Origin of the sequence: Streptococcus sp. OMI870 (assembly GCF_047460295.1) — a bacterium.
Taxonomy (GTDB): domain Bacteria; phylum Bacillota; class Bacilli; order Lactobacillales; family Streptococcaceae; genus Streptococcus.
Genome location: NZ_JASHGM010000004.1, coordinates 1 through 199,901 on the forward strand (window position 1 = coordinate 1; position 199,901 = coordinate 199,901).

The following is a 199,901-nucleotide window of genomic DNA, read 5'->3' on the forward strand; positions in this document are numbered from 1 at the left end:
ATAAGGTAGTCGCTTAGCAAGAGATTGAGTCTAGAGAGATCTAGGCTCATTTGGGAGTTTAGCTCAGCTGGGAGAGCATCTGCCTTACAAGCAGAGGGTCAGCGGTTCGATCCCGTTAACTCCCATATAAGCGGGTGTAGTTTAGTGGTAAAACTACAGCCTTCCAAGCTGTTGTCGCGAGTTCGATTCTCGTCACCCGCTTTGAACATATGTTCAAATATACCAAGTTTTTAACTTGGGCGCGTAGCTCAGGTGGTTAGAGCGCACGCCTGATAAGCGTGAGGTCGGTGGTTCGAGTCCACTCGTGCCCATTATAAGATTATGGTCCGTTGGTCAAGGGGTTAAGACACCGCCTTTTCACGGCGGTAACACGGGTTCGAATCCCGTACGGACTATATTTTTGGAGGATTACCCAAGTCCGGCTGAAGGGAACGGTCTTGAAAACCGTCAGGCGTGTAAAAGCGTGCGTGGGTTCGAATCCCACATCCTCCTTAATATTATCGCGGGATGGAGCAGCTCGGTAGCTCGTCGGGCTCATAACCCGAAGGTCGTAGGTTCAAATCCTGCTCCCGCAATTTGGCTCGGTAGCTCAGTTGGTAGAGCAATGGATTGAAGCTCCATGTGTCGGCGGTTCGATTCCGTCTCGCGCCATTACATTTATAATTAGGAAGGGTAGCGAAGAGGCTAAACGCGGCGGACTGTAAATCCGCTCCTTCGGGTTCGGGGGTTCGAATCCCTCCCCTTCCATCCTTTACGGGCATAGTTTAAAGGTAGAACTAAGGTCTCCAAAACCTTCAGTGTGGGTTCAATTCCTACTGCCCGTGTTAATAATTATGGCGGGTGTGGTGAAGTGGTTAACACACCAGATTGTGGCTCTGGCATGCGTGGGTTCGATCCCCATCACTCGCCTATTTATTATTTGTATTATTGGGGTATAGCCAAGCGGTAAGGCAAGGGACTTTGACTCCCTCATGCGTTGGTTCGAATCCAGCTACCCCAGTTAAATTTATGCCGGCGTGGCGGAATTGGCAGACGCGCTGGACTCAAAATCCAGTGTCCGCAAGGACGTGCCGGTTCGACCCCGGCCGCCGGTATAGATTATAAAAGGAGTTTTTACTCCTTTTTTTGTTTGTTTTTTTTCTTTTTTATGATATAATTAACCGGTAAAGTTTCTGCTTGTGAACCGGTAAAGTTTCTGCTTGTGAATTAGAAGGAGTTTATTTTGTCTGAAGTTGCAAACAAAATTGATCGTTTTTTAAATTCTATTTTATTGTTATCTGAGAATCAGCATGAGATTTTAGTTGGTTCTTGTACTAGTGGTGTTTCTTTAACGAACACTCAGGAACATATCTTGATGTTGGTTGCTGATGAAGCTCTAACCAATTCTGTCTTAGCAAAGAAATTGAATGTTAGTCAGGCAGCGATCACGAAGGCTGTGAAGCCCTTATTAAGTCAGGGGATGCTGGAGACTTATCGCGATGAAAATGATGCACGGGTTCTCTATTACCGCTTAACTGAGATTGGTAAGCCGATTGCTGTAGAGCATCAGCACCACCATCAGCATACCCTTCACACTTATGAGAATGTTTTGTCGAAGTTTACTAAGAATGAGCAAGGGGTTATTTCGCGCTTTTTAGATTTATTGGAAGAGGAGTTATAGTTTGAGGTATATTACGGTTTCAAATTTATCGTTCTATTATGATCGAGAACCGGTTCTGGAAGGGATCAATTACTACTTAGATAGTGGGGAGTTTGTCACCTTGACCGGGGAGAATGGGGCTGCTAAGTCAACCTTGATTAAGGCTAGTCTTGGCATTTTACAGCCCAAGGTTGGGACTGTTGAGATTTCTAAGACCAATTTGAAGGGAAAGAAATTAAGAATTGCTTATTTGCCACAACAGATTGCCAGTTTTAATGCAGGGTTTCCAAGTACGGTCTATGAATTTGTGAAGTCAGGTCGGTACCCTCGTAAAGGATGGTTTCGAAAGTTGAATGAGCACGATGAAAAACATATTCTGAAGAGTTTAGAATCTGTTGGTATGCTGGAGTTCAAGGATCGGGCGATTGGTTCTTTGTCTGGTGGTCAGAAACAGCGGGCTGTCATTGCTCGGATGTTTGCTTCAGATCCGGATATCTTTGTTTTAGATGAACCCACGACAGGAATGGATGCGACGACAAAGAGTGATTTTTATGAGTTGATGCATCACAGTGCGCATCACCATCAAAAATCTGTTTTGATGATTACGCATGATCCTGAAGAGGTTAACCAATTTGCGGATCGGAATATTCATTTGGTTCGAGACCAAAGCTCTCCTTGGAGATGTTTTAACGTCCATGATACTGAAGGGGAGGGTGACCATGCTTGATTTATTCCAGTATGATTTTATGCAGCGGGCCTTGTTGGCTATGGTTGCGATGAGTCTTTTTTCTCCTGTATTAGGGATTTTCTTGATTTTAAGACGGCAGAGTCTGATGAGTGATACGTTAAGTCACGTCTCTCTTGCGGGTGTCGCTTTTGGACTTTTCCTTGGGATCTCTCCAACGCTCTCAACCATGATCATTGTCATTATTGCTGCGGTTTTTCTTGAGTATTTGCGGACCTTATTCAAGGACTTTATGGAGATCGGGACGGCAATTTTAATGTCCACAGGTCTTGCCCTAGCTTTGGTCCTGATGCGGGGTGGTGGGAAGAGCTCCATGAGTTTGGATCAGTATTTGTTTGGTTCTACCCTAACCATTACGGATGAACAGGTGATCGCCTTGTTTGTGATTGCTTTCGTTGTATTAGTGCTGACGGCCTTATTCTTGCGGCCTATGTATATTTTGACCTTTGATGAAGATACGGCCTTTGTAGATGGCCTGCCTGTTCGGACCATGTCTATCTTATTTAATGTGGTGACAGGGATTGCTATCGCCTTGATGATTCCTGCAGCAGGGTCTTTATTGGTTTCGACCATCATGGTCTTGCCGGCTAGTATTGCGCTGAAATTAGGGAAGAACTTCCGTGGGGTTATGCTGATTGCAGTCATCATTGGCTTTATCGGGATGTTTAGTGGGTTGATTTTGTCTTATATTGCAGATACACCAGCGAGTGCCAGCATCACGCTCTTATTTGTGGCCTTGTTCTTGCTTGTGAATCTTGGATCACGTTGGAGGAAGTAAATATGAAATTTAAAAAAATAGGTTTAATGTTGTTGGTGGCTTTTGCCCTTATCTTGTCAGCTTGTGGCAAAAGTCAGAGTCAAAATGGGAAATTAAAAGTGATGACCACTTTTTATCCTGTTTATGATTTTACAAAAAATATTGTTGGAGATGAAGGAACGGTAGACCTGCTCATTGGAGCGGGATCAGAGCCCCATGAATATGAATTGTCTGCTAAGGGGCGGGCTATGATTCAAGATTCGGATGTTTTCGTCTATGAGAATGAAAACATGGAAACGTGGGTTCCAAACCTTTTAAAATCAATGAAGGATAAGAAAACCAAAGTGATCGATGCTACCAAGGGCATGGTCTTGCTTCCTGGATTAGAAGAGGAACATGAACACGAAGGGGGCGAAGAACACCATCATGAATATGATCCTCACCTTTGGCTCTCTCCACATCGTGCCATGAAGATGGTAGAGTCGATTCGCGATCAGTTGGTCGCAGCTTATCCAGATAAGAAAAAGACGTTTGAGAAAAATGCGCAAGCTTATTTGAAGAAGTTACAGGCTTTGGATCAAGCGTATCAGGATGGCTTGAAAGATGCGAAGCAAAAGAATTTTGTGACCCAACACGCGGCTTTCCGTTACTTGGCCTTGGATTATGGCTTAAACCAGGTGGCCATTTCAGGGATTTCACCTGATAGTGAGCCTTCTGCTGCACGATTGCGTGAATTGACAGAGTACATCAAGAAAAATGAGATCAAGGTGATTTACTTTGAGGAAAATGCTTCGAAGTCCCTGGCGAAAACCTTGTCTTCTGAAGCTGGTGTTGAGTTGGCTGTCTTAAATCCTTTGGAAAGCCTGACGGATCAAGAAATGAAAGATGGCGAAGACTACGTTTCTGTCATGAAGGAGAATCTGAAGGCACTGGAGAAAACCACATCCCAAGCTGGTAAGGATATTCAACCGGAACATGAGGAAGAAACTAAGACGGTTCAAAAGGGCTATTTCGAGGATAATCAAGTGAAGGATCGTAGCTTAGAAAATTATGCAGGTGATTGGCAATCGGTTTATCCATTCTTGCAAGATGGAACCTTGGATCAGGTCTTTGATTATAAGGCAAAACTAAACCCAACCATGACTGCTGCTGAGTATAAGGAATATTATACCAAGGGTTACCAAACAGATATTGATCGGATTAAGATTGATAAGGATTCAATGGAGTTTTATCAAAAAGGATCTTCTAAGAAATATACCTATAAATACGTAGGTAAGCACATTTTGACTTATAAGAAGGGGAATCGTGGAGTTCGTTATCTCTTTGAAGCCAAGGAGAGTGATGCGGGAGACTTCAAGTATGTTCAATTTAGTGACCATGAAATCACCCCTGTTAAGGCAGCTCACTTCCATATTTTCCATGGAGGAGAGAGTCAAGAAGCGCTTTACGATGAGTTGGAAAATTGGCCAACTTATTATCCTTCCAACTTATCTGGTTTAGAAGTGGCACAGGAAATGCTGGCTCACTAAGAGCAAGCGCCAAAAGAGAGGCTGGGATTTTGTATCCCGGTCTTTTTTTGATCAGAAATAGGAAGTAGAGCTTGTCAAATGTTTGAAAATACGTTACAATGAGAGGGCTTTAAACTAAAAAAATGTATGGGGAATGTTAAATGAAAAAAGTTGGTGCTATTCTTGTGAGTCTTTTCAGTGTGGTCTTATTGGTGGCTTGTTCACAGCAAGGTGCGAGCAAGAAATCAACCACTTCTTCTAGTCAAACGAATGCCTCTTCTGAAGTGAAAAAGACGGATGCTTCTCGTTCAGAAGCGAAAGACAAAGAAGAAAAAGAAGAGAAAAAAGAAGTGAAGAAAATGGATCTAGAGGCTATTGCCAATGGAGATTACAGTAGTATTGCTGGTGTCTGGCAAGATGATAAAGGAAACAAGTTAGTCTTTAATGACAAAGGGTTGGTCTCACAAGAGTTAGAGGGCTATGGAGCTTCTTTGACAGATTATGGAACAGCATCTGAAGGCATTTATGGTGGTCGTGATGGTGGCTTCTTGTTGGAGTATATTCCTGCGGGAGTAACCATTGGTGATCAGGTCGATGATCAAGGGCAAGTTGTTTTTAAGGATACATCCGATGCCTCTAAGAACCGCTTGTGGTCTGGTGTTGGAATCGCTAGTTTTGGGGAACAAGGATCGATCTACTATCATGTAGGAGATGAATAATAGAAAAAAGTCGTCTGCTTTCAGACGACTTTTTTTATGGATGTGGGGGGAGCCAAGAAAGATCGAACTGAAGCAGCTGGGCTTCAAGGAGATCTTGGTGGGAAATCTCTTGCTGCGCTTTGCCATCTAATCGGGCTTTTTGGATAAAATAGGCACCTGTAGTATGGGAGTTAGCGCAAATTTTGAGCTCATGGTTTGGAAGATGGAGAAGAACTTCTTTAAAGAGAGGGAGCCCTAGATCATAGATTGGTTTTCCTGGGCAGGTTGGGTAGAGTCCAAGGACCGACCAGATGTACCAAGCAGATAGGCTACCGTTGTCCTCATCACCTGGATAGGCTTGGAAATCTTGATGGAAAGCTTGGGATCGGATCTGGTGGATAAGGAGATTGGTATATTCGGGGTGAAGGCTGTGGCGGAAGAGGTAGGGAATGTGAAAACTGGGTTGATTGGAGATGGCGATCTGCCCAAATGGGGCTTGGGCCATCTCACTCATTTCGTGGATTTCATAGCCATATCCTCTTACGTCAAATTGAGGTTTTTGATTGGCTAAATCCAGTAGTCGTTGGGTGAAGGCTTTTTTACCGCCCATTAGCTCTATCAGGCCAGAGAGGTCGTGTAAGGCTCCAAAAGTAGCCTGGGTTGCAGAGCATTCTGCATAATCTCCTCCCCAGCTGGTAGGAGAGAAGGGCTCTTTAAAGTTTCCATTGGTGGATCGCGCTCTCATGAAACCCGTTTGGGCATCGTACAATGTTCGGTAGGAGAGGCTGGAAGCAGCATACTGAGCGGCTGTTTCTGCATGCCCCAATTGCTTGGCGACGGTGGCAATGCAAAAATCACTATAAGCATAATCGAGGCTGTGGCTAACACTTTCGTGAAAATCTTCAGGTAGGTAGCCAAGTCCTTTGTAGGTTTTATTGCCATGGCGACCAAAATGTTGCGTGGGATCCGTTTTTTGGGCTGTCTGGAGCATGGCTGTGAGCATGTTTTCATGTAGGTCTGGTGCGATCCCTTTTGTGACAGCATCTGCAAAGACTCCATCAATGAGAGTGCCTGGCATCATCCCTCGTTCATCTGGAGCCAACCATTTTGGTAGAAAACCGGTATCCTTGTACGTGTTTAAAAATCCTTCGAGAAAGTGACGGTAGTAATCGGGATAGACAAGACTAAAGAGCGGAAAAGACGTTCGAAAGAGGTCCCAAAAACCGACATTCGTATAAGCTTTTCCTGATTTGATTTCATTATGGGCGATATCTAGGTGCCAGTCATTCCCCTTGGTATCTGTTTCATAAAAGGTTTGAGGAAAAAGGAGGAGTCGGTACAGGCAATGGTCGAAAAAGGCTTGATCACACCCTCCGTTATCTTTCACTTCAATTCGTTTTAGTAGCTGATTCCATTGATCGGCTGCTTCTTTTTTAGCTTCCTCTAGGGAAAGGTTGGGAAGATGGCTGTGAGCCATGTCTTGGGACAGATAAGAACTTCCTAATTGGACGGTCACTTCCTTGCTAGCAAAGGTGAGAAAAAGATCTTGATCGATGTGAGTGACGTTCTCGATCGGCTGGCTAAATTGCCACTGGAGATAGAAAGAGTAGGAAGTATCTGCTGTATGGGCCTGATCCAGAATGCGGAAGTGACAGGTGTGGTCTGTAAGGGTCAAATCCTCTAGTTCATTTGCTGCATGAAAGCAGAGAGTCAACTTTTCTGGTGCTCGAAAGCGCAGGACAGCCCCGTAGCGGCTTGGAACCAGCTCGCTTTGAATCTGATAACGTTCCGAAAAAATACGGAGGTAGTGGGGCTGGAAAACGGCTTCTTTCATCGAATAACTGCTTTGACGCCGGAAGAGGTCGGAACTTGTAACTTCTCCTGTGATGGGAGTGATAAGGCACCAAGCGTAGTCTCCTATCCAAGGACTAGGCTGGTGGGTGAGACGAAAACCCTGAAAAATAGGGAGATTGGGGTTGAAAAACCAAGCTCCTTGTTCGTGTGTCGTCTGGGGAAGGAAGTAATTCATTCCAAAAGGGACTCCGGTATAAGGGAGGGTGTTTCCGTGCGAATAGTGGGGATGATTATCACTTCCCCAGCGGGTATCGATGGTCTGGCAAGTTGTGTGCATCTTGTCTCCTTTTTCTTCATCAACCTTAAATGGTCTGTGTTTTTCTTTGAACACGCAGTGGTATTTTCTTCATTGTATCAAAGCGTTGTCAAATATGATAGCGTTTTTATCAAATGGAAAATTTTGTAGAAAAAGGGCTATAGTTTGCGTATGTATTTCCCATCTGAAATCTTTTATACTGAATAGGAAAGAATCGATACGTGTGAGGAAAATAAATGACCTATTCAAAAGAAATCGTTAGAGAATGGTTGGATCAAGTAGCAGAACGTGCTAAGGATTATCCTGAATGGGTGGATGTCTTTGAGCGTTGCTATACAGACACTTTAGACAATACAGTTGAAATCTTAGAAGATGGCTCAACTTTTGTGTTGACAGGGGACATCCCAGCTATGTGGTTGCGTGACTCGACTGCTCAGCTTAGACCATACCTTCATGTGGCTAAAAGAGACCCTCTCTTGCGTCAGACCATTGCAGGTCTGGTCAAACGTCAGATGACATTGATCCTCAAGGATCCCTATGCTAACTCTTTTAATATTGAGGAAAACTGGAAGGGTCACCACGAAACAGACCATACAGATCTCAATGGCTGGATTTGGGAACGCAAGTATGAAGTGGATTCGCTTTGCTATCCCTTGCAGTTAGCTTATCTTCTGTGGAAAGAAACTGGTGAGACTAGCCAGTTTGATGAAACGTTTGTTACGGCGACCAAGGAGATCCTTCATCTCTGGACGGTGGAGCAAGACCACAAGAACTCTCCTTATCGCTTTGTTCGGGATACTGATCGTAAGGAAGACACTTTGGTAAATGATGGTTTTGGTCCCGACTTTGCCGTGACAGGAATGACCTGGTCAGCCTTTCGTCCGAGTGATGATTGTTGTCAATATAGCTACTTGATTCCGTCAAATATGTTTGCAGTCGTTGTCTTAGGTTATGTCCAAGAAATCTTTGCTACATTGAATCTAGCTGATAGTGAAAGCATGATTGCTGATGCCAAACGCCTCCAAGCTGAGATTCAAGAAGGGATCGAAAACTACGCCTACACGACTAATAGCAAGGATGAAAAGATTTATGCCTTTGAAGTGGATGGTCTAGGAAATGCTAGCATCATGGATGACCCTAACGTACCAAGTTTGTTAGCTGCTCCCTATCTGGGTTACTGTGATGTCAACGATGAAGTCTACCAAGCTACTCGTCGCACCATTTTGAGCCCTGAAAATCCTTACTTCTATGAAGGGAAGTACGCAAGTGGGCTGGGAAGTTCCCATACCTTTTATCGCTATATTTGGCCGATTGCTTTATCCATCCAAGGATTGACAACGACGGATAAGGCAGAGAAGAAATTCTTGCTCGATCAGTTGGTTGCCTGCGATGGAGGAACGGGTGTCATGCACGAAAGTTTCCACGTGGACGATCCAACTAAATACTCGCGTGAATGGTTCTCATGGGCCAACATGATGTTCTGCGAGTTGGTCTTGGATTACTTGGATATTCGCTAATGAGCTGTCGCTCGACAGATTCTAGGAAAGAATCACAAATATATTTTTAAGTTAGAATGAGGTTTTACTCATGGAAAATGTTGTTGTACATATCATCTCTCATAGCCACTGGGATCGTGAGTGGTATCTACCTTTTGAAAGCCACCGCATGCAATTGGTGGAACTGTTTGACAATCTGTTTGATCTTTTTGAAAATGATCCTGAGTTCAAGAGCTTCCACCTAGATGGACAAACCATTGTCCTCGATGACTATTTAGAAATTCGCCCTGAAAACCGTGACAAGGTGCAGCGTTATATCGACGAAGGCAAACTCAAGATTGGACCCTTCTATATCTTGCAGGATGATTACTTGATTTCCAGTGAAGCCAATGTTCGCAATACCTTGATTGGACAAGCGGAATGTGCCAAATGGGGCAAATCCACTCAGATCGGTTACTTCCCAGACACCTTTGGAAATATGGGGCAAGCTCCTCAAATCCTTCAAAAATCAGGGATTCACGTAGCGGCCTTTGGGCGTGGTGTCAAGCCAATTGGATTTGACAACCAAGTTCTTGGAGATGAGCAATTTACTTCTCAATTTTCTGAAATGTACTGGCAAGGGGCAGATGGTAGCCGTGTACTGGGCATTCTCTTTGCCAACTGGTACAGTAATGGGAATGAAATTCCAGTAGATAAAGATGAAGCTTTGGCTTTCTGGAAACAAAAATTGGCAGATGTTCGTGACTATGCATCGACCAACCAATGGTTGATGATGAATGGTTGTGACCACCAACCGGTTCAACGAAACTTGAGTGAAGCCATTCGTGTGGCCAACGAACTCTTCCCTGACGTGACCTTTATTCACAGTTCCTTTGATGACTACGTGCAAGCAGTGGAAAGTGCGCTTCCTGAACAGTTATCAACGGTTACGGGAGAATTGACCAGCCAGGAAACCGATGGTTGGTACACACTGGCAAATACGTCTTCTTCTCGGATTTATCTCAAGCAAGCCTTCCAAGAAAACAGCAACTTACTCGAGCAAGTGGTGGAACCTTTGACCATCATCACTGGTGGACATAACCACAAGGATCAATTGACCTATGCCTGGAAGACGCTCTTACAAAATGCGCCACACGATAGTATTTGTGGATGTAGCGTGGATGATGTTCACCGTGAAATGGAAGTTCGTTTCGCTAAGGTCAATCAAGTCGGAAACTTTGTCAAGACCAACCTCCTCAATGAATGGAAAGAGAAACTCGCGACTCAAAAAGCCCAGAGCGAGCATCTCTTTACGGTTATGAACACTGGCTTGCATGATAAGGTGGATACCGTCAGTACGATTGTCGATGTAGCGGTTTGTCCATTTAAGGAATTGCACCCGACAGAAGGCTTCAAGAAAATGGCCGCTTTGACCTTGCCAGACTATCATGTAGAGGATTTAGATGGGCATCTTGTAGAAGCTGAGATTGAAGACTTGGGGGCAAGCTTTGGCTATACCTTACCTAAGGATAAATTTCGCCAACCCTATATTGCGCGTCAAGTGCGCGTGACGGTTCCAGTTCACCTATCACCTCTTTCTTGGACCACCTTCCAGCTTCTGGAAGGAAAAGCTTCCCATCATGATGGGATTTACCAAAATGGGGTTCTCGATACACCATTCGTAACTCTCAGTATTGATGATGGCTTGACCCTTTACGATAAGACGACTAACGAAGCTTACGAAGACTTCATCCAATTCGAGGATCGTGGGGATATTGGAAATGAGTATATTTACTTCCAACCAAAAGGAACCGAGCCAATCTATGCGGAGCTGAAAAGCCATGAAATCTTGGAAAACAATGCTCGTTATGCCAAAATCTTGCTCAAGCATGACTTAACCATTCCAGTCAGTGCAGATGAAAAATTGGATGCGGAGCAAAGAGGCATTATTGAGTTTATGAACCGAGATGCAGGTCGTTCAGAAGAGGTGACAACCATCCCTCTTGAAACAGTGATGACCGTCTTTGTGGATGACCCGCAAATTCGCTTCAAGACGAGCTTTACCAATACTGCTAAGGATCACCGTATTCGTCTCTTGGTGAAGACTCATAACACTCGTCCAAGCAATGACTCGGAAAGCATCTATGAAGTTGTGACACGGCCAAATAAACCAGCAGCTTCTTGGGAAAATCCTGAAAATCCACAACACCAACAAGCCTTTGTCAGCTTGTATGATGATGTCAAAGGAGTGACAGTAGCTAACAAAGGATTGCACGAATACGAAATCCTTGGAGACGACACAATCGCAGTAACCCTTCTGCGTGCTTCAGGTGAGCTAGGTGACTGGGGCTACTTCCCAACACCGGAAGCTCAGTGCTTGCGAGCTATCGAAGTTGAGTTTGCAGTAGAGTGCCACCAAGCTCAGGATCGTTTTTCAGCTTTCCGTCGTGCCAAAGCCTTCCAGGTGTCATTTACAGCTCTTCAAGTTGCAAAACAAGAGGGTAGCGTTGCAGCAACGGGAAGTCTCTTTAACCATCCGGCACTGAACTTGCCGCAAGTATGCCCAACAGCCTTTAAAGTTGCTGAAAATGAAGAAGGCTACGTCCTTCGTTATTACAACATGAGTCAAGAAAATGTCCGTGTGTCTGAAAAACAACAAACCATTCTTGACTTGTTGGAACGCCCATATCCAGTCCATTCAGGACTATTAGCACCACAAGAAATTCGTACAGAATTGATCAAAAAAGAAGAAATTTAATTTCAAAAAGAAAACATAAACAGAAAGGAGGAGCGAAAAAGTAAGAACCAACTGCTGATTCGCTCCTTTTTGCAGGTGAAAGCAATGACCATTGCAACGATTGATATCGGAGGGACTGGCATTAAGTTTGCTAGTCTAACTCCTGATGGAAAGATTTTAGATAAGACCAGCACCCCAACTCCAGAAACTCTAGAAGATTTATTGGCTTGGTTGGACCAACGCTTGTCAGAACAGGACTATCGTGGGATTGCTATGAGTGTTCCAGGAGCGGTCAATCAAGAAACAGGTGTGATTGAGGGGATTAGTGCCATTCCTTATATCCATGGTTTTTCTTGGTATGAGGCCCTTGCTCATCACCAGCTACCTGTCCATCTAGAAAATGATGCCAACTGTGTTGGACTGAGTGAACTGCTAGCTCATCCTGAGATTGAAAATGCAGCCTGTGTTGTCATTGGCACAGGGATTGGTGGGGCCATGATTATCAATGGCAAAATTCACCGTGGTCGCCATGGCTTGGTTGGAGAGTTTGGTTACATGACAACTATCGAACCAGCAGAAAAACTCAATAACTGGTCACAACTAGCTTCTACAGGAAACATGGTTCGTTATGTGATTGAAAAATCAGGTCAGTCAGACTGGGATGGCCGTAAGGTTTATCAAGAGGCTGCAGCAGGTAATGCCCTTTGCCAAGAAGCCATTGAGCGGATGAATCGTAATCTAGCTCAAGGCTTGCTCAATATCCAGTATCTAATCGACCCAGATGTCATTAGCCTAGGTGGCTCTATCAGTCAGAACCCAGATTTTATCAAAGGGGTGCAAAAAGCGGTAGACGTCTTTGTGGAAAGATATGAAGAGTATACAATTGCGCCAGTGATCCAAGCCTGCACCTATCAGGCAGATGCCAATCTCTACGGTGCCCTTGTCAACTGGTTACAGGAGGAAAAGCAATGGTAAGTTTTATTGGAATTAGCAGTAAACAACAGAAAGCTATAGACTTACTTCAAAAGCACATTTCTCTACCAGATGTAGAAGTGGCGGTTGCTCAGTCTGACCAAGCTTCTATCTCTATCAAGGGTGAGGGTGGAGAATATCAATTGACTTATCGCAAACCTCACCAACTCTATCGCGCCTTGTCTGTTCTCGCAACAGCTTTAGAAGAAGGTGATAAGGTGGAGATTGAGGAGCAAGCAGCCTATGAAGATTTAGCCTATATGGCGGACTGTTCCCGTAATGCGGTTCTAAATGTCGCATCTGCCAAGCAGATGATTGAAGTCTTGGTTCTCATGGGTTATTCAACCTTTGAGCTCTACATGGAAGACACCTATCAAATCGAGGGGCAACCTTACTTTGGTTATTTCCGTGGAGCTTATGCTGCTGAAGAGTTACAGGAAATTGAAGCCTATGCCCAGCAGTTTGACATGACTTTTGTTCCTTGTATCCAGACATTAGCCCACTTGTCGGCCTTTGTCAAATGGGGGGTCAAAGAAGTCCAGCAACTTCGTGATGTAGAGGACATTCTCCTCATCGGCGAAGAAAAAGTTTACGACCTAATCGACGGCATGTTTGCTACTTTGTCTAAACTACAAACACGCAAGGTCAATATCGGCATGGACGAAGCTCACTTGGTTGGTTTGGGACGCTACCTCATCTTAAACGGTGTTGTGGACCGTAGCCTCCTCATGTGCCAACATTTGGAGCGCGTGCTGGATATTGCAGACAAGTATGGTTTCCACTGCCAGATGTGGAGCGATATGTTCTTCAAACTCATGTCAGCAGATGGCCAGTACGACCGTGATGTCGAAATTCCAGAAGAAACTCGTGTTTACTTAGACCGTCTCAAAGACCGTGTGACCTTGGTTTACTGGGATTATTATCAGGATAGCGAAGAAAAATACAATCGTAACTTCCGTAATCACCACAAGATTAGCCAGGATATCGCTTTTGCAGGTGGAGCTTGGAAGTGGATTGGTTTTACACCACACAACCATTTCAGCCGTCTCATTGCAGTCGAAGCCAATAAAGCTTGCCGTGCCAATAACATCAAAGAAGTGATTGCAACTGGTTGGGGGGACAATGGTGGGGAAACAGCCCAGTTTTCTATCCTGCCAAGCTTACAAATCTGGGCGGAGCTTAGCTACCGCAATGATTTAGAGCGTCTATCTGCCCACTTCAAGACCAATACAGGCCTATCCGTTGAGGACTTCATGCAGCTGGATCTGGCCAATCTCTTGCCAGACCTACCAGATAATCTCAGTGGGATCAATCCTAACCGTTATGTCTTTTATCAGGATGTCCTCTGTCCAATCCTTGACAAGCACATGACTCCTGAACAGGATAAACCCCACTTTGCCCAAGCAGCTGAGACTCTTGCTGCTATTAAAGAAAAAGCAGGCGTCTATGCTTATCTCTTTGAGACTCAGGCTCAGTTGAATGCTATTTTAAGTAGCAAGGTGGATGTGGGACGACGCATTCGTCAAGCCTATCATGCAGGCGATAAAGAGAGCTTGCAACAAATTACTCGAGAAGAACTGCCAAAACTCAGAAGCCAGATCGAAACCTTCCACAATCTCTTTAGCGACCAATGGCTGAAAGAGAATAAGGTCTTTGGCTTGGATACAGTAGACATTCGTATGGGAGGCCTCTTGCAACGGATCAAGCGCGCAGAAAGCCGCATTGAAACCTACCTTGCAGGTGAAATTTCTCGTATCGACGAACTAGAAGTAGACATCTTGTCATTTAATGATTTCTACGGAGATAAGGACTTCGCCGCAACGACAGCTAACCAGTGGCATACTATTGCGACAGCTTCGACTATTTATACGACCTAAAAAATGCCAAGTTGGATGACAGAAGTCTCATCCACGGTCGATAGGAGTAAAAGAGGAGCTGTGTTTACGATCGCCCTTTTCTACTCCTTTTTTAAATCTATGTCATAAATTTGTAGAATTTTTTCTATAATTAGGAGTTTGAAAATCGAAAGGGGCTATCTTATAATAAGTGATGTAAACGCTATCAATGCATAAACACGCTCAAGACTCAAAGGGGGGAGTTAGATGAAAAAGTTTGTGAGAACTCTGAGAGAAAATTTCATTTTTCTTTTAATGGTCTTACCTGGTGCAGCGTGGTTAATCTTATTCTTCTATATCCCGGTTTTTGGGAATATCGTAGCATTTAAGGACTATCATATCACAGGAGAAGGCTTCGTCGACAGTGTTATGAAGAGTAAGTGGGTTGGTTTTGACAACTTCAAGTTCCTCTTTAGTTCCAAAGATGCCTACATTATTACAAGAAACACGGTATTGTACAACTTAGGCTTTATCTTCCTAGGATTGATTGTTTCCGTTGGGATCGCCATCATCTTTAGTGAGTTGAGATCAAAAAGAGTGGTCAAGGTGCTTCAAACCTCCATGCTCTTCCCATATTTCCTATCATGGGTTATCATCAGCTTCTTCACCGATGCCTTCCTAAATGTAGACAAAGGATTGGTCAACCACATCTTAACTTCATTTGGCATGAAAGCCATCAATTTCTACTCGGAATTGTGGATCTGGCCAGCGCTTCTGCTCTTCCTAGGGATATGGAAAGGCTTTGGTTATAGCAGTGTCATGTACTATGCGACCATCATGGGAATCGATCCAACCTTCTATGAAGCAGCGACCGTGGATGGTGCCTCTAAGTGGCAACGCATTCGCAACATCACCATTCCTCAGTTGTCTTCCTTGATTACAGTCTTGACCATTCTTGCAGTCGGAAATATCTTCCGCGCAGACTTCGGTCTTTTCTACCAAATCCCACACAATGCTGGAGCACTCTATAGTGTGACCAACGTTATAGATGTCTATGTCTACAACGGTTTGACCAAGTCAGGGGATATCGGGATGACTGCAGCAGCAGGGCTTTACCAATCAGTTGTCGGTCTGGTTCTTGTGTTAATCTCAAATATCATTGCCCGTCGCATTGATAAGAATGCTGCTCTCTTCTAGAAAGGAGGATCGTATGAAAAAATCAACCATTCAAAAAGAAAAAATTGATAATGTCGGGATCCATTCTTTCAGTAAGAAGAGCAACTTTTTCTTCACTTTATTGTTGACCCTAGTCGGCTTGACCTGTGTGCTTCCCTTCATCTTTGTTGTCATGATCTCTTTGACAGACGAACAAAGTTTGGCAGTCCATGGTTTCCAATTCTGGCCAGCAAAATTTGGATTTGACGGCTACCTTTTCTTGGTACAGTTTAAAGAAAAAATCTTGCAAGCCCTCTTCATTACCTTGTTTGTGACCATTGTGGGTACAGCATGTAATGTCTTTATCACAACAACCTATGCTTATGCGATCTCACGGACGACCTTTAAATACCGCAAGTTTTTTACCGTATTTTCACTCCTTAGCATGCTCTTTAGTGCAGGGTTGGTACCAAGCTACATTGTTACCACTCAACTCTTGCAGTTAGGTGATACCATCGGGGCTTTGATTATCCCAATGTTGCTCAGCCCATTTAACATCATCTTGATGCGGACCTTCTTTAAACGGACCATTCCGGAAGCCATTCTGGAATCTGCTCGGATCGATGGGGCAAGTGAAACACGGATCTTCTTCCAAATCTGCTTACCATTGTCTCTCCCAGGTATTGCGACTATTAGTCTCTTCACCGCTTTAGGATTCTGGAACGACTGGTTCAACGCCCTTCTCTATATTAAGAGTGACAACCTTTACCCATTGCAATACCTCTTGATGCAAATCCAAAACAATATGGATTACATCGCTAAAAATGTCGGGGTATCCGGCCAATTGGCAGGAGCTGTACAATCCATCCCACGGGAAACAGGACGTATGGCCATGGTGGTTGTGGCAACAGTGCCAATTGCCATTCTCTATCCATTCTTCCAACGCTACTTTGTAAAAGGCTTGACCATCGGTGGTGTGAAAGAATAGGAAAACAATCGAAAATCAACATGATTTTCAACTCATAACTTAGTCTATAAAGAAAATAACATAAAGGAGATTTTTCTTATGAAAAATTGGAAAAAATACGCGTTAGCATCTGCTAGTGTCATTGCTCTTGGAGCTACTCTTGCTGCTTGTGGGAACCTTACAGGGAACAACAAGAAATCAGCAACAACAGAAGATGGTAAACCAATCATCAAGATGTACCAAATCGGTGACAAACCAGATAACTTGGATACCTTGTTAGAAAATGCCAACAAGATCATTGAAAAGAAAGTTGGCGCAAAATTGGATATCCAATATCTTGGTTGGGGTGACTACGCACAAAAAATGAACGTCATCATCTCATCTGGTGAAAACTATGATATTGCCTTTGCCAATAACTACGTGATCAATGCTCAAAAAGGTGCTTACGCTGACTTGACAGAGTTGTACAAGAAAGAAGGAAAAGACCTTTATAAAGCGCTTGACCCAGCTTATATCAAAGGAAACACTGTAAACGGCAAGATCTATGCTGTTCCAGTAGCAGCCAACGTTGCATCTTCTCAAAACTTTGCCTTCAACGGACCACTTGTTGAAAAATATGGTATCGACATCTCAAACGTGAAAGACTATGCTTCTCTTGAACCAGTCTTGAAAGCCATTAAAGAAAAAGATCCAAACGTTGTTCCATTTGCAATGAACAAGAGTTACGGTGGACCTTCAGATGACTTCGACTATGTGGCTGTTGATGGACTTCCATTCGTTGTTGACTTGAAAGGTGACACTACGAAGATCGTGGACCGTTACACAATCCCTCGTTATGTAGAAAACTTGAAGACTCTTCACAAATACTACGAAGCAGGATACATTCCAAAAGACGTAGCAACAAGCGATACTGGTTATGACCTTTCTCAAGATACTTGGTTGGTTCGTGAAGAAACAGTAGGGCCAGCTGACTACGGTAACAGCTTGCTTACTCGTGTAGCAAACCGTAAGATTGATATCAAACCATTTACTGAACTTTACAAGAAGAACAACACCACTCAAGTAGCTAACTTTGTTATCTCAAACAACTCTAAGAACAAAGAAAAAGCGATGGAAGTGTTGAACCTCTTGAATACAAACCCAGAACTCTTGAATGGTCTTGTGTACGGACCAGAAGGCAAGAACTGGGAAAAAGTTGACGGTAAAGAAAACCGTGTGAAAGTCTTGGATGGCTACAACGGAAACACTCACATGTCTGGATGGAACACAGGTAACAACTGGATTCTTTACATCAACGAAAATGTAACGGATGAACAAATTGCACAATCTAAGAAAGACTTGGAAACTGCAAAAGAATCTCCAGCATTAGGTTTCATCTTTAACACAGATAATGTGAAATCAGAAATCACTGCTCTTACAAATACTTTGAACCAATTCGCAGGTGCGATCAATACTGGTACTGTGGATCCTGAAGTAGAAGTTCCTAAGATGCTTGAAAAATTGAAATCAGAAGGTGCTTACCAAAAAGTGCTTGACGAAATGCAAAAACAATACGACGAATACCTTGCTTCTAAAAAATAAGAAACAGGTCGTGTAAAAAGGCTTTGGAGGGATCTCCAGAGTCTTTTTGTTTCCTTATGAAAATGAATCATGTAAATGAAAATTAAAATGTTAGAGTACCATTGTAAGTGTGTGAAAACGTTTTATAGTTATGATATAATAGAATGACGAATAGGAAAAGAGGTTGAACGATGGGGAAAATGATCGAGCTCATATTTACGAGAGTCTACGTTGCCATGCTGGTAACAGGGATTTTTTGGATCTTGACGATTTGTGGAGGAGTCCTTTTTGGAGTGGGAGCAGCCGGTGCTACTGTCATGAGCCTCTATGCGGAAAATGGTATGACCTACAAAGACTACCATTGGTCACGCACTTGGGAATTGTTCAAAGAAAATTTTGTACCAGCCAATCAAGTCTTTTACTCCTTTTTCGCTGTTGAAGGAGTGCTAATCTATGGCATGTATCTCATGATCCAGATTCCTCACTTGAATTTCTTCCAAATTTTGGTTCTCTTGTTTAATCTGGTTTTCCTTTTGGTTGCGCCTCTAGCTTACGCCGTTTATTTGAAATTGCAAGTTCATTTCGATCTCTCTTATGTCAATAGTATTAAGCTCAGTTTGATCGGAATGTTGTTAGACATTCGTCCGATTCTCAAGCTGATTCTTGGAACAGCCTTACTGGGGGTTATCAGTTACTATATGCCCGCCCTTCTCTTTTTTGTCTTGATCGGCGTCTGGCATTTCTTTGTCAATGATATCTTTGATCCTGTTTATCAAAGTATTCACGAAAAATTGGTACCCTAACGATGAAAAAAATCTGGTTAAGTACGCTTTTAAAATTCTATGCCTATGTTATGGTAGTCATTTTGACCATTATGGGTCTGGTCGTAGCAGGGATCTCTTGGAAAAACCAACAAGCGGAAGCTGATCGGATCGCCCAACGGGTCTTGACAGAAGTCGTGACGGATCTTGAGACCTCTTACCAACGGGTTACCCAAGAAGGGCGTAGTCTTGTTGAAAATCCTGCAAAATTAGAAGGGCTTTATCGCTATTTTACCTTGTCACCATCGGAGTATGAGACCTGGCGGCTGAATGCCCAATTCCCTTCTTATATCCAATTGTCCCTACATAAGAATATTGATAGCCTCTATTTGAGCAATAAAAATATCGAGGGGATCGATATCACCTTGTCTGACTACAAGACAGTTTTTGTCTCTACGCGGCAATCCAAAGGTGGCAAACAGGTCTCGGCAGATCATTACCAGGCTCCTGCGACCGCCATCCCTGTTCCTTTGACAGATCCGACCACGGGTGCGGGAATTGGGATTGCTTATTTGACTTTGGACCAAGAAATATTGACAGCAGCGATTGACAATGCCAGAGGCGATCTTCCGATCGCTGTACGGATCTTCACTCCCTTTGGGAAAGAGATGTACCATGAAGGGGATAAGGAGCAATCAAAAGATGTTAAATGGCAAACCCGTAGCACGATCTATGGCTACAAGGTGGATGTAGCTGTTTCTGAAAGTTATCTGGTCAAGAAGGGTCTAGCTAACTTGACCACTTTTCTCTCCATTGCTTTCCTGATTTTCTTGATCCTTTACTTGTTATTAGGTCAGATTTTCAAAAATTACCGGCGTCAAGTCCTCGATTTGGTCGATACCATGAATCTGATCAGTCAAGGCGATAGTGAACGACGGATTGATACCTCGACCAAGGACCAAGAACTGCTGGTTATTGGTAATATGATCAATACCATGTTAGACAATATGGATAAGAATATTCGGGATATCTACCAGCTGCAGCTCAGCCAAAAAGATGCCAATATGCGGGCACTACAAGCCCAGATCAATCCCCACTTCATGTACAATACACTGGAATTTATCCGCATGTATGCCGTCATGCAAGAGCAAGAAGAGTTGGGTGATATTATTTATGAGTTTAGTAGTCTCTTGCGCAATAATATCTCAGATGAGCGAGTGACGACAGTTGACAATGAGCTCGAATTTTGTCGCAAATACAGCTACCTCTGTATGGTGCGTTATCCAAAATCGATTGCCTATGGCTTTAAGATCGATCCAGGCTTGGAAAAGATGAAGATTCCAAAATTCACCATCCAGCCTTTGGTTGAGAACTATTTTGCCCATGGGGTGGACCACAAACGCAAGGACAATGTGATTAGTGTCAAAGTCTTGCAAGGAGAAGGGCAAGTCATGATTCTAGTTACTGATAATGGGCGCGGGATGGAAGAAGAACAGCTAGAAAGCATTCAAGAGATACTAGCCAATCGCAATCCACGCTCAGAAATCGAAGAAAAGAGTGGGCGGCAGTCCATCGGAATTATCAATGTTCATGAACGCATGCTACTCTATTTTGGAGATCGCTACCATATCCAAGTCTTCTCCCAACCTCACCATGGAGTGACCTATACGATAACCATTCAAGATGAATAAAGGAGATAGAATGTACAAAGTCTTATTAGTAGACGATGAGTATATGATTACAGAAGGGTTAAAAAAATTAATCCCCTTTGACCACTGGAATATGGAAGTGGTCGCAACTGCTGAAGATGCAGACCAGGCCCTTGATTATGTGCGAGAACATCCGGTGGATGTGGTGATCACGGATGTCAATATGCCTGGAAAGACCGGACTTCAGATGATTGCAGAGATGAAGGATTTGATCCCAGATGCTGCCTATATCATTATGTCAGGCTATCAGGATTTTGAATATGTCAAAACAGCCCTCAATTTGCGCGTGGCAGACTACCTGCTCAAACCTGTCAATAAGGTGGAGATGGGCAATATCCTAGAAAAAATTCAGCACCAAATCCAGCAACCAAGCCAAGAGTTGGCCAATCGTTTGATTCACGATGACATCTCTGAGGAAGAGTTTTGTCGGTATATCGCAGGCCGGAACTCATTGTGGATTGGAGTCGCTAAGGAGAAAAAAGGCTTTATCAGCTCGTCTTACCAAGTTCTTGGGCAAAATCTTCAACTCTTTATCTCGGATCAAAAAGAAGATGCCATGATTGAGAAGGCCTTTGAGCCTCCTTATAAGGAGCACTTTCATCAATTTAAGGACCTAGTGGAGCGGAGTCTCTTTTATGGGGCGACCCCTCTCAATCAAGATGAAGAGGTCTTCCATTACTACGAGCCGGCCTACCGGGTGATCATGCAAGGAAATATCCAACAGATCTTAGAAGAACTGGACTGGTTGGAAAAAATGATTCTTGAGAAGACACCTAAGGTTTCGCTGACCAAGCAGCTCTTTATCCAATTTTTGATGGATGTCTTTCATTTGTTTGAATACCTGCAAGGAGATGATTTGGCTGATGTGGTCAAGAAAGTCCAAGAAGCTGCTACCTTTAGCGATATGCTTGGCTTCATCCAGGAAGAGTTGTCCCGTTTCTTATCCCACTATCGGATGAACGAAAATGTAGCGAGTGTCCTCCAAGTGATTAGCCGTGATTACCAAAAAGAGCTGTCACTCAAAGACATCAGTCGTGAACTCTTTATCAATCCAGTCTATTTAGGACAATTGATTAAACGCGAAACCAACGCAACTTTCGCAGAACTCCTAAACAAACAGCGGATCAAGGCTGCCCAGCAGCTCCTCTTATCGAGCAATGACAGTATTGAGGATATCTGCTACAAGGTCGGCTACAGTAATGTTGGCTATTTCTACAAGGTTTTCCGTAAACTCTGTGGAAAATCTCCTAAAACCTATCGTTTACAAGTTATGATAGAGCATACAGAAGATGAGTAAAAGGCTGAGACGATTTGTCTCAGCCTTTTAATTGAAGACAAAGTCTTCTTAAAAACTTTCCTTAGGTGAGTACGGACGTTAGGTGAAATTGTCCAGTGGATGATTTCAGCAATCCAGGAAGTTCCATGACTAATTATTGAACCTAAGGTTTCAATAATTCCGAGTACTTGAAACAAATGTGTTTCAGGTAATTTTTCACGGCGGAAAGTTCAGTAGATGATTGGATAATTCTAACGAATGAAGTTTTTTAGGATTTGATTAGATTTATAAAGATGTATCCTCCTAGAATCTAATGATTCTGCATCAAATACCCTATTTTGACTTTATCCGCTACGTCCTTTGTGTCTTGATTTTCCCAACCAGAAGCTTAGCTTCGATGGTGATTTCTGTGAGTTGGGTCCAATCGATTTTTTCTTGGTCTACGTGAAATAGAAGGGGGGTCATGGCGAGGAGCGCTTGGCGTTCTTCAGGAGTTAAATTCTTGGTGAGGCTGATCGTTTCGGATGAGAGGATCTGGCAGTGGTCTTCAAAGTGCTCCAAAATTTCCTGGTTGGAGTAGGATTGCTTGGTCAATTGATCTTGGGCCAACTGACGAATTTCTTTCAGATGAGAAGAGGTTGGGACGACCTTAATGATCACCCCTTCATCCTTTAAGACACGCTCAAATTCAGCGTAATTAGCTGGGGAGAAGATGTCCAAAATGACCTCCATACTTTTGAATTGAATGGGTAAATGAGCCAAGTCTCCTACAAACCAATTGACCTTCCAGTTAGCGTCACTCTTGGCAGCTAGTTGCACAGATTCCTTGGAAAGATCGAATGCATAGAAAGTAGCTTCGGGATAAGCCTCTTGTAGTTTACGGGAGTAATAGCCTTCCCCACATCCGATATCTAAAATCTTAGCATCACTGGTCGGAATTTTTTGTCCGATCGCTGTTAGAATCGGCTCATAAAAACCTGCTTCTAAGATCAGCTGGCGATTCTGGAAATTTTCTTTGTCATAGTCCTTCGATTGTTTGATCTGGGGAGCTAGGTTGACATAGCCAAATTTCGCTAAATCAAAAGAATGGCCCTTGGGACATTTAAAACTGGTCCCCGCAAGTTCTAGGTCCAATTGACAGATGGGACAGGCAAAAGCAGTGGCTGTTTGAAATCGTTGTAATTTTGGTTTAATCGGTGTATTCATATTAGTAGTGTAACAAAAGAGATTCTAGATAGCAACCGATGCTCTAATAGAGCACCATACAGAATATGAGCTGACAGAAAAAGGCAAATCACTGATGCCGATTTTAAAGGACTTGAATCAATGGGGAAAAGAATGGCTGCAATAAATTTTCTTCTTCTTTTTGTCTCTTTCATCTTGCCACTCATCTCTTCATTTTGACCACTTATCCCCAAAAGTCGTTTTTTAAGTGGCTTTTTTGCTAGACTGATACTGTCAAAAAGGAGAGAGAACATGATATTACAAGCTAAAAACATCAGTAAACGGTATGGAAATCATCTAGTGGTTGATCATATTCACCTACAGTTTGAAAAGGGAACGTTTAATGCGATTCTAGGACCAAATGGGGCGGGGAAATCAACGACGATTTCTATGTTGATCGGTTTGAAACAACCAACGCAAGGCGAAATAATCTATGAACCCGGTACTAAAATTGGTGTGGTCTTCCAAACCAGTGTTTTAGATGAGATGCTGACGGTTAGGGAAAATCTGACCATTCGTGCCAGACAGTATAAAGGACTAAAACCAAATCGTGTGTCTGATCTTATTGATCGACTAGGGCTATCAGCTTTTCAAAAGCAGAAATATGGGACGCTTTCAGGTGGCCAAAAGCGTCGGGTTGACATTGCGCGTGCTCTACTGCATGGTCCAGATCTTCTGTTCTTAGATGAGCCAACGACAGGTTTAGACATTCAAACTCGGAAGTCTATTTGGGATTTGCTCTATCAATTGCAGAGAGAAGAGGGAATGACCGTTGTATTGACCACGCATTATCTTGACGAAGCAGATGAAGCTGATCAAATTTATATTGTAGACCATGGGGAAGTGATTGCTCAAGGATCGGCACTAGATATTAAGAGTCAATATGCAAAAAACATCTTGAAGATTCGTTTCAAGGAGATGCAGCAGATAGAAAGTCTCAAATCTTCGGGAATGTCAGTAGAGCAACAAAGTCAATTGGAGTATATTTTTCAACCCAAGAGCGAAAGGGAAGCCATTGATTACCTGGCGCAAGTTAGAGATAATCTAGCCCATTTTGAGTTTCGTCCAGGGACCATGGATGATGCCTTTATTGCACTTACAGGAAGGGAGGTTCGCTAATGCTAGCCTTACTAAAGCGAAATTTTTTATTGTATTTTAGGAATCGTTCAGGAGTTTTCTTCTCCCTGTTGGGAGCCTTGATTTCCTTTGTTCTTTATATTATTTTTCTTCAAAAAAATCTAACAGATGCTTGGGCTCAGCTCCCCAATAGTGGTCCTGTGCTAAATAATTGGTTAATGAGTGGGACGCTGGCAGTGACAGGGATTACGACAAGTCTGGCTGCCCTGACTCAGCTAGTAAAGGATCGCGAACATCAAGTAGATCAGGATCTTTATTTATCGGATCAAGGGAAGTGGCGGTTAGCATTTTCGTATCTAACGAGTGCAATCATCATTTCTTTTTCCATGCAGATCCTTATGTATGTGCTGATGTGTGGCTATTTTAGAGAAGTTCCAACCCTTTCTCTATTACCTGAGGTGCTCCTCATCATGCTGCTTAGTAGCCTGCTTTCTAGTTTAGTGAATGCCATTTTTGTTTATTTTTTCCAATCCGTAGACAGTTTGGGGAAGTTTGCGACCATAGTGGGTACAGCTTCTGGTTTTTTGGTAGGGACTTATGTACCTTTAGGTGTTTTACCTGATTTTGCACAACTACTAATGAAATGTACTCCAGCAACTTATATTGCTGCACTTTATCGACAAGTACTCATGAAAGAAGCAGTGAGCGAAACCTTTAAGGGGCGAGATGATCTTCTTCGAGAATTTCAAGAAAAAATGGGTGTTCAGCTCAAATGGCAAGCTTTATTGACAAAGGAACAAACATACCTTATAGTGTTAGGAGGCATTCTTCTAGCTTTGGGGATTTGGATTTCCTTGGCAAAAAGATCGAGTAAAAGAAAGTAAGTGAGAATTGGAGTAGGAATGAAGATTCGTTTTGAGGAAAAACAGGATATCCCAGAAAGCAACCCCTGTGTGGTCATTCAAGCCAAGCAATTATCTGATCAAGCACGAGAGGTGATGGACTATCTCGAACAGTTTTCGACAGTGAATCAAGTAGTGATTCCTATCAAGACAGATGATCATTTGATCATGGTGAAAATTGATGACATTATTCTAGCCGAGATTGATAAGAATCAGCTAACCATTTATACGACAGACAAAACGTTCACCGTCAGAGATACTTTGACAAATTTTCAACATCGGATTAATCGTCGTAATTTTTTACAGATATCCCGCCACGCGGTGATGAATATCGACCATTTGGAATCGCTATCGGATAGTTTTTCAGGCAATATGATGGCTAAACTGACACGCGGAGTAAAATCAAGTGTCAGTCGGAAATATGTCAAATCCTTGATGGATTATTTAGGGGTATAGGAGAAAGTGATGAAACGAGTTATAGCTTATTTTGTATCTGGTATGAGGACAGGATCCTTCTTTTATTTGTGTTTGGTGTTATTATCCCATGTCTACACCAACATCGTATATCCTGCCGTGAATGTACGCAACATCTTAGCGATCTTTTTAATGAGTGGAACAATGGGAGTCTTGACGTTCATTCTTGAGGAAGAAGAGTTTTTGACCTATAGTTTGCGTGTGGTCCTGCATTTAGTTGTGACAGCTACCATTTTAGCATTGACCTACTTATTTTTTGGCTGGGGGGCAGCCTTACGGAGTCCGATTCCTTGGTTGATCTTTCTAGCAATATACGGCCTGATCTGGCTTTACCAGATTTGGCAGCTCCATAAAAAAACTCAACGAATCAACCAGGCATTGTTGCATCGCAGAAAAGGGAAATAGTCTCAGAAAAAAGTGTATAAGAAAACCACGAAGTTCATACCAAACTTCGTGGTTTTACTTTCTTAATAAGTCAAAACAAAGTATTTTTTCTTACCGCGACGGATAACGGTCAATTCATTTTCTAATTTATCGCTATCGCTCAAGACATAGTCAAGGTCTTGGATGCGTTCGCCATTGACGTAGATAGCTCCATTTTGAACATCTTCGCGGGCTTGGCGTTTAGAATTTACCACACCAGCTGTGACCAAGAGTTCAACAATGTTGAGGTTGTCTTCTGCTTGGACCTGGTAGTTTGGCACACCACGAAGGCCTTGTTTGAGTTCTTTGACAGAAAGGTTTTTGATGTTTCCTGCAAAGAGTTGTTCTGTGATGTTGAGGGCTTCCTTGTAGGCTTCTTCGCCGTGGACAAGGGTAACCACTTCACGCGCCAAGATCTTTTGAGCCAAGCGTTCGTGTGGCGCCGCTTCAAACTGTTTGCGGATCTCTTCAATCTCATCAAGTGACAAGAAAGTGAAGATTTTCAAGAAGCGCACAGCATCCGCATCCATCACATTCATCCAGAATTGGTACATTTCGTATGGAGATGTTTTGTCTGCATTGAGCCAGACGGCGTTTCCTTCTGATTTTCCGAATTTCTTACCAGTTGCATCTGTGATCAAAGGCACAGTCATAACATGACCAGTTTTATCTGCTTTACGGCGCATCAACTCAGTACCGGCTGTCATGTTTCCCCATTGGTCAGATCCACCGATTTGAAGGGTTACATTGTGTTCTTGGTTGAGGACGTAGAAGTCATAGCCCTGCATGATTTGGTAGGCAAACTCTGTGTAAGAAATCCCTGTCTCAATCCGTTTTTTAACAGATTCTTTACTCATCATAGCATTGACCGTAAAGTATTTTCCGACATCACGAAGGAAGTCAATAAAGCTAATGCTTCCGAACCAATCGTAGTTGTTGACCATTTCGGCTTTGTTGTCACCATTTTCAAAATCGAGGAAACGAGACAATTGCCCTTGAATGGAGCGAACCCATTCTTGTACAGTTTCTTTTGTTTGGAGACTACGTTCAGCATCTTTGAAGGACGGATCACCAATGAGACCAGTCGCACCGCCAACGAGCGCATAAGGTTTGTGGCCTGCTAATTGAAGGCGACGGCTCGTCAAGATGGCAACCAAGTGACCAAGGTGAAGGCTGTCAGCAGTTGGATCATAACCAGTATAATAAGAAACCTGACCTTCTTCCAGTGCTTTGCGCAAGGCTTCTTCATCCGTCGTTTGAAATACCAAACCACGCTCTTTTAGCTCATCAAAAATGTGCATGTGTCTTTTCTCCTTTATAAGTTTATTCATTTCTCTATTCTACCATAAACCATGGAAATGGCAATGCTTTCCAGTATTTTCTTAGGCTTCCTCAAAAACAATTGGCGACGATTTCCACGCTCTTGTGATTGAAATCAAGGTGCCTAATCTGCTATAATATAGGGAACAAGGAGAAAGAATCAGTGAATCAATTAAAAGAGAAGCTGCAAGATTTTTGGAAGAAAGTCCAGAAATTTTTTGCAAACATGAATACAGATACTCCGAAGAAGGAAAAAGATGAAGAGAGCAGATGGTCTGTTGGCGATATTTTTGCGACCTTTTTACGGACCCTCAAACTCCTGTGGGATGTGATGATTGCCCTGTTGATTTGTCTCTTCTTATTTGGTGCAGGGATCGGGATTGGCTATGCGGCGAGTCTCTTTAGTAATGTCAAAGTTCCAAAGACAGAGGAGTTGGTCCAACAGGTCCGCAATGTAAGCAGGGTTTCAAAACTGACCTATTCCGATAAGAGCCTGATTGCTGAAGTAGATAGTGATTTAATCCGGATTCCCGTCACTGGAGATGCCATTTCAGACAATGTCAAAAAGGCTGTCATTGCAACCGAAGATGAGAATTTTGAAAGTCACAAGGGGGTTGTGCCCAAAGCAGTTCTGCGGGCAACACTTGGATCGGTAGCCGGTGTGGGTTCCTCTAGTGGAGGATCAACCCTAACTCAACAGTTGATCAAACAGCAAGTTGTCGGAGATGCTCCAACCTTTACACGTAAGGCGACAGAAATTGTCGATGCTCTGGCCTTGGAGCGGGGGATGGATAAGAATGAAATCCTCACCACTTACCTAAATGTCTCACCTTTTGGACGGAACAATCGGGGACAAAATATTGCAGGTGTCGAAGCAGCAGCCCAAGGGATCTTTGGGGTTTCTGCAAAAGATTTGACCATTCCGCAAGCGGCCTTTATCGCTGGGTTGCCACAGAGTCCAATTGTCTATTCTCCTTACGCGGCAGATGGTAGTTTAAAGAGCAAGGAGAACCTCGAGTTAGGTTTGGCGCGTGCCAAAGACGTCTTGTTTAATATGTACCGGACAGGAGTTTTGTCGAAAAAAGACTACGAGTCCTACGTTCAGTATGATTTAACCAAAGATTTCATTGCCCCTGATGGCATCGAGAAAACACCTCATGATTACCTCTATTTCCAGGCCATGCAAGAGGCCAAAGAGGCCATGTATGATTACTTGATCAAGCGGGACAATGTGACCAAGCAAGACTTGAAAAATAATGAAACCGTCAAAGCCTATCAAGAATTGGCTGAAAACGAGTTGCGTGAAGGTGGCTATACCATTCAAACAACCATTAACAAACCGGTTCACAATGCGATGCAGGCAGCAGTAGCAAATTTTGGAAGCGTCTTGGATGATGGAACGGGTCTTGTAGAAGTCGGTAATGTCCTCATGGACAATCGCACGGGCGCGATTTTAGGCTTTATTGGTGGACGTAATTTTGATGGTAACCAAAACAACCATGCTTTTGACACAGAGCGATCACCTGGATCGACGATTAAACCATTATTGGCCTATGGGATTGCCATCGACCAAGGTTTGATGGGAAGCAATAGCATCCTATCAAACTATCCAACCAATTTCTCTAGTGGTGAGCCGATCATGCACGTGGATAGTCGAGGAACGGCTATGATGGACCTCCGTGAGGCTCTAAATACCTCTTGGAATATCCCTGCTTACTGGACCTACCTGGCCCTTCGTGAACAGGGCGTAGATGTTCCCTCCTACATGAAGAAGATGGGTTATGATATTTCAGAGTACGGAATTGAGAGTCTGCCGATGGGGGGAGGAATTGAGGTCACGGTTGCCCAACATACCAATGGCTTCCAAACCATTGCCAATAATGGGAACTACCTCAAGCGCTACATGGTAGAGCAAATTATCGATCGTGATGGAGATGTGGTCTACAAGCATGAAGCAGATCCTGTTCGTGTTTACTCTCCAGCAACAGCAACTATTCTGCAGGATCTCTTGCGTGGGGTGATTACGTCAGGTGCCACAACGACCTTTAAGTCACGGATTAGCCAAGTCAACCCAACGCTGGCAGGTGCTGACTGGATTGGAAAAACTGGTACCACCAACTCAAACGGGGATATGTGGTTGATGTTGTCCACTCCAAATGTTTCTTTAGGAGGTTGGATCGGTCATGACAACAATGCTTCCATGCAAACCTTGACCGGATACAACAACAATGCTCAATACATGGCGCAGTTAGCCAATGCAATCTACCAAGCAGATCCAAGTCTCTTTGGGATTCAGGAAAAATTCACCTTAGACAAGAGTGTGATCCGTTCGGAAGTTCTTAAATCAACTGGTGAAAGACCAGGTCGTGTCAATGTCAATGGCCGAGATATCGATGTGAGTGGTCAAACGGTGACCAGTCTGTGGGCCAAAAATGGAGCCCCTACCACTCAATACCGCTTTGCCATCGGGGGATCGGATAGCGATTACCAAAGCGCTTGGGCAGCGATTCTAGGCAATGCAGGTGGCAATCAAAGCAACAATAAGAACAATACGACGACCAATAGTTCCAATCGAAGCAACTCAAATCGAGGCAATCAACGGTAATCGCATCCAGTAGAAAACCTGGCCAAAGCCTTGATTTTTGAAGGGAAATACGGTATAATAGGTGTAACTAATTTGTCGTGTGCTTTATTTGAAATATTGTCCAAATAAGAGCTTACAGCAGTTAAATCTTACTTGAATAAGTCGATTTAGCTGCTCTTTTTGTGTCTATTTTTTAGAAAAAAATCTAGTTTGTTACACAAACTTAATTTTTCTAAAAATTACAAAAACGGCAAATGAGGTGAAGAGACAGCTCTTCACGTGATGCAAGTCACACAAATGTAGTTAAAACCGGATAGGTGGTGAAGTCATTTTACCTAGCTATCCTAGTATGGAAAAAGGAGCTAAAAACTTTGGCAGGACATGACGTTCAATACGGGAAACATCGGACCCGTCGTAGTTTTTCAAGAATCAAAGAGGTTCTTGATTTACCAAACTTGATTGAAATCCAGACAGACTCATTCAAAGATTTCTTGGATCATGGCTTGAAGGAAGTATTTGAAGATGTGCTTCCCATCTCAAACTTCACGGATACAATGGAATTGGAATTTGTGGGCTATGAAATCCGCGAACCGAAGTATTCGTTAGAAGAAGCCCGCATCCACGATGCCAGCTACTCAGCACCAATCTTTGTGACCTTCCGTTTGGTCAACAAAGAAACAGGTGAAATCAAGACCCAAGAAGTCTTCTTTGGTGATTTCCCAATCATGACTGAAATGGGAACCTTCATCATCAATGGTGGAGAGCGGATCATCGTATCGCAGCTCGTCCGTTCACCAGGTGTCTACTTCAATGATAAGGTGGACAAGAACGGTAAGGTCGGTTATGGATCAACGGTTATCCCCAACCGCGGGGCATGGTTGGAGCTAGAAACAGACTCAAAAGACATTGCCTACACGCGCATCGACCGTACGCGTAAAATTCCATTTACAACTCTTGTACGTGCTCTTGGATTCTCAGGAGATGATGAAATTATTGATATCTTTGGGGATAGTGAATTGGTTCGCAATACCATCGAGAAAGATATCCATAAAAACCCAATGGATTCACGGACAGATGAAGCTCTTAAAGAAATCTATGAGCGCCTTCGTCCAGGTGAACCAAAAACAGCAGAAAGCTCACGTAGCTTGTTGGTAGCCCGTTTCTTTGATCCACGTCGCTATGACTTGGCTCCTGTTGGTCGCTACAAGATCAATAAGAAACTCAATATCAAGACCCGATTGTTGAACCAAACCATTGCTGAACCATTGGTAGATGCTGAGACAGGGGAAATCCTTGTAGAAGCTGGTACAGTCATGACACGCGATGTCATCGACAGCATCTCTGAACAATTGGATAATGGTTTGAACAAAATTACCTACATTCCAAATGATGCTGCTGTTTTGACAGAACCAGTTGAATTGCAAAAATTTAAAGTTGTCGCTCCAACTGATCCAGATCGCGTTGTCACTATCATCGGAAATGCCAACCCATCTGACAAAGTTCGCATCGTAACTCCAGCCGATATCTTGGCAGAGATGAGCTATTTCTTGAACCTTGCAGAAGGTCTTGGCCGTGTGGATGATATCGACCACCTTGGAAACCGTCGGATTCGTGCCGTTGGTGAATTGCTTGCCAACCAAGTGCGTCTTGGACTTTCACGGATGGAACGAAACGTTCGCGAACGCATGTCTGTACAAGATAATGATGTCTTGACACCACAACAAATCATCAACATCCGTCCCGTAACTGCGGCGATTAAAGAATTCTTTGGTTCTTCACAGTTGTCCCAGTTCATGGACCAACACAACCCACTTTCTGAGTTGTCCCACAAACGTCGTTTGTCTGCCTTAGGGCCTGGTGGTTTGACACGTGACCGTGCCGGATATGAAGTCCGTGACGTACACTACACTCACTATGGTCGGATGTGTCCAATCGAAACACCTGAAGGACCAAACATCGGTTTGATCAACAACTTGTCATCTTATGGACACTTGAACAAATACGGCTTCATCCAAACGCCATACCGGAAAGTGGACCGTGAAAAAGGTGTGGTCACCAACGAAATCGTCTGGTTGACAGCCGATGAAGAAGATGAGTACATTGTCGCTCAGGCCAACTCTAAGTTGAACGAAAAGGGTGGCTTTGCTGAGCCAATCGTTATGGGACGTCACCGTGGTAACAACCAAGAATTCCCATCTGATCAAGTCGACTACATGGACGTTTCTCCAAAACAAGTAGTTGCCGTTGCGACAGCATGTATTCCTTTCTTGGAAAATGATGACTCCAACCGTGCCCTCATGGGTGCCAACATGCAACGTCAGGCTGTTCCATTGATTGATCCAAAAGCGCCTTATGTGGGTACTGGTATGGAATACCAAGCAGCCCATGACTCAGGAGCTGCAGTCATTGCGCAACACGATGGTAAAGTTACTTACGCAGATGCGGACAAGGTAGAAGTTCGTCGGGAAGATGGATCTCTTGATGTCTATCATATTCAAAAATTCCGTCGTTCAAACTCAGGTACGGCTTACAACCAACGTACCCTTGTAAAAGTTGGCGATGTTGTTGAAAAAGGCGATTTTATCGCAGACGGACCATCGATGGAAAAAGGGGAAATGGCCCTTGGTCAAAACCCAATCGTCGCTTACATGACTTGGGAAGGGTATAACTTCGAGGATGCCGTTATCATGAGCGAACGCTTGGTGAAAGAAGATGTCTATACATCTGTTCACTTGGAAGAATTCGAATCTGAAACACGCGATACCAAGTTAGGCCCTGAAGAAATTACCCGTGAAATTCCAAACGTTGGGGAAGATGCTCTTCGCGACTTGGATGAAACAGGTATTATCCGTATCGGTGCGGAAGTAAAAGAAGGCGATATCCTTGTCGGTAAGGTAACACCGAAGGGTGAAAAAGACCTTTCTGCTGAAGAACGTCTTCTTCACGCGATCTTTGGAGATAAATCTCGTGAAGTGCGGGATACCTCTCTTCGTGTACCTCACGGTGGAGATGGAGTCGTTCGCGATGTTAAGATCTTTACGCGTGCAAACGGAGATGAATTGCAATCGGGTGTCAACATGTTGGTTCGTGTGTACATCGCACAAAAACGTAAGATTCGCGTCGGAGATAAGATGGCCGGTCGTCACGGAAACAAAGGGGTTGTATCCCGTATTGTTCCTGTAGAAGATATGCCTTACCTTCCAGACGGTACACCAGTTGATATCATGTTGAACCCTCTTGGGGTGCCATCGCGTATGAATATCGGTCAGGTTATGGAACTTCACCTTGGTATGGCAGCTCGTAACTTGGGTATTCACATCGCAACGCCAGTCTTTGACGGAGCAAGCTCAGAAGATCTCTGGGATACTGTGAAAGAAGCTGGTATGGATAGCGATGCTAAGACCATTCTTTATGATGGTCGTACAGGTGAGCCATTTGACAACCGTGTCTCTGTCGGTGTCATGTACATGATCAAGCTTCACCACATGGTTGATGATAAACTCCATGCCCGTTCAGTCGGACCATACTCAATGGTTACCCAACAACCACTCGGAGGTAAAGCTCAGTTTGGTGGACAACGTTTCGGGGAAATGGAAGTGTGGGCCCTTGAGGCTTATGGTGCGTCTAATGTCCTTCAAGAAATCTTGACCTACAAGTCAGATGATGTCAACGGACGTTTGAAAGCTTATGAAGCGATTACCAAAGGTAAACCAATTCCAAAACCAGGTGTGCCGGAATCCTTCCGCGTTCTTGTCAAAGAATTGCAATCTCTTGGTCTTGACATGCGTGTCTTGGACGAAGATGATCAAGAAGTGGAACTTCGTGACCTCGATGAAGGGGAAGATGATGATGTGATTCATGTGGATGACCTTGAAAAAGCACGTGAAAAAGCAGCTAAGGAAGCAAAAGCTGCCTTTGATGCGGAAGAATCAGAAAAATAATCAAGACTCAGAGTTATCCTGTGAGAAAGGAATGTCTCTAACAGGATGATTTGGAAACAAGATACAGACACTAGGAGGTGGAAAGAAGGTTAACTTTCTTTCCCCACCTAAGGCTGTATCCAAATGAAACAAGTATGAAAACAAGGAAAGGTAAGAAATAGTGGTTGATGTAAATCGTTTTAAAAGTATGCAAATCACCCTAGCTTCTCCAAGCAAGGTCCGTTCATGGTCTTATGGAGAGGTCAAGAAACCTGAAACAATCAACTACCGTACATTGAAACCAGAACGTGAAGGTCTCTTTGATGAAGTCATCTTTGGACCGACAAAAGACTGGGAATGTGCGTGTGGAAAATACAAACGGATCCGTTACAAAGGGATCGTTTGTGACCGCTGTGGTGTGGAAGTAACACGTGCCAAGGTTCGTCGTGAACGCATGGGTCACATCGAGTTGAAAGCACCTGTATCACACATCTGGTACTTCAAAGGCATCCCTTCTCGTATGGGATTGACCTTGGATATGAGTCCTCGTGCTCTTGAAGAAGTCATCTACTTCGCAGCTTACGTGGTCATCGATCCAAAAGATACACCGCTAGAGCACAAGTCTATCATGACAGAACGTGAATACCGTGAACGCTTGCGTGAATACGGAGCAGGTTCCTTTGTTGCCAAGATGGGTGCAGAAGCGATCCAAGACCTCTTGAAACAAGTAGATTTGGAAGCTGAAATTGCTGTCTTGAAAGAAGAATTGAAGACTGCAACTGGTCAAAAACGTGTGAAGGCTGTTCGCCGTTTGGATGTTTTGGATGCCTTCTACAAATCTGGTAACAAGCCAGAATGGATGGTTCTCAACATCCTTCCAGTTATTCCACCAGATCTTCGTCCGATGGTTCAATTGGATGGTGGCCGTTTTGCCGCCTCTGACTTGAACGACCTTTACCGTCGTGTGATTAACCGGAACAACCGTTTGGCGCGTTTGCTTGACTTGAATGCTCCTGGTATCATCGTGCAAAATGAAAAACGGATGCTCCAAGAAGCTGTCGATGCTTTGATCGACAACGGTCGTCGTGGTCGTCCAATCACAGGACCAGGTAGCCGTCCACTGAAATCATTGAGCCACATGCTCAAAGGGAAACAAGGACGCTTCCGTCAAAACTTGCTCGGTAAACGGGTTGACTTCTCAGGACGTTCCGTTATCGCCGTTGGTCCAACTCTTAAAATGTACCAATGTGGTGTGCCACGTGAAATGGCCATCGAGCTCTTCAAACCATTCGTGATGCGTGAAATCGTTGCGCGTGATATCGTGCAAAACGTCAAGGCTGCAAAACGCTTGGTCGAACGCGGAGATGAACGCATCTGGGATATCCTAGAAGAAGTGATCAAAGAACACCCAGTTCTCTTGAACCGCGCACCGACCCTTCACCGTTTGGGGATCCAAGCCTTTGAACCTGTCTTGATTGACGGGAAAGCTCTTCGCTTGCACCCACTTGTCTGTGAAGCCTACAATGCCGACTTTGACGGGGACCAAATGGCCATCCACGTACCGCTTTCAGAAGAAGCCCAAGCAGAAGCTCGTATCTTGATGCTGGCTGCTGAGCACATCTTGAATCCGAAAGATGGGAAACCAGTCGTTACCCCATCTCAGGATATGGTATTGGGGAACTACTACTTGACTATGGAAGAAGCTGGTCGTGAAGGCGAAGGAATGGTCTTCAAAGACCGTGATGAAGCGGTCATGGCCCTTCGCAATGGCTATGTTCACTTGCATACTCGTGTCGGAATTGCGACCGATAGCTTGAACAAACCATGGACAGAAGCGCAACAGCACAAGATTCTATTGACAACTGTTGGTAAGATTCTCTTTAACGATATCATGCCTGCAGAACTTCCATACCTTCAAGAGCCAAATAATGCCAACTTGACAGACGGTGTCCCAGCTAAATACTTCTTGGAGCCTGGTCAAGATGTTAAAGCAGCGATTGAGAAATTGGAATTGAACGTTCCATTCAAGAAGAAAAATCTTGGAAATATCATCGCTGAAATCTTCAAACGTTTCCGTACAACTGAAACGTCTGCCTTCTTGGACCGCTTGAAAGACTTAGGTTACCATCATTCAACCCTTGCTGGTTTGACAGTGGGGATTGCCGATATTCCGGTTGTTGAAGACAAGGCTGAAATCATTGAAGAATCTCACAAACGTGTGGAACAGATCACCAAACAATTCCGTCGTGGTTTGATCACAGATGACGAACGCTACAATGCCGTTACAGCTGAATGGCGTGCAGCCCGTGAGAAATTGGAAAAACGCTTGGTGGATAACCAAGATCCGAAGAACCCAATCGTTATGATGATGGATTCTGGAGCCCGTGGTAACATCTCAAACTTCTCGCAACTTGCCGGTATGCGTGGTTTGATGGCCGCTCCAAACGGACGGATCATGGAATTGCCAATCCTTTCAAACTTCCGCGAAGGTTTGTCAGTACTCGAAATGTTCTTCTCAACTCACGGTGCCCGTAAAGGGATGACCGATACGGCCCTTAAGACAGCCGACTCAGGTTACTTGACTCGTCGTTTGGTTGACGTTGCCCAAGACGTCATTATCCGTGAAGATGACTGTGGAACAGACCGTGGACTGGTGATCCGTGCCATTACTGATGGTAAGGAAATGATCGAGCCACTCGAAGAACGCTTGACTGGTCGTTATACCAAGAAATCTGTTAAACATCCTGAAACAGGTGAAGTCATCGTTGGTCCAGATACCTTGATCTCAGAAGACCTAGCACGTGAAATTGTCAATGCTGGTGTGGAAGAAGTCACTATCCGCTCTGTCTTTACATGTAACACCCGCCATGGTGTCTGCCGTCACTGTTACGGTATCAACTTGGCGACTGGTGATGCGGTTGAAGTGGGTGAAGCAGTCGGAACTATCGCTGCCCAATCTATCGGGGAACCTGGTACACAGCTTACCATGCGTACCTTCCACACGGGTGGGGTTGCCTCAAATACCGATATCACTCAGGGTCTTCCTCGTGTCCAAGAAATCTTTGAAGCCCGCAATCCAAAAGGGGAAGCGGTCATCACTGAGGTCAAAGGGGAAGTCACAGCTATTGAAGAAGATGCTTCTACACGGACCAAGAAAGTCTTTGTTAGCGGAGCAACTGGAGAGGGTGAATACGTTGTCCCTTACACTGCCCGCATGAAAGTCGAAGTGGGAGATCAAGTCTCTCGTGGTGCGGCTCTGACAGAAGGGTCTATCCAACCAAAACGTCTCCTTGCCGTTCGTGATGTCTTGTCTGTTGAAACTTACCTTCTTGCGGAAGTACAAAAAGTTTACCGTAGCCAAGGGGTAGAAATCGGCGACAAACACATCGAGGTAATGGTGCGTCAAATGATCCGTAAAGTACGTGTCATGGATCCAGGAGATACGGACCTTCTCATGGGTACGCTCATGGACATTACAGACTTTACAGATGCCAATAAGGATGTCCTTATCTCTGGTGGGGTTCCTGCGACAGCTCGTCCAGTCCTTATGGGAATCACTAAAGCCTCTCTTGAAACCAACAGTTTCTTGTCAGCGGCTTCCTTCCAGGAAACAACTCGTGTCTTGACAGATGCGGCGATTCGCGGTAAGAAAGACCATCTCCTTGGACTGAAGGAAAATGTTATCATTGGTAAGATTATTCCTGCTGGTACAGGTATGGCTCGTTACCGTAACTTGGAACCACAAGCGATTAACGAAGTTGAAATCATCGAAGAAGTGCCAGTAACAGATGGAACTGTAGATGAAGTTCAAACAGCTGAAGTCGTAGAAGAATAAGAAAAAAAGTCGGAACTATGTGTTCCGACTTTTTTTGAGAAAATAATAAAAATTTATTATTTGAAAAATAATTGTATAATTATTGAATTGTTTTTTTACCAAAAATATTAGCCCCTTAAAAGAGATGTTGTAATTATTTACAATTAGTGATTATGTGGATATGTATTCTAAACACCAAAATAATAAAATGACTAACTATTAGTAATTTCTTTATAAAACCCAAAATCGGTTTGACATTTAAAGTCATTGGCGGTAGAATGGAAAAAGATGTACACAAATTAAAAAAATGTCGAATTACATGTATGTCGATGGGGGAAGTTTATGGGAAAATTGAAGATTATGGTTGTGTTTGGGACGCGACCGGAGGCCATTAAAATGGCCCCTTTAGTGCTGGAATTGCAAAAGCAGAAGGAGACTATTGAGACCATTACGGTGGTGACTGCTCAGCACCGTCAAATGTTGGATCAAGTCCTAGAGACTTTTAAAGTTGTACCAGATTACGACTTAGATATTATGGGAAAGAGCCAGACCCTATTAGAGATTACCTCTAAAATTTTGGATAAATTAGATCCCGTTATCAAAAAAGAAAAACCGGATATGGTCTTAGTCCATGGAGATACGACAACTACCTTTGCGGCGAGTTTGGTTGCCTTTTATAACCAAGTGAGTATTGGCCACGTCGAAGCCGGTTTACGGACCTTTGATAAATATTCTCCATATCCAGAAGAAATGAACCGCCAAATGACGGATAACCTAGCGGATCTGTATTTTGCGCCGACAAGTGAAAGTAAGGACAATCTCTTAAAAGAAAATCATCCAGAATCTTCTATTGTGGTGACGGGAAATACAGCTATTGATGCCTTAAAACTAACCGTTCAAGAGGACTACCACCACGAGGTACTGGATCAAGTAGATCCAGCTAAAAAAGTGATTCTTGTCACCATGCATCGAAGAGAAAACCAAGGAGCGCCGATGCGAGCAGTCTTTGGAGCCCTGCGAGAAATGGTGGATCAAGAGCCGAATATTGAAGTAGTCTATCCGGTTCATCTTAGTCCAGCGGTCCAAGAGGCGGCGAACGATCTATTAGGAGATCACGATCGGATCCATCTCATCGCACCCCTGGATGTGCTTGATTTCCATAACTTGGCTTCTAGAAGTTACTTTATCATGTCGGATTCAGGTGGTGTGCAAGAGGAGGCGCCATCACTAGGGAAACCGGTATTGGTATTGCGCGACACGACAGAACGCCCAGAAGGTGTTCGAGCAGGAACCTTGAAATTAGTTGGGACAGACCCTGCAGTCGTTAAAGCTACGATGACAGAGCTCTTAACCAATGAACATCTTTATCTAGAAATGGCGAATGCGCGAAATCCTTATGGGGATGGAAGAGCGTCTGAGCGAATCGTACAAGCTATTAAACATTATTTTGGCCAGGGAGAGGCTGCCGAAGAATTTTACGAGGGAGAGAAAGAATAAATGAAAAAAACGGAAAAGTTAAGTAGATGGTTGCTGATTTTGATTGTTTTCGAAGTACTTCTTTTACTTTACTGCTTGTTTTTTGCAAGAGGGATTCTTCTTGAAGAAGGATTATTCTTTGTTTTAGGATTATTTTCTGCCATTGTTTTATCTGATTTATTGTTGACCTGGACCATCCTTTTGTCCTTTGCCTTTGGGATTGTCTTTTTGGTAGCGGGAGTCGTTTATATCCCCTTTCACCAAGCCTTGCTCTTACTTTTTAGTTTTCCAGCTTTAATTGGAATCTTGCTAAATATTCGCTATCATCTCTTTAAAGAGATCGCAAAAGTAAAAGACCAAGAGCCAGAAGCCTATGCGGCTTACCGCAATCTCATTGCTTCTTATGGTGGGGAAAATAAGGGACAGATTCAAGCCTTACTTATCCACTGGTCTCACGAGGAATTGTTTTTCCAAGTGCAACCGAGGGAGTATAATCGGACCTTGAACCAAATCAACTATTTGTTAACGCATCATCTAAAACCAAATGAAGGTTTGTATTATGTATCAGACGGTAATTTTTTGATCTTATCTGCTGACAGCGAGCGGGATCTGAAAAAGGATTATGTGACGGTCTTGAAACCACAATTGGAAGGCCTTGTATTCCAAGGCGAAGATGGGGTTCAAGCCATTCAATTTCAGTCCGGCTTTCTTGTAGTGGATCAATCAAATCGAACCAAATACCATCGCTATAAAGAAATGATTCGTTACTTAAAACGTCAACTTGAAACAGATATTATTGTGGAATATTAGGAGGAAAAAATGACTCTTACAAATATATTTTTTAATATAGCTGTGGGCATTAGTGTATTTTTTGCCCTGTGCTTTATTGTATTATTTGTAGCTTATATGGTAATTTACCATCGTGTGAATAAAAACTTTAAGGCGGTGGACCATGATTAGTCAAATTATGATGATTATTGCCTTGATTTCAATTTGGCTTTCCTTAGCTTGGGGCTTGGTCATCCTCTTTTCGGCTGTTCATTTTTGGTTTAAACATAGTGATTTTCGTGTCAATACGGATCCGCTTCCTTATTATCCAAAAGTGACCATTGTCGTGCCAGCCCATAATGAAGATGTCGTTATTGCACAGACAGCCAAGGCTATTCTTGAAATGAACTACCCTCATGATCGGGTAGAATTACTGCTGTTTGCGGATAATTGTTCCGATCGGACCTATGAAGAATGTCTAGCCGTCAAAGCATTGCCAGAGTATGCAGGACGTGATTTGACCATCATCAATCGTAGTGGAACAGGTGGGAAAGCAGGTGTTCTGAATGACGCTTTGAAAATGGCAACTGGGGATTATATCTGTGTCTATGATGCGGATGCCATGCCTGAAAAGAATGCTCTTTATTTCCTTGTGAAAGAAGTCTTGAAGGATCCAGAACGACATGTGGCCTCTTTCGGTCGGAACAAAACGCGGAATGCAGGTCAAAATTTCTTGACCCGTTGTATCAACCAAGAAATTGTTGTGACCCAACGGGTGCATCATGTGGGGATGTGGCACCTCTTTAAGATTGGACGGATTCCAGGAACCAACTTTATCATCCAAAAAGACTTTGTAAAAAGTATTGGAGGCTGGAAAAATGGTGCCTTGACAGAGGATACGGATATTTCCTTCAAGATTATGCAAAGTGGGAAATTGATTGCGCTAGCCTATAATTCAGAAGCCTTCCAACAAGAGCCGGAAACTCTGAAGAGTTATTATATGCAACGGAAACGTTGGGCCAAAGGGAATTATGAAGTGGTTCTTTCTAATTTCAAGCATTTATTTGGTAAGGGAAATTGGCGCGTGAAGTTGGAAGTGACCAACTATTCTTGTATCTTCTTCTGGTTTAATGCGGCGATCGTGTTATCTGATTTGATCTTTTTTGCCAACATTCTCGCCATGTGTCTCCATACAGTAGTACCAGGTATTCAAATTCCGTTTGCTTTTGATGCTGATAATATCTATATTGCACAATTGATGTTGTTCAATTGGATCTTGATGATTGGGCTCTACTTGCTTCAGATTAATGTAGCTCTCGCTTCACAGTTTGGTCAAGCAACTACCAAGCAAATTTGGTTGGCCTTGGCTGCCTATTTCACCTATTCTCAACTGTTTATCATTGTGTCAATTGATGCCATCTCCTCTATTGTGATGGATAAACTATTGCACCGTAAAGAAACCAAATGGGTTAAAACAAAACGATTCGCAGGATAGGAGAAAATATGAAAACGAAAAAGATGAGATATGTATGGTTTCTAGTCATCCTTTGCATTTTCTGTTTGACCTTGTTTTTAGCTAGAACGAGAAGTAAGGTGGAAATGAGAAATCGAATTTATCGTCAGTGGAGTGAGCATTTTGTTGTTTCGAAAGGAAAAGAGTCCTTTGTTCGGACAAGCAATGATACCGATCAATCAGTAGTCTTATCTGAGGGGCAAAGTTATGGGATGCTCATTACAGTTGCGGCTGCCAGAAAAGGGCAAGCCCAACAAGAAGACTTTGACCGACTCTACCAATATTATCTAAAGCACCGCTTAGAAGGCACCCAGTTGATGTCTTGGAAACAAACCATCAACAATGGAAAAACAAAGGCTGAGGATCATAACGCTACAGATGGGGATCTATACATTGCCTATGCCTTGTTAGAAGCTGCTCAGCAATGGCCAAAGCAAGCTAAAGAATACCAAGCTCAAGCCAAAGCGATTCTAGAAGATATCCTCACTTACAACTACAATGAAGAAACTGGTGTGTTGACAGTGGGAAATTGGGCTAATCAGAATTCAGAATTTTACCATTTGATGCGAACGTCTGATACACTACCAGCGCAATTCCAGATCTTTTATGAAGTGACAAAAGATTCGAAGTGGTTGGATATCAAAGAGAAGATGTTGCAACAATTAGAAACAATTAGTTCCCAAACAAAAACGGGCCTATTGCCTGATTTCATCTGGGTTGATGAGCAAGGCACTCGCGTAGCGGATCCTAAGACGATTGAATCCAAGTATGATGGTGCCTACTCTTATAACGCTTGTCGTCTTCCATACAATCTTGTTCAAAGCAAGGACGCAACTAGTCAAAAACTGGTGAAAAAAATGTTAAACTTTTTCAAGAGTCAAAGAAACCTGTATGCGGGTTATGATTTGAAAGGGAAGGCCTTGAACAATCATCAGGCAGCAAGTTTTTTGGCACCGATTGTTTATGCGTCTGAGCATGAAAAAGGCTATTTGAAGTTGGTTCAACAGAATAAGTATATCTTCACACAAGATTTACCTCTGAACAACTATTACGATGCAACCATGACAACCATGATTGCGCTTGAATTGTTCTAAGGAGTTAAAAAGAGAGAGCCCCGCAAGATGGCTTGACCATTTTGGTGGGATTCTCTTTTTGTTATTTTCGAAAAAAGGAACCTAAAGGAAAGGGATGGTCTATTTTTGGAAAAATATAGAGAAAAACATCTGAAAATTATCTGAAAAATTATGTTATGAGCAGAAAACTTTTATTCTCAAATGATTTTCTATATAATAGAGAATACAAAGGATGGAAGAGTTTATGTATCGAGTGATTGAAATGTACGGGGACTGTGAACCCTGGTGGTTCTTAGATGGTTGGGAAGAAGATGTCGTCGGTAGTCAAACTTTTGACGACTATTACCTAGCGCTTAAATTCTACAAGCAAAAGTGGTTGGAGTTGAATGATCACTTTCCTAGTTACAAGAGTAGGAGTGATTTGATGACGATCTTTTGGGATTCCAAAGAACAAGAATGGTGTGAGGACTGCAATGAAGATGTGCAGTTATTCCATTCGATCGTTCTCTTGGAGGATGAACAAAAAATTCCTAAAAGCAAACTCCGTCCTGGTTACGAAAAGGAAAAAGGAAGTCGGAAACACCGTTCTTGCCAATATAGTCCTGATCCCCAAAAAGGTGCAAAAACCCTGTTATAAGTAAAAATTAGAAGATTTTTTAGAGCGATCTAGAAAGTCTTCTTTTTTTCTTTTCTTTTTCGAATAGTATAAGTGAGAGGAGGAATTATGGTTCAAGAAATTGCTAAACAATTGATCCGTATGGGTAGAAATGAAGAGGCCCAGGATCTCTACTTCATCCCTCGGAGGGAAGAGTACCAAGTCTTTATGAGGGTAGGAGATGAACGGCGCTTTGTGCAGGCTTTCCCTTTTGAGGAGATGACGGCTATGATTAGCCATTTTAAGTTCGTGGCAGGGATGAACGTGGGAGAAAAAAGGCGTAGCCAGTTAGGATCGTGCGATTACCCTTTGGAGGATGGAATGGTTTCGATGCGTTTGTCGACGGTGGGGGATTATCGTGGCTATGAAAGCTTAGTCATTCGACTCCTGCATGATGAGGAACGCGAATTGCGTTTTTGGTTTGATCAGTTGCCGGAATTGCAGAAAAAATTAGCTGGCCGTGGTCTCTACCTTTTTGCGGGACCAGTTGGTTCGGGGAAAACTACCCTCATGCATGCTTTAGCCCAAGAGCGCTTTGCGGGCCAGCAAGTTATGTCCATTGAAGATCCGGTCGAAATCAAGCAGGACAATATGCTGCAGCTTCAGCTGAATGACCAGATTGGCATGACCTATGACAACTTGATCAAACTCTCTTTACGTCATCGGCCGGATCTTCTTATTATTGGAGAGATCCGAGATAAGGAAACAGCTCGTGCAGTTGTACGAGCTAGTTTGACAGGTGTGACAGTCTTCTCTACTATCCATGCCAAGAGCGTTCGAGGTGTTTATGAGAGGCTTTTAGAACTTGGAGTGAGTGAGGAAGAGCTCAAGATTGTTTTACAAGGTATTTGCTACCAACGATTAATTGCAGGAGGAGGGGTTGTTGATTTTGCAACAGAAAACTACCAAGAGCATTCAGCCAGCCGCTGGAACCAACAAATGGATCTCTTGGCTCAATCGGGATATATCCAGCTGGCTCAGGCACAAGCCGAAAAAATTATCTACCGCTAAACAAAAGCAAATCATTGAATTGTTTTTGAATCTTTACTCGAGTGGTTTTCACCTATCTGAAATTGTCGATTTTTTGGACCGTTCCCACCTAGTGGAGAGTCGCTTGGTTTCCCAGATGCGAGAGGATCTCTCTCGAGGGCTGAGTTTTTCAGAGATGATGGCGGGGATCGGTTTTTCAGATGCGGTCACGACACAGCTCTCTCTTTCTGAGCTCCATGGAAATCTTGCCTTGAGCTTGGAGAAAATTAGTGCTTATCTGGAGAATATGCGAAAGGTCAAGAAAAAGCTGATCGAGGTGAGTACCTATCCTCTTATCTTACTTGGGTTTTTAGTTCTGATTATGCTAGGCTTGCGCAATTACTTGCTTCCGCAAATGGATGCTCAAAATATCGGTACCCAACTGATCAGCTCTTTTCCCCAGCTCTTTTTGGCGCTAGGAGCGGGACTGGTAGCTTTCGTCTTACTCGGCTTTCTCTATTATAGACAGTCTAGTAAGATCAAAGTTTTTAGAAGCTTGTCCCATCTGCCTTTCGGGAAAGGCATGATTCAAGCTTACTTGACAGCCTATTATGCCAGAGAATGGGGCAATCTGATTGGACAAGGATTGGAGCTGTCTCAGATTTTTACCATGATGCAGGAGCAAAAATCCCAACTTTTTCAAGAGATTGGGAGGGATTTAGCTCTTTCTTTAGATCGTGGCCAGTCTTTCTCAGATACAGTTGGACGGTATTCCTTTTTCAAAAAAGAATTGCCCCTTATGATTGAATATGGTGAGGTTAAATCAAAGCTCGGAAGTGAGTTAGAAATCTACGCTGAAAAAACCTGGGAAGATTTCTTTCGTCGGGTTCACAAGGCTATGAATGTGATACAACCTTTGGTCTTTGTCTTTGTAGCTCTTGTGATTGTCTTACTCTATGCAGCCATGTTGCTGCCGATTTATCAAAATATGGAGGTTCATTTATGAAAAAACTAAAAATATATAAGGTAAAAGCCTTTACCCTTATTGAAATGTTGGTGGTCTTATTGATCATCAGTGTACTCTTATTGCTCTTTGTGCCAAATTTGACCAAACAAAAAGATTCTGTGAAAGAGACAGGAAATGCAGCGGTTGTCAAGGTGGTCGAAAGCCAGGCAGAATTGTATGAACTTAATCATACCAATGATCAAGCCACTTTAGCAAAACTGATTGCTGATGGAAATATTACCAACAAACAAGCAGAATCCTACCGTGCCTATTATGCAAAAAATAGTGGAGAAACTCGTGCGGTTGCAGATTAAGGCCTTCACCTTGGTGGATACCCTTCTGACCTTGATGATCGTCAGCTTCATCTATTTGGGCTTGTCGGGATCGATCAAGACGAGTTTTCAACAAGTGGAAGAAAAAGTATTTTTTGCAGAGTTTGAACACCTCTATCAAGAAAGCCAGAAGATAGCACTGGCAAGGCAAAAGGAATTGGATGTTGAAGTGACTGCAAGGAAGATTCAAACGCCTTACCAGACGGTGGAAATTCCTGATTCTGTCACGTTGCAAGATCCTAAAACTATTCGCTTGGAACGAGCAGGTGGCAATTCATCCCTGGCCAATGTTCACTTTCAGACACAGAGAGGAGTGGTGACCTATCAACTGTCGCTTGGAAATGGGAAAATTAAAAAGAGCATTCGTTCCCGCTAGTATTCTCTTAGAATCCTTAGTTGCCTTGAGTTTATTTGCCATGATTACAACCTTATTACTAGGGGAGATCCGGCGTTCGCGCAAGGAGCGACTAGCAGATTTCAAGGAAGTAGAAGTCTTGTCTGTCGTCCAAATGGCTCTTCAGGCAGGACAAAATGATCTTGAGGCCAATGGCATTCAGGTTCATGTCGAAAAAGATGCTGATCAAATCACGGTCTATCATCAGGGGAAGGTGGTGCTGCATGTGGAATAAAAGGAGGGTCAAAGCCTTTACCTTGCTCGAAGCCTTGGTTGCTCTCTTAGTGCTGAGTGGAGGTGTGTTGGTCTTTCAAGGCTTGACCAAGCTCCTGCATGCTGAGTTGGACTACCAAGCACAGCAAAAGCAGGAAGAATGGATCTTATTTCAGCAACAATTGCAGGTGGAATTGGATCGGAGTCGTTTTGAAAAAGTGGAGAATAACCATATCTACTTGGTTCAGGATCAAAAACCGATTGCGATTGGCCAATCTAAAGGAGATGATATCCGAAAAACAGATGATAAGGGCAAGGGCTATCAGCCTATGATTTCAGGTGTTCACTCCAGTCAGATTTGGCAGGAGGGGGAGTTGATTCATCTGCGTTTGAATTTTGAAGAAGGTCTAGAAAGGGAGTATGTCTACCATGTGGTACCAGCGATACAAAATGAAAAAAGTTAAGGCTGGTGTCTTGCTCTACGCCCTCTTGATGGCAGCAATTTTCAGTCTCTTGCTTCAGTTTTACCTTCACCGTCAGGTTGCGGAGAGACGGATCTTAAAGGCAAGTCAAGATCGCCTTCGAGCCTACGCTTTGGTACAATTGGCTCTTGAAAAAGGAAAGAGTGATGAGAAGGCAACAGAGATTCACTTAAAGTCTGGCACCGTTCAGCTACAGCAGGACACTGGTTTTCTTCATGCTCAGGCCGAGATAGATGGTGAAAGCTATGAGTTTGTCCTTTCTGTAAGGGAAGAAAAAGATAGTAGAAAGAGCAAAAAAGAAAAGAAGAAGACACAGAAAGATAAAGAGCAGATAGGGAGCGAAAAGCCTTCTGAAGAGAGGCCAAAAGAGACGAAGGAGCCATCAGAAAATAGCGAAAATGACTAATTTTTGGTATGATAGGGTGCGGAGGAAATCATGAATTTCGAAAAAATTGAACAAGCCTATACCTATCTATTGGAAAACACTCAAAGTATTCAAAATGAATTGTCGACCAACTTTTATGACGCCTTGATTGAACAAAATGCCATGTATTTAGAGGGCAAGACAGATCTAGACATTGTCAAAAACAATAGCCAAAAATTAAAAGAGCTAGGTTTAAGTAAGGAAGAATGGCGTAGAGCCTACCAATTCCTTTTTATGAAAGCTGCTCAAACAGAGCCTTTGCAAGCGAATCACCAGTTCACCCCAGATGCGATTGGTTTTATCATTACCTTTTTGATCGATCAGCTGTCCTCAAAAGAAGAACTGGACATTTTAGAAGTGGGAAGTGGAACAGGGAATCTCGCTGAGACCATTGTCAACAATAGTCGCCTCAAGATCAATTACTTAGGATTGGAGTTGGATGACCTCTTGATTGATCTATCTGCTAGTATCGCTGATGTAATGGAGTCTAGTGTGGTTTTTGCGCAAGGAGATGCCGTTCGTCCACAAGTTTTGAAAGAAAGTGACTTGATCGTCAGCGACTTACCAATTGGCTATTATCCAGATGATGCCATTGCCCAGCGCTATCAGGTAGCCAGTGCAGAAGAACATACCTATGCCCATCATCTCATGATGGAACAAGCATTGAAATACTTGAAACCTCAAGGGGTAGCCATCTTTTTAGCTCCCAATAACCTCTTGACGAGTCCTCAGAGCGATCTTTTAAAAGCTTGGTTGAAAGACAAGGCTCAGATCCTGGCCATGCTAACCTTGCCGGAATCCCTCTTTTCAAACCCAGCCTATGCGAAGACGGTTTTCGTCCTACGAAAACAAGAAGAAGAGTCTGTTCAACCTTTTGTTTATCCTTTCACGAATCTACAGGATCAAGATCAAGTGGTCCACTTTATGGAAAGTTTCCAAAACTGGTTAATGGATAGTGAAATTTGATCAAAGATCTGATATAATAGAAAAAGTGAAAACGCTTAATGAGGTGAATATATGTCGAAAACAATTTCTATTAATGCAGGAAGCTCTAGTTTGAAATGGCAATTGTACCAAATGCCAGAAGAAACAGTTCTTGCAAAAGGATTGATTGAACGGATTGGTTTGAAAGATTCTATTTCAACTGTTAAATTTGATGGACGTTCAGAAAAACAAGTATTAGATATCCACGACCATACACAAGCTGTAAAAATTTTGTTGGATGATTTGATTCGCTTTGATATTATCAAATCCTACGATGAGATTACAGGGGTGGGTCACCGCGTCGTTGCTGGTGGAGAATATTTCAAGGATTCTGCCTTGGTAGATGATGAAGTTCTTCAAAAAGTGGAAGAGTTATCTTTGCTAGCTCCACTTCATAATCCTGCAAATGCGGCTGGCATTCGTGCCTTCAGAGAGATCTGTCCAGATATTACCAGTGTTGTGGTATTTGATACTTCTTTCCATACAACCATGCCAGAAAAAGCTTATCGTTACCCTCTTCCAACTAAATATTACACAGAAAACAAGGTTCGGAAATACGGTGCCCATGGAACAAGCCATCAGTACGTAGCTGGTGAGGCGGCTAAAGTTCTTGGGAAACCATTGGAAGAGTTGAAATTGATCACCTGCCATGTCGGAAATGGTGTATCTGTCACTGCAGTTGATAAAGGAATCTCTGTCGATACCTCAATGGGCTTCACCCCTCTAGGTGGAGTGATGATGGGAACTCGAACAGGAGATATTGATCCAGCAATCATTGCCTACTTAATGGAACACACAGAGGATTTCAATACGCCTGAAGATATCAGTCGGATCCTCAACCGTGAGTCAGGTCTTCTTGGTGTTTCAGAAACTTCTAGCGATATGCGCGATATCCATACAGCGATGCACAATGGCGATGAAAAGGCTCAGTTAGCTTTTGACATTTTTGTAGATCGTTTGAAAAAATACATTGGTCAGTACTTTGCTGTCTTGAATGGTGCAGACGCTATTATCTTCACAGCTGGAATTGGTGAAAATGCAGCGAATGTTCGCTCTGCGATCATCAATGGTCTCAGCTGGTTTGGTTGTAAGGTCGATCCTGAAAAGAACGTCTTTGGAGCTGTAGGAGATATTTCCACAGCTGATTCGAGTGTGAAAGTCTTGGTAGTACCAACAGATGAAGAGTTGGTCATTGCACGTGATGTTGAACGTTTCAAAAATAAGTAGACTGAAATGAGATAGGTTGGAGGCGAAAGTCCCAACCTTCTTATTTTATGCTAGAAAGAGGTTCTTGATTGAAAAAAATACAGTCTTTTGTTCGAGAGCACCAATTATGGAGGAATGCCCTCTGGCTCCTTCTTTTTGTACCCCTGTTTTTCCTTTCGCAATTGCCACTTGTTTCCATGCTCTTTTCCATACGGAATGGGCTTGATGCAAGGATAGTCACCATTCTCACTGTGTTGGCTACAGTTGTAATACTCTTTGTTTTTTATGTGGTCATTAAAAAGAGTCCTCTAGAGAACCTAGATGTTCGTGTGATTACCTGGCCAGCTTTGGGAAGAAATTTCCTTTTTTTCCTCTTGTTGATAGCCAATAACATGCTAGCCTATCCCCTATTGCAACAAGAGGGGAGTGATACGACGAAAAATCAAATGGCTCTGATGGAACTTCAAGCCCATGCTCCTTTTCTTGCCATGGGGATGGTCGTGATCCTTGTTGCCCCGATTCTAGAAGAGTTGCTCTGTCGAGCCATCATCCCCCGCTTGATTTTTCGAGGGGCAGAACCGATCGGTTACTTAGCTGGAGCCCTCTTTTTCACCTTCTTGCATGGGCCTAGCACCTTAGGAGAATGGGTAGCTTATGGAGGAATGTCCTTGATCATAACTTGGGTGGCTTATCGCTACAAGCGGATCGAGTACAGCATCTGTCTCCATATGACCTTGAATGCGTTGGCTTATTATTCTCCGGCTGTCTTACTCCTCTGTTTATTGCCGGTATCGAGAGTTTTCTTCCCGGATAAATTATGATAAAATGGTAGGTACCAATGAGTTTTAATGCACACCCAAAGTCGATAGGCTAAGGGCAACTAGAAAGCTGATACAGTCCATCAGGAGAGCTAACTCGGAGGTTTGAACTCTTGTTCTAGCCTCTTTCTCATCTCGTTGCTCTCTAGTTCAAGGAAAAGGAGTTGAAAATGGGGAGAAGAGTAGATAGGAAATGGCTGAGTGCCCAAGGGACGCTTCTTTGTGGCATCTTAAATGTCACTCCTGATTCATTTTCTGATGGCGGCAAGTATACAAGTATAGATACAGCCTTGCAGCAGGCTAGAAAACTGATCCAAGAAGGGGCTCAGATCTTGGATATCGGAGGGGAATCAACCAGACCAGGTAGTCATTATGTGGAGATTCAAGAAGAGATTGACCGTGTGGTTCCGGTGATTGAAGCCATTCGGAAAGAAAGTGATGTCTTGATCTCAGTGGATACCTGGAAGTCCCAAGTGGCAGCCGCAGCGCTGGAAGCTGGAGCCGATATTGTCAATGATATTACTGGTCTTCTTGGAGATCCTAAGATGGCCACTGTGGTTGCTCAGCATGAAGCTAGCGCGATTCTCATGTTTAATCCCGTCATGGCTAGACCGAGTCATCCAAGTTCCACTATTTTTCCAAGTTTTGGATTTGAACCGGCTTTTTCAGAGCAAGAGCTTCAAGAGATGGCTCAAGAACCTATTCAAGACTTGATGTGGACCTTCTTAGAACGTTCGCTTGCGGTAGCAAAAGAAGCTGGTATCCAGAAGGATCATATCCTGCTGGATCCTGGGATTGGTTTTGGTTTGACCAAGCGCGAGAACTTACTCTTATTGCAAGAGCTAGAGACGATTCACCAAAAGGGCTATCCAATCTTTCTTGGAGTCTCTCGGAAACGCTTTGTGGTCAATATTATTGAGGAAGCTGGATTTGAGACAGATCCTACTACTGAGACTGGTTTTTGGAACCGGGACTTGGCTTCGAGCCATTTGACGAGCATTGCAGCTAGCCAAGGGGTTGAAGTGGTGCGGGTGCATGATATTCCCCTTCACAAGATGGCAGCTAGTCTGGGCCAAGCTATTTTCCAAGCCCAAGAGGCAGCAGATACGAATTTAAAACAATACAAGTAAATGAAGACAAAAGAACATCAGTTGGATCTTCGTTGGCTAGAAGCCTATCGGTCCCAAGATCCACATTTCGGTTTGGAGCGCATGGAAGCTCTCTTGGCTTTGAGAGGGAATCCTCACCTAGACTGTCGGGTCATTCATGTTGCGGGGACCAATGGCAAAGGGTCTACCATTGCCATTTTATCCCAACTCTTGAGACAGGCAGGTTTACGTGTTGGAGTCTTTACCTCTCCTTATCTGATCCATTACAATGACCAAATGACCATTAATAGCGAAGCCATCTCCGATCAAGACCTGCAAACCTACCTGGATAGCTACCAACAGCTCTTGGAAGCTGAAGAATCAAGAGACATCTTTCAAGGTTTGACGGAATTTGAAGTGATGACGGCGACCGCCTATGATTATTTTGCTCATGAGGAGCTGGATTATGTGATTATGGAAGTCGGTATGGGGGGACGACTAGACAGTACCAACGTCTGCCAGCCCGTTCTGACTGCGATCACATCGATAGGCTTGGACCATGTTGCTCTTCTTGGGCCAGATTTGGCTTCTATTGCCCGTGAAAAGGCTGGTATCATTAAGCCAAAAATCCCTCTGGTTCTAGGGAAATTAGAAGCAGAAGCTAGCCAAGTCATAGAAGACATTGCGAATAGTCAGCAGGCTCCAATGTTTACCTATGGCAGAGATTATCAGGTTGAACTAGAAGCCTCTTGTCTATCGGGCCAATCCTTTTCTTATCACAGTTTAAAAAGAGAAAAGGCCTCCTATCAAGTGGCGCTCTTAGGTTATCACCAGGCTAGAAATGCAGCTCTTGCTATCAGTATCTGTGATGTACTTTTTGAAAGAGAAGGGCGTGAACTCTTGTCAAGAGAGTTAGTGGATGAGGCCTTGCATCAAGTCATCTGGCCTGGTCGTCTGGAGATGATCTGTCAAAATCCTCTGATCTTGCTAGATGGGGCCCATAACCCCCACGCCGTTGCACCTTTGATTGCAAGTCTTCAGGATCTCTTTCCAAGACAAAAAAAGACCATCCTTTTTACCTGCATCCGAACCAAAGCCTTAGAAGAGATGTTGCTTCAATGGCAGGACCTTGAAAATAGTCGCTTGATCCTCACGACTTTTGAAGATCCAAGAGCTTATTCTCAGGAAGAGATGGCAACTGTTGCTAGAAAGCACCAGCTGAAAGATGTTAACTGGCAAGAGTTTATACAAAATTGGCAAGCTGAAGGAGATGAGCTCCTTGTTGTAACAGGATCGCTCTACTTTCTCAGCCAAGTTCGACCTTATTTATTAAAAACAGAAAAATCCAACTAGGAGATGATATGGATACAAAGAAAATTGAAGAAGCAGTAAAAATGATCATCGAGGCAGTCGGTGAAGATGAGAACCGTGAAGGGCTTCAAGAAACCCCGTCCCGCATTGCAAAGATGTACCAAGAAATTTTTTCAGGACTAGGACAGACGGCAGAAGAGCACCTGTCTAAATCATTTGAAATCATTGATAACAATATGGTGGTTGAGAAGGATATTTTCTTCCATTCCATGTGCGAGCATCACTTTTTGCCCTTTTATGGAAAAGTGCACATTGCATACATTCCAAATGGCCGTGTGGCTGGGCTTTCAAAACTGGCTCGTACGGTCGAAGTTTATGCTAAAAAACCACAGATTCAGGAACGTTTGACGGTAGAAATCGCAGATGCCTTGATGGAATATCTTGGAGCACAAGGAGCACTTGTCTGGGTAGAAGCAGAGCATATGTGTATGAATATGCGTGGTGTCCGTAAACCCGGGACTGCTACAGTGACAACTGCTGCGCGTGGACTGCTTGCGACAGATAAAGACTTGAAAAATGAAGCCTATAAACTCATGGGCCACTAATGGCCGGCTATAAGAGGTGAAGAGAGTGGATCAATTACGGATCAAGGACTTAGAGATATACGCCTATCATGGTGTTTTTCCGGCAGAAAAAGAATTGGGACAACGCTTTGTCCTAGACCTATGGGTGGATTATGAGATGACTCGTGCTGCCCGTACAGGTGATTTGGAAGCTTCGATCCATTATGGGATCTTGGCGGAACAGTTGACCGAGTGGATGCAGGCAGAAAAGATCGATCTGATTGAAACGGTTGCCTTCCAATTGGTGCAAAAGATTTTCGAAAGCTATGCCTTTGTAGAAAAAGTTCGTCTGGAGTTGAAAAAACCTTGGGCTCCTGTTCCCTTGCCCCTCGAGACTTGTTCGGTGACAATCGAACGAGAGAAAAAACGAGCCTTTATTGGCCTTGGTACCAATATGGGAGATAAACAACTGCAGCTAGAGACGGCGCTAGAAAAAATCAAGGATCGAGGCATTCACCTTCTTCAAACGTCCACAAGGATTGAAACGGAACCTTGGGGAGGAGTGGAGCAAGACGCCTTTTTGAATCAGGTGGCAGAGGTTGAAACCTGGATGACCCCAGAGGATTTACTAGAGACCTTACTTGCCATCGAGCAGGAAATGGGGCGTGTCCGTGAGATCAAGTGGGGACCGCGTGTAATTGATTTAGATCTGCTTTATATGAAGGACACGATTTGTTACAGCCCTAGCTTGATCTTGCCACATCCCTATGTGGCAGAACGAGCCTTTGTATTAGAATCTTTAAATGAAATTGCCCCTCATTTTGTGGATCCTGTTCAAAGAAAACAGATCCGACAACTGTGGGAGGCTGTAAAAGAAACAAAAGGTAGTTGATCCAAGGGTCAACTATTTTTTACATTGACAGGTTAATTGAGCAGGAGTATATTAAGCTTAATTAGACGAAGAGTAGGAGGGCGTCATGAAATCTTATCTTGTAAAATGGTTGATCGCGATTATTTTGGCTATTCTTTTCCTTTGGTTGAGTTTGGAAACGAACTTACTTCCAAAAGAAGTGTATCCCCTTCTCCTTGTCCCCATGCTGGTTGTGGGTCTCTATCTTTTTAAGGAGAGGTAATTCTCCATCCAACTAAACTATGAAAAATCCCCTGAGTGCTAACTGTTTCAAGAACTCAGGGGATTTTCTGTATATGGAGCTAGAACCAACAGTCTAGCCTTGCTTTTCTTTATTTCCGATACAAGCGATCGTATTGGTAGATGGGGTCCATGGTGACGTTGATGCCGAGTTTGCGAAGGACATTTTTATCTTCGTCTGTCAGCATAACCGTTGAGTGGGCTTCGCTACCTTTCAATTTGCCTAATTCTTGCATAGCAAGGTTGGCATCTTCATTGCTCATGGCCGTAATGGCAAGGGCAATGAGGATCTCGTTCGAGTGAAGGCGAGGATTTCGACTACCCAAATGATTGATCTTCAAGCCTTGGATCGGTTGAACATACTCAGGCTCGATTAATTTGGTTTCTTTGTCAATATGAGCCAATTTCTTGATGGCATTGATCAAGAGGGCTGCCGTTGGGCCAAAAAGGTCAGAAGTTTTCCCTGTTACCATTTCTCCGTTTGGTAATTCAAGCGCCATTGCTGGTTCGCCTGTTTCTTCTTCTTTTTGACGGGCCAGGACAGTTACTTTTCGATTATTTGGTGTAATGCCAAGATCATTCATCAAGAGTTTTATCTTCTTAACTGCCCCTTCACCGACGCGTTCAGCTTTGACGTCCAAAATAGTTTGGTAATAACGACGGATGATTTCTTGTTGAGAGGCTTCGATCGCAGCATCATTGTCCACAATGGCAAAACCGACCATATTGACACCCATATCTGTTGGGGAAGCGTAAGGAGATTCTCCGAGGATGCGTTCCAACATCCGCTTCAGTACAGGGAAGATTTCGATGTCGCGGTTGTAGTTGACCGTTGTTTTCCCGTAAGTTTGGAGGTGGAAGGGATCGATCATATTGACATCGTCTAGATCGGCAGTCGCTGCCTCATAAGCCAAGTTGACTGGGTGATGCAAAGGAAGATTCCACACAGGGAAGGTTTCAAACTTAGCATAACCTGATTTGATTCCATTCAATTGGTCATGGTACATATTAGACATACAAGTTGCGAGCTTACCAGAACCAGGACCAGGAGCTGTCACCACGACCAAATTGCGACTGGTCTTGATGTAGTCATTTTTCCCCATCCCTTCAGGAGAGATGATGTGGTCCATATCGGTCGGATAGCCCTTGATCGGATAGTGGAGATAAGAGGCAATGTCACTCTTCTCCAGTTGTTTGCGAAAGGCGTCTGCGGCAGCTTGTCCAGCATATTGGGTGATAACAACGGACCCAACGTAGATTCCTAATTCATTGAATTTGTCGATCAAGCGAAGCACTTCTTGGTCATAAGAAATTCCTAGATCCCCACGAGCTTTTGAGTGTTCAATGTTGTTAGCGTTAATAGCAATGACAATTTCCACTTGTTCGCGTAATTCTTGGAGTAGTTTGATCTTATTGTCTGGTTCGTATCCAGGGAGGACACGAGCGGCATGGAAGTCCTCTAACATCTTACCACCAAATTCAAGGTAGAGCTTGCCATCAAATTGGTTAATTCGCTCAATAATGTGGTCACGTTGCAAGTTCAAATACTGTTCAGAACTAAAAGCTTGTTTTTTCATGTAAAACTCCTGTATATAAGGGAAGTGTCTGTCACACGTACACTTGGCTTTGTACGACAGTCCACTATTATTTCATTCTTTCATATTATATCAGAAAACAGATGGAAGATAAAATATTCTAAGATACTTTCCTTAGATAAGCGTAGATGCCAAGGGGTTCAATGGATACTCATGGTAGAAGGTTTCCAAGAGGACTTTGTTTCCCTCCTAAAAAAGCCTCTTACGAGGCTTCTGATTGGATTTTTTTAATACTGTTTGATCAGATCAACTGTAGAGCGATCCAATTTCTTAACCAATGCTTGCAGAAAGGCTTGCGCTTGCAAGAAATCATCCATAGCATAGAGGGTTTGATGAGAATGAATGTAACGTGCGCAGACACCAATGGTTGTTGATGGCACCCCACCGTTCTTCAAGTGTGCTGCACCTGCATCAGTACCACCTTTAGCACAATAGTATTGGAATTTAATGCCTGCTTCTTCAGCAGTTGTGAGCAAGAAGTCTTTCATATTTGGTAGCATGATGTGACCTGGATCGTAGAAGCGAAGCAGTGTTCCTTCCCCGATCGCGCCCGGATCCCCAAAGACATCGGCTGCTGGCGAACAGTCTACAGCAAGGAAGATCTCAGGATCAAATTTAGTAGTTGAGGTGTGGGCTCCACGAAGTCCCACTTCCTCTTGAACGTTGGCCCCTACATAGAGTTCGTTGTTTAAGGCTTGTCCAGAAAAGCTCTTGGCTAATTCGCTGACCATCAAGACGCCGTAGCGGTTATCCCATGCTTTAGAGATGACGTTTTTACCATTCGCAGTGAGAATCGCAGAGCTATCTGGGACCAAGGTATCCCCAGGACGGATGCCATAACTTTCAGCTTCGGCTTTAGAGCTAAATCCTGCATCAAAGACAATGTCGCTAATAGCAGGTACGGTTGGCCCACCTGTACCACGTGTCAAATGTGGAGGAACAGATCCGGAAATAGCAGGGTATTCACGTCCATCGCGTGTAAAGAGTTTGAAACGTTGGCTGCTGACCACCATCGGGTTCCAACCTCCGATTGGAACAACACGGAAAGTTCCATCAGCTTTGATTTCACTGATCATGAAGCCAACTTCATCCATGTGGGCAGCTACTAAGATACGAGGAGCATCGGCTGCTGTTGAGTGTTTTACCCCGAAGATCCCACCGAGACCATCTGTCACGATTTCGTCCACATGAGGGGTCAATTGTTGGCGCAAATAATCCCGAACAGGGGCTTCATGACCTGAGATGGCAGGGATTTCAGTTACTTCTTTGATTTTCGAAAATAAATCAGTCATAGGATACCTTCTTTCTGATGCTATTTTATCACTTTTTTTACAAGGATGGTAGCGTTATTATAGAAATCGGTCCCGAAAAACTGAAGGAGGAGATCCAGCCTAGACCATTGTCCCTCTGCTTATTTTGTGTTACAATAGGCACTATGAAAGCTAAAAAAATTATTTTGTCTAGTCTGGCTCTAGCAAGTGCAGGAGCTCTTGCGGCCGGTGTTTATAAAATTGCCAAAGATCAAAAGCGTCTCCGTACCCAAGAAGAGTTGGTAGCAGAAGTACGGGAGCAAATGGAAGCCATGGGGACGATTGCGACTCTGTATGTGGAACTCTACGAGTCTAGTGAAGAGCGCTTAGTAGGAGGCGTTATTTTTGAAGATGAGCGCCATTACCGCTTTGTTTATGAGGATAGCCTCTTGCGCTATGAAGAGGAAAAACTATGATCACACCGAGTTCTCTAGAAGAAATTGCTTCTTATGTAGAGCAAGAGGGCAAGAAAGTCTTTGTCTTTTCAGCTGACTGGTGTGGGGATTGCCGTTATCTCAAGCCTTTTTTGCCGGAGATTGAGGCTGAAAATCCCGAATTTATCTTTATCTTAATTGACCGAGATGCCTATATGGATCTGGCGAAAGTCTGGGATGTTTATGGGATCCCTAGTTTGGTGGTTCTGGAAAAGGATAAGGAAATCGGACGGTTTGTCAATCGGGATCGGAAAACTAAAGCCCAGATTACAGCATTCTTAGCAGGATTAAAATAGGAGAAGAACATGATTGTAACATACAACAAAGAACAAGTCGGCGATGTATTGATGCTGACCTTGAAAAATAGTGGAGAAGCCAAGCTAGCGGTGGAGAGAAAAGGAAAGGTAGCTCGCGTTTACCGTGAGGACAACCAAGAAACGGTTGCCTGGAATATTTTTGATGCCTCATCTTTCTTCGCCATAGAAGGCAAGGGCCAAGTTTTTTTGACAGATGAGCAAGTAGCTCGTTTGAATCAAGAATTGGAAGCAGAAGGCTTCACAGAACGATTGGTCAACGATCAAGAACCAAAATTTGTGGTGGGAGAAATCCTTGAGATGGTGGCCCATCCAGATAGTGACCACTTGAATATCTGCCAAGTAGCAGTTGGAGCAGATAAGACAGTTCAGATCGTAGCAGGAGCTCCAAATGCGCGGGTGGGCCTCAAGACCATTGTCGCTCTTCCAGGTGCCATGATGCCGGATGGTAGCTTGATTTTCCCAGGAGCACTTCGTGGTGAAAAAAGCTATGGCATGATGTGCAGCCCTCGCGAATTGCACTTGCCAAATGCTCCTCAAAAACGAGGCATTATTGAATTGGATGACGCAGAAGCAGCAGGGACACCTTTTGATCCTGCTCGTCACTGGCACGAATAAAGAGAAGAATCTAGGATGTTTTGGATCCTAGATTTTTTTGATTTTGGTTTGCAACCTCCATTTTTTAAAATTTTTTCGAATAAATAGATAGGAGGTAAATGATGTATAATAAAGTTATTTTAATCGGTCGCCTAGTAGCGGCTCCAGAATTGCATAAAACCAGCACAGACAAATCCGTTGCCCGAGTGACCGTTGCGGTCAATCGGCGCTACAAGGACCAAAACGGGGAGCGAGAGACTGATTTTGTCAATGTCGTTGTCTGGGGGAAATTGGCTGAAACCATGGCTAGTTATGCCAGTAAAGGTAGCTTGATCTCTTTGGATGGAGAGATTCGGACGCGCCGCTACGAGAAAAATGGGGTCATGCAGTATGTGACAGAGGTCCTTTGCCAAAGTTTTCAGTTGCTAGAGAGCCGGGCTCAGCGGGCTATGCGTGAAAATGGTGGAACAGGAGATTTGGCCGATATCATCTTAGAAGAGGAAGATCTTCCCTTTTAGAAGCAAAAAGGAAGCTGGTTCGTTTATAGACCAGCTTTTTTGATACTTGCTAGGGATTTCATTCGGGAACGACTCTTTTAAAAATGAATCAAATAAATGCATCTGTACAATAAAAACCAGCACTTTTCTTGAAAAAGTAGTAAAATAAAGTAATATATATTCAAAATTTTCAGAAAAGGAACGGAGTTTGAAGGGGAAAGAAGAAAGAAAAGAATTATTGAAATGGCTGATAAAACGGGTTCTACTGCTGATTCCAGTTGCCTGCATCCTCTTGTGGATCTATGCTGCTTGTCAAACCAGTAGCATCAAGGATCAGATCAAGATCGGTGTCACCTATATGACCATGAACAATGAGTTCTATAAAAGTATTCATTCGGAAATAAGTCGAATTGCCGATGAGAAAGGGGCTCTTGTTTATGTCCGAGATCCAGAATTGGACGAAAAAAGGCAGAGCCAGCAGATCAATGATTTTTGTGCCCAAAAAGTAAATGTGATTGTGATTAATCCGGTCAAAGGGGATAGTCAGCCGATTCTAAGGGCTCTTAAAAAAGCTAGAAAACAAGGAATTAAGATCATTGCAGTTGATACCCAGCTCAAGCATTTTAAACCGGACGCCAGTATTGTATCTGATAATTATCAAGCAGGGGTCTTGATTGCAAAAGAGTTGATGAAACGCTCTTCTAGTGCTCGGATCCTTCTCTTGGAACATAAGGGGACTGTTTCAGCAGATACACGGATTCAGGGATTTAAGGATACCATTAAAGGGCATGGAGCTTATCAGATCGTATCGGAACTAGAAACCAAGGGGCAGACGGAGATCGCCATGCCAGCTGTTCGAGACTTCTTGCGATCTGAGACTGACATAGATTCCTTGGTTGCCTTAAACGACCGCTCGGCTATAGGAGCTTTAGCGGCGATCAAGGAGCAAGGAATCACCCATCCTATTGCGATCTATGGGATTGATGGCTCACCAGATATGAAAGCCTTGCTGCACTCGACAGATGATGTCGTGGGAACCGTTGCCCAGTCTCCGTTGAAGATGGGAGATCGCGTGATGGAGGTCATCCAAGATATGACGGCTGGGAAGAGCTACCAAAAAGAAATAACCATTCCGGTTCAAATGATGACAAAGGAAAACATCGATCAATTTGATGTGAATGGGTGGCAGTAATGAGAAAATTTAGAGGTGTGAGGTACAGTTTGGCCATTCTGATGGTCGTGAATTTTATCGCTGTTATGCTCAACAGTATCATCTATCTTCAAGCAACCAACTATATCATTGCCCAACGGCAAGCCTCCTTATTATTGGAGCGTTTGGAGCGTATTCCTTTTGCGCCCTCTACGACTTTTTGGTTGTCTGCGGTCTTATTTGCTGGGATTGCCTTGATTTCCATGAGTCGTTATCGGTCTCAAACGAGTCGATGGTCTATGTTTGATCAGTGGAACATTCTGGAGATCCTCCTGATGTTGCTTTTGATGTGGGTCCAAAATGTAGCTTATAACGGGCTAATTCTCTTGGTTTTTGCGGATATCTTCTATGGTTCCAAAGAGTTGAATACCAAGCGAGACCGCAAGTATTGGTTTGCTTTTATCCTAGTAAGTTTCTTGATGCTCCTTGTGACCAATTCAGACGTCTTTTCGCTTTTCTTTCCGATTCCTTCTCTTGATGTCTATATTCATTTTTACCCTGCCTCCATCCGGATTCTGGCCTTTTTCTTGAAGAATTCCCTCTATGCCTTGAATATGGTGCTCTTTATTATTTCGCTTTTGTTCTATATTATGAATGTTCTTGCGGAAAACCACGAAGTAGAAGAAGAGTTGGCTATGGTTTCGAAGGTCAATACGGAGTTGAACAACTATCTGGCCTTGTCTGAGAAGATTGCAGAAGATCGGGAGCGTAAGCGGATTGCTCGGGAAATTCACGATACCTTGGGGCACGCGCTAACAGGGATCTCAGCAGGTTTAGATGCTGTTGGGGTCTTGATTGATATCGATCCCAATCGGGCAAAAGAGCAGGTGAAAAGTGTATCAGAAGTGGTTCGTGAAGGGATCCAGGATGTGAGGGGCTCTCTCAACCGCCTCCGTCCAGGTGCCCTTGAGGGACGAACCCTCAAAGATGCTTTAGAAAAGATGATCCGCGAGTACCAGACGCTTTCCAACTTGCAGGTTGATTTACACTATGAATGGGTCGATGTCGATATGGACGTCATGATTGAAGATACGATTTTTCGTGTGATCCAGGAGTCTATGACCAATGCGGTTCGCCATGGTCATGCCAGCCGGATGACCCTTCATTTTTTTGAGGATGAAGAAGATTACCTGATCGAGTTGCAGGACAATGGGGTTGGGTTTGAAACCTTAACCTATGGCTATGGGCTCAAGCAGATGATGGAGCGTATTTCCATCCTAGGAGGACAGCTTCAATTTGAAAGTCGCGATGGATTTTTCACGCGCGTTAGTTTACCGAAATATAAAGAAGGGAGATAGAAATGGTGATAAAAGTAATGGTGGCAGATGACCAGGCCTTGATTCGAGAATCTCTAAAAATTATTTTGTCGGCCCACCCTGATATCGAAGTGGTGGCCACAGTGGAAGATGGGAATCACGTCTTGTCTAGCATTCCACAGACACATCCTGACCTGATCTTGATGGATATTCGGATGCCAGGCATGGATGGGGTTTTGGCGACAAAAGAAGTAAAAGAACACTATCCGGATATCAAAATTATTATTTTAACGACCTTTGACGATGATGAATTTATCTATAGTGCACTCAAGTATGGTGCTTCAGGTTATCTTTTAAAAGGAGCCTCGACAGAGGAGCTCTATGAAGCGATTAAGGTGGTATACCAGGGAGGAGCCATGATCAACCCGAATATCGCTAGCAAGGTCTTTCAAATTTTCTCTCAAATGGCCAAATCCAACTTCTCTATTGCTGTGGATGAAGACAATGTCAAGGATTTGAGCACGACGGAATGGCGCATTATCCAAGAGGTCGGCTATGGGGAGTCCAATAAAGAAATTGCGGCCAAACTTTTCTTATCAGAAGGAACCGTGCGCAATTACTTATCAACGATTTTGGCGAAATTAAACCTAAGAGATCGAACGCAATTAGCGATCTGGTCTGTCCAAACAGGAGTGACCAGACGTGATTTTTCTAAAGGAAATACAGAATGAAATTGAAGCGAAAGCATCTTTGTTGGGGGCTTGGTCTCCTTTTAGCGCTCTGTGCGAGCGCTGGTTTTTATTGGTGGAAACAGCAACCGACCGTGCTTCATATTGGCGTGTATGCAGGTTCTAGTTGGGATGTGCCGACCAGTCAACGTTCCCATGCCTTGGATCGTGCGATTGAAAAATTTGAAAAATCCCACCCCCATGTCCGTGTAGAGTATGAAAACGGGATTCCGCAGTCAGATTATTCAGACTGGCTCTCTGAAAAGATTGTCTCAGGAAAAACGCCAGATGTGTTTATGGTCTCTGAGCAAGATCTTTCCTTATTAGCGGCGCGGGGGGTACTAGAAAAGTTAAACGGCTATATGGATCGAAAAGACCAAGCTGCCTTTTATCCCGTTGCCTTTGAATCGGGTGTCTATCAGGGCCAAACCTATGCCTTGCCTTATGAAAGCAATCCTATTTTGATGTGTGTCAATAAAGATCTCTTGGATAAAGAAGGCATCGCGGTTCCCAAAGAAGGTTGGACCCTTGAAGAGTTCTATACGATTTGCAAGAAACTAACCAAAGATACCAATGGAGATGGCCAATTGGACCAATTTGGAAGTACAGAATACACCTGGAAAGAAGCCTTAGCAGCAAATGGGGGTCATCTCTTTCAAGAAGGGATGCTTAAGCTGACGGCTCCAGAAGTCAAAGAATCCTTGACTTTCCTACAAAAATTGGAAGATTTAAATAAAAATTACAAGGTGAGCTCCAAAGATTTTGACCAGGGGAAAGTCGCCTTTTATCCTATGACCTTGGCCCAATATCGGACCTATAAACCTTATCCCTACCACGTTTCTAAATATTCAAACTTTACCTGGACCTGTATCCCGATGCCTGCTAAGTCAAAAACGACCAAGGCGACCTTAGTCACAACGACTTCTTTTGCTATGTCCGCTCGGACTTCTCATTCTAAGTTGGCTTGGGAGTTGATGCAGGTTTTGACAGAGGATCCAGAAATTCAACAAACCCTTTTTGCCCAATCTCAAGGGATCTCCGTCATGCCACGGGTAGTCAAGAGTCGCTCCAGTAAAGACCTTCTGCAGGTGGATGATTTTGGGACGGATTCCTTGACCAATAAGACCTTGAATCGTATCATGGAGCAAGCTGTTGAAAACAGCCCTAAAAATGTCTCGAAAGAGGTGTTAGAAAAGCTGGACTACTTGATCGGCAATGCCTTGCGCGATCAAGATGTCGAGAATCGTCTGCCTCAAATTCAGAGGGAGATGGAAAGCAGTCTTCAGGTGGGAGTTTAGGAGAAAAATAAGATGGCATTTTGTCAAGTGACAGATGTCATTTTTTTATTGCTAAATGTCATATTTGAAATGTGACATTTGACAATGTAAAAGCGCTTTCAAATAATCTACAATAGAGTCAAATAAAGGAGGCGTAACAAAATGAAATACCTCGTTTTAGTCAGTCATGGTGGACTGGCAGAAGGTCTAAAAACATCACTGGCCATGTTTGCTGGTGACAAGATGGATCAGGTCATCGCAGTTGGACTCAAAGAAGGAAAATCGGTTGATGACTTCGCAGTTGATTTTAGAGAGAGCATTTCAGGATTGACAGCAGAAGATTGCGTGTTGGTCTTGGCAGATATTGTAGGGGGGAGTCCATTAACCACTGCAGCTACTGTTCTAGAAGAAGCTGGAAAGCTTGATGGGGCCTTGATCCTTGGTGGGATGAACCTCACCATGGCCTTGACAGCAGTTGTGATGAAGGATGTGCTCGATGGAGACGATTTGTCAGCTACCATCTTATCCGAAGCACGATCTGCACTACAGCCTTTTGAAGTTTCAGCTACTAGTGCTGAAGAAGATGATGACGATATTTAATAGGGAGGTACCTTATGGTAGTAACATTTGTACGGATTGATGACCGCATGATTCACGGTCAGACAGTCACACGCTGGGCAAAAGAAAAACCATGTGATGGTTTGATTGCCGTAAACGATGCAGCAGCATCAAACAAGGTTTTGATCCAAGCTTACAAAGGAGCATCCGACAAGAAAACCTTTGTATGGACAAAAGAAGCCTTTAAGGAAAAATCAGCAAAAGTAACGGAATCAGATAGTCGTTACTTCTTGATCACTAAGAATCCAATCGATATGAAGGAAATTTTGGTCGACCAAGGGTTTGTCCCAGGTGATGTCAAAGAAATCATCGTAGGCCCTGCAAATGATCGTCCAGGTGCTGTGAAATTGGGGAATAACCAATCCATCACTCAGGAAGAAGCAGAAGCCTTCCAAGCCATTCAAGCAGCAGGCTACAAGGTGAAATTCCAATTGTTGCCAGATGTTTCCATCGGGTATTGGGATGATTTTAAATCAAAATTTGGTTTTTAAACCCAACAGTCTGATCTGTTAGGTAAATAAATTTACAAACAAAAGGAGCGTTTGTTATGACAATTTCATGGATTCAAGCAATCTTGCTTGGTATTTTCGCCAGCTTGTCTTCAATGCCTGGTATGGGAGGTACCAGTATCGGGAACTATACACTCGGTCGTCCCTTGATCGGTGGGTTGATTTCAGGTTTAATTCTTGGAGATGTGACAACTGGTATTATGGTTGGGGTTGCCCTTCAAGTCGTTTATATCGCCTTGGTAACACCTGGTGGTACCGTATCTGCCGATGTGCGGGCTATCTCTTATATCGGAATTCCTCTTGCTATCTTATTTGTGCATGCCAATCACATCACAGATGAAGCTGGAATCGCCGCAGCTGCAGCACCAATCGGTGCAGCCGTTGGGACCATCGGTACCGTTCTTTTCTACGGTACCGCTACTATGAACTTGGTATGGCAACATATTGGTTGGAAAGCCGTTGCAGAAGGAAACTTCAAAAAACTCTACGCAGTTGACTGGGTTTACCCTTGGATCTCTCACTTCCTCTTCTCTTTCCTTCCAACAATGATTATCACCAAATATGGTGAAAACATGGTTGATTTGATGAAACAATACCTTCCTATGGATGGTTACTGGATGAAAGCCCTCTTTACAGTCGGTGCTCTTCTCCCATGTGTCGGTATTGCCATCTTGTTGAAACAAATTGTTACAGAAGCAACTGACTTTATTCCATTCTTTGTCGGATTTACCTTGGCTAAATCTCTCGGTTTAAACTTGGTAGCTAGTGCCGTTGTTTCATTAATCTTTGCAGTAATCTACTATGAACTTGAAGTGATCAAATCGATGAAAGCTGCTCCAGCCGGAGTGGTGGACCTAGACGATGATGAGGAGGATATTTAAAATGGCTGATAGAAAGAAAATTTCAAAGAAAACATTAGCAAAAGCATTCCATCATTGGTATTATGGTCATTTGACTTGTTTCTCTCAAGAACATATGCAAACCTTCGGGTATTTGACTTCTATGCTTCCAATCGTAGAAGAAATGTATGACACCAAAGAAGAACAAAAAGATGCGATGCAAACCTATACGGCCTTCTTCAACACTGAACCACAACTTGGATCTCTTGTTGTAGGGATCACAGCTGGTTTGGAAGAAGCGCGTGCAAACGGAGATGCAGTAGATGGCGAAACCATCAACGGGATGCGTGCCGGTTTGATGGGACCAATCGCTGGTATTGGTGACTCATTGGTCGTTGGTACCTTGATTCCCGTTCTTTTAGGGATTGCCCTTGGCCTTTCTAAGGGTGGGAACATCGCTGGTGCTCTCTTCTACATCGTCGTATGGAACCTCTTGGTTTACTTTGGTATGCGCTTTGCCTTCTTCAAAGGTTACCAATTAGGGGATAAAGCCGTTGAATTCCTTGTAGGACCAAAAGGACAAGCTCTTCGTAAAGCGATCAGCGTTGTCGGTGGTATGGTTATAGGTGCCGTAGCAGCTACTTGGGTATCTGTTACAACAGCCCTTCAATTCAAGAATTCTGAAGGAAAAGTCTTCTTGAACATCCAAGAAAAGATCGATGGTGTTTATCCAGGTCTCTTGACAGCAGCCGTCATCACTCTTTGCTGGTGGTTGATGTCTAAGAAAAAAATTTCACCAAACAAAGTTATGTTACTTCTCGTTGTAGTTGCTTTGATCGGTGTTGCCCTTGGTATCTTTGACCCACATCTTAAATACTAAGGTAAAAAAAGAATTTGCTAGTAGGAGTTTTTGAGAATGAAGTGAATGGACCTCCTTTACTTGCACTTCATTCTCAATTTTTATCAGGAGGAATCCCATGGTTACAAAACAAGAACTTGTCAATGGATATGAAACAGAAATCAAGTACCAACGTCACATGCTTGAAAACCTTGGTCGTTGGTTTAGCTTACTCTTTATCATTGCCAGTATTGGTGTGGTATTGATCTATCTCTTTCACAAAAGTTTCCTCCCACTCTTGATCCTCGGGATTTTACTAGCCTTGGTTGGAATTTTAGGCATGATTGTTTTTGGATATGGTATCTACCGCGGGCGGATCAATCTTCAAAAAGTGATCGAAGATTTCAATCAAAAATTGACAATTTTAAATTGAAATTTGAGAAACATCTCATCTATTTTTGAGGTGTTTTTTTCTTGACTATTTCTGACCAAGTGATACAATAGAAACATAGGTTAGCACTTGAGTGACTAGAGTGCTAAAATACAAGTATGGAGGAACGACAATGTTAAAACCATTAGGAGACCGCGTGGTCTTAAAAGTAGAAGAAAAAGAACAGACTGTTGGAGGTTTTGTTCTCGCTGGTGCGAGCAAGTCCGATACAAAAACAGCTGAAGTAGTAGCCGTTGGTGAAGGTGTGCGTACCCTTAGTGGTGAACTCATCGCCCCAGCTGTAAAAGCAGGAGATCAAGTTTTGGTGGAAAGCCATGCAGGGATTGATGTTAAAGATGGGGACGAAAACTACATCATTGTCGGAACTTCAAGTATTCTAGCAATTGTAGACTAAGAGAAGAGAGGTAAAAAAATGGCAAAAGATATTAAATTTTCATCTGATGCACGTTCTGCAATGGTCCGTGGTGTCGATGTCTTAGCAGATACAGTGAAAGTTACTTTGGGCCCTAAAGGACGCAATGTGGTTCTTGAAAAATCATTTGGTTCTCCATTGATCACAAATGACGGGGTGACCATCGCCAAAGAAATCGAATTGGAAGACCATTTCGAAAATATGGGTGCCAAATTGGTATCAGAAGTTGCTTCTAAGACCAATGATATCGCAGGTGACGGTACAACAACTGCAACAGTCTTGACCCAAGCTATCGTCCGTGAAGGGATCAAGAACGTTACAGCAGGGGCGAATCCAATCGGTATCCGTCGTGGGATTGAGACTGCTGTTGCAACAGCAGTAGAAGCTTTGAAAAATACTGCGATTCCAGTATCCAGCAAGGAAGCCATTGCTCAAGTAGCTGCCGTGTCTTCGCGTTCTGAAAAAGTCGGTGAGTACATCTCTGAAGCCATGGAAAAAGTTGGCAAAGATGGGGTGATCACCATTGAAGAGTCTCGTGGAATGGAAACCGAGCTTGAAGTGGTTGAAGGAATGCAGTTTGACCGTGGTTACCTCTCACAATACATGGTTACTGACAATGAAAAAATGGTAGCCGATCTTGAAAATCCATACATTTTGATTACGGACAAGAAGATCTCAAATATCCAAGAAATCTTGCCATTGTTGGAAAGCATTCTTCAAAGCAACCGTCCGCTCTTGATCATCGCAGATGACGTAGATGGGGAAGCACTTCCAACACTTGTCTTGAACAAGATCCGCGGTACCTTTAATGTTGTAGCTGTTAAAGCTCCTGGATTTGGAGATCGTCGTAAAGCTATGCTAGAAGATATCGCCATCTTGACAGGTGGTACAGTCATTACAGATGATCTTGGTTTGGAATTGAAAGATGCAACCATTGAAGCCCTTGGTCAAGCAGCGAAGGTAACAGTAGACAAGGACACTACCGTTATTGTAGAAGGGGCTGGTAACCCAGAAACAATTGCCAACCGTATTGCTATCATCAAGTCACAAATTGAGACATCTACGTCTGAGTTTGACCGTGAAAAAATGCAAGAACGCTTGGCCAAATTATCAGGCGGGGTAGCAGTTATCAAGGTCGGTGCTGCAACAGAAACAGAATTGAAAGAAATGAAACTCCGTATCGAAGATGCCCTCAATGCGACTCGTGCAGCTGTTGAAGAAGGGATCGTTGCCGGAGGTGGTACAGCTCTTGTCAATGTTATCTCTGCAGTCGCAGGCCTTGAATTGGAAGGAGATGAAGCGACCGGACGCAATATCGTTCTTCGTGCCTTGGAAGAGCCAGTACGCCAAATTGCTCACAATGCTGGTTATGAAGGATCTATTGTGATTGATCGCTTGAAACATGCAGAAGTCGGAACAGGTTTCAATGCTGCGACAGGTGAATGGGTAAATATGATTGATGCAGGAATCATCGACCCTGTTAAAGTCAGTCGTTCAGCCCTTCAAAACGCAGCTTCTGTTGCTAGCCTCATTTTGACAACCGAAGCAGTCGTAGCCAACAAACCAGAACCAGCAGCCCCAGCAGGACCAGGAATGGATCCAGGCATGATGGGGGGAATGATGTAACCTGATACCAATGATTGGTGCTAAAGCACCGAATCATTGGACGGTAGCCGCTATATTGCGGTCTACCTAATCATCTTACTAGCTCAAAGGGAGGAAAGTATCGTTCCTCCCTTTTCACGTCGTAACCTATGTAAAATAAAGAAGGCAAGATCGGCCTTCTTTATTTTCTGTCGTAACCGGTACATGATTGAGGCTTTGCCTCTCATCATTTGACGCCAGCCGCTATGTTGCGGCCTACCTAATCATCTTACTAGCTCAAAGGGAGGAAAGTATCGTTCTCCCTTTTTATCGTACTTCTGGAATTTCATTTGTCATGGAATAATATTTTTATTTTAAATTTTGTAACAGAAATGATAAATACTAGTTAAAGAGGATTTGTGTAAATACCTGGGAATCAAGCGTTTGCGGTATTTTTTTGTGGAGGAGCATTTGCCAACAAATTGCAATACAAATTAACTGATTTTGTAATAATTCTAGTGTATACTATTAAGAGTAGATCACAAGTCTACATTGTTGCAAGGGGAGAACTTCCCACATACATGTCTATTGACAATAAAACTTGATCGTAATATCGCTGTTAGTAAAATGAGAGTTTGAACATAGTGTAGATTTTATCGACCTTTTTCATATTAAAAAATATTTTTCAAATTCCCCTTGCGCAAGCTCTTCCGGATTCCTCCGGGAGAGTTTTTTTGTTAAGGAGAAAAGGTAGAAGGCCTTTTGAGTCTACTTTGAAAGAGTGGCTCAGCAGCTATTATTTATGGTAAAATAGAACATATTCGTCGAGGGGAAGGAGTGAAGACTTTGTTGAAGATTTTTGTGTTAGAAGATGAGTGGATCCAGCAATCACGAATCGAATCGGTCTTGCAGGAACTGATTGCTCAGAAATCCTTGCAATGCAAAGCGCCAGAAGTGTTTGGGAAATCAAGCCAATTGCTAGATGCTATCACAGAGAGAGGCGCTCATCACCTATTCTTTTTAGATATCGAGATTAAAGGTGAGGAGAAAAAGGGTCTAGAGATCGCAAAAGAGATTCGTAAGAAAGACCCCCATGCGACCATTGTCTTTGTCACCACTCACTCTGAATTCATGCCCATTACCTTTCAGTACAAAGTAGCCGCCTTGGATTTTATTGATAAAACGCTGAGCGAAGAAGAGTTCAGAAAAAGAATTGACTCGGCCATCGACTATACCTTGGAGCAAGCTGGGACCACGATTGCGCAAGATGCCTTTACATTTGAGAGTGCGATGGCGCGTGTACAAGTTCCCTTTAATAAGATTTTGTATGTTGAAACGTCTCCAACCATTCACAAGGTTATTTTACACACCCAGGATGAGCGCTTAGAATTTTACGCCAGTATTGCCGATATCGAAAAAGCAGATCCCCGCTTGTATCGGTGCCACCGCTCCTTTGTGGTGAATCCACAAAATATTACGAAGATTGACAAAGAAGCCAAGAAAGCTTTTTTTGAAAATGGGGACAATTGCTTGATCTCACGGACCAAGTATAGAGGCTTACTAGAAGCTTTGAAAAAATAGAAGGGAGAAAGAATTGCTGTTAGATATTCTCATGTCTTACTTAAAGTTCTTCGTCAGCATGCTGATCTATCGTCATATCAGTAGACAAGAGTTCGCCTTACGTTGGCTCTTTTTGTGCCCCTTCTTCTTTGCAGTCGTCTTTACCCTTGTGCCACCGGTAGGCTTTTTTGGCTATTTCTTAGTATTTATTGCCTATAGTTTCTATCGGAATCATAACATACGACACCTTTTGAACATTTTTTACGGGCTCTACCCGGTTGTCATGGAGAGTCTCATTGGGCGTCTCTTAGCCTTTTATGTCTTTCCAATGCTCGGGATTGTACTTGTTCATGAGGCATCTGTCAGCTGGTATGATGCTCTACTTGAATTGCTGGTCTTTCCTGTCTATTTAGGGCTCACTAAATTGTTAAAACTAGATTTTACAGATTTAAAAGTAGGATTTCAACGGCAGTATTTTAATCGTTTCTTACTTCCAATGGATCTTTCTATGTTTGTGTATTTAGTCAGTGTTATAGGTCTGGTGGTTTTTGAGGATGCTATTCCTCATGCAGATGCTTTACGGGAACAGTTAAATAGTATTTATCTGATTTTGTTTTTTGTGATGCTCTTGTATTTCAATGCAGTGTCCAAAGAACGATTGAAACAAGAGATTCTAGAGCAAAAAGATAGGCAACTGCAGGAGTTAGCCACCTATAGCCAACACGTCGAAATGCTCTACGGGGAGATTCGTGCCTTTCGTCATGATTACCTGAATATTTTAACCAGTCTCAAGTTAAGTATTGAGCATGAAGATCTCAATGCGATCAGGGAAGTCTATGAGAACGTTCTTCGAGAGAGTGGCCAGCAATTTTACGATAGCAAGTTTGATATTGCCAAACTCAGTCACATCGAAAATCCAGCTGTAAAAAGTGTTCTGTCCGCAAAATTATTGGAGGCTCAAAACAAAGGGATTGGGATCTCTGTCGAGATCGATGAACCTGTTCGTGATTTATTCATCGAGGTTTTAGATTTCATCACCTTCTTATCCATCCTTTGTGACAATGCTATCGAAGCGAGTCTTGAATCAGAGGACCCACAGCTGACTCTTGCCATGCTCCAGGAGGAAAACTCCCTCCTCTTAATAGTTGAAAATAGTACAAAAGCTGAAAAAATAGATCTGGCGAGAATATTTGAAAAGGACTACTCAAGTAAAGGAGATGGTCGCGGTCTTGGCTTGTACAAGATCCAACAATTACTGGAAAAGTATCCCAAAACGACAGTGTCTACCAAGAGTTCAAACTACCGATTTACTCAGAGCCTGACCTTTTGGAAGGAATAATGGAAGAGAGAGTGGGACAGCTTCAACAGTCTGGGAGACTGTTGAAGGTTGCAGATAAAGGAAACATAGTTTCCGTCAACATAGGGCATCTTTGAAGCTTAAAAAGCGAACAAAGACTTAGGATACTTGCTTCGCAAGATCTATCCGCCACCTCAAAGCAGTGCTTTGAGCACTCAACCACTGCGTCTTGCTCGACAATCCAAAAATAATTGAGAGGCTAGGACTTTTGTCCCAGCCTCTTTTTTGACCATTCGCGATGATTTTTTGACCGATTCTGACAGAGAGCCTCCAAGGTTTTCTCCTTGAAGTATAATGGACACAAGATCAATAAGAAAAGAGGGATCGTATGTTTCAGTTAGCATCTATTACAAAATCATTTAAGGAGAAAGCTGTATTAAAGGGGGTATCTTTTTCGATAGAAGAAGGAGACAAAATTGCCTTGCTGGGAAACAATGGAGCAGGTAAAAGCACCCTGTTCAACATTATTGCTGGGCAGCTCCAGGCCGATTCGGGGACGATAAAGACTTCGTTTGATTTTCAAAGGGAAATTGGGATGATGCCACAGGGGGATCTGCTCATCGAGGATCTAACCCTTGCTGAATTCGTCGAATTAAAAAGCCGGATGAATCAGTTGAAGCAGGCTGATATCAATGGACTCTTAGAAATGGTCGAATTAAGAGAATCAAGAGAGCAGATGGTGGGAAGTCTTTCTGGTGGCCAAAAGAGACGCTTGTCCTTGCTGTTAACTATTTTGAATCATCCAAAGTTGATTTTTTTAGATGAGCCAACGACTGGCATGGACTTGGAAGCAGTGGATAATTTTTGGAAATTGCTGGAGCAGCAAGAGTTTACATCTGTTGTGGTGACCCATGATTTTAACCAAATCGATGCCTTTTTTACAAAAGTCCTGATTTTAAAAGAGGGGCGAATTGCTGCAACAAAGGCTGTTGAGGACATTCACCAGGCTGGTCAAACCATTGAGCAGTATTTCCGAGAAGAGATGAATAAAGGAAGGGAACAAGCATGAAAAAGATTCAATTAAAACAAGTTTTACGAAATAAGCGCTTCGTATTATTCACCATTATTTTACCCATAGGCTGGTATATCTTCTTTTATCAGCTTCAAAAAGGGATTTCACCAAGTATTTTATTAGGCATTGCCGTATTTATCGGGGTCATTGGCAATAGCCTTGCAACTTTTAGTAAGCGAATCGCCTCAGATATCGGGTTTTATTCTTTTGAATCCCGCTTTACAAGCTATAGTGTCAAGAACTATTTATGGGATCAAAGCATCGTACAACTGATTCTGAACAGCTTGATCTTTTTAGCGGTGCTAGTAGTTGCTGTCCTAGGTTTTCACTTTCCAGTGACGACTAGCCTGTTGGTACAATTTTTCCTCTTATCCTTGATGGGGATCTACTTTAGTGCGATTGGTTTTGTACTTGGGGTGAAAGTAGATGCCAAGACGATTGATACCATTGGCTTTCCAGTTATTATTTTAGCAGCCATGACCATTATTCCCTTTGATACGCTTGGCGCAAGTGGAGGATTTATGGACTTGGTTGGCAAGCTACAACGGGTATTCCCAGGCTATTATTATACAAAGTTGATCCAAGATTTGACTGAGAAACAAACGATTGATGCCACCCAATTAGCGCTCTTTGTTGCCGTATTTGGATTGAATTTGCTGTTTTTCTATCTGCTCGTACCCAAAGGGGAAATGGGGAACTAGGAGCAGTTAAAAAAGCCTTGAGTTGTTCTCAAGGCTTTTTGTGCATAAAAAATGCCCCCTACAGGGCTCGAACCTGTGACCCATAGATTAAGAGTCTACTGCTCTACCAACTGAGCTAAGGAGGCAAATATAAAAAGCTGTATTGGTGCCGAAACTTCACGATTTGTATTGAACCCGCGCAATTAAGCAGGTGGGCAACTCGCTCTGACTTAGCTGCTTCCGCGTGAAACGGCCTGCATACTGCCAGAAGTCTTTTGTTTCCCTAATAATACAAAAAATAGTCGGTCAACACTTAAGTGTGAAGTCGTACACCACAGCGTTTCTATATGTATATGATACCACATTTTGAAAATATTTCAAGGGAAAATCTTAATTTTTTGAAACCGATGTCACTTTTTCTTGAATTGATCAATCTTCTCCTTGGTAGCTCCGAGAGCACGCTCGTACTTGCCGTTTTCATTGGGAATAAAGTAGGAAGCGTGTTTGAGCTTTTCTGGCAGGTAGTCCTGCTTGACCCAGTTGCCGGGGTAGTTGTGGGGATATTTATAGTTTTGTGCATTTCCCAGTTCCTTGCTTCCAGCATAATGACCATCGCGGAGGTGGCGAGGAATAGGAAGGTTGCCAGAACTTCTAAGATCAGCCAGCGCCTTATCCATGGCGACGTAAGCTGAGTTGGATTTCGGCGAAAGGGCTAGATCGATGACGATGTTGGCGATGAGAATGCGGGCCTCAGGAAAGCCGATGCGCTCCGCTGCCTGAAGGGCTGTTACGGTATGGATCTGCGCATCTGGATTGGCCAGGCCGATATCCTCATAAGCGATGACAGTCAAGCGACGAGCTAGGCTGGGTAGATCTCCAGCTTCGATCAAACGAGCGGCATAGTGGAGACTAGCATCGACATCCGAACCACGGATGGATTTTTGCAGAGCAGAGAGCACGTCGTAGTGGCCGTCTCCATCTTTGTCCATGGTGATGTAGCTGCGCTGGAGGCTGTTTTCCATGATCTCTAGCGTAATATGACGGATGCCTTCTGCATTTTCAGAGGTCGACAGCACAGCCAGATCGAGAGAATTAAAGGCAGAGCGAAGATCCCCATTGGTCGAGGTAGCGATGAAATCCAAAGCATTCTCATCGAGCACGACAGGAAAGTCAAAGCCACGCTCGGGATCATCTAGCGCCGTTTTTAGAGCTTGCTTGACCTCCTCCATCGTCAAAGGTTCCAGCTCAAAGATTTGTACGCGGCTACGAATAGCGGGTGTGACAGAGAAAAAGGGATTTTCAGTCGTTGCACCGATCATGATGACCAAACCGCTTTCGAGCAAAGGCAAGAGAAAATCTTGTTTGGTTTTATCGAGGCGATGGATCTCGTCCAAAAGCAGGACCAAACCACCTGAAAACTTGGCTTCCTCTGCGATTTCTTGGAGGCGTTTTTTACTGTCGACGGTTGCATTGAAAGTACGAAAAGCATACTTGGTCGTTCCTGCGATGGCAGAAGCAATGCTGGTCTTTCCGATCCCCGGAGGTCCATAGAGAATCATGGACGAGAGACGATTGGCCTCGACCATGCGGCGGATGATTTTGCCTTCTCCGACCAGGTGTTCTTGACCGATGACTTGATCGATCGTCCGTGGGCGCATGCGCAGGGCGAGATTGTCCGGCATGAGGGTCTCCTTTCTAGCTTTGTCTCCTTTCAAAGAGGCAGTTTTTATGGTAAGATTGTAGTAACTATTGTATCATATTCCGCTCTAAGAGTGGGAAATTAGAAAGAGGACACGATGTCTAAATATGGATTTTTGGATGTTTTAGAAGAGGAAATGGAAAAGGTCTTTCCCTTTGACTTTGAGATCAATTGGGATAAGAAGAATCATGCGGTAGAAGTGGCTTTTCTCTTGGAAGTACAAAACACAGGAGGGGTTGCTTTGGTCGATGAGTCGGGTGAAGAGTCTGACGAGGATATCTTCTTTGAAGAAGCCGTCATCTTCTACAATCCAGCCAAGTCGCATGTGGAAGAAGATGCCTATTTAACGGCGATTCCGTATGAGCCTAAGAAAGGCTTGTCTCGTGAGTTTTTAGCTTATTTTGCGACCTTCCTCAAAGACACAGCCGAGCTGGCTTTAGATGACCTCATGGATTTCTTAGCAGACGAAGAAGCAGAGAGCTTTGAGATCGTCTGGAACCAAGAAGTTTTTGAAGAAGGCAAAGTTGGCCTGGAAGAAAGCACCTTTTATCCCTATCCGAGATATTAGAAAAGATTCTAAGTGTTTTTTTGAATACTGGATTCAAGGAGAAGGGGAAAACTATGCTAGAAAAAGTCAAACAGTTTTTCAGGAGAAGGTCAGATAAATCTGAGCAATCAGTTTGCATTCTGCCCCGCAATCGCTTTGCGAATTTAGATTTCGAGAGAATGTTAAAGTCTGGAACTCGTCGCCTTGTCGATGAGGAAGGGCGCTATGCAGAAGATGGCACAGTCACAGAACTTGAATTTCCTGAGGACTTTGCGGAATTTGAATTTTTAGTTGGTTTTAAGACGGAAGAGGAAGAGCAGTTCCAACAACTATTAGCTCGTTTAAATAGTATTGATAATGCCATTCAGTCCCATTTGGAAAGCGAGTTGCAACAACCCATCCCTCAGTATGCTAAGGATCTAGGCTATACTCAGAAGAGGTGGGAGAGAACCTTTTACTTCCATCCTTGGATATTAAGTTTTGAGGAAAACCCGCCTAATCTTCGCTATGTTGCCGATTATGTAAATGATGAGTTTACGGTTTATTTTGCTAAAAAACATGGCAGATGGCAAGCATACTGGGATGCAGAGTGCCAAAAAGTAATCGAAGAAAGCTAGCTCGTATTTTCCTAGAGAGTAATTGTTATCATAGAAAAGAGTAAATATCATGGAATTATTGGATAGCAGAATGGATTTCCAAGGTTGCAAGATTGCCTTGATTTGTGGGGATAAGGTCTTGACTATCTTACGTGATGACAAGGACGATATCCCTTGTCCCAACATGTGGGAGTTGCCAGGTGGTGGTCGTGAAGGAAACGAAAGCCCTTTCGAGTGCGCAGCGCGTGAAGTTTATGAGGAATTGGGAATTCATTTAGATGAAGACTGTCTGCTTTGGAGCAAGATTTATCCTAGCGTAATCTTTAAAGACAAGCAATCGGTCTTTATGGTTGGTCAGCTAAGACAAGAACAATTTGACAATATTACCTTTGGGAATGAAGGACAGGCCTATAAACTGATGCCTATTGAGGAATTTTTGAAGTCTAAACAGGCAGTGCCTCAGCTACAGGGGAGATTGAGGGATTATTTGGAGGAAGGTTTATGATAACACTTGTTCGAGCGGGAGCAGAGGATTTAGAAACTATTATTGCCATTCAAAGAGCTAGCTTTAAGGCTGTTTATGACAAATACCAAGATGAATATGACCCTTATCTCGAGGACCGTGAACGAATCAAATGGAAACTAGTCGAACGTCCCAATAGCTATTACTACTTTGTAAAAGAAGATGAAGAAAACATCGGATTTTACGAGTTCAGACTAATGCCGAGTTAACGAAAGCTTGGTTGGGAACGGCAGCGATTTTGCCCCAGTATCAAGGAAAAGGGTATGGTTCTGAGGGACTGAGATTGCTAGAAGAGGAATTGTCAACCATCACACAATGGGATTTGTGTACGGTGTTACAGGATGCAGGCATGGTCGCGTTCTACGAGAAGAATGGCTACCATCAAACCCATATCGAGCCTGAAAAAGAAGGCATGGATATGGTCTACATGAAAAAATTGATAGAGAAATAGAAAGGATGGTTCGGTTAAATTTCTAAACTGAACCCGCCCTAAACACGGTGCCAAAAAGATAAACTTCTCTTAGACACAAACGTCTTCAGAGAGTTTCCTATTTTGGCTTTGTGTTTTACGGGCTTGGTATCTTAATGATGGAAACATGGCAAGAATTAAAAGTTACAGTCAAGCGTGAGGGAGAGGAATTAGTTTCCAATCTCTTGATTGAGTTAGGTGCCCAAGGGGTAGCAATTGAAGACAGCATGGACTATGTTGGAAATGTGGACCGCTTCGGTGAGATTTTCCCTGAGGTCGAGCAACAAGAAGAAATCGTGGTGACAGCCTACTATCCGGATACGGTTGATGTAGCAGTGGTTGAGGCTGACTTGCAGGCTCGCTTAGCAGAATTGACAGACTTTATGGATCTGGGAGAGGTCAAGATGGGAACGATTGCCTTGGCTGAGGAAGACTGGGCCGACAACTGGAAGAAATACTATGAACCAGCTCGCATCACTCATGACTTGACAATTGTGCCGTCATGGACGGACTATGAGGTGACTGCGGGAGAAAAGATTATCAAGTTAGATCCAGGTATGGCCTTTGGAACTGGGACCCACCCAACAACCAAGATGAGTCTTTTTGCCTTGGAGCAGGTTCTTCGTGGTGGCGAAACAGTGCTGGATGTGGGGACAGGTTCAGGCGTCCTTTCTATTGCTAGCTCACTTCTAGGTGCCAAGGAAATCTTCGCCTATGACTTGGATGATGTGGCAGTTCGCGTTGCTCAGGAGAATATTGAACTCAACCCTGGCATGGAAAATATCCATGTAGCCCCAGGTGATTTGCTTAAAGGGGTGGAGATTGAAGCAGATGTTATCGTGGCCAATATCTTGGCGGATATCCTTATCCATCTGACGGACGATGCTTATCGCTTGGTCAAGGACGAAGGCTACCTCATCATGAGTGGCATTATCAAGGACAAGTGGGACATGGTGCGTGACTCGGCTGAGTCAGCTGGATTTTTCCTTGAAACTCACATGATCCAAGGGGAGTGGAATGCCTGTGTCTTCAAAAAAACTAAGGATATCTCTGGTGTGATTGGAGGCTAGCATGCAACAGTATTTTGTAAAAGGTTTGGCTAGCTCACCTGTCACTATCGAGGATAAGGAAACCAGCAAGCACATGTTTCAGGTCATGCGCTTGAAAGAAGATGACCAGGTGACCCTAGTCTTTGATGATGGGATCAAGCGTTTGGCGCGCGTGGTCAATGTGGAGGCTCGTCAGTTGGAGCTAATCAAAGAATTAGCTGACAATGTGGAACTGCCAGTCCAAGTGACCATCGCATCAGGCTTTCCCAAGGGAGACAAGCTGGAGTTTATCACTCAAAAGGTGACGGAACTGGGTGCTAGTCATATCTGGGCCTTCCCTGCTGACTGGTCAGTCGCCAAGTGGGACGGCAAGAAATTGGTCAAAAAGGTTGAAAAACTAGAAAAAATTGCCCTTGGAGCAGCAGAGCAAAGCAAGCGGAATCTTGTCCCAGGTATTACCCTTTTTGAGAAAAAGGCAGACTTTCTAGCCCAACTCGACCAGTTTGATCGCATCGTGGTGGCTTACGAAGAGTCGGCCAAAGAAGGCGAAAGCGCTGCTCTTGTACAAGCTGTAAGTGGTCTTGAAAAAGGGAGCAAGGTTCTCTTTATCTTTGGACCGGAGGGTGGTCTTTCACCTGCTGAAATTGAAAGTTTTGAAGCCAAGGGAGCTGTTTTGGCAGGACTTGGTCCTCGGATTCTCCGTGCAGAAACCGCCCCACTCTATGCCCTTAGCGCAGTGAGTGTTGTCACAGAATTAATGAAAAACGCGTGAAGGTAGATCTTCACGCGTTTCTTTATGAGAACAAGAAAGAATTAGTTTTCTTCTTTCTTACGAGATGGGAGAAGGAAGCCAAGTCCGGTCATCACCAATCCGATAAGGGCTAAGATGGAAGCACGTTCTCCTGTTTCAGGCAAGATTTTTTCGCTGATAGAAGAAGCAACTACTGGCTTAGCAGTTTCTTGGCGAGCTTCTGCAGGGCGAGCTCCTTCTTGACTTGGAGCAGGAAGGGTAATGGTTTGTTGGCTATGAGATAAGGTGATGGTTTCATCTTGTGCCGGTTTCTGATGGTTCGGTACAAAGATAAATGGATTTTTTCCTGTTTCAGGACTTGTTGGTTCTTCTGGTTTTGTTTCAGGTTCTACTTTTGGTTCCATATAAACAAAGCGGAATTCTCCAAATCCTTCTTGTTTAGATGGTTCAAGGTAGACAACATCTCCGTCTTTACCAACCAGATCCTTAGCTTTGTCAGCAGTTAAGAAGCGGACATCTACCCCCTTGATGCTGTCTGTAAAGAGCCAGTTGCCGTCTGCACTTGGGTTGATGTTCTTTTCTTCCAAGATATAGTTGATGATAGCTTGGCGGTTTTCCAATCCAAGGAGTTGGTTCAAGCTAGCATCGCGAACGCCTGGGAATGTTCCGTTTGCCCGGTAGTTGTTGGTCACAACGATAAATTCTTGATCCGCGGCTACTTCTTTGCCTTGATATTTCAAGTTGCGGACACGGCTAGCATCGGGGTTAACTGTTTTTCCTTCGCGGTCGTATTTATTTGGCTGGGTCACGTCAAACTCATAGGTCACCCCATCGATGACGTCAAAGTTGTAAGTCCGATAGTTAGGGTTGACAAGCTGTTGAGGCTCTTTGCTCGTTGGGTCAATCGTGTTGAATTGTCCAGCAGACATTTCCAACCATTCCTTGAGTTGCGCACCGGTCACCTTGAGGATGGCAGTGACATTATCGTAGAGATAAAGGTCAGCGACGTTCTTGATGGCGATTGGTCCAGCAGGGATATCCGTATAGGCAGTAGCATCCCCACGGGTACCTGCCTTAAATGGCGCCGCAGCAGAGAGGATTGGAAGGTTGGCTTCAGGAGTTCCTGCCAACTCTTTCTTAGCGTACCAAGTTTGTGCATTGTTCACGATTTGGACAGATGGATCGTCTTTCACAAGAGCGAAGTAGCTAGTAATCGGAGCAGACGTCGTTCCGACTTGTTGGCGGACATATTTGACTGTTCCTTCGTGGGATTCCTTCGCGATCGCTGTAATGCGCTCATCGGCTATTTTTGACTTGGTGTCAATCTTACGGATGGCAGCCTTGCTTCCGACTACAGACCATTTGCCATCTGTGTAGCGCAGGTTGAGGTCGATAACTCCGAGGTGGTCGCCGTATTTTCCAGCCATGGTAACCGGTGTACCGTTGATTTTACCGTTTACGCCGTCAACGCCAGCATATTTTTCGTAGAAGCCAGTTCCATTTCCGCTTGGGAATTCTGCGTGTGAGTGACCAGTTACAACTGCATCAACACCTGGGAGGCTGGCAATTTGGTAACCTTCGTTTTCTTCGCCTTTTTCGTACTTGTCGTCTCCGATACCAGAGTGAGAAAGAACGAGGACGACGTCCGCTCCAGCTTTGCGCATTTCTGGGATGATGGCTTGGATGGCTTCGACAGAGTCATTGACCTTGACCTTGCCTTCGAGGTTGGCCTTGTCCCAGCTGAGGATTTGTGGAGGGACGATGCCTGTTACCCCGATATTGACATCGACTGAACGACCGTTTTTGTCGGTATAGGTCTTTTTGATGATCTTGTAGGGATCATAGACAAAGGCACCAGTCTTTGGATCCACGACGTTGGCATTGACGATTGGCATACCAGCAGTTGTGATGACCTTTTTGAGGTAGTCTAGTCCGTAGTTGAATTCGTGGTTTCCAAGGGTTCCTGCATCAAAGCCCAATTTTTGAAGAGCTGTATACATCGGGTGTTGTTCACCATCTTTGATGGGATTGACGATGGCCTTGTAGGTACCAAGAGGAGTTCCTTGGATAGTATCTCCGTTATCAACGAGGAGGACGTTGCTATTTTCTTTCTTCGCATCTTCGATCAAGACAGCTGTTTTTGCTAGACCAACGTTTTGCGCTGGTTTGTCTTGGTAGTAGTCATAGTTGACCAAGTTGGTATGAAGGTCCGTTGTCGCAAGGATGCGGACGTCGACTTCTTGCCCCTCAACTGGAGTGTTCGCTTTTGCGTCACTGGCGCTATTTTGAGGTGCTGCTGGAGTCGCTTCGGTTGCTGTAGCAGTGGCTTCTCCGCTAGCAGTCGGAGTGTTATTGCTAGTGGATGCTTCAGAGCTAGTCGCGGGAGACGCAGGAGTTGCGGCCTCTGTGACAGCAGTTGCTGACGAATCAGTTGAGCTCGTCGCTTCATCTGCTTGAGCAGTTGTCGTTGCCAAGAAAGCAGCAGCAAGGCTGAATAGGGCAGCCTGTTTACGGAATGATGACATGGTTGTCCTCCTAAATAAAATGATGTCTTTCTATTATATCTTATTTTGTTCGGAATGGATTCGTTTTCGTATCCTTTCTATATGATAAATTGATAAAAATTTTTCCAAAATAAAGGCTCAGTTTTCAAAAAAATTACGAATGATAAAAGTGAGGAGGCGATACAGATGAACAAAAAAAGAAAAGGATGCCGTTTGATATTTTCTTTGATGATTCTTGGACTCGTAGTATGGATTGGCTTGAAAATCAAGGACTATCTGGAATTCCAACAAGAAATGGTTCGAATTGTACATAGTCAAGAAGTGAAAAAGTTAATTGTAGATGATTTGAAACAGAAAGACTCGGCTGCGTTTACAGAAACAGGCAAGATCCAATCGTATGAAATTGATGACGAAACGATTGAACACAATCCGATGGGAGGAATTATGTTTGAGGTGATACTAAATGGAAATAAAGAGATAACTGGAAGTATGGGATTAAGGAAATATAGTGAGGATGGGCCGATTGAATCTGTGGGAATGGATGAATCTGAAGGCCTTCAATAACTGATGGAAGAGTAAGCTTTCGGTTTGCTGGTAAACAATCATCAATCTGAGAAAGTAACTCATACGGTTTGATATCTGTTCCAAAATTTTAAAAAAATTTAGAAATTGATGTTACGTTTTCGAAAATTTTTACGAATTATTAAAGTGAGAGTAATAAATTTGAAAACTTAATAGTGTAAAGTGATACTACTAGCACTTTATGGAGGATGAAGATGAAACAAAAAAGAAAAATTGGTCGTTATATATTTGGAGTGTTGCTACTAGGAGTCTTGATATGGGGAGGCATGCTTGTAAAAAACCATCTTGATTTTCAAAATGAAATGGTTCAGATCGTCCATAGTAAAGAAGTAGAAAAGTTGATAGAAGAGGAACTCAAGGTAACCGACCCAAATGCCTTAACACCAAAAGGCAAGATCCAATCGTATGAGATTGATGATGAAACGATCGAACACAATCCAATGGGAGGGATTATGTTTCGTATCATCATTAATGGAGATAAGGAAATAACTGAGAATTTTGGTTTACGAAAATATAGTGAGGATGGACCAATTGAACAAGTGGGAGTGAGTAGATCTGTCGAGTTGCAAAAATTATTGGAGGAGTAAGTTTGGTATACACAGACAAAGAAAAAAATGATATCTCTTGGCAAGAATATTCTAAATTTAATGTTGGTGAGGATGTTTTAATTGGGAAAGGCAAACAAGAAAGAAGAATAGGCTATGTTTCTGAAGTTTTTGGACAGGCACCAGAAAAAGATATGGTCACCTCTCCTCAAGACTTGGAAGCACGGATTCTAGGAGCCCTAAATGGTTTAAATGGCTACATTGTGACGGATAAAAAAATCACTCAGGAAACCAGACCAGAGGATGTGCAAAAAGTAACCATTTTGTTTGAGGGCTCGGAAGCAAAATTTGATCAAAATTTCAGGGGAGCTGTAGATGATTGGGTGCTCACCGATGCTCCAACTGCACTACAAATATCAATGGCCAAGAGACTTGGGATCAAAACTGGGAAAATTCCCCAGCTTGACGCGGCTTCGAAAGAAGTAAAAGCAGCAATGGATAGATATCCGAATGCGCGTTTCAAATTTTATGCCCATTCTTTAGGAGGCTTAAATCTCCAAGCTTCACTTGGATCTTTGGAAGATAAGTATTTAAATAGAGTGGATGGGGCTTATATATATGAAGCACCCAATCTTTATCCACTTTTAAGCGATGAGGAAAAGAAACAGGTCGATAAGATTAAATATAAAATTTATAATTATATAGACAAGCGAGACATTGTTACATGGGAACATTCTAAAGAAGGGAACGAGGGTGTTGTTGGGACACTTGTTCGAATTGACAGTAAGGATGTAGGCGATTTAGGAAAACAACATATGTGGGGAGGTTACGACTACAAGGCTGGCTACTTGAACGTCAAAGAAGAAAGTTTAGATGACTATCGATTAGCTCGAGTAAAGCAGGCGAAAGAACAACTGCAGTTAAAGAAACAAGCATTGGAATCTTGGAAAAAGAGAGGGCTTTCCGGACGTGATCTCATTTCCATGGACACAATTCAGGCCATAAGAATAGTGGAATCGTTGAAGGAGTTTGCTCTCATTGCCTCAGATTATATTTTAGCTGTCTGTGATTTCGGTATTGCGGATGTGAAAGGGACTTGGGATACATTATTAGCCTCTTGCCGTTCAACTGTATCTGGAAGCCGATGTACAGATAATGATATCGTCAATGCACTTGCTCAAGTTGGTGCAACAAAAGAAACGATTGAGATCAATCGCATCACAGAATTAGAGAAAATTAAAAAAGATACTCTAAAAATAAAGGATAGTATTTTTAGTCTATCAACAGACATAGCGAAAGGGATTGCAACTGTTGCAGCTACAGATATTGCTCTAGCAAGCCAACTTCAATTGCAATGGTAAAGAATGGGAAACAACGAGTTTAAATGTATTAATGCGATTAGAAAAGTGGAAGAAAAATGGAATAGGATTGAAGAAGAATTGAAAATGGAGATGAAAAAACTGGAAAATAGAATGCATCAGATCCATGACCAGTTCTGCTTTACAAAACAGAACATCGAAATGATGGAAGAGGAAGTTACATATTTCTCTAAAACGATGGAAAGTACGGACAGTCTATCGGATTATTTTCAGGAATTATCAGATGTTTATGAGGAATTGAATTCGGACTACTATGGAGAACTAGCTCATATTGAGGAAATATATCAGCTGAAACAAAAGGAACTACAGCTGGTTTCTGAAAAATATGCCAAGGATATTGCAAGATTGAGAAAGGAACTGTATGTCGAAAATTGATGTTTTAAATGATCTTACTTATGAAGATAAGCGTTACATGGCGGCTATCATTAGTGTTAGATTTATGGGGAAATTTGCATTAACCAAGGGAGCAATTGATCAACAAGGTATAAAAAGTAGAATTTCATCGAGTTTAACAGAACTTGAAAGTTCTCTAGATCAGGTCATTGGAAGTATTGATAAGGATTTGGCTGGAAAATTTTCAAACTCTGTTAAAGAAGGCGTTGGAAGAAAGAAAGCTGAGTTACATTCTTTGAAAGAGTTTTGCCAGGCTAAGTAAGATCCGTATATTAAAGTAACTTCATTGGTTTCCATCTGCTTCTAAAAGTGTTAAAATAGTATCCAAGAAACTGGAGAAAACGAATGCCAAAAGAAGAGAATTTAACTGGGGACCAAGTCGTTGCCCTTACAAAAAAATATTTATCACCTGAGGATGTTGCTTTTGTGCAAAAGGCTTTGGTCTATGCAGTTGATTGCCATAGTGGTCAATTCCGTCAGTCTGGTGAACCTTACATCATTCATCCCATTCAAGTGGCAGGAATTCTCGCCAAGCTGAAACTGGATGCTGTAACGGTGGCCTGTGGTTTTTTGCATGATGTCGTGGAAGATACGAATGCAAGCTTAGATGATTTAGAACGCGAATTTGGTCATGATGTGCGCGTGATTGTCGATGGGGTGACCAAACTCGGGAAGGTCAAGTACAAGTCCCACGAAGAGCAATTGGCGGAAAACCATCGCAAGATGCTCATGGCCATGTCTCAGGATATCCGTGTAATCTTGGTTAAACTAGCAGACCGCTTGCATAATATGCGCACCTTGAAGCATTTGCGTAAGGACAAGCAAGAACGCATTTCTCGCGAAACCATGGAGATCTATGCGCCACTAGCCCATCGTCTCGGGATTTCCAGTGTTAAGTGGGAGCTTGAGGATCTGTCTTTCCGTTATTTGAATGAGACAGAATTCTACAAGATTTCTCATATGATGAAGGAAAAACGTCGTGAGCGAGAAGAGTTAGTGGAAGAAGTTGTCCACAAGATTGAGACCTATGCAGGGGAACGCCATTTGCATGGAAAAATTTATGGCCGGCCAAAGCATATCTACTCCATCTACCGCAAGATGCAGGATAAGAAGAAACGCTTTGATGAAATCTATGACTTGATTGCCATCCGCTGTATTCTGGATACTCCAAGTGATGTCTATGCCATGCTGGGTTATATCCATGAACTGTGGAAACCGATGCCGGGGCGTTTTAAGGACTATATTGCCAATCGGAAGGCCAATGGCTACCAGTCCATCCATACGACGGTCTATGGCCCTAAAGGACCGATTGAATTCCAGATCCGTACCAAGGAGATGCACGAGGTTGCCGAATACGGGGTTGCCGCTCACTGGGCATACAAAAAAGGGATCAAGGGTCAGGTTAACAGCAAGGAATCTGCCATTGGGATGAACTGGATCAAAGAGATGATGGAGCTCCAGGACCAGTCAGGTGATGCCAAAGAATTTGTTGAAAATGTAAAAGAAGATATTTTAGCAGAAGAAATTTATGTCTTCACACCAGACGGAACTGTGCGCTCGCTTCCCAAAGATTCTGGACCGATCGATTTTGCCTATGAGATCCATACCAAGGTTGGAGAAAAAGCCATTGGTGCCAAGGTCAATGGCCGTATGGTGCCCCTTAATACTAAACTTCGGACTGGGGACCAGGTGGAGATTATCACCAATGCCAATTCCTTTGGTCCGAGTCGTGACTGGCTAACTATTGTCAAGACCAGCAAGGCGCGTAACAAGATCCGCCAATTCTTTAAGAACCAAGACAAGGAATTGTCTATTAACCGTGGACGGGAGTTGCTCATGGCCCAATTCCACGAGCATGACTTGGTAGCCAATAAGTTCATGGACAAAAAACACATGGACAAGGTCTTGCAAAAGACCAGCTACAAGACGGAAGAGGCCTTGTTTGCGGCCATTGGTTTTGGAGAAGTAGGAGCCATTTCTATTTTTAACCGTTTGACGGAAGAAGAACGTCGCGAAGAGGAAAAGGCCAAGGCGCGTGCAGAAGCCGAAGAGCTGGTCAAAGGTGGCGAAGTCAAGGTTGAAAATAAAAAAGACACCCTCAAGGTCCGCCATGAAGGTGGCGTGGTCATTCAAGGAGCTTCCGGTCTCTTGATCCGGATTGCCAAGTGTTGTAATCCCGTGCCGGGAGATACAATTGTCGGCTACATTACCAAAGGACGTGGGGTTGCCATCCACCGTCAAGACTGTATGAATCTGCGGGCTCAAGACAACTACGAGCAACGCTTGATCGACGTCGAGTGGGAAGACAATAACACGACCAAGGATTACATCGCCCATATCGATATATACGGACTCAACCGTGCAGGCCTCCTCAACGATGTCCTTCAAGTCCTCTCCAATACGGCTAAGATGATCTCAACCGTCAATGCCCAACCAACCAAAGATATGAAATTTGCCAATATCCACATTTCCTTCGGGATTCCAAACCTATCTATGTTGACAACGGTGGTGGATAAGATTAAGAGTGTGCCGGAGGTGTACTCTGTTAAGCGTACCAACGGCTAATCTTCTGCGAAAATCGACTTCATACTGCGTTAGTTTCGACTGGTCTAACTATAGTTATGCCTGCGTCTCACTGCCTTGTCTGGAGCCGATTTTCTTTGAAGCAAGTAGAACATGGTCAGAACTCTTTTATTAGTTGGTTAGCTCGTCTCGCTGCCTTGCTTGATGTCGATGTTCTTTGAAGGTAGCAGTGAATACCCAATAGATTGTTTAAATAGGATAATAAGATGAAATTAGTGATTCAACGGGTCAAAAGGGCCTCGGTTTCTATTGATGGTAAAGTCTATAGTCAGATTCAGGATGGGCTTCTGCTCTTAGTGGGAGTGGGGCCTGAGGATGACCAGAAGGATTTGGAGTATGCGGTGCGGAAGGTCACCCAAATGCGGATTTTCTCGGATGAAGAAGGGAAGATGAATTTATCTGTCAAGGATATTCAAGGGGAAATTTTGTCGATTTCTCAATTTACCCTCTTTGCCCAAACAAAAAAAGGTAATCGTCCAGCCTTTATTGGGGCAGCCAATCCAGAGATGGCCAGCCAGCTCTACGATGACTTCAATGATTTGTTAGAAAAGGAAGTCCCTGTCAAACGAGGGGTCTTCGCTGCAGATATGGCAATCGAATTCATCAATGATGGCCCAGTGACCATCATCCTCGATACGAAAAATCCATAAAAAAACAAGCCCTTGATTAAAGGGTTTGTTTGAATGTAGACAAATTACTTTTTACTTAGGATAGCTGGATAATTTTTCAAAAAATTCTTATATTACTTTGGATTGTCAAAGTAAATCCGAAACTTTCCGCCGTGAGAAAAATGCTTGAAACATTGTTGTTTCAAGCATTCGGGAGTTTTGAAACCTTAGGTTCAAAACTAAGTCATGGAACTTCGTAGAAGTTCGCTGACGTCCGTACTCACCTAAGGAAAGTTTCTAGGAATACTATTTCTTCAATCTGACATGCTCTTAATCAAAGGGCATGTTTTTCTATGTAAAGTTGTTGGGCAATCAGATGATTGATCTGGATATCTTGGTCTTTGATTTGGAGCTGATAGAGGCCAGTGTAATCGTCATAGCCTTTGAAGAGAATGTCATCTCCGATGGTCAGCTGGATCTGGTCTAAAAAATTCAGCAATTCAAAGCTATCCTGAACTCTTCGCAAACGATAGGTTCCCGGTTCGCTGACATCACTCAAACGGTCCTGGTAAGCCTCGATGAGAAGTTGTCCTTTGGGTGGAATGGTCCCCCCGTGAGGACAGGTCTTAGGATTTCCAAGCATGTGATCAAGCTTGTCAATGAAATGTTCAGAAACGGTATGCTCGAGAACTTCTGCCTCTTCATGGACTTCTTCAGTTGTATAGTCAAGATTTTCCAGCAGAAATACTTCGATCAAGCGGTGCTTGCGGTAGAGATCAGAGACCAACTGCGATCCTAAATCCGTTAGCAAATACCCACGAAACTTGTCCTTCACCAAGAGACCCTCTGAGATCATGCGCTTAATCATCTCGGTCACAGCGGGTGGAGAGACCTGCATGCGACTGGCAATTTCTTTATTACTGATTTTTTTTACTTCTGTGCCAATTTCGTAAATGCACTTGAGGTAATCTTCTTTGTTTGGTGTCATGCTTTCCTCTTTTCTTCGCTCACTTCTAGTATATCAAAAAAATCCTCAAAAACGCTAGTGGAGTAATGAGAATTGTCTCAAGCTCCAAAAGATGGTAGTATAGTAGCATAGAAAGGACGGCATTATGAACAGACAGGACTTGGCGAGACTAGGGTGGAGGGAGAATAGTTTAGCCTATTTAGAGAAATATTTGCAGGAATACAAAGATGTACAAGCCTACCAAGAACAATACCAGTCTGTCTTTTTCTTTGCTAGTCCTCTATTTCAAAAAATGTGGTTTCACGAACTTCAGAATATGGATGAAGCTGTTGCTCAAGACTTGCTGAGGGGAGTCATGAAAATTCTTCTCATGCCAAGTGACTTGTCTGGAACTTGTGAAGAGACAGCTTTTCTTCTAAGTAGAATGGCTCCAGCTTGCCCACCTCATTCACCTTTTTGGTCTTCTTTCTCAAGAGTGGTCCAAGTAGCATTTGCTCAGGATCCATTAGCTAGCAAAGAGGGAGACCAGCTCTTAAAACGCCAGATCCACCAGTTCCGCTATTTGCTCTCTGCCTACCAGGCCCAGTGGATTCGGGAGCATTATGCCAGAGCGGGGCAGACGGATGAAGAAGCGCTACAAGCTTACTTGCAGGAGACAAAAGGGATCAAAATCGATGCTTATGCAGCAGCTCGTCTCCACAATAAGGTTTATGTGGATCAAGACGGCCAACTCGCCTTCCCATCTCGTGCTCAGGCCCAGTTGAATTTTAAGGTCTTGCTCAACTTTCATACAGAGTATATCCTGGATCAGGGTGGCCACTTTCTTAATGAAGTGGATCCGTATCAGATTTCTGAAAATGGCATTGTCAATGGAGCCAGTTTCAACTATGGCTTAGCCCAGGGCCGGACCCATAAGGACTTGGATATTGATCCCGTTAAACCTTGGGATCCAGCTTTTCGCAAGAGGGTCCTCTATCAGCAGGGTGTTCGCTATCTAGCTCCGAAGAATGATCGCGGAGAGCAGGGCTATTGGAGCCGGAAGGGAACCTTTGCACAAGGAGGCAAGAGCTACAAGCAACAGGTAGCAAAACGCGTGCGGAGTTTCCTCAGAGGCATCCCACGCTTACGCTGGCGGGTTCTCTTACAGAATGGACTCCATCGGATTTTATAGCAATGAAAAAGAGGTCGTAGACCTCTTTTTCGTTTATCCAAGTGCTTTGACGGCTTCGATTGCAGCCTCGTAATTGGGCTCACTGTTGATATTGTCGAGGTATTCAACATAAGTGACCTTGTTATCCGCATCTAAGACCAAGACAGCGCGTGCGAGCAAGTGCCATTCATTGATCAAGAGGCCATAAGCCTTCCCAAAGGAATGGTCGAAGTAGTCTGAGAGCATGATGGCATTTTCGATCCCTTCTGCAGCACACCATTTGCCTTGGGCGAAAGGAAGGTCGACAGAGACGGTTAAGACCACAGTATCTTCCATGTCAGAGAGGGCCTGGTTGAAGTGACGTGTTTGAGTGGAACAGATACCTGTGTCAATGGATGGGATCACGCTGAGGACTTTTTTCTTGCCAGCAAAATCAGCCAAAGATTTTTTCTCCAAGTTAGGAGTGGTCAGGGAAAAGTCGTGAGCAGTATCGCCAACTTGAAGTTGAGAGCCGGTAAAGGTAACAGGGTTTCCTAAAAATGTTGTCATAGCAAAGACTCCTTTTTTCTTTTCATTGTACATCAATGAAAGAGGGAGGGCCAATCATTTGACTGGAAAATCATTTCGAGCCAGGAACCTTATTTGTTCAAACCTTCTGCGATTTTCTCTAAATTCCATTTCATCATGCTGTAGTAGCTGTCGCCTTCTTCCCCTTCTTTGGCAATCGAGTCAGTAAAGATCTTTGCAAAGATAGGGATATTGCTATCCTTAGACACAGTTTTCATAGGACGCTCATCGACACTGGATTCGACAAAGAGGGACGGTACTTTGGTTTGACGCAATTTCTCTAGCAGCGTTTTGATTTGTTCAGGTGTCCCTTCTACTTCAGTGTTGATTTCCCAGATATAGGCAGATGGGACGCCGTAGGCTTTGGAGAAGTACTTGAAGCAACCTTCGCTGGTTACGATCATCTTCTTGTCTGCTGGGATGTTATTGAATGCTTGCTTGGCTTCTTGGTCTAGCTTGCTGAGTTTTTCAGTGTAGGCTGCTAGATTTTTTTCGTAGAAGTCCTTATTTTTTGGATCTTTGGCGATTAATTGTTTGGCAATGTTTTTAGCGTAGATAATCCCGTTTTCGAGATTGAGCCAAGCGTGAGGGTCTTCTTTTCCAGCTTGGTTTTGGCCTTCCAGGTAGATGACCTCTACGCCATCGCTGGCAGCGAAATAATCCTTGTTTTCTACTTTATTGGCATTTTTGACCAATTTGGTAAACCAAGCATTGCCACCCGTTTCGAGGTTGATCCCATTGTAGAAGATCAGGTCTGCTTGTGAAGTTTTTTTGACATCTTCTGGGAGCGGTTCGTACTCGTGGGGATCTTGACCGACAGGGACAATACTGTGGAGCTCGATTTTATCCCCAGCGATATTTTTGGTGATATCGGCAAGGATGGAGTTGGTGGTAACCACCTTCAATTTATCGGATGAGGACTTGGAAGAAGAGCCTTTGCTACAGGCCATAAGACCAAATAAGAGCGCCACAAAGAGGGCGAGGACAGAAGCGATTTTTTTCATGTGTTTCTCCTTTAATGAGGCGAAAGAGCGTGCTTGTTCTTTCTCTGCTTAGGAGCGATAAAGAAGCTGATGAGAAAGAAGACAGCAGAAGTGAGGACAATACAAGACCCGACGGCTATGTTGAAGCTATAGCCAATAAAGAGTCCTAGGATGGATGCAAGAGCACCTAATCCGGATGAAAGGAGCATCATGGACCAGAGGCTGTTGGCATAGAGATAGGCCGTCGCAGCGGGTGTGATGAGCATGGCGACGATGAGAATGGTCCCGACACTCTGCATAGCAGTGACAGAAACCAAGGTCAAGAGCACCATGAGAAGGTAGTGATAGACCTTGACCCGGACGCCCATGGATTGAGCCAGAACAGGATCAAAAGATGTGAGCAGTAAGGGTCGAAATAGCAGGCAAATCACCAGCAAGACCGTAACCCCAATACCGATGGTCATCCACATATCCTGGTCTTGCACGGCTAAGATATTCCCAAAGAGGATGTGGAAGAGATCGGTGGAACTTTTAGCGACTCCGATCAGAATGACTCCTAAGGCGAGGAAAGAAGAAAAGGTAATCCCAATCGCTGTGTCGCTCTTGATGATGGAGTTGCTCTTGATATAGGTGATGAGGATGGAAGCTAAAAGCCCAAAGGCAATGGCGCCAATAAAGAAATTGATGCCCAGGATAAAGGACAGGGCTACCCCCGGAAGGACCGCGTGTGAGATGGCATCTCCCATAAGAGACATGCCCCGCAAAATAATGAAGCATCCGACAGCTCCAGCGACAATCCCGATGGCAATAGCTGTAATCAAGGCATTCTGTAAGAAGTGGAATTGCTGTAATCCATCGATAAATTCTGTAATCATCCGACGCCACCTCCTATAAAGAGTTCATGCCCATAGGCTGCATGCAGATTCTCCTTGGAAAAGGTTTCCTCTGTTTTCCCAAAAGCAATCAGCTTGCGGTGAAGGAGGAGGACCTGGTCAAAGTAAGCTGGGACCTTGCTGAGGTCGTGATGGACGATCAGAATGGTCTTGCCTTCTTTTTTCAAGGTCTGAAGGGTCTGCATAATGATGTCTTCGCTGACAGAGTCAATCCCTGCGAAGGGCTCATCCAAAAAGATGACATCTGCTTCTTGGACCAAGCAGCGGGCGATCAGGACCCGTTGGAATTGCCCTCCTGAAAGCTGGCCGATCTGGCGATCCGCTAGATCAAGAAGATTGACAAGTTTCAAGGCATTTTCCACCTTTTGGAGATCCTCTTTGCTTTTTCTCTTGAAGATCGAAAGATGGGGATAGAGACCCAGTGAGACACACTCCCGCACCGTGATGGGGAAGTGGAAATCAATAGCGGATTTCTGTTCGACGTAGGCCACTCGTTGAAGAACTTGGCCGAGATCTTTTTGATCGAGCAGGACCCTTCCCGAATGAGGGAGAAGTCCTAGCATGGCCTTGATCAGAGTTGACTTTCCTGCTCCGTTGGGTCCAAGAATTCCTAGGATGGTTGGACCCTGGATGGTGAGGGAAAGATCCTCCAAGGCCAGTGTTTGCTGGTAAGCAACACTTAGATGTTCAATTTGAATCATGATTTTTCTCCTTTACCATTAATATACATGAATGAAAAAATTAAGTCAAGTTAATTTTTAAAATAATTTAGATTAACTTACTTGTAATCATTGAAAAATTGACCTATTTTTGATAAGGTTAATAGAAAAGAATGAAAGCGAGAAGATCATGGTACGTTTACAAGATGATTTTTATGATTACGTCAATGGGAAATGGGCTGAGACAGCTGTGATTCCTGATGACAAACCGTCAACCGGTGGCTTTATGGACTTGATCCAAGATATCGAAAACTTGATGTTGGATATTACCGGAAAATGGCAAAGAGGAGAAGAATTGCCAGAAGACAGTATTCTGCAAAACTTTGTCAAATACCACAAGATGGTGGCAGATTTTGATGCGCGAGAAGCAGCTGGTGTGGCTCCAGCGATGCCCTTGATCAATGAAATCAAGGCCTTATCTTCTTTTGAAGATTATACCAGCAAGTTGGGGACCTATGAGCTAGCTGGCAAACCAAATCTCATGCCATTTAGCGTGTCACCAGACTATATGAATGCCCAAATGAATGTCTTGTGGGGAGAAGCGCCGGCTCATATCTTGCCAGATACGACCTACTATGAAGAAGGTAACGAAAAAGGCCCAGAATTACTGGCTATCTGGCGCCAAATGATGGAAAAACTTTTACCTAAATTTGAATTCTCAGAGGAAGAAATCAAGGATATCCTGGATAAGGTCATTGCGTCGGATGCAGAATTGGCCAAATATATCTTGTCAAATGAAGAAAGATCCGAGTACAATAAACTCTACCATCCTTATGAGTGGGCAGATTTCAAGGCCTTGGTTCCAGAATTGCCACTCGATACTTTCTTTACAGAAGTGATCGGACAAACTCCGGATAAAATCATCGTTCCAGAAGAGCGTTTCTGGAAGGAATTCGCACCAACATTCTATTCAGCAGCCAACTGGGAAACTATTCATGCAAGATTGAAACTCAGTGCAGCCGTAGATTGGACTTTATTCTTGACCGAAGAAATCCGTGTCTTGGCTGGTGAATATGGTCGTACGATTGCAGGTATTCCAGAACCTCGTCCAAAAGAAAAGGCGGCCTTGTCATTAGCAGAAGTACCATATAGCCAAGCGCTTGGACTCTGGTATGCGGGTGAAAAATTCTCACCAGAAGCGAAAGCAGACGTAGAGCATAAAGTAGCGACCATGATTGAGGTCTACAAGGATCGTCTTGAAAAAGCAGACTGGCTCGCTCCTGAAACTCGCGAAAAAGCTATTGTCAAGCTCAATGTCATCACACCGCATATCGGCTACCCTGAAAAATTACCAGAAACATACGCCAAGAAGATCATCGACGAGAGCAAGACCTTGGTGGAAAATGCTCAAGCCCTTTACGAAATTTCCATTGCCCATACTTGGAGCAAGTGGAACCAACCAGTTGATCGGAGCGAATGGCATATGCCAGCTAATATGGTCAATGCTTACTATGATCCGCAACAAAACCAAATTGTCTTCCCAGCAGCGATTTTACAAGCACCTTTCTATGACCTTCACCAATCATCATCAGCCAACTACGGCGGAATCGGTGCGGTCATTGCCCATGAAATCTCCCACGCCTTTGACACCAATGGTGCTTCCTTTGACGAGCACGGTAGCTTGAAAGACTGGTGGAAGCCAGAAGATTACGAAGCCTTTACCGCTCGCACGCAAAAGGTCATCGATCAGTTTGAAGGGCAAGACTCTTATGGTGCTAAGATTAACGGGAAATTGACCGTTTCTGAAAACGTGGCAGATCTAGGAGGAATTGCTGCAGCCCTTGAAGCCGCTAAGAAAGAAGCAGACTTCTCAGCAGAAGAATTCTTCACCAACTTTGCTCGCATCTGGCGCATGAAAGCTCGGACAGAGTACATGCAACTCCTCGCAAGTGTTGATGTCCACGCACCAGGAAAACTCCGTACCAATGTTCAATTGCCAAACTTTGACGAATTCTTTGAAACCTTTGATGTCAAAGAAGGAGATGGCATGTGGAGAAAACCAGAAGATCGTGTGATTATTTGGTAATGTAAGATAAGAGAGACGATTCGGTTTACCGAAACTTCCTGCAGAAAAATAGGAAATCAATGCCGCATTCCATGAATGCCAGTTGATTTATCTTTTTTCCAAAGGAAGTAGTCTCGACTTCAGTTAAAAACTATTCGAGAATGAAAGTGACTGATTACATGATCAGAGTTGTGAGGATGATATGGAAACCTAGGTTCCCATATCATCTTGTCTGCATTATAAAAGAGTTGAGACTGTTTTTCTGTCTCAACTCTTTTTCATATTAGAATCATTAGTTTCTTCTTTTTGGATCGGTTTGTTTAAAGATCAGATATAAGATTCCGGCTGGCAAGAAGCAGAAGAGCCACATGGCATCTAGTCCCTTCTGTTTACTGCTAGAGTTCGTTGCTTTAGAATCGCTTACGGCCATTCCCGCCTTAATGCTTGGAGATACCTGTTGCAAGCCGTTCTGGACGACCAGGCGGTTGTTTTCCAGTTTAATGGCTGGATTCGTGCCTTTCTTAACGGTAGCATAGAAGTCTTGCTTCAGTTGAATGGTCTTCCCGTCGATTTTATGCTCGCCTGCAGAAAGGACTTTTTTATACTGGTAGTCCGCAAACATTTTCTCAGCCAAGGTATTTCCGATTTGATTGCGGTAGCTTTCGGCGATCTCGACATCGTAGTTTCCAACGCCTAGGATGACTTCGATAATCCGCTGTTTACCCCGTTTGGTTGTTGCGGTGTAGTTGTAGTCGGCAGTTGGGCTGGATCCTGTCTTAAGGCCATCTGTCCCCTTGAGGGAGAATTTTCCACCTTCGAGGGAAGTGTTGTAATTATCATAGCTTTGCTCGTAGGGGGTTCCTTCCATGATGGTGGTGTGGGCTTGCTTGGTGTATTCCAACATCTCTGGCAGATCGTTTACGATGTGATAAGCCAGAATAGACATGTCCCGCGCCGTAATTTCGTTGTTGGCATGGACATCATAGCGCTGTGGATTGTAGTGGCCCTGGAGCACCGAAATCATCGCTCCATTTGGATTGTGCCATCTGGTATTGGTCATTCCCATTTCTTGCGCGTACTGATTCATTAGATCCAAAAACTTATCGGGATCATTGTCAGTGACAGCGTTGGCGAGCATAATTACAGCTGCGCTGGAAGAGGGAACAAAGAGCATCTTGATCAATTCCGATACTTTGTAGTCTACGCCAGCCACAATCGGTGAGTTGCTTAACAGATTGTTTTCCGAAATGGCTTGGTCCGACGCAGTTGCTGTAACCACGGTATCGTACTTGATCTTGCCTTCTTTGAGGGCCCGAAAGACCACATAGGCACTCATGAGCTTGGCCATGCTACCTGAGTCCCGGACCGTGTCGATATTGTCTCCGTACAAAATGGCTCCAGTATTGGCATCGATGACGATATCGGCCTTAGGCTTGTAAAAATCATCCAATACCAGTCCAGCATCGGCTGCGATTTTCATGACATCTTCTTGTTGGTAGAGATCGTCCGCAAAAGCAGTAGAGATAGGGCCTAATGTCAAGACTCCTACAAGGAGGGACAAGAGGCAGTGTTTTAGTCGTTTGTGTAAATGTCTCTCGTTATTCATAAATTCCATTATATCATACAGGTCAGGGATTAAAACGGAAAAAATTCTAGAAAAAGAAGAAAGAGAATAATTTCGCAGTAAAAGCGTTTACATTTCCCTAGAAAGTGCTATAATTTAAATTGAGTATAACATTTTTACAATGAGGTGAATCATATGAACAAAGGGAAGGTACTCTTAGCGACCAGCGCTCTGCTTTTATCAGCTGGTGTCCTAGTGGCTTGCTCAGGTGGAAAATCTGGAAGTTCTGGCGAACAGACGTTTAGCTATGTCTATACCACGGATCCAGATACTCTTGACTATTCGATTTCCAATAAAAAATCGACTTCTGAGTTTACAGGAAATGCGGTAGATGGCTTATTGGAAGTGGACAAGTATGGGAATTTGATCCCATCGCTTGCTAAAGACTGGACTGTTTCAAAGGACGGTTTGACCTATACCTATAAACTCCGCGAAGGAGTCAAATGGATGACTTCTGAAGGGGAAGAATATGGGGAAGTCAAGGCGCAAGACTTTGTGACAGGTCTTCAGCACGCGGCGGATAAGAAATCTTCGGCCCTCTATCTCGTCCAAAAATCTGTCAAAGGCTTGGATGATTATGTCTCAGGAAAAACCAAAGACTTCTCAACGGTTGGTATCAAAGCCATTGATGATTATACCGTTCAATATACCTTGAGCCAGCCTGAAAGCTTCTGGAATTCTAAGACCACGATGGGGATCCTGATGCCGGTCAACGAAGAATTCTTGAAATCCAAGGGAGATGATTACGGTCAAGGAACCTCTCCGTCTAGTATCCTCTACTGCGGACCTTATTTGATCAAATCCATCACTTCGAAATCTTCTGCGATATTAGAAAAAAATCCAACCTACTGGGATGCGGAAAATGTCAAGATCAGTAAAGTCAAACTGACCTATTATGATGGTCAAGACTCCGAGTCTCTGATCCGTGGATTTGATAACGGTGACTATACAGTTGCCCGTGTTTTCCCAAATGGTTCCAACTATAAGAGTGTAGAGAAGAAGCATAAGGACGACATCGTCTATACTGACCAAGGTTCCTCAACCTATAACCTTTCCTTCAACATTGACCGTCAGGCCTATGAAATCACAAAGAAGACCACGGATGCTCAAAAGGCCTCTACCAAGAAAGCAATCTTGAACAAGGACTTCCGTCAAGCTATTATGTTTGCCTTCAACCGCAAGGCTTATGTAGCGCAAACTAACGGGGAAGCGGGTGCCAATAAGGTGATCCGTAATACCTTTACGCCACCAAACTTTGTCCAAATCGATGGCAAACAATTTGGGGATGCAGTAGAAAAAGACTTAGAAGCTTATGGGGATGAATGGAAAGGGGTCTCTGTCGCAGATGGAAAAGACACCCTCTACAATCCAAGCAAGGCCAAAGAAGAGTTTGCCAAAGCTAAGGCAGACTTGCAGGCTCAAGGAGTTGAATTCCCAATTCATTTAGACCTTCCAACTTCTTCGACTTATACGGAAGGAATCAAACAAGCCCAATCCTTCAAACAGTCGATTGAATCTACATTGGGAGCAGAAAATATTGTCATCGATCTGAATATGGTTTCTGAGGATGATCTTCAACGAGTGACTTACTTTGCTGAAAATGCTTCCCAACAAGACTGGGATCTAAACAATAACTTGGGCTGGGGACCAGACTATACGGACCCATCTTCTTACATCGACATCACCAGTGGTAAATCTGGTGAAAATGCCAATTCTTACTTTGGATTCGATGCTGGTACGGATAATGCGGCGGCAAAAGCAGCTGGCTTTGATGAGTACAATCAATTAATTGAAGACGCTCAAAAAGAAAACACAGATGTCAACAAGCGTTATGAAAAATATGCTGCGGCTCAAGCTTGGTTGACCGATAGTGCCCTCTTGATTCCGATTCATTCGGATGGAGCTTCTCCAGTCGTTCGTAAGACTGTACCATACTCTGCAGCCTTTGCTTGGACCGGCCACAAGGGTCAAACCTTTAACTATAAGTATTTAGAAGTTCAAGACAAGGTCGTAGCGGCGAAAGACTACGACAAAGCGCGTGAACAATGGAAGAAAGAAAAAGAAGAATCCAATAAAAAAGCGCAAAAAGAACTTGAAAAGCATGTGAAATAGACTTTTCTTAGCGAAAACAGGATGGACAGGTCCCGTATGGGACCTGTCTTTTTCTTTATCTGATCCTTTAAAAATCCCCTAAAAATGGTATAATAGGAGCATCACGAAAATTGGAGAGACGCTATGAGTTTTTACAATCATAAAGAAATCGAGCCTAAGTGGCAAAAATACTGGGCTGACCATCATACTTTTAAGACAGGAACTGACGCCTCAAAACCGAAGTTTTATGCATTGGATATGTTCCCTTACCCATCTGGAGCGGGTCTACACGTAGGACACCCAGAAGGCTACACAGCGACCGATATCCTCAGCCGTTTCAAACGTGCACAAGGCTACAACGTCCTTCACCCAATGGGATGGGATGCTTTTGGTTTGCCTGCAGAGCAATATGCGATGGATACAGGGAATGACCCAGCGGAATTTACAGCGGAAAACATTGCTAACTTCAAACGTCAAATCAATGCGCTTGGATTCTCTTACGACTGGGACCGTGAAGTCAATACGACAGATCCGAACTACTACAAGTGGACGCAATGGATTTTCACCAAGCTTTACGAAAAAGGCTTGGCCTATGAAGCGGAAGTGCCAGTAAACTGGGTGGAAGAATTGGGAACAGCCATCGCCAACGAAGAAGTCCTTCCTGACGGAACTTCTGAGCGTGGAGGCTATCCAGTTGTCCGCAAACCAATGCGCCAATGGATGCTTAAAATCACGGCCTATGCAGAGCGCTTGCTCAACGATTTGGATGACCTAGATTGGCCAGAGTCTATCAAGGACATGCAACGCAACTGGATTGGGAAATCAACTGGTGCCAATGTCACTTTTAAAGTGAAAGGGACTGATAAGGAATTCACCGTCTTTACCACTCGTCCTGATACCCTTTTTGGGGCGACCTTCACTGTTTTGGCGCCTGAGCATGACTTGGTAGATGCCATCGTAAGTGCGGAACAAGCTGAGGCTGTAGCTGATTACAAACACCAAGCTAGCCTCAAATCAGACTTGGCTCGTACTGACCTTGCCAAGGAAAAAACAGGGGTTTGGACGGGTGCTTATGCTATCAACCCTGTCAATGGCAAAGAAATTCCAATCTGGATTGCGGACTATGTTCTTTCTAGCTATGGAACAGGTGCTGTTATGGCCGTACCTGCCCACGACCAACGTGACTGGGAATTTGCTAAACAATTCGGCCTTCCAATCGTAGAAGTGCTGGAAGGTGGAAACGTAGCAGAAGCTGCCTACACAGAAGACGGCCTTCACGTTAATTCAGACTTCCTTGATGGGCTCAACAAAGAAGATGCGATTGCCAAGATTGTCGCTTGGTTGGAAGAAGCAGGCTGTGGTCAGGAGAAAGTAACCTACCGTCTTCGCGACTGGCTCTTTAGCCGTCAACGTTACTGGGGTGAGCCAATCCCAATTATTCATTGGGAAGATGGATCTTCGACAGCCGTTCCAGAAAGTGAATTGCCACTTGTCTTGCCAGTGACTAAGGATATCCGCCCTTCAGGTACTGGGGAAAGCCCATTGGCTAACTTGACAGACTGGCTGGAAGTGACTCGTGAAGATGGTGTCAAAGGTCGTCGTGAGACCAACACCATGCCACAATGGGCAGGTTCAAGCTGGTACTACCTCCGCTATATCGATCCACATAACACAGAAAAATTGGCTGATGAGGACCTCCTCAAACAATGGTTGCCAGTAGATATCTATGTGGGTGGGGCAGAACACGCCGTGCTTCACTTGCTTTACGCTCGTTTCTGGCATAAATTCCTCTATGATATCGGTGTTGTTCCAACTAAAGAACCGTTCCAAAAACTCTTTAACCAAGGAATGATCCTGGGAACTAGCTACCGTGACCACCGTGGGGCTCTTGTAGCGACTGACAAGGTTGAAAAACGTGACGGTTCCTTCTTCCATGTGGAAACAGGGGAAGAGTTGGAGCAAGCACCAGCCAAGATGTCGAAATCCCTCAAGAATGTGGTCAACCCAGATGATGTGGTGGAACAATACGGTGCTGATACCCTTCGTGTCTATGAAATGTTCATGGGCCCACTTGACGCTTCTATCGCTTGGTCTGAAGAAGGTCTGGAAGGAAGCCGTAAATTCCTCGACCGTGTTTACCGTTTGATTACAAGTAAAGAAATCGTTGCGGACAACAATGGTGCTCTTGACAAGGTTTATAACGAAACCGTTAAGGCTGTCACAGAGCAAATCGAGTCCATGAAATTCAACACTGCTATTGCTCAGCTCATGGTCTTTGTCAATGCAGCTAACAAGGAAGACAAACTCTATGTAGACTACGCCAAAGGCTTTATCCAATTGATCGCCCCATTTGCCCCTCACTTGGCAGAAGAACTCTGGCAAACAGTGGCAGCAACAGGTGAGTCAATCTCTTACGTAGCTTGGCCAACATGGGACGAAAGCAAATTGGTTGAAGACGAAATCGAAATCGTCGTCCAAATCAAAGGAAAAGTCCGTGCTAAACTCATGGTCGCTAAAGATCTTTCACGCGAAGAATTGCAAGAAGTCGCTCTAGCTGATGACAAAGTCAAAGCAGAGATTGATGGCAAGGACATCGTGAAAGTGATTAGTGTACCTAACAAGCTTGTCAACATTGTTGTGAAATAAGAAATGAGTCCTTCAGAGTTCAGCTCTGGAGGATTTTTGTATAAAATCGAAAGAATCAGTTTTAAGATAGATGTTGATTGTCTTTACGATATTAAAAAAGCTTCGGTAGGAAGAAACTACCGAGGCTTTTTAATAAATTTCATTCTGCATGATAGTGAACAGATGTAAAACTCAGTGTTGTTTTACAAGGTGTTTAAATGTTGCTCTTCTTCCAAGGAAAATGGTATTTCGATATCGAAATAGTTGACAGATGTAATTAAAAATATTACAATAAACAATAGAAAGTTCGATATAGAAGAAAAAAGGAGACAAAATGGACAAGATGCAAGGGGGCTACCAGGCTTTACAGATACGCTTGTTGAACGGGCGTATCTTTCAAAAACTCTTGAGCAAGGAACCAGATGCTCAATACCGAAGTGAACAGGGGAAAATTTTAACAGTCTTATGGCAAAAAGAGCAAGGAAGGGCAACTGCAACTGATATTGCTCTAGCGACGGGACTAGCTAATAATACATTGACCAGTATGGTTAAGAAATTGGAAGAACAAGGTTTGGTCACGATTCAACCTTGCACGCAGGATAAAAGGAAAAAATATATCTCTTTGACAGACTTCGGTTGGGCACAAAAAGAAATTGGAGACCGTGTCAGCAAAGAACTGGGAGAGATTTTTTATCAAGGGTTTTCGGATCAAGAAATCCGAGAATTTGAGGCCTATCAAGAGCGCATTATCTCAAATCTAAAAGCTAAAGAGAATGACATCTAAGGAAAGGAAGTAACAGTTATGATTGGTATTACAGGGGTAACAGGGAAGTTAGGTTCCTATGTGGCTGATCTTGTCGATCAGAAAGGAATCGCCTCAGTCCATCTAGCACGAAGTCCAGAGCGTTCAAAAGTCTACGCGTCTGCGGAAATCCGTAAAATAGTGTATGCCAATACACCAGAGGTGGTTGAGGCCTTGAAGGGGATTGATATCTTGTTGATGGTCTCTGCTCGGGAAAATCCAGAGCGTGTCAAGGAGCACAAGGACTTTTTAGATACTGCAAAGCTAGCAGGAGTAGAGCATATCGTCTATACCTCCTTTTATGGGGCAGATGAGAAGGCAACTTTCACCTTGTCTCGGGATCATGCCCAGACGGAAGCCTATATCAAGGAGTTAGGGTTCACCTACACTTTTTTGAGAGATAATTTTTACTTGGACTTTCTGATTGATATGGCACTTGAAAATGGAGAAATTCGTGGTCCGGCAGGCAGTGGTCTTGTGTCAGCTGTTGCCCGTAAGGACACATCTAGGGTTGCAGCAGAAATTCTTTTAAATCCTAAGGAGTGGGAAAATCAAACCTTGAATTTGACAGGGCCAGAGGATCTTTCCATGGAAGAAATCGTAGCGCTTCTCTCAAAAGAGACCGGTGACGCCATCGTGTATGTGGATGAATCAGTAGAAGAAGCCTATGAGTCACGTAAAAAATGGCCAGCACAAACTTGGGAGTACGATGCCTGGGTCAGCACCTATACAGCGATTAAAGCTGGGGAACAAGCTGGGGTTTCTACAGATGTCGAAAAAGTCCTAGGTCATCCAGCAAGTAGCCTATTGGATATTCTTAGAGACAGAAAAATCATTGAGGAATAATATGATTGAATACAAACATGTAGCCTTGCGCTACACGGATAAGGACATTTTAAAAGATGTCAATCTCCGTATTGAAGATGGAGAATTTATGGTCTTGGTAGGCCCTTCAGGATCTGGAAAAACCACCATGCTCAAGATGATCAATCGTCTTTTGGAGCCGACAGATGGCAATATTTATATGGACGGAAAACGCATCAAGGACTATGATGAACGGGAATTACGTCTTTCTACCGGCTATGTCCTTCAAGCCATTGCTCTTTTTCCAAATTTAACAGTTGCTGAAAATATTGCACTGATTCCTGAGATGAAGGGCTGGAGTAAGGAACAAATAGCCTCTAAAACCGAAGAACTCTTGGACAAGGTAGGTCTGCCTGCTGCAGAGTATGCAAATCGCAAGCCAAGTGAGTTATCTGGTGGGGAGCAACAACGGATTGGCATTGTGCGGGCCATCATTGCAGAGCCAAAGATTCTATTGATGGACGAGCCCTTTTCAGCCTTGGATGCCATTTCCCGCAAGCAGTTGCAGGCTCTTACCAAAGACTTGCACAAAGAATTTGGTATGACGACTATTTTCGTGACTCATGATACGGAAGAGGCCTTGAAATTAGGGGACCGGATTGCAGTGTTGCAAGAAGGAGAGATTGTGCAGGTGGCGGATTCTAAAACCATCCTAGCCCAGCCAGTCAATGACTTTGTGGCAGATTTGTTTGGAGGTGCTCACCATGTCTAAACTATTTGCAACCTTTCAAGAACGCTTTGGAGACTGGCTCACTGCACTGGGGCAACATGTGCAACTGTCATTACTGACCTTGCTCCTTGCGATTTTTCTGGCGGTCCCTCTGGCTATTTATTTAAGTACACGCAAGAGAGCCAGCAACTGGGTTTTGCAGGTAGCTGGGATCTTCCAGACTATTCCTTCCATGGCCCTTTTGGGGCTCTTCATACCCATCATGGGAATCGGGACGCTTCCGGCCTTGACAGCTCTCGTCATCTATGCCATTTTTCCCATTCTTCAAAATACCATCACCGGTTTACAAGGGATTGATCCAAGCCTTGAAGAAGCGGGAACCGCCTTTGGGATGACCAAGTGGGAGCGCTTGAAGAAGTTTGAGATTCCCTTGGCCATGCCCGTCATCATGTCTGGAATTCGGACAGCAGCTGTGATGATTATCGGGACGGCTACCCTAGCTGCCTTGATTGGAGCAGGGGGACTCGGTTCCTTTATCCTTCTAGGAATTGACCGCAATAATGCCAGTCTGATTTTAATCGGTGCCCTGTCTTCTGCCTTCTTAGCCATCGCCTTTAACCTTCTTCTCAAATGGATGGAAAAGGCCAAATTGCGGACCATCTTTGCGGCTTTTGCGGTAATGGTTATCGGATTGGGAGCTAGCTATACACCAAGTCTTCTTCCCAAACCGGAAAAAGAAAACCTGATCATCGCTGGGAAGTTGGGTCCTGAACCGGAAATTCTAGCCAATATGTATAAGATTTTGATCGAAGAAAACACGGACATGACAGTGACCGTCAAACCGAATTTTGGCAAGACCACCTTCCTCTATGAAGCTCTGAAAAAAGGGGATATTGCTATCTATCCAGAGTTTACAGGGACCGTGACTGAAAGTCTCCTCAAGCCGGCGCCGCAAGTCGACCATGATCCAGAAGCAGTCTATCAAGCGGCTCGAGATGGGATCAAGAAACAAGACAACCTGGCCTTGCTCAAACCCATGGCTTATCAGAATACCTATGCTGTTGCAGTCCCTAAGAAAATTGCCCAAGAGTATGGTCTCAAGACCATTTCAGATTTGAAAAAGGTGGAAGGACAACTCAAGGCAGGCTTTACCTTGGAGTTTAATGACCGAGAGGATGGGAACAAGGGCTTGCAGAAGGTTTACGGACTCCATCTACAAGTCTCCACCATGGAGCCAGCCCTTCGTTACCAAGCCATCCAGTCCGGTGACATCCAGATCACAGATGCTTACTCAACGGATGCCGAGCTGGCTCGCTATGACCTGGTGGTCCTTGAAGATGATAAGCAACTCTTCCCACCTTATCAAGGGGCTCCCCTCATGAAAGCTGCATTACTCGAAAAACATCCGGAGTTGGAAGCTATTCTAAATAAACTAGCTGGAAAAATCACAGCAGAGCAAATGAGCCAGATGAACTACCAAGTCGGAGTAGAAGGTAAGTCAGCTAATCAAGTGGCGCGTGACTTTTTGGCAAAAGAAGGGGTTATCAAAAATTAACAAAAAATTCTCAAGTCTTCGCACTTGAGGATTTTTTGATAAAAAGCAATTTTAACTCCTTTCAGCAAGCTTTTGTTATAGAGGGAGAGACCTTCTCTTTAAAAACTCTCCATTGAGTCTAGCTTAAAATTGTGTTACAATAAGCCTTGAAAACGAATGAAAGTATATGGAAACAAGTATGAAAAAAAGACCAGTGATTGGAATTACAGGAAATGAAAGACCCTTCCCAGATGATCCAGACGCGAACATGAGTTATGCGGCGACTGGTTTTGTCGAAGCGGTCAAAGAGGCGGGAGGAATTCCCTTGATCTTGCCAATTGGAGATGCGGACATGGCCAAAGACTATATATCGATGATTGATAAGCTCATCATTACTGGTGGTCAAAATGTCTTGCCCAAGTTTTATGGAGAAGAAATCGCCATTGATAGCGATGACTACCTCTTAAAACGTGATCTATTTGAGTTGGCCTTGATTGAGGAAGCGCGTGCGGCTAAAAAAGCTATCTTTACCGTCTGCCGTGGGACCCAGCTCTATAATGTTGCATTGGGTGGTACTTTGCATCAAGATATTGAGGATCATTGGCAGGACAATCCAGGTCAGTACACCAGCCAAGAGCTGGTGACCAAGGATCAGACGATCTTACAAGAGATCTATGGCAAGACCAGTCGCATCAATTCCTTTCACCATCAAAGTATCAAAGACTTGGCAGATGGCTTAGAAGTAATCGCGCAGGATCCCAAAGACGACGTCATAGAGGCGGTTCAATCCACAGATGAGAGTCGTTTTCTCGGCGTTCAATGGCATCCGGAACTGCGTTTTGACAAGAGTCCAGCAGACCACAAACTCTTTGAATATGTTGTGAATGACTTATAATGAGGACCAGAGAGTGGGACAGAAATCGTTAATTCGTTAGAATTCGATTTCGTCGTCCCACCTCCGCACAGTTGAGTAGGGCTGTAAAAGCTGATGAAATCAGCGTAGTAGAGCCCACTCAACCACTGCGTCTTGCTCGACAATCCAAAGACAATTGAGAGGCTAGGACTTTTGTCCCAGCCTCTTTTTCTTTAATCTGCGTAAGAAAGACTGTAAATTGTGCCTAGGTTTTGGGGGAGGATGCGCTACAATAGAGCTAGTAGAATGAGGAGGATTAGGACATGTATCAATTTCCAAAGGATTTTTTATGGGGGAGTTCGACCTCGGGCCCTCAGACGGAGGGACGTTTCGCCCAAGATGGAAAGGGAGACAATCTCTGGGATTACTGGTATAGGATCGAGCCCAACCGCTTTAATCAAGGGCAAGGACCAGAGAAAACATCGACTTTTTATGAACACTGGGAAGAAGATCTGGACCTCTTGTTAGAAACTGGGCACACCGCCTTTCGAACCTCTATTCAGTGGTCACGTATTTTCCCAGAAGGACGAGGGGAAATCAATCAAGCAGGTGTTGATTTCTACCGCCGTGTCTTTGAAAAGATTAAAGAAAAAGGGATTCACCTCTTGGTCAACCTCTATCATTTTGATTTACCGATGGCTCTTCAAGAGCAAGGGGATGGTTGGGAAAATAAAGAAACCGCCTATGCTTACCAAGAATATGCGCGTTTTTGTTTCAAGACCTATGGAGATCTGGTCGATCAGTGGATCACCTTTAATGAACCCATTGTCCCTGTGGAGTTTGGTTATTTTTATGATGCCCATTTTCCTCATAAGGTAGACGCAGTAGCAGCAGTTAAAGTAGCCTACCACACCCAGTTAGCAAGCTCTCTAGCAGTGAAGGCCTGTCACGAGGTGGATCCTAATTTCCGTATCGGAATTGTGCTCAATTTGACACCAGCCTATCCTCGGAGCCAGCATCCAGAAGATGTGAAAGCCGCGCGCATTGCCGAGCTCTTTCAAGCCAAATCCTTCTTAGATCCATCTGTTCTTGGTCATTATCCTGAAGAATTAGTGGAGATCCTACGGGAGCGTGATCTCTTACCGGATTATGATCCCTTTGAATTGCGCTTGATCGAGGAAAATACGGTGGATTACCTAGGGGTTAACTATTACCAACCACTCCGTGTGGCAGCTCCTCGTTATGCTCCAAATCCAGCATCTCCCCTACTCTTTGAACAATTTTATGAACCTTATGTTATGCCAGGCCGCAAGATCAATCCCCACCGTGGTTGGGAAATCTATGAGCAAGGCTTGTATGACATTGCCCAAAATATCAAGGAAAACTATGGCAATATCGAGTGGATCCTGACCGAAAATGGGATGGGGGTTGAAGGAGAGGAAAAATTCCGCAAGGATGGCGTGATCCAAGACGACTACCGGATTGACTTTGTCAAAGACCATCTTCGTGAGCTCCACCGGGCTATTCAAGATGGTGCTAACTGTAAAGGTTATTTGATCTGGACCTTTATTGACTGTTGGTCATGGCTCAATGGCTACAAGAACCGCTATGGCTTGGTTGAATTGGATCTCGAGAGTCAAAAACGTACCCTCAAAAAATCCGGCCATTGGTTCCGTGAGTTGAGCCAGCAGAATGGATTTGAAGAGTAGAAAAAGCAACCTATCAACCAAGATGTTGATAGGTTTTTCTTAACTCTCCCTTAACTAGACCAATTTTCTTATATTTCCTAGTTGACAAACTGGAAGAAGCATTGTATACTGACTCCGCTGGTTGCTTTTTTGGTAAATTAGACTAGACCAATTTACAGTAACTGAGAAATTGACCATAGGTCGTTTGACTAAGTAAAGGGGAAAGTATAGCAAGGCTATATCGTAAAGACTATGTGCGGAATCGTTGGTGTTGTAGGAAATACAAATGCTACTGATATTTTGATTCAAGGACTTGAAAAACTCGAATACCGAGGCTATGACTCTGCGGGTGTTTTTCTGGCTAGTGAAGGCAAGAGCCAATTGGTAAAGGCAGTTGGCCGCATTGCAGAATTGTCAGCTAAGGCAGAAGGTGTCGAAGGGGAAGCGGGAATTGGACATACCCGTTGGGCCACTCATGGAAAACCAACTGAGGACAATGCCCACCCACACCGTTCTGAAACAGGTCGCTTTGTTTTGGTCCACAATGGCGTCATTGAAAACTACCTTGAAATCAAGGAAGAATACCTAGCCGGTCACCATTTCAAGGGGCAAACCGATACAGAAATCGCAGCCCACTTGATCGGAAAATTCGCTGAAGAAGAGGGCTTGTCTACGCTTGAAGCCTTCAAAAAAGCTCTCCACATCATCCGTGGAGCCTATGCTTTTGCTTTGATGGACGCGGAAGATCCAAGCACCATCTATGTGGCAAAAAATAAATCACCACTCTTGATCGGTCTTGGGGATGGCTACAATATGGTCTGCTCTGATGCCATGGCCATGATTCGTGAGACCAACCAATATATGGAAATCCATGACAAAGAGTTGGTCATCGTCAAAGCAGACAGCGTTGAAGTCCAAGACTACGATGGGAATCGTCGTGAGCGCGCTAGCTACACGGCTGAACTCGATCTTTCTGATATCGGCAAGGGAACTTATCCTTACTACATGCTCAAGGAAATTGACGAGCAACCAACTGTGATGCGTAAACTCATCCAAGCTTACACAGATGAGGCAGGTCAAGTAGTGGTAGACCCAGCTATCATCAAGGCTGTTCAAGAGGCAGACCGCATTTACATCCTTGCGGCAGGGACCTCTTACCACGCAGGATTTGCTTCTAAGAAGATGTTGGAAGAATTGACAGATACCCCAGTAGAACTCGGTATCTCCTCTGAGTGGGGCTACGGCATGCCACTTCTCAGCAAGAAACCACTCTTCATCTTTATCAGCCAATCTGGTGAAACAGCCGATAGCCGCCAAGTATTGGTCAAAGCCAATGAAATGGGCATTCCAAGCTTGACAGTGACTAATGTGCCAGGTTCAACTCTTTCACGTGAAGCAGACATGACTATGTTGCTCCATGCAGGTCCTGAAATTGCGGTCGCTTCTACTAAGGCTTATACGGCTCAAATCGCAGCCCTTGCTTTTCTTGCCAAAGCTGTTGGGGAAGCCAATGGCAATGAAAAGGCCAAAGCCTTTGATTTGGTGCACGAATTGTCTATCGTTGCCCAATCGATCGAATCAACCCTTTCAGAAAAAGAAGTGATCGACGAAAAAGTTCGTGGCTTATTGGAAACAACCCGCAATGCTTTCTATATTGGACGTGGCCAAGATTACTATGTTGCTATGGAAGCTAGTCTGAAACTAAAAGAAATCTCTTACATCCAATGTGAAGGTTTCGCAGCGGGTGAGTTGAAACACGGGACCATTGCTTTGATTGAAGATGGCACACCAGTCATTGCCCTCTTGTCGGATCCAGTCCTAGCTAGCCACACTCGTGGAAACATCCAAGAAGTCGCAGCACGTGGGGCTCATGTCTTAACCATTGCAGAAGAAAATGTCGCGAAAGAGACGGATGATATAGTCTTGACAGCGGTTCACCCTTACCTCTCTCCAATCTCAATGGTGGTGCCAACCCAATTGATTGCTTACTTTGCAACCCTTCATCGTGGGCTCGATGTTGATAAACCACGGAACCTTGCTAAGTCTGTAACAGTTGAATAAATTTGTCTATATAAAAAAACATCCTCGTTAGGTTTTTCCTAACGAGGATATTTGTTTTTAAGGGGCAAAGCCGAATCCACAGCCCATGATTGGTTAGAGGATGGGGAAAACGTGATCCTTGGCCTCAAAATAAGCCAATCTTCCCCTAAAAGGAAGGGGTATAGTTGATTTTTATAACAGGGTCAAGAAAAGATCAAAGGGATCCATTTCTTCTAAAATGAAAGAATAGATAAGAATGCGCGCAAGTCTTTGTTTTCAAGGACTTGCGTGTTTTTTGATACCTGCCTCCATAAAGAAATGTTAAGGCTTTGATAGGGAAAATATATTAGTCAGCTAGTTTTCGAGGTGATATCATGGTTACAAATTTCAGAAGGGCAGCAGTCAGTTTTCCTTTTGAAGAAGATATTGAGGAGGTTTCATGGAATGAGTAAAAAAGAATTGGTTCTTCGTGCCATTCGAGGCGAAGCAGTAGAGCGAATCCCTGTAGGATTTTGGCTCCATTATGTGACTCAAGAAGAAAAAGAATTGGGGCTAGACAATCCAGCTGTACTTGAAAAGAGTATCAAAGGACACCAACACTATGTTGAAGAAAGTTCCCCTGATTTTGTCAAGATCATGAGCGATGGCTTCTTCCGCTATCCGAGTGCTCTTTATTCGAGAGAGATCACATCGATCCAAGAATTGAAGAATATTCAACCAATTGGAGAGCATCATCCTTGGATTGAAAAACAGATTGAAGTGGTCAAGGAAATTCGTTCTCATTTCCATGAAGAGATTGCTTCTTTCTACAATATCTTCTCGCCCATTTCTTATTTGAAACGCTGGTTCCGGACGGATCAATCCCGTGGAGACCAAGTGATTGCGGCCTTTCTCAAGGAAGATCCAGAAACTTTAGCTCATGTCCTTGACGTGATTGCAGGAGACATCGCCATTCTTAGTCGCCGCTTGATTCAAGAAGCAGGAGTGGAAGGGATTTACTTCTCAACCCAGCAGGTTCAAGATGAGCGCGTGACAGAGCAAGAATACCGTAAGTTCATTGAGCCAAGCAACATCGCTGTCCTAGAAGCAGCCAATGAAGCTGGGGGCATCAATATCCTTCATATTTGTGGTTTTGAAGGAGCCAGCAATGAAGTGGAACTCTTCAAGGATTATCCAGCTCAAGTCATTAACTGGGCGACTCATCATGAAGGTCTGAGCCTAGCAGCAGGGCGCAAACTCTTTGGTGATCGTGCTGTCTTGGGTGGCTTTGTCAATGGTAAGAAAGGATTACTCTACCAAGGGGAACGAGCAGCGATTGAGCAAGAAACTCGCCGCTTGGTGGCAGAAGCTGGAAGTCGCGGTTTGATCCTTGGGGCAGACTGTACCGTACCAGACGATTTCCAATTGGAACGCTTAGACTGGGTGCGTCAAGCAGCCGTCTTGTAAAAAAGAAAGGAGAGGGAGATGAAAAAGATCAATGTATGGTGTATCGTAGTAACCGTTTTGTTTTTGCTTCTAGGGCTAAGTAAAGTCGCTTTAGCAAGCAGTCATGGGATTGCACGGAAAGATCCGGACATCGAAAAATTGGAGAAAATTCCAGCCCATAGTCTCTCCCTCATGCGCCCATCTGATCTAGCTGGACTTCTACTTCTAGACGGACAGTGATAAAAAAGATGAAGAACTTGATAAAAAATATATATTAGTCAAAGAATGATTGAAGTGTTAAGATAACAAACAAGAAAAGAATAGAACGAGGTAAGAACATGTCAGCAAAAAGAGAATTAGTCTTAAAAGCATTCAAAGGAGAAAAAGTTGACCGTGTGCCAGTTGGATTTTGGCACCATTTTACAACAGAAGAAGAATGGTTGAAAGGATTTTCCAATCCGGAAATTATTGAAAAAAACCTGAAGGGTCATCAAAACTTCCTTCACAAGGTTCAACCAGACTTTGTTAAACTTATGAGCGATGGTTACTTTGCTTATCCAAACCCATCCATTCACAAAGGCCTTGAAAACATCTCTGACTTAGCAGGGATTGAACCGCTCGGAGCCGATCATCCATGGATCACAGAGCAGGTAGAGCTTGTGAAAAAAATCCGTGCTGGTTTTGAAGAGGACATTGTAGCCATCTACAACATCTTTGCTCCGGTGACCTACTTCAAATGGTTGGTCGGAGAAGTGTCAGGTGGAGATGACTTGATCGCAAACTTTATCGATCAAGATGCAGCAACTCTTAAAAAAGTTTTGGATACCATTGGGCAAGATATTGCAAGTTTGAGCCAACGAATTATTAAGGAAGCTGGAGCAGACGGGATCTACCTCAGTGTTCAAAGCATCCAAGATGCGCGTGTCAGTCAGGAAGTTTACAAACAAGTCATCGCACCGAGTGAACTCCATGTCTTAGAGACAGCTAAGGAAGCAGGTGGGGTAAATATCCTTCATATCTGTGGCTACGAAGGAGCTCGCAATGATATCCATCTCTTCACAGACTACCCAGCTCAAGTCATTAACTGGGCAGTCGGACCAGAAGGGATTAGCCTGGCAGAAGGACGTGAAATATTCGGCGGGCGTACGGTTCTAGGTGGTTTTGAAAATGGTAAAAATGGTCTTCTCTACACAGGAGACAAGGCAGCTATCCAAGCAGAAACCAAACGCATCATCGCAGAAACAGGAACCACAGGCTTGGTCATCGGTGCGGATTGTACCATCCCAAGTGACATTGATGAAGAACGAATCGAATGGGTTCGTGAAGCTGCAGCAGAATAAGGAAAAGAGAAAGAGAGAAAAGAGAGTATGAGTAAAAAAACATGGATTATCGGTGGGGTAGCCGTTCTTGCCCTTGCAGGTGCAACGATTATTGGTCGAAGCTTGAACCACGCAAACGACAGCAAAGGATTAACAGGATCTAATAAAGTAACAACCTTGAAAGTAGCCCACACGCAAAACTATGTGCCGTATGATTTCGTTGATGAAAAAGGAGAATCAGATGGCTATGAAGTAGCTGTGCTCAAAGCCATTGACGAAAAATTACCAGACTACAAGTTTGAGTACACTGGAACAAGTGATGACGACCTTTTGATCGGTCTAGAATCTGGTAAGTATGATATCGGAACCAAAGGAGCTTGGTATACCGAAGAACGCGCCAAGAAATTTATCATTCCAAAAGAACCAATCGGAGCAAGTATCATCGGATTTACCGTACGAAAAGAAGATGCGGATAAATACAAGAACATCGATGACTTTGCGAAAGAAAAAGGAAAATTGGTCCCAATTTCACCACAAAATGCCCAATGGAATGTTATTAAAGAATACAATGAAAAGCATAAGGACCAACCAATCGAATTAACAGCTGCCGAATCGTTCAAAGTCGCAGATGCTTATGCTTGGGTACTTGAAGGTCGTTACGATGCCTTCTTTGACATCAAACTTTCCTTTGAAAAAGCTGTCACAGATAAAGATGGTTCTTACCACCAATATGCAGACAAACTCAGCTGGTTTGCCTACAAAGGAATTCCAACTTATCCATTGATCCATAAGGATAAGAAAAACGAAAAATTTGCGGAAGCCTACAGCAAGGCTATCAAAGAATTGGAAAAAGATGGAACGCTTGCCAAACTATCCGAAAAATATTTCGGTGAAGATGTCTTCAGTTATGTAGATAAAGAGAAATAAGATGGAACTGGGTGCGTATTGCCCCAGCTTCCTTATTTCTATCCGGATACAGAAAGGAAAAGAAACATGGTCTCATACGACATTTCCAAGGTCTGGTCATTTCTTCCAACCTTGGTCCAGGCCCTACCGGCGACCCTAGCTTTGATGGTGTTAACGACGCTTCTCGGTTCTGCTTTTGGCTTGGTTTTGACCTGGGCACAAGTATCAGAAGATAAGGTAGGAGCAGGTCTGGCAAAAGGCTATGTCTTTACCTTGCGTTGTACCCCTCCAATTGTCTTGCTCTTTTTGGTCTTTTATGGACTGCCCCAATTTTTGAACTGGTGGTTGGGCATTGACATTGACCACTGGTCCAAGTTTGTCTTTGTCCTGGTTGCCATGTTTCTTCTCTTTGCCGCGATGATTTCTGAGGTCTTTAAGGCAGCCTATTTGGCCATTCCTAAAGGTCAGATGGAGGCTGGCTTGAGTATCGGCTTGACGCCAGCTCAAACCATTTGGCGGATTGTCCTTCCCCAAGCCTTTCGCGTGGCTCTTCCAAATATGACGACGGCTATCTTGAACCTCATGCGCGACGCCGCTTTGGCTTATACTATTGGCTTTATCGATATCATGGGAGCAGGAAATAACTTGATCAGCCGCAATCTCGGAAATTATTCCCTTGAGACTTATACAGCCGTAGCAGTGATTTACTGGGGCATTGCCCTTGTGATCTCCTTCTCCGCTCAATTCCTTGAAAAACGACTCAGCGTAACAGAAAGGTAGCTTATGGATTTCAATTTTATTAGTAAAACATTTCTAGCCACCTTGGGTGGTGTTCCAGTAACCCTTCTGATCATGGTCGTATCCATCCTCTTGAGTTTTTTTCCAGCCCTCTTTTTGGCGCTCGGTCAGATCTATAAGGTCAAAGGGGTTCGCAGTTTCTCAGTGGTTTACTTGGCATTTATCCGGGCGACGCCTCCGATCCTCTTGATTCTCTTCTTTTATAGTCTCTTTCCTAGTCTCTTAAATAGCTTTTTTAAGAGCATGGGCAGTCACTTTAATGTCTTTGAGATCAATCCCATTTACTATGCCTTTATCATCTTTAGCTTGATGACAACAGGAAGTCTAGCTGAAATTCTCCGGTCAGCTATTCTGACGGTGGATAAGGGTCAACTAGAAGCAGCGCAAGCCATCGGTTTGACCAATCGCCAAGCCTATATCCGCATTGTTTTTCCCCAAGCCCTACGTGCAGCCCTGCCCAATCTATGTAACCTGGTCATCAACTTGGTCAAAGGAACTTCCCTTGTCTTTGTCATGACCATCAAGGATATCACTGCCATTGCCAAGGTCGAAGCCTCTTATGGCTATCAATATTTTGAATCCTATCTCGTGATTTTTATTCTTTATATTGTCATTTGTGGGGTGATTCAGTGGGGATTCAATCGCTTAGAAAAACGCCTGACACTCGCATAGAAGAAGGAGAATTGAAAAGATGTTAGAAGTAGAACACGTATCGAAAAAATTTAAGGACCACCAAGTCCTGGTAGATGTTAATCTCAAGGTCAACCAAGGGGATGTCGTCGTTATTTTGGGTCCATCTGGATCAGGAAAAACAACCTTCCTTCGCTGCCTTAATCACTTGGAAAAGGCGGATACAGGCCGTTTGACTTTGGGTGGAAAAGAGTATGACCTCTCAAAGCTCAGTAAAAAAGAAATTCTAGAAATCCGCCAAAAGACAGCCTTTGTCTTCCAGCATTACAATCTCTTTGCCAATAAAACAGCCCTTGAAAATATCTTGGAAGGCCTGATTGTAGCCCGCAAGATTCCAAAAGAAGAAGCTCTTCAACGGGCAGAGTCCGCCCTTGAAAAAGTCGGTCTCCTCGCTTATAAGGATTACTATCCTTCTCAATTGTCAGGGGGTCAGCAGCAGCGGATCGGAATCGCACGTGCTATCGCAGTAAAACCCGACGTGATCTTGCTGGATGAGCCGACCTCAGCGCTGGACCCAGAGTTGGTCGGGGATGTACTAGCTGTTATGAAGCAACTAGCCCAAGAAGGAGTGACCATGGTTGTGGTAACCCATGAGATGAGCTTTGCGCGTGATGTAGCCAACCACGTCATCTTTATGGATGGTGGACACATCATCGAAGAAAACGAACCCCATGAATTCTTCAACAGTCCAAAGGAAGAGCGAACCAAACAATTCCTTTCACGGATTCTATCCGACGCCACCTATAGCGTCGAATACATGATTTAACAGGAGACACACCCTGGGAAGGGTGTAGCAGATTAAAGACAAAGTCATCTTAGAAACTTTCTTTAGGTGAGTACGGACGTCAGCGAACTTCGAAGAAGTTCCATGACTAAATTAAGATACAAAGGGCGTCTGCGGATAAAGTCAAAATAGGGAGCAGGACAGAAGCACTTTTGTATGGAATTACTTCGTTGTCCTGCCCCCACAAGGCTGATTAGGATTCTTCCGAGCTAAAAGGTGAGAGAAGAATTCAATCAGCTACTGTGTCTTGGATTTAGTACTAATGTATTTTATGCTTTTGACACAATCCGCAGCCCGTGTTCAATTCGTTTTGAGCCCCTTCGCTTTTCAATTTTAGGCTCAGGCTAAAACAGTTCCCCGAACTGTTTTACTCTCAAAACTCCCGAGTGCTAGAAACAACAGTGTTTCTAGCACTTTTCTCACGGCGGAAAGTTTCAGTGTATGTTTGAATGAGCCTAACGAACTCAGTGTTTATCATTTTTTTAGCATCACTGAGGTTGCTGGATATAATACAGTTTGTCTACATTCTAACCTCCAGTTTTTTTAGCTTGGAATTTTTTTAAAAAATTATGTAAAAAACTGTTGACAAAAAAATCATCTTGCTTTATAATAATTTATGTAAACAAAAAGAGGTTGGAAAATCTCAAGAGTTTACAGGATCAATAGTGGAAAGGAGATGGTGAGATGCTATTTCCAAAATATAGAAAACTAATTGATAAAAGAAGGAATATAAGATCTTAGCCCTCGAGGCTATTCATTTAAAAGAAAAATAAAATTATGTAAACAAACGTTAAGTAGCCAATTCGGCTACTCATTTTCAAGAATGAATTAAAATTATGTAAAACGAGGTAATAACTATGAACAACAACTTTAACAATATGGATGATCTTTTCAATCAACTAATGGGAAATATGGGTGGTTTTCGTTCTGAAAGCCGTCGCTACATGATCAATGGTCGTGAAGTAACACCTGAAGAATTCGCTATTTACCGTCAAACGGGTCAACTTCCAACCGAAGGAAGTGAGCCAGTGCAACACCAACAAGGCAAAGGCATGAAACAAGATGGAATTCTTGCGAAGCTGGGTCGTAACTTGACTGAAGAAGCTCGTGAAGGAAAATTGGATCCGGTCATCGGACGCAATAAAGAAATTCAAGAAACAGCTGAAATCTTGTCTCGTCGTACCAAGAACAATCCGGTCCTTGTAGGGGATGCAGGTGTTGGTAAGACAGCTGTTGTAGAAGGCTTGGCCCAAGCTATCGTGAATGGTGATGTTCCAGCAGCCATCAAGAACAAAGAAATCATCTCCATCGATATTTCTGGTCTAGAAGCTGGTACGCAATACCGTGGTAGCTTTGAAGAAAATATCCAAAATATGATCCAAGAAGTCAAAGCGATGGGCAATGTCATCCTTTTCTTTGACGAAATTCACCAAATCCTTGGTGCGGGTAGCACAGGGGATGGTCAAGGATCTAAAGGTCTTGCGGATATCTTGAAACCAGCTCTTTCTCGTGGTGAATTGACAGTCATTGGTGCAACTACTCAAGATGAATACCGTAACACCATCTTGAAGAATGCGGCCCTTGCTCGTCGTTTCAACGAAGTCAAGGTTAATGCTCCATCAGCTGAAGATACTTTCAAGATTCTCCAAGGGATCCGTGATCTTTACGAAAAACACCACAATGTTGTCTTGCCAGATGAAGTCTTGAAAGCAGCCGTTGATTATTCTGTTCAATACATTCCACAACGTAGCTTGCCTGATAAGGCGATTGACTTGGTCGATGTGACAGCTGCTCACTTGGCAGCTCAACACCCTGTAACAGATGTCCATGCGGTTGAGCACGAAATTCAAGCGGAAAAAACTAAACAAGAAGAAGCTGCGGCTAAAGAAGATTACGAAGCAGCTCTAAATGCAAAAGTCCGTATCGAAGAGCTTGAAAAGAAAATTGCTAACCATACAGAGGATCACAAGGTAACTGCAACTGTCAATGACGTAGCTGAGTCTGTCGAACGGATGACTGGTATTCCAGTATCTCAAATGGGTGCAACCGATATCGAACGATTGAAAGATATGGGTCACCGTTTGCAAACGAAAGTTATTGGCCAAGACAAGGCTGTTGAAGCTGTTTCAAAAGCGATCCGTCGGAACCGTGCAGGCTTTGACGAAGGAAACCGCCCAATCGGTAGCTTCCTCTTTGTAGGTCCTACTGGTGTTGGTAAGACTGAGTTGGCAAAACAATTAGCCCTTGATATGTTCGGAACGAAAGATGCTATCATCCGTTTGGACATGTCAGAATACAGCGACCGCACAGCCGTATCTAAATTGATCGGTACCACTGCCGGTTATGTTGGTTACGATGACAACAACAATACCTTGACAGAACGCGTCCGTCGTAATCCATACTCTATCGTCCTTCTTGACGAGATTGAAAAGGCGGATCCTCAAGTGATCACCCTTCTTCTTCAAGTCTTGGATGATGGTCGTTTGACAGACGGTCAAGGAAACACTGTTAATTTCAAGAATACCGTAATTATTGCTACTTCAAATGCTGGCTTTGGTTACGAAGCGAACTTGACAGAAGATGCGGACAAACCAGAACTCTTGGATCGTTTAAAACCATTCTTCCGTCCGGAATTCTTGAACCGTTTCAACGCCGTGATCGAGTTCTCACACTTGAGCAAGGAAGACCTTTCTAAGATTGTTGACTTGATGTTAGAAGAAGTGAACAAAACTCTTGCTAAGAAAGATATCGACTTGACAGTGAGCGATGCTGCCAAAGAATACATGACTGAAGAAGGATATGATGAAGTTATGGGTGTTCGTCCACTCCGTCGTGTGGTTGAACAACAAATCCGAGATAAAGTGACAGATTTCCACTTGGATAATCTTGATGCTAAACACTTGCTAGCAGATATGGAAGATGGAGAATTGGTCATCAGAGAAAAAGACACAAAGAAAGAAGAAAACATTGATAAATAAGGTAGATAAGAAGTGATCACTTTGTGAAAAATGGAGGCTGCTATAATATAGCAGTCTTTATTTTTTCTTCCCACCCAGGGGAAATTATTCGCCGGATAAGGCCAAAATCCCCCTATTTGGGCTAAAAAAACATCAATAATTAGTGAAATTAATCCAATTTGAGCAAAATTATTAATAAATAAAGAAAATAAGTATATAATTTATACAAGAAAAAAATATGAGGAATGGAAGTACGATGAACAATACAATTGATATCTACTCGACTCCCGAATACAGAAAGGTTGAAGCCGTTGTTCAGCTGATGGTCGATGGTCGCTTGACAAGCTACCGTGTTGCAACTGAAACCAACATTAGCAAAATGAGCTTGGCAACTTTGACCAAGGGAACGAGTAAAATAAAAAATATTACCTATCAAACGGCCTTGGCCTTGATTGATTGGTATGATGAGAATCATGAAAAGTATGGCATTACGATTGACTAGTCAGTAGCCCACTTTTCGTGGTTTTTTTCTTTTTCAGCAAAACTTGCCTCCTCTTTGAGACTGGACTCTGATTTTACTTGAAGAGGATGGGAAAACTTGAAAAGACGGACGAAATTTGATATAGTATAGCATATATGAAAATTAAAGGAGAAACATATGCAAGGCGGAAGTTTGCTAATTATGCTCGTTCTTATGGTCGGTTTGATGTACTTCATGAGCCGTAGCCAAAAGAAACAGTACCAAAAACGGATGGAAAGTTTGAATAAACTTCAAAAAGGAAATGAAGTCATCACGATTGGTGGCTTGTACGGAACCATCGATGAAGTCGACACAGACCGCAAGACCGTAGTCTTGGATGTTGATGGTGTCTACCTGACCTTTGAATTGGGAGCGATCAAAACAGTTCTTCCTGTATCAGAAGGAATCTCAGCCACTGCTACAGAAGGTGCTAGCTCAGATGCCGATTCAGCCATCGAAGAATAATCATCAAAGAAGAGGCAAGGGCCTCTTTTTTGGTGGGCAAATAGGACGATGTGATGAAGGAAAGTCCTGCTGGTTCAAAAAAGAGGCCAGAGTCCCTATTTTATGGGGATTTATGGTATAATGAAGCGATAAATATTGAAATAGGTAGAAAAACATGTTTCGTTTTAAGAAAAAAGAAAAAATCGAGATACCTTTAGAAGTCCCGAAACACATTGGGATCATTATGGATGGCAATGGTCGCTGGGCGAAAAAGCGGATGCAACCGCGCGTCTTCGGTCATAAGGCGGGGATGGAAGCTCTCCAAGAAGTGACGATTGCAGCAAAAAATATGGGTGTTCAGGTCTTGACGGTCTATGCCTTTTCGACGGAAAACTGGACACGCCCTGAAGATGAAGTCAAGTTTATCATGCACTTGCCAGTTGAGTTTTATGACCGCTTCGTCCCCGAGTTGCATCGCAATAATGTCAAGATTCAAATGATCGGTGATACCAAGAAATTACCCAAAGAAACGCTAGAGGCTTTGGAACGAGCAGAAGAGATGACCCAGCTCAATACGGGCCTGATCCTGAATTTCGCACTCAACTACGGGGGACGTGCAGAAATTACCCAGGCTGTGAAGCAGATTGCGCAAGAAGTCTTGGATGCTGACTTGAGCCCTGAAGATATCACTGAAGAGATGATTGCAGGTCATCTCTATACCGAAAGTTTGCCACGCGATCTAAGGGATCCGGATTTGATTATCCGTACCAGCGGAGAAATTCGTTTGAGTAACTTCCTTCCTTGGCAGGCCGCCTACAGTGAGTTGTATTTCACAGATGTCATGTGGCCAGATTTTGGAGAAGAGGCACTAAGAAGTGCCGTAGTAGAATATAGCCATCGCCACCGGAGATTTGGCGGTGTTTAGGAGAAGATGATGACGAAAGATTTACAAAAACGTGTAATTTTTGGAGGAATTGCCCTGCTCTTTTTCATTCCAACAGTAATGGTTGGAGGGATGTTCTTCCAGATTGTGATTGGTTTGATCGCCATGTTAGGGGTACATGAACTGCTCAAGATGAAGGGGCTTGAAACAGCGACCTTTGAAGGAGCGCTAGCCATGTTGGCGGCCTTTGTCTTAACCTTGCCGATTGAGGACTATCTGCCTTACCTTCCAGCAGATGGCAACATGATTGCCTATGGTTTGGTTGTCTTGATCCTCATGGGAACAACGGTTCTTGCTCAGAATTACAATTATGAAGATGTGGTTTACCCCATTGCTTCTAGCTTCTATGTGGGACTCGGTTTCCACTCCCTAGTAGATGCACGAATCGCTGGTATTGACAAGGTTTTATTAGCTCTCTTTATTGTCTGGGCTACGGATTCCGGTGCTTATCTGGTAGGAAGTCAGTTTGGAAAACGCAAGCTCATGCCTACGGTCTCTCCCAATAAAACGATTGAAGGCAGCCTTGGAGGCATCTTATCTGCAGTTGCAGTAACCGTGATCTATATGATCGTGGATCGCTCTGTGGCCAGTGGACATGGGTTGATCGCCATGATCTTCTTTACCATCCTTTTTAGTATTGCAGGTCAGTTTGGAGACCTGGTAGAGAGTGCGATCAAACGCCACTTTGGTGTCAAGGATTCAGGGAAATTTATCCCAGGACATGGTGGTGTCTTAGACCGCTTTGATAGTTTGATTTTTGTTTTCCCCTTGATGCATTTCTTGGGCTTGTTCTAAGACAGAAGAGATAGAAAGGAAACTACGTATAAAACGATGCAGTTAGTTGCTTTTATTGTTATTTTTGGAGTGATCGTACTCGTCCACGAGTTTGGTCATTTCTATTTTGCGAAAAAATCGGGCATCTTGGTGCGAGAATTCTCGATCGGGATGGGGCCGAAAATCTTTGCCCATATTGGGCAGGATGGGACAGCTTATACCATTCGGATCCTACCTTTAGGTGGTTATGTCCGTATGGCTGGTTGGGGTGAGGATACCACGGAGATTAAGACCGGGACTCCTGTCAGCTTGACGCTCAATGAGGCTGGTAAGGTCGTCCGGATTAATCTTTCTGGAAAGAATCTGGATCAGACAGCCCTTCCCATGAATGTCACCCAGTTTGACTTTGAAGACAAACTGGAAATTACCGGCTTGGTTCTTGACGAGGCAAAGACCTATGCTGTCGATCATGATGCGACCATCGTTGAAGAAGATGGAACCGAAGTGCGGATTGCACCGAGAGATGTTCAATACCAAAATGCCAGCATTTGGGGACGCTTGATCACCAACTTTGCAGGTCCGATGAACAACTTTATTCTCAGTATTGTGGTCTATTCCCTCTTAGCCTTTATGCGCGGTGGTGCGATTGACTACTACAGTAACAATGTTCAGGTGGCACCCGATGGGGCCCTTGCCAAGGTCGGTGTCAAAAGCAATGTTCAGATCCTTCAGGTCAATAACGACACCGTTAGCAACTGGGATGAGTTGACAGACGCTGTAGAAAAAGCAACAAAGGACAGCAAGACTGCTCCGGAGTTGACCCTGAAAGTCAAGACAGATGGTCAAGAAAAAGAAGTCAAAGTGAAGCCAACCAAATCAGGCGATCGTTACTATCTGGGTGTGACAAATGGGATCAAGACTGGATTTATGGACAAGCTCTTGTCTGGTTTTACAGATACCTGGAATACAGCGACCCGGATCCTGGGAGCCCTGAAAGATATCATTTTCCACTTTAGTCTCAATAAACTGGGTGGTCCGGTTGCCATCTATAATGCCAGCTCACAAGCTGCTCAATTAGGGATTCCAGCTGTGCTATCTCTCATGGCCATGCTTTCCATTAATATTGGGATTTTCAATTTGATCCCGATTCCGGCCCTGGATGGTGGAAAAATCTTGATCAATTTGATTGAAGTGGTCCGGAGAAAACCGCTAAAACAAGAAGTAGAAACTTATATGACACTTGCAGGTGTAGCCCTAATGGTGATTTTAATGATTGCTGTCACCTGGAATGATATTATGAAATTATTTTTGAAATAGAAAAGGATGTTGTCCATGAAACAAAGTAAAATGTTGATTCCAACCCTTCGTGAAATGCCAAGCGATGCGCAGGTCATCAGCCACGCTTTGATGTTGCGTGCGGGTTATGTTCGCCAAGTATCAGCTGGTGTCTATTCGTATTTGCCACTAGCTAATCGTGTGATTGAAAAAGCAAAAGGCATCATGCGCCAAGAATTCGAAAAAATCGGAGCAGTAGAAATGCTGGCTCCAGCCCTTTTGAGTGCGGATCTCTGGCGTGAATCTGGCCGTTATGAAACCTACGGGGAAGACTTGTACAAATTGAAAAACCGTGAAGGTTCTGACTTTATCTTGGGTCCAACTCACGAAGAAACCTTTACAGCTATTGTGCGTGATTCTGTCAAGTCTTACAAGCAATTGCCACTGAACTTGTACCAAATCCAACCGAAGTACCGCGATGAAAAACGCCCACGGAACGGTCTTCTACGGACCCGTGAGTTCATCATGAAAGACGGTTACAGTTTCCATGCTAACTATGATAGCTTGGATGAAACGTATGATGAGTACAAGGCAGCTTATGAGCGGATCTTCACCCGCAGTGGCATCGACTACAAGGCCATCATTGGCGATGGTGGCGCCATGGGCGGAAAAGATAGCCAAGAGTTTATGGCTGTTACACCTGCTCGTACAGACTTGGATCGTTGGGTTGTTTTAGACAAATCGGTGGCTTCATTTGATGAGATCCCAGCAGAAGTCCAAGAAGAAATCAAGGCAGAATTGCTCAAATGGATGGTTTCTGGTGAAGATACCATTGCCTATTCAAGTGAATCAACCTATGCTGCCAACTTGGAAATGGCTACTAATGAATACAAACCAAGTAACCGTGTGGTCGCTGAAGAAGAAGTGAAACGCGTGGAAACACCAGGTGTCAAATCGATTGATGAAGTGGCAGCCTTCTTGAATGTCCCGGAAGAAGCAACCATCAAGACCTTGGTGTATATTGCGGATGATGAGCCAGTTGTGGCCCTTCTCGTTGGCAATGATCAACTCAATGAAGTGAAATTGAAAAACCACCTCGGAGCAGACTTCTTCGAACCTGCAACTGAAGTGGAAGTGAAAGAATTGTTGGGAGCGGACTTTGGTTCTCTTGGTCCAGTTGATCTTCCTGAAAATGTCAAAATCATTGCAGACCGTAAGGTCCAAGATAGTCGCAATGCAGTTGTCGGAGCAAATGAAACAGACTACCACTTGACCGGTGTGAATCCAGGACGTGACTTCACTGCGGAATTTGTTGATATCCGTGAAGTTCGGGAAGGCGAAATCTCACCGGATGGAAAAGGTGTCTTGAACTTTGCACGCGGGATCGAAATCGGTCATATTTTCAAACTCGGCACACGTTATTCAGCTAGCATGGGAGCAGATGTCTTGGACGAAAATGGACGTGCTGTGCCGATTATCATGGGTTGCTACGGGATCGGTGTTAGCCGCCTTCTCTCAGCCGTCATGGAGCAGCATGCTCGCCTCTTTATCAATAAGACGCCAAAAGGGGAATACCGCTATGCTTGGGGCGTTAACTTCCCTAAAGAATTAGCTCCATTTGATGTGCATTTGATTCCAGTCAATGTTAAGGATGAAGCCAGTCTTGCTTTGACGGATCAGATCGAAAAAGCCTTGGTTCATAAAGGTTACGAAGTTCTGGTCGATGATCGAAACGAACGCGCTGGTGTGAAATTCAGCGATAGCGATTTGATTGGTCTTCCAATCCGTGTCACAGTTGGTAAAAAAGCAGCTGAAGGCATCGTTGAAGTCAAAATCAAAGCGACAGGAGATACCATCGAAGTGCATGCAGATAATCTCCTTGAAACCCTTTCAATCTTGAACAAATAAGAAAAAAAGCTTTCTGAGCCTTAACCAGGTGTTAAGGAACTCAGAGAGCTCTTTTATTTTTCTTCTTTGAGGCCTTGATTTTCTAGATAGGTGAAGAAATCTTGAGGCTTACCATTGAGGTATTTCTTAAATTCGGCAGTTTCTTCCTCTCCTTGATCTCCGTAGATGGTGGCAAACTCATCTTTCTTGATTTTTGAGAAGTCAGCCTGAAGGACCTTGGCATAGGCTTGTTTATCGTTTGAAATTTGAATCCGAAAGCTAAGTCCAGGTTTGTCATTTAAGGCTTTATAGATATCGCTGTGCTCTAATTCTTCTTGGTAGAGTTCCTTCAATTCAGCAAGATCCATTTTTTGTGAATCTGGCGAAATGGGTTCAAAACTCAGGAAGGTAAAAGATACAATCTCATCTTTTTTGTAGCCGATTTGAATTTTATTTTGATAGTGATCACTCAATTCTGTAGCGAAGGTTTTGGTTCGAACCTTTTCTTCTTTTTCTTTTTTCACCTGGGAAGTGCTTTGGCTGGATGTTGTTGCTGTTTTTCCTTTTTCTGCTTGGCCTTGGCTACAAGCGGTAAGGGCTAGTAGGCAGAGAGAGGTGAATACTATTTTTTTCATAGAGACTCCTTTTAGGGGTTAGTAGTGTTCGATCTTGCCTCAAACAAGTTCTAGATAGTTTTTATTATATCATAAACCTCAGAAATATGAAAAAATATACAGTAAATATACAAAAAAGCCACTAAGGAGATATAAAATCAACAATTTTTATTTATGTGTTCAGTTAATATGTAAGGATAAACTCCTTCCATTTCGTTCTAGAATTAATACTAAATAAAGACTACTGGGGCAAGAGTTTTCAGAAAAATGTTACATTTTTATAACAAATTATTTCAAAAATGTAACAAAGTTACAATGTATTATCAGTTGGGCATCAAAACTTGACATTCTCGCAATATTTCATTAAGATATCATTAAGTAAATAATACAAATAGGGAGTGAAAAGGTAAATATACAGTTTTTTGGATTTTTACTAATTCGTACTAAATGTATTGTTTATGAAAAAAATATAAGGGTATCAGCCCAAAAGGAGAAACATATGGCTCAAATTAAATTAACTCCAGAAGAACTACGTCAATCAGCACAACGCTATTCACAAGGTTCTCAAGAAATCGATCAAATCCTTAACACTTTGACTCACGAACAACAAGTCATCGATGCAAACTGGGATGGATCTGCATTTGATAGCTTTGAAGCACAATTCAACGAATTGTCTCCAAAAATCAAACAGTTCGCTCAATTGTTGGAAGACATCAATGCTCAATTGATCAAAGTTGCTGATATCGTTGAACAAACTGACCAAGATATCGCTGCACAAATCCACTAAGATGGTCTTGAAGGTGATCTTACTTCTTGTAGGTAGATCACCCTTTTGTCTTTTGATATATAGAAAATAGGGGTTAGGTAGATAATTCCTAACCCCTATTTTGTATCTATGAATTAGAAAAAGGAAAAGGTATAGAAGTGAAAAAGAAAAAATGGTTAAAATACATCGGTCAGAGTGCAGTTGTGCTCCTTTTGATGGGATCTGTAGTGGGGCTTTATACAAGTGTTCAAAAGGACCAAAAACAAAATGAAGCCAAGACGGTGCAAACGACGGAAAACACCAAGCTGAATATTGCTGTTGTCAATGAAGATAAGGCAGTTAAGCTGAATGACAAAGAATACAACCTCGGTGCCAGCTATGTAAAGAACATCGAACGAGACAATTCGCAAAACTGGTCTGTCCTCCCGCGTGGAGCAGCTGAATCAGGACTTGCCGATGGCAAGTACCAGTTGATGATCGTGATTCCCAGTGACTTCTCAGAGAAAGTTCTAGAAGTGAATGCTGTGAATGCAGAGAAGACAACCGTTACCTATAAGGTCAACGCCGCCGGGAATTCTCAGGTGGAAAATGAGGCCAATAAGGTAGCGAAAGATATTGTTTCAGACTTGAATAGTCAACTGGTTGATATGTATATGGTCAGCATTTTGAGCAACCTCTATACAGCGCAGAAAAATGTGGAGACCAGTAACAAAATCCAATCGACCAACATCGGCTCTTATCGGACTAATTTGTTGAACTCGGCCTTGGAGTCGAAGAATATCTTCCCAAGTCTCTATGGCTTGTCAACGTCATCTGTTGAGTCCAACAATGCCCTGAAGACGCTTCTTGAGTCTTATACACAGGCCTTTGACCAATTGTCCCAATCTCAGGATCAGTATGGTCAAAACTTTGACTTGCTGATCAAGCAACGCTCAGCAGATAAGATCAGTCATGAAGAATTTATGAGCCAATTGATGGCCATGAACCAATCTGTAGTCAGCGAAAAAACTCAGGATTTGTACAAGAGATTGCAACAAAACCAAGAAGCGATCACCAAGCAATTGAGCCAGCCGGCTGAAGGAGAAGCTGATCCTTCAGCTACCAAGACTTATGCAGGCTTGACCAAGGATGTAAATGATCGTATTGCGGAGCTTGAAAAAGGGATCCAGGCAGAACGTGACAAATTAGATGAGCATGAAAAGAACATCGAAGCTTCTGTAAAATCCAAGGTCTTGGACTATTATGGTCTCAACGAAGGAGACAAGGTGACCCTTCGTACGCTACTTGGAAAGACAAGTATCAAGACGCTAAGTGACGCACGTAATAAAGCGGATGATAACATTCGTAACGCAATTAAAAAACTTCCGTCTTTAGATCCAGCTAGTCTTAATCTTAATAAATATGGCAACCTCAATACAGCAATTCATTTTGATAGTACGTTTGCTGGGACGATGGCGGAAGCAAATGGAAATGCTGATGAATTAAAGACTTTGGCTGCAGAAGTAGATGCCAAATTAACTGCAGTTGCCGATGTCCTCAATGCTAGATCTGGGAAACAGAAGGTTAGCATCCTAGTACCTGCAGGAGTCAAGGTTGATACTTGGACCTATGATGGACATACTTATGCAGGTGGCGGCGAGCAGGAAGTAGAACTTCAAGATGGCAAACAAATTCAAATTCACCTGGCAGAAGATGGGGGTACCATGCCAAGCACGATTGATGTTGAAGTTCTTGTGAATGGGGTTTCTTCAACCAGTGTGACGGTATCAGCTGAAGACTTGAAAACAGCTGTCGCTAACTATGCAACCAAAGCCAGTGAAATTGCCTTGAATTATCAACGCGCAGGGGCTTTGATCGATGCTTACTATCCAGAAGATGATAAGGGAGATCGCCATTCGCTCTATGATCCAATCGAGAATATGGATTTGACGGAGGCTTTGGCCGATATCGTGAAATCCACAGTTGCAAGCAATATTAAGGACTATCGGACGAGTATTGAAACAGATGAAAAAGGCGATGCAACGAATAGTGTGAAAGCCAAGCTAGATGACACGCTCAAACAGTTGCAAGTCTTGGGGCCGGAATTGCAGGCCAACCTTACAGCCATCGAAAATACCAACAAAGATCTAACCCAAAATATCAATGATCAATTGACGCAGTATGCAGAGCTTCAAAAACAGTTAGAGGATATCTCAAAAACCCAAGAAACTGTTACCGAAGCTCAAATCAAGACGGATGCAGACTTGTCAGCACTTGGTTCTGAATACACGTCGTTATTGAGTTCAACTGAAAGTGTTAAAAGTTCATCTCGTAGCAATGTGGACGCTGCCAACTCTACCAATGAAATCTTTAACCAATTAAACAAAGAATTGGAAAGAGCCCAAGGCAATACAGAGAAATTGTCTAGCGATGCTGAGAGCTTGATGGGTGACTTTGACAAGGAATTGTCTGAAAACGGGAACTTCGTTGAAGCCTTCCGTAAAGTCTTCAACAATGCCTACGAAAATGGTGTGCCAAACGAAGTCTTGCTCGACTTCTTGTCAAATCCAGTTGCAGAGAAATCTTCTTCTGTGAAAGCGACCATCAACGTTTACCGTCCATTTATCTGGATCTTTATGTTGGAAGTCTTGAGCCTCTTTACCGCTTATCTCTTTGCGACGCAACCAATCATCCGCAAGGTCAAAAACCGCTTTAAACTGAACCGTTTACAAGAATCAGATATCTTATCTGTGGGTGTCCTTGTCGGACTTTCCCTCATTCTTGGTTTAGTCATCGGAATGATTTCAAGCATCCAACTCTCTGTTGGTCGTGAATATGTTCCTTCATGGGTATTCCTAGCGGTGCTAGCAAGCTTTGTCTTGGTACAATTGCAATACCTCCTCTTGAAACACTTCCGTGTCCTTGGAATGGGACTAGCCTTCTTCATGTTGATCAGCTATGTCTACCTTTCAAGCGCGATCGGGACAACAGCCACCTTATCAGGTCTTCCAGCACATGTGAAAAATGTTAACCTCCTTTCTATTTTAGAAGGACAGTTTGCGGGATACTTTGATGGACAAACAGCCGGTATCGGCCATATCTTCGGATTGTTGGTCTTCTTCGGACTGTTGGCGCTTGCCAATACCTTCATTCCAAAGAAGTTTACACAAACAAAGGAAATTGAATCAAGCTTATGAAAAAAATGATGTATCTTCTCTTTGTCTTTAGTCTCTTACCAGTTGTTGTTGTGTCTGCAGATGATTTTATCGATAATCGTCTGCAGGTCAACAACTCACGCCTGGAGACAGAAGAGGAAAAGACACTCGGTGGGCAATTGGATGCTACTGAGTCTCTTTTCAATGAGAAGGATCAGAAAAAAATAGCAGATGAAAAACGCAAGCAAGAGAAACAATTGACCGATTCAGACGGCCAGTTGTTTTCTGCTATAAAGGGAAAGAAAAAAACAGGGCCGGAAGCAGACCTGTTCCAGCAAGAAAATCAAAAATTATCCAAATTTGAGTCCAATGTAGAGGACAATTCGGCTAGTTTGTCGGATTTTATTCCAGCTTTGCAAATGCTGGCTTGGAGTGCTCTTCTCTTTGGAATTGCTGGCTATATTTCCTATCGAATCTATAGAAAAGAGGCCTAAATGGACCAACATATCAATGTCACCTTCCGCATGAATGGGGCAAGCCATGACCTCCGGATTCCGACGCGGATGGAGGTGCGACGCTTGATTCGAGAATTGGATCAGATCTTTGGGTCTGCCATGGAGCCTAGAAGAAAGTATCAGTTGCGCGTGGTAAATAAAGGCATCTTGCTGGATGAAGGCAAGGTGGTACAAGAGTATCCGATCACGAGTGGTGATTTGATCGAGATTGAGGAGTGGTAAGGTGAAAGAAGAACAATTTACACTGGAAGAACAAGTCTTCCGTTTTGAAAAAGAAGAAACCAGCTGGCGACTGGACCTCAAGCGTTCAGAAGTGGATAGCCAGGATTTACGCAATTTATGGATTTTGGATCTCCATCATCCCCTGTTTTTAGAGCAAAGCATGACGGCCGATCAAGACCAGATTCATCTGACCTATCAGACAGATGCGCTGGGCTTGAGTGCAGAAGAAATCAAGGAATTACCCGTATCAGACCGTCTGCGTTTGGCTATGAATGTCTTAGATTTGGCGCCTGCCTTGGAGCTTCCAGTGACCTTCATGGTGCATCCTGTTAATTTGTTTGTCACTAAGGATGCGCAAGTCAAGATTGCCTACCGCGGGGTTCCAGGAATGATGGTGCCACGCAAGTGGGATCAGGTCGAATTCTTGCGCCAGGCTAAGTGCTACGCGGTCACTCTTTTTGGTGACTGGGACTTTATGGAGCTCTATCAAGGCACACTTGAATTAGAAGACCTGCCAGATTTCTTGGTGGAAATCCGTGATGCGGCTAGCCTAGAAGAAATGAAGATGCTTTTAGAAAAAGCCTATCAAGAGCGTAAGGAAGAGGAAGAAAAGACCTTGACCTTGGTATCCAGCCGTCAACACCGAATCTTTAAGCTAGCAACCGTCTGGCTTTCAGCTGTGGTGGCTCTCTTACTCTTGCCGTTGATCTATTTGGTCTTTTTCCAAGCCCCCTTTAAAGAAAAGTTGCTCCAAGCGGATACTGCCTTTCTCAAGGTGGACTACACTGGTGTCATCGATGAGTTGGATGGAGTCGCACCGAGCAGCCTTCCGATGACGCAGAAATATGAGTTGGCGACCTCTTATTTGCAAGGCTTGAATTTCTCAGAGGACCAAAAGAAGGTCATCCTTAACAACGTCACGCTCAAGTCAGACAGTCTCTATCTCCACTACTGGATCTATATCGGCCGTCATGACTTTACCCAAGCCTTGGATACAGCCAAGCGGATCGACGATTCAGACTTGATCATTTATGCTCTTCGCAAAGAAATCAAGGCGACACGTGATAGCGAAAAACTCTCTGGTGAACAGCGCGAGAAGAAACTCTCTGAGTTAGAAGGCGAATATAAGAAATACTGGGATGCTCGCTCAGAGCTCTTGGAGGCAGAAACGGATGAAACCAAAGCATCCACTAGCCACTCAGGAACTCCTGCGTCTACAGAAAGCTCCTCTACAGAGACCTCGTCTTCTACAACCGCAAGCTCAAGTGAGTCTGGCGAACACAAGGAGTAGTCTATGAAAAAACGTATCATACTCTATAAAAAAGGTTTTCGCTATGAGCTAGCACTAGAAGAAGGGAAGACAGCAACCGTATCGAATCAAGAAACGGCTCAGTTGACCATTTCTTCTCAAGAAAATCCTCTTCATTTCCAATGGAGTCAGGGAGAGGTCTTTTATCAGAATGGTGAAGACAAAGGAGTACTTAAAAACAGCAAGATCCTTGGAGATGTGGTCTGCTACTTGGCGACAGGAGAAGTCCATACTTATGAATTGCTTGACAAGGAAGAAATCCTGGTAGCAGATGAAGAGGGTGCGGATGTCCGCGTACACTATCCTGTGCGCTTTCTCCTTGTGAAAAAAGACCAGACCTGGAATTGTCAGCTCTTATCTGGAAAACTCTACCATAACCACAAACTCGTTACTGAAGCGACTGTTCCACTGGCCTTTGGGGATGAGCTGGCGATTGGGGATGTGACCTTTAAGCTCTATACGGAAGAATTTGGCGTGGAAGGGACTGTCGAAGTAAGTCCTTATCTGGTGCCGCGTTTGCATTCGCGTTATGACTTTTACAAAGACTATCCAGAGTACCACCGGTCTCCGCGGATCATCTACCGGAGTTCGGAAGACAAGATCTTGATCAATCCTCCGGGAGCGGAGCCTCAAAAACCATCCGATGAACTCTTGAAGTTGATCATGCCACCCCTCATCATGGTTGGGGTGACCCTCTTGATCACCATTTTCCAACCGCGGGGGCTCTATATCATCGCGACGGTCTCCATGTCTGTGGTCAGTGTGATCTTTTCGGTCCAAGGATTCTTCAAGAATCGTAAAAAATACAAAGAAGACAAGAAAGAGCGCGTGGAGCTCTACCATCTCTATCTCAAGGACAAGGCCAAGGACTTGGAACAGCTCTCTCGGAAGCAACGAGAAGGAATGTTTTACCATTTCCCTGCGATTGCAGACTTGACCAAGATGGTCAAACGCTATGACTCGCGGATCTACGAAAAAACACCGCTACATTTTGATTTTTTGGCCTATCGCTTGGGCTTGGGCAAGGTTCCAACCAGCTACGAGCTCAAATATGGTCAGGAAGAGCGCAGTGGGAAGAAAGATGCCTTGGAAGAAGAAGGCTATGCCCTGTTCCAAGCTCACCAAAAGATTGACAATCTTCCGATTGTAGCTAGCCTTAATCGTGGTCCCGTGGGATATGTCGGCCCTCGTTCTATCGTGCTAGAGCAGTTGCAACTCCTAGTCGCTCAATTGGCAGTCTTTCACTCTTACCATGATTTGACTATCATTCCGATCATTCCAGAAGAGGAAAAAGAAAGCTGGGATTGGATGCGTTGGTTGCCTCATGCGACCCTGCAAGACATGAATGTCCGTAGCTTTGTCTACAATCAGCGGACACGCGATCAGGTCTTGAACAGTCTCAACCAAATCCTCAAGCTCCGCAAGGCGCAAAAAGAGGAAGAAAAAGCCAATGATACCAAGATCTTCCACCCTCACTATGTGGTCCTCATTACCGATGAGACTTTGATTTTGGACCATGTCATCATGGAGTTCTTCCGTGAGGATCCGACAGAGCTGGGCTGCTCCATCATCTATGTAGCAGACGTGCTCTCATCTCTTTCTGAAAATATCCAAACGGTTATCTCCATCAAGGACCGCAACCAAGGGCAATTGCTCTTGCAAGAAGGGGTCCTTCGGGAGCTCGACTTCCAATTGGATCACTTCCCTGAAGGTTATGACAAGGAAGCCATCTCGCGTGGCCTTGCCCCTCTCAAACATATCCAACAGCTCAAGAGCTCAATTCCAGACTCAGTGACCTTCCTTGAAATGTACCAAGCAGAAACTTTCAATGACCTCAAGGTCTTAAGCCGTTGGGAGAACCATGCCCCTTACCAAAGTTTGGCCGTGCCGATTGGTCTGCGTGGGAAGGACGATTTGGTATATCTCAATCTCCATGAAAAAGCTCATGGACCACACGGTTTGATCGCAGGGACGACAGGATCTGGTAAGTCTGAAACCATTCAGTCTTATATCCTGAGCCTTGCCGTTAACTTCCACCCACACGATGTGGCTTTCCTCCTCATCGACTATAAGGGTGGGGGAATGGCCAACCTCTTCAAGGATCTGCCTCACTTGCTGGGGACCATCACCAACTTGGATGGTGCCCAGTCCATGCGGGCCCTAGCCTCTATCAATGCGGAGATCCATCGTCGGGAGCGGCTCTTTGGCCAATATGGGGTCAACCATATCAACCAATACCAAAAGAAATTTAAACTGGGTGAAGCGACCGAACCGCTTCCTCACCTCTTCTTGATCAGTGATGAGTTTGCCGAACTCAAGGTCAACCAACCAGACTTCATCAAGGAATTGGTCTCTATCGCGCGTGTCGGGCGTTCCCTCGGGGTGCACTTGATCCTTGCGACGCAGAAACCTTCTGGGGTCGTGGACGACCAGATCTGGTCCAACTCCCGCTTCAAACTAGCCCTCAAGGTAGCAGACCGTGGCGACTCCATGGAGATGCTTCGGACAGCAGATGCAGCTGAGATCACCCAGACCGGTCGGGCCTACCTCCAAGTCGGAAACAACGAAGTCTATGAACTCTTCCAAACCGCCTGGTCTGGAGCAGACTATCAGCCTGAGAAAGACCAGCTAGGGATCGAAGACCATACCATCTATTTGATTAATGAACTGGGCCAATACGAAGTCCTCAACCATGACCTATCTGGTCTGGATATGGCAGAAGAAATCAAGGAAGTGCCAACAGAGCTAGATGTCATCGTGCAAGAAATCAACCACTTGCACCAACAAGAAGGCATCGCAGCTGTGGCCCAACCATGGTTGCCACCACTCAAAGAGCGGATCACGCTGGATGAGTTGGACAAGGTCGTGCCGATTGAGGCTTGGCAAAAACGGACAGCTCCAAGCGTCCTAATCGGGGTAGCCGATATCCCGCAAGCGCAAAAGCAAGAAGCAGTCGCTATCGATCTGTCAAAAGATGGGAATATCCTCCTTTACGGAAGTCCAGGGACAGGAAAGACGACTTTCCTCCAGACAGCCGCAATGGATCTGGCCCGCAAGCAGAGCCCAGAAAATCTGACCATGTACCTGCTGGATTTCGGAACCAATGGTTTAGCACCCTTGACTCAACTACCACATGTGGCCGATAGCCTCTTGCTCGATCAGACGGAGAAAGTCCAGAAATTCATCCGGATCATCAACCGCGAGTTGGATCGCCGCAAGAAGCTCCTCTCTGAGCATGGGGTCGGCACCATCGCCCTCTACCGTGAAGTGACCGGCAAGCAAGAGCCTACTATGGTCATCCTCATGGATAGCTATGAGTCTATGAAGGATGAGCCTTATGAGACAGACCTCTTCAAGCTCTTCATGCGGATCTCCCGTGAAGGTCTCAGTATCGGAGTGCACTTGATCATCACAGCTAGCCGTCAGAACAACCTACGGGCTCAGCTCTATTCAAACTTCAAGCACCAGCTGACCTTGCCACAAAATGATATCTCTGAAGTCCGCGGTATCGTGGGAGCAACCCCACTGGCATCTACGATGGAAGACATCAAGGGACGCGCCCTCATGAAGCGTGATGAAGTCGATGTCGTCCAGTTCGCCCTACCAGTCGCAGGGGACAATGATATCCAAATCATCAACAACCTCCGCGACCAAGTCCAAAGCCTCAAAGAGATGTGGACAGGCCACACCCCAGCAGGCATCCCAATGGTGCCAGATGAGTTGACAGAAGCAGCCTTCTACGGACGTGAGGATGTAGCAGCCTTGCTGGAGGAAGGAAAAGTGCCACTCGGATTGGATCTGGAAACAGTTGAGCCTGTGACATGGGATCCTGATTTATCAAACTTACTTTATTTAACAAGTAAAGAAAGTCAAATGACAAATCTGCTAAAACAATTAATCCAGTATGGTCAAAAACATCAAGAGCAGTTAGTTGTATTCGCACCTGAACATAATTTCTTACCTAAAATAGAAAATATAGAAGTATTAAGTTCAAAAGAAGATGTAATGGATATGATTGGCGGATTAGCATTAAAGGTTTCTGAGAGACTAGGTAAACGATTGACAGATCACGTAGTTAAAATCATTATCCTTGATTTTGCACATTTTGTAGATGGTTTAGATTCAGTAACACAGCAAAAATTAATCAGTGTATTAGAAAAAGGCTATCGTGTAGGTTACAGTTCTGTAATTATGAGTGATTCAGGTATTTCTAGCCGTTATGATCCTGTAACAAAAGAAGTGAAGAAAATATCACAGGTTCTTTTAGGTCTTCGATACACAGACCAGACCATTGTTACAGCAGTCAATAAACCAATTAGAGAAGGGCAACTAGGCTACCAAGAGCATTATTATATTAGACAAAATACCTTGAATAAAATTAAGGTTTTAGTAGATAAGGAGTCAATATGAGTGGATCAAATATTTTAATACAAATAAGTGAAATTAATTCAGTTTTAAGTGCCTCAAGGGAGAAATTAAAAAAACTACTAGCCGCTAAGAGCAAAGTAGATACGATAGAGATTGCGTTGAAGTATATTCCCGAAAATGCAGAAAGCATAAAAGACTCCTATAATTTATATGGCGCCCCATATGATGTGATGGCTACTGATGAAAAACAAGTTGTTACTCAGGCAAATACAGATTTTAAAAAAGTACGGGATACTGTATCAAATGAGTTAGAACAAGCTATTAAACAAGAAAATACTATTATAAGTAGTAATAACAATTTGTTGGAATCATTGCTAAAACAACCCAGTTTTTTTTAAGAAATTAAGGAGGAGAGTATGACTGAAGTTAAAATTAATAATATTTCAGAATTAGAGTCATATGGAAAGAATATAAAAGACTTCTCTGATAAGTATGAAGTAGAAACCAATGCTCTGTATCGCAATTTTACTGATAAAGCTGGTAGTGATAGTAAAGGAGAGGCGATAAAAGCTTACTTTAAAAAATTAAATAGTATACAGAGTCAAGTATTCTCAGAGTTACCTTCTGCCATTAAAAAATATGGGGAAGTTGTAACAACGTATGTTAGTGAAATTAGAGCGACAGAGTTTGTTGATAAGTGTTATAGTAGCGATACGGGAGCGAATGATTTATCGAGCCTACTTAAAGGGGCACAAACAAATGATATTTTCAATCTATCCAAAGATTTAGATGAAGCTTTTAAACAGGCTGCGGATGCAATGGGAAATTCTCCATATAATACAGAAGGGGTTCTTAATACAGCTACGACAGATTTAGAGAATGCGGCTACTAAACGAATTGAAAAAGATAAGGCGGTACAAGAAGCCTATAGTAAATTTACAAAAAATCTTGAAGACGAGACTAGTTCAATAAAAAGATTCCATGATATCTTAAATAATGCGATTTACTTTACCGATATTTCGAGTTCAACAATTTTTAAAGCTATTGGAAATGGAGAACTTACTGATGAACAAATGTTCTATTTAGATGTACTTAAGACGAAGACAGATGTTCAAATTTTACAAACGATGTTAGGTGATACACCAGGAGATGTTTTAAAAATAGACCCAGAATCAATTTCTTATGATATGTATATAGTTATTGCAGATATACAAAATCATTGGACAACTAGGGAGGATCTAAAAAAATGGCAACACTTTGTAAATGCTTTAGGTGATTATTCAGTTGAACGAAATGACATTTTCACAAATAGTATATTAAAGGCAGAGGATGCTATTGCACAAACATTAATGATCCAAATGTATCAACTGTATGAGGATAAGCCAACTTTACCAGAGAATGCAACTCCTAAACAAATAGAGAAATATGAACAAGATATGAAAAATTATCAAATTGCGTATGATTTCTATCAATCAAAGTTGAATGCAATCAATAGTAATACAGGTTTGATGTACTCTCTACAAGTTTTAGAAATAGGAACTTCAGTGGAGTCCAAATTCTTCGAAAACAGAAGAACAATGGAATATTACTACTATAAAAAGGTGGCAGAAGTTGAATTAAATAACGGTCAGTTTAATATTAAAACAGATAAAGGATTCTTTCAGTTCGACGTTAACACGGCACAGAAAGTTTATCAACAGAGGGCCCTTAAACCTACTGATAAAGACTATACCTGGGGAGAGTATAATGAATACACAGCAACAACGGAATATTCTGATTTTGGAATGGAAGCTTCGGAGTACAGTGAACGGTTAGAAGGACTTCGGAAAGAAAGACAGAAAGCGCATGATGATTTTAACGATAGTATCCTAAAAGCAGTAGCTGAAACAGGAATATCTTTTATTCCATTTGGTTCGACTGCTTTATCGGTCGTCAAGACTTTGGGTGCAGTGAGTGATGGATTTAAAGGTAATGAGTTTCAGTCTAACGGTACGGATGCTATTAAGTCGGCAAGAGATGATTATAAGAGTTTCTATAAGAAAACTACAGGTCAGGATATCCCTGATACAAAATTTGATAAATTCTGGGATCATTGGAGTAAGTTGAGCTCCGGAATATCTGATGGAGTAGAAGCTATAAACACTTATAATTCTGCTATTAGTCAGATTGACCAGCAAACTTCCGAAGCTAGAAACGACTTGATGGAAAAGATTTTGGACTACGGAGGCTGGGACCTATCAGAAAATGGGAAATCTACTATAGCAAATGGAAGAGGTGGGCAATACTATGATTTTAATGCATACCTGAGAGTGCATGAACTAAATGACACAGGCCTAAAAGGTTACATTAATAAGGCGACAAACCTTACTGAGAATGATTTAGATGCTGCGATCAATAAGACATTTACAGAAGAAGACAAACAAACCTATTCGGCTGTCATTTCCTATGTGAGAGGCGAAAAATCAGGTTTAAAATTAGAAGATATGAAACCAGACCAATTGGAAAAATTCACTACTATTGTTAAGAACCTCGGAAGAGATGGTATGTCTGGCTTGGGAGACTATTTTGATAAAGAATACCAAATAGAAGAGGTAAAGCCGTATGGTGCCAAATAGCAAAAACAAAAATAGTATATTTGCCTCTTCTCGATTATTATTAGGAACTATCTTTATTTTTCTTCTTTTTGGCTGTTCAAAACATTTGGAGGATGACCAAAAAAAATCTAGCAGTTCAGATAGAAATGAATATTTCAGTGTTTATAACCTCAATGCGGATATTCACAAATTTGAATTTATTCATGATAAAAACGGTATTATTGTTGAGTGGGATTTTGAAAATAACAAGGTGGCGAAAGCTATTAATTCCTCTGATTGGATTAGAGTAAATCCAAATTTTCTTGTTAGAGAGCGCGAAAAATTAAGACGAGCGACTGCTAGTAAAGAAATGAAGTCAGATGAATATGCATATCTGGACATCTTTGATTTAACCAATAAAAAAGCCCCTAAAAAAGAAATAGATGTTTGGAAATTAATGGTAAATTATTTGAAAAATGATCATATAGAGTTACATGGTACGCTGCCAACGCTTAGAAGAATAGGTGACAATGATTATGTTGTTCTCTCGATAACCGAACAGAAAAAATATCGATACTTTTTACTAAATCTTAGAACTCTAAAAATAGATGCTGAGAAAACAGAGCAAGAGCTTAACGTGAAAAATCAGATTGACATCAGGTTGTTCACAGATGAAAAAAACAGATCGGGTGTTGAGCCTTTTGATAACGGATTTTGGAAATCACAAGATTATAACGGAAACATCAATTTAAAACATTCCGATCGATTAGCATTTAACCTTTTTTCTAAAAAGAATAGCTTTGCTTATAAAGTAATTAATGAGGAGAATGGGACTATTATAAATGGTAGGGAGCTCATCAATCTTGAGACAGAATTTCTGAAAACTGGAATATCTGTTTATGATGGTTTATACTTAGATGCTAAATGGAGTATCGAAGGGAAGACAACCAAAATCACAAACTATGAGGATATACAGAAATATTATAATGGTAGAATGGGGATAAATTAATGTATATAGAATTTAAGAGGAGGAAGTAATTATATGGTAATGGACTCGACAGTTGAAATAGATGTTGCTCATATTCATGGTATTCAAGTTGCTGCAAAAGAACTAGGTGATCAGATCACTGATGGAGCTTCGGCTGTTTCTGATGACTCGGGTTATTTAATTTCATCTGGAACAGATGAAATTAAATCAATAGTGGGGAATGTTGCGACTGTGGTGAGTAAATTAAATAACTATTTAGACCATGTAGCGACATCGTTTTATAAAGCAGATACTTCTATAGCCAGCTCCATTGCAAAAGGTGGTGTGGTAGAATCGTATGGAAAACCGAAAAATGATACTACAGATACATCGCCTACTGATGGTGAAAAAGCTGCAGCAGATAGTTTACCTTGATTTTTTATATAATATAAGTATTATATAGAGATAGCAAATACTAGGAATTAGTTTTATCTATTACATTAAGGTTTATATATTTTTGGTATGAAAGTGGTAATTAACTTTTCTAATGGAGGATTCCTAGTCAATGGATAAACAAAATAAACAACAAGAGAAGTTGGACCTACTCTATAAGGATCAGATGAGGTTGGATCTTCAGTTAGAGGATAATCAAGATGAGCAAAAAGCGCTCTATCAGTTGCGGGAAGATCTTGAGTATTCTCAAGGAGATGCTCTTTATCAGCTCAATGATTTACTTTTGATGGGGGTAACACCTTCTCATCGCTCCTTTTATATTCAACTACTAGAACAGATGGATGCGACAACTCGAAAAATCTATTTGGATTTAGATGAGCAGGAATTGCAACTAAAAAAGCAGTATCGTGAGACAGAGCGTCAGCTTGAAATGGTTCAGAAGAAACGCACTCAACTCTTAAATGAGCTAGCTGAAAAAGAAGCAAATCAAAAAAGATATTAGAGAGAACCAGGGTTCTCTCTTTTTGATCCCCTCAACTCTCCCTAACTAGTAATTAATTTGATTTCCAAAGTAATTTCAGGTATGATAGTAAGGTAGCGCTTTTGAGTCGGACTTTTAATTCTCACAAGCAATGAGGAATGTAAATGAAAACTGAGATAGATTTAGCTATCTTTTAAGAGTATGATCACTATTCGTTTGGGCTTCGTTCAAGTAAGAGGTAAAGTTGACTCCAAGTACAACAGAACAGATTACTAAGATGCTTCATTTGATAGAATATTTTCAATTATTCAACATGCTCTATCATAAATGAGGAGAACTCACTTAGGCAAGCCATTGCTTCGTTTTTGATTTAGTTTAGAATGATAAAAGTGATGAATAATTAATATAAAGGTCAATGAAGACTTGATTTATATGATTTATCATATAAATACTTCTCTACCAAACACTCTTCTTCAATGAAAGGATATTTTTATGGCAATTCAATCAAATGATACAGTTCATTCCTATGCGGATAGCATTGTGTCTGCATCAAATTCAGTGAGTTCAGCTATTGGGACAAAAGATGATGGCAATGTTTATCAAGGTCAGGCAGGAATGGCCAGCAATATCGATAAAGATAAAAATACAGGTGAGCAGGCGAAAGAGAGGGCTATCGACTTTATTCAAGTGCTTCATGGAATTCATGCAGAGTTCCAGACGACAGATGCTTCGATTGCAGGATATATCAATAGTAATACAGGGACAGGAAGCGAAGAACTGTATAGTTCGGCAAAGCATTGAGAAAGGAAGAGATAGATGGTTAAAGTAAACTACGGTGCCCTTCAGACAATGTCCTCTACAACTTCAAGCGCTTCTCAAGCGCGTGTGGCAGGCTACAAGCAACTGATCAATGCCTTCAGTACATTTAGTGGCTCATATGAACTACAAGGAGATGGTTATGATGCTGCGCGTACTTATGCGTCAGGAATTATGGTTTCCTATTATCAAGCTTGTATCTTATATTCTGAAGCTGTTGCAGACGCTGCAGACTACCTTGCTGACACCTATACAGCGCTATGTGGTTCAGAGAGTTTGGATGAGGAGGAGCTCCAAACTGAAATTAATAACGCAACCAGAGGGAGTATGCAAGTTAGTTCTTCTATTGCAAGTTTTGAACGAAGAGATAAACTCACTGATACACAGAAAGCTTCATTAGAATCATTACGTAAACAAGCATCTGAACTGGATGAACAAATTAGAGTAGCTACTGAGAAATTAGAGCACTTAAGAGCCTTTGATACTGCTTCTGCTTCAGCCTGCACCGCAGCAAATGATGCTGCGGCAACAATCGCTTCTGCAGAACATACTCTAGGTGTCTCTTTTGGTGCTAGAACTTTTGAATGTACAACAAGTACGGATTGGGCTACCACTGTTGCAACAAAATGGGAAGCTCGTGCAGTTAACCTACAAGAATCCTATGATAAGGCTCTTCAGAAATTATATAACGGAGAGGAGCTAACAGAATCGGATCTTACAGCAATTGAACGGTATAATAGTGAGTATCCAGGAGTGGTAGATCAGGAAATTCTACAATATACCAAAGAAGTGCGATCTTTAAAAGCTGAGGAGATGCGTTATAGAGTAGTTGTAGATAAAGTTATTGAAGGAAAACAATTAACTAGTGGCGAAAGAAAGTTTGCCAAAGAATTTGCAGCTAAATATCCTGATTTAGAAATAAATAAGGTTATATTGAGTACAGTAGAGAGACAGGAAAGTTATAAGAAGATTATTGAAAAAGCAAATAAGGGCAAAGAATTAAATGCAGGAGAGCTTGACTTTTTAATAAATTATTATAAGGATTATCCAGATGTTTCAGTACCGAAATCAGTATCTAAATCTTTGAAAAATCGAAAGTTTGAAAATAAAATTAGTCAGTCAAGCCTTGCAAATTTAGAAGAAAGCTATGGATATGCTGTGAAAGACTACGAACGCTATCTTAATACTGGCCAGTATGTATATACAAAAGGCGGTGTTACTCTACAAGAAGCAGCATATATTTATAGAGTTTATAACCTTAAAAAGTCTAGTGGAGAGGACACTTTACAAGAAAGAACAGATAAAAAGAAAATGTTTGCAAATCTTCGAGCATCGGATAAAAAGAAGATTGATTCAAAAACATTAACGGAGCTTAGTTCAGACCATATTGAATTTATGACTGGTCGTACATCTATTGAGTTCGATTATATTTTTGGATCAGATGCAGATAAAGCGAAAAAGGATTATGAATATTATCGTTTCAACGAACTGATGAAAAAGCAACCTATTGATTGGCGTGATCCAGATTATATGAATAAACGTAATCAATATATTTTAAAAACAGGGAAAAATCCATCAACGGGGGAAAAAGCAACCAAAGACGAAATATTTGTGGCTAAGAATTATGGATGGGTGAAAGGTACAACAGATGTTGCGACTGCAACAATTGACCTTCTCGATAATTTGGGGATCTTTCAGTTAGCTATGACTAAAATTTCTAGACCTAAAATCGATACTTCAAAAATCGTTAAGGAAATAAATATATCTGATACAGCTACAGTTCCCAATACTCATGCGGATGTGAAAATACCAAAACTCAAGCCAGCTAAAACGGTGGATCTGGAGGTGCCAGTAAAACCTAAAGTTGATGTAAAAGTGCCAAAAATCAAACCAGTTGAAGCAGTGGCTGGAACAACAACTATGGTTCCAAAATCCAAGACGCCAGATATTGATGTGTTGACAAAACCGAAAGATTTATCTACTATAAAGGGCGAGGCTGTTGAACATGTAGGAACAACTAAGCCGAAGGTTGAGTTGGATGTGCCAGAGGTGAAGGAACCAACAACTCGAGAAATCATTGACTCTAAACTGCAGGAGTACGGTGTTTCTTGGGATGAGTTTAATCGACTAAGGAATACGCATGTGACAAAAATGACACCGTCTGAATATGATATGATGCTTGATATTCGTAATACACTTCCAAAACCGGATACTTCAACAGTAATGCAAAAGATTATGCCGATTGATGCTGAGGGTTGGATGTTTAATCAAGAAGAAGACGCGACCGCTGGTGGTTATGTAGCGAAGCGTTCAGATGTTAAAAATATTACAAATATTCATGAAGCGGTTGAAGGATTACGTCTTGACTATGAGGGTTCTCCTTTTGTTGAAACTATGATTGATTCCAATGGAAATAGGGTAGCAGTACGTGATCAGAATGGTAATTTGAAGCTTAAAACAGACGCTTATCTTCGCCTAGAGTACACGACTGATGACACTGACTTTATTACGATTCCATATGGAGATATTGATGGAAATTTACTTGATGTGAATAGTAATATTATAATGGATTCTAAAGGTAAGCCTGAGAAAGTAATCGACCCTGCAAGCGGAAATGGTTTTATAAAATCAGATTCAGATGAGTTTTTGGTTCCAGAATATCGTCATTCAGATAGAAGTAGACTTAAGCAAGGTTCCAAATTATATCTAAATGTTGGCGGAGAAGAAGTCTTAGTTGGTATAGTTGATAAAGATGGTAAAATGGTGTATGTGAAGGGATAGTATGCGTAAAGAATTTCTAGTCTATCAAAACAAAGTATACTCTAATTTTGTGAATTATATAAATAGTTATATCCTGCTTTCGGAAGATCCAGCGATGTTGGATGAAGGCTACATCCCCTATAGTTCCTATGTTTCCGATGCCGGTGAAGGTATATACGGAAAGCTTGTTTCTTACAGCGAGGTTAGTCAAAGGTATGTGGTTTATGATCGTGTCTTGTATAAAGATCATGAATTTCAAATTGCTGGTCAAAAGCGTGGTGATGATGATTATACAGCACCTGATTCCTACGTGCGACTCCTGGTTTTTGATAAAGAATTTCTAATTGAAAACAATTTAGCTAATGATGCGGTGTTAATGGATGATAAATATGGCCAGACCATGTATGCTTCAGGAAAAATCCCTATCAGCGAAGTAACAATTCTACGTCGTAGAAAAAATCTACCGGTAGACAGAAGGAAGAAAAAATGAAATCAGTTATTTTTACAATTAAAAGCACTCAATCACTAAGTATTGGAGAGGTTCTTCAAGCAGAACTCTTTGAATGTTACAGCGTTTCCGCTAAGGATGCAGGATTAAAGCCATCTGCAGACTCTCTTATTTCGGATTTCCATTCTGTTCAGTTTGGAGTCAAAGGGAAGTCTAGTTTAGGTTTCCGTCTAGCTTTTGACGGTCAAGCCTATCAGGTATCTGTTCCAGATTTGGCGACAGCTTCTGACTGGACTGGGGCCTTGATGTTTTTGAAAACATTGCTTGTTCTCTTAGATGTAAGTGTGTGTGAACATGATGGCATGGAGTATGATAAAGATTCCATTCTTGATTTTCATTTCACTGACATTTTTTTATCAGCTCTTTCAGAATTGACTAAGGAAGTAAAAGATCATCCTATCGTGGAAATTATGGGGGTGAAACGTCCTATTTACATCAATGAACTCTATCTAGGGCAAATTATCCATGTGCCGGATGATCAACTCTTAAATAGTTATGACCAGCGTTTGCGCTTCACCCAACAGTTGAATGCTTATTACTCTGAGCAGCAAGTTTTTAAAGTAGAGCAAAATGGTGAGGATATCATTATCCCTATCAATTATCTAAATAGTGAAGCGCGGACAGTCCTACCAGCATACCCTGAGTTGGAACCTCAATATTTGCAACAGTATCGAGGAAGTAAGGTTGCAGTAGCACGATTATTCATTATGACAGCCGATGGTGAAAAACTAGCCGAGGTTCCTTATCGACAATTCTTAGAGTCGTTGACCGAGGGCATCTATATGTTGGATGCCAAATACGTTCTGGTTGACCCGATTTCACCTGATAGATTGCAACAAATCATCGATAATTTACCAAAATAGCTAAAGTTAGGGATTTTATATTCTGTAAAAAATTTAAAGGATTACAAAATATGGCTCTTTATCAACTGTAGTGAGTTGATAAAAATTTAAAAAAGGAGATACGTAGAATAGTCTCTTAGTTTGTTAAAGTTTTGAAACCTTTAATATCTTTAATATCTTTAATATCTTTAATATCTTTAATATTTTTGATCAGTTGATGAGTGTTTTCAATATCACAAACGAAAATAACTGCCCAACTGACAGTTGCTTTCCTAAGGAGTTTAAGACCTTATTTCAATCTCATATATTTTGTGGCTCTTCCGATACCTTCTCGCTGGCTCTCGCCTCTAGCTACCAATTTTCTTATTCTTTCAGATGCGATAATGTCAAGTATGTATCCAAAAGCAGAAGAAATATTTTCTGAAAAAGAATCCATGATTGGTATTTTGGGTAAAAAACCTGAATTAGAAGAATATTTACCAATTCTTAAACTTTTTGATAGAGAAGGAGAGAATCTATTTTCGGATGTGACAATTCCTGCAGAGTATTCTGTAGATGGTAAGGAATATATAGTGAATAGTCAGGAAGAATTTTTATCGTTATTATAAAAGGTGAGAAGAAAGAATGAATACTAAAGAATATTAACCCAGACATGAAAACAAATCACCGACCTATCGGTGATTTTTTCGTCTTCACTTCTCCCTCGAATTAATCCTTAAATTGTGATAAAATAAGGGTTACTAATGTTTTTGAATGGCCTGTTTTTGCTTAGAAGCGGGTCACTCAAAAGCGAGCAAAAGAATCAAGATCAAGGGAGAAACAATGTCCAACACCTTTGAAATTTTAATGGATCAGCTGGATATGCCGCTGGAGATGCGATCTTCCAGTGCCTTTTTGCATGCGGAGATTCAAGAAGTCGTGGTGCACAAGGTCAGTCGAGTCTGGGAGTTCCGCTTTGCTTTTGCGGAAGTCTTACCGATTGTTTTGTTTAAGGAATTGCGCCAGCGCTTGAAGGATGAATTTTCAAAGACGGGAAACCAGGCGACCTTTACCATTCAAGTGGCTAATCCGGACTTTTCTGCGGATTTATTGCAGGCCTACTACCGGGAGGTTTTTGAGGAAGGCCCTTGCGCTAGTCAAGGCTTTAAGGGGCTCTACCAAGACTTGCAGGTGCGCGCGGAAGGGCAGGAATTGATCATCTCAGGGCCTTCTTCGGTTGATACGGAGCATTTTCGTAAGAACCATTTGCCCAATCTTGCCAAGCAGTTGGAAGCCTTTGGTTTTCCGCATTTCACCTGTCGGGTGGAGTCTGATGAGGAGTTGACAGAGCAAGAAGTGGCGCGCTTTGAGGAGGAAAATGAAAAGATCTTCCAAGCGGCCAATGAAGAGACTTTGCGGGCTATGGAATCCTTGGCCCAGATGGCTCCGCCACCAGCAGTTGAAGAAAAGCCGGTCTTTGATTTTAAGGCTAAAAAGGCTGCGGCTAAACCCAAGCTAGACAAGGCTGAGATCACTCCGATGATCGAGATCACGACAGAAGAGAACCGGATTGTTTTTGAGGGTGTGGTCTTTGACGTGGAGCACAAGGTGACACGGACCGGTCGGGTCTTGATCAGCTTTAAGATGACCGACTATACCTCGAGTTTTTCTCTTCAGAAATGGGTCAAAAATGAGGAAGAAGCCCAGAAGTTTGACATGATCAAGAAGAACAGCTGGCTACGAGTGCGGGGAAATATCGAAATGAACAATTTCACGCGCGACTTGACCATGAATGTCCAAGATATCCAGGAAGTCGTGCATTATGCCCGCAAGGACCTGATGCCAGAGGGTGAGCGCCGGGTAGAATTCCATGCGCATACCAATATGTCGACTATGGATGCCCTGCCGGAAGTCGAAGAGCTGATCGCCAAGGCAGCTGAGTGGGGCCACAAGGCGGTGGCCATTACCGACCATGGCAATGTGCAGAGCTTCCCACATGGCTTTAAAGCAGCCAAGAAGGCTGGGATCCAGCTGATCTATGGGATGGAAGCCAATGTTGTAGAGGACAAGGTGCCCATCACCTATAACGAGGTGGATCTAGACCTCAATGAAGCGACCTATGTGGTCTTTGACGTGGAAACGACGGGACTTTCAGCCATTTACAATGACTTGATCCAGGTCGCTGCCTCTAAGATGTACAAGGGCAATGTCATTGAGGAGTTTGACGAGTTTATTGATCCGGGCCATCCTCTGTCGGCCTTTACGACCCAATTGACAGGGATCACCAATGAGCACGTCCGTGGGGCTAAGCCCTTGGTGCAGGTCTTGAAGGAATTTCAGGCCTTCTGTGAGGGAACCGTTCTCGTTGCCCACAATGCTACCTTTGACGTGGGCTTCATGAATGCCAACTATGAGCGCCATGGTCTTCCGAAGATCACCCAGCCAGTCATCGATACACTGGAATTTGCTCGCAACCTCTACCCAGATTTTAAACGTCATGGTTTGGGACCTTTGACCAAGCGGTTTGGAGTGGGCTTGGAGCACCACCACATGGCCAACTACGATGCGGAAGCAACGGGGCGCCTGCTCTTTATCTTCATCAAAGATGTCGCTGAAAAGCATGGGGTGACCAATCTCAAGGATTTGAATATCGATTTGATCGATGAGAATTCTTATAAGAAGGCGCGGGTCAAGCATGCGACTCTCTATGTCAAGAACCAGACCGGCCTTAAGAATATGTTTAAACTGGTCTCGCTGTCTGGGACCAAGTATTTCGAAGGAGTCCCACGAATTCCCAAGACCGTGCTGGATGCCCACCGCGAGGGCTTGATCCTTGGATCGGCCTGCTCAGAAGGGGAAGTCTTTGATGCGGTCATGTCACAAGGCGTGGATGCGGCGGTCGAAGTGGCCAAGTACTACGACTTTATCGAGGTCATGCCACCGGCTATCTATGCACCCCTCATTGCCAAGGAGCAGGTCAAGGACATGGACGAGCTCCAGACCATTATCAAGAGCTTGATTGAAGTGGGAGATCGCCTCGGCAAACCCGTTCTTGCGACAGGGAATGTCCACTATCTGGAGCCGGAAGATGAGATCTATCGGGAGATCATTGTCCGCAGTCTCGGTCAAGGGGCCATGATCAACCGGACCATCGGGCACGGAGAAGATGCCCAGCCAGCGCCACTTCCGAAAGCGCATTTCAGAACCACCAATGAAATGCTAGATGAATTTGCCTTTTTGGGAGAAGACTTGGCGCGCAAGATTGTTATTGAAAATACCAATGCGCTCGCAGAGACCTTTGAGCCGGTCGAAGTAGTCAAGGGCGACCTCTATACGCCATTTATCGACAAGGCCGAAGAAACGGTTGCGGAATTGACCTATCAGCGAGCCTTTGAGATCTACGGTAATCCGCTCCCTGATATTGTGGATCTGCGGATTGAAAAGGAATTGACCTCCATCTTGGGGAATGGGTTTGCCGTGATTTATCTGGCATCGCAAATGCTGGTGCACCGTTCCAATGAGCGGGGTTACTTGGTGGGTTCACGGGGATCCGTTGGATCCAGCTTTGTCGCGACCATGATCGGGATCACTGAGGTCAATCCGCTCTCGCCTCACTATGTTTGCAGCCAGTGCCAATACAGTGAGTTCATCACAGACGGTTCTTATGGATCTGGTTTTGATATGCCCAATAAGGACTGTCCAAACTGTGGACACCAACTCAGTAAAAACGGCCAAGACATTCCCTTTGAGACCTTCCTTGGTTTCGATGGGGATAAGGTACCCGATATCGATTTGAACTTCTCTGGGGAAGACCAGCCCAGCGCCCACTTGGATGTTCGGGATATCTTTGGGGAAGAATATGCCTTCCGGGCAGGAACGGTAGGTACCGTCGCAGCCAAGACTGCCTATGGTTTTGTCAAGGGTTATGAGCGTGATTTTGGCAAGTACTATCGAGATGCCGAGGTCGAACGCTTAGCTCTCGGTGCCGCTGGGGTGAAGCGGACGACCGGTCAGCACCCGGGGGGGATCGTTGTTATTCCAAACTATATGGATGTCTATGACTTTACTCCGGTCCAGTATCCGGCAGATGATGTGACAGCTGAATGGCAGACCACCCACTTTAACTTCCACGATATCGATGAGAACGTCCTCAAGCTCGATGTCCTGGGACACGATGACCCGACCATGATTCGGAAACTTCAAGACTTGTCAGGCATTGATCCGAATGATATTCCTATGGATGACCCAGGTGTCATGGCCCTCTTCTCAGGAACCGATATCCTAGGGGTCACACCGGAGCAAATCGGTACTTCAACTGGTATGCTGGGGATTCCAGAGTTCGGAACTAACTTCGTTCGAGGCATGGTGGATGAGACCCATCCAACCACCTTTGCGGAGCTCTTGCAGCTCTCTGGTCTGTCTCATGGTACCGACGTGTGGTTAGGAAATGCCCAAGACTTGATCAAGGCGGGCATTGCCGACCTATCGACCGTTATCGGGTGTCGGGATGACATCATGGTTTACCTCATGCACGCAGGACTCGAGCCTAAGACGGCCTTTACCATCATGGAGCGCGTGCGGAAAGGCATGTGGCTCAAGATCTCAGAAGAAGAGCGCAATGGCTACATCCAAGCCATGAAGGAAAACAATGTTCCTGAGTGGTACATCGAGTCCTGTGGGAAGATCAAGTACATGTTCCCCAAAGCCCATGCGGCTGCCTACGTTATGATGGCCCTTCGTGTGGCCTACTTTAAGGTGCATCATCCTCTCTATTATTACTGTGCCTACTTCTCGATTCGGGCCAAGGCCTTTGACATCAAAACCATGGGTGCAGGCCTTGAGGCCGTGAAAGCTCGGATGAAGGAGATTGCTGAGAAACGCAAGAACAACGAAGCTTCCAATGTGGAGATCGATCTCTACACCACCCTTGAGATTGTCAACGAGATGTGGGAGCGGGGCTTCAAGTTTGGCAAGCTAGACCTCTATCGCAGTCAGGCGACAGAATTCTTGATCGATGGGGACACCCTGATTCCACCATTTGTCGCGATGGATGGTCTGGGAGAGAACGTTGCCAAGCAAATCGTGCGGGCGCGTGAAGAAGGAGAATTTCTTTCTAAGACTGAGCTCCGCAAGCGCGGCGGTATCTCGTCCACCCTGGTTGAAAAGATGGATGAGATGGGGATTCTTGGCAATATGCCAGAGGATAATCAACTCAGTCTCTTTGATGATTTGTTTTGATGGATTCAACGATCCTCGCTCAGTTTGAGGTTGGCTAATGATAGAAAAGAAAAAAAGAGCAATACCCTGGAAGTCAGGGAAAGTCATTTCCATTCGCCTACGAAACGGCGTCTATGTCTTAGCACAAATGGTGCGAGAGCCCTATCTGGTATTTTTTAACCTTTTTAAGGAGGAAAATAGCTGGAAGGTAGTGACCTTGAAAGAGGAGAATATTCTCTTTTGTAAAGCAGTCACTCGTCAGTTTCTACGCTCTAGTCCTATGACGATTGTCAAGGACCTTGATCCCCTGTTAGATTATCGGTTACCCAAAGAATGGATCTATAGCCATATGGGTGGGCATTCGATTACGGTTTCGGTGAAGGGACGGGAGCGCCAAGTAGCTGGTTTTGGCCAACGGCTTTCCTTGGTTCAGGCGGACAAGGAAAGTGGCCAACCAGAGGACAATGCTCTAATGGGACTCTTCCAAGCCTATATCCTACCAGATATCCAAGAACAGGATTGGGAGCGAGTCGGGCAGGCTGAGCTCATGTCTCTCGAAGTTTTTCCAACGCTCAATGAACGTCTCTATCTCTGCTTTCTTTTTGGGAAAAATGTGAATCCAGAGCTAGATATCTCATTAGGAAAGCCCCTGCCAGATGAGTATGAAACCTATCTCGATATTCTTAGCAACAGCCCAGAAGCACGACGTCTCTATCTGGGTGAGGAGGATGACTAAGAAAGGAATAGAACATGACGGTTGTCATTTTTGCGGAAGACAAACCTGCTGAAAAAGTCTTTGTCGATAAGCTAGAAGTAGCTGACAAGGTGCTGCTCCTTTCCACCACTATGCTCTTAGGAGCGATTGCTCTAGTCAGCTTATATTCAGCCTTGAAAGATTAGATGATAGCCTCTATTTTCTTTTTGAAAATAGAGGTTTTTAAGTCCGTTCAGACCGGATAAGTGTTTTCTTTGGATCCGGATTGTGTTACAATTTTTAGTGACAAGTGTTTGTAACAAGGAAACAGAAATACAATGGATGTTCTTCCAAAAAAATGAAACAGAGGAGAAGCGCGTGGCAAGATATTTAGTAGGGCCTTACAACAATAGTTGGAACTTTATGGATGCGATTGAAAAAGCGCAGGATGGGGATACCATCGAGTTTGAAAATGGGTATGTCTTTCAATGGCCGACAAATAAAGTGATCGAGATCGACAAGAACCTTCATTTTGTGGGGCATGTAGTCCCAAATCCAAATGGCAATGGGCGCATGTTTAACAACATCATTGAGGCTTCCTTCCGATTTGTAGAAGGAGTTCAGGTGACGTTTGAAGACTTGTGGTTTAAAGTTGGTGGAAATTATACTACTTTGAGTTTATGGAATGGCTCAGACATCACCTGTAAACAGGTCTATTTTGAAGCAACCACTCCAACAAATAATGAATTTTTTATCTATATGGATACGAATTCGAAAATGACTTTGGAAGGAGTCGGAATGAAGGTTCCGGAAAAACACCAAAGTGCCATCGGTATGTCCGCTTCGGAATTGTCCATTCGCAATTCAACGATTTTTTCTAAGATAGAACTATCAGAAGGTTCCAAGTTGACCTTAGAAAATGTCCAAATTGAAAAATTTGAGAATAATACGATCCATGCCAAGGACTCAGAAGTGATCGCAAAAAATTCAACGATTACAGGCGGGGATCTGGAAAATGATTTTCCACCAGTTTGGTTGAGGAATGTCATTTGGGAGTCTGAAAACTGTAAAATTGAGCTACCTACGGGGACTGGGGTCTGTCTTGACAATAATGTTCAATTCAATTCGGATTCGGATCGTATGACCTCCATCAATTCATACAATAGTATGATCCGAGCTCACCAGGCTACATTTTCAGAATGTTTATGCGTCTATGAAGCATCATTTGCTTCTTTGACTGGAGAAACGACTTTCTTGAATGAGAATACCCAAACCATTTCATTTGGAGTTTTTGATGAGAGTGTGTTGATGGCTGAGCATCTGATTTGCCATAAGATTGCGGATCCTAATATCCGGCTTCAAGGTGGAGCCTTTGCGAAGGTGGGCATCATGACCTATAGCCAGGGGGATGCGCGTGATCTGACCAAGGAAATCGAGGATGGTTGTGACTATCTTGTCGGTAGAGAAGTGGCCAAGGGCAATGCGCAAGTCGTTGCTACGGGACAGGTGACGGATGCAACGGTGGCTCCAACCACCGCAAGAGACTCTGGACCAGAGAAGAAACAAGATGCTCTTCAAGAACTCAATAGCCTGATTGGTCTTGAAAAAGTCAAACATGAGATCAAGAAAATGATCAACATGGTGGAATTTAACAAGAAACGAATCGCCAGTGGCAAGGCCCCTGAAAAGCAAACACTCCATGCAGCCTTTATGGGAAATCCTGGTACAGGGAAAACGACGGTGGCCCGTCTGTTGGGACAAGTTCTCTTTGATGCAGGTGTCCTCTCAGGGGAGGAATTCCGTTTCGTGGAAGCAACGGAGTCCGATCTGATCTCTTCGAATATTGGAGGAACAGCTGAACAGACCCAGGCCCTGCTTGAAAAAGCGCGTGGGGGCATCCTCTTTATTGATGAAGCCTATAGCTTGGATAAAAAGGACAGCGGTGCGGATTTTGGGATTGAGGCGATCAATACCATCCTCAAGTTTATGGAGGACAATCGCGATGACATCATGATTATCTTTGCCGGCTATACCAAGGAAATGGAGGAGTTCTTAAAGACCAATCCAGGCCTCCGTTCTCGGGTGCCAAATAATTTCATCTTTGAAGATTTCACGGGAGATGAGATTGTCCAACTGGGCGAAATGATTTTAAGCAAAGGGGACTACAAGCTCGAAGACCGGGATTATTATGCACGGCATGTTAAGCGGGCCTATGATGGCTCTCTAGATAAGAGCAATGGTCGCTGGATCCGTAACCTGGATGAGCAATTGACTAAGACCATGGCAGATCGGGTAGTGGCCCAAGGTTCCGATGATATTGAGACCATCCTCAATAGCGATATCGATGCTGTCCTTAACCAAGGTAAGTATCAAGCAGGAGCCGATAAGGAAGAAGATGGAATGGCTGCCCTCAACCGTTTAGTTGGCATTGCCAAGGTGAAAGAGCAAGTGGAACAATTCGTGGCCATGGCTGAGTTCAATCAAAAACGGGCTGAACAAGGTGGCATCGTCGAAGATACGACCTTGCACTCTCTCTTTCTTGGAAATCCTGGTACAGGGAAGACGACCGTGGCCCGCATTTTGGGCAATATCCTCTTCCAAAAAGGGGTGATCAAGCAGAAGAAATTCATCGAAGTTTCGCGGAGCAATCTGGTTGGAGGCTACCAAGGGCATACAGCCTTGAAGACGCGCGAAGTTTTAGAGAGTGCACTGGGTGGTGTCCTCTTTATCGATGAGGCCTATACCCTCTTTACTGGTTCAAATGATGATTTTGGGAAGGAAGCCTTGGATGAAGTCCTCAAATTTATGGAGGACCACCGCCGTGATATCGTCATTATCTTTGCTGGCTATACCAGAGAGATGCATGACTTCTTGCAGGTCAATTCAGGTTTGCAAAGTCGGATCCCGACTACATTTGACTTTGAAGACTATAGTCCAGATGAGATCGTCGAGATCGGTCTGTTGGGGTTGCGCAAGCAAGGCTACCAAGTCAATGAATCTCTTTATGGAGAAATCGTCAGAGAAAATTATATGCGTGCCAATGATCATAGTAATGGTCGCTGGGTCCGCAATCTCAATGAAAAACTCTTGCGCCAAGTATCGACGCGAGTAACCCGTGAAGGTAGTACGGATTACAATTCGATTTTGGATCAAGATTTGGAAGCCTTGAGGGAGAATGGCAATTCTGGGCATCCCCATACAGTAGATGATCAAGGTTATGTTCTTCCTTGATCGAGAAAGAAGAATCAGGATTCTGCAGGAGCGGAATCCTTTTTGCATGGACTTGTGGTATACTAAGAGAAGATCATTCACTTATGAAGGAGAAAAAAATGGTTTTACCAAATTTTAAAGAAAACCTCGAAAAATACGCTAAATTGTTGGTGGCGAATGGCATCAACGTGCAACCTGGCCATACCTTGGTTTTGAACATCGATGTGGAACAAAGAGAATTGGCCCACTTGATTGTGAAGGAAGCCTATGCCTTGGGTGCGCACGAAGTGATCATCCAATGGGCAGATGACTTCACCAACCGGGAAAAATTCCTCCATGCACCGATGGATCGCTTGGACAACGTGCCTGACTACAAGATTGCAGAGATGAACTACCTCTTGGAACACAAAGCCAGTCGTCTTGGTGTCCGTTCTTCTGATCCAGGTGCCTTAAATGGTGTCGATGCAGAGAAATTGTCTGCCTCTGCCAAGGCTTTGGGTATGGCCATGAAACCAATGCGTATCGCCACTCAATCCAACAAGGTCAGCTGGACTGTTGCTGCTGCAGCTGGTTTAGAATGGGCGAAAAAAGTCTTCCCAAATGCGGCGAGCGATGAAGAAGCAGTGGATCTCCTTTGGGATCAAATCTTCAAGACTTGCCGGGTGTACGAAGAAGATCCAGTCAAGGCTTGGGAAGAGCATGCTGCTATTTTGAAGAGCAAGGCAGATACCCTTAATAAAGAACAATTCTCAGCCCTTCATTACACAGCGCCAGGCACCGATTTGACTCTTGGCTTGCCGAAAAACCACGTTTGGGAATCTGCCGGAGCTATCAATGCCCAAGGCGAAGGCTTCTTGCCAAACATGCCGACAGAAGAGGTCTTCACAGCCCCTGACTTCCGTCGCGCAGAAGGCTATGTCACTTCTACAAAACCGCTTAGCTACAATGGGAACATCATCGAAGGCATCAAAGTGACCTTTGAAAATGGAGAAATTGTGGATATCACAGCTGAAAAGGGCGATCAAGTCATGAAAGATTTGGTCTTCAAAAACAAGGGAGCGCGTGCCTTAGGTGAATGTGCCCTTGTACCAGATCCAAGCCCAATTTCCCAATCAGGCATCACCTTCTTCAACACCCTCTTCGATGAAAATGCCTCTAACCACTTGGCCATCGGGGCAGCCTATGCAACCAGCGTAGAAGGTGGCGCAGAATTCACAGAAGAAGAACTCGAAGCAGCCGGCCTCAACCGCTCAGACGTCCACGTCGACTTCATGATCGGCTCAAGCCAAATGGATATCGACGGCATCCGAGAAGACGGTACCCGCGTCCCAGTCTTCCGCAACGGAGATTGGGCAATATAGGGAGCAGGACAGAAATCGGTAGACGCAGTCTCGATTTCGTAGTCCTGCCCCCACACAGTTGATTAGACTGGACGAAGAACCGAAAGGTTCAAGTACCGTCAATCAACCACTGTGCTAAGAGACAGAAATCAGTAACTCGAAGAGTTTGATTTCTACCTCGCTTTTTGGATTTAAGGCTCGGGCAAAAAAGGTCCACCGGACCTTTTTAGTCCCCCCGCCCAGTTGATCAGGAAGTACGAGTACCGCAGGTAGGAGTAGTTCCAATCAAACACTGCGCCAAGCGACAGAAATCGGTAGACGCAGTCTCGTAAATAAAAAACGTAAGGTAGGAGTGAATTCATCACTTCTACCTTACGTTTTTGTCAGTTATCCCCTTTGTATCTTATTAAATGAACACGGGCTACGGATTGTGTCAAAAAGATGAATCCTCCTAGAATCTTTTGGATTCTTCGTCGTATTCCCTATTTTGACTGTATCCGCTACGCCCTTTGTATCTTATTCTAAAATCAAGAGGCCTTCTTTGATTTCAAATGGGTTGTTTGGATTGATGCGGTCATAGAACATGATGCCGTTGGTGTGGTCGATTTCGTGTTGGACGACGATGGAGTTATAACCTTTGAGTTTGATGCGTTTCTTTTCCCCATCTTTTGTGAAATACTCCACGGTCACGCGGGCATGGCGAACCACATAGCCTGGGACGTTGCGGTCTACAGAGAGACAGCCTTCCCCGTCACCAAGAGCCGCATCTTGCACAGAATGGGCAACAACCTTTGGATTGTACATGACTTCTTGAAGGCTATAGGCTTCTTTTGGTGGGTTGCCATCGGCATCTTCTGGATTGGGCACTAAAACAGCGATAATGCGTTTCGAGATGTCCAGCTGAGGGGCAGCGAGTCCCACTCCTCCACGGAGGCCAAGTTTTTCAGCCATAACAGGGTCTTGAGAATGGTGCAAGAATTGCATCATTTTTTCACCTAGGATAATTTCCTGATCAGACAAAGGGAAGGTCACATCTTCCGCAACAGCTCGAAGTGTTGGATTTCCTTCGCGAATGATGTCATCCATATCAATCAAATGGGATGCTCTTGTAACTTTTTCAATTGCTTTCATCGTTTTACTCTCACTTTCTTTCTAACCTCCATGATAACACAAAAGAGCCTAAAATTAAAGTTATCTGTCGGCGGTTTCCGCATGTTTGATGGACAAATCATTCATCCTTTTTGCATCTAAAATCGTATAGACTCGCCCTTCTCTTTGGACTAAGCCCTCGTCGATCATCTGCTTGATGACACGGCTAAGGTGGCGGTAGCTGATCCCAAAACGCAGGGCCAGCTGATTCATCTTGGGCTTGAGGGTCCCATTTTCATCACAATGCTCCAGAAAATGCGTAGCTAGGCGTTCCTTGACCGAATAATGAAAGTTGGCAGGAGCCAAATAGTTGATCTGGTGCAATTTCTCAGCCAAGGTCTTGGCAGTAGAGCGCAAAAAGGTTGGATCAAGTAGGAGTCGGTCCTTGAAATGCCGAGCAGAGAGCTGAACGACTAGTGAGTCTTGGTCTGCAATGACCGATGTGATACAGACCCGATCGAGCAGGAGTTCAATCTCTCCTAAGAGTCCAGGTTTTTCTTGGATTTCAAGGATGGTGTCGCTACCATTTTCAAGACTGTGGACGATCTTGAGCCGGCCTTTGAGAAAATAAGGAATGACATCTTGGTCAGAACCCTGGCGGCAGATATACTCTCCAGCCTGATAGAGAACGAGGTCCAGCTGACTAAGACAGTCACCTGGAAAGATCTGATCCAATTGGTAGTCAGTGATGATCTCCATGAGTTTCGTAGAAGGGGAAACTTTTTTCATCTTAATCTCCTAAAATAGGACAAATGTCCTGTTTTTCTCTTTCTAAATTGATTATACTAGGATTCTATTGAAAATACTAGTTTAAATCTTTTCTGAAAAAGTTAGTGAAATCAAAAAATTACCAGTAAAGTGTAGGAAATAAAAAATGAAAAAAACAATGGAAAGAATCAGTCTCTTGAGTTTGTCGCTCATGCTGATCTCATCATTTTCAATTACAGCCGGTTTGCCGGCTATGAAGGCCTATTTTAGCCAATTTGGATATTCAGCAGGCCAGGTGGAACTCTTGGTTTCCCTTCCGGCCTTTGCGGTTGTGGCCATGCTCTTTTTAAATAGCCTGATCGAGCGGTGGATGAGTGAGCGCCAGATGATTGTCGCAGGACTTTTGCTCTTTTCAACTAGCGGGCTTTTGCCTTTGGTTGTGCAGGACTATCCTCTCATCTTTCTAAGTCGTTTGATCTTTGGCTTGGGGACAGGAATGATCAATGCCAAGGCTATTTCGATTATCAGTGAACGCTACTCAGGCAATGACAAGACTCGGATGCTGGGCTATCGGGGGGCTGCTGAAGTGGTGGGCTCTGCCATCTTGACTTTTATGGTGGGACAACTCTTACCCCTAGGCTGGCCAGCGATCTTTGCCGTATATGGAGGTGGTTACTTGATTTTACTCCTCTATATCCTTTTTGTCCCCTATCCTAAGGGGAAAAAACAGGCTAGCTTGAAGGAGAAAAAGAAAAGTTCCGCACGCCTTCGCTCCCCTCAATGGCGTTTTAGTCTGATGCTAGCCGTGATTGCTGGCATCATCATTTGTTTCAATTCCATCATTAGCCTGCGCGTGCCGGATATCATTGTTGACGCTCGTATGGGAACGGCGACAACAGCTGGAACAGTCCTAAGTCTGATGCAATTGACAGGGATTGTAGCGGGAGTGGGATTTGCTAGTTTGACACATGCTTTCAAAAAGCACTTGCTCATGATCATGTGCTTTGGTTTCGGTCTAGCTTTAGCCTTGATTGGCTTGTCTGGACAGCTGTGGAGCCTGGTTCTAGGAACCCTCTTGGCAGGATTTACCTACAGTACGGGGGTCACCAGTATCTTTTATCACTTATCTGAAAAAATCCCAACCAATCTCCTGAACCTTGCGACCTCGCTTGTCTTGATTGGCTGCAATCTCGGATCAGCCCTCTCTTCTTTCTTCATCCAGTTGGTGACGCCACTAGCTCCTTCCAATCACCTGCTTTTTGTCTTGATTGGCGTTTTGATGGTTGGAACAGGAGTCTTCGCCTCACAATTACTAGCACGAACGAAATGATGGAGAAATCATTTCGTTTTTTTAATTCAATCTATTGCGTCCTGTCACTAGCTCGTGTTATTATAGGAGGAGTGTGAAAAAAGATTAGTTTAAAGGATAATATAATGAAAAGAATCATGGAGAAAGTGAGTATTCTCGCGCTTTCATTCATTTTGACGACCTCGTTTTCGATTTCGAGTGCGCAGTCGGCCATGTTTGCCTATTACAAGGGAATTCCTCATAGCATGATTGAGCTATTGGTCTCGCTTCCTTCAGCAGGGATCATGGTTTCACTTATCTTCAATAAATGGATTGGGCGCCTGTTTTCAGAGCGTCAGATGATTGTGATAGGCTTAGTTGCGTACGCCCTGTGTGGCTTTATTCCCTTGATCAGTCCAGCCTATCCGGTTGTCTTTTTATCTCGGATTATTTTTGGGATGGCGGTCGGTTTGCTCAATGTATCTGCCATCGCTATTATCAGTGAGCGTTACAAGGGGAAAGAACGTGTCCAAACCCTTGGCATTCGTGGCTCTGCAGAAGTTGTCGGGACAGCAGTTCTGACCTTTGGGGTTAGCCTTTTGATCCGCTTTGGCTGGCAGGCTGCCTTTCTCGTCTATGGAATCAGTATTCCTATCTTGCTCTTGTATCTCTTATTTGTCCCTTATGGTTCGAAAACAGTGGATGCAGAGGAGAAACATCGGAATGATCAGATGACAGCTAGTCAATGGCGGACGGCACTAGGCTTAGCTGTTGTTGCGGCGTCGATCGTCTTATCTAATGTCATGATTACTGTTCGGATTCCAAGTGTGGTGGAGCAAGTTGGGTATGGCACTGCCCAAACTGCAGGGCTTATTTTAGCAGCTATGCAATTTGTCGGGATTCTTGCAGGATTAGCCTTCTCCCCATTAACCCAGCTCTTCCGCGATCGCTTGTTGCTCGTTTCGGGAGTGGCCTATGGCTTGACCCAAATGTTGATCGGGCTTTCTGCCAATCTCTGGATGCTTGCCATTGTGACCGTCCTTGCAGGCTTTGCCTATAGTGTAGCTCTCACAACTGTTTTTAATGTCATATCTGATCAGATGCCCGCTGGAGTACTAAGTCAGGCAACTTCCATTGCGATTTTGGGGTGTAGTGCAGGTTCGATCGCGACGACCTTTGTTCTCAGCCTCTTAGGAACTGTTTCCTCAGCTCCTGCCTTTATTTTTGGATTTTCTGGTATCCTCATGATCCTGGTTTCCTTTTTTGGCCTTTGGATTGTGCGAAAGGGTGAGAAGAGATCATGCGCTTAGATAAATTTTTAGTAGATTGTGGCGTGGGGAGTAGGACCGAGGTCAAGCAACTCCTCAAGCAAAAGAAAATTACAGTGAATGGAAAAAAAGAGACAGCAGGGAAACTACAGATTGATCCAGCCAAGGATCAGGTGACCTTTATGGGGGAAGACCTGGTCCATGAAACCTTCGTGTATTATCTGCTCAATAAACCAGCTGGGGTCATCTCCGCTACAGAGGATGACCATCACCAAACTGTGCTGGATTTATTGGATGAGACAGCTCGTCATAAGGAAGTCTTTCCTGTCGGACGGCTAGATATCGATACCCATGGCTTGCTACTTTTGACCAATAATGGGAAGTTGGCTCATGCCATGTTGTCACCGAAGAAGCATGTGGATAAGGTCTACCGCGCGCATGTGGCTGGAATCATGACGCAAGAAGATGTCGTCCGATTCAAAGCAGGAATAGAGTTGAAAGATTTCACGACTCTGCCAGCTGAGTTGGAGATTCTGGAAGTTGATCAAGAAACCAAGACTTGCTTGGTTCAGATCCGCATCGCAGAAGGAAAATTTCACCAGGTCAAGCGCATGGTCGTAGCCTGTGGCAAGGAAGTAGTTGATCTCCAGCGCATCTCCATGGGTCCTCTGAGTCTGGATCCCACTCTTGAATTGGGGGAGTGGCGGAGACTCAAGCCCTCTGAACTCAAGTCCCTAGAGGTGTTTGGAGTTCCCTTATAAGCAAAAAACAAAGCAGTCTGATTCTTACAGACTGCTATTTTTCTTTGTATCAAAAAAATGTACTTAAAATACAAAAAGCATATATATTAGCTTGTCTTCTCAAAGTAAATCGATTATAATGAAAAAAGATAGGTTGTGCGTAAATTCACAATATGTAGTGATAATTTTTTTTCCGCCTATACCTTATCTAGTAAACGTAGAAAAAGGAGTAAAATCGTTTATGAAAAAGAGGCTTTATTCTGTTGTAACAACAGTTGCCCTATTTTTGGTAGCGGCTTTAGGATTTGCCAAACCCAATAGTCTCGCTAAAGTTCATGCAGATACGATCAATGATGTCGTATCATCTGTCACTATCTCCAAATCAACTGGTGGGGCCATTACAGAACCACTCGGTGTTTGGGAAAGTTTTCAAGTTGAAGCGAACTTTGTCCTGCCTAATGGGCGTGTGAAAGCGGGAGATCAGACCGTCATTCAACTTGGAGATGACTTCAAGGTCTTTGAAACGGACACCATTGACCTGCTCGATCCAAGTGGGCAAAAAGTTGCGACAGCAACGGTAGATGAGCAAAGAAAAATCATCACAGTAACCTATACAGACTATCCTGAAAGAATGGCCAATGTAACAGGGAAACTGCGATTTTTCGCGCGTGTGGATCACCAAGTTGTCAAAGGACAAAAGACGCTTGATTTCACTCTTACGGTCGATAAGAACGTCATTTCAGGTGGAAAGATCGATTATAAAGGAGTGAATCCAGGTGAGTATCCTCCAACTCCAGAAGTCTTTAGCAAATGGGGTTGGACTAACTCAGATGATAAATTAAAATTGACCTATACCTTGAACATCAATCAAGGTCACACAGCCCTTCATAATATTGATATTAAAGACCAATTGGCCTTTACAGATGGAAAAATCAAAGCAGATTCTGTCAACATCCATACTGGAACTTGGCAGATCGATAACGAAGATGGGGCTTATCATTTACGAGATACCACAAATGTCACTAAAAATTATTCCCCTGTTGTCAGTGCCGATGGTCAATCTCTAACGGTTCATATCGGAGATCTAGCTCCAGAACAAGGAATGACGATTCGCTATGATGTTTATTTGGACAAGGTCCCAGCCATCAATACTTCCTACAAAAATAATGCGAAGATGACAGCGACAGAAGTCCAGGAGCAAAATAAGGTTGCAGACATTCTGTATCAATTCCTTGATGGAGATTTTAAAGGTGAGAAATATTCCTTCACCATCCATAAAAAAGGAGAAAATGGGCAAGCTCTTGCAGGTGCTGTCTTTACTGTGACAGCAGATGACACTGGTGAGCAAGTCGGAATCATTACCACAGATGAGAAGGGGACAGGAACCATTACTGGCTTGATCAAGCAAGCTTATACGGTTCAAGAGATTCAAGCTCCGACAGGATATGTCCTATCAGAAGAGCCTATCAAGATCAGCAAGGACGATTTTGGAAATGACCTCGCAATTTCTCGTGATGTCGTAAACCAAAAAGAAAAAACAAGCGTTGCTGGTCAAAAGACATGGAATGACAATGACAACCATGATGGCAAACGACCATCAAAAATCACCGTCAATCTTTTAGCGAATGGGACCAAAGTTGCTTCTAAAGAAGTGAAAGCAGATGCAGAAGGAAATTGGCTCTATCAGTTTGACAATCTTGATGTTGTTGACGATGCTGGTAATCTTATTGCCTACACTGTTTCAGAAGAACCTGTTGAAGGCTATGAAAAAACTATTGAGGGAACCAATATTACCAACACTCGTACACCAGAAGTTGTTGAAATTCCAGTAACGAAGATCTGGAAAGATAATGATAATCAAGATGGTGTTCGTCCTGACAAGGTCACTGTTCGTCTCCTTGCAGATGGTACAGAAGTAGCTAGCCAAGAGCTAAGTGCAGCGACTGATTGGAAGACAGTCTTTACCAATCTTCCAAAATACAATCACGGTAAACAAATTGTCTACACGATCACAGAAGACACAGTAGCCAATTACTCTGCTGCGATTGATGGAACAACTATTACTAATAGCTACAAGCCAGGTAAAACCAGCGTCACTGTTACAAAACGTTGGGAAGACAACAATGACCAAGATGGAAAACGTCCAAACACCATTAAGGTACAGCTTTATGCAGACGGCAAAGCTCAAGGAAAAGAAGTGGAACTTTCTGCTAAAAATAACTGGACTCATACTTTTAGCAATTTGCCTCTAAAAGCGAAAGGCAAAGAGATTCAGTACCAAGTGAAAGAAGTTGGAACAGTCAAAGGCTATATTAGTACAGTTGATGACAGTAACAAGGGAAATGTAGTGATCACTAATAGCCGCAAGCCAGAAGTGACAGAAGTAGCTGTCAAGAAAATCTGGGATGATAAGGAAAATAAAGATGGTCTTCGTCCAGATAAGGTAACAGTCCGTCTTCTTGCAGATGGCCAAGAAGTGGCTGTAAAAGAAATCACTGCTACTGACAATTGGCAGGCAAGCTTTACGGATCTACCAGTATACAAGGAAGGCAAGAAGCTTGCCTACACCATTACAGAGGATCCAGTGGCAGGCTATACAGCAACTATTGATGGTTTCACGGTAACCAACCATCATACACCACCGGCAACCCCGCCAGGTACGCCCCCACCACCACCGTCTACGACTACACCACCGCCGTCAACAACTACACCGTCTACGACTCCATCGACAACCACACCAAGCACATCGGAGAAACCAGAAACTCCAACCACACCAAGAGAAGGAAAGAAAAAAATTCTTCCATCAACTGGTGAAGTCGTTGCTTATGGGTTGACCATACTCGGTGCACTCTTAGCAGTTTTTGCTTTGGCTTTGCTCTTGCGTGGTAAACGAAAAGAAAAATAAGATTCATACAGTTAAAAGGCAAATATTCTAAAAGATATTTGTCTTTTAAAATCTCTTTGTTTGAGGAATAATAGGGTTAAATCGTTCAACTTCCTGAGGTTCAACGTAGAGTAAAGGAATGGGCTTTTGTAAAATGGATCTGTCCTTAAAAATTCATCTGGAAGGAAACATAAGTGTTTGACAGAAAGATGAAATCTTGGTAGAATGAATAGGTCGAATAGACAACTAACTCTTTCTTGGTAGCAGGCTATGCCAAACCTGCCACTCGGATAGAGCATAAAGAAAAGGAGCTTATCATGGCAATCTCAAAAGAGAAAAAAAATGAAATCATTGCACAATACGCACGTCACGAAGGTGACACTGGTTCAGTAGAAGTACAAGTTGCTGTCCTTACTTGGGAAATCAACCACTTGAACGACCACATCAAACAACATAAAAAAGACCACGCTACTTACCGTGGTTTGATGAAGAAAATTGGTCGCCGTCGTAACTTGTTGGCTTACCTTCGTACCAACGACGTTAACCGTTACCGTGAGTTGATCAACTCTCTTGGACTTCGTCGTTAATCTTGCGTCTAAAACGTTTCTATACTTCGTTGACTTCGCCTCGATGTACCATCAGTACAATCTTCGGCTCGGCGCCTTGTCTAGAAACGTTTTATCCAGCAAGAATGGAGCCTTCTGAATTCAGAGGGCTTTTTTATTGGGGTTTTATCGGCCACAATTTTGGAGACTACAAAAATCTCAAATGGTAGCAGTCTGCAAGCCCCCTCGGAGAGCCCAGACTTTACGAAGTAAAGTATAGTGGGTTATACTTTACATGGAAGTAGTCACCGAATTCCAGTTAGAAATTACTTTGTAACTACGTTTTGAGGAGGAGTAAAATGCTTTCTTACGTTCGACATTACCCACTAGCGATAGCTAAATTAATGTGTCTGTGCTTCCCTAAAATCTGCTGATTTATTACTGACTAATACAGGAGTTTTTTTATGGGACAGACAATCATATCTGCTATTGGTGTTTATATTTCCACCAGTATCGATTATTTAATTATTTTAATTATTTTATTTGCACAGCTATCACAGAATAAACAGAAATGGCATATTTATGCGGGGCAATATCTAGGCACAGGCTTACTTGTAGGGGCGAGTTTAGTTGCTGCTTATGTCGTCAATTTCGTGCCTGAAGCATGGATGGTTGGATTGCTTGGTTTAATCCCTATCTATTTAGGGATTCGCTTTGCAATTGTTGGAGAAGGTGAGGAAGAAGAGGAGGAAATTATTGAAAGATTTGAACAAAGCAAGGCAAATCAACTGTTTTGGACAGTTACATTGCTGACAATTGCGTCTGGCGGAGATAATTTAGGTATCTATATACCTTATTTTGCTTCGTTAGATTGGTCACAGACACTCGTGGCGTTGCTTGTGTTTGCAATCGGCATAATTATCTTTTGCGAGCTTAGTCGTGTGCTATCCTCTATGCCGTTAATATCCGAGACAATTGAAAAATATGAGCGAATCGTTGTGCCCTTAGTATTCATTACACTTGGACTATACATCATGTATGAAAATGGCACGATAGAGCCTACAATCTTCGGTTCGTCGCCTTTTCTAGAACGATTTTATCCAGTATAATCTTCGGCTACGGTTCCTAGCATCGTAAGGTAAAATAGATCAGATCGATCTCCCTTCGGGGAGATTTTTTGTTTTGTTGTCTTTTCCTTATCGCACAAGATCCATCATTCTGAGGAAGTCGTTTTGTTTGACAGATGTAATGAAGAGAGTTACAATTGATACATCTTAAGAAATAGAGGTTATCGCTATGATTGATATTACATATCTAGATGGTGCAAAGCAAGAAAGAGTCATGCATTTTGATTCCTATGAAGAGTTTGAACGCTCCCAACAGACTTGCTTGATTGGTGTAGCGGATTACTATCCTGTACAAAAATTGACCTATAATGGGCACGAACTCGATTACCATGGAACTTACGGAGATGTCTTCTTCTATTTGATGAAGCAAGACCTCGATCAATACAAAAACTAAAGGAGAAAAACAATGGTAAAAGCAATTACAGATGCAACATTTGAAGCAGAAACGAAAGAAGGATTGGTCTTGGTAGACTTTTGGGCAACCTGGTGTGGTCCATGTCGCATGCAAGCTCCTATCCTAGAAAAATTATCGGAAGAACTTTCGGAAGATGAGTTGAAGATCGTTAAAATGGACGTGGATGAGAATCCAGAAACCGCGCGTGCTTTCGGCATTATGTCCATCCCAACCTTACTCTTTAAAAAAGATGGGCAAGTTGTCAAACAAGTAGCAGGTGTGCATACTGCAGCACAAATTAAGGCAATTATTGCTGAGTTGAATTAAGTTAAAAAGGAAAAAAGCTAAAGAAAATGATTCTTTAGCTTTTTTTGTATAGATGTTTTTAAATTGGATTATTGAGTCAAGAGTTCTATGATTTCATCAATGCTTGATTTACTACCTTTTGTTAAATAGTTTTCTTTACTACCTTTTTTAAAAGATGATAAATTTGGTACGGTTTTGACATTCATATCATGAGCAAAGGAGGTGATCTCTTTTCGTTCTTTAGAATCGTTATCAAGGTAATAAACGGTCTGATTCGTTTTCTGAATAGCAACTGCTAATTTGGGAGCAAATTTTTGGCAGTATGGGCAGGATTCGCGACCGATAAAGAGGATGAAATCTTCTTTGTTGTTGATTTTCTCTTGTACTTCAGATAGCGGAATCTTTTTGACGTAAGTCATTGCTTCCTTGTAAGAACCTGGGATAATAATTTCTCTCTTTTTGAAATTCAAGTATAAAATAGCAAGCAGAGAGATTGTACAAATGGAAAAAAGGAGGCTCAGAATTTTCTTATTCACAAGCAACACCGTCACCATCTCTATCTAAACGAGGGCTATAACCAGGGGCTCCTCTGTATAGCGGTGCAGCCCCTGCGGCGCGTGCTTCACTACAATTTCGATAGCCCCCTTGTTGAGGTTGTGTGACAAATGCTTGTTGTTGCTGCGCTTGTTGGGTAGCTGCAGCTTGTCTGGCCTGTTCAGCGGCTGCGGCTTGTCGAGCTCGTTCAGCTTCAGCAGCTTGTTGTGCCCTGACGTTAATGTCATTTTGTACTAATCCAACACGATGAGTTAAGCGGTCTTTTGTTCCTTGGTCCGCTACATTTGCGATGGCAGCTTGGGCTGGAGCAACGTTATCTTGAATTTGATTATTTTCTAGTTGTTGTACGGCAGCTTCAGCTTGAGCAGCAAGTTGTTTTGCTTCGGCCTCTTTCTTATCTCGTTCTTCTTTTTCCCTTCGTTCCTGTTCTTCCTTCGTTTTTTTGTCGCGATCTTCTTTTTCTTTTCGTTCTTGCTCTTCTTTCGCCTTTTTCTCGCGTTCTTCTTTTGCTTTTTTCTCTTTTTCTGCTTTTTCTTTCTCAGATTTCTCTTTTTCTTCTGCTTCCTTTTCACGTTTTGCTTCAGCTTCTTTTTTGGCATTTTCGTCTTTTTTAGACGGAGTGGATGCAAAATGAGTAGCTTGAGTTTGCTCTTCTTGCTTAGTGGAAGCTATATTGGGATTGATTAAGTAGGTGCCTCCGACTGCAAGAACGGAAGCAATAGCAGCGATATTTTTTTTAGTAGCGTTGGGTTTCTTTTTAGCAAAATACCATGCAAATCCTATACCACCAAAAAAGAGGAGTGGGAGAATGATCTTGGGATTAAAAATCATAAAGAGGATTCCGAGACCACAAAGAAGGACTTTCCAAACTGGTTGAGCCATGATATAATCGACAAACTTTTTCATTTTTTTCTCCAAACTTAGTAATATTTTTCACAATAATCATACCACAATATAAGAGCGTTTTCAATCACTAACTGGTGATATTTAATTAAAAAATCAGACTTAGAATAAACTAAGTCTGAAAATTGTACTTATTCTCCCAATTCTGTACTGTAAGCAATAATCTGATCAACCGTATCAGACAAGAACTGGATGGTATCGCGAAGTGGTTTGTCAGTTGAGATATCTGCTCCGATAATCATGGCTGACTCAAGTGGGGTCTTGCTACCACCTGATTTAAGGAGATCTAGCCAATCTTTGGCTCCGTTTTCGGAGTTCTTCAAATGCAGGTAACCAGCGGTTGAGATAACTAGGCCAGCTGAGTAGGTATAGCTGTATAGTCCCATGTAGTAGTGGCTTTGGCGCATCCAGGTCAAAGCTGCATCGTCATCGATTTCAACGGCGTCTCCCCAGAATTCGGTCAAGACTTCCTTCATGATGCTATTGAGCTTGCTAGCGCCGAAGGTACCACCTTCTTCGATCAGGGTGTAGACCTTGCGTTGGAAGGCTGCTTCCAACAAGTGGGTGATAAAGTTGTGGAAGTAGGTGTCTGTCAAACGGTGAGCCAAGGCAAAGCGTTTTTGACGAGGGTCGTCAAACTGGTGTTCCAAGTAGTCGCTGAGGAGGAGCTCGTTAAAGGTAGAAGGAGCTTCTACATAGTAGGTCGACATGTGGGCGTTGAAGTAGCTTTGGTTGTTATCTGAGAAGATGAATTGACCAGAGTGTCCAATCTCGTGGATCAGGGTATAAACATCGCTCATCCGTCCTGTCCAACTCATGAGGACATAAGGATGGACACGGTAAGGATCGGCTGCATAGCCACCAGAATCCTTGCCTTCATTGGCCGCAAAGTCGACCCAGCGTTCGGTTTGGTAGCGGGCGATTTCGCGGGAATATTCTTCTCCAAGAGGTGCCACAGATTTCATGACCAAGTCATAAGCGTCATCAATGGTGACATCTGGGTTGAGTGCACTGTCCAAGTCCAACTTCCAGTCGGCAAAGGTCATTTTTTCAAGGCCGTTGACCTTGGCCACGTGTTTGAGGAATTTTTGAGCGACTGGAGCGAAGTCCTTCATGATCAGGTCAATCTGACGATCAAACATGGCACGATCCACTTCCTGCTCAGCCAAGAGATAGTCAAAGACGGAGTCGTAACCTCGCATGTCTGCGATCAGTTTTTCAGATTTGACTTGGGCTAGATAGGTGGCAGCAGCTGTGTTTTGGTGCTTGCGGAGGCCTTCTGAGAAAGAGCGAAAGGCTTTCTCACGGACTTCTGCATTCTCATGGTTTTGATAGAAGTTTTCATAGGTGACAAAGCTATTCTTGTAAACTTTTCCATCTACTTCAAAATCAGCCATTTCAAAGTCACCCGCCCGCATCTTGGTATAGATGTCTTGAGGTCCGTAGAAGACTTCACCAAGGTTGGTCAAAGTCTTTTCTACATCAGCTCCCAAGTAGTGAGCTTTTTTGATTTTAGCCTGACGAATGGCAAAAGTGAGGTGAGAGAGTTGTCCCAGACGTTCAAGGACTTCTTCATCCGCTTCTACCAAAGCATCGTCAAAGAAGGAAAGTTCGACGCTGGCCCAAGTTTCGAAATCCATCCCTGCTTGGGCAATTTCCGCAAAAGCTTCATCGCCAAAGTCTGTCGTTTGGGGCATAAAGCTGTAGTTACCAATGTGGCTGAGTTGAATCTGAATTTGTTCAAAGACTGCAAAGGCAGCTTCAAAGTCTTCAAAAGTGTGGAGCTTGCCCTTGTAGTTACGGACAAATTCATTGATTTCTTCGCGTGTTTTTTCAATGGCACGCAAGAAGTCTTCCTGGTCTTGGTAGAGGGCTGTGAGGTCCCAGAGTTCCTTCTCAGGAAATTCAGAACGTTTTTTTAATTCCATAGTGTTCTCCTTTTGATCAAATAACTATACTAAGTATATCAGAAAAAGGAGCAGAAACATAGAGGGAGAGGGGAAAATGCTTGTGTAAAAATCTTGAAAAGAGCTGGAAAAATTGACCATTTTTGATATACTAGGATAGATATGAGGAGGTTTTTATGAAAAAGGTCATGATTTCACTACTGGCAGGTGCATCCGTTTTATCTTTAGTGGCTTGTGCACCCAAACGTTATGAACGCCAAAGCAAGCCAAAAACGGCCACATCATCGTCGGTCAAAAAAGAGAAGAAGGATACAGGTCAGAAGTATTATCAAGAGGTTTTGGAGCAGTATGCTAAGTATGATGCAGCTCTTAAAAATGGGGATAAAACAGGCCTCTTTGAGGAATTAGGCAAATTACAATCGGGTTCTGAAGAAAATATCTATCTGGATGCCTTGGAACGCTTGGAAACTCCGGTCACCTTCCAATATGCATTTACAGACTTGAACCAAGATGGAGTGGATGAGCTCTTGGTGTCTAATCAATACACGGGAAACAAACAGTATGTTTCTGTTATCTATTACCTTAAAGGTCAAAAAGCTGAATTGCTCCATACAGCTTATACAGCTGCGGTGGGTGGCTATCGCTCCAGCTTAGATGTTTTTGACAATGGACAAATCGTCTATGCTACTTGGCAATCTGTGAATCCAGAAATGGAATTGACCCTTTATTCGCTAGGAAAAGGGGAGGCTAAGGAAGAAAAGAAAGCGACGATTCAAATTGGAGGCAAGGAAACGGCAGAGCAAGCTCTTGGGATTTCTGCTAAGAAGTTAGACCTCACTAAGCTCGATTGGAAAAATTTTGACGGTACAGGGGATTCCAAATCAACAGCGAAAGCAGAAGAGAAAAAATCGGGAAGCTTCCAAGTACAAGTTAGCGTAGCTGATCTTCGTATTCGGAAAGAACCGTCTACCTCCGCCCCATCTGCAGGAATGATCGCAAAAGGAACTCACACCATTACGGAAACTGTAGACGCGGATGGTCATACTTGGGGCAAATTGGAATCTGGACAAGGCTGGATCGCCCTTGACTATACAACGCGCGTGGATGGTTCTAAAGCAGCGAGCTCAAGTAAGAAAAGCAGCGGAATGAACATTCAAGAAATTCAGAACGGTGATTTTTCAAGTATTGCAGGGACCTGGAGAAATGGGAAAGGTTGGACACTGGTGTTTGATGGAGCTGGATCGGCAGATCAGGTTTTCCTGAATGGTGAAAGTATGGTGGTTAATCGAATTCAACCAACGGATAATCACCTTAGTGGAGGTTTCGCCAATCCTAAGTATAAGGTTGGTGGTGCAATTATAAGATTTATTCCGGGGGGAACATCCCTACCAGTATATGTTGAACAGATAGCAGATCCCTCTGATATTGGGAAAGACCGGATTTGGACAGGTCAATCTGCATGGTGGGAAGCAAGCGACTTCTTCTACCGTGTGGACTAAAGGAGTGCTACTATGAGAAAACTGATAATTTCATTCCTAACAGGTGCTTCAATTCTTTCTTTAGTCGCCTGTGCACCCAAACGTTATGAGCGTCAAAGTAAGCCGAAGACAGCAACGTCATCAACTGTCAAAAAAGAAAAGAAGGATACAGGAAAAAAGAACTATCAAGAAGTGTTAGACCGCTACAAGGCTTATGCAGTTGCGATTACTGCTCAGGATCAAACGACTTTACAAAATGAACTGAAGAAGATCGATGCGACTTCAGAGGAATATGCCTATGTCTTTAACCTTCAAACACTTGGGAGCACCAATGAGTGGCACTATGCTTTTTGGGATCTCAATCAAGATGGTAGTGACGAACTGCTGATTGGGGATGTCAAAACGATTGCTGCAGTCTATTATTTGAAAGACAAGCAACCAACCCTACTCCATGTAGCCTATGTGGCTTCTGCAGGTGGCTATCGTTCTAGCTTAGAAGCCTATGACAATGGTCAGCTTGCCTACGCTAGTTGGCAATCAACTCAGCCGGAGATGGAATTGATCCTTTATTCGCTAGAAAAAGGGGAAGCTAAGGAAGAAAAGAAAGCGACGATTCAAATTGGAGGCAAGGAAACTGTAGAGCAAGCTCTTGGTATTTCTGCTAAGAAATTGGAACTCACGAAGCTTGATTGGAAGAAGATTGCTAGTGAAGACAAGGCCCAAACAACAGCGAAAACGGAAGAGAAAAAGTTTGGAAGCTTCCAAGTGCAAGTTAGCGTAGCTGATCTTCGCATTCGAAAAGAACCCTCGACCTCAGCTCCCTCTGCAGGAATGATCGCAAAAGGTATTCACACCATTACGGAAACTGTAGAGGCAGATGGCCATACCTGGGGTAAATTGGAATCCGGACAAGGCTGGATCGCCCTTGAATTTACATCGCGCGTGAGTGGCAATGCTGAATCAGCTTCAGCGCCTGCCGCTACAAAGACTGGAATGAATCTAGAAGAAATTAAAGCTGGAAATTTCTCAAGTGTAGCAGGAGTATGGAAAAATAAGCACGGAACTAGTATTGAGTTTGATGCGCAAGGAATTGTTAAGGTCAATGGTAGTGCTCTCACTGGCGTTCAATTTTCTGAGTTTTACTTCAAAGAAGGTAATTTACATGGGCTTAGTCGCATGCCTGGAGCAACGAACGAAACGCCAATTCTCTTCATTCCTTCAAGAGAAGGTGGAAGTGAATCCATATACTGGAGTAAGAGTGATGTGACGAATGGCAACGACTTGTACTACCGTGTGAACTAAGAAAAAAAGAGACAAACATGAAAAAAATTGGAACCTATTTACTAGCTGCAGCCCTCTTGCTTTCCCTAGCAGCTTGCACTCCGAAACGCTATGAGCGTAAGCATGCTCCAGTAGGATCTTCATCCGTCAAGAAGTCCTCTGGTGAGACACAAGAAAAAGAGAAGAGGGAAGAAAAGCAGTCAGATGAAAAGGACGAAGAAGCCATTGGGGCCTTGTCAAAAGCGGACCAAGCGGATATCTACTCGATCATTGAAAACAGTGCGTCTTTGACCTATTCACTTCAGGTGCAACCGACTCGTTTGCTGGAGTTGAACAATGACCACGGTGCGGTTGATGATTACCCACAAGACATGTTCATTGATTACTACAATACCTACACGCCGGGAACCTATAATCTGCAAGATATCATTGATAAATTAGATGCAGAAGAAACATCGGACTCAATCCGCAGTCTTTCACAAGACAAGCTGATCCGGCTTACAAATGAAAAGAAAGACGGCTGGATCTATTCGACAAAAGACAGGGCTTTCTACGAAGTTGTTCCTGGCGGTCGTGGGGGAGCGATGCCACCGATGGCAATCCCTTCACCGGATGAATGGGTGATCAATGAAGATTCGGTTGAAGTGACCACATCGATCCAAGGGACTTCTGAACCCTACAGACGCTTTGTCTTGAAACGCAACAACAAGAACTACAAGGGTGGAATCCATAAAACACGCTTTTATGTGGACAGCACTGAGTTCGCAAAATCCTAAAATAAATGAAGACTATACCTAGCTCTAAAATTTTTATATAGGAGACACCAAAGATTCGCAGAAAAAGGCTCTCAAAGCCTTTTTCTTTTGGGCTTGAATATGTTAAAATAAAAGGTATACGTGCTTGGATACAAAGATGAGGATATAACATATAGAAAAGCTGTTGAAATCTATATCTTTTTGAGTTGCTTAACGGCTTGGTATCTTGAGTAATTGAACCCGGCCGAAAAGCCGTGTAAAAAAGATAAACTGTCTTGTCTTCATCGAAGACTTCGTCAGTTTCCTATTTTTACTTTGCTTTTGACGGCCTTAGTATCTTGATAATTGAACACGGGCTAAATTCCTAGTGAAAAAGATAGATTTCCTGGTGTGCATCGCACACGGCGTCAATCTCCTATTTTCATACGGGATTCTTCACGCCCTTTGTATCCTGATTTTTGTAGGCAAGTCGTATAATTTTATCAATCCAAAGGGGATTACAATGACAAAACAAGTGTTTCAAACGACTTTTGCGGGTCGTGAGTTAATCGTAGAGACTGGTCAGGTTGCCAAGCAAGCAAATGGCGCTGTTGTCGTGCGTTATGGTGATTCAACTGTCTTGACGGCTGCCGTTATGTCTAAGAAGATGGCAACTGGGGATTTCTTCCCACTTCAAGTCAACTACGAAGAAAAAATGTATGCAGCTGGGAAGTTTCCTGGCGGCTTTATGAAACGGGAAGGACGTCCTTCAACAGATGCGACTTTGACAGCGCGTTTGATCGACCGTCCAATCCGTCCTATGTTTGCGGAAGGCTTCCGTAACGAAGTGCAAGTCATCAATACGGTCCTTTCTTACGATGAAAATGCATCTGCACCAATGGCAGCCATGTTTGGTTCATCATTGGCACTTTCTATCTCAGATATTCCATTTGACGGACCAATCGCTGGAGTACAAGTAGGTTATGTGGATGGGGAGATCGTCATCAACCCAACGCAAGAACAAGCTGAGCGCTCGCTTCTTGAATTGACAGTAGCTGGTACCAAACACGCTATCAACATGGTAGAGTCTGGCGCTAAAGAATTGTCAGAAGAAATCATGTTGGAAGCTCTTCTCAAAGGGCACGAAGCTGTTAAAGAATTGATTGCCTTCCAAGAAGAAATCGTAGCAGCAGTTGGGAAAGAAAAAGCAGAAGTAGAATTGCTTCATGTGGATGCTGACTTGCAATCTGAAATCATCGCAGCCTACAACAGCGACCTTCAAAAAGCAGTCCAAGTAGAAGAAAAATTAGCTCGTGAAGCTGCGACTCAAGCGGTTAAAGACCAAGTGACAGCTGTTTACGAAGAAAAATATGCAGACCACGAAGAATTTGACCGCATCATGCGAGATGTGGCTGAAATCTTGGAACAAATGGAACACGCAGAAGTGCGCCGTTTGATCACAGAAGACAAGGTTCGTCCAGACGGTCGTAAGGTCGATGAAATCCGTCCTTTGGATGCGGTTGTTGACTTCCTTCCTCGCGTACACGGTTCAGGTCTCTTCACTCGTGGACAAACTCAGGCTCTTTCTATCTTGACTTTGGCGCCAATGGGTGAAACGCAAATCATCGATGGTTTGGATCCAGAGTACAAGAAACGCTTTATGCACCACTATAACTTCCCACAATACTCTGTAGGGGAAACAGGTCGTTATGGTGCACCAGGTCGTCGTGAAATTGGTCACGGTGCTCTCGGCGAGCGTGCTCTTGCTCAAGTCTTGCCAAGCTTGGAAGAATTCCCATACGCTATCCGTCTAGTAGCAGAAGTCTTGGAATCAAACGGATCTTCTTCTCAAGCATCTATCTGTGCGGGAACGCTTGCCCTTATGGCTGGTGGTGTGCCAATCAAGGCCCCAGTAGCAGGGATTGCTATGGGTCTCATTTCAGATGGTAACAACTATACAGTATTGACAGATATCCAAGGTTTGGAAGACCACTTTGGAGATATGGATTTCAAGGTTGCAGGTACGCGTGACGGTATTACAGCCCTTCAAATGGATATCAAGATTCAAGGGATTACTGCAGAAATCTTGACGGAAGCTCTTGCTCAAGCCAAGAAAGCCCGTTTTGAAATCCTTGATGTGATCGAAGCAACCATTCCAGAAGTTCGTCCAGAATTGGCTCCAACTGCTCCGAAAATTGATACCATCAAGATTGATGTGGACAAGATTAAGATTGTTATCGGTAAGGGTGGAGAAACGATTGATAAAATCATCGCTGAAACAGGCGTTAAGATTGACATCGACGAAGAAGGTAACGTATCGATCTACTCTAGCGACCAAGCTGCCATCAACCGTGCCAAAGAGATCATTGCTGGTTTGGTGCGTGAGGCCAAAGTGGATGAAGTCTACCATGCCAAAGTGGTTCGGATCGAGAAATTTGGTGCTTTTGTCAACCTCTTTGACAAGACAGATGCCCTTGTTCATATCTCTGAAATGGCTTGGACGCGTATCAACCGTGTCGAAGACTTGGTAGAAATCGGAGACGAAGTCGATGTTAAGGTAATCAAGATCGATGAAAAAGGTCGTGTCGATGCTTCGATGAAGGCACTTCTTCCACGTCCACCAAAACCGGAACATGCAGAAGAAAAAGGTGAAAAAACTCATCGCCATGGCGATCGTCCTCGTCACCACAAACCGAGAAAAGACTTTGCCAAAGATGCAGGTCAAGAAACAAAAGAATAAGCAATCAAAAGAAAGGAGCACGGTATGGGATGGTGGCGTGAAACCATTGATATTGTAAAAGAAAATGACCCAGCAGCCCGAACATCTCTGGAGGTTCTCTTGACCTATCCAGGGGTTAAAGCACTGGCTGCTCACCGTGTTTCTCACTTTTTGTGGAATCATGGCTTTAAGCTTCTAGCTCGGATGCATAGTCAGTTCTGGCGTTTTTGGACCCAGATTGAGATCCACCCAGGAGCGACCATTGCTTCTGGTGTCTTTATCGACCATGGAGCGGGCCTCGTTATCGGGGAGACAGCTATTGTTGAAAAAGGAGCCATGCTCTACCATGGGGTGACGCTCGGTGGAACAGGAAAGGATGTCGGCAAACGCCATCCGACGGTCCGTGAAGGAGCCCTGGTCTCCGCTCATGCCCAGGTCATCGGTCCGATTGAGATTGGAGCCAAAGCCAAAGTAGGAGCGGGGGCGGTCGTGGTCTCCGATGTACCGAGTGATGTGACCGTTGTCGGTATTCCTGCCAAGATTGTTCGGGTGCACGGTCGAAAAGATGAGCCGGTCATTCACCAAGAAGAGGAAAAACGCGAATACTACGTGAGTAAGATGGAGCATGCTAAGGAAGCCAGTCATCGGTCTTCGAGTTTGTAAGGGAGATAGCTACGTGATTCAATCAACCAATACATTGAATGACCACCAACTACTGGAAGCAAAGGCCCTTATTGCCATCTGTCAGAAGTATGACGGAACTTTTCGGGATCCTTATCTCTCCAATATGCTCAATTTTGATCCCGATATGCCCGCCTTTTTCCTTTATTATGAAAAAGGTGAACTTGTTGGCCTATTAGCGGTTTATGCAGATGACCCAGATGTGGAAGTAGCGATTCTGGTCCACCCCAATCATCGTCGTCAAGGCATTGCGCGGGCTTTGTATAGAAGTTTTGAGACAGAAACGGCATCTTATCCCATTGAGTCTGTAACTTTTCAGACAGAGCGTGTTTTTCTAGAGCGCCATCCTGATTTTGTCAACAACTGGGGACTGGTCGAGGATGAAGAGACAGAAACCTGGTTAGGTAAGGATAGAAGACCTTATCCGTTGGCAACTGTTTCCAATCTGGACGTTTTGTTAGCAGATCGTTCGTATCAGGATCAAATTAGTCAGTTGAAATTTCAGACATTTTCAGAGGAACATGAATCTAAAGAAGTTGTGGATAGATATGTCGCTAAAGCTCTGAAAGATCCAGAAAGTTGCCTATATATTTTATTAAAAAACGGTCAGGTTATTGGAACTTGTACAGTTGATTTATCGAGTAATACGAATTACCTCTATGGTTTAGCAATAGCCGAACTTGAACGTGGAAAAGGCTACGGGAGCTACCTGGCAAAATCCCTCGTCAACAAACTGATTGAGCAAAATGACAAGGCATTTCAGATTGCCGTGGAAGACAGCAATGTAGGTGCCAAACGCTTATATGAAAAGATTGGCTTTGTCAAACAGACTCAGGTGGTTTATCTAGATAGGAAAGAGTGAATAAATGTTACTAGAAGAATTTGAAAATGTGCCTGCTGTGATAGAGCCAACTGATCGAAGTCTTCTTAGTTGTGGAGAGGTTTGCGAGACGATTATTCTGTCCTTCAATGGAGAGATAGTGGAAAGAGTCAAGCAGATAGATGGTGTCTATGAAGGTGGCTATCTCACCAATCTAAATGGTAAATTTCCATGGTATATCTATGAAGTAGATGGACTTAAACTTGCAGTTGCTATGGCTACTATTGGAGCTCCAATGGTTGTGGGTTTCTTAGAAGAACTCAAAGCGAGAGGCTTTAAGAACTTTATCGTTTTGGGCTCTTGCGGAGTTCTAGATCAGTCTATTGAAGCAGATAAAATTATTATACCAAGTTCAGCTCTACGTGATGAAGGTACAAGTTACCATTACGCTCCTACAAGTGATGAGATAGCTTATGACGAAACTTTGCTCTTAACCTTGGAGAACGCTTTGAACAAAACTGGTATTGAGCACATTCGGACCAAAACTTGGACGACAGATGCCTTCTATCGTGAAACAGCTGATAAGGTTAAACGAAGACTTGCAGCGGGAGCCAAAGTGGTGGACATGGAAGCTTCAGCTATCATGGCTTGGGCCCAATATCGACAAGCCAAGGTTTATCAGTTTTTCTACACAGCTGATTATGTTGATCATCATAACCGAACCTGGGATGCCCGCCATGAAGAGCGGACAGCTGATGCCATGACTTTTTTCACTATCGCTTTGACAATAGCAAAGGAACTAGAAAGGTAACTACAAGAATGGCAGTATATTTTTACGGCTGTATCACCATGGATGGCTACTTGGCAGACAGCCAGCACAGGATAGACTGGCTGCATCAGCTTGGTTCTGTAGAGAATACAGGCTATGATGACTTTTACAGGCAAATGGATATCACCATCATGGGCAAGCGGACCTTTGAGGAAATCCAAGATTTGCAAGATGTAGAAAGTTTTTATCAAGCTACGGAAAACTATGTCTTTACGCATGATAGGCACCTGCCTGTCAGCAATTACCAGCCAGTAGCTGGGGATGTGGTGGACTTTGTTCACCAGATTGACAAAGGCAAAAATGTCTTTGTGATTGGTGGTAATTCCTTGGTAGGACCGCTCTTGGATGCGGATCTTTTCGACCACCTCATTATTCAGATAGCGCCCCTTATCCTAGGTAAGGGGGTTCCCCTCTTTACCCAAGAGGAAGGGCAGCGCTTTTACCAACTGGATAGCCTCAGACAATTTGGCCCTTTTGCAGAGCTGGTTTTCAGCCGAAAAAGTCAGAAATAGAGAAGGGAGTGGACCGCATGATTAAAATTTATGATACCATGTCTCGTGATTTGCGAGAATTTGTCCCAATCGAAGAAGGAAAGGTTCGCATGTATGTTTGTGGGCCAACTGTTTACAACTATATCCACGTTGGGAATGCCCGCTCAACAGTAGCTTTCGATACCATTCGTCGCTACTTTGAGTACCGTGGTTATGAGGTTGCCTACATTTCTAACTTTACCGATGTGGATGATAAGATCATCAACCGTGCCAAGGAAGAAGGCATTACTCCTCAGGAAGTAGCGGACAAGTACATCGCGGCCTTTCGTGAAGATGTGACGGCTCTGGGGGTCAAGCCTGCAACCCGTCACCCTCGTGTGGTTGAGTTTATGGATGACATCATTCGCTTTGTTACCGACTTGATCGAAAAAGGCTATGCTTACGAGAGCCAAGGCGATGTCTATTTCCGTGTGGAAAAATCCCACAACTATGCCAAATTGGCCAATAAAACTTTGGAAGACTTGGAGCTAGGTGCTTCTGGTCGGACAGATGAGGAAACGGCTCGCAAGGAAAATCCGGTCGATTTTGCCCTCTGGAAGGCTGCGAAGCCGGGTGAAGTTTCTTGGGACAGCCCTTGGGGACCTGGTCGTCCTGGCTGGCACATTGAGTGTTCGGTCATGTCAACGGGGATTTTGGGGGATACTATTGATATTCACGGTGGTGGAGCTGACCTTGAGTTTCCACACCATACCAATGAAATTGCCCAGTCAGAGGCTAAAACTGGTCAAACCTTTGCCAATTACTGGATGCACAATGGTTTTGTCAACATTGACAATGTCAAGATGTCCAAGTCCTTGGGGAACTTCATTACTGTGCATGATGCCTTGAAGACCATCGATGGCCAAGTCCTTCGCTTCTTCTTTGCGACCCAACACTACCGCAAGCCGATTAACTTCACAGAAAAAGCGGTGCGCGATGCGGAGACCAACCTCAAGTATTTGAAAAACACTTATGAGCAACCTTTCTCCGGAGAAGTGGATCCAGCAGACTTGCAAGGCTTTGTGAATAAGTTTATCGCGGCTATGGATGAAGATATCAATGCGGCAAACGGGATTACCGTCGTCTTTGAATTGGCTAAATGGATCAATTCAGGTCACTATAATCAAGACGTCAAGGATGCCTTGACCAAGATGTTAGAAGTCTTTGGAGTGGTCTTTGTCGAAGAAGTCTTGGATGCAGATATTGAAGCCTTGATTGCTGAACGTCAGGAAGCTCGGGCTAAGAAAGATTTTGCGCGAGCAGATGCCATTCGCGATGAATTGGCTGCGCAAGGAATCAAGCTCTTGGATACAAAAGAAGGTGTACGGTGGACACGTGATTGATGTCAATCTAATCAATGGGATTGCCCTTGCCTTTGAGGGAGATGCGGTCTATTCCATGTATATTCGCAGACACCTGATTTTTCAAGGGATGACCAAGCCCAATAAGCTTCACCAGGCTGCAACCCGCTACGTCTCTGCTAGAGCTCAGGCGAGCTTGATTGAAAGCATGCTGGAGCAAGAAATTCTGACGGAAAAAGAGTTGGAGATCTACAAGCGTGGTCGTAATACCAATAGCCATACCAAGGCCAAAAATGCCGATGTCGTGACCTATCGCATGTCGACGGGCTTTGAGGCTGTCATGGGTTATCTCCATATGACGGGTGAGCTTGCTCGTTTAGAAGAGTTGATCAACTGGTGCATCCAGCAAGTAGAAGAAGGAACAAAGCAGTGAAAAATATCAGAGAATGGTTCCCTCAGGCAGAGGTAACGGATCACCCCCATCCACCAGCTGGTTATGTAGCCATTCCCCTGCAGGCCCAGCAATGGTTGCTGCTGAAGGAAGAAGAGCTAACCGAGCGAGAAAAGCAATTGATTGCTTGGTTAGGCAGTGAGGAAGATCTTGCCCCCAACCCTTGGTACCAATACCTGATTGATGGAAAGGGAGAAGCCCCTCAAGTCATCAAAAAAATGCAACTCATCTATTGCCACCTCTCGCACTCGACAGCTGAAGGGATAGCTTCTTGGTTAGAAATGATGCAGACGCTCTTGCCCAATTTTCGGGCAGTCTTGCAACTGAGTGGGCAGGACTATGTGCTCATTCTGGACCAAGACCAATCTTTGCCTGTGGCCGATATCTTAAAAGATACCGTCTCTGCCATGGAATATGATTTTAACATTCGCTTATCCATCATGGTCGGGCAGGTATGGACCGAGTCAAAAGCTGGGAAAGTGTCTCCGGTTATCCGAGCAGAACGGGCAGCCTTTCGAGCCTGGATCCGAGAAGGCCATCAAGGTGTTTACCGCTTTTCTCAACTCTACCTATGGGGAATCGAGCAGGCAGATTTGGATCTCCATCCTATCAAAGAAGGCTTGCATCAGTTGATTGGGAGTCAAGACCAGTTGCAGGATATTATTGTTGCCCTCTGGGACAACGGGGCAGTTGTAACCAAGGCGGCCCAGCAACTTTATCTCCATCGCAATTCCCTTCAATACAAGATTGACAAATGGGAAGAGCTAACGGGTCTCCAGTTGAAAAATCTGACAGATCTGGCTCTTTGCTACCATTTAGTCTTGCAAGATGTAATTTAAACGGAATCAATCGAGAGTTTTGTGCAACTTGCACAAAACTCTTTTTCTTTTTTGTGAGACTTGCCATAGCTTTGTAAAGCGTTTTCATTTACAATAGAACTATAAACATCAAAGGAGTACCATCATGGTAGAATTAAATCTTAAAAATATTTACAAAAAATATCCAAACAGCGAACACTATTCAGTTGAAGACTTCAACTTGGACATCAAAGACAAAGAGTTTATCGTTTTCGTAGGTCCTTCAGGATGTGGTAAATCAACGACTCTTCGTATGATCGCTGGTCTTGAAGACATCACAGAAGGTGAATGTTCCATCGATGGTACTGTTGTAAACAACGTGGCACCGAAAGACCGTGATATCGCCATGGTATTCCAAAACTACGCTCTTTACCCACACATGACTGTTTATGATAACATGGCCTTTGGTTTGAAATTGCGTAAATACAGCAAGGAAGATATCGACAAACGTGTACAAGAAGCAGCTGAAATCCTTGGATTGAAAGAATTCTTGGATCGTAAACCAGCTGACCTTTCTGGTGGTCAACGTCAACGTGTGGCCATGGGACGTGCCATTGTCCGTGATGCAAAAGTGTTCTTGATGGACGAACCTTTGTCAAACTTGGATGCGAAACTTCGTGTATCCATGCGTGCTGAAATCGCGAAAATCCACCGCCGTATCGGAGCTACAACCATCTACGTAACTCACGACCAAACAGAAGCGATGACATTGGCTGACCGTATCGTTATCATGTCAGCTACTAAAAACCCAGCTGGTACTGGTACAATTGGACGTGTGGAACAAATTGGTTCTCCGCAAGAAGTGTATAAGAACCCTGTTAACAAATTCGTAGCTGGATTTATCGGAAGCCCTGCCATGAACTTCATTAACGTGAAGTTGGAAGGTGGACACATCGTTGCCAATGGATTGAATTTGAAAGTTCCTGAAGGTGCTTTGAAAGTCTTGAAAGAAAAAGGCTATGATGGTAAAGAATTGATCTTTGGTATCCGTCCAGAAGACGTGAATACAGAAGCTGCTTTCCTTGAAACTTTCCCTGAATCAGTCGTAAAAGCTACCATCTCTGTATCTGAGTTGCTCGGTTCAGAATCTCACTTGTACTGCCAAGTTGGTGACAACGAATTCATCGCAAAAGTGGATGCGCGTGACTATCTTGGAACTGGTGAAACCATCGAGCTTGGATTTGACTTGAACAAAGCTCACTTCTTCGACAAAGAAACTGAAAAGACAGTATACTAATCAGTACTGACACTATAGAGACTGAGACAATGTGTCTCGGTCTCTTTCATTTTAAGGAGACAAAACATGGAAAAAGACTGGTGGAAGGGGAAGGTCGCTTATCAGATCTACCCAAAAAGCTTCAAAGACAGCAATGGAGATGGTGTTGGGGATTTGAAAGGCATCACGGAGAAACTCGATTACCTTCAAGATTTAGGAATTGATATTCTCTGGCTATCTCCTGTTTACAAGAGTCCGTTTATTGACCAGGGTTATGATATTTCTGACTATTATGCCATTGATCCCCTTTTTGGGACCATGGAAGATATGGAAGAGTTGATTGAAGAAGGAAAGAAGCGAGGCATTTCCATCATTATGGACTTGGTGGTCAACCATTGCTCCAGTCATCACGAATGGTTCCAAAAGGCTCTAGCGGATCCAGATGGCCCTTATGCAGACTACTTTTACTTCATCGAAAGTGACAAGGAACCCAACAACTGGGAAAGTTACTTTGGGGGTAGTGTCTGGGAACCGGTTCCTGGCACCAACAAATACTATCTCCATTCTTTCCACAAGGATCAGCCGGATCTCAATTGGCAAAATCCTATCTTGCGTGAAGAGATTTACAAGATGATCAATTGGTGGTTGGACAAGGGAATTGCAGGCTTCCGGATTGACGCCATTATCAATATCAAAAAGGATTTAGAATGGCGTTCGCTTCCTTCCGATCGTGACAATGGCCTGGTCCCAGTGCCTGAATCGCTGGTCAATGCCCAACCGATTGAACCTTTCTTACGAGAGTTAAAGGAGCGTACTTTTGCCAAGTACAATGCCTTCACTGTAGGGGAAGTTTTCAATGAAACCGATGAAGAATTGCATTTCTTCATTGGAAAAGACGGTGTCTTTTCTTCTATCTTTGACTTCAAGCAAACCTGCTTAGGGCAGGAAGGAAAGGGCTGGTTTGACCATACTCTTCCAACAGCGGAAGAACTCAAGGAAAGTATTTTCCAAGCGCATGAGCGTGCAGATAGGATTGGGGTTCTCTCGACCATCATCGAAAACCACGACGAACCTCGTGGGGTGTCCCATTATATCGCAGAAGGTCCAGTAAATGATGCCAGTAAAAAAGCCCTGGGAACCATTCAGGTTTTGCGCAAGGGAATTCCGTTTATCTATCAAGGTCAAGAAATTGGAATGGAGAACCAAGTCTTTGAATCAGTGGAGGACTTTGATGATATCGCGACCATCAATGGCTACCATGTGGCTAAAGAAGCTGGTTTGAGTGAGGAAGAAGCCTTAGCAGCGATTGCCAACTATAGCCGAGACAATGCGCGGACACCGATGCAGTGGTCAGCGGAGCCAGGATTGGGCTTTAGCGATGGACCAGCCTGGCTGATCAGTCCCAAACCAGATTATTCCATTAATGTGGAAGACCAGGAAAAGGATCCAGATTCTATTTTGAATTATTACCGTCAGCTGACGGCCTTGTATCGCCATCCCCTCTATGGAAATACCATCCGGTTTGGAGATATGATTCCAGCTTATCGGGACCGCGAGAATATCATTGCCTTCGAACGCCGTGGGGACAAGCGTCTCATGATAATCAGCAATTTCCAAAATCGCCAGACTAGCTTGGAGTTGACAGCTCCGATTAAAACGGTCGTTTTAAATAATACTGCTGGGTTGTTCCAAGAAGGAGATCAGGTATTAGAATTGGCCCCTTACCAAACTGTTGTGTTGGAATTGGTGGAATAAGGAGAAACTTTGCATCAGTGTTAGACTTTAATGTAGAATAGTATTTTCATTAAATATTCTGGAGAAATTTATATAAGTTTTCTATACTTTAGAATCAGTCAAGTATAAACTGAAACTTTCCGCCGTGAGAAAAGTGCTTGAAACATTATTGTTTCAAGCACTCGGGAGTTTTGGAACATTAGGTCCAAAACTAAGTCATGGAACTTCGAAGAAGTTCGCTGACGTCCGTACTCACCTAAGGAAAGTTTTGAAAGATATTTTATCTCCAAAAAGAACCTTCGTTTCTGCGAAGGTTCTTTTCATGTCATCCGAGTCTAAGCTTGGAACTTATTCAACTTCTTTCTTTTTCAAGAGGAGCATGCCTCCGCTAACGGCTAGCAAGAAGCTTGAAAGAATGAAGTGCGCCGTTGTGTCTTCTCCAGTTTGTGGCAATTGCGCCTTGGCTGGATTTTCTTGGAATCTTTGTCCCACTTGGTAGCTCAAGGTTTGCGCGCTTTCCTCAGCTTCAGCTGCGGTTTCTTTTTGTGTAAGGAGAACTTTAGTAGTGTCCTTCTTAGCCAAGATTGTCTGTGGAGTGGTTGTTTGGTTATGAATTGGAACCACCACTTGATCTGGTTCTTTAGCTGGGACGTAATCCATCAAGCTAGCCAACTTGCTGCCAAAGATCGCGTTGGTTACCCAACGGAAGAAGTGGACAGGGTGTTGGCGATTGGTTGGATTTCCAGCATAGACAAAGAGTGGTTGGCCCAGAAGTTCTCCAGAGATGGCCATGACCTTATTGGCTAGGACTTCATTTTTTGGCCACCAGCCAGCAATGTAGTAGTCGCTTGAAGCGATGCTCATCAAGGTCTTGAAGTTGCTTGGAACCTTTTCAATCCAGTTTCCGGAGTTGGAGTAGAAGAGGGTATTCTTCTTGTAACCGCTGGTCAATGGATCCTGATCATCAATGATGGCTTTCATCAAGCCTTCGTAGTCACTACCGCCTTTTAGTTTTTCAGCGTCAAAACCTGTAAGAACTCCCAATTTTTCCAGTTTCTGCATGGCTTCCCCGCCGATGACGAGAGTTGGTTTCTTGCCGAAGATGGAAGCATCAAAGCGATTGTTTTCAAGCACAATGACATCTGCTTCGTCAGGAGTATCGACGATTTGGAAACCTAATTTTTCAAGGACCAAACTAGTATGAGCAGGCGCATCTACGCCAGTCCAATCGTAGTGATAGTTTGGAGAATAGATTTTCAATGGTTTCAAGGTTTGACCGTTTGGTACCTTGTAGAGGGCTTCGCCGTAGATAGCGTAGTTTGGCAGGAGCGATGCAAAAGTATCGCGGTCAACGATGTAGCCATCATCTGTTAGGTAGACAGATTTACCTTGGGAAATCGCCTTATTTACTGCTTGAACAGCGCTAGCTGATGTATTAGCAATGACGTAGTAAGGTGCTTTTGGATCGATCTCAGAGGTTCTAGTCGCGCGAGTAGTGGTGACTTCTCCAAGTTTTCCAGCAAAGAGGCCATCATTGAACACAGGTTCTGCCTTGAAGCCTTTCATATCAGGGAAGTTAACGAGAAGTTCCGCATACATGGCTGCCCAAGCGGATTCATTAGACCCTTTATAGAGGATATGGTTGGCATAGCCCCGTTTAGCTTGAGCCATGTCAATGACTAGGTCTCCTTTTTTGTAGGTGCCTGTATCTTCTTTGAGTTCTTTGACGAGGACACCATTGCGTTTGAAGTAGTCGATCATATTGAAGGCTTCTTGCGCGTCATTGTCCTTGTCGAGGCCCATTGGGATAACATAGTAGTCAGGGAAGAATTTCGGACGACCATTCTTCACACGACCGACAACTTCTCCAGTTGGTCCCACTAGTTCGTTTTCTGCTTTTGGATCTTCAATCTTGTTGAGGCCACGTAGGTAGAAGTTGAGGCGCATTTCAAGGAGCTTGTCTGGGTTTTGGCTGAGGAAATCAATTCCGCCAAGGACAGCATTACGTCCAGCATAATAGGATTCTTGGTTGGATTCTGGAATTTCGATGGTATGGCCCAAGATGCCGTGGTAAACAGCATAGACACCTGTATAACCAGAGAAGGAATCATCCCAGCCATCTCCCCAATCCAGTTTTGGAATGATGTAGCTGTCGTATTTAGAATTGGCAACCCCTGCACGGCCCATATGATGGGCATTTTCCAGCATGAGGTTGGACATAAGGTCGTATTCAAAGTTTGGATCATGTGGAGGTGTTGCAGGCTCAATCAAGAATTCTTTGACAAATCCATGGATATCATAGAGAGCAATTGGATTCCACTTGTTGATCATTTGGATGACCGTGCGGACTTCTGGGTTGGTTTGGTAACTAGCATCCCGGTTTGGATCGAGGCCGTTTGCTAGGGCACGCAGATTGAGAGCATCCCCGTCAGGGTTTTCCGTGAAGTCAAACAAGAAGATAAATTTGTTTAAGAGAGTTGGGATGTCAAGAGTCACATTCTTGACGTTACCAGCTTCGTCTGTCGTTTTAAAAGTGACTTGATTTTCTGTAGCGAAGGTACGGAAGAGGCCGGTGATGATGTCAATGCCAGGTTGTTCATCCGCATGCGTATTATGAACCAGGACAGGCAGTTTGTAATCCAAGGTCTTGTCCTTCAGAGCTGCCAACATCTCGCTTGGTTTTGTGAGAGCTGTTGGATTGGTAGATGAGAGGTAGTGGTCAATACTTGCTTGGTCCTTACTTACAATTCCCATCTTCATATCCCGTCCTTGGGCGCTCTTACCAAGGGTTTCTATCTGCACCAAACGATCGGGTTTCGCTTCTTCCTTGGATTTTTCGATAGCAGCTAGCATCTCTTCATGTGTATGGTAGTCTTGGTAAGGTCGAAATACAAGAGTTTTATTGATGGTCACACCCAAGTCTGAATTGGTTCCGACCAGCTCATGATTGCCGATGTAGTTGCGGTAAGTCCGGCGGATATTATTTGGGCTCCGAAGGCTAAGATCTTCACCAAAGAGATCTTTTACTTCCATATGGAGATCCAAATCATTGCCGTTTGCAGTCTCTGTGATAGTAAGGAATGGATCCTTGCTCAGGGTTCCAGTCTCCATATCCCAGGTTTTCCACTCAGAGAGAGGCTTGTTGTCCAAGGTCCAGTTGATCTTGCCAGCAGCTTGAGCTTTTTCTTGGACTTTGTCATCAATCGTGCTCTTTTCAGAGAGATAAATGGTGCTATCAGCCAATCGTGTCGCTTGGTCAGCGGTCGTTGCAGCACGATTGGATGTTGGAGCAGTTGGTGTAGCAGAAGTTGCTTCTGAGGTCGCTGCTGCTTCTGCAGAAGTGGCGGGGGCTGCGGTGTCTCCTTTTTCAGCTGTAGCAGGACTGGCAGTCTCAGCTGTCACAGCTTGCTCAGTAGCGGGTGCCGCTTCAAGGACCGTACTTGGTTCTGTTTGAGGTGCTTCTAAGCTATCGGCTGATACTTGGCCATGTCCGATAACGGAAAGCAAGACAGCAGCTGAGAGGCTGAGTGTCGTAGTGTACAAATGTTTCTTATATGAAGACTTCATATAGAAGACCCTCCTTAAAAAGTTATTTTCCTGTTCTAGTATACCATTTTAGGAAAGCGTTTTCAATAGATCCCGCAATAAAGAAGCCTTTGCATTTAGCAAGGGCTTCTCTGTCTATTCTGTCTCCTGATGAAATTGTTGGTAAAAATCAACCTTGACCTGAATGAAGGTTTCTAAATCTCTTAACAATTGGAGCAAGGTGGCGCGTGTTTCGAATTCTTCCCGGGTCTTGGGCAAGGGCCGTTCGCGGAAGATCGCCAAATACTGAGCGATATCGTTGAGGAGCTCCTGAGCAGGGTTTTCCTGACTTAACTGTTGCGCAGTCTTCTTGAAAAGTTGAGCCAGGATCATACTTTCACTCGCTGCTAACTGACAGCGGTTGACGTTTTCTGCCATATCTCGCAGGATGTCGTTTTGACGCTTGCGCATTTCGAAGTAGTGAATGTGGTAGTTAGTTTGATGAAAAAGGTGGTTGGAATGATCCAGATAGACGAGATTTAAAGCGTCCTTTAGGATACTATCCAATTCCTTGATCAAGCGGGCATCATTGCGACCATCCCCTTTACCAAGTAATTCCGCAAAACGACCAAGGATCTTTTTCAGTTGGTCTTCGACAACATCATGGTAGTGATCAATCGCAGCCTGATTAGAAGGCATATAGAGATTGGCTAGTAAGGCAAAGCTGGTTCCTATTAAAAAAAGGGCAAGTTCATTGAGCAAGAGCCCCCAGGAAGTAGACTGCTCAATCAAGAGATGGGTGACCAGCACCGTACTAGGGGTGATGCCGATCTGCCAACCCAGTAGAAAGGCACAAGGAGCATAGAGAGCGATAAAGACTCCCAGTGCCCAAAGGTTGAATCCCAAAAAGGAAAAAGCGAGACTTCCGATCACAAGGGCTAGCAAGGTCGACATAAAACGCTGATAGGCTTGTTTGATGGTACTCCGTCGCGTATCAGAGATGCTCAAGATAGCAATGACGCCAGCTGAGATAGCATAGGTCAAGCCCAGAGCATAAGCAAGGGCAGCTGCTAAACAGGTGGCCAAGGTGAGCTTGATGGTTCGTTGAAAAAGAGGCATGGCTTCCTTTCTATTTTGCTGGTTTCGCTGAGATAGATTTCATTTCATTATATCATGAATTGGCCTCATCCTCCTTTCTTGTGGTATACTAGTTCTATGGAAAATAACGATATCGTATACGGTGTCCACGCAGTCACCGAGGCTTTACAAGCCAATACAGGCAATAAATTATATATTCAAGAAGACCTCCGAGGAAAAAATGTCGACAAGATCAAGGCCTTAGCAGCCGAGAAAAAAGTGTCGATTTCTTGGACGCCAAAGAAAACCCTGCAGGAAATGACAGAAGGAGCTGTTCACCAAGGCTTCGTCCTTCGTGTGGCAGCCTTTGCTTACACAGACTTGGCAGCGATTTTGAAACAGACAGCCCAAGAAGAGAACCCGCTTTTGTTGATTCTCGATGGCTTGACCGATCCGCACAATCTTGGATCTATCTTGCGGACAGCTGATGCGACCAATGTCTCAGGGGTCATCATTCCTAAGCACCGGGCAGTCGGGGTAACCCCGGTGGTGTCGAAAACGTCTACCGGAGCAGTGGAACACATTCCCATTGCCCGTGTGACCAATCTTAGCCAAACCCTAGACAAGTTAAAGGAAGAGGGCTTCTGGATCTTTGGAACCGACATGAACGGCACGCCATCTCATCAGTGGAATACGGCTGGTAAGTTGGCTTTGATCATTGGTAATGAAGGAAAAGGGATCTCAGCCAATATCAAAAAGCAAGTCGATGAGATGATCACCATTCCTATGAATGGCCATGTTCAAAGCCTCAATGCCAGTGTGGCAGCAGCCATCCTCATGTATGAGGTCTTTCGCAACCGACTATAAATAGTAGAAAGGCAATGATATGAAACGAAAAATCTTATTGGTTGACGGCTACAATATGATTGCCTTCTGGCAGGAGACCCGCCAGCTCTTTCAAAAAAGTGAGCTCGATGCGGCGCGCAACATCCTCCTGCAAAAACTGAGCCATTATGCTAGCTTTGAAGGGATCGAAGTCATCTGTGTCTTTGATGCCCAGTATATGCCAGGAGTGCGGCAGACCTACGATGAGTTCAATGTTCAGGTGGTCTTTACCGGTGAGGATGAGACGGCAGACGACTATATCGAGCGCTTGGCGGCAGAGCTCAATACGCCCCTCCACCAGGTATCCGTCGCGACCAGTGACTTACATGAACAATGGACTGTCTTTGCTCAAGGAGCCCTTCGGGTATCTGCTAGAGAGTTAGAGAAACGAGTCGCAGTCGTCAAAGGAAGCCTCAATCAGGCACAGCGAGTGGTCAATGATCAAAAACCACCCATGCGACCGCTCGATCACCAAGTATTGCGACAATTACAAGAAATGATGGGAGACAAGAAATGACATTTGCTATTTTAACCGATTCGACAGCAGATTTGGACCAAAACTGGGCCAAGGAACACCAGGTAACCATTCTGGGTTTGACCATTGAGTTAGATGGGACGGTTTACCAGACAGTAGGAGAAGGTCAATTGACTAGCCCTGAGCTTTTAGAAGCCATGAAAAATGGGGCAAAACCGACAACCAGTCAGGTCAATGTGGGCCAATTCCAGGAGACCTTTAAGCACTTTGCAAAAGAAGGAAAAGCTGTACTTTATGTAGCCTTTTCATCGGTCTTATCGGGGACCTATCAGAGTGCAGTCATGGCACGAGACCTGGTTTTAGAAGACTACCCGGAAGCCGTGATCGAGATTGTCGATCCGAAGGCTGCTGGGATTGGAGAGGGCTACCTGGTCATGCGGGCAGTAGCAGCGCGCGATGCGGGTCGCTCATTAGCAGAAGCCAAAGAAGAGATCATGGCTTTAGCTCCAAAACTGCGGACCTATTTCCTTGTCGATGATCTCTACCACCTCATGCGTGGCGGTCGTCTTTCTAAGAGTGCTGCGATCATGGGAAGTCTAGCCAGCATCAAGCCTATTCTCTGGATTGATGCAGAAGGGAAATTAGTCCCCATTACGAAAGTTCGTGGACGCAAAAAAGCCGTCCGAGAATTACTGGAGCTGATCAAAACCGATATCGGTGGAAGCACAGCCTTGGTCTTTTATACAAACGATCTAGAAGGAGCTGAAGCGTTGAAGGCAGAAATGCTTGCGCTTGAAGGCGTCGATGAAGTCCTCGTGATGCCCCTTGGACCAGTCATCTCTGCACATGTCGGCCCGAATGCCTTGATCGGATTTGTCATAGGAAAAGAAAATCGCAAATAATTTTCCAAATCGGTTGACTTTTATCTTAGAATTTTGATACAATAGTAGGCGGTATTGTTTACCCCATTTGTAAGGCCCCGGAACCTTTCAAATACCCTGCGGACCGGAACATCCGCCCTGTAAACAAAAACGACATTCATATAGGAGAAATCATGAACAAAACTACATTCATGGCTAAACCAGGCCAAGTAGAACGCAAATGGTACGTTGTTGACGCAACTGATGTACCTCTTGGACGCCTTTCAGCAGTTGTTGCAAGCGTGCTTCGCGGAAAAAACAAACCAACATTCACACCTCACACTGATACAGGTGACTTCGTAATCGTTATCAATGCTGAAAAAGTTAAATTGACTGGTAAAAAAGCAACTGATAAGATCTACTACACTCACTCAAACCACCCAGGTGGATTGAAATCAATCTCTGCTGGTGAACTTCGTTCTAAAAATGCAGTTCGTTTGATCGAGAAATCAGTTAAAGGTATGCTTCCACACAATACTCTTGGCCGCGCTCAAGGTATGAAATTGAAAGTATTCGTTGGAGCTGAGCACACTCACGCTGCACAACAACCAGAAGTTCTTGATATTTCAGGACTTATCTAAGGAAAGGAACAATAAAGTATGTCACAAGCACAATATGCAGGTACTGGACGTCGTAAAAACGCTGTTGCACGCGTTCGCCTTGTTCCAGGAACTGGTAAAATCACTGTTAACAAAAAAGATGTTGAAGAGTACATCCCACACGCTGACCTTCGTTTGGTCATCAACCAACCATTCGCAGTTACTTCAACTGTAGGTTCATACGACGTTTTCGTTAACGTTGTAGGTGGTGGATACGCTGGTCAATCAGGAGCTATCCGTCACGGTATCGCTCGTGCCCTTCTTCAAGTAGATCCAGACTTCCGCGATTCATTGAAACGCGCAGGACTTCTTACACGTGACTCACGTAAAGTTGAGCGTAAGAAACCAGGTCTTAAGAAAGCTCGTAAAGCATCACAATTCTCAAAACGTTAATCAATACGATTATATCAACGTTTACAGACATTCAAGAATTATTTCTTGGATGTCTTTTTTGTTTCAAAAAATCAAAGTTCACCCCAAAATTCACCCCATATTCACCCCATCAATTTTTTAAACTACGAAAAGCAATATCACCTACAGTCTGATTGACTTTATCTTTGATATTAACGTAAGTTTTTGTAATCTCTTTATCACTATGAGTAAGAGCTTCTGAGAAGGCTTCAAGAGAAACACCTGCTTGTTTAGCAAGAGTAGCACCAGTATGTCTTAGTTTGTGTGGTGATGCTGGTGCTAATTCGGGATGTCTTCGTCTGACTGATTTCATCTTGATAAAACTTAAAATTTTTCTAATTATAACGAAGCATAGTCAAAAAGCTATGACCTCTATATTCACAAAAAAATCCAGACCAATACTAGTCCAGATTTCTTGTCTATTAAACATTCTTTTCAAAGAATGGAAGAACGGCTGTAACGGCTTTGTCAACGCAATTATTTAACTGTGAGAATCCGACGCACATAAATTTTAAATGGCGTCTCAGTCACATTTAAATTTATGAGACGCTTAGACGTTAGGCTTTCAATTTGTCAAATTTTGCTTTGACATTTGCCTTGAATTCTTCAAGTTTAGCCTTGCGTTCGGCTTTACGTTCAGCCTTCATTTGTGCACGTGCCTGGTTGTAGAGGTCTTCTTGGACTTGCAGAGCTGCTTCGATTTCGGCTACGACGGTTGCTACATCCCAACGCACGATTTGGGTGTCGTACTTGGTGAAGTAAGCATCGATGACTGCTTCGTTGTTTTCTTGCACCAAGGCGACAACGGCTGTTTCGCCGTCGATCAATTTTTGAGACACAACGTCAATCAAGCCAGCTTCTGCCGTATCAACGGTATCACCAGCAGCCAAACCATAGAGGCTGCCAATACCATAACCAAACAAGACGCCGATAGGACCACCCAAAAGCCCGATAACTGCACCGAGCAAGCCACCTTCTAGGGTTGCATCCGTCGTTGAATCTTCAAAGTCATAGCGTTCTTTTTCAACGATGTGACCGTTTTCATTTTTGACCAAGGCGATTTGAGCAACCTTGGTCGTCTGAGTTTGGCGGAAAGCCTTCAAATCCGCAAAGGACTGATAAGCTTCGCTTTCAGTGTTAAAGACTGAAACTACTAGGTTTTCCATAGTTAGTACCTCTTTTCTAAATATATACGTTCATTATAATACAGTTTCAATCACTTTTCAATCATTTTAGTGCGACATTTTAATTGATATGTCGCGTTTATCAGCGTCAAAGAACAGTTTCAGGCAGCGGTATATCTTTGCCATATCCCAGCCCAGACACTCTGGCGACTCTGAGTGATTATCAAGAAAGGCGTCCAGCAACATCTTAAAGCCTCCCGTGCAAAAAGTAAATAAATAGTGTTTTTCCTGTATGCCTGTCACACGGCTAAAAGACCGCTTGACCAAATCTTCCAGAAAATTATAGCAGATATTATGTACCAGCTCTGTGTAGCGAGTCTGATGAGCGTGCCGAATCACATCGACACTTTTATAGAATCTGCCAACTGTTTCCTTATGGTCGAATCCTTGAAAGAAGTCGCTTTATTCGTCGGTCAAGACAATTAATTTGGCTGGTGCAACTGATTCGCTAAGCTATGAACAAGCAATTATTACCTTTTGAAAGCAAAAATGGCAATTATGAAGGTGAAGCTACTCAGGTCTTAGTTCTTCTATCCAATTACTATGCAGACAAAAAACTATTTGATGAAAATACAGATGAATATGGAAATATCTTGATTTTAAAGGATTCATCCATCATTTCTAAATTATCGGCTATCCCAGATTTATTAAAAAGGGGATCTAGTAGGTAACAATAATATCGAATATATCAAAGTACGCAATATTAGGATTTCTTCAGAGGTTGAGTTAGAGTCAGATGTTGATGGGGATAAGTCGGATAATCTGCCAATAGATATAAAAATACTAGAAAACAGGCTTGAAAAAGGCTCGTAAAGCTAGCCAGTTCTCTAAACGTTAATTCGTTGCTGGACAGCAGAATACAAACGAAAACACTTTGCATCTTGCAAGGTGTTTTTTTCTATGAGAACTGGCGGTGCGCAATTAGGATAGCTCTAGCGACTTTAGTCGCATAGAGATATGCTATGCACAGTTGCCTCAAGAAAACAATGCTTCTTGGTCCACCCTGTTAGACAAGCTTCAAAACCAAGGAATCCAACAGATTTCTCTTGTAGTTACAGATGGCTTTAAGGGGCTTGAGCAGATTATCAGTCAGGCTCACCCATTAGCTAAACAACAATGTTGCTTAATTCATATTAGTCGAAATCTAGCTAGTAAAGTGAAACGAGCAGATAGAGCGGTTATTCTGGGGCAATTTATAATGATTTATCGTGCTGAAAATTTAGAAATGGCAGGACAAGCTTTAGAGGACTTTCTCGCCGAATGGAAACCAAAGTATAGGAAAGTCATGGAAAGTCTGGAGAAGACGGATAATCTTTTAACTTTTTATCAGTTTCCCTACCAGATTTGGCACAGCATGTATTCGACAAACCTCATTGAGTCTCTTAACAAAGAAATCAAACATCAAACGAAAAAGAAGGTTCTTTTTCCTAATGAGGAGGCTCTGGAACGTTACTTAGTTACGTTGTTTGAAGATTATAATTTCAAGCAAAGTCAACGAATCCATAAAGGGTTTGGTCAATGTTCTGATACACTTGAAAGCTTATTTAATTAACACTCCGTAACTCTACTTAAGTGTTTACACATAATTATTGACAGTATCAAAAAATAAAGTATATTGTTTTCATCATAATATAATTAAATATCAGTATAGAGAATTTTATCTATATATCAGATATCAGCAATTGCTTTTGCTGTCATTTTTCGCTACAATAGTTACAAGGAGGAAATAAACATGTTAAAAGAAGTATTAAACGTCGCAAAAGTTGCGAAAAAATCATCTCTCTTCTTAGGAGGGGTAGCATTTGGGACGCTTGGCTTGAAAGTCTTAGCAAGTAAAGAAGCTAAGAAAGGCTATTCTAAGGCCTTGGCTAAAGCTTACAAATTGAAAGATGGACTGGATGCATCTGTTTCTGTTGTAAAACAACACGGTGATGATGTTTTACAAGACGCTAAATATTTATACGAACAGGAAAAGAAAGAAGAACAATTAGATAGCCTGACAGGTGAATAATATGTCTTTTAAAGTGCTACACAGAGGATATCAACATATCCGATTATCGTCCTCGTTTTCACTGACCTTGGATATTCAAGATTATCTTCGTTCCTTGGCTAAAGATGAAAAAGGGATCGACTCTATTCAGTTTTATATGGATCAGCAGCACTTTACTCTACGTATGAAAGAAGGCTTCTCTGTATTAGAAAATGCAGAGGCCTTTTTAAAAAAAATTGACAAGGGGAAAGTTTCGGACTTGATGACTCTTCCCATTCGTAGAGAAGAGAGTGCTTATTCAATTGTATCGGGTGCAGCGATTAAGCGTTTGCTGTTTCGAAGTTTTGTACCCTACCCTATTCGTTATATTTGGACTTGTTATCAGGCTTTGGGTTATGTCAAAGAAGCCTATCAAACTTTAGCGCGCAAGGAACTAACCATGGAGGTCTTGGACTGTTCGGCCATTTTGTTGTCCTTGTTTATGAACCAATCCAAGACAGCTAGCAACATCATGTTTATGCTTGATTTGGGTAATCATCTGGATCAGTGGTCTTTAAAAAAAACAGCAACAGATTTGGAACAAAGCCTTCTTGCTAAAGAAAGTGATGTTTTCTTAGTGCGGGGAGACATGGTCATCAGCATCAAGAGTTCTGATGTTCAAGTAGGTGATGTATTAGTTGTCTCCCAAGGTAATGAAATCTTGTTTGACGGCCAAGTGGTTTCAGGATTAGGCATGGTCAATGAGAGTTCCTTGACTGGAGAGAGCTTCCCTGTTGAAAAGAAAGAGGGAGATTCTGTATGTGCGAATACTGTTTTGGAAACAGGAGAGTTAAGAATTCGTGTGACTGATAATCAGATAAACAGTCGTATTTTGCAACTCATCAATCTGATGAAAAAATCTGAAGAGAGTAAGAAGACAAAACAACGTCATTTTATTAGGATGGCAGACAAGGTTGTAAAATATAACTTCTTAGGTGCTGGTTTGACTTATCTGTTAACAGGTTCGTTTTCAAAAGCCATTTCCTTTTTATTGGTGGATTTTTCATGTGCTCTAAAAATATCCACACCTGTAGCCTACCTTACGGCCATAAAGGAAGGTCTAAATCGAGAAATGGTTATTAAAGATGGTGATGTATTAGAAAAATATCTGGAAGTGGATACTTTCTTGTTTGATAAAACGGGTACCATCACGACGAGTTATCCTTTGGTTGAAAAGGTTCTTCCTTTCGGAGATTATACTGAGAAAGATATTTTAAGAATAAGTGCATGTTTGGAGGAACATATCTATCATCCTATTGCCAATGCAATTGTTAAACAAGCTGAAATTGAAGGCATTGAACACGAAGAAATGCATGGCAAGCTTCAGTATGTTGCAAGCAAAGGGATTAAATCGCAAATTGATGGTCAATCGGTTGTCATTGGAAATTATGTACTAATGCAAGACGAACAGGTAAGAATTAGTTCTGAGCAGCTGGCCTTGATTGAGCAATATAAGACTCATTACAATTTATTGTTTTTGGCTTATAAGAAAGAATTAATTGGGATGTTTTGTATCCACACTCCCTTGAGAAGCGAGGCGAAAGTTGCATTGAAAAAGCTAAAGCGCCAAGGGAAAAAACTGATTCTGGCAACTGGTGATACGTTGGCTAGAACAGAAGAGTTGGTTAAAGATCTGCCATTTGACAACGTTTATACTGATTTAAAACCAGATGGTAAGTTTCAGTTGGTTCAGGAATTACAGAAAGCTGGCCGAACTATTTTGATGGTTGGAGACGGGTTAAACGACTCTGCTGCCTTGACGCTTGCAGATATTGGGGTTGTGATGAATGAAAGTGCTGATATTTCTAAGCAGATGAGTGATATTTTATTATTAGATAATCGTTTAGATTTCTTCGAGGAATTGAATTCTTTATCTGAATCGTTGCAGAAATTAATTCAAAGAAATATTCAAGAAACAGTTGTAATAAATGGAAGTTTAATTGGATTTGGGTTGTTAAATTGGTTAAGCCCATCTAATCTTTCGATATTGCACAATCTGACTACTTTAAGAATCGTCCTTCGTAGTCTTTCTATTAAAAGTAGGTAAGAGACCGAGAAGCTGAGGTTATAAAAACTAAAAGGAGTTGTCTCATTTGAGAATAACGGTTCTTTGTCAACTGTAGTGGGTTGGTGGAAAATTATACCCTGGAGAGGACCAAATTGGTTCTCTCCTTTTAAATATTGAAAAAACCATTGGCAGTGGACATACTTTAAGACTATATATTTCTGAAACTAGTTTCACAATACAAATATTGACATGCAATTATTAATTGGTGGATTTTAAGTTGACATCTACAAAGGTTAATGTTAGAATACATTCAAAAATATATTTGAATGAGGTGTTTTATGATTCAAAATATTGTTACTTCAATAATCCTGTATTCTGGGACAGCCGTAGACTTACTTATTATCCTAATGTTATTTTTTGCCAAAAGAAAAAGCAGAAAGGACATCATTAACATCTATTTAGGACAATTTCTAGGCTCTGTTAGTCTAATATTCCTAAGTTTGCTTTTTGCATTTGTCTTAAATTATATTCCTAGTAAAGAGATTTTAGGTTTACTCGGTTTGATTCCAATTTTCCTAGGCCTCAAAGTTTTGCTTTTAGGAGATTCTGATGGAGAAGCTATTGCAAAAGATGGTTTGCGAAAAGACAATAAAAACTTGATTTTTCTAGTCGCTATGATTACTTTTGCAAGTTGTGGCGCTGACAATATTGGTGTTTTTGTCCCATATTTTACCACCTTAAATTTAGCGAATTTGATAGTGACTTTACTTACTTTTCTAGTCATGATTTATCTCTTGGTTTTTTCTGCCCAAAAATTAGCACAAGTCCCTTCTGTTGGAGAAACTTTGGAAAAATATAGCAGATGGTTTATTGCCGTTGTCTATTTAGGATTGGGGATGTATATCCTGATTGAAAACAACAGCTTTGACATGCTATGGGCTGTGTTAGGCTAGGAGAAAAAATTATGAAAAAAGATAGTATCTGTCAAGTGGATGTTATAAATCAACAAAATGTTACAACCGCAACGAACTACCTTGAAAAGGAAAAAGTCCAAAAATCACTTCGCATTTTATCAAAATTTACCGATAATAAACAGATAAATATCATCTTTTATCTCCTTGCCGTCGAAGAACTCTGTGTCTGCGATATAGCCTGTTTATTAAATCTCAGTATGGCATCTGCCTCCCACCATCTTCGTAAACTAGCCAATCAAAACATCTTGGACACTAGAAGAGAGGGGAAAATTATATATTATTTTATAAAAGATGAGGAAATCAGAGATTTTTTTAATCAACTAGGATAACAACTATTTTTACTACTTTTCCATGATTATAGGGAGATTATATATGAAATTTTTTGATGAAAATTACTCACAAGAAATACCTACTCGTATTAAATGTTTAAGAAAAAAGTATAATTTAAAGCAAAGCGACCTAGGTAATGCAGGTCAAGTTAGGCAAATTGAAAAGGGAGAAATTTGAAAGAATTTGTATCTTTTATTTTTTGTTTCATTTATGCCCTATGCTACTGGAATAGTTAGTAGTCATTTCATGAATCATACGGCACAGCTCTTTTATGGACTGATCGTTATTGTTTCAACGGTAGCAAACTGTTTTTTACATAAAGTAATTGATAAACCCAATATAGATCAGAAAGAATTACTTGAAGCTACCGCACAATATAGGAAGTTATTGATACCTGACCTAATAATTAAAGGAGTGGGATTGATTCTATCCTTAATTGTCTATCCTCTGATTATGATGTATAGTGTTTTAATTGCGGCATTTTACATCATAACTTTAAAAACACTATCCGAAAAAAGAGTGAATAACTAAAAAACGGTGACCAAAGTTAGGTGTATTATTTTAATGCTTAGAGACCTAAACTATTTCCCCGTTTAAAAAATATTGATTCAAATTTTATGAAATCAATTAGTAGATATCGTTCTGAAAAGCCCTGATATTACGCTATTTTTAGTCCATCTGAAATCCATACTTTCCAAACCAGGCTTGAAAAAAGCTCGTAAAGCATCACAATTTAGTAAACGTTAAAACTTATTTAAACTTATTGAAAGCATTTCGTATCAAAAATACGGGATGCTTTTTCTGTTCACCCCAAATTTTTGTAACTAGGTGATACTTGAAATTAATACAAATTTGGTTGTTTTTGATAAATCTAAGCAACACTAAATGATGAAGTGAAAGGGGATGAATCTTTGATAGTATTCATTTATTGTGAAATATGATATATTTATTAATTAGATGGATGAATACTTCTAGAGTTAAATATAGCATAATAGGGACAGACTTTTTGGTTTATTTTTGTTTGTAGTCGGATTATGAAAGAATATCCAATATTATGCGATAAGATAGAATGTTACAAAAAAGAAAGGGGATGCAATCCGATGAAGAAAGACAGATTAATTGTATTGACAGATGCTGTTCTAGCAATTATTATGACCATCTTGATTTTAGAGTTAGAAAAACCAACAACACCAAGTCTTGAAGCTTTTTGGGATTTACGGCAAAATTTCTTTGCTTGTTTTCTTTCCTTTTTCTGGTTGGGATCGTTATGGATGGCACTAAACACATTATGGGAAAAGGTTGAGAAAATTTCCTCAGAAATTATTTGGTGGAATTTGTTTCTACTCTTGGAGCGGCAGGAGTTCTCTTTGGAGAATTTCATGCCATCCAAGATACCAGTCTGAATGATGTGGTGGACCGGATCTATATAAATGTCAAGGATTTACCGTTTCAGTCCTTGGGAGCTTTAGCTAATATCCTGTCTGATGTTAAGAAGGGACTGATTCAAGACAGTCATATCTGGTCTTTCTTCCAGTCATTTTTCAAACAATATCAGTTGATAATCAGCTTAAATCAGATCTATCAGTTTGTCTATCTTTCTCTGATGGAGATCATGTCCTATCTTCACTTTGATTATTGGAAAAAACGGCTCGGTCAGGAGCTAGTATGAATAAGGAGAACAAATGAGACGTTTAAAAATGTTATGGCATATTATACAGGTTACGGGTTTTACTCGGTTTGCTCTGAGTTTTGTGACCTTTGTTTTTGGGTCAGGAGGCGTGCTTTTCCTAGTTGAACCTGCTATCACAAATTACGGAGACGGTCTTTGGTATGCTTTTGTGACTTCGACGACTGTCGGCTACGGGGATCTCCTAGCTGTGACCTTGATTGGAAGGATTACCAGTGTCTTCTTGACGATTTATGGGCTCATATTTTTTGGCTGTTTATCAGCTGTTATTATTAATTATTATACCGATTTAAATAAGGAAAGAGGAGAGGACAAATGACTGCCAATTATTCAACACGTGAATTCCGCGAGAAACTATATGATGACCTTCATGTTCGATTAAGAGATACACTGATTTTGATGTGTTCGATTTTTATTGCCTCTATAGGTCTAAATATGAATTCAACAGCTGTCA

The 199,901-nt window shown here is 43.3% G+C and carries 176 protein-coding genes, 13 tRNA genes, 1 other RNA gene and 9 pseudogenes; 173 read left to right on the forward strand and 26 right to left on the reverse strand.

Going from position 1 to position 199,901, the window contains the following annotated elements; genetic code table 11:
• Positions 1-52: 52 nt before the first annotated feature.
• From QM968_RS07345 to QM968_RS07425, 17 genes are all read left to right on the forward strand, one after another.
• Positions 53-125, forward strand: a tRNA-Val gene (locus QM968_RS07345).
• 5 nt (positions 126-130) lie between these two features.
• Positions 131-201 (forward strand) — tRNA-Gly (locus QM968_RS07350).
• A gap of 36 nt (positions 202-237) precedes the next feature.
• Positions 238-311 (forward strand) — tRNA-Ile (locus tag QM968_RS07355).
• Between the two features lie 12 nt (positions 312-323).
• Positions 324-395: transfer RNA gene (locus QM968_RS07360), tRNA-Glu, on the forward strand.
• 7 nt (positions 396-402) lie between these two features.
• Positions 403-492, forward strand: a tRNA-Ser gene (locus QM968_RS07365).
• Positions 493-501: 9 nt separating this feature from the next.
• Positions 502-575: transfer RNA gene (locus tag QM968_RS07370), tRNA-Met, on the forward strand.
• 3 nt (positions 576-578) lie between these two features.
• Positions 579-651 (forward strand) — tRNA-Phe (locus QM968_RS07375).
• Between the two features lie 15 nt (positions 652-666).
• A tRNA-Tyr gene (locus QM968_RS07380) sits at positions 667-747 on the forward strand.
• Between the two features lie 6 nt (positions 748-753).
• A tRNA-Trp gene (locus QM968_RS07385) sits at positions 754-824 on the forward strand.
• A gap of 12 nt (positions 825-836) precedes the next feature.
• Positions 837-909, forward strand: a tRNA-His gene (locus tag QM968_RS07390).
• A 19-nt stretch (positions 910-928) separates the two neighbouring features.
• Positions 929-1,000, forward strand: a tRNA-Gln gene (locus QM968_RS07395).
• A 10-nt stretch (positions 1,001-1,010) separates the two neighbouring features.
• Positions 1,011-1,094: transfer RNA gene (locus QM968_RS07400), tRNA-Leu, on the forward strand.
• Positions 1,095-1,222: 128 nt separating this feature from the next.
• Positions 1,223-1,660, forward strand: a complete 438-nt coding sequence (locus QM968_RS07405) for a zinc-dependent MarR family transcriptional regulator (RefSeq protein WP_414383291.1) — start codon at positions 1,223-1,225, stop codon at positions 1,658-1,660.
• Position 1,661: 1 nt separating this feature from the next.
• The gene (locus tag QM968_RS07410) at positions 1,662-2,366 is read left to right on the forward strand and encodes a metal ABC transporter ATP-binding protein (protein ID WP_414383292.1); all 705 of its coding nucleotides are present in this window, start codon (positions 1,662-1,664) and stop codon (positions 2,364-2,366) included.
• Positions 2,359-3,162 (forward strand): metal ABC transporter permease, encoded by an 804-nt coding sequence (locus QM968_RS07415; protein WP_414383294.1) that lies wholly within the window; start codon positions 2,359-2,361, stop codon positions 3,160-3,162. Before QM968_RS07410 ends, QM968_RS07415 begins: the two co-directional genes overlap by 8 nt.
• A 2-nt stretch (positions 3,163-3,164) precedes the next feature.
• Positions 3,165-4,670 (forward strand): zinc ABC transporter substrate-binding protein AdcA, encoded by a 1,506-nt coding sequence (locus QM968_RS07420; RefSeq protein WP_414383296.1) that lies wholly within the window; start codon positions 3,165-3,167, stop codon positions 4,668-4,670.
• A 140-nt stretch (positions 4,671-4,810) separates the two neighbouring features.
• The gene (locus tag QM968_RS07425) at positions 4,811-5,368 is read left to right on the forward strand and encodes a DUF6287 domain-containing protein (protein ID WP_414383298.1); all 558 of its coding nucleotides are present in this window, start codon (positions 4,811-4,813) and stop codon (positions 5,366-5,368) included.
• 34 nt (positions 5,369-5,402) lie between these two features.
• Here the strand turns inward: QM968_RS07425 and QM968_RS07430 are convergent.
• Positions 5,403-6,872: pseudogene (locus tag QM968_RS07430) on the reverse strand (GH92 family glycosyl hydrolase); the annotation flags it as partial.
• Positions 6,873-6,905: 33 nt separating this feature from the next.
• Positions 6,906-7,478: pseudogene (locus QM968_RS07435) on the reverse strand (alpha-mannosidase); the annotation flags it as partial.
• A gap of 215 nt (positions 7,479-7,693) precedes the next feature.
• Here QM968_RS07435 and QM968_RS07440 point away from each other — a divergent pair.
• The 10 genes from QM968_RS07440 to QM968_RS07485 all read left to right on the forward strand — a co-directional run bounded on the left by QM968_RS07440 (position 7,694) and on the right by QM968_RS07485 (position 21,925).
• A complete protein-coding gene (locus tag QM968_RS07440; protein ID WP_414383300.1) occupies positions 7,694-8,974 on the forward strand; it encodes a glycoside hydrolase family 125 protein in 1,281 nt (426 codons plus the stop codon).
• 70 nt (positions 8,975-9,044) lie between these two features.
• Positions 9,045-11,690: an alpha-mannosidase gene (locus QM968_RS07445; RefSeq protein WP_414383302.1), complete on the forward strand. Its 2,646-nt coding sequence runs from the start codon at positions 9,045-9,047 to the stop codon at positions 11,688-11,690.
• Between the two features lie 84 nt (positions 11,691-11,774).
• Positions 11,775-12,644: an ROK family protein gene (locus QM968_RS07450; protein ID WP_414383304.1), complete on the forward strand. Its 870-nt coding sequence runs from the start codon at positions 11,775-11,777 to the stop codon at positions 12,642-12,644.
• Positions 12,638-14,518 (forward strand): beta-N-acetylhexosaminidase, encoded by a 1,881-nt coding sequence (locus QM968_RS07455; protein ID WP_414383306.1) that lies wholly within the window; start codon positions 12,638-12,640, stop codon positions 14,516-14,518. The genes QM968_RS07450 and QM968_RS07455 overlap by 7 nt, the downstream gene beginning before the upstream one ends.
• Before the next feature lie 225 nt (positions 14,519-14,743).
• Positions 14,744-15,673, forward strand: a complete 930-nt coding sequence (locus QM968_RS07460; RefSeq protein WP_414326367.1) for an ABC transporter permease — start codon at positions 14,744-14,746, stop codon at positions 15,671-15,673.
• A gap of 13 nt (positions 15,674-15,686) precedes the next feature.
• Positions 15,687-16,619, forward strand: a complete 933-nt coding sequence (locus QM968_RS07465) for a carbohydrate ABC transporter permease (RefSeq protein ID WP_414326365.1) — start codon at positions 15,687-15,689, stop codon at positions 16,617-16,619.
• Positions 16,620-16,697: 78 nt separating this feature from the next.
• The gene (locus tag QM968_RS07470; RefSeq protein ID WP_009732050.1) at positions 16,698-18,179 is read left to right on the forward strand and encodes an ABC transporter substrate-binding protein; all 1,482 of its coding nucleotides are present in this window, start codon (positions 16,698-16,700) and stop codon (positions 18,177-18,179) included.
• 170 nt (positions 18,180-18,349) lie between these two features.
• On the forward strand, positions 18,350-18,961 hold the full coding sequence (locus tag QM968_RS07475; protein ID WP_414383308.1) for a DUF624 domain-containing protein: 612 nt from the start codon (positions 18,350-18,352) through the stop codon (positions 18,959-18,961).
• 2 nt (positions 18,962-18,963) lie between these two features.
• Positions 18,964-20,610, forward strand: coding sequence for a histidine kinase (locus QM968_RS07480; RefSeq protein ID WP_414383310.1), 1,647 nt, complete (start codon positions 18,964-18,966; stop codon positions 20,608-20,610).
• A gap of 10 nt (positions 20,611-20,620) precedes the next feature.
• Positions 20,621-21,925 carry a response regulator transcription factor gene (locus QM968_RS07485; RefSeq protein ID WP_414326359.1) on the forward strand — a complete coding sequence of 435 codons (1,305 nt, stop codon included), beginning with the start codon at positions 20,621-20,623 and terminating at the stop codon, positions 21,923-21,925.
• Between the two features lie 330 nt (positions 21,926-22,255).
• Here QM968_RS07485 and QM968_RS07490 read toward each other — a convergent pair whose 3' ends face one another.
• The gene (locus QM968_RS07490; protein ID WP_009732054.1) at positions 22,256-23,110 is read right to left on the reverse strand and encodes a putative RNA methyltransferase; all 855 of its coding nucleotides are present in this window, start codon (positions 23,108-23,110) and stop codon (positions 22,256-22,258) included.
• A gap of 37 nt (positions 23,111-23,147) precedes the next feature.
• Between QM968_RS07490 and QM968_RS07495 the strand changes: the two are divergent.
• From QM968_RS07495 to QM968_RS07515, 5 genes and pseudogenes are all read left to right on the forward strand, one after another.
• Positions 23,148-23,255 (forward strand): annotated as a pseudogene (locus QM968_RS07495) (winged helix-turn-helix transcriptional regulator); the annotation flags it as partial.
• A gap of 125 nt (positions 23,256-23,380) precedes the next feature.
• Positions 23,381-24,247, forward strand: a complete 867-nt coding sequence (locus QM968_RS07500) for an ATP-binding cassette domain-containing protein (protein WP_414383311.1) — start codon at positions 23,381-23,383, stop codon at positions 24,245-24,247.
• Positions 24,247-25,089, forward strand: coding sequence for an ABC transporter permease (locus tag QM968_RS07505; RefSeq protein WP_414383313.1), 843 nt, complete (start codon positions 24,247-24,249; stop codon positions 25,087-25,089). Before QM968_RS07500 ends, QM968_RS07505 begins: the two co-directional genes overlap by 1 nt.
• Before the next feature lie 18 nt (positions 25,090-25,107).
• Entirely contained in the window at positions 25,108-25,563 is a 456-nt protein-coding gene (locus tag QM968_RS07510; protein ID WP_049496832.1) for a LytTR family DNA-binding domain-containing protein, read from the forward strand.
• Positions 25,564-25,572: 9 nt separating this feature from the next.
• A complete protein-coding gene (locus QM968_RS07515) occupies positions 25,573-25,986 on the forward strand; it encodes a DUF3021 domain-containing protein (protein WP_414383315.1) in 414 nt (137 codons plus the stop codon).
• Positions 25,987-26,048: 62 nt separating this feature from the next.
• Here the strand turns inward: QM968_RS07515 and tyrS are convergent, their stop codons facing one another.
• On the reverse strand, positions 26,049-27,305 hold the full coding sequence (gene tyrS, locus QM968_RS07520; RefSeq protein WP_003004779.1) for a tyrosine--tRNA ligase: 1,257 nt from the start codon (positions 27,303-27,305) through the stop codon (positions 26,049-26,051).
• Positions 27,306-27,487: 182 nt separating this feature from the next.
• Between tyrS and pbp1b the strand changes: the two genes are divergently transcribed.
• The 23 genes from pbp1b (at position 27,488) to QM968_RS07635 (ending at position 54,050) form a co-directional block, all read left to right on the forward strand.
• A complete protein-coding gene (pbp1b, locus tag QM968_RS07525) occupies positions 27,488-29,929 on the forward strand; it encodes a penicillin-binding protein PBP1B (protein ID WP_414383317.1) in 2,442 nt (813 codons plus the stop codon).
• 350 nt (positions 29,930-30,279) lie between these two features.
• The gene (rpoB, locus tag QM968_RS07530; RefSeq protein WP_414326353.1) at positions 30,280-33,849 is read left to right on the forward strand and encodes a DNA-directed RNA polymerase subunit beta; all 3,570 of its coding nucleotides are present in this window, start codon (positions 30,280-30,282) and stop codon (positions 33,847-33,849) included.
• Between the two features lie 160 nt (positions 33,850-34,009).
• The gene (gene rpoC, locus QM968_RS07535; protein WP_414383319.1) at positions 34,010-37,663 is read left to right on the forward strand and encodes a DNA-directed RNA polymerase subunit beta'; all 3,654 of its coding nucleotides are present in this window, start codon (positions 34,010-34,012) and stop codon (positions 37,661-37,663) included.
• 321 nt (positions 37,664-37,984) lie between these two features.
• A complete protein-coding gene (gene wecB / locus QM968_RS07540; protein ID WP_414383321.1) occupies positions 37,985-39,139 on the forward strand; it encodes a non-hydrolyzing UDP-N-acetylglucosamine 2-epimerase in 1,155 nt (384 codons plus the stop codon).
• Entirely contained in the window at positions 39,140-39,928 is a 789-nt protein-coding gene (locus QM968_RS07545) for a hypothetical protein (protein WP_414383323.1), read from the forward strand. It begins immediately after the preceding gene.
• A gap of 142 nt (positions 39,929-40,070) precedes the next feature.
• Positions 40,071-41,381 (forward strand): glycosyltransferase family 2 protein, encoded by a 1,311-nt coding sequence (locus QM968_RS07550; RefSeq protein ID WP_414383325.1) that lies wholly within the window; start codon positions 40,071-40,073, stop codon positions 41,379-41,381.
• 8 nt (positions 41,382-41,389) lie between these two features.
• A complete protein-coding gene (locus QM968_RS07555; protein ID WP_009732066.1) occupies positions 41,390-42,493 on the forward strand; it encodes a glycosyl hydrolase family 8 in 1,104 nt (367 codons plus the stop codon).
• Between the two features lie 223 nt (positions 42,494-42,716).
• Positions 42,717-43,109, forward strand: a complete 393-nt coding sequence (locus tag QM968_RS07560) for a DUF1033 family protein (RefSeq protein ID WP_051035314.1) — start codon at positions 42,717-42,719, stop codon at positions 43,107-43,109.
• Positions 43,110-43,196: 87 nt separating this feature from the next.
• Positions 43,197-44,138, forward strand: coding sequence for a competence type IV pilus ATPase ComGA (gene comGA / locus QM968_RS07565; protein ID WP_414383328.1), 942 nt, complete (start codon positions 43,197-43,199; stop codon positions 44,136-44,138).
• The gene (gene comGB, locus QM968_RS07570) at positions 44,071-45,102 is read left to right on the forward strand and encodes a competence type IV pilus assembly protein ComGB (RefSeq protein WP_414383475.1); all 1,032 of its coding nucleotides are present in this window, start codon (positions 44,071-44,073) and stop codon (positions 45,100-45,102) included. Before comGA ends, comGB begins: the two co-directional genes overlap by 68 nt.
• The gene (gene comGC / locus QM968_RS07575; protein ID WP_414326341.1) at positions 45,099-45,416 is read left to right on the forward strand and encodes a competence type IV pilus major pilin ComGC; all 318 of its coding nucleotides are present in this window, start codon (positions 45,099-45,101) and stop codon (positions 45,414-45,416) included. Before comGB ends, comGC begins: the two co-directional genes overlap by 4 nt.
• Positions 45,406-45,810, forward strand: coding sequence for a competence type IV pilus minor pilin ComGD (comGD, locus tag QM968_RS07580; protein ID WP_414383477.1), 405 nt, complete (start codon positions 45,406-45,408; stop codon positions 45,808-45,810). The genes comGC and comGD overlap by 11 nt, the downstream gene beginning before the upstream one ends.
• The gene (gene comGE / locus QM968_RS07585) at positions 45,776-46,063 is read left to right on the forward strand and encodes a competence type IV pilus minor pilin ComGE (protein WP_414383330.1); all 288 of its coding nucleotides are present in this window, start codon (positions 45,776-45,778) and stop codon (positions 46,061-46,063) included. The genes comGD and comGE overlap by 35 nt, the downstream gene beginning before the upstream one ends.
• A complete protein-coding gene (gene comGF, locus QM968_RS07590) occupies positions 46,053-46,505 on the forward strand; it encodes a competence type IV pilus minor pilin ComGF (protein WP_414383332.1) in 453 nt (150 codons plus the stop codon). The genes comGE and comGF overlap by 11 nt, the downstream gene beginning before the upstream one ends.
• A complete protein-coding gene (gene comGG, locus QM968_RS07595; protein ID WP_414383479.1) occupies positions 46,471-46,929 on the forward strand; it encodes a competence type IV pilus minor pilin ComGG in 459 nt (152 codons plus the stop codon). Before comGF ends, comGG begins: the two co-directional genes overlap by 35 nt.
• 30 nt (positions 46,930-46,959) lie before the next feature.
• Positions 46,960-47,913: a class I SAM-dependent methyltransferase gene (locus QM968_RS07600; RefSeq protein WP_414383334.1), complete on the forward strand. Its 954-nt coding sequence runs from the start codon at positions 46,960-46,962 to the stop codon at positions 47,911-47,913.
• Between the two features lie 51 nt (positions 47,914-47,964).
• The gene (locus QM968_RS07605) at positions 47,965-49,158 is read left to right on the forward strand and encodes an acetate kinase (RefSeq protein ID WP_009732076.1); all 1,194 of its coding nucleotides are present in this window, start codon (positions 47,965-47,967) and stop codon (positions 49,156-49,158) included.
• A 68-nt stretch (positions 49,159-49,226) separates the two neighbouring features.
• A complete protein-coding gene (locus QM968_RS07610) occupies positions 49,227-49,958 on the forward strand; it encodes a CPBP family intramembrane glutamic endopeptidase (protein ID WP_009732077.1) in 732 nt (243 codons plus the stop codon).
• 167 nt (positions 49,959-50,125) lie between these two features.
• On the forward strand, positions 50,126-51,085 hold the full coding sequence (gene folP / locus QM968_RS07615) for a dihydropteroate synthase (protein WP_009732078.1): 960 nt from the start codon (positions 50,126-50,128) through the stop codon (positions 51,083-51,085).
• Positions 51,086-52,396 carry a bifunctional folylpolyglutamate synthase/dihydrofolate synthase gene (locus tag QM968_RS07620; RefSeq protein ID WP_414383336.1) on the forward strand — a complete coding sequence of 437 codons (1,311 nt, stop codon included), beginning with the start codon at positions 51,086-51,088 and terminating at the stop codon, positions 52,394-52,396.
• 8 nt (positions 52,397-52,404) lie between these two features.
• The gene (gene folE / locus QM968_RS07625) at positions 52,405-52,959 is read left to right on the forward strand and encodes a GTP cyclohydrolase I FolE (protein WP_031572633.1); all 555 of its coding nucleotides are present in this window, start codon (positions 52,405-52,407) and stop codon (positions 52,957-52,959) included.
• A 25-nt stretch (positions 52,960-52,984) separates the two neighbouring features.
• Entirely contained in the window at positions 52,985-53,809 is an 825-nt protein-coding gene (folK, locus tag QM968_RS07630; protein ID WP_009732081.1) for a 2-amino-4-hydroxy-6-hydroxymethyldihydropteridine diphosphokinase, read from the forward strand.
• Positions 53,810-53,894: 85 nt separating this feature from the next.
• On the forward strand, positions 53,895-54,050 hold the full coding sequence (locus QM968_RS07635; protein WP_414326330.1) for a hypothetical protein: 156 nt from the start codon (positions 53,895-53,897) through the stop codon (positions 54,048-54,050).
• 109 nt (positions 54,051-54,159) lie between these two features.
• Here the strand turns inward: QM968_RS07635 and QM968_RS07640 are convergent, their stop codons facing one another.
• Both QM968_RS07640 and pepA read right to left on the reverse strand, forming a co-directional pair.
• A complete protein-coding gene (locus tag QM968_RS07640; RefSeq protein WP_414383338.1) occupies positions 54,160-55,644 on the reverse strand; it encodes a DUF1846 domain-containing protein in 1,485 nt (494 codons plus the stop codon).
• A gap of 245 nt (positions 55,645-55,889) precedes the next feature.
• Positions 55,890-56,954: a glutamyl aminopeptidase gene (pepA, locus tag QM968_RS07645; RefSeq protein ID WP_414383340.1), complete on the reverse strand. Its 1,065-nt coding sequence runs from the start codon at positions 56,952-56,954 to the stop codon at positions 55,890-55,892.
• A 143-nt stretch (positions 56,955-57,097) separates the two neighbouring features.
• Between pepA and QM968_RS07650 the strand changes: the two genes are divergently transcribed.
• The 19 genes from QM968_RS07650 to QM968_RS07740 all read left to right on the forward strand — a co-directional run bounded on the left by QM968_RS07650 (position 57,098) and on the right by QM968_RS07740 (position 73,166).
• On the forward strand, positions 57,098-57,388 hold the full coding sequence (locus QM968_RS07650; protein WP_037614134.1) for a DUF4651 domain-containing protein: 291 nt from the start codon (positions 57,098-57,100) through the stop codon (positions 57,386-57,388).
• Positions 57,385-57,702 carry a thioredoxin family protein gene (locus QM968_RS07655; protein ID WP_009732086.1) on the forward strand — a complete coding sequence of 106 codons (318 nt, stop codon included), beginning with the start codon at positions 57,385-57,387 and terminating at the stop codon, positions 57,700-57,702. Before QM968_RS07650 ends, QM968_RS07655 begins: the two co-directional genes overlap by 4 nt.
• A 9-nt stretch (positions 57,703-57,711) precedes the next feature.
• The gene (gene ytpR / locus QM968_RS07660; protein WP_414383342.1) at positions 57,712-58,338 is read left to right on the forward strand and encodes a YtpR family tRNA-binding protein; all 627 of its coding nucleotides are present in this window, start codon (positions 57,712-57,714) and stop codon (positions 58,336-58,338) included.
• Positions 58,339-58,439: 101 nt separating this feature from the next.
• Positions 58,440-58,835: a single-stranded DNA-binding protein gene (locus QM968_RS07665; protein ID WP_003004675.1), complete on the forward strand. Its 396-nt coding sequence runs from the start codon at positions 58,440-58,442 to the stop codon at positions 58,833-58,835.
• 187 nt (positions 58,836-59,022) lie between these two features.
• Positions 59,023-60,006 carry a substrate-binding domain-containing protein gene (locus QM968_RS07670; protein ID WP_414383344.1) on the forward strand — a complete coding sequence of 328 codons (984 nt, stop codon included), beginning with the start codon at positions 59,023-59,025 and terminating at the stop codon, positions 60,004-60,006.
• The gene (locus tag QM968_RS07675) at positions 60,006-61,322 is read left to right on the forward strand and encodes a sensor histidine kinase (RefSeq protein ID WP_037614137.1); all 1,317 of its coding nucleotides are present in this window, start codon (positions 60,006-60,008) and stop codon (positions 61,320-61,322) included. The genes QM968_RS07670 and QM968_RS07675 overlap by 1 nt, the downstream gene beginning before the upstream one ends.
• 5 nt (positions 61,323-61,327) lie before the next feature.
• Entirely contained in the window at positions 61,328-62,011 is a 684-nt protein-coding gene (locus QM968_RS07680) for a response regulator transcription factor (RefSeq protein WP_037614177.1), read from the forward strand.
• Positions 62,008-63,306 carry an ABC transporter substrate-binding protein gene (locus QM968_RS07685; protein WP_414383346.1) on the forward strand — a complete coding sequence of 433 codons (1,299 nt, stop codon included), beginning with the start codon at positions 62,008-62,010 and terminating at the stop codon, positions 63,304-63,306. Before QM968_RS07680 ends, QM968_RS07685 begins: the two co-directional genes overlap by 4 nt.
• A gap of 141 nt (positions 63,307-63,447) precedes the next feature.
• Positions 63,448-63,885: a PTS sugar transporter subunit IIA gene (locus tag QM968_RS07690; RefSeq protein WP_009732091.1), complete on the forward strand. Its 438-nt coding sequence runs from the start codon at positions 63,448-63,450 to the stop codon at positions 63,883-63,885.
• A 14-nt stretch (positions 63,886-63,899) separates the two neighbouring features.
• Complete coding sequence (locus QM968_RS07695) at positions 63,900-64,394, forward strand: PTS system mannose/fructose/N-acetylgalactosamine-transporter subunit IIB (protein ID WP_000261775.1); 495 nt, start codon at positions 63,900-63,902, stop codon at positions 64,392-64,394.
• Positions 64,395-64,450: 56 nt separating this feature from the next.
• Entirely contained in the window at positions 64,451-65,293 is an 843-nt protein-coding gene (locus tag QM968_RS07700; RefSeq protein WP_009732092.1) for a PTS mannose/fructose/sorbose/N-acetylgalactosamine transporter subunit IIC, read from the forward strand.
• Positions 65,277-66,131: a PTS system mannose/fructose/sorbose family transporter subunit IID gene (locus QM968_RS07705; RefSeq protein ID WP_195423977.1), complete on the forward strand. Its 855-nt coding sequence runs from the start codon at positions 65,277-65,279 to the stop codon at positions 66,129-66,131. Before QM968_RS07700 ends, QM968_RS07705 begins: the two co-directional genes overlap by 17 nt.
• A gap of 97 nt (positions 66,132-66,228) precedes the next feature.
• Positions 66,229-66,522, forward strand: a complete 294-nt coding sequence (locus QM968_RS07710) for a DUF202 domain-containing protein (RefSeq protein WP_414326319.1) — start codon at positions 66,229-66,231, stop codon at positions 66,520-66,522.
• A 130-nt stretch (positions 66,523-66,652) separates the two neighbouring features.
• Positions 66,653-66,934, forward strand: coding sequence for a co-chaperone GroES (gene groES / locus QM968_RS07715; RefSeq protein ID WP_414326317.1), 282 nt, complete (start codon positions 66,653-66,655; stop codon positions 66,932-66,934).
• An 18-nt stretch (positions 66,935-66,952) separates the two neighbouring features.
• Positions 66,953-68,578 (forward strand): chaperonin GroEL, encoded by a 1,626-nt coding sequence (groL, locus tag QM968_RS07720; RefSeq protein WP_414383349.1) that lies wholly within the window; start codon positions 66,953-66,955, stop codon positions 68,576-68,578.
• Positions 68,579-69,382: 804 nt separating this feature from the next.
• Positions 69,383-70,117 carry a response regulator transcription factor gene (locus tag QM968_RS07725; protein WP_414383351.1) on the forward strand — a complete coding sequence of 245 codons (735 nt, stop codon included), beginning with the start codon at positions 69,383-69,385 and terminating at the stop codon, positions 70,115-70,117.
• Positions 70,118-70,130: 13 nt separating this feature from the next.
• Positions 70,131-71,435 (forward strand): sensor histidine kinase, encoded by a 1,305-nt coding sequence (locus tag QM968_RS07730; RefSeq protein ID WP_414383353.1) that lies wholly within the window; start codon positions 70,131-70,133, stop codon positions 71,433-71,435.
• Between the two features lie 346 nt (positions 71,436-71,781).
• Positions 71,782-72,462 carry an ABC transporter ATP-binding protein gene (locus tag QM968_RS07735; protein ID WP_414363470.1) on the forward strand — a complete coding sequence of 227 codons (681 nt, stop codon included), beginning with the start codon at positions 71,782-71,784 and terminating at the stop codon, positions 72,460-72,462.
• Positions 72,459-73,166: an ABC transporter gene (locus tag QM968_RS07740; protein ID WP_343093039.1), complete on the forward strand. Its 708-nt coding sequence runs from the start codon at positions 72,459-72,461 to the stop codon at positions 73,164-73,166. Before QM968_RS07735 ends, QM968_RS07740 begins: the two co-directional genes overlap by 4 nt.
• Positions 73,167-73,218: 52 nt before the next feature.
• Here the strand turns inward: QM968_RS07740 and QM968_RS07745 are convergent.
• From QM968_RS07745 to QM968_RS07755, 3 genes are all read right to left on the reverse strand, one after another.
• A tRNA-Lys gene (locus QM968_RS07745) sits at positions 73,219-73,291 on the reverse strand.
• Positions 73,292-73,296: 5 nt separating this feature from the next.
• Positions 73,297-73,489, reverse strand: a non-coding RNA gene (gene ssrS / locus QM968_RS07750) — 6S RNA.
• Positions 73,490-73,555: 66 nt separating this feature from the next.
• The gene (locus tag QM968_RS07755; protein WP_414383356.1) at positions 73,556-74,827 is read right to left on the reverse strand and encodes a replication-associated recombination protein A; all 1,272 of its coding nucleotides are present in this window, start codon (positions 74,825-74,827) and stop codon (positions 73,556-73,558) included.
• A gap of 114 nt (positions 74,828-74,941) precedes the next feature.
• On the opposite strand from QM968_RS07755, the gene QM968_RS07760 reads away from it, so the two are divergent.
• The 6 genes and pseudogenes from QM968_RS07760 (at position 74,942) to QM968_RS07785 (ending at position 78,800) form a co-directional block, all read left to right on the forward strand.
• Complete coding sequence (locus tag QM968_RS07760; protein WP_154858969.1) at positions 74,942-75,412, forward strand: DUF3013 family protein; 471 nt, start codon at positions 74,942-74,944, stop codon at positions 75,410-75,412.
• Between the two features lie 53 nt (positions 75,413-75,465).
• Positions 75,466-76,008, forward strand: coding sequence for a hypothetical protein (locus tag QM968_RS07765; protein WP_414383357.1), 543 nt, complete (start codon positions 75,466-75,468; stop codon positions 76,006-76,008).
• Between the two features lie 49 nt (positions 76,009-76,057).
• Positions 76,058-76,492 (forward strand): NUDIX hydrolase, encoded by a 435-nt coding sequence (locus tag QM968_RS07770; protein ID WP_031574864.1) that lies wholly within the window; start codon positions 76,058-76,060, stop codon positions 76,490-76,492.
• Positions 76,489-76,961, forward strand: a pseudogene (locus tag QM968_RS07775) (GNAT family N-acetyltransferase). Before QM968_RS07770 ends, QM968_RS07775 begins: the two are co-directional and overlap by 4 nt.
• 137 nt (positions 76,962-77,098) lie before the next feature.
• The gene (gene prmA, locus QM968_RS07780; protein WP_414383481.1) at positions 77,099-78,049 is read left to right on the forward strand and encodes a 50S ribosomal protein L11 methyltransferase; all 951 of its coding nucleotides are present in this window, start codon (positions 77,099-77,101) and stop codon (positions 78,047-78,049) included.
• A 1-nt stretch (position 78,050) separates the two neighbouring features.
• Positions 78,051-78,800, forward strand: a complete 750-nt coding sequence (locus QM968_RS07785) for a 16S rRNA (uracil(1498)-N(3))-methyltransferase (protein ID WP_414383359.1) — start codon at positions 78,051-78,053, stop codon at positions 78,798-78,800.
• Positions 78,801-78,841: 41 nt separating this feature from the next.
• On the opposite strand, the gene QM968_RS07790 is transcribed toward QM968_RS07785, so the two are convergent.
• Positions 78,842-81,304, reverse strand: coding sequence for a bifunctional 2',3'-cyclic-nucleotide 2'-phosphodiesterase/3'-nucleotidase (locus tag QM968_RS07790; RefSeq protein WP_414383361.1), 2,463 nt, complete (start codon positions 81,302-81,304; stop codon positions 78,842-78,844).
• A gap of 165 nt (positions 81,305-81,469) precedes the next feature.
• On the opposite strand from QM968_RS07790, the gene QM968_RS07795 reads away from it, so the two are divergent.
• The 7 genes from QM968_RS07795 to dtd all read left to right on the forward strand — a co-directional run bounded on the left by QM968_RS07795 (position 81,470) and on the right by dtd (position 87,415).
• Complete coding sequence (locus QM968_RS07795) at positions 81,470-81,847, forward strand: DUF1310 family protein (protein WP_414383363.1); 378 nt, start codon at positions 81,470-81,472, stop codon at positions 81,845-81,847.
• A 212-nt stretch (positions 81,848-82,059) separates the two neighbouring features.
• On the forward strand, positions 82,060-82,452 hold the full coding sequence (locus QM968_RS07800; RefSeq protein WP_414383365.1) for a DUF1310 family protein: 393 nt from the start codon (positions 82,060-82,062) through the stop codon (positions 82,450-82,452).
• A gap of 2 nt (positions 82,453-82,454) precedes the next feature.
• Positions 82,455-83,771, forward strand: coding sequence for a hypothetical protein (locus tag QM968_RS07805; RefSeq protein ID WP_414383367.1), 1,317 nt, complete (start codon positions 82,455-82,457; stop codon positions 83,769-83,771).
• A 3-nt stretch (positions 83,772-83,774) separates the two neighbouring features.
• A complete protein-coding gene (locus QM968_RS07810) occupies positions 83,775-84,164 on the forward strand; it encodes a hypothetical protein (protein ID WP_414383369.1) in 390 nt (129 codons plus the stop codon).
• Positions 84,151-84,444, forward strand: coding sequence for a hypothetical protein (locus QM968_RS07815; protein ID WP_009732116.1), 294 nt, complete (start codon positions 84,151-84,153; stop codon positions 84,442-84,444). Before QM968_RS07810 ends, QM968_RS07815 begins: the two co-directional genes overlap by 14 nt.
• A gap of 83 nt (positions 84,445-84,527) precedes the next feature.
• A complete protein-coding gene (locus QM968_RS07820) occupies positions 84,528-86,747 on the forward strand; it encodes a RelA/SpoT family protein (protein WP_009732117.1) in 2,220 nt (739 codons plus the stop codon).
• A gap of 224 nt (positions 86,748-86,971) precedes the next feature.
• The gene (gene dtd / locus QM968_RS07825; protein ID WP_371495767.1) at positions 86,972-87,415 is read left to right on the forward strand and encodes a D-aminoacyl-tRNA deacylase; all 444 of its coding nucleotides are present in this window, start codon (positions 86,972-86,974) and stop codon (positions 87,413-87,415) included.
• Between the two features lie 292 nt (positions 87,416-87,707).
• Here the strand turns inward: dtd and QM968_RS07830 are convergent, their stop codons facing one another.
• Entirely contained in the window at positions 87,708-88,361 is a 654-nt protein-coding gene (locus QM968_RS07830) for a metal-dependent transcriptional regulator (RefSeq protein WP_371495769.1), read from the reverse strand.
• A gap of 124 nt (positions 88,362-88,485) precedes the next feature.
• On the opposite strand from QM968_RS07830, the gene QM968_RS07835 reads away from it, so the two are divergent.
• Positions 88,486-89,511, forward strand: a complete 1,026-nt coding sequence (locus QM968_RS07835) for a DUF3114 domain-containing protein (RefSeq protein ID WP_414383372.1) — start codon at positions 88,486-88,488, stop codon at positions 89,509-89,511.
• 33 nt (positions 89,512-89,544) lie between these two features.
• Here QM968_RS07835 and tpx read toward each other — a convergent pair whose 3' ends face one another.
• The 4 genes from tpx to QM968_RS07855 all read right to left on the reverse strand — a co-directional run bounded on the left by tpx (position 89,545) and on the right by QM968_RS07855 (position 92,634).
• Positions 89,545-90,039 (reverse strand): thiol peroxidase, encoded by a 495-nt coding sequence (tpx, locus tag QM968_RS07840; protein ID WP_009732121.1) that lies wholly within the window; start codon positions 90,037-90,039, stop codon positions 89,545-89,547.
• Positions 90,040-90,128: 89 nt separating this feature from the next.
• Positions 90,129-91,061: a metal ABC transporter substrate-binding lipoprotein gene (locus QM968_RS07845; protein ID WP_414383374.1), complete on the reverse strand. Its 933-nt coding sequence runs from the start codon at positions 91,059-91,061 to the stop codon at positions 90,129-90,131.
• Between the two features lie 11 nt (positions 91,062-91,072).
• Entirely contained in the window at positions 91,073-91,915 is an 843-nt protein-coding gene (locus QM968_RS07850; protein WP_414383376.1) for a metal ABC transporter permease subunit, read from the reverse strand.
• On the reverse strand, positions 91,912-92,634 hold the full coding sequence (locus QM968_RS07855; RefSeq protein ID WP_195612361.1) for a metal ABC transporter ATP-binding protein: 723 nt from the start codon (positions 92,632-92,634) through the stop codon (positions 91,912-91,914). The genes QM968_RS07850 and QM968_RS07855 overlap by 4 nt, the downstream gene beginning before the upstream one ends.
• Before the next feature lie 148 nt (positions 92,635-92,782).
• Here QM968_RS07855 and QM968_RS07860 point away from each other — a divergent pair, with 148 nt between their 5' ends.
• Positions 92,783-94,678, forward strand: a complete 1,896-nt coding sequence (locus QM968_RS07860) for a M13 family metallopeptidase (RefSeq protein WP_414383378.1) — start codon at positions 92,783-92,785, stop codon at positions 94,676-94,678.
• Positions 94,679-94,949: 271 nt separating this feature from the next.
• On the opposite strand, the gene QM968_RS07865 is transcribed toward QM968_RS07860, so the two are convergent.
• Complete coding sequence (locus QM968_RS07865; RefSeq protein WP_414383380.1) at positions 94,950-96,272, reverse strand: DUF1958 domain-containing protein; 1,323 nt, start codon at positions 96,270-96,272, stop codon at positions 94,950-94,952.
• A 144-nt stretch (positions 96,273-96,416) separates the two neighbouring features.
• On the opposite strand from QM968_RS07865, the gene QM968_RS07870 reads away from it, so the two are divergent.
• The 23 genes from QM968_RS07870 to QM968_RS07980 all read left to right on the forward strand — a co-directional run bounded on the left by QM968_RS07870 (position 96,417) and on the right by QM968_RS07980 (position 124,191).
• Positions 96,417-98,393 carry a peptide ABC transporter substrate-binding protein gene (locus QM968_RS07870; protein ID WP_414383382.1) on the forward strand — a complete coding sequence of 659 codons (1,977 nt, stop codon included), beginning with the start codon at positions 96,417-96,419 and terminating at the stop codon, positions 98,391-98,393.
• A 123-nt stretch (positions 98,394-98,516) separates the two neighbouring features.
• Positions 98,517-101,018, forward strand: a complete 2,502-nt coding sequence (leuS, locus tag QM968_RS07875) for a leucine--tRNA ligase (protein WP_414383384.1) — start codon at positions 98,517-98,519, stop codon at positions 101,016-101,018.
• A 313-nt stretch (positions 101,019-101,331) separates the two neighbouring features.
• Positions 101,332-101,781, forward strand: coding sequence for a MarR family winged helix-turn-helix transcriptional regulator (locus QM968_RS07880; RefSeq protein ID WP_414383386.1), 450 nt, complete (start codon positions 101,332-101,334; stop codon positions 101,779-101,781).
• Positions 101,782-101,799: 18 nt separating this feature from the next.
• Complete coding sequence (locus QM968_RS07885; RefSeq protein ID WP_414383388.1) at positions 101,800-102,645, forward strand: SDR family oxidoreductase; 846 nt, start codon at positions 101,800-101,802, stop codon at positions 102,643-102,645.
• Position 102,646: 1 nt separating this feature from the next.
• A complete protein-coding gene (locus tag QM968_RS07890) occupies positions 102,647-103,375 on the forward strand; it encodes an ABC transporter ATP-binding protein (protein WP_414383390.1) in 729 nt (242 codons plus the stop codon).
• A complete protein-coding gene (locus tag QM968_RS07895) occupies positions 103,368-104,888 on the forward strand; it encodes an ABC transporter permease/substrate-binding protein (protein ID WP_414383392.1) in 1,521 nt (506 codons plus the stop codon). The genes QM968_RS07890 and QM968_RS07895 overlap by 8 nt, the downstream gene beginning before the upstream one ends.
• A 178-nt stretch (positions 104,889-105,066) precedes the next feature.
• Positions 105,067-105,762, forward strand: coding sequence for a gamma-glutamyl-gamma-aminobutyrate hydrolase family protein (locus tag QM968_RS07900; protein ID WP_414326265.1), 696 nt, complete (start codon positions 105,067-105,069; stop codon positions 105,760-105,762).
• A gap of 281 nt (positions 105,763-106,043) precedes the next feature.
• Positions 106,044-107,429, forward strand: a complete 1,386-nt coding sequence (locus tag QM968_RS07905; protein ID WP_414383394.1) for a glycoside hydrolase family 1 protein — start codon at positions 106,044-106,046, stop codon at positions 107,427-107,429.
• Positions 107,430-107,660: 231 nt separating this feature from the next.
• Positions 107,661-109,469, forward strand: a complete 1,809-nt coding sequence (gene glmS / locus QM968_RS07910; RefSeq protein WP_414383396.1) for a glutamine--fructose-6-phosphate transaminase (isomerizing) — start codon at positions 107,661-107,663, stop codon at positions 109,467-109,469.
• A gap of 423 nt (positions 109,470-109,892) precedes the next feature.
• Positions 109,893-110,894, forward strand: a complete 1,002-nt coding sequence (locus tag QM968_RS07915; protein WP_414383398.1) for a uroporphyrinogen decarboxylase family protein — start codon at positions 109,893-109,895, stop codon at positions 110,892-110,894.
• An 18-nt stretch (positions 110,895-110,912) separates the two neighbouring features.
• Positions 110,913-111,113 (forward strand): hypothetical protein, encoded by a 201-nt coding sequence (locus QM968_RS07920; RefSeq protein WP_254728303.1) that lies wholly within the window; start codon positions 110,913-110,915, stop codon positions 111,111-111,113.
• A gap of 98 nt (positions 111,114-111,211) precedes the next feature.
• Positions 111,212-112,213: a uroporphyrinogen decarboxylase family protein gene (locus QM968_RS07925; protein ID WP_009732139.1), complete on the forward strand. Its 1,002-nt coding sequence runs from the start codon at positions 111,212-111,214 to the stop codon at positions 112,211-112,213.
• A gap of 27 nt (positions 112,214-112,240) precedes the next feature.
• Positions 112,241-113,119, forward strand: a complete 879-nt coding sequence (locus QM968_RS07930) for a transporter substrate-binding domain-containing protein (protein ID WP_414383400.1) — start codon at positions 112,241-112,243, stop codon at positions 113,117-113,119.
• Positions 113,120-113,185: 66 nt separating this feature from the next.
• The gene (locus QM968_RS07935) at positions 113,186-113,878 is read left to right on the forward strand and encodes an amino acid ABC transporter permease (protein ID WP_009732141.1); all 693 of its coding nucleotides are present in this window, start codon (positions 113,186-113,188) and stop codon (positions 113,876-113,878) included.
• A 3-nt stretch (positions 113,879-113,881) separates the two neighbouring features.
• Entirely contained in the window at positions 113,882-114,568 is a 687-nt protein-coding gene (locus QM968_RS07940) for an amino acid ABC transporter permease (RefSeq protein ID WP_009732142.1), read from the forward strand.
• 19 nt (positions 114,569-114,587) lie between these two features.
• Entirely contained in the window at positions 114,588-115,352 is a 765-nt protein-coding gene (locus QM968_RS07945) for an amino acid ABC transporter ATP-binding protein (protein WP_009732143.1), read from the forward strand.
• 875 nt (positions 115,353-116,227) lie between these two features.
• Positions 116,228-118,348, forward strand: coding sequence for an ATP-dependent Clp protease ATP-binding subunit (locus QM968_RS07950; protein WP_009732144.1), 2,121 nt, complete (start codon positions 116,228-116,230; stop codon positions 118,346-118,348).
• 235 nt (positions 118,349-118,583) lie between these two features.
• On the forward strand, positions 118,584-118,829 hold the full coding sequence (locus QM968_RS07955; RefSeq protein WP_009732145.1) for a hypothetical protein: 246 nt from the start codon (positions 118,584-118,586) through the stop codon (positions 118,827-118,829).
• A gap of 156 nt (positions 118,830-118,985) precedes the next feature.
• On the forward strand, positions 118,986-119,312 hold the full coding sequence (yajC, locus tag QM968_RS07960; RefSeq protein WP_003004444.1) for a preprotein translocase subunit YajC: 327 nt from the start codon (positions 118,986-118,988) through the stop codon (positions 119,310-119,312).
• 154 nt (positions 119,313-119,466) lie between these two features.
• Positions 119,467-120,216: an isoprenyl transferase gene (locus tag QM968_RS07965; RefSeq protein ID WP_414383402.1), complete on the forward strand. Its 750-nt coding sequence runs from the start codon at positions 119,467-119,469 to the stop codon at positions 120,214-120,216.
• A 9-nt stretch (positions 120,217-120,225) separates the two neighbouring features.
• Positions 120,226-121,029 carry a phosphatidate cytidylyltransferase gene (locus QM968_RS07970; RefSeq protein WP_414326250.1) on the forward strand — a complete coding sequence of 268 codons (804 nt, stop codon included), beginning with the start codon at positions 120,226-120,228 and terminating at the stop codon, positions 121,027-121,029.
• A 36-nt stretch (positions 121,030-121,065) separates the two neighbouring features.
• Positions 121,066-122,325: an RIP metalloprotease RseP gene (rseP, locus tag QM968_RS07975; RefSeq protein WP_414326248.1), complete on the forward strand. Its 1,260-nt coding sequence runs from the start codon at positions 121,066-121,068 to the stop codon at positions 122,323-122,325.
• A 15-nt stretch (positions 122,326-122,340) separates the two neighbouring features.
• Positions 122,341-124,191, forward strand: coding sequence for a proline--tRNA ligase (locus QM968_RS07980; RefSeq protein WP_009732150.1), 1,851 nt, complete (start codon positions 122,341-122,343; stop codon positions 124,189-124,191).
• A gap of 53 nt (positions 124,192-124,244) precedes the next feature.
• On the opposite strand, the gene QM968_RS07985 is transcribed toward QM968_RS07980, so the two are convergent.
• Positions 124,245-124,805 (reverse strand): hypothetical protein, encoded by a 561-nt coding sequence (locus tag QM968_RS07985; RefSeq protein ID WP_414383404.1) that lies wholly within the window; start codon positions 124,803-124,805, stop codon positions 124,245-124,247.
• A gap of 478 nt (positions 124,806-125,283) precedes the next feature.
• On the opposite strand from QM968_RS07985, the gene QM968_RS07990 reads away from it, so the two are divergent.
• The 21 genes from QM968_RS07990 to QM968_RS08090 all read left to right on the forward strand — a co-directional run bounded on the left by QM968_RS07990 (position 125,284) and on the right by QM968_RS08090 (position 154,959).
• Positions 125,284-125,571: a WXG100 family type VII secretion target gene (locus QM968_RS07990; protein WP_003009979.1), complete on the forward strand. Its 288-nt coding sequence runs from the start codon at positions 125,284-125,286 to the stop codon at positions 125,569-125,571.
• A 131-nt stretch (positions 125,572-125,702) separates the two neighbouring features.
• A complete protein-coding gene (gene esaA / locus QM968_RS07995) occupies positions 125,703-128,726 on the forward strand; it encodes a type VII secretion protein EsaA (protein WP_414383483.1) in 3,024 nt (1,007 codons plus the stop codon).
• On the forward strand, positions 128,723-129,178 hold the full coding sequence (essA, locus tag QM968_RS08000) for a type VII secretion protein EssA (protein ID WP_009732153.1): 456 nt from the start codon (positions 128,723-128,725) through the stop codon (positions 129,176-129,178). Before esaA ends, essA begins: the two co-directional genes overlap by 4 nt.
• Positions 129,179-129,421, forward strand: coding sequence for an EsaB/YukD family protein (locus QM968_RS08005; protein WP_414383407.1), 243 nt, complete (start codon positions 129,179-129,181; stop codon positions 129,419-129,421).
• Position 129,422: 1 nt separating this feature from the next.
• Positions 129,423-130,712 (forward strand): type VII secretion protein EssB, encoded by a 1,290-nt coding sequence (gene essB / locus QM968_RS08010; protein ID WP_414383409.1) that lies wholly within the window; start codon positions 129,423-129,425, stop codon positions 130,710-130,712.
• Positions 130,713-130,715: 3 nt separating this feature from the next.
• A complete protein-coding gene (gene essC / locus QM968_RS08015; protein WP_414383411.1) occupies positions 130,716-135,140 on the forward strand; it encodes a type VII secretion protein EssC in 4,425 nt (1,474 codons plus the stop codon).
• Entirely contained in the window at positions 135,137-135,496 is a 360-nt protein-coding gene (locus QM968_RS08020) for a hypothetical protein (RefSeq protein WP_414383413.1), read from the forward strand. Before essC ends, QM968_RS08020 begins: the two co-directional genes overlap by 4 nt.
• Positions 135,497-135,514: 18 nt before the next feature.
• The gene (locus QM968_RS08025) at positions 135,515-137,713 is read left to right on the forward strand and encodes a hypothetical protein (RefSeq protein WP_414383415.1); all 2,199 of its coding nucleotides are present in this window, start codon (positions 135,515-135,517) and stop codon (positions 137,711-137,713) included.
• On the forward strand, positions 137,700-138,680 hold the full coding sequence (locus QM968_RS08030; protein ID WP_414383417.1) for a hypothetical protein: 981 nt from the start codon (positions 137,700-137,702) through the stop codon (positions 138,678-138,680). The genes QM968_RS08025 and QM968_RS08030 overlap by 14 nt, the downstream gene beginning before the upstream one ends.
• 39 nt (positions 138,681-138,719) lie before the next feature.
• Positions 138,720-139,073 (forward strand): hypothetical protein, encoded by a 354-nt coding sequence (locus QM968_RS08035; RefSeq protein ID WP_414383419.1) that lies wholly within the window; start codon positions 138,720-138,722, stop codon positions 139,071-139,073.
• 130 nt (positions 139,074-139,203) lie between these two features.
• Positions 139,204-139,593 carry a hypothetical protein gene (locus QM968_RS08040; RefSeq protein WP_414383421.1) on the forward strand — a complete coding sequence of 130 codons (390 nt, stop codon included), beginning with the start codon at positions 139,204-139,206 and terminating at the stop codon, positions 139,591-139,593.
• A gap of 471 nt (positions 139,594-140,064) precedes the next feature.
• Positions 140,065-140,373, forward strand: a complete 309-nt coding sequence (locus QM968_RS08045; protein WP_414383423.1) for a TIGR04197 family type VII secretion effector — start codon at positions 140,065-140,067, stop codon at positions 140,371-140,373.
• 15 nt (positions 140,374-140,388) lie between these two features.
• Complete coding sequence (locus QM968_RS08050) at positions 140,389-143,169, forward strand: hypothetical protein (RefSeq protein WP_414383425.1); 2,781 nt, start codon at positions 140,389-140,391, stop codon at positions 143,167-143,169.
• A gap of 1 nt (position 143,170) precedes the next feature.
• Positions 143,171-143,638, forward strand: coding sequence for a hypothetical protein (locus tag QM968_RS08055; RefSeq protein WP_414383427.1), 468 nt, complete (start codon positions 143,171-143,173; stop codon positions 143,636-143,638).
• Positions 143,635-144,519 carry a DUF4299 family protein gene (locus QM968_RS08060; protein WP_414383429.1) on the forward strand — a complete coding sequence of 295 codons (885 nt, stop codon included), beginning with the start codon at positions 143,635-143,637 and terminating at the stop codon, positions 144,517-144,519. The genes QM968_RS08055 and QM968_RS08060 overlap by 4 nt, the downstream gene beginning before the upstream one ends.
• Positions 144,520-144,881: 362 nt before the next feature.
• Positions 144,882-145,106: a hypothetical protein gene (locus QM968_RS08065; protein ID WP_414383431.1), complete on the forward strand. Its 225-nt coding sequence runs from the start codon at positions 144,882-144,884 to the stop codon at positions 145,104-145,106.
• A gap of 214 nt (positions 145,107-145,320) precedes the next feature.
• The gene (locus QM968_RS08070; RefSeq protein WP_414383432.1) at positions 145,321-149,715 is read left to right on the forward strand and encodes a PolC-type DNA polymerase III; all 4,395 of its coding nucleotides are present in this window, start codon (positions 145,321-145,323) and stop codon (positions 149,713-149,715) included.
• Between the two features lie 37 nt (positions 149,716-149,752).
• A complete protein-coding gene (locus QM968_RS08075; protein ID WP_414383434.1) occupies positions 149,753-150,430 on the forward strand; it encodes a hypothetical protein in 678 nt (225 codons plus the stop codon).
• Between the two features lie 14 nt (positions 150,431-150,444).
• On the forward strand, positions 150,445-150,594 hold the full coding sequence (locus QM968_RS08080) for a hypothetical protein (RefSeq protein WP_009732168.1): 150 nt from the start codon (positions 150,445-150,447) through the stop codon (positions 150,592-150,594).
• A gap of 172 nt (positions 150,595-150,766) precedes the next feature.
• On the forward strand, positions 150,767-153,619 hold the full coding sequence (locus tag QM968_RS08085) for an AAA family ATPase (protein WP_414383436.1): 2,853 nt from the start codon (positions 150,767-150,769) through the stop codon (positions 153,617-153,619).
• Positions 153,620-153,717: 98 nt separating this feature from the next.
• Positions 153,718-154,959: an aminopeptidase gene (locus tag QM968_RS08090; protein WP_414383438.1), complete on the forward strand. Its 1,242-nt coding sequence runs from the start codon at positions 153,718-153,720 to the stop codon at positions 154,957-154,959.
• 495 nt (positions 154,960-155,454) lie between these two features.
• On the opposite strand, the gene def is transcribed toward QM968_RS08090, so the two are convergent.
• Together def and QM968_RS08100 are read right to left on the reverse strand one after the other, a co-directional pair.
• Positions 155,455-156,069 carry a peptide deformylase gene (gene def / locus QM968_RS08095; protein WP_003004253.1) on the reverse strand — a complete coding sequence of 205 codons (615 nt, stop codon included), beginning with the start codon at positions 156,067-156,069 and terminating at the stop codon, positions 155,455-155,457.
• 60 nt (positions 156,070-156,129) lie between these two features.
• A complete protein-coding gene (locus QM968_RS08100; RefSeq protein WP_414383440.1) occupies positions 156,130-156,816 on the reverse strand; it encodes a cyclic nucleotide-binding domain-containing protein in 687 nt (228 codons plus the stop codon).
• A gap of 145 nt (positions 156,817-156,961) precedes the next feature.
• On the opposite strand from QM968_RS08100, the gene QM968_RS08105 reads away from it, so the two are divergent.
• The 8 genes from QM968_RS08105 (at position 156,962) to trxA (ending at position 165,368) form a co-directional block, all read left to right on the forward strand.
• On the forward strand, positions 156,962-158,125 hold the full coding sequence (locus QM968_RS08105; protein WP_414383442.1) for an MFS transporter: 1,164 nt from the start codon (positions 156,962-156,964) through the stop codon (positions 158,123-158,125).
• A gap of 104 nt (positions 158,126-158,229) precedes the next feature.
• Positions 158,230-159,393, forward strand: a complete 1,164-nt coding sequence (locus tag QM968_RS08110; RefSeq protein ID WP_009732174.1) for an MFS transporter — start codon at positions 158,230-158,232, stop codon at positions 159,391-159,393.
• Entirely contained in the window at positions 159,384-160,112 is a 729-nt protein-coding gene (locus QM968_RS08115; RefSeq protein ID WP_414383444.1) for a pseudouridine synthase, read from the forward strand. The genes QM968_RS08110 and QM968_RS08115 overlap by 10 nt, the downstream gene beginning before the upstream one ends.
• Before the next feature lie 220 nt (positions 160,113-160,332).
• A complete protein-coding gene (locus QM968_RS08120; protein WP_414383446.1) occupies positions 160,333-162,996 on the forward strand; it encodes a Cna B-type domain-containing protein in 2,664 nt (887 codons plus the stop codon).
• A 296-nt stretch (positions 162,997-163,292) separates the two neighbouring features.
• Positions 163,293-163,562, forward strand: coding sequence for a 30S ribosomal protein S15 (rpsO, locus tag QM968_RS08125; protein ID WP_009732177.1), 270 nt, complete (start codon positions 163,293-163,295; stop codon positions 163,560-163,562).
• A 422-nt stretch (positions 163,563-163,984) separates the two neighbouring features.
• The gene (locus QM968_RS08130) at positions 163,985-164,629 is read left to right on the forward strand and encodes a CadD family cadmium resistance transporter (protein WP_125374551.1); all 645 of its coding nucleotides are present in this window, start codon (positions 163,985-163,987) and stop codon (positions 164,627-164,629) included.
• 187 nt (positions 164,630-164,816) lie between these two features.
• Positions 164,817-165,041 carry a DUF4649 family protein gene (locus QM968_RS08135; RefSeq protein WP_003010037.1) on the forward strand — a complete coding sequence of 75 codons (225 nt, stop codon included), beginning with the start codon at positions 164,817-164,819 and terminating at the stop codon, positions 165,039-165,041.
• Positions 165,042-165,053: 12 nt separating this feature from the next.
• A complete protein-coding gene (gene trxA, locus QM968_RS08140; protein WP_009732179.1) occupies positions 165,054-165,368 on the forward strand; it encodes a thioredoxin in 315 nt (104 codons plus the stop codon).
• A gap of 68 nt (positions 165,369-165,436) precedes the next feature.
• On the opposite strand, the gene QM968_RS08145 is transcribed toward trxA, so the two are convergent.
• From QM968_RS08145 to pepF, 3 genes are all read right to left on the reverse strand, one after another.
• Positions 165,437-165,883: a thioredoxin domain-containing protein gene (locus QM968_RS08145; RefSeq protein ID WP_414383448.1), complete on the reverse strand. Its 447-nt coding sequence runs from the start codon at positions 165,881-165,883 to the stop codon at positions 165,437-165,439.
• Positions 165,876-166,808: an excalibur calcium-binding domain-containing protein gene (locus QM968_RS08150; RefSeq protein WP_414383450.1), complete on the reverse strand. Its 933-nt coding sequence runs from the start codon at positions 166,806-166,808 to the stop codon at positions 165,876-165,878. Before QM968_RS08150 ends, QM968_RS08145 begins: the two co-directional genes overlap by 8 nt.
• A gap of 128 nt (positions 166,809-166,936) precedes the next feature.
• Entirely contained in the window at positions 166,937-168,733 is a 1,797-nt protein-coding gene (gene pepF / locus QM968_RS08155; protein WP_414383452.1) for an oligoendopeptidase F, read from the reverse strand.
• A gap of 155 nt (positions 168,734-168,888) precedes the next feature.
• On the opposite strand from pepF, the gene QM968_RS08160 reads away from it, so the two are divergent.
• From QM968_RS08160 to QM968_RS08220, 13 genes are all read left to right on the forward strand, one after another.
• The gene (locus tag QM968_RS08160) at positions 168,889-170,211 is read left to right on the forward strand and encodes a DUF6287 domain-containing protein (RefSeq protein WP_414326213.1); all 1,323 of its coding nucleotides are present in this window, start codon (positions 168,889-168,891) and stop codon (positions 170,209-170,211) included.
• Positions 170,212-170,223: 12 nt separating this feature from the next.
• Positions 170,224-171,492: a DUF6287 domain-containing protein gene (locus tag QM968_RS08165; RefSeq protein ID WP_414326211.1), complete on the forward strand. Its 1,269-nt coding sequence runs from the start codon at positions 170,224-170,226 to the stop codon at positions 171,490-171,492.
• Positions 171,493-171,509: 17 nt separating this feature from the next.
• The gene (locus QM968_RS08170; protein ID WP_414383454.1) at positions 171,510-172,247 is read left to right on the forward strand and encodes a hypothetical protein; all 738 of its coding nucleotides are present in this window, start codon (positions 171,510-171,512) and stop codon (positions 172,245-172,247) included.
• A 481-nt stretch (positions 172,248-172,728) separates the two neighbouring features.
• Entirely contained in the window at positions 172,729-174,945 is a 2,217-nt protein-coding gene (gene pnp, locus QM968_RS08175) for a polyribonucleotide nucleotidyltransferase (RefSeq protein WP_414383456.1), read from the forward strand.
• 24 nt (positions 174,946-174,969) lie between these two features.
• On the forward strand, positions 174,970-175,587 hold the full coding sequence (gene cysE, locus QM968_RS08180; protein ID WP_414383458.1) for a serine O-acetyltransferase: 618 nt from the start codon (positions 174,970-174,972) through the stop codon (positions 175,585-175,587).
• A gap of 13 nt (positions 175,588-175,600) precedes the next feature.
• Positions 175,601-176,467 (forward strand): GNAT family N-acetyltransferase, encoded by an 867-nt coding sequence (locus QM968_RS08185; RefSeq protein ID WP_414383485.1) that lies wholly within the window; start codon positions 175,601-175,603, stop codon positions 176,465-176,467.
• A gap of 4 nt (positions 176,468-176,471) precedes the next feature.
• Positions 176,472-177,236, forward strand: a complete 765-nt coding sequence (locus QM968_RS08190) for a nucleoside phosphorylase (RefSeq protein WP_414383460.1) — start codon at positions 176,472-176,474, stop codon at positions 177,234-177,236.
• Positions 177,237-177,244: 8 nt separating this feature from the next.
• Positions 177,245-177,766 (forward strand): dihydrofolate reductase family protein, encoded by a 522-nt coding sequence (locus QM968_RS08195; protein WP_414383462.1) that lies wholly within the window; start codon positions 177,245-177,247, stop codon positions 177,764-177,766.
• Positions 177,767-177,783: 17 nt separating this feature from the next.
• Positions 177,784-179,127 (forward strand): cysteine--tRNA ligase, encoded by a 1,344-nt coding sequence (cysS, locus tag QM968_RS08200; RefSeq protein WP_414383464.1) that lies wholly within the window; start codon positions 177,784-177,786, stop codon positions 179,125-179,127.
• Positions 179,120-179,518 carry a Mini-ribonuclease 3 gene (locus QM968_RS08205; protein WP_009732189.1) on the forward strand — a complete coding sequence of 133 codons (399 nt, stop codon included), beginning with the start codon at positions 179,120-179,122 and terminating at the stop codon, positions 179,516-179,518. The genes cysS and QM968_RS08205 overlap by 8 nt, the downstream gene beginning before the upstream one ends.
• Entirely contained in the window at positions 179,515-180,375 is an 861-nt protein-coding gene (locus QM968_RS08210) for a helix-turn-helix domain-containing protein (protein WP_009732190.1), read from the forward strand. Before QM968_RS08205 ends, QM968_RS08210 begins: the two co-directional genes overlap by 4 nt.
• Positions 180,376-180,499: 124 nt before the next feature.
• Positions 180,500-181,630 (forward strand): ABC transporter ATP-binding protein, encoded by a 1,131-nt coding sequence (locus QM968_RS08215; protein WP_006595597.1) that lies wholly within the window; start codon positions 180,500-180,502, stop codon positions 181,628-181,630.
• Positions 181,631-181,696: 66 nt separating this feature from the next.
• Positions 181,697-183,364 (forward strand): alpha-glucosidase, encoded by a 1,668-nt coding sequence (locus QM968_RS08220; RefSeq protein ID WP_414383466.1) that lies wholly within the window; start codon positions 181,697-181,699, stop codon positions 183,362-183,364.
• A gap of 327 nt (positions 183,365-183,691) precedes the next feature.
• Here QM968_RS08220 and QM968_RS08225 read toward each other — a convergent pair whose 3' ends face one another.
• Both QM968_RS08225 and QM968_RS08230 read right to left on the reverse strand, forming a co-directional pair.
• Positions 183,692-186,910: an LPXTG-anchored zinc carboxypeptidase gene (locus QM968_RS08225; RefSeq protein WP_414383468.1), complete on the reverse strand. Its 3,219-nt coding sequence runs from the start codon at positions 186,908-186,910 to the stop codon at positions 183,692-183,694.
• Between the two features lie 114 nt (positions 186,911-187,024).
• Positions 187,025-187,987 (reverse strand): aromatic acid exporter family protein, encoded by a 963-nt coding sequence (locus tag QM968_RS08230; RefSeq protein ID WP_414383470.1) that lies wholly within the window; start codon positions 187,985-187,987, stop codon positions 187,025-187,027.
• Positions 187,988-188,083: 96 nt separating this feature from the next.
• Here QM968_RS08230 and rlmB point away from each other — a divergent pair, with 96 nt between their 5' ends.
• The 5 genes from rlmB to rpsI all read left to right on the forward strand — a co-directional run bounded on the left by rlmB (position 188,084) and on the right by rpsI (position 191,217).
• On the forward strand, positions 188,084-188,812 hold the full coding sequence (rlmB, locus tag QM968_RS08235; RefSeq protein WP_003010074.1) for a 23S rRNA (guanosine(2251)-2'-O)-methyltransferase RlmB: 729 nt from the start codon (positions 188,084-188,086) through the stop codon (positions 188,810-188,812).
• 19 nt (positions 188,813-188,831) lie between these two features.
• On the forward strand, positions 188,832-189,347 hold the full coding sequence (locus QM968_RS08240; RefSeq protein WP_009732196.1) for an NYN domain-containing protein: 516 nt from the start codon (positions 188,832-188,834) through the stop codon (positions 189,345-189,347).
• Entirely contained in the window at positions 189,344-190,207 is an 864-nt protein-coding gene (locus tag QM968_RS08245) for a DegV family protein (protein ID WP_414383472.1), read from the forward strand. Before QM968_RS08240 ends, QM968_RS08245 begins: the two co-directional genes overlap by 4 nt.
• A gap of 152 nt (positions 190,208-190,359) precedes the next feature.
• The gene (rplM, locus tag QM968_RS08250; RefSeq protein WP_002876943.1) at positions 190,360-190,806 is read left to right on the forward strand and encodes a 50S ribosomal protein L13; all 447 of its coding nucleotides are present in this window, start codon (positions 190,360-190,362) and stop codon (positions 190,804-190,806) included.
• Between the two features lie 18 nt (positions 190,807-190,824).
• Positions 190,825-191,217 (forward strand): 30S ribosomal protein S9, encoded by a 393-nt coding sequence (gene rpsI, locus QM968_RS08255; protein WP_000075973.1) that lies wholly within the window; start codon positions 190,825-190,827, stop codon positions 191,215-191,217.
• Between the two features lie 109 nt (positions 191,218-191,326).
• Here rpsI and QM968_RS08260 read toward each other — a convergent pair whose 3' ends face one another.
• Both QM968_RS08260 and QM968_RS08265 read right to left on the reverse strand, forming a co-directional pair.
• The gene (locus tag QM968_RS08260; protein ID WP_002893762.1) at positions 191,327-191,548 is read right to left on the reverse strand and encodes a tyrosine-type recombinase/integrase; all 222 of its coding nucleotides are present in this window, start codon (positions 191,546-191,548) and stop codon (positions 191,327-191,329) included.
• A gap of 244 nt (positions 191,549-191,792) precedes the next feature.
• Positions 191,793-192,401, reverse strand: coding sequence for a DUF1269 domain-containing protein (locus QM968_RS08265; RefSeq protein WP_002893760.1), 609 nt, complete (start codon positions 192,399-192,401; stop codon positions 191,793-191,795).
• Positions 192,402-192,751: 350 nt separating this feature from the next.
• Between QM968_RS08265 and QM968_RS08270 the strand changes: the two are divergent.
• The 14 genes and pseudogenes from QM968_RS08270 to QM968_RS08335 form a co-directional block, all read left to right on the forward strand.
• Positions 192,752-192,868, forward strand: a pseudogene (locus QM968_RS08270) (IS982 family transposase); the annotation flags it as partial.
• A 30-nt stretch (positions 192,869-192,898) separates the two neighbouring features.
• Positions 192,899-193,232, forward strand: a pseudogene (locus QM968_RS08275) (diacylglycerol kinase family lipid kinase); the annotation flags it as partial.
• 148 nt (positions 193,233-193,380) lie between these two features.
• Positions 193,381-193,971, forward strand: a pseudogene (locus QM968_RS08280) (transposase); the annotation flags it as partial.
• A 180-nt stretch (positions 193,972-194,151) separates the two neighbouring features.
• The gene (locus tag QM968_RS08285; protein WP_002893755.1) at positions 194,152-194,430 is read left to right on the forward strand and encodes a DUF6110 family protein; all 279 of its coding nucleotides are present in this window, start codon (positions 194,152-194,154) and stop codon (positions 194,428-194,430) included.
• Between the two features lies 1 nt (position 194,431).
• A complete protein-coding gene (locus tag QM968_RS08290) occupies positions 194,432-196,495 on the forward strand; it encodes a heavy metal translocating P-type ATPase (RefSeq protein WP_002893754.1) in 2,064 nt (687 codons plus the stop codon).
• Between the two features lie 299 nt (positions 196,496-196,794).
• Positions 196,795-197,409: a CadD family cadmium resistance transporter gene (locus QM968_RS08295; protein ID WP_002911684.1), complete on the forward strand. Its 615-nt coding sequence runs from the start codon at positions 196,795-196,797 to the stop codon at positions 197,407-197,409.
• 11 nt (positions 197,410-197,420) lie between these two features.
• Positions 197,421-197,759 carry a Cd(II)/Zn(II)-sensing metalloregulatory transcriptional regulator CadX gene (gene cadX, locus QM968_RS08300; protein WP_000711078.1) on the forward strand — a complete coding sequence of 113 codons (339 nt, stop codon included), beginning with the start codon at positions 197,421-197,423 and terminating at the stop codon, positions 197,757-197,759.
• Between the two features lie 43 nt (positions 197,760-197,802).
• Positions 197,803-197,937 carry a hypothetical protein gene (locus QM968_RS08305; protein ID WP_023024363.1) on the forward strand — a complete coding sequence of 45 codons (135 nt, stop codon included), beginning with the start codon at positions 197,803-197,805 and terminating at the stop codon, positions 197,935-197,937.
• Between the two features lie 69 nt (positions 197,938-198,006).
• Positions 198,007-198,291, forward strand: a complete 285-nt coding sequence (locus QM968_RS08310) for a hypothetical protein (protein WP_227197827.1) — start codon at positions 198,007-198,009, stop codon at positions 198,289-198,291.
• Positions 198,292-198,399: 108 nt separating this feature from the next.
• A pseudogene (locus QM968_RS08315) lies at positions 198,400-198,507 on the forward strand (30S ribosomal protein S9); the annotation flags it as partial.
• Between the two features lie 353 nt (positions 198,508-198,860).
• Positions 198,861-199,163: a TMEM175 family protein gene (locus QM968_RS08320; RefSeq protein WP_004240734.1), complete on the forward strand. Its 303-nt coding sequence runs from the start codon at positions 198,861-198,863 to the stop codon at positions 199,161-199,163.
• Positions 199,088-199,429 (forward strand): hypothetical protein, encoded by a 342-nt coding sequence (locus QM968_RS08325; protein WP_000397556.1) that lies wholly within the window; start codon positions 199,088-199,090, stop codon positions 199,427-199,429. The genes QM968_RS08320 and QM968_RS08325 overlap by 76 nt, the downstream gene beginning before the upstream one ends.
• Positions 199,430-199,442: 13 nt before the next feature.
• Positions 199,443-199,766: a potassium channel family protein gene (locus QM968_RS08330; protein WP_001253404.1), complete on the forward strand. Its 324-nt coding sequence runs from the start codon at positions 199,443-199,445 to the stop codon at positions 199,764-199,766.
• A pseudogene (locus QM968_RS08335) lies at positions 199,763-199,901 on the forward strand (TIGR00341 family protein); the annotation flags it as partial. The gene QM968_RS08330 and the pseudogene QM968_RS08335, both read left to right, overlap by 4 nt.

Coding starts and splice junctions, on each gene's coding strand:
- QM968_RS07515 (WP_414383315.1), top strand. CDS start 25,573: ATGAAACGAGTTATAGCTTATTTTGTATCTGGTATGAGGACAGGATCC.
- QM968_RS07855 (WP_195612361.1), bottom strand. CDS start 92,634: ATGATTCAAATTGAACATCTAAGTGTTGCTTACCAGCAAACACTGGCC.
- QM968_RS07955 (WP_009732145.1), top strand. CDS start 118,584: ATGAACAATACAATTGATATCTACTCGACTCCCGAATACAGAAAGGTT.
- tyrS (WP_003004779.1), bottom strand. CDS start 27,305: ATGCACATTTTTGATGAGCTAAAAGAGCGTGGTTTGGTATTTCAAACG.
- QM968_RS07470 (WP_009732050.1), top strand. CDS start 16,698: ATGAAAAATTGGAAAAAATACGCGTTAGCATCTGCTAGTGTCATTGCT.
- QM968_RS08290 (WP_002893754.1), top strand. CDS start 194,432: ATGTCTTTTAAAGTGCTACACAGAGGATATCAACATATCCGATTATCG.
- folP (WP_009732078.1), top strand. CDS start 50,126: ATGGGGAGAAGAGTAGATAGGAAATGGCTGAGTGCCCAAGGGACGCTT.
- QM968_RS08215 (WP_006595597.1), top strand. CDS start 180,500: ATGGTAGAATTAAATCTTAAAAATATTTACAAAAAATATCCAAACAGC.
- QM968_RS08260 (WP_002893762.1), bottom strand. CDS start 191,548: ATGAAATCAGTCAGACGAAGACATCCCGAATTAGCACCAGCATCACCA.
- QM968_RS08045 (WP_414383423.1), top strand. CDS start 140,065: ATGGCAATTCAATCAAATGATACAGTTCATTCCTATGCGGATAGCATT.
- QM968_RS07850 (WP_414383376.1), bottom strand. CDS start 91,915: ATGATTACAGAATTTATCGATGGATTACAGCAATTCCACTTCTTACAG.
- QM968_RS08320 (WP_004240734.1), top strand. CDS start 198,861: ATGAAGAAAGACAGATTAATTGTATTGACAGATGCTGTTCTAGCAATT.
- QM968_RS08305 (WP_023024363.1), top strand. CDS start 197,803: ATGAAATTTTTTGATGAAAATTACTCACAAGAAATACCTACTCGTATT.
- QM968_RS07460 (WP_414326367.1), top strand. CDS start 14,744: ATGAAAAAGTTTGTGAGAACTCTGAGAGAAAATTTCATTTTTCTTTTA.
- QM968_RS07885 (WP_414383388.1), top strand. CDS start 101,800: ATGATTGGTATTACAGGGGTAACAGGGAAGTTAGGTTCCTATGTGGCT.
- QM968_RS08190 (WP_414383460.1), top strand. CDS start 176,472: ATGTTACTAGAAGAATTTGAAAATGTGCCTGCTGTGATAGAGCCAACT.
- QM968_RS07620 (WP_414383336.1), top strand. CDS start 51,086: ATGAAGACAAAAGAACATCAGTTGGATCTTCGTTGGCTAGAAGCCTAT.
- QM968_RS07930 (WP_414383400.1), top strand. CDS start 112,241: ATGAGTAAAAAAACATGGATTATCGGTGGGGTAGCCGTTCTTGCCCTT.
- cysS (WP_414383464.1), top strand. CDS start 177,784: ATGATTAAAATTTATGATACCATGTCTCGTGATTTGCGAGAATTTGTC.
- cadX (WP_000711078.1), top strand. CDS start 197,421: ATGAAAAAAGATAGTATCTGTCAAGTGGATGTTATAAATCAACAAAAT.
- QM968_RS08025 (WP_414383415.1), top strand. CDS start 135,515: ATGACTGAAGTTAAAATTAATAATATTTCAGAATTAGAGTCATATGGA.
- QM968_RS07485 (WP_414326359.1), top strand. CDS start 20,621: ATGTACAAAGTCTTATTAGTAGACGATGAGTATATGATTACAGAAGGG.
- QM968_RS07990 (WP_003009979.1), top strand. CDS start 125,284: ATGGCTCAAATTAAATTAACTCCAGAAGAACTACGTCAATCAGCACAA.
- QM968_RS08245 (WP_414383472.1), top strand. CDS start 189,344: ATGACATTTGCTATTTTAACCGATTCGACAGCAGATTTGGACCAAAAC.
- QM968_RS08195 (WP_414383462.1), top strand. CDS start 177,245: ATGGCAGTATATTTTTACGGCTGTATCACCATGGATGGCTACTTGGCA.
- tpx (WP_009732121.1), bottom strand. CDS start 90,039: ATGACAACATTTTTAGGAAACCCTGTTACCTTTACCGGCTCTCAACTT.
- rseP (WP_414326248.1), top strand. CDS start 121,066: ATGCAGTTAGTTGCTTTTATTGTTATTTTTGGAGTGATCGTACTCGTC.
- rpsO (WP_009732177.1), top strand. CDS start 163,293: ATGGCAATCTCAAAAGAGAAAAAAAATGAAATCATTGCACAATACGCA.
- QM968_RS07425 (WP_414383298.1), top strand. CDS start 4,811: ATGAAAAAAGTTGGTGCTATTCTTGTGAGTCTTTTCAGTGTGGTCTTA.
- QM968_RS08295 (WP_002911684.1), top strand. CDS start 196,795: ATGATTCAAAATATTGTTACTTCAATAATCCTGTATTCTGGGACAGCC.
- QM968_RS07980 (WP_009732150.1), top strand. CDS start 122,341: ATGAAACAAAGTAAAATGTTGATTCCAACCCTTCGTGAAATGCCAAGC.
- QM968_RS07880 (WP_414383386.1), top strand. CDS start 101,332: ATGGACAAGATGCAAGGGGGCTACCAGGCTTTACAGATACGCTTGTTG.
- trxA (WP_009732179.1), top strand. CDS start 165,054: ATGGTAAAAGCAATTACAGATGCAACATTTGAAGCAGAAACGAAAGAA.
- QM968_RS07835 (WP_414383372.1), top strand. CDS start 88,486: ATGAACAGACAGGACTTGGCGAGACTAGGGTGGAGGGAGAATAGTTTA.
- QM968_RS07940 (WP_009732142.1), top strand. CDS start 113,882: ATGGATTTCAATTTTATTAGTAAAACATTTCTAGCCACCTTGGGTGGT.
- rplM (WP_002876943.1), top strand. CDS start 190,360: ATGAACAAAACTACATTCATGGCTAAACCAGGCCAAGTAGAACGCAAA.
- QM968_RS08160 (WP_414326213.1), top strand. CDS start 168,889: ATGAAAAAGGTCATGATTTCACTACTGGCAGGTGCATCCGTTTTATCT.
- QM968_RS08165 (WP_414326211.1), top strand. CDS start 170,224: ATGAGAAAACTGATAATTTCATTCCTAACAGGTGCTTCAATTCTTTCT.
- QM968_RS07800 (WP_414383365.1), top strand. CDS start 82,060: ATGAAACAAAAAAGAAAAATTGGTCGTTATATATTTGGAGTGTTGCTA.
- QM968_RS07965 (WP_414383402.1), top strand. CDS start 119,467: ATGTTTCGTTTTAAGAAAAAAGAAAAAATCGAGATACCTTTAGAAGTC.
- QM968_RS07890 (WP_414383390.1), top strand. CDS start 102,647: ATGATTGAATACAAACATGTAGCCTTGCGCTACACGGATAAGGACATT.
- yajC (WP_003004444.1), top strand. CDS start 118,986: ATGCAAGGCGGAAGTTTGCTAATTATGCTCGTTCTTATGGTCGGTTTG.
- QM968_RS07465 (WP_414326365.1), top strand. CDS start 15,687: ATGAAAAAATCAACCATTCAAAAAGAAAAAATTGATAATGTCGGGATC.
- QM968_RS07640 (WP_414383338.1), bottom strand. CDS start 55,644: ATGAAAAAACAAGCTTTTAGTTCTGAACAGTATTTGAACTTGCAACGT.
- pepF (WP_414383452.1), bottom strand. CDS start 168,733: ATGGAATTAAAAAAACGTTCTGAATTTCCTGAGAAGGAACTCTGGGAC.
- QM968_RS07950 (WP_009732144.1), top strand. CDS start 116,228: ATGAACAACAACTTTAACAATATGGATGATCTTTTCAATCAACTAATG.
- QM968_RS08035 (WP_414383419.1), top strand. CDS start 138,720: ATGGACTCGACAGTTGAAATAGATGTTGCTCATATTCATGGTATTCAA.
- QM968_RS07735 (WP_414363470.1), top strand. CDS start 71,782: ATGTTTCAGTTAGCATCTATTACAAAATCATTTAAGGAGAAAGCTGTA.
- pepA (WP_414383340.1), bottom strand. CDS start 56,954: ATGACTGATTTATTTTCGAAAATCAAAGAAGTAACTGAAATCCCTGCC.
- QM968_RS08005 (WP_414383407.1), top strand. CDS start 129,179: ATGGACCAACATATCAATGTCACCTTCCGCATGAATGGGGCAAGCCAT.
- QM968_RS07920 (WP_254728303.1), top strand. CDS start 110,913: ATGAAAAAGATCAATGTATGGTGTATCGTAGTAACCGTTTTGTTTTTG.
- QM968_RS07665 (WP_003004675.1), top strand. CDS start 58,440: ATGTATAATAAAGTTATTTTAATCGGTCGCCTAGTAGCGGCTCCAGAA.
- QM968_RS08075 (WP_414383434.1), top strand. CDS start 149,753: ATGATAGAAAAGAAAAAAAGAGCAATACCCTGGAAGTCAGGGAAAGTC.
- QM968_RS07445 (WP_414383302.1), top strand. CDS start 9,045: ATGGAAAATGTTGTTGTACATATCATCTCTCATAGCCACTGGGATCGT.
- QM968_RS07970 (WP_414326250.1), top strand. CDS start 120,226: ATGACGAAAGATTTACAAAAACGTGTAATTTTTGGAGGAATTGCCCTG.
- folE (WP_031572633.1), top strand. CDS start 52,405: ATGGATACAAAGAAAATTGAAGAAGCAGTAAAAATGATCATCGAGGCA.
- essA (WP_009732153.1), top strand. CDS start 128,723: ATGAAAAAAATGATGTATCTTCTCTTTGTCTTTAGTCTCTTACCAGTT.
- QM968_RS07675 (WP_037614137.1), top strand. CDS start 60,006: ATGAGAAAATTTAGAGGTGTGAGGTACAGTTTGGCCATTCTGATGGTC.
- QM968_RS08040 (WP_414383421.1), top strand. CDS start 139,204: ATGGATAAACAAAATAAACAACAAGAGAAGTTGGACCTACTCTATAAG.
- essC (WP_414383411.1), top strand. CDS start 130,716: ATGAAAAAACGTATCATACTCTATAAAAAAGGTTTTCGCTATGAGCTA.
- QM968_RS08105 (WP_414383442.1), top strand. CDS start 156,962: ATGAAAAAAACAATGGAAAGAATCAGTCTCTTGAGTTTGTCGCTCATG.
- QM968_RS07505 (WP_414383313.1), top strand. CDS start 24,247: ATGCTAGCCTTACTAAAGCGAAATTTTTTATTGTATTTTAGGAATCGT.
- QM968_RS08115 (WP_414383444.1), top strand. CDS start 159,384: ATGCGCTTAGATAAATTTTTAGTAGATTGTGGCGTGGGGAGTAGGACC.
- QM968_RS07560 (WP_051035314.1), top strand. CDS start 42,717: ATGTATCGAGTGATTGAAATGTACGGGGACTGTGAACCCTGGTGGTTC.
- QM968_RS08265 (WP_002893760.1), bottom strand. CDS start 192,401: ATGGAAAACCTAGTAGTTTCAGTCTTTAACACTGAAAGCGAAGCTTAT.
- QM968_RS07510 (WP_049496832.1), top strand. CDS start 25,108: ATGAAGATTCGTTTTGAGGAAAAACAGGATATCCCAGAAAGCAACCCC.
- QM968_RS07905 (WP_414383394.1), top strand. CDS start 106,044: ATGTATCAATTTCCAAAGGATTTTTTATGGGGGAGTTCGACCTCGGGC.
- QM968_RS07555 (WP_009732066.1), top strand. CDS start 41,390: ATGAAAACGAAAAAGATGAGATATGTATGGTTTCTAGTCATCCTTTGC.
- QM968_RS08060 (WP_414383429.1), top strand. CDS start 143,635: ATGAAATCAGTTATTTTTACAATTAAAAGCACTCAATCACTAAGTATT.
- QM968_RS07985 (WP_414383404.1), bottom strand. CDS start 124,805: ATGAAAAAAATAGTATTCACCTCTCTCTGCCTACTAGCCCTTACCGCT.
- QM968_RS07475 (WP_414383308.1), top strand. CDS start 18,350: ATGGGGAAAATGATCGAGCTCATATTTACGAGAGTCTACGTTGCCATG.
- QM968_RS07635 (WP_414326330.1), top strand. CDS start 53,895: ATGAAATCTTATCTTGTAAAATGGTTGATCGCGATTATTTTGGCTATT.
- QM968_RS07695 (WP_000261775.1), top strand. CDS start 63,900: ATGGTAGTAACATTTGTACGGATTGATGACCGCATGATTCACGGTCAG.
- comGA (WP_414383328.1), top strand. CDS start 43,197: ATGGTTCAAGAAATTGCTAAACAATTGATCCGTATGGGTAGAAATGAA.
- prmA (WP_414383481.1), top strand. CDS start 77,099: ATGGAAACATGGCAAGAATTAAAAGTTACAGTCAAGCGTGAGGGAGAG.
- QM968_RS08050 (WP_414383425.1), top strand. CDS start 140,389: ATGGTTAAAGTAAACTACGGTGCCCTTCAGACAATGTCCTCTACAACT.
- QM968_RS07490 (WP_009732054.1), bottom strand. CDS start 23,110: ATGAATACACCGATTAAACCAAAATTACAACGATTTCAAACAGCCACT.
- QM968_RS07545 (WP_414383323.1), top strand. CDS start 39,140: ATGAAAAAAACGGAAAAGTTAAGTAGATGGTTGCTGATTTTGATTGTT.
- QM968_RS07500 (WP_414383311.1), top strand. CDS start 23,381: ATGATATTACAAGCTAAAAACATCAGTAAACGGTATGGAAATCATCTA.
- QM968_RS08170 (WP_414383454.1), top strand. CDS start 171,510: ATGAAAAAAATTGGAACCTATTTACTAGCTGCAGCCCTCTTGCTTTCC.
- comGC (WP_414326341.1), top strand. CDS start 45,099: ATGAAAAAACTAAAAATATATAAGGTAAAAGCCTTTACCCTTATTGAA.
- ytpR (WP_414383342.1), top strand. CDS start 57,712: ATGATTGTAACATACAACAAAGAACAAGTCGGCGATGTATTGATGCTG.
- glmS (WP_414383396.1), top strand. CDS start 107,661: ATGTGCGGAATCGTTGGTGTTGTAGGAAATACAAATGCTACTGATATT.
- QM968_RS07760 (WP_154858969.1), top strand. CDS start 74,942: ATGTCTAAATATGGATTTTTGGATGTTTTAGAAGAGGAAATGGAAAAG.
- leuS (WP_414383384.1), top strand. CDS start 98,517: ATGAGTTTTTACAATCATAAAGAAATCGAGCCTAAGTGGCAAAAATAC.
- QM968_RS07900 (WP_414326265.1), top strand. CDS start 105,067: ATGAAAAAAAGACCAGTGATTGGAATTACAGGAAATGAAAGACCCTTC.
- QM968_RS07935 (WP_009732141.1), top strand. CDS start 113,186: ATGGTCTCATACGACATTTCCAAGGTCTGGTCATTTCTTCCAACCTTG.
- QM968_RS07600 (WP_414383334.1), top strand. CDS start 46,960: ATGAATTTCGAAAAAATTGAACAAGCCTATACCTATCTATTGGAAAAC.
- QM968_RS08090 (WP_414383438.1), top strand. CDS start 153,718: ATGGTTTTACCAAATTTTAAAGAAAACCTCGAAAAATACGCTAAATTG.
- rlmB (WP_003010074.1), top strand. CDS start 188,084: ATGGAAAATAACGATATCGTATACGGTGTCCACGCAGTCACCGAGGCT.
- QM968_RS08070 (WP_414383432.1), top strand. CDS start 145,321: ATGTCCAACACCTTTGAAATTTTAATGGATCAGCTGGATATGCCGCTG.
- QM968_RS07765 (WP_414383357.1), top strand. CDS start 75,466: ATGCTAGAAAAAGTCAAACAGTTTTTCAGGAGAAGGTCAGATAAATCT.
- QM968_RS07810 (WP_414383369.1), top strand. CDS start 83,775: ATGGGAAACAACGAGTTTAAATGTATTAATGCGATTAGAAAAGTGGAA.
- QM968_RS07895 (WP_414383392.1), top strand. CDS start 103,368: ATGTCTAAACTATTTGCAACCTTTCAAGAACGCTTTGGAGACTGGCTC.
- QM968_RS08135 (WP_003010037.1), top strand. CDS start 164,817: ATGATTGATATTACATATCTAGATGGTGCAAAGCAAGAAAGAGTCATG.
- QM968_RS07420 (WP_414383296.1), top strand. CDS start 3,165: ATGAAATTTAAAAAAATAGGTTTAATGTTGTTGGTGGCTTTTGCCCTT.
- QM968_RS07860 (WP_414383378.1), top strand. CDS start 92,783: ATGGTACGTTTACAAGATGATTTTTATGATTACGTCAATGGGAAATGG.
- QM968_RS08080 (WP_009732168.1), top strand. CDS start 150,445: ATGACGGTTGTCATTTTTGCGGAAGACAAACCTGCTGAAAAAGTCTTT.
- QM968_RS07785 (WP_414383359.1), top strand. CDS start 78,051: ATGCAACAGTATTTTGTAAAAGGTTTGGCTAGCTCACCTGTCACTATC.
- QM968_RS08020 (WP_414383413.1), top strand. CDS start 135,137: ATGAGTGGATCAAATATTTTAATACAAATAAGTGAAATTAATTCAGTT.
- pnp (WP_414383456.1), top strand. CDS start 172,729: ATGACAAAACAAGTGTTTCAAACGACTTTTGCGGGTCGTGAGTTAATC.
- groL (WP_414383349.1), top strand. CDS start 66,953: ATGGCAAAAGATATTAAATTTTCATCTGATGCACGTTCTGCAATGGTC.
- QM968_RS08130 (WP_125374551.1), top strand. CDS start 163,985: ATGGGACAGACAATCATATCTGCTATTGGTGTTTATATTTCCACCAGT.
- QM968_RS07755 (WP_414383356.1), bottom strand. CDS start 74,827: ATGCCGGACAATCTCGCCCTGCGCATGCGCCCACGGACGATCGATCAA.
- def (WP_003004253.1), bottom strand. CDS start 156,069: ATGAAAGCAATTGAAAAAGTTACAAGAGCATCCCATTTGATTGATATG.
- QM968_RS07945 (WP_009732143.1), top strand. CDS start 114,588: ATGTTAGAAGTAGAACACGTATCGAAAAAATTTAAGGACCACCAAGTC.
- QM968_RS07925 (WP_009732139.1), top strand. CDS start 111,212: ATGTCAGCAAAAAGAGAATTAGTCTTAAAAGCATTCAAAGGAGAAAAA.
- QM968_RS07915 (WP_414383398.1), top strand. CDS start 109,893: ATGAGTAAAAAAGAATTGGTTCTTCGTGCCATTCGAGGCGAAGCAGTA.
- QM968_RS07795 (WP_414383363.1), top strand. CDS start 81,470: ATGAACAAAAAAAGAAAAGGATGCCGTTTGATATTTTCTTTGATGATT.
- cysE (WP_414383458.1), top strand. CDS start 174,970: ATGGGATGGTGGCGTGAAACCATTGATATTGTAAAAGAAAATGACCCA.
- QM968_RS07550 (WP_414383325.1), top strand. CDS start 40,071: ATGATTAGTCAAATTATGATGATTATTGCCTTGATTTCAATTTGGCTT.
- dtd (WP_371495767.1), top strand. CDS start 86,972: ATGAAATTAGTGATTCAACGGGTCAAAAGGGCCTCGGTTTCTATTGAT.
- comGE (WP_414383330.1), top strand. CDS start 45,776: ATGGGAAAATTAAAAAGAGCATTCGTTCCCGCTAGTATTCTCTTAGAA.
- QM968_RS07690 (WP_009732091.1), top strand. CDS start 63,448: ATGAAATACCTCGTTTTAGTCAGTCATGGTGGACTGGCAGAAGGTCTA.
- QM968_RS07790 (WP_414383361.1), bottom strand. CDS start 81,304: ATGTCATCATTCCGTAAACAGGCTGCCCTATTCAGCCTTGCTGCTGCT.
- QM968_RS08225 (WP_414383468.1), bottom strand. CDS start 186,910: ATGAAGTCTTCATATAAGAAACATTTGTACACTACGACACTCAGCCTC.
- QM968_RS08065 (WP_414383431.1), top strand. CDS start 144,882: ATGTCAAGTATGTATCCAAAAGCAGAAGAAATATTTTCTGAAAAAGAA.
- QM968_RS08330 (WP_001253404.1), top strand. CDS start 199,443: ATGAGACGTTTAAAAATGTTATGGCATATTATACAGGTTACGGGTTTT.
- QM968_RS07480 (WP_414383310.1), top strand. CDS start 18,964: ATGAAAAAAATCTGGTTAAGTACGCTTTTAAAATTCTATGCCTATGTT.
- QM968_RS07605 (WP_009732076.1), top strand. CDS start 47,965: ATGTCGAAAACAATTTCTATTAATGCAGGAAGCTCTAGTTTGAAATGG.
- QM968_RS07870 (WP_414383382.1), top strand. CDS start 96,417: ATGAACAAAGGGAAGGTACTCTTAGCGACCAGCGCTCTGCTTTTATCA.
- QM968_RS07455 (WP_414383306.1), top strand. CDS start 12,638: ATGGTAAGTTTTATTGGAATTAGCAGTAAACAACAGAAAGCTATAGAC.
- QM968_RS08240 (WP_009732196.1), top strand. CDS start 188,832: ATGAAACGAAAAATCTTATTGGTTGACGGCTACAATATGATTGCCTTC.
- QM968_RS07845 (WP_414383374.1), bottom strand. CDS start 91,061: ATGAAAAAAATCGCTTCTGTCCTCGCCCTCTTTGTGGCGCTCTTATTT.
- wecB (WP_414383321.1), top strand. CDS start 37,985: ATGGGAAAATTGAAGATTATGGTTGTGTTTGGGACGCGACCGGAGGCC.
- QM968_RS07450 (WP_414383304.1), top strand. CDS start 11,775: ATGACCATTGCAACGATTGATATCGGAGGGACTGGCATTAAGTTTGCT.
- QM968_RS08150 (WP_414383450.1), bottom strand. CDS start 166,808: ATGAAAAAGTTTGTCGATTATATCATGGCTCAACCAGTTTGGAAAGTC.
- QM968_RS08100 (WP_414383440.1), bottom strand. CDS start 156,816: ATGAAAAAAGTTTCCCCTTCTACGAAACTCATGGAGATCATCACTGAC.
- QM968_RS07820 (WP_009732117.1), top strand. CDS start 84,528: ATGCCAAAAGAAGAGAATTTAACTGGGGACCAAGTCGTTGCCCTTACA.
- QM968_RS07705 (WP_195423977.1), top strand. CDS start 65,277: ATGAGGAGGATATTTAAAATGGCTGATAGAAAGAAAATTTCAAAGAAA.
- QM968_RS07815 (WP_009732116.1), top strand. CDS start 84,151: ATGTCGAAAATTGATGTTTTAAATGATCTTACTTATGAAGATAAGCGT.
- rpsI (WP_000075973.1), top strand. CDS start 190,825: ATGTCACAAGCACAATATGCAGGTACTGGACGTCGTAAAAACGCTGTT.
- QM968_RS07440 (WP_414383300.1), top strand. CDS start 7,694: ATGACCTATTCAAAAGAAATCGTTAGAGAATGGTTGGATCAAGTAGCA.
- QM968_RS08110 (WP_009732174.1), top strand. CDS start 158,230: ATGAAAAGAATCATGGAGAAAGTGAGTATTCTCGCGCTTTCATTCATT.
- QM968_RS07415 (WP_414383294.1), top strand. CDS start 2,359: ATGCTTGATTTATTCCAGTATGATTTTATGCAGCGGGCCTTGTTGGCT.
- comGG (WP_414383479.1), top strand. CDS start 46,471: ATGTGGTACCAGCGATACAAAATGAAAAAAGTTAAGGCTGGTGTCTTG.
- QM968_RS07865 (WP_414383380.1), bottom strand. CDS start 96,272: ATGGAATTTATGAATAACGAGAGACATTTACACAAACGACTAAAACAC.
- QM968_RS07655 (WP_009732086.1), top strand. CDS start 57,385: ATGATCACACCGAGTTCTCTAGAAGAAATTGCTTCTTATGTAGAGCAA.
- QM968_RS07740 (WP_343093039.1), top strand. CDS start 72,459: ATGAAAAAGATTCAATTAAAACAAGTTTTACGAAATAAGCGCTTCGTA.
- QM968_RS07650 (WP_037614134.1), top strand. CDS start 57,098: ATGAAAGCTAAAAAAATTATTTTGTCTAGTCTGGCTCTAGCAAGTGCA.
- QM968_RS07770 (WP_031574864.1), top strand. CDS start 76,058: ATGGAATTATTGGATAGCAGAATGGATTTCCAAGGTTGCAAGATTGCC.
- comGF (WP_414383332.1), top strand. CDS start 46,053: ATGTGGAATAAAAGGAGGGTCAAAGCCTTTACCTTGCTCGAAGCCTTG.
- QM968_RS08310 (WP_227197827.1), top strand. CDS start 198,007: ATGAATCATACGGCACAGCTCTTTTATGGACTGATCGTTATTGTTTCA.
- QM968_RS08220 (WP_414383466.1), top strand. CDS start 181,697: ATGGAAAAAGACTGGTGGAAGGGGAAGGTCGCTTATCAGATCTACCCA.
- QM968_RS07830 (WP_371495769.1), bottom strand. CDS start 88,361: ATGACACCAAACAAAGAAGATTACCTCAAGTGCATTTACGAAATTGGC.
- QM968_RS07700 (WP_009732092.1), top strand. CDS start 64,451: ATGACAATTTCATGGATTCAAGCAATCTTGCTTGGTATTTTCGCCAGC.
- groES (WP_414326317.1), top strand. CDS start 66,653: ATGTTAAAACCATTAGGAGACCGCGTGGTCTTAAAAGTAGAAGAAAAA.
- QM968_RS07710 (WP_414326319.1), top strand. CDS start 66,229: ATGGTTACAAAACAAGAACTTGTCAATGGATATGAAACAGAAATCAAG.
- QM968_RS08030 (WP_414383417.1), top strand. CDS start 137,700: ATGGTGCCAAATAGCAAAAACAAAAATAGTATATTTGCCTCTTCTCGA.
- QM968_RS07685 (WP_414383346.1), top strand. CDS start 62,008: ATGAAATTGAAGCGAAAGCATCTTTGTTGGGGGCTTGGTCTCCTTTTA.
- QM968_RS08230 (WP_414383470.1), bottom strand. CDS start 187,987: ATGCCTCTTTTTCAACGAACCATCAAGCTCACCTTGGCCACCTGTTTA.
- QM968_RS08285 (WP_002893755.1), top strand. CDS start 194,152: ATGTTAAAAGAAGTATTAAACGTCGCAAAAGTTGCGAAAAAATCATCT.
- QM968_RS08120 (WP_414383446.1), top strand. CDS start 160,333: ATGAAAAAGAGGCTTTATTCTGTTGTAACAACAGTTGCCCTATTTTTG.
- QM968_RS08055 (WP_414383427.1), top strand. CDS start 143,171: ATGCGTAAAGAATTTCTAGTCTATCAAAACAAAGTATACTCTAATTTT.